This is a genomic window from Bacillus sp. EB01 (genome assembly GCF_000613125.1).
Taxonomy (GTDB): Bacteria; Bacillota; Bacilli; order Bacillales; family Cytobacillaceae; genus Bacillus_D.
The window spans coordinates 3,960,372-4,191,057 of the sequence record NZ_HG964497.1 but is presented as its reverse complement, the minus strand read 5'-3'; the positions used below and the strand labels follow the sequence as shown (position 1 = coordinate 4,191,057).

Annotated in this window: 213 protein-coding genes and 1 other annotated feature; of the genes, 192 read left to right on the top strand and 21 right to left on the bottom strand. The window is 43.8% G+C overall.

From position 1 onward, the window contains the following. The first annotated feature begins 83 nt into the window (after window positions 1-83). Both TY16_RS19575 and lpdA read left to right on the top strand, forming a co-directional pair. On the top strand, window positions 84-1,445 hold the full coding sequence (locus TY16_RS19575) for a dihydrolipoamide acetyltransferase family protein (protein WP_043933486.1): 1,362 nt from the start codon (window positions 84-86) through the stop codon (window positions 1,443-1,445). A gap of 3 nt (window positions 1,446-1,448) precedes the next feature. Beyond that, window positions 1,449-2,858 (top strand): dihydrolipoyl dehydrogenase, encoded by a 1,410-nt coding sequence (gene lpdA / locus TY16_RS19570; RefSeq protein WP_043933485.1) that lies wholly within the window; start codon window positions 1,449-1,451, stop codon window positions 2,856-2,858. A 255-nt stretch (window positions 2,859-3,113) separates the two neighbouring features. On the opposite strand, the gene TY16_RS19565 is transcribed toward lpdA, so the two are convergent. Both TY16_RS19565 and TY16_RS19560 read right to left on the bottom strand, forming a co-directional pair. Continuing rightward, window positions 3,114-3,497: a hypothetical protein gene (locus tag TY16_RS19565; protein ID WP_043933484.1), complete on the bottom strand. Its 384-nt coding sequence runs from the start codon at window positions 3,495-3,497 to the stop codon at window positions 3,114-3,116. A gap of 875 nt (window positions 3,498-4,372) precedes the next feature. Beyond that, entirely contained in the window at window positions 4,373-4,810 is a 438-nt protein-coding gene (locus TY16_RS19560; protein WP_197028424.1) for a DUF1885 family protein, read from the bottom strand. A gap of 156 nt (window positions 4,811-4,966) precedes the next feature. Here TY16_RS19560 and TY16_RS19555 point away from each other — a divergent pair, with 156 nt between their 5' ends. Both TY16_RS19555 and TY16_RS19550 read left to right on the top strand, forming a co-directional pair. Further along, a complete protein-coding gene (locus tag TY16_RS19555; protein ID WP_043933482.1) occupies window positions 4,967-5,266 on the top strand; it encodes a DUF3055 domain-containing protein in 300 nt (99 codons plus the stop codon). 272 nt (window positions 5,267-5,538) lie between these two features. Next, entirely contained in the window at window positions 5,539-5,661 is a 123-nt protein-coding gene (locus tag TY16_RS19550) for a GapA-binding peptide SR1P (protein WP_043933481.1), read from the top strand. Window positions 5,662-5,724: 63 nt separating this feature from the next. Here the strand turns inward: TY16_RS19550 and TY16_RS19545 are convergent, their stop codons facing one another. After that, window positions 5,725-7,197, bottom strand: a complete 1,473-nt coding sequence (locus TY16_RS19545) for an aminotransferase class I/II-fold pyridoxal phosphate-dependent enzyme (RefSeq protein ID WP_043933480.1) — start codon at window positions 7,195-7,197, stop codon at window positions 5,725-5,727. Between the two features lie 339 nt (window positions 7,198-7,536). On the opposite strand from TY16_RS19545, the gene TY16_RS19540 reads away from it, so the two are divergent. Further along, a complete protein-coding gene (locus TY16_RS19540) occupies window positions 7,537-8,496 on the top strand; it encodes an NAD(P)H-dependent flavin oxidoreductase (protein ID WP_043933479.1) in 960 nt (319 codons plus the stop codon). A 31-nt stretch (window positions 8,497-8,527) separates the two neighbouring features. Then, window positions 8,528-8,806, top strand: coding sequence for a UPF0223 family protein (locus TY16_RS19535; protein ID WP_043933478.1), 279 nt, complete (start codon window positions 8,528-8,530; stop codon window positions 8,804-8,806). A gap of 137 nt (window positions 8,807-8,943) precedes the next feature. Here the strand turns inward: TY16_RS19535 and TY16_RS19530 are convergent, their stop codons facing one another. Then, the gene (locus tag TY16_RS19530; protein WP_043933477.1) at window positions 8,944-9,564 is read right to left on the bottom strand and encodes a YktB family protein; all 621 of its coding nucleotides are present in this window, start codon (window positions 9,562-9,564) and stop codon (window positions 8,944-8,946) included. Between the two features lie 177 nt (window positions 9,565-9,741). Between TY16_RS19530 and TY16_RS19525 the strand changes: the two genes are divergently transcribed. The 5 genes from TY16_RS19525 to TY16_RS19505 all read left to right on the top strand — a co-directional run bounded on the left by TY16_RS19525 (window position 9,742) and on the right by TY16_RS19505 (window position 13,627). Beyond that, on the top strand, window positions 9,742-9,936 hold the full coding sequence (locus TY16_RS19525) for a hypothetical protein (RefSeq protein WP_043933476.1): 195 nt from the start codon (window positions 9,742-9,744) through the stop codon (window positions 9,934-9,936). A 188-nt stretch (window positions 9,937-10,124) separates the two neighbouring features. Next, a complete protein-coding gene (locus tag TY16_RS19520; RefSeq protein ID WP_043933475.1) occupies window positions 10,125-10,922 on the top strand; it encodes an inositol monophosphatase family protein in 798 nt (265 codons plus the stop codon). Between the two features lie 223 nt (window positions 10,923-11,145). Beyond that, entirely contained in the window at window positions 11,146-12,990 is a 1,845-nt protein-coding gene (typA, locus tag TY16_RS19515) for a translational GTPase TypA (RefSeq protein WP_043933474.1), read from the top strand. Window positions 12,991-13,020: 30 nt separating this feature from the next. After that, window positions 13,021-13,320 carry a YlaH-like family protein gene (locus TY16_RS19510; RefSeq protein ID WP_043934847.1) on the top strand — a complete coding sequence of 100 codons (300 nt, stop codon included), beginning with the start codon at window positions 13,021-13,023 and terminating at the stop codon, window positions 13,318-13,320. A gap of 16 nt (window positions 13,321-13,336) precedes the next feature. Continuing rightward, window positions 13,337-13,627: a hypothetical protein gene (locus TY16_RS19505; RefSeq protein WP_043933473.1), complete on the top strand. Its 291-nt coding sequence runs from the start codon at window positions 13,337-13,339 to the stop codon at window positions 13,625-13,627. Window positions 13,628-13,756: 129 nt separating this feature from the next. Here TY16_RS19505 and TY16_RS19500 read toward each other — a convergent pair whose 3' ends face one another. Then, the gene (locus tag TY16_RS19500) at window positions 13,757-13,957 is read right to left on the bottom strand and encodes a YlaI family protein (protein ID WP_043933472.1); all 201 of its coding nucleotides are present in this window, start codon (window positions 13,955-13,957) and stop codon (window positions 13,757-13,759) included. A 153-nt stretch (window positions 13,958-14,110) separates the two neighbouring features. Here TY16_RS19500 and TY16_RS19495 point away from each other — a divergent pair, with 153 nt between their 5' ends. Beyond that, a complete protein-coding gene (locus TY16_RS19495; protein WP_043933471.1) occupies window positions 14,111-14,566 on the top strand; it encodes a pyridoxamine 5'-phosphate oxidase family protein in 456 nt (151 codons plus the stop codon). Window positions 14,567-14,581: 15 nt separating this feature from the next. Here TY16_RS19495 and TY16_RS19490 read toward each other — a convergent pair whose 3' ends face one another. Continuing rightward, window positions 14,582-15,175 (bottom strand): YhcN/YlaJ family sporulation lipoprotein, encoded by a 594-nt coding sequence (locus TY16_RS19490; RefSeq protein WP_043933470.1) that lies wholly within the window; start codon window positions 15,173-15,175, stop codon window positions 14,582-14,584. Window positions 15,176-15,331: 156 nt separating this feature from the next. Between TY16_RS19490 and TY16_RS19485 the strand changes: the two genes are divergently transcribed. Then, window positions 15,332-16,660: a PhoH family protein gene (locus TY16_RS19485; protein WP_043933469.1), complete on the top strand. Its 1,329-nt coding sequence runs from the start codon at window positions 15,332-15,334 to the stop codon at window positions 16,658-16,660. Window positions 16,661-16,963: 303 nt separating this feature from the next. Here the strand turns inward: TY16_RS19485 and TY16_RS19480 are convergent, their stop codons facing one another. After that, window positions 16,964-17,461, bottom strand: a complete 498-nt coding sequence (locus tag TY16_RS19480; protein ID WP_043933468.1) for a hypothetical protein — start codon at window positions 17,459-17,461, stop codon at window positions 16,964-16,966. Between the two features lie 172 nt (window positions 17,462-17,633). Here TY16_RS19480 and TY16_RS19475 point away from each other — a divergent pair, with 172 nt between their 5' ends. Further along, window positions 17,634-17,915, top strand: a complete 282-nt coding sequence (locus TY16_RS19475) for a YlaN family protein (RefSeq protein WP_043933467.1) — start codon at window positions 17,634-17,636, stop codon at window positions 17,913-17,915. Between the two features lie 192 nt (window positions 17,916-18,107). Then, on the top strand, window positions 18,108-19,328 hold the full coding sequence (locus tag TY16_RS19470; protein ID WP_043933466.1) for an FtsW/RodA/SpoVE family cell cycle protein: 1,221 nt from the start codon (window positions 18,108-18,110) through the stop codon (window positions 19,326-19,328). A gap of 80 nt (window positions 19,329-19,408) precedes the next feature. Here TY16_RS19470 and TY16_RS19465 read toward each other — a convergent pair whose 3' ends face one another. Beyond that, complete coding sequence (locus TY16_RS19465; protein ID WP_043933465.1) at window positions 19,409-20,377, bottom strand: COX15/CtaA family protein; 969 nt, start codon at window positions 20,375-20,377, stop codon at window positions 19,409-19,411. A 607-nt stretch (window positions 20,378-20,984) separates the two neighbouring features. Here TY16_RS19465 and cyoE point away from each other — a divergent pair. From cyoE to TY16_RS19430, 7 genes are all read left to right on the top strand, one after another. Beyond that, entirely contained in the window at window positions 20,985-21,905 is a 921-nt protein-coding gene (cyoE, locus tag TY16_RS19460; protein ID WP_043933464.1) for a heme o synthase, read from the top strand. Between the two features lie 81 nt (window positions 21,906-21,986). Continuing rightward, on the top strand, window positions 21,987-23,048 hold the full coding sequence (gene coxB, locus TY16_RS19455) for a cytochrome c oxidase subunit II (protein ID WP_043933463.1): 1,062 nt from the start codon (window positions 21,987-21,989) through the stop codon (window positions 23,046-23,048). Window positions 23,049-23,078: 30 nt separating this feature from the next. Then, window positions 23,079-24,956, top strand: coding sequence for a cytochrome c oxidase subunit I (gene ctaD, locus TY16_RS19450; RefSeq protein ID WP_043933462.1), 1,878 nt, complete (start codon window positions 23,079-23,081; stop codon window positions 24,954-24,956). Further along, window positions 24,956-25,585, top strand: a complete 630-nt coding sequence (locus TY16_RS19445) for a cytochrome (ubi)quinol oxidase subunit III (protein ID WP_043933461.1) — start codon at window positions 24,956-24,958, stop codon at window positions 25,583-25,585. The genes ctaD and TY16_RS19445 overlap by 1 nt, the downstream gene beginning before the upstream one ends. Window positions 25,586-25,589: 4 nt before the next feature. Next, window positions 25,590-25,922, top strand: a complete 333-nt coding sequence (gene ctaF / locus TY16_RS19440; protein WP_043933460.1) for a cytochrome c oxidase subunit IVB — start codon at window positions 25,590-25,592, stop codon at window positions 25,920-25,922. A 156-nt stretch (window positions 25,923-26,078) separates the two neighbouring features. Beyond that, a complete protein-coding gene (gene ctaG, locus TY16_RS19435) occupies window positions 26,079-26,972 on the top strand; it encodes a cytochrome c oxidase assembly factor CtaG (protein WP_043933459.1) in 894 nt (297 codons plus the stop codon). A 535-nt stretch (window positions 26,973-27,507) separates the two neighbouring features. Beyond that, window positions 27,508-27,975 (top strand): DUF420 domain-containing protein, encoded by a 468-nt coding sequence (locus TY16_RS19430; RefSeq protein ID WP_043933458.1) that lies wholly within the window; start codon window positions 27,508-27,510, stop codon window positions 27,973-27,975. Between the two features lie 64 nt (window positions 27,976-28,039). On the opposite strand, the gene ytvI is transcribed toward TY16_RS19430, so the two are convergent. Continuing rightward, entirely contained in the window at window positions 28,040-29,098 is a 1,059-nt protein-coding gene (gene ytvI / locus TY16_RS19425; protein WP_043933457.1) for a sporulation integral membrane protein YtvI, read from the bottom strand. Between the two features lie 89 nt (window positions 29,099-29,187). Then, window positions 29,188-29,547 carry a YugN family protein gene (locus TY16_RS19420; RefSeq protein WP_043933456.1) on the bottom strand — a complete coding sequence of 120 codons (360 nt, stop codon included), beginning with the start codon at window positions 29,545-29,547 and terminating at the stop codon, window positions 29,188-29,190. Between the two features lie 200 nt (window positions 29,548-29,747). On the opposite strand from TY16_RS19420, the gene TY16_RS19415 reads away from it, so the two are divergent. Together TY16_RS19415 and TY16_RS19410 are read left to right on the top strand one after the other, a co-directional pair. Continuing rightward, a complete protein-coding gene (locus TY16_RS19415) occupies window positions 29,748-30,182 on the top strand; it encodes a CBS domain-containing protein (RefSeq protein ID WP_043933455.1) in 435 nt (144 codons plus the stop codon). Between the two features lie 132 nt (window positions 30,183-30,314). Then, window positions 30,315-31,379: a CAP domain-containing protein gene (locus TY16_RS19410; protein ID WP_442853256.1), complete on the top strand. Its 1,065-nt coding sequence runs from the start codon at window positions 30,315-30,317 to the stop codon at window positions 31,377-31,379. A gap of 77 nt (window positions 31,380-31,456) precedes the next feature. Here the strand turns inward: TY16_RS19410 and TY16_RS19405 are convergent, their stop codons facing one another. Both TY16_RS19405 and TY16_RS19400 read right to left on the bottom strand, forming a co-directional pair. Further along, window positions 31,457-31,810 (bottom strand): hypothetical protein, encoded by a 354-nt coding sequence (locus tag TY16_RS19405; protein ID WP_043933453.1) that lies wholly within the window; start codon window positions 31,808-31,810, stop codon window positions 31,457-31,459. 6 nt (window positions 31,811-31,816) lie between these two features. Further along, window positions 31,817-32,317, bottom strand: coding sequence for a PaaI family thioesterase (locus TY16_RS19400; protein ID WP_043933452.1), 501 nt, complete (start codon window positions 32,315-32,317; stop codon window positions 31,817-31,819). 170 nt (window positions 32,318-32,487) lie between these two features. On the opposite strand from TY16_RS19400, the gene TY16_RS19395 reads away from it, so the two are divergent. Continuing rightward, window positions 32,488-32,889: a YlbD family protein gene (locus tag TY16_RS19395; protein WP_043933451.1), complete on the top strand. Its 402-nt coding sequence runs from the start codon at window positions 32,488-32,490 to the stop codon at window positions 32,887-32,889. Window positions 32,890-32,902: 13 nt separating this feature from the next. Beyond that, window positions 32,903-33,145 (top strand): YlbE-like family protein, encoded by a 243-nt coding sequence (locus TY16_RS19390; protein WP_043933450.1) that lies wholly within the window; start codon window positions 32,903-32,905, stop codon window positions 33,143-33,145. 165 nt (window positions 33,146-33,310) lie between these two features. Here TY16_RS19390 and TY16_RS19385 read toward each other — a convergent pair whose 3' ends face one another. Next, complete coding sequence (locus tag TY16_RS19385) at window positions 33,311-34,297, bottom strand: glycosyltransferase (RefSeq protein ID WP_043933449.1); 987 nt, start codon at window positions 34,295-34,297, stop codon at window positions 33,311-33,313. A 174-nt stretch (window positions 34,298-34,471) separates the two neighbouring features. Here TY16_RS19385 and TY16_RS19380 point away from each other — a divergent pair, with 174 nt between their 5' ends. Continuing rightward, entirely contained in the window at window positions 34,472-34,918 is a 447-nt protein-coding gene (locus tag TY16_RS19380; protein ID WP_043933448.1) for a YlbF family regulator, read from the top strand. Between the two features lie 48 nt (window positions 34,919-34,966). On the opposite strand, the gene TY16_RS26360 is transcribed toward TY16_RS19380, so the two are convergent. After that, window positions 34,967-35,299 carry a hypothetical protein gene (locus tag TY16_RS26360; protein ID WP_155922285.1) on the bottom strand — a complete coding sequence of 111 codons (333 nt, stop codon included), beginning with the start codon at window positions 35,297-35,299 and terminating at the stop codon, window positions 34,967-34,969. Between the two features lie 160 nt (window positions 35,300-35,459). Between TY16_RS26360 and TY16_RS19370 the strand changes: the two genes are divergently transcribed. After that, window positions 35,460-35,735: a YlbG family protein gene (locus TY16_RS19370; RefSeq protein ID WP_043933446.1), complete on the top strand. Its 276-nt coding sequence runs from the start codon at window positions 35,460-35,462 to the stop codon at window positions 35,733-35,735. A gap of 340 nt (window positions 35,736-36,075) precedes the next feature. On the opposite strand, the gene TY16_RS19365 is transcribed toward TY16_RS19370, so the two are convergent. Next, window positions 36,076-36,465 (bottom strand): DUF7147 family protein, encoded by a 390-nt coding sequence (locus TY16_RS19365; RefSeq protein WP_043933445.1) that lies wholly within the window; start codon window positions 36,463-36,465, stop codon window positions 36,076-36,078. A gap of 350 nt (window positions 36,466-36,815) precedes the next feature. Here TY16_RS19365 and rsmD point away from each other — a divergent pair, with 350 nt between their 5' ends. Both rsmD and coaD read left to right on the top strand, forming a co-directional pair. Beyond that, entirely contained in the window at window positions 36,816-37,385 is a 570-nt protein-coding gene (gene rsmD, locus TY16_RS19360) for a 16S rRNA (guanine(966)-N(2))-methyltransferase RsmD (protein ID WP_043933444.1), read from the top strand. Window positions 37,386-37,389: 4 nt separating this feature from the next. After that, window positions 37,390-37,872, top strand: a complete 483-nt coding sequence (gene coaD, locus TY16_RS19355; RefSeq protein ID WP_043933443.1) for a pantetheine-phosphate adenylyltransferase — start codon at window positions 37,390-37,392, stop codon at window positions 37,870-37,872. Between the two features lie 62 nt (window positions 37,873-37,934). Here the strand turns inward: coaD and ylbJ are convergent, their stop codons facing one another. Then, window positions 37,935-39,146, bottom strand: a complete 1,212-nt coding sequence (gene ylbJ / locus TY16_RS19350) for a sporulation integral membrane protein YlbJ (protein ID WP_043933442.1) — start codon at window positions 39,144-39,146, stop codon at window positions 37,935-37,937. A gap of 198 nt (window positions 39,147-39,344) precedes the next feature. Between ylbJ and TY16_RS19345 the strand changes: the two genes are divergently transcribed. Together TY16_RS19345 and TY16_RS19340 are read left to right on the top strand one after the other, a co-directional pair. Next, window positions 39,345-40,127 (top strand): patatin-like phospholipase family protein, encoded by a 783-nt coding sequence (locus TY16_RS19345; protein ID WP_043933441.1) that lies wholly within the window; start codon window positions 39,345-39,347, stop codon window positions 40,125-40,127. Then, window positions 40,128-41,156: a SepM family pheromone-processing serine protease gene (locus TY16_RS19340; RefSeq protein ID WP_043933440.1), complete on the top strand. Its 1,029-nt coding sequence runs from the start codon at window positions 40,128-40,130 to the stop codon at window positions 41,154-41,156. Between the two features lie 71 nt (window positions 41,157-41,227). Here TY16_RS19340 and TY16_RS19335 read toward each other — a convergent pair whose 3' ends face one another. After that, a complete protein-coding gene (locus TY16_RS19335; protein WP_043933439.1) occupies window positions 41,228-42,445 on the bottom strand; it encodes a nucleotidyltransferase in 1,218 nt (405 codons plus the stop codon). Between the two features lie 241 nt (window positions 42,446-42,686). Here TY16_RS19335 and TY16_RS19330 point away from each other — a divergent pair, with 241 nt between their 5' ends. The 4 genes from TY16_RS19330 to TY16_RS19315 all read left to right on the top strand — a co-directional run bounded on the left by TY16_RS19330 (window position 42,687) and on the right by TY16_RS19315 (window position 45,312). Continuing rightward, the gene (locus TY16_RS19330) at window positions 42,687-43,211 is read left to right on the top strand and encodes a YceD family protein (RefSeq protein WP_043933438.1); all 525 of its coding nucleotides are present in this window, start codon (window positions 42,687-42,689) and stop codon (window positions 43,209-43,211) included. 84 nt (window positions 43,212-43,295) lie between these two features. Further along, complete coding sequence (rpmF, locus tag TY16_RS19325; protein ID WP_007086250.1) at window positions 43,296-43,469, top strand: 50S ribosomal protein L32; 174 nt, start codon at window positions 43,296-43,298, stop codon at window positions 43,467-43,469. 360 nt (window positions 43,470-43,829) lie between these two features. Then, window positions 43,830-44,588, top strand: a complete 759-nt coding sequence (locus tag TY16_RS19320; RefSeq protein WP_231505649.1) for an enoyl-CoA hydratase/isomerase family protein — start codon at window positions 43,830-43,832, stop codon at window positions 44,586-44,588. An 88-nt stretch (window positions 44,589-44,676) separates the two neighbouring features. Beyond that, window positions 44,677-45,312, top strand: a complete 636-nt coding sequence (locus TY16_RS19315) for an RsfA family transcriptional regulator (RefSeq protein ID WP_043933437.1) — start codon at window positions 44,677-44,679, stop codon at window positions 45,310-45,312. Window positions 45,313-45,433: 121 nt separating this feature from the next. Here the strand turns inward: TY16_RS19315 and TY16_RS19310 are convergent, their stop codons facing one another. Beyond that, window positions 45,434-45,907 carry an N-acetyltransferase gene (locus tag TY16_RS19310; protein ID WP_043933436.1) on the bottom strand — a complete coding sequence of 158 codons (474 nt, stop codon included), beginning with the start codon at window positions 45,905-45,907 and terminating at the stop codon, window positions 45,434-45,436. 280 nt (window positions 45,908-46,187) lie between these two features. Here TY16_RS19310 and TY16_RS19305 point away from each other — a divergent pair, with 280 nt between their 5' ends. The 37 genes from TY16_RS19305 to ileS all read left to right on the top strand — a co-directional run bounded on the left by TY16_RS19305 (window position 46,188) and on the right by ileS (window position 88,643). Then, window positions 46,188-47,513, top strand: coding sequence for an acetyl-CoA carboxylase biotin carboxylase subunit (locus TY16_RS19305; RefSeq protein WP_043933435.1), 1,326 nt, complete (start codon window positions 46,188-46,190; stop codon window positions 47,511-47,513). Window positions 47,514-47,548: 35 nt separating this feature from the next. Continuing rightward, window positions 47,549-47,761, top strand: coding sequence for an acetyl-CoA carboxylase biotin carboxyl carrier protein subunit (locus TY16_RS19300; RefSeq protein ID WP_043933434.1), 213 nt, complete (start codon window positions 47,549-47,551; stop codon window positions 47,759-47,761). Between the two features lie 11 nt (window positions 47,762-47,772). Continuing rightward, window positions 47,773-49,314 carry an acyl-CoA carboxylase subunit beta gene (locus TY16_RS19295; protein WP_043933433.1) on the top strand — a complete coding sequence of 514 codons (1,542 nt, stop codon included), beginning with the start codon at window positions 47,773-47,775 and terminating at the stop codon, window positions 49,312-49,314. A gap of 155 nt (window positions 49,315-49,469) precedes the next feature. Then, window positions 49,470-50,360: a 2-dehydropantoate 2-reductase gene (locus TY16_RS19290; protein WP_043933432.1), complete on the top strand. Its 891-nt coding sequence runs from the start codon at window positions 49,470-49,472 to the stop codon at window positions 50,358-50,360. After that, window positions 50,357-50,752, top strand: coding sequence for a DUF3397 domain-containing protein (locus tag TY16_RS19285; RefSeq protein ID WP_043933431.1), 396 nt, complete (start codon window positions 50,357-50,359; stop codon window positions 50,750-50,752). Before TY16_RS19290 ends, TY16_RS19285 begins: the two co-directional genes overlap by 4 nt. Window positions 50,753-50,850: 98 nt before the next feature. Then, complete coding sequence (bshC, locus tag TY16_RS19280; RefSeq protein WP_043933430.1) at window positions 50,851-52,485, top strand: bacillithiol biosynthesis cysteine-adding enzyme BshC; 1,635 nt, start codon at window positions 50,851-50,853, stop codon at window positions 52,483-52,485. A gap of 514 nt (window positions 52,486-52,999) precedes the next feature. Continuing rightward, on the top strand, window positions 53,000-53,431 hold the full coding sequence (mraZ, locus tag TY16_RS19275; protein WP_043933429.1) for a division/cell wall cluster transcriptional repressor MraZ: 432 nt from the start codon (window positions 53,000-53,002) through the stop codon (window positions 53,429-53,431). A gap of 61 nt (window positions 53,432-53,492) precedes the next feature. Beyond that, window positions 53,493-54,425 (top strand): 16S rRNA (cytosine(1402)-N(4))-methyltransferase RsmH, encoded by a 933-nt coding sequence (gene rsmH / locus TY16_RS19270; protein WP_043933428.1) that lies wholly within the window; start codon window positions 53,493-53,495, stop codon window positions 54,423-54,425. A 67-nt stretch (window positions 54,426-54,492) separates the two neighbouring features. Next, complete coding sequence (ftsL, locus tag TY16_RS19265; protein WP_043933427.1) at window positions 54,493-54,849, top strand: cell division protein FtsL; 357 nt, start codon at window positions 54,493-54,495, stop codon at window positions 54,847-54,849. Then, a complete protein-coding gene (locus TY16_RS19260) occupies window positions 54,850-57,054 on the top strand; it encodes a penicillin-binding protein (RefSeq protein WP_043933426.1) in 2,205 nt (734 codons plus the stop codon). A 136-nt stretch (window positions 57,055-57,190) separates the two neighbouring features. Next, complete coding sequence (locus TY16_RS19255; RefSeq protein ID WP_043933425.1) at window positions 57,191-59,113, top strand: stage V sporulation protein D; 1,923 nt, start codon at window positions 57,191-57,193, stop codon at window positions 59,111-59,113. A gap of 136 nt (window positions 59,114-59,249) precedes the next feature. Next, window positions 59,250-60,713 (top strand): UDP-N-acetylmuramoyl-L-alanyl-D-glutamate--2,6-diaminopimelate ligase, encoded by a 1,464-nt coding sequence (locus TY16_RS19250; protein ID WP_043933424.1) that lies wholly within the window; start codon window positions 59,250-59,252, stop codon window positions 60,711-60,713. A 160-nt stretch (window positions 60,714-60,873) separates the two neighbouring features. Then, window positions 60,874-61,848 carry a phospho-N-acetylmuramoyl-pentapeptide-transferase gene (gene mraY, locus TY16_RS19245; protein WP_043933423.1) on the top strand — a complete coding sequence of 325 codons (975 nt, stop codon included), beginning with the start codon at window positions 60,874-60,876 and terminating at the stop codon, window positions 61,846-61,848. After that, a complete protein-coding gene (murD, locus tag TY16_RS19240) occupies window positions 61,848-63,197 on the top strand; it encodes a UDP-N-acetylmuramoyl-L-alanine--D-glutamate ligase (RefSeq protein WP_043933422.1) in 1,350 nt (449 codons plus the stop codon). Before mraY ends, murD begins: the two co-directional genes overlap by 1 nt. A gap of 80 nt (window positions 63,198-63,277) precedes the next feature. Then, a complete protein-coding gene (gene spoVE, locus TY16_RS19235) occupies window positions 63,278-64,384 on the top strand; it encodes a stage V sporulation protein E (RefSeq protein ID WP_442853232.1) in 1,107 nt (368 codons plus the stop codon). Window positions 64,385-65,543: 1,159 nt separating this feature from the next. Continuing rightward, on the top strand, window positions 65,544-66,647 hold the full coding sequence (murG, locus tag TY16_RS19230) for an undecaprenyldiphospho-muramoylpentapeptide beta-N-acetylglucosaminyltransferase (RefSeq protein WP_043933421.1): 1,104 nt from the start codon (window positions 65,544-65,546) through the stop codon (window positions 66,645-66,647). A gap of 86 nt (window positions 66,648-66,733) precedes the next feature. Then, a complete protein-coding gene (gene murB, locus TY16_RS19225) occupies window positions 66,734-67,642 on the top strand; it encodes a UDP-N-acetylmuramate dehydrogenase (protein ID WP_043933420.1) in 909 nt (302 codons plus the stop codon). 156 nt (window positions 67,643-67,798) lie between these two features. Further along, window positions 67,799-68,590, top strand: a complete 792-nt coding sequence (locus TY16_RS19220) for a cell division protein FtsQ/DivIB (protein ID WP_043933419.1) — start codon at window positions 67,799-67,801, stop codon at window positions 68,588-68,590. Then, entirely contained in the window at window positions 68,538-69,269 is a 732-nt protein-coding gene (locus TY16_RS19215; RefSeq protein ID WP_043933418.1) for a DUF881 domain-containing protein, read from the top strand. The genes TY16_RS19220 and TY16_RS19215 overlap by 53 nt, the downstream gene beginning before the upstream one ends. Before the next feature lie 114 nt (window positions 69,270-69,383). After that, window positions 69,384-70,064, top strand: coding sequence for a DUF881 domain-containing protein (locus TY16_RS19210; RefSeq protein WP_043934844.1), 681 nt, complete (start codon window positions 69,384-69,386; stop codon window positions 70,062-70,064). Continuing rightward, the gene (locus TY16_RS19205) at window positions 70,064-70,426 is read left to right on the top strand and encodes a small basic family protein (protein WP_043933417.1); all 363 of its coding nucleotides are present in this window, start codon (window positions 70,064-70,066) and stop codon (window positions 70,424-70,426) included. The genes TY16_RS19210 and TY16_RS19205 overlap by 1 nt, the downstream gene beginning before the upstream one ends. A 119-nt stretch (window positions 70,427-70,545) precedes the next feature. After that, complete coding sequence (gene ftsA, locus TY16_RS19200; protein WP_043933416.1) at window positions 70,546-71,832, top strand: cell division protein FtsA; 1,287 nt, start codon at window positions 70,546-70,548, stop codon at window positions 71,830-71,832. A 111-nt stretch (window positions 71,833-71,943) separates the two neighbouring features. Next, window positions 71,944-73,080, top strand: a complete 1,137-nt coding sequence (gene ftsZ / locus TY16_RS19195) for a cell division protein FtsZ (RefSeq protein WP_043933415.1) — start codon at window positions 71,944-71,946, stop codon at window positions 73,078-73,080. 115 nt (window positions 73,081-73,195) lie between these two features. Next, a complete protein-coding gene (locus tag TY16_RS19190) occupies window positions 73,196-74,971 on the top strand; it encodes a sensor histidine kinase (protein ID WP_043933414.1) in 1,776 nt (591 codons plus the stop codon). Beyond that, window positions 74,952-75,683: a LytR/AlgR family response regulator transcription factor gene (locus TY16_RS19185; RefSeq protein ID WP_043933413.1), complete on the top strand. Its 732-nt coding sequence runs from the start codon at window positions 74,952-74,954 to the stop codon at window positions 75,681-75,683. Before TY16_RS19190 ends, TY16_RS19185 begins: the two co-directional genes overlap by 20 nt. A 121-nt stretch (window positions 75,684-75,804) precedes the next feature. Further along, window positions 75,805-77,598: a carbon starvation protein CstA gene (gene cstA / locus TY16_RS19180; RefSeq protein WP_043933412.1), complete on the top strand. Its 1,794-nt coding sequence runs from the start codon at window positions 75,805-75,807 to the stop codon at window positions 77,596-77,598. 551 nt (window positions 77,599-78,149) lie between these two features. After that, entirely contained in the window at window positions 78,150-79,085 is a 936-nt protein-coding gene (gene spoIIGA / locus TY16_RS19175; protein WP_043933411.1) for a sigma-E processing peptidase SpoIIGA, read from the top strand. Between the two features lie 45 nt (window positions 79,086-79,130). Further along, on the top strand, window positions 79,131-79,850 hold the full coding sequence (gene sigE / locus TY16_RS19170; RefSeq protein ID WP_043933410.1) for an RNA polymerase sporulation sigma factor SigE: 720 nt from the start codon (window positions 79,131-79,133) through the stop codon (window positions 79,848-79,850). 184 nt (window positions 79,851-80,034) lie between these two features. Beyond that, on the top strand, window positions 80,035-80,814 hold the full coding sequence (sigG, locus tag TY16_RS19165; RefSeq protein ID WP_043933409.1) for an RNA polymerase sporulation sigma factor SigG: 780 nt from the start codon (window positions 80,035-80,037) through the stop codon (window positions 80,812-80,814). A 621-nt stretch (window positions 80,815-81,435) separates the two neighbouring features. Further along, the gene (locus TY16_RS19160; protein WP_043933408.1) at window positions 81,436-81,714 is read left to right on the top strand and encodes a YlmC/YmxH family sporulation protein; all 279 of its coding nucleotides are present in this window, start codon (window positions 81,436-81,438) and stop codon (window positions 81,712-81,714) included. A 61-nt stretch (window positions 81,715-81,775) separates the two neighbouring features. After that, window positions 81,776-82,603 carry a peptidoglycan editing factor PgeF gene (gene pgeF, locus TY16_RS19155; RefSeq protein WP_043933407.1) on the top strand — a complete coding sequence of 276 codons (828 nt, stop codon included), beginning with the start codon at window positions 81,776-81,778 and terminating at the stop codon, window positions 82,601-82,603. Beyond that, window positions 82,603-83,304 (top strand): YggS family pyridoxal phosphate-dependent enzyme, encoded by a 702-nt coding sequence (locus TY16_RS19150; protein WP_043933406.1) that lies wholly within the window; start codon window positions 82,603-82,605, stop codon window positions 83,302-83,304. The genes pgeF and TY16_RS19150 overlap by 1 nt, the downstream gene beginning before the upstream one ends. Further along, window positions 83,294-83,731: a cell division protein SepF gene (locus TY16_RS19145; protein ID WP_043933405.1), complete on the top strand. Its 438-nt coding sequence runs from the start codon at window positions 83,294-83,296 to the stop codon at window positions 83,729-83,731. The genes TY16_RS19150 and TY16_RS19145 overlap by 11 nt, the downstream gene beginning before the upstream one ends. A 7-nt stretch (window positions 83,732-83,738) precedes the next feature. Next, window positions 83,739-84,011 carry a YggT family protein gene (locus tag TY16_RS19140; RefSeq protein WP_043933404.1) on the top strand — a complete coding sequence of 91 codons (273 nt, stop codon included), beginning with the start codon at window positions 83,739-83,741 and terminating at the stop codon, window positions 84,009-84,011. Window positions 84,012-84,083: 72 nt separating this feature from the next. Continuing rightward, window positions 84,084-84,857 (top strand): YlmH family RNA-binding protein, encoded by a 774-nt coding sequence (locus tag TY16_RS19135; RefSeq protein WP_043933403.1) that lies wholly within the window; start codon window positions 84,084-84,086, stop codon window positions 84,855-84,857. A 119-nt stretch (window positions 84,858-84,976) separates the two neighbouring features. Beyond that, a complete protein-coding gene (locus tag TY16_RS19130) occupies window positions 84,977-85,492 on the top strand; it encodes a DivIVA domain-containing protein (protein WP_043933402.1) in 516 nt (171 codons plus the stop codon). A gap of 46 nt (window positions 85,493-85,538) precedes the next feature. Then, window positions 85,539-85,772: a binding site (T-box leader), on the top strand. Between the two features lie 90 nt (window positions 85,773-85,862). Next, a complete protein-coding gene (gene ileS / locus TY16_RS19125) occupies window positions 85,863-88,643 on the top strand; it encodes an isoleucine--tRNA ligase (protein WP_043933401.1) in 2,781 nt (926 codons plus the stop codon). Between the two features lie 210 nt (window positions 88,644-88,853). Here ileS and TY16_RS19120 read toward each other — a convergent pair whose 3' ends face one another. Continuing rightward, window positions 88,854-89,342, bottom strand: coding sequence for a C40 family peptidase (locus TY16_RS19120; RefSeq protein WP_043933400.1), 489 nt, complete (start codon window positions 89,340-89,342; stop codon window positions 88,854-88,856). 236 nt (window positions 89,343-89,578) lie between these two features. On the opposite strand from TY16_RS19120, the gene lspA reads away from it, so the two are divergent. From lspA to pyrE, 12 genes are all read left to right on the top strand, one after another. Continuing rightward, window positions 89,579-90,073 carry a signal peptidase II gene (gene lspA / locus TY16_RS19115; protein ID WP_043934843.1) on the top strand — a complete coding sequence of 165 codons (495 nt, stop codon included), beginning with the start codon at window positions 89,579-89,581 and terminating at the stop codon, window positions 90,071-90,073. Next, window positions 90,045-90,956, top strand: a complete 912-nt coding sequence (locus tag TY16_RS19110; RefSeq protein ID WP_043933399.1) for an RluA family pseudouridine synthase — start codon at window positions 90,045-90,047, stop codon at window positions 90,954-90,956. The genes lspA and TY16_RS19110 overlap by 29 nt, the downstream gene beginning before the upstream one ends. 211 nt (window positions 90,957-91,167) lie before the next feature. Then, entirely contained in the window at window positions 91,168-91,707 is a 540-nt protein-coding gene (gene pyrR / locus TY16_RS19105; RefSeq protein WP_043933398.1) for a bifunctional pyr operon transcriptional regulator/uracil phosphoribosyltransferase PyrR, read from the top strand. 259 nt (window positions 91,708-91,966) lie between these two features. Beyond that, complete coding sequence (locus TY16_RS19100; protein ID WP_043933397.1) at window positions 91,967-93,274, top strand: solute carrier family 23 protein; 1,308 nt, start codon at window positions 91,967-91,969, stop codon at window positions 93,272-93,274. Window positions 93,275-93,417: 143 nt separating this feature from the next. Beyond that, window positions 93,418-94,335, top strand: a complete 918-nt coding sequence (locus TY16_RS19095; protein WP_043933396.1) for an aspartate carbamoyltransferase catalytic subunit — start codon at window positions 93,418-93,420, stop codon at window positions 94,333-94,335. Beyond that, a complete protein-coding gene (locus TY16_RS19090; RefSeq protein ID WP_043933395.1) occupies window positions 94,298-95,581 on the top strand; it encodes a dihydroorotase in 1,284 nt (427 codons plus the stop codon). Before TY16_RS19095 ends, TY16_RS19090 begins: the two co-directional genes overlap by 38 nt. After that, window positions 95,578-96,675, top strand: coding sequence for a carbamoyl phosphate synthase small subunit (locus tag TY16_RS19085; protein ID WP_043933394.1), 1,098 nt, complete (start codon window positions 95,578-95,580; stop codon window positions 96,673-96,675). Before TY16_RS19090 ends, TY16_RS19085 begins: the two co-directional genes overlap by 4 nt. Next, window positions 96,662-99,865, top strand: a complete 3,204-nt coding sequence (carB, locus tag TY16_RS19080) for a carbamoyl-phosphate synthase large subunit (protein WP_043933393.1) — start codon at window positions 96,662-96,664, stop codon at window positions 99,863-99,865. Before TY16_RS19085 ends, carB begins: the two co-directional genes overlap by 14 nt. Continuing rightward, window positions 99,862-100,638 (top strand): dihydroorotate dehydrogenase electron transfer subunit, encoded by a 777-nt coding sequence (locus TY16_RS19075; RefSeq protein ID WP_043933392.1) that lies wholly within the window; start codon window positions 99,862-99,864, stop codon window positions 100,636-100,638. The genes carB and TY16_RS19075 overlap by 4 nt, the downstream gene beginning before the upstream one ends. Continuing rightward, window positions 100,635-101,576 (top strand): dihydroorotate dehydrogenase, encoded by a 942-nt coding sequence (locus TY16_RS19070; protein WP_043933391.1) that lies wholly within the window; start codon window positions 100,635-100,637, stop codon window positions 101,574-101,576. The genes TY16_RS19075 and TY16_RS19070 overlap by 4 nt, the downstream gene beginning before the upstream one ends. Further along, window positions 101,545-102,264, top strand: a complete 720-nt coding sequence (gene pyrF / locus TY16_RS19065) for an orotidine-5'-phosphate decarboxylase (RefSeq protein ID WP_043933390.1) — start codon at window positions 101,545-101,547, stop codon at window positions 102,262-102,264. Before TY16_RS19070 ends, pyrF begins: the two co-directional genes overlap by 32 nt. Continuing rightward, the gene (pyrE, locus tag TY16_RS19060) at window positions 102,261-102,896 is read left to right on the top strand and encodes an orotate phosphoribosyltransferase (RefSeq protein WP_043933389.1); all 636 of its coding nucleotides are present in this window, start codon (window positions 102,261-102,263) and stop codon (window positions 102,894-102,896) included. Before pyrF ends, pyrE begins: the two co-directional genes overlap by 4 nt. Before the next feature lie 442 nt (window positions 102,897-103,338). Here pyrE and TY16_RS19055 read toward each other — a convergent pair whose 3' ends face one another. Beyond that, complete coding sequence (locus TY16_RS19055; protein ID WP_043933388.1) at window positions 103,339-105,051, bottom strand: Rqc2 family fibronectin-binding protein; 1,713 nt, start codon at window positions 105,049-105,051, stop codon at window positions 103,339-103,341. A gap of 188 nt (window positions 105,052-105,239) precedes the next feature. Here TY16_RS19055 and TY16_RS19050 point away from each other — a divergent pair, with 188 nt between their 5' ends. The 17 genes from TY16_RS19050 (at window position 105,240) to spoVM (ending at window position 124,403) form a co-directional block, all read left to right on the top strand. Next, window positions 105,240-107,921: a calcium-translocating P-type ATPase, SERCA-type gene (locus tag TY16_RS19050; protein ID WP_043933387.1), complete on the top strand. Its 2,682-nt coding sequence runs from the start codon at window positions 105,240-105,242 to the stop codon at window positions 107,919-107,921. 489 nt (window positions 107,922-108,410) lie between these two features. After that, window positions 108,411-109,286 carry a YicC/YloC family endoribonuclease gene (locus TY16_RS19045; RefSeq protein WP_043933386.1) on the top strand — a complete coding sequence of 292 codons (876 nt, stop codon included), beginning with the start codon at window positions 108,411-108,413 and terminating at the stop codon, window positions 109,284-109,286. 60 nt (window positions 109,287-109,346) lie between these two features. Then, the gene (gene remA, locus TY16_RS19040) at window positions 109,347-109,610 is read left to right on the top strand and encodes an extracellular matrix/biofilm regulator RemA (RefSeq protein ID WP_043933385.1); all 264 of its coding nucleotides are present in this window, start codon (window positions 109,347-109,349) and stop codon (window positions 109,608-109,610) included. A 12-nt stretch (window positions 109,611-109,622) separates the two neighbouring features. Continuing rightward, entirely contained in the window at window positions 109,623-110,237 is a 615-nt protein-coding gene (gene gmk, locus TY16_RS19035; protein ID WP_043933384.1) for a guanylate kinase, read from the top strand. Next, complete coding sequence (gene rpoZ / locus TY16_RS19030; protein WP_043933383.1) at window positions 110,238-110,456, top strand: DNA-directed RNA polymerase subunit omega; 219 nt, start codon at window positions 110,238-110,240, stop codon at window positions 110,454-110,456. It abuts the gene before it with no gap. A gap of 292 nt (window positions 110,457-110,748) precedes the next feature. Further along, the gene (gene coaBC, locus TY16_RS19025) at window positions 110,749-111,954 is read left to right on the top strand and encodes a bifunctional phosphopantothenoylcysteine decarboxylase/phosphopantothenate--cysteine ligase CoaBC (RefSeq protein ID WP_043933382.1); all 1,206 of its coding nucleotides are present in this window, start codon (window positions 110,749-110,751) and stop codon (window positions 111,952-111,954) included. Next, the gene (gene priA, locus TY16_RS19020; RefSeq protein WP_043933381.1) at window positions 111,955-114,369 is read left to right on the top strand and encodes a primosomal protein N'; all 2,415 of its coding nucleotides are present in this window, start codon (window positions 111,955-111,957) and stop codon (window positions 114,367-114,369) included. Between the two features lie 602 nt (window positions 114,370-114,971). Then, entirely contained in the window at window positions 114,972-115,445 is a 474-nt protein-coding gene (gene def / locus TY16_RS19015; protein ID WP_442853255.1) for a peptide deformylase, read from the top strand. Continuing rightward, window positions 115,438-116,382, top strand: a complete 945-nt coding sequence (gene fmt, locus TY16_RS19010) for a methionyl-tRNA formyltransferase (protein ID WP_043933379.1) — start codon at window positions 115,438-115,440, stop codon at window positions 116,380-116,382. The genes def and fmt overlap by 8 nt, the downstream gene beginning before the upstream one ends. A gap of 91 nt (window positions 116,383-116,473) precedes the next feature. Then, window positions 116,474-117,823 (top strand): 16S rRNA (cytosine(967)-C(5))-methyltransferase RsmB, encoded by a 1,350-nt coding sequence (rsmB, locus tag TY16_RS19005; RefSeq protein ID WP_043933378.1) that lies wholly within the window; start codon window positions 116,474-116,476, stop codon window positions 117,821-117,823. Window positions 117,824-117,827: 4 nt separating this feature from the next. Further along, on the top strand, window positions 117,828-118,922 hold the full coding sequence (rlmN, locus tag TY16_RS19000) for a 23S rRNA (adenine(2503)-C(2))-methyltransferase RlmN (protein ID WP_231505648.1): 1,095 nt from the start codon (window positions 117,828-117,830) through the stop codon (window positions 118,920-118,922). Window positions 118,923-119,149: 227 nt separating this feature from the next. Then, a complete protein-coding gene (locus tag TY16_RS18995) occupies window positions 119,150-119,902 on the top strand; it encodes a Stp1/IreP family PP2C-type Ser/Thr phosphatase (RefSeq protein WP_043934841.1) in 753 nt (250 codons plus the stop codon). Further along, the gene (gene pknB, locus TY16_RS18990) at window positions 119,903-121,882 is read left to right on the top strand and encodes a Stk1 family PASTA domain-containing Ser/Thr kinase (RefSeq protein WP_043933377.1); all 1,980 of its coding nucleotides are present in this window, start codon (window positions 119,903-119,905) and stop codon (window positions 121,880-121,882) included. A 74-nt stretch (window positions 121,883-121,956) separates the two neighbouring features. Further along, window positions 121,957-122,838 (top strand): ribosome small subunit-dependent GTPase A, encoded by an 882-nt coding sequence (gene rsgA, locus TY16_RS18985; protein ID WP_043933376.1) that lies wholly within the window; start codon window positions 121,957-121,959, stop codon window positions 122,836-122,838. A gap of 2 nt (window positions 122,839-122,840) precedes the next feature. Next, on the top strand, window positions 122,841-123,488 hold the full coding sequence (rpe, locus tag TY16_RS18980; protein WP_043933375.1) for a ribulose-phosphate 3-epimerase: 648 nt from the start codon (window positions 122,841-122,843) through the stop codon (window positions 123,486-123,488). Window positions 123,489-123,572: 84 nt separating this feature from the next. Beyond that, window positions 123,573-124,217 carry a thiamine diphosphokinase gene (locus TY16_RS18975; RefSeq protein WP_043933374.1) on the top strand — a complete coding sequence of 215 codons (645 nt, stop codon included), beginning with the start codon at window positions 123,573-123,575 and terminating at the stop codon, window positions 124,215-124,217. 102 nt (window positions 124,218-124,319) lie between these two features. Continuing rightward, a complete protein-coding gene (gene spoVM, locus TY16_RS18970) occupies window positions 124,320-124,403 on the top strand; it encodes a stage V sporulation protein SpoVM (RefSeq protein ID WP_043933373.1) in 84 nt (27 codons plus the stop codon). 533 nt (window positions 124,404-124,936) lie between these two features. Here the strand turns inward: spoVM and rpmB are convergent. Next, complete coding sequence (gene rpmB, locus TY16_RS18965) at window positions 124,937-125,125, bottom strand: 50S ribosomal protein L28 (RefSeq protein ID WP_043933372.1); 189 nt, start codon at window positions 125,123-125,125, stop codon at window positions 124,937-124,939. 450 nt (window positions 125,126-125,575) lie between these two features. Here rpmB and TY16_RS18955 point away from each other — a divergent pair, with 450 nt between their 5' ends. From TY16_RS18955 to TY16_RS18505, 90 genes are all read left to right on the top strand, one after another. Then, on the top strand, window positions 125,576-125,938 hold the full coding sequence (locus TY16_RS18955; protein WP_043933370.1) for an Asp23/Gls24 family envelope stress response protein: 363 nt from the start codon (window positions 125,576-125,578) through the stop codon (window positions 125,936-125,938). A gap of 22 nt (window positions 125,939-125,960) precedes the next feature. Continuing rightward, window positions 125,961-127,631, top strand: a complete 1,671-nt coding sequence (locus TY16_RS18950; RefSeq protein ID WP_442853231.1) for a DAK2 domain-containing protein — start codon at window positions 125,961-125,963, stop codon at window positions 127,629-127,631. Between the two features lie 251 nt (window positions 127,632-127,882). Further along, a complete protein-coding gene (sdaAB, locus tag TY16_RS18945) occupies window positions 127,883-128,545 on the top strand; it encodes an L-serine ammonia-lyase, iron-sulfur-dependent subunit beta (RefSeq protein ID WP_043933368.1) in 663 nt (220 codons plus the stop codon). Window positions 128,546-128,568: 23 nt separating this feature from the next. Further along, window positions 128,569-129,453: an L-serine ammonia-lyase, iron-sulfur-dependent, subunit alpha gene (gene sdaAA, locus TY16_RS18940; protein ID WP_043934840.1), complete on the top strand. Its 885-nt coding sequence runs from the start codon at window positions 128,569-128,571 to the stop codon at window positions 129,451-129,453. After that, on the top strand, window positions 129,450-131,498 hold the full coding sequence (gene recG, locus TY16_RS18935) for an ATP-dependent DNA helicase RecG (RefSeq protein WP_043933367.1): 2,049 nt from the start codon (window positions 129,450-129,452) through the stop codon (window positions 131,496-131,498). The genes sdaAA and recG overlap by 4 nt, the downstream gene beginning before the upstream one ends. A 116-nt stretch (window positions 131,499-131,614) precedes the next feature. Beyond that, window positions 131,615-132,211 (top strand): transcription factor FapR, encoded by a 597-nt coding sequence (gene fapR / locus TY16_RS18930; RefSeq protein ID WP_043933366.1) that lies wholly within the window; start codon window positions 131,615-131,617, stop codon window positions 132,209-132,211. Next, on the top strand, window positions 132,195-133,202 hold the full coding sequence (gene plsX, locus TY16_RS18925; protein WP_043933365.1) for a phosphate acyltransferase PlsX: 1,008 nt from the start codon (window positions 132,195-132,197) through the stop codon (window positions 133,200-133,202). The genes fapR and plsX overlap by 17 nt, the downstream gene beginning before the upstream one ends. 15 nt (window positions 133,203-133,217) lie before the next feature. Next, on the top strand, window positions 133,218-134,162 hold the full coding sequence (fabD, locus tag TY16_RS18920) for an ACP S-malonyltransferase (protein WP_043933364.1): 945 nt from the start codon (window positions 133,218-133,220) through the stop codon (window positions 134,160-134,162). Further along, window positions 134,162-134,905, top strand: a complete 744-nt coding sequence (gene fabG / locus TY16_RS18915) for a 3-oxoacyl-[acyl-carrier-protein] reductase (RefSeq protein WP_043933363.1) — start codon at window positions 134,162-134,164, stop codon at window positions 134,903-134,905. Before fabD ends, fabG begins: the two co-directional genes overlap by 1 nt. 255 nt (window positions 134,906-135,160) lie before the next feature. Further along, window positions 135,161-135,394, top strand: a complete 234-nt coding sequence (locus TY16_RS18910) for an acyl carrier protein (RefSeq protein ID WP_043933362.1) — start codon at window positions 135,161-135,163, stop codon at window positions 135,392-135,394. A 118-nt stretch (window positions 135,395-135,512) separates the two neighbouring features. After that, window positions 135,513-136,268, top strand: coding sequence for a ribonuclease III (gene rnc, locus TY16_RS18905; RefSeq protein ID WP_043933361.1), 756 nt, complete (start codon window positions 135,513-135,515; stop codon window positions 136,266-136,268). A gap of 28 nt (window positions 136,269-136,296) precedes the next feature. Beyond that, window positions 136,297-139,863 (top strand): chromosome segregation protein SMC, encoded by a 3,567-nt coding sequence (gene smc / locus TY16_RS18900; protein WP_043933360.1) that lies wholly within the window; start codon window positions 136,297-136,299, stop codon window positions 139,861-139,863. Window positions 139,864-139,878: 15 nt separating this feature from the next. After that, a complete protein-coding gene (gene ftsY, locus TY16_RS18895; protein ID WP_043933359.1) occupies window positions 139,879-140,874 on the top strand; it encodes a signal recognition particle-docking protein FtsY in 996 nt (331 codons plus the stop codon). 402 nt (window positions 140,875-141,276) lie between these two features. Continuing rightward, entirely contained in the window at window positions 141,277-143,655 is a 2,379-nt protein-coding gene (locus tag TY16_RS18890) for a hypothetical protein (protein WP_052342799.1), read from the top strand. After that, window positions 143,652-144,587, top strand: a complete 936-nt coding sequence (locus TY16_RS18885; RefSeq protein ID WP_043933358.1) for an ABC transporter ATP-binding protein — start codon at window positions 143,652-143,654, stop codon at window positions 144,585-144,587. The genes TY16_RS18890 and TY16_RS18885 overlap by 4 nt, the downstream gene beginning before the upstream one ends. After that, window positions 144,584-145,417 carry an ABC transporter permease gene (locus tag TY16_RS18880; protein WP_043933357.1) on the top strand — a complete coding sequence of 278 codons (834 nt, stop codon included), beginning with the start codon at window positions 144,584-144,586 and terminating at the stop codon, window positions 145,415-145,417. Before TY16_RS18885 ends, TY16_RS18880 begins: the two co-directional genes overlap by 4 nt. Before the next feature lie 18 nt (window positions 145,418-145,435). Further along, on the top strand, window positions 145,436-147,025 hold the full coding sequence (locus tag TY16_RS18875) for a hypothetical protein (RefSeq protein ID WP_052342798.1): 1,590 nt from the start codon (window positions 145,436-145,438) through the stop codon (window positions 147,023-147,025). Between the two features lie 4 nt (window positions 147,026-147,029). After that, window positions 147,030-148,037, top strand: coding sequence for an AAA family ATPase (locus tag TY16_RS18870; RefSeq protein ID WP_043933355.1), 1,008 nt, complete (start codon window positions 147,030-147,032; stop codon window positions 148,035-148,037). Next, window positions 148,034-148,903 (top strand): DUF58 domain-containing protein, encoded by an 870-nt coding sequence (locus tag TY16_RS18865; protein ID WP_043933354.1) that lies wholly within the window; start codon window positions 148,034-148,036, stop codon window positions 148,901-148,903. The genes TY16_RS18870 and TY16_RS18865 overlap by 4 nt, the downstream gene beginning before the upstream one ends. 11 nt (window positions 148,904-148,914) lie before the next feature. Further along, window positions 148,915-150,696, top strand: coding sequence for a vWA domain-containing protein (locus tag TY16_RS18860; RefSeq protein ID WP_043933353.1), 1,782 nt, complete (start codon window positions 148,915-148,917; stop codon window positions 150,694-150,696). Continuing rightward, on the top strand, window positions 150,680-153,487 hold the full coding sequence (locus TY16_RS18855) for a VWA domain-containing protein (protein ID WP_043933352.1): 2,808 nt from the start codon (window positions 150,680-150,682) through the stop codon (window positions 153,485-153,487). The genes TY16_RS18860 and TY16_RS18855 overlap by 17 nt, the downstream gene beginning before the upstream one ends. A 324-nt stretch (window positions 153,488-153,811) precedes the next feature. Then, window positions 153,812-154,144: a putative DNA-binding protein gene (locus TY16_RS18850; protein ID WP_043933351.1), complete on the top strand. Its 333-nt coding sequence runs from the start codon at window positions 153,812-153,814 to the stop codon at window positions 154,142-154,144. A gap of 11 nt (window positions 154,145-154,155) precedes the next feature. After that, window positions 154,156-155,508 carry a signal recognition particle protein gene (ffh, locus tag TY16_RS18845; RefSeq protein WP_043933350.1) on the top strand — a complete coding sequence of 451 codons (1,353 nt, stop codon included), beginning with the start codon at window positions 154,156-154,158 and terminating at the stop codon, window positions 155,506-155,508. A 106-nt stretch (window positions 155,509-155,614) separates the two neighbouring features. After that, window positions 155,615-155,887, top strand: coding sequence for a 30S ribosomal protein S16 (gene rpsP / locus TY16_RS18840; RefSeq protein ID WP_043933349.1), 273 nt, complete (start codon window positions 155,615-155,617; stop codon window positions 155,885-155,887). Window positions 155,888-155,902: 15 nt separating this feature from the next. Then, window positions 155,903-156,133, top strand: a complete 231-nt coding sequence (locus tag TY16_RS18835; RefSeq protein WP_043933348.1) for a KH domain-containing protein — start codon at window positions 155,903-155,905, stop codon at window positions 156,131-156,133. A 312-nt stretch (window positions 156,134-156,445) separates the two neighbouring features. Continuing rightward, window positions 156,446-156,832, top strand: coding sequence for a YlqD family protein (locus TY16_RS18830; protein ID WP_043933347.1), 387 nt, complete (start codon window positions 156,446-156,448; stop codon window positions 156,830-156,832). 12 nt (window positions 156,833-156,844) lie between these two features. Further along, window positions 156,845-157,363 (top strand): ribosome maturation factor RimM, encoded by a 519-nt coding sequence (rimM, locus tag TY16_RS18825; protein WP_043933346.1) that lies wholly within the window; start codon window positions 156,845-156,847, stop codon window positions 157,361-157,363. Beyond that, a complete protein-coding gene (trmD, locus tag TY16_RS18820; protein WP_197028477.1) occupies window positions 157,363-158,097 on the top strand; it encodes a tRNA (guanosine(37)-N1)-methyltransferase TrmD in 735 nt (244 codons plus the stop codon). Before rimM ends, trmD begins: the two co-directional genes overlap by 1 nt. A 135-nt stretch (window positions 158,098-158,232) precedes the next feature. Further along, window positions 158,233-158,577, top strand: coding sequence for a 50S ribosomal protein L19 (rplS, locus tag TY16_RS18815; protein WP_043933344.1), 345 nt, complete (start codon window positions 158,233-158,235; stop codon window positions 158,575-158,577). A 454-nt stretch (window positions 158,578-159,031) separates the two neighbouring features. After that, entirely contained in the window at window positions 159,032-159,595 is a 564-nt protein-coding gene (gene lepB / locus TY16_RS18810) for a signal peptidase I (protein WP_043933343.1), read from the top strand. A gap of 58 nt (window positions 159,596-159,653) precedes the next feature. Next, window positions 159,654-160,523 carry a ribosome biogenesis GTPase YlqF gene (gene ylqF, locus TY16_RS18805; protein ID WP_043933342.1) on the top strand — a complete coding sequence of 290 codons (870 nt, stop codon included), beginning with the start codon at window positions 159,654-159,656 and terminating at the stop codon, window positions 160,521-160,523. 66 nt (window positions 160,524-160,589) lie between these two features. After that, a complete protein-coding gene (locus TY16_RS18800; protein WP_043933341.1) occupies window positions 160,590-161,348 on the top strand; it encodes a ribonuclease HII in 759 nt (252 codons plus the stop codon). A gap of 384 nt (window positions 161,349-161,732) precedes the next feature. After that, on the top strand, window positions 161,733-162,893 hold the full coding sequence (sucC, locus tag TY16_RS18795; protein ID WP_043933340.1) for an ADP-forming succinate--CoA ligase subunit beta: 1,161 nt from the start codon (window positions 161,733-161,735) through the stop codon (window positions 162,891-162,893). A gap of 15 nt (window positions 162,894-162,908) precedes the next feature. After that, entirely contained in the window at window positions 162,909-163,811 is a 903-nt protein-coding gene (gene sucD / locus TY16_RS18790; RefSeq protein ID WP_043933339.1) for a succinate--CoA ligase subunit alpha, read from the top strand. Between the two features lie 83 nt (window positions 163,812-163,894). Further along, window positions 163,895-164,767: a DNA-processing protein DprA gene (dprA, locus tag TY16_RS18785; RefSeq protein WP_043933338.1), complete on the top strand. Its 873-nt coding sequence runs from the start codon at window positions 163,895-163,897 to the stop codon at window positions 164,765-164,767. A gap of 133 nt (window positions 164,768-164,900) precedes the next feature. Continuing rightward, window positions 164,901-166,976: a type I DNA topoisomerase gene (gene topA / locus TY16_RS18780; protein WP_043933337.1), complete on the top strand. Its 2,076-nt coding sequence runs from the start codon at window positions 164,901-164,903 to the stop codon at window positions 166,974-166,976. Between the two features lie 820 nt (window positions 166,977-167,796). Next, a complete protein-coding gene (gene xerC, locus TY16_RS18775) occupies window positions 167,797-168,696 on the top strand; it encodes a tyrosine recombinase XerC (protein ID WP_043933336.1) in 900 nt (299 codons plus the stop codon). A gap of 25 nt (window positions 168,697-168,721) precedes the next feature. Beyond that, complete coding sequence (hslV, locus tag TY16_RS18770; RefSeq protein WP_043933335.1) at window positions 168,722-169,264, top strand: ATP-dependent protease subunit HslV; 543 nt, start codon at window positions 168,722-168,724, stop codon at window positions 169,262-169,264. An 18-nt stretch (window positions 169,265-169,282) separates the two neighbouring features. Next, entirely contained in the window at window positions 169,283-170,689 is a 1,407-nt protein-coding gene (gene hslU / locus TY16_RS18765) for an HslU--HslV peptidase ATPase subunit (protein ID WP_043933334.1), read from the top strand. Window positions 170,690-170,790: 101 nt separating this feature from the next. After that, window positions 170,791-171,570, top strand: coding sequence for a GTP-sensing pleiotropic transcriptional regulator CodY (codY, locus tag TY16_RS18760; RefSeq protein WP_043933333.1), 780 nt, complete (start codon window positions 170,791-170,793; stop codon window positions 171,568-171,570). Window positions 171,571-171,828: 258 nt separating this feature from the next. Then, on the top strand, window positions 171,829-172,542 hold the full coding sequence (gene rpsB, locus TY16_RS18755) for a 30S ribosomal protein S2 (RefSeq protein WP_043933332.1): 714 nt from the start codon (window positions 171,829-171,831) through the stop codon (window positions 172,540-172,542). Window positions 172,543-172,980: 438 nt separating this feature from the next. Continuing rightward, entirely contained in the window at window positions 172,981-173,865 is an 885-nt protein-coding gene (gene tsf / locus TY16_RS18750; RefSeq protein WP_043933331.1) for a translation elongation factor Ts, read from the top strand. A gap of 188 nt (window positions 173,866-174,053) precedes the next feature. Further along, window positions 174,054-174,776, top strand: a complete 723-nt coding sequence (gene pyrH, locus TY16_RS18745) for a UMP kinase (RefSeq protein ID WP_043933330.1) — start codon at window positions 174,054-174,056, stop codon at window positions 174,774-174,776. Between the two features lie 2 nt (window positions 174,777-174,778). Next, a complete protein-coding gene (frr, locus tag TY16_RS18740; RefSeq protein ID WP_043933329.1) occupies window positions 174,779-175,336 on the top strand; it encodes a ribosome recycling factor in 558 nt (185 codons plus the stop codon). Between the two features lie 507 nt (window positions 175,337-175,843). Then, the gene (locus tag TY16_RS18735) at window positions 175,844-176,632 is read left to right on the top strand and encodes an isoprenyl transferase (protein ID WP_043933328.1); all 789 of its coding nucleotides are present in this window, start codon (window positions 175,844-175,846) and stop codon (window positions 176,630-176,632) included. 112 nt (window positions 176,633-176,744) lie between these two features. Next, window positions 176,745-177,539: a phosphatidate cytidylyltransferase gene (locus TY16_RS18730; protein ID WP_043933327.1), complete on the top strand. Its 795-nt coding sequence runs from the start codon at window positions 176,745-176,747 to the stop codon at window positions 177,537-177,539. A 167-nt stretch (window positions 177,540-177,706) separates the two neighbouring features. Further along, on the top strand, window positions 177,707-178,855 hold the full coding sequence (dxr, locus tag TY16_RS18725) for a 1-deoxy-D-xylulose-5-phosphate reductoisomerase (protein ID WP_043933326.1): 1,149 nt from the start codon (window positions 177,707-177,709) through the stop codon (window positions 178,853-178,855). A gap of 94 nt (window positions 178,856-178,949) precedes the next feature. Then, window positions 178,950-180,209 (top strand): RIP metalloprotease RseP, encoded by a 1,260-nt coding sequence (gene rseP, locus TY16_RS18720; RefSeq protein ID WP_043933325.1) that lies wholly within the window; start codon window positions 178,950-178,952, stop codon window positions 180,207-180,209. Window positions 180,210-180,374: 165 nt separating this feature from the next. Continuing rightward, window positions 180,375-182,078, top strand: coding sequence for a proline--tRNA ligase (locus TY16_RS18715; protein WP_043933324.1), 1,704 nt, complete (start codon window positions 180,375-180,377; stop codon window positions 182,076-182,078). 444 nt (window positions 182,079-182,522) lie between these two features. After that, window positions 182,523-186,851 (top strand): PolC-type DNA polymerase III, encoded by a 4,329-nt coding sequence (locus TY16_RS18710; RefSeq protein WP_043933323.1) that lies wholly within the window; start codon window positions 182,523-182,525, stop codon window positions 186,849-186,851. Between the two features lie 233 nt (window positions 186,852-187,084). Continuing rightward, a complete protein-coding gene (gene rimP / locus TY16_RS18705; RefSeq protein ID WP_043933322.1) occupies window positions 187,085-187,555 on the top strand; it encodes a ribosome maturation factor RimP in 471 nt (156 codons plus the stop codon). Window positions 187,556-187,640: 85 nt separating this feature from the next. Then, window positions 187,641-188,825: a transcription termination factor NusA gene (nusA, locus tag TY16_RS18700; RefSeq protein ID WP_043933321.1), complete on the top strand. Its 1,185-nt coding sequence runs from the start codon at window positions 187,641-187,643 to the stop codon at window positions 188,823-188,825. 18 nt (window positions 188,826-188,843) lie between these two features. Further along, the gene (gene rnpM, locus TY16_RS18695) at window positions 188,844-189,125 is read left to right on the top strand and encodes an RNase P modulator RnpM (RefSeq protein WP_043933320.1); all 282 of its coding nucleotides are present in this window, start codon (window positions 188,844-188,846) and stop codon (window positions 189,123-189,125) included. Then, the gene (locus TY16_RS18690; protein ID WP_043934838.1) at window positions 189,125-189,427 is read left to right on the top strand and encodes a YlxQ family RNA-binding protein; all 303 of its coding nucleotides are present in this window, start codon (window positions 189,125-189,127) and stop codon (window positions 189,425-189,427) included. Before rnpM ends, TY16_RS18690 begins: the two co-directional genes overlap by 1 nt. Window positions 189,428-189,446: 19 nt before the next feature. Further along, window positions 189,447-192,077 (top strand): translation initiation factor IF-2, encoded by a 2,631-nt coding sequence (gene infB / locus TY16_RS18685; RefSeq protein ID WP_043933319.1) that lies wholly within the window; start codon window positions 189,447-189,449, stop codon window positions 192,075-192,077. Continuing rightward, entirely contained in the window at window positions 192,077-192,355 is a 279-nt protein-coding gene (locus tag TY16_RS18680; RefSeq protein WP_043934837.1) for a DUF503 domain-containing protein, read from the top strand. Before infB ends, TY16_RS18680 begins: the two co-directional genes overlap by 1 nt. A 17-nt stretch (window positions 192,356-192,372) precedes the next feature. Further along, window positions 192,373-192,744, top strand: a complete 372-nt coding sequence (gene rbfA, locus TY16_RS18675) for a 30S ribosome-binding factor RbfA (RefSeq protein WP_043933318.1) — start codon at window positions 192,373-192,375, stop codon at window positions 192,742-192,744. A 245-nt stretch (window positions 192,745-192,989) separates the two neighbouring features. Continuing rightward, window positions 192,990-193,916: a tRNA pseudouridine(55) synthase TruB gene (truB, locus tag TY16_RS18670; protein ID WP_043933317.1), complete on the top strand. Its 927-nt coding sequence runs from the start codon at window positions 192,990-192,992 to the stop codon at window positions 193,914-193,916. A 61-nt stretch (window positions 193,917-193,977) separates the two neighbouring features. After that, window positions 193,978-194,928 (top strand): bifunctional riboflavin kinase/FAD synthetase, encoded by a 951-nt coding sequence (ribF, locus tag TY16_RS18665; protein ID WP_043933316.1) that lies wholly within the window; start codon window positions 193,978-193,980, stop codon window positions 194,926-194,928. Between the two features lie 154 nt (window positions 194,929-195,082). Continuing rightward, window positions 195,083-195,352, top strand: a complete 270-nt coding sequence (rpsO, locus tag TY16_RS18660; RefSeq protein WP_043933315.1) for a 30S ribosomal protein S15 — start codon at window positions 195,083-195,085, stop codon at window positions 195,350-195,352. A gap of 181 nt (window positions 195,353-195,533) precedes the next feature. Beyond that, complete coding sequence (gene pnp, locus TY16_RS18655) at window positions 195,534-197,654, top strand: polyribonucleotide nucleotidyltransferase (RefSeq protein ID WP_043933314.1); 2,121 nt, start codon at window positions 195,534-195,536, stop codon at window positions 197,652-197,654. Between the two features lie 496 nt (window positions 197,655-198,150). Further along, window positions 198,151-199,116, top strand: coding sequence for a polysaccharide deacetylase family protein (locus tag TY16_RS18650; protein ID WP_043933313.1), 966 nt, complete (start codon window positions 198,151-198,153; stop codon window positions 199,114-199,116). Between the two features lie 78 nt (window positions 199,117-199,194). Continuing rightward, entirely contained in the window at window positions 199,195-200,433 is a 1,239-nt protein-coding gene (locus tag TY16_RS18645) for a M16 family metallopeptidase (protein WP_043933312.1), read from the top strand. Window positions 200,434-200,884: 451 nt separating this feature from the next. Beyond that, window positions 200,885-202,033 (top strand): IS200/IS605 family element RNA-guided endonuclease TnpB, encoded by a 1,149-nt coding sequence (tnpB, locus tag TY16_RS18640; RefSeq protein ID WP_043933311.1) that lies wholly within the window; start codon window positions 200,885-200,887, stop codon window positions 202,031-202,033. Window positions 202,034-202,197: 164 nt separating this feature from the next. Beyond that, window positions 202,198-202,611, top strand: a complete 414-nt coding sequence (locus TY16_RS18635) for a hypothetical protein (protein ID WP_155922284.1) — start codon at window positions 202,198-202,200, stop codon at window positions 202,609-202,611. Window positions 202,612-202,788: 177 nt separating this feature from the next. Beyond that, window positions 202,789-203,037, top strand: coding sequence for a YlmC/YmxH family sporulation protein (locus TY16_RS18630; RefSeq protein ID WP_043933309.1), 249 nt, complete (start codon window positions 202,789-202,791; stop codon window positions 203,035-203,037). 190 nt (window positions 203,038-203,227) lie between these two features. Further along, window positions 203,228-204,130 (top strand): dipicolinic acid synthetase subunit A, encoded by a 903-nt coding sequence (dpaA, locus tag TY16_RS18625; RefSeq protein WP_043933308.1) that lies wholly within the window; start codon window positions 203,228-203,230, stop codon window positions 204,128-204,130. Further along, on the top strand, window positions 204,127-204,720 hold the full coding sequence (gene dpaB, locus TY16_RS18620; protein WP_043933307.1) for a dipicolinate synthase subunit B: 594 nt from the start codon (window positions 204,127-204,129) through the stop codon (window positions 204,718-204,720). The genes dpaA and dpaB overlap by 4 nt, the downstream gene beginning before the upstream one ends. 195 nt (window positions 204,721-204,915) lie before the next feature. Next, window positions 204,916-205,971 (top strand): aspartate-semialdehyde dehydrogenase, encoded by a 1,056-nt coding sequence (asd, locus tag TY16_RS18615; protein ID WP_043933306.1) that lies wholly within the window; start codon window positions 204,916-204,918, stop codon window positions 205,969-205,971. Between the two features lie 25 nt (window positions 205,972-205,996). Next, a complete protein-coding gene (dapG, locus tag TY16_RS18610) occupies window positions 205,997-207,244 on the top strand; it encodes an aspartate kinase (RefSeq protein WP_043933305.1) in 1,248 nt (415 codons plus the stop codon). Window positions 207,245-207,341: 97 nt separating this feature from the next. Then, window positions 207,342-208,223, top strand: coding sequence for a 4-hydroxy-tetrahydrodipicolinate synthase (gene dapA / locus TY16_RS18605; protein ID WP_043933304.1), 882 nt, complete (start codon window positions 207,342-207,344; stop codon window positions 208,221-208,223). Window positions 208,224-209,315: 1,092 nt separating this feature from the next. Next, window positions 209,316-210,983, top strand: a complete 1,668-nt coding sequence (locus TY16_RS18595; RefSeq protein ID WP_043933302.1) for a ribonuclease J — start codon at window positions 209,316-209,318, stop codon at window positions 210,981-210,983. 227 nt (window positions 210,984-211,210) lie between these two features. Next, a complete protein-coding gene (locus tag TY16_RS18590) occupies window positions 211,211-211,939 on the top strand; it encodes a ClpP family protease (RefSeq protein WP_155922363.1) in 729 nt (242 codons plus the stop codon). Further along, complete coding sequence (locus TY16_RS18585) at window positions 211,936-212,139, top strand: YlzJ-like family protein (RefSeq protein WP_043933300.1); 204 nt, start codon at window positions 211,936-211,938, stop codon at window positions 212,137-212,139. Before TY16_RS18590 ends, TY16_RS18585 begins: the two co-directional genes overlap by 4 nt. Window positions 212,140-212,309: 170 nt before the next feature. Then, window positions 212,310-214,658, top strand: a complete 2,349-nt coding sequence (locus tag TY16_RS18580; RefSeq protein WP_043933299.1) for an FtsK/SpoIIIE family DNA translocase — start codon at window positions 212,310-212,312, stop codon at window positions 214,656-214,658. 397 nt (window positions 214,659-215,055) lie between these two features. Then, window positions 215,056-215,781, top strand: coding sequence for a GntR family transcriptional regulator (locus tag TY16_RS18575; RefSeq protein WP_043933298.1), 726 nt, complete (start codon window positions 215,056-215,058; stop codon window positions 215,779-215,781). 63 nt (window positions 215,782-215,844) lie between these two features. Beyond that, window positions 215,845-216,936: a BMP family lipoprotein gene (locus TY16_RS18570; protein ID WP_043933297.1), complete on the top strand. Its 1,092-nt coding sequence runs from the start codon at window positions 215,845-215,847 to the stop codon at window positions 216,934-216,936. Between the two features lie 159 nt (window positions 216,937-217,095). Continuing rightward, complete coding sequence (locus tag TY16_RS18565) at window positions 217,096-218,619, top strand: ABC transporter ATP-binding protein (protein ID WP_043933296.1); 1,524 nt, start codon at window positions 217,096-217,098, stop codon at window positions 218,617-218,619. Then, entirely contained in the window at window positions 218,616-219,695 is a 1,080-nt protein-coding gene (locus TY16_RS18560; RefSeq protein WP_043933295.1) for an ABC transporter permease, read from the top strand. Before TY16_RS18565 ends, TY16_RS18560 begins: the two co-directional genes overlap by 4 nt. Before the next feature lies 1 nt (window position 219,696). Continuing rightward, complete coding sequence (locus TY16_RS18555) at window positions 219,697-220,650, top strand: ABC transporter permease (RefSeq protein ID WP_043933294.1); 954 nt, start codon at window positions 219,697-219,699, stop codon at window positions 220,648-220,650. 175 nt (window positions 220,651-220,825) lie between these two features. Continuing rightward, window positions 220,826-222,103 carry an EF-P 5-aminopentanol modification-associated protein YfmF gene (gene yfmF / locus TY16_RS18550; RefSeq protein ID WP_043933293.1) on the top strand — a complete coding sequence of 426 codons (1,278 nt, stop codon included), beginning with the start codon at window positions 220,826-220,828 and terminating at the stop codon, window positions 222,101-222,103. Between the two features lies 1 nt (window position 222,104). Next, window positions 222,105-223,388, top strand: coding sequence for an EF-P 5-aminopentanol modification-associated protein YfmH (gene yfmH / locus TY16_RS18545; protein WP_043933292.1), 1,284 nt, complete (start codon window positions 222,105-222,107; stop codon window positions 223,386-223,388). A gap of 153 nt (window positions 223,389-223,541) precedes the next feature. Then, window positions 223,542-224,264, top strand: a complete 723-nt coding sequence (gene ymfI, locus TY16_RS18540; RefSeq protein ID WP_043933291.1) for an elongation factor P 5-aminopentanone reductase — start codon at window positions 223,542-223,544, stop codon at window positions 224,262-224,264. A gap of 105 nt (window positions 224,265-224,369) precedes the next feature. After that, window positions 224,370-224,627 carry a DUF3243 domain-containing protein gene (locus tag TY16_RS18535; protein WP_043933290.1) on the top strand — a complete coding sequence of 86 codons (258 nt, stop codon included), beginning with the start codon at window positions 224,370-224,372 and terminating at the stop codon, window positions 224,625-224,627. Window positions 224,628-224,790: 163 nt separating this feature from the next. Next, window positions 224,791-225,582: a DUF3388 domain-containing protein gene (locus tag TY16_RS18530; RefSeq protein WP_043933289.1), complete on the top strand. Its 792-nt coding sequence runs from the start codon at window positions 224,791-224,793 to the stop codon at window positions 225,580-225,582. A 12-nt stretch (window positions 225,583-225,594) separates the two neighbouring features. After that, window positions 225,595-226,482, top strand: a complete 888-nt coding sequence (locus tag TY16_RS18525; RefSeq protein WP_331281063.1) for a helix-turn-helix domain-containing protein — start codon at window positions 225,595-225,597, stop codon at window positions 226,480-226,482. A 62-nt stretch (window positions 226,483-226,544) separates the two neighbouring features. Next, the gene (gene pgsA, locus TY16_RS18520; RefSeq protein WP_043933287.1) at window positions 226,545-227,123 is read left to right on the top strand and encodes a CDP-diacylglycerol--glycerol-3-phosphate 3-phosphatidyltransferase; all 579 of its coding nucleotides are present in this window, start codon (window positions 226,545-226,547) and stop codon (window positions 227,121-227,123) included. 25 nt (window positions 227,124-227,148) lie between these two features. Next, window positions 227,149-228,402 carry a competence/damage-inducible protein A gene (locus tag TY16_RS18515; protein WP_043933286.1) on the top strand — a complete coding sequence of 418 codons (1,254 nt, stop codon included), beginning with the start codon at window positions 227,149-227,151 and terminating at the stop codon, window positions 228,400-228,402. A gap of 261 nt (window positions 228,403-228,663) precedes the next feature. Beyond that, the gene (recA, locus tag TY16_RS18510) at window positions 228,664-229,710 is read left to right on the top strand and encodes a recombinase RecA (RefSeq protein WP_043933285.1); all 1,047 of its coding nucleotides are present in this window, start codon (window positions 228,664-228,666) and stop codon (window positions 229,708-229,710) included. Between the two features lie 284 nt (window positions 229,711-229,994). Next, window positions 229,995-230,686: Rnase Y domain-containing protein (locus tag TY16_RS18505; protein ID WP_043933284.1), on the top strand; the 692-nt coding region annotated here is incomplete at its 3' end.

Sequence of the window (230,686 nt, the reverse complement as noted above, 5' to 3'; positions counted from 1 at the left end):
GTTTTATGCAGGCCTGACCGCTTCTGTTAGGGCTGTCCTTGATTGTAGCGGCAGGCTTGCGAAAATTTTAGGAGGGTGAATTCATGTCATTCCAATTCAAAATGCCTGACATCGGTGAAGGCATTCATGAAGGAGAAATCGTCAAATGGTTTGTAAAGCCAGGCGATAAAGTACAGGAAGACGATGTTCTTTGTGAAGTACAAAACGATAAAGCTGTTGTTGAAATTCCGTCTCCAGTAGAAGGAACTGTTCTTGATGTAATGGTCGGTGAAGGTACAGTTGCAACTGTTGGACAAGTACTAATAACTTTTGATGCACCTGGATATGAAAATATGTCATTCAAAGGTGACGAGGCTGATGAAGCTCCTGCACAGGAGAAAACAGAAGCTCAGGTCCAATCCACTCTTGAAGCAGGACAGGATATTAAAAAAGAAGAGGCTAAGACTCCTGAGGCAACTGGCGCAACAGGCGCTGGCGCAGCGGCAACTCCACAGGTTGAAGTTGACCCTGACCGCAGGATAATTGCAATGCCTTCTGTACGGAAATACGCTCGTGAAAAAGGCGTGGATATCCGTATGGTAGCTGGTACTGGAAACAACAGCCGAGTTCTGAAAGGCGATATCGATACTTTCCTTGCAGGCGGCCAGGCTTCCCAAGCTCCTGCACAAGCAGCACCTGCTGCACAAGCTGCTGAAGCAAAAGAAGAAACTAAAGCGGCAGCTACAGTTGTTCCAGAAGGACAGTACCCTGAAACAAGGGAAAAAATGAGCGGAATAAGAAAGGCTATTGCAAAAGCAATGGTTAATTCCAAGCATACTGCTCCACATGTTACTCTTATGGATGAAGTTGATGTTTCGAAGCTTTGGGATCATCGTAAAAAGTTCAAAGAAGTAGCTGCCCAAAAAGGCATTAAGCTCACATTCTTACCTTATATCGTTAAGGCTTTGACAAGTGCATTGCGTGAATTCCCAGCGTTGAATACATCATTAGATGATGAAACCAGTGAAATCATTCATAAGCATTACTACAATATTGGTATTGCAGCAGATACTGAAAAAGGTTTGTTGGTACCAGTAGTTAAAGATGCGGACCGCAAGTCAGTCTTCTCCATCTCTAATGAAATTAATGAGCTTGCAGGAAAGGCACGTGATGGCAAGCTTGCACCAAACGAAATGAAAGGTGCTTCTTGTACAATTTCAAATATCGGATCTGCTGGAGGCCAATGGTTTACTCCAGTAATCAACCATCCGGAAGTAGCAATCCTTGGTGTAGGCCGAATTGCGGAAAAACCAATTGTGAAAAATGGTGAAATTGTACCTGCGCGCGTACTTGCTTTGTCGCTAAGCTTCGACCACAGGATGATTGATGGTGCAACTGCACAAAATGCATTGAACCATATCAAACGTTTATTGAACGATCCAGAACTCTTGTTAATGGAGGGGTAAAACATGGTAGTAGGAGATTTTCCAATTGAAACAGACACAATAGTAATCGGCGCGGGCCCTGGCGGATATGTTGCCGCCATCCGTGCCGCACAGCTTGGCCAAAAAGTAACGGTTGTTGAAAAAGGGACTGTTGGCGGTGTTTGCCTAAACGTCGGCTGTATTCCTTCTAAAGCTCTAATTTCTGCGGGACACCGTTATGAACATGCGAAAAATTCAGAGGATATGGGTGTTAAAGCTGATAATGTCACTTTGGATTTCTCAAAGGTACAAGAGTTCAAAGCGGGCGTTGTGAAGAAGTTGACAGGTGGAGTAGCGGGATTATTAAAAGGAAATAAAATAGATGTTGTGTATGGTGAAGCATATTTTGTAGATGCCAATACACTTAAAGTCATGGATGAAAAGTCATCTCAGACTTATACTTTTAAAAATGCTATTGTCGCTACAGGATCCCGTCCAATTGAGATTCCAGCATTCAAATACTCTAAACGCGTTCTCGATTCAACAGGCGCTCTAAACCTTCAGGAACTTCCTAAGAGCATTGTTGTAATCGGTGGTGGTTATATCGGTACTGAGCTTGGCGGTGCTTACGCTGCCTTTGGAACGAAAGTAACCATTCTTGAAGGTGCGGACGAAATCCTCAATGGATTTGAAAAGCAAATGTCTGCATTAGTTAAGAAGAATCTTAAGAAAAAAGGTGCTGAGGTTGTTACTAAAGCACTTGCTAAAGGTGTAGAAGAAAGAGAAGATGGCGTAACTGTATCATATGAAGTAAAAGGCGAAGAAAAGAAAATTGATGCCGATTATGTATTCGTTATGGTTGGCCGCCGTCCTAATACGGATGAACTTGGACTTGAACAGGCTGGAGTCGAAATGACTGATCGCGGAGTTATCAAGATTGATAAGCAATGCCGCACTAGCGTAAGCAACATTTACGCTATTGGCGATGTTGTTGCTGGCCCTCCACTTGCACATAAAGCTTCTTATGAGGCAAAAATTGCAGCTGAAGCGATTGCTGGCCATCCTTCTGAAATTGATTACCTTGCAATTCCTGCCGTTGTGTTCTCAGATCCTGAATTGGCTTCTGTTGGATACACAGAGCAGCAAGCAAAAGAAGAGGGTATTGAAGTCGTTGCAGCCAAGTTCCCATTTGCAGCTAACGGCCGTGCTCTTTCTCTTAACGAGTCAGACGGATTTATGAAACTTATCACCCGTAAGGAAGATGGTTTGCTAATTGGTGGCCAAATTGCGGGCGCTGGTGCATCCGACATGATTTCTGAGCTTGGTCTTGCTATTGAAGGCGGGATGACAGCAGAAGATGTTGCCATGACAATTCATGCGCATCCAACACTTGGTGAAATTACAATGGAAACTGCAGAAGTAGCACTAGGCAACCCAATCCACATCATGAAGTAAAAATAAAAGCGAAAGCTCCCGTTCAGCGCCGTATGGCCTGGAGGGCCTCGACATGAGATAAAGGAAACACGAAGAAGCCCCTTAAGGGCGATTCGATGTTGACTTATCGTAGTGAGAGGACCGAAGGACACTAGGCGTTGGGAGCTGCAGCTGGACAGAGAAAAGCGAAAGCTCCCGTTTAGCGCCGTATGGCCTGGTAACCGGATGCTAAAGCACAAATATTAAAATAAAGCCCTTCCCGCTGTGGGGAGGGCTTTAATTTGCTTTTAAAGGTTTGGAGGTAGAAAATGCCTGGGATACTGGTTTGAAAATTTGATCTTTAGACACGTCTCCATTTATCTTTACCATAATTTCTTCTTTATAAATAACAATCAGCGCCGGGCCTGAAGGAATATCAAAATCATCAAAGTATTCCTTTTCGGAGAGAACCATAAGGTTTTCCATTTCATTTGGATATTCCTTTTTTAGTTCAATTAAGGCGTCATAGTACGCCGCTTCATGTTCATACTGATTCTCTTCCGAAAAGAATATAACCTGTTTGATATTTTTATCCAGGGGTAGTTTATCTTGATTGTCTTTGCTGCAGGATGATGTGACTACTAGGACTAAAACAAGTATATAAAGAGGAAAAGCCTTCATCAATTTGCCTCCATTTTCTTTCCGGAATTTACCCCCGTAATGAATATTTCTCTAACATCGCCCTTATTTTATCACAGTAAATTTTACAAACTTTGGTTGTCATCTAAATGTTACAGAAATGAAAAATAGACAAGGATACACCTGCATATAATCCAATAAGGAAGCGCCTTTCGCTTGCTTGATTATTACAGGCTGGTGATCCGATGAAAATATACGTAGCATTGGTCCTCCAATTTATGGTCTGGAGCGGATATACATTAACAGAGTGGCTTTCAAAACATGACCATCCACTATATAACTTTCTTATGTTCCTCGTCTTTTTAAATTTAGGTATGACTATCTGCAAGAGATTGGTTAACTCTTGGGTAAAGACTATAGTTGTAACATCCCTCAGTCTTGGATTATATGCATCGTTTCATTTCACAATGTCCTGGCTGCATTAAAAATAGGTAAAGGTGTTTTTATAGGGAGGAGGAGGGGATGATACTTTTTGTGCGGGTAAAGGTGGGCGAATATCCTAGTAGAGCTGGATGCTAAAAGCTGGATAAACAAAATTCCTCAAGCATTGGCTGTGTTATTAGTTGGATATTGTTGATTTTATAACAGTGTTGATTGGAGCGGAAGGCGTGAAGAATCGTTCGAAAATGGAAAACGCATTTTCTCCTGTGATGCCCTTTCGGGGATGATAATTCAACGTCCTGGTGGGGGCAGCTAGACATTCTCACCGCCCGCCCCACGGAAAGCGAAGCACCTCGTGACAGGCAAAGTGCCGCCTGTCTCTACGATTTGTGTAGCGGAATCAACATACTAGTTTGACAGCCAAATAATTGAACGAAAAAAGCACCCTAAGAGGGTGCCATGCTTTAATGTCCAAATTATTTTCTTGGATTATAATACATGATTCTTCCATTGAATAAGTGCAGTTCTGCCTGGAGTTTTTTAGCAAGGAATTTGCAGAACTCATTTGCTTTTCCTTTGTCCCCAGCGGTTGCGCCTTCCGGCAAGGTTACTTGTATGTATTGGCGCAGCGCGGTTGTCCCATCATCGGCTTCCACTGCTTCCTGTCCTACCCCAAGGATAATGGCATAATATAATTCAGGGTTTGCTGAAGAAAGATAAAACCACTGGCCTTTGCCTTCGGATGTTTCCTTAAGCTCATAGGGAAATGCTGTTTCTCCATATTCCCAATTAACTTGTTTACCTGTTTTAGAGGTAATTTCTTTGTAGTAATGGAAGTATTCCTTCAATTCATCTAATGTTATTGATAGTTTAGCAGATGAAGGCACAAGTTTAATATACGCATTCTCAGCCATCACCATTCCCCCTTGTAATCCGATATTTCTGTTCACCTACATTGTAGCATTGTTTAAAAATTTTGAACAACGTTAAAAGATAAAAAGGGTTTATACTTGATAAAACCTGATATCTGAATTATAATAATATTCTAATAACTAATAAGGAGGAATGTTATGGATTTTTTCGAAAAGCTATATGACGAACATGAAAATGTAAAAGTTCGATTCACTGGATTCGCCACCGATAATGCCCGCTATGATTTTGGGATTGTATACTCCTCCCTGTTTTTCGGAAAACCTCTTGTCGTTTGCATGCAAACCGGCCGATCTGTCCTCCTTGATCCCAATGACCTGAATGATCTGCATTATCTCCAGCAAGTGTTCCGCATTAATGGAGAAGGGCAGGCTGAAGATTTGGCGGAGTTCCTTACTGGAATCCTGCCATCAGTACCATTCCAACCACAATATGAATAGCTTTATAATTTGGCTGTCCCAGAACTTTGGGTCAGCCATTATATTTGCTTTATTCCTGCTTAAAAGGGGAAAGCCAAAATTTCTTACCTTATATATAGTTGAGTCTTAATAATACAAAAAACACATATATACATACATTTCGGGAATATATAACGTAATTAATATTAAAAGTGTCATACTTTTTAGCTTGATTTTTTAATAAGGTTATACTATTATAGAATCAAGAAACAAAAACTACTAACTATTCCGAACTCAAAAAGGAGTTGATCAAGATGGGAACAATTGTATGCCAAGATTGCAATTCAACGATTGATCATTTTGAAGATGAAAAGGTAACTGTTCTTTATTCAAAGTGCTCCTGCAATAAATGCCATTCTCACGATGAGGATCTTTAAAAATCAACTATTACTCAATATAAAAACAGGATTCCATTTGGAATCCTGTTTTTATTTTAATCATCATTTTATCGCTTTGTATTCCTTGATTACCCGAATCGATTTGATTTGGTCGTCTTCCGGACCCTGGACAGGCAGGCCAACCTCTAGATTTTTTCTAATATAAAGGAGGTTCTCGCTTGTAATAATTTCACCAGGAATCATTATTGGAATACCAGGAGGATAAACCATCACAAATTCTGCTGTAATTCTGCCCTCAGACTCGTCAAAAGGAACGACTTCGGTTTCACTATAAAACGCATCCCTTGGTGTAAGAGCAAGCAGAGGGATCTCAGGAAGAAACACCTCTAGTGGCTTTGGTTCCTCAGCTTTATGGGCAAATTCATCCGCTAATTCTGTGAGCGCGTTGACAAGGATCTCAGCCTCATTCTGGGTATCTCCTGGTGTAATAATACAGAGAATGTTATAAAGGTCTGATAATTCGACTTCAATATTGTATTTTTCTCGAAGCCATTTTTCCACTTCATAGCCAGTTATTCCTAGATTCTTCACGGAGATGATCAGTTTGGTTGGATCATAATCAAATGCTGCTTTGGAATTTAGGATTTCTGAACCTACACAATAGAGTTTATCAATATCATTTATGCTCTTGCGAATCCACTGGGCTAGCTCGATTGTTTTTTGGATGAGTTCGCGGCCATCCATTGCTAACCGTCTGCGTGCTGTATCCAGGGAAGCAAGCAGGAGGTAGGATGTTGAAGTTGTTGTCAGCATGCTGAGAATGGATTGAACCCGTTTTGAAGATACAAGTCCTTCTCTAACATTCAATATTGAACTTTGGGTCATAGATCCCCCTAGCTTGTGGACGCTAGTGGCTGCCATGTCGGCTCCGGCTTGCATTGCAGAAAGAGGAAGTTCCTCATGGAAATGTATATGGACACCATGCGCCTCGTCGACAAGAACTGGTACGTTATAAGAGTGGGCAATCTCGACAATTTTACGGAGATCGGCCGAGACGCCAAAATAGGTTGGGTTAATGACCAATACACCTTTGGCATCGGGGTGCTGGTCAAGAGCCCTTGCGACGGATTCAGTGGTGATTCCATGTGAAATGCCGAGATCCTTATCAATTTCAGGATGAATAAAGACCGGAATTGCTCCTGAAAATACGATTGCCGACATAATAGACTTATGGACGTTCCTTGGAACGATAATTTTATCTCCAGGCCCACAAACAGTCATGACCATTGTCATAATCGCTCCGCTTGTTCCCTGAACTGAGAAAAATGTATGATCTGCACCAAATGCTTCCGCAGCAAGATCCTGTGCCTGCTTTATAATTCCTTTCGGGGCATGAAGGTCATCGAGTGGACCAATATTGATAAGGTCAATGCTCAAAGCATTGTCTCCAATAAATTCCCGGAACTCGGGGTCTGTGCCTGAGCCTTTTTTATGGCCAGGGATATGGAATTGAATTGGTTTTTTCTTTGCGTGAGCAACTAGTCCGCTGAATAGCGGTGTTTCGTTTTGGGACAAATTTCTCCACACCTCTTTGCTAAAAATATCTTTATGGGCGCATGATGCGTCCGTATTGGCGCCAATTATAAACCAGTAATTTTTTATAGGCATAAAACAAAAGAATTATAGCACTTATGCTTCGTTTTGCATAGAAAGAGATTGTTTCCTGCTGTGTTATAAAATGAAAGAATATATAATCCACAAAGGAAACTGCTCTAACTGCTTCTCGGAGCGGCACAAGACAGAAAAAAGTAATATTAAAATTTTCCTTATGTAAATGTAGTTTCCCTTACCATCATTAAAATAACCTATAATGAACTTGAACAAATGAATACATAAGAATTGGAGGAGGAACCAATGGATTGGAATACAAGAGTGACTGAGCTATTGTCAATTGAATATCCAATTATTCAAGGAGGGCTTGCCCATCTAGCTTACTCAGAGCTCGCTGCTGCTGTTTCGAATGCGGGTGGCTTAGGGCAAATTACGGCAATGTCCTTGTTAACCCCTGATGATTTACGTAATGAAATCAAAAACGTTAGAAAACTGACAGAAAAGCCATTCGGTGTGAATTTTGCAATCGGTCAACATGGAAGGCCTTACGAAGAATTCCTGGAAATTGCCATCGAAGAAAAGGTTCCAGCAATATCTGTAACCGGGGGAAATCCAGCACCATTGCTGGAGCGGCTCGATAGCACGGGGATCAAAAAACTTGTACTGGTTGCCTCGAGGAGACAGGCGCTAAAGGCTGAGCAGTTTGGTGCCGATGCTGTTATGGTAGTTGGCCAGGAAGGAGGCGGCCATCTTGGCAAGGATGATGTTGGTACAGTAGTGTTAATTCCAAGTGTGGTCGATGCGATTTCAATCCCGGTCATAGCTTCTGGCGGAATTGCAGATGGAAGAGGCCTCATGGCTGCCCTGGCCCTTGGTGCAGAGGGTATAGAAATGGGGACAAGGTTTATTGCCGTAAAAGAATGTATACATGCAAGTGATGCTTATAAGAAGGCGTTAATTGAATCAAGTGAGTTGGACACTACTATTATAAAAAGGTCACTGGGTGCTCCAGGGAGAGCAATTCAAAATAAATGGACAAACAAAATCCTTGAGCTGGAACAACAAGGTGCCGGGTACGAAGAATTAAGGGAATATATCAGTGGGGCAGCTAACATGAGGTTTATTCATGATGGGAAAGAGGATGAGGGCTTTGGATGGGCCGGCCAGGCAATTGGCCTGATTCAAGATATTCCGACTGCGAAGGAACTGATGGACAAGCTAATAAAGGAAGCCGCTGCAATAAGAAATAAGTGGGGAAAGTAATACAAAAGTTAGTTAAAGCAGGTGATATAGAATGGACTATCAATATCCAATTGATTATACATGGACTACAGATGAAACCATTCAGGTTATTCAATTTTTCCAGGTAATAGAGGAAGCATATGAAAAAGGGGTTAATCGGGATAAACTGATGAATGCTTATAGAAGCTTCAAAGCAGTTGTTCCATCTAAAGCGGAAGAGAAAAAACTATTCGGGGAGTTTGAGCAAATGAGCGGCTATTCCCCTTATCGGACCGTTACGAAAGGAAAGGAAGAATCAAGTGGGGAAACAATTAGGATGAAACGAAAATAAACTAAAAACCCTGCCTCCGTATCAGGTGCAGCGGGTAGGATCGGGACAGGTATCAAAAAAAGGTCACAGAGAAGCCTCTGAGACCTTTTTTTATTGGCTATTACGACAGCTTTATTTTTCAATAATAATTTGCAGGTTTATGACAATTTATATAGGGGTACTATTTTCTTAAATACATCTTCAATATTCTTAAGTAATTCCGATGGGCCCATCTTAATAACCGAGTCTCGATCGAAGTGATAGCCACAAAGAATTTCAGCCTTCTTAACATCTAAGAGCCGCTGAAAAGAAGCTTCCAGATCATCCTTGCTAAGGCTGCTATGCTTCGTTGCACCAGGTTTGGTATGGTCTTCGGACCAGACAAAATTCCCGGGAATTGATTGATGGATTTCAGTAAGGTTATTTATAAAAGCTTTACCGATGGATTGCTTTCCCTGGCACTCATAAATGACGGCAAACCAGACAAACAAATGGGTTTCCCAAAGGCCAATCTGAAAATGGGGTACCATTTTATATCCGCGGGGATTAGCAGCAAACGCAACCCATGTATCATTAGGGGGATTCTTCGTCCTCCTGGCATGTTTAGCAACATGGGCAAACAATTCTTCCCCGGCAGTAATGGATAAGGCTGATGCAAAATGATTGCCGAGAAATTCAAGTTTAGGACGGATGTGTGTTATGATCCCATCCATCCGGGATTCAAGCCCATCGATTTTAAATACATTGAAATCATCTTCAGTAAAACCATTAAATCCCATATAGACCTCCCGCTTTCACAAACTATTGCTATTTTAGCATATCGTGAAAGATAGGGAAATTTATAAACATTTCATATGAGTCAAAAGCACATTTTAATGCCGTTTTCTTAATTGGCTCATACTATGATAGTAAAAAACTGAAAAATCAGTATATAGATGAAAAGGAGTGCTCCAATTATGAAACAGTTAATTAATTCGACAAGAAAAAAGGCATACGATAAAGAAAGAACAGCAGTATTGAAACTTGAGATGGATTATGAACTGGCAACTTTGTTTGATGCGATGAGTGAAAACAACGAAGAGGAAAAGCGCACTTGTAAGCTCCGTCTTGAAAAAATCCGTCAGGAACTGCTGAGGCTCAAAGCACTATAAAGAAATGCGGAGAGGAAGTCAAATAGAAATAATGAAAAGAACGAAACCCCCTGATTTAAACGGACTCCTGGCCATGCTGGTGAGTTCGTTTATTATTTTGTCGAAGGGGAATCCTAGAAGTTGAAGGCAAGGCCTTTTTTGTATAATCTAAACAGTGAATGCGTCGTGAAATCATTGGAGGTTATGGCATGGATTGGGAGAAATTATATGAGAACGCAAAGGAATGGGTATATGAAGCAGGAGACAGAATTCGTTCTTCTTTTGATAAAACCTTAAATATCCACACGAAATCAAATCCGAACGATCTTGTTACTGACATGGATAGAGAAACGGAACAATTTTTCATTGAAAAAATTAGGGAAGCATACCCGGGTCATCGCATTTTGGGCGAGGAAGGTTTTGGAGATACATTTACCGATTTGGATGGAATTGTTTGGATAATTGATCCAATTGATGGAACAATGAACTTTGTCCATCAGCAGCGCAACTTTGCTATTTCAATTGGCATTTATGAGGATGGCGTTGGTAAAATAGGGCTTATTTATGATATTGTCCATGATGAACTTTACCATGCTTTTATCGGGAAGGGTGCCTTCTTAAACGAAAAAGAGCTCCCTAAGCTCGGGAAATCGGTAGTGAAAGAGGCAATACTTGCCCTTAACATAACATGGGTAATGCAAAATGACATGATTGACCATAACATGGTCATCCCTCTTGTACGGGATGCACGCGGCGCCAGATCGTACGGTTCTGCGGCACTGGAGCTTATATATGTAGCTACAGGAAGGGTAAATGCATATTTGTCCCCTAGGCTGGCTCCATGGGATTTTGCCGGAGGGGCCGTTATTGTCGAAGAACTCGGCGGCAAGGTTACCGACCTTCATGGCAATAAACTCGACTTCCTGAATAAATCGTCTATTTTTGCTGCGGATCCTGCTCTCCATGAAGAAATCCTGAAACAATACTTAAAAGGTGGAAAATGGTAACAAATCGCTGGCGGGAAACCGCTGGCTTTTTTATTAGCAATAAACAGGGTATACATAATTATATGTAGGTCACGGACAATTTTTGGGTAAAATAATATAAAATCTATGGTTGGAAGAAAAATACTATGTTTTCACGATAATTATGGTATAATGTTTTAGTTGTACGTAAGGACTACTATCAAATTTACGAAATCCCTTATAATAAGGCAGGAGTTGGAAATAAATGCAATTAAGAAATGATATTCGAAATATAGCGATCATCGCCCACGTCGACCACGGTAAAACCACACTTGTTGACCAGCTTTTAAAACAGTCTGGTATTTTCAGGTCAAATGAACACGTTGAAGAGAGGGCAATGGATTCCAATGACCTTGAAAGGGAACGCGGAATTACCATCCTGGCTAAAAACACAGCCATTCAATACAAAGATGCAAAAATCAACATCCTTGATACCCCGGGACATGCCGATTTCGGCGGAGAAGTAGAACGAATCATGAAAATGGTTGATGGGGTCCTGCTTGTCGTTGATGCATATGAAGGAACGATGCCTCAGACAAGGTTTGTCTTGAAAAAAGCTCTTGAGCAAAACCTCACACCAATTGTTGTTGTTAATAAAATTGACCGCGATTTCGCTCGTCCCGCGGAAGTGATTGATGAAGTAATTGACTTGTTTATTGAACTTGATGCTAATGAAGACCAGCTAGAATTCCCGGTTGTTTATGCTTCTGCACTAAATGGAACAGCAAGCCTGGACCCAGACCCTGCAAAACAGGAAGACAATATGCAGGTAATATATGAGTCCATCATTGAGCATATACCGGCACCTGTTGATAATAGAGAGGAACCACTTCAATTCCAGGTTGCCCTTCTTGATTATAACGATTATGTTGGCCGTATCGGAATTGGACGTATATTCCGCGGAACGATGAAAGTTGGCCAACAGGTCGCACTTATGAAACTTGATGGAACAGTGAAACAATTCCGTGTCTCGAAATTGTTCGGTTTCTTTGGCCTGAAACGACAGGAAATCCAGGAAGCATTTGCAGGTGATCTTGTTGCTGTATCAGGAATGGAAGATATAAATGTTGGCGAGACTGTTACTCCAGTCGAACATCAGGAAGCTCTTCCTATCCTTCATATCGATGAACCGACATTGCAAATGACATTTGTTGTAAACAACAGTCCGTTTGCTGGCAGGGAAGGCAAATACTTGACTTCAAGAAAAATTGAAGAACGCTTGCACGCTCAGCTTCAGACAGATGTAAGCCTAAAGGTCGAAAATACAGATTCCCCTGATGCCTGGATCGTTTCCGGCAGGGGTGAATTGCATCTTTCCATTTTGATTGAAAATATGCGGCGTGAAGGGTACGAGCTTCAGGTATCCAAGCCTGAAGTTATTGTAAAAGAAATTGATGGTGTTCGCTGTGAACCGATTGAGAGGGTTCAAATTGACATTCCTGAGGAATATACAGGTGGAGTCATGGAATCAATTGGTGCCCGTAAAGGCGAAATGTCTGATATGATTAATAGTGGCAACGGACAGGTTCGACTGATTTTCATGGTTCCAGCTAGGGGATTGATTGGATACACAACAGAGTTCCTGACACTGACACGTGGATATGGAATTATTAATCACACATTTGACAGCTACCAGCCAATGCTTTCGGGCCAGGTGGGTGGAAGGCGACAGGGAGTTCTTGTATCAATGGAATCTGGTAAGGCTTCCACTTATGGAATTATGCAGGTTGAAGACCGAGGCACGATTTTTGTTGAGCCGGGAACTGAAATATATGAAGGTATGATTGTTGGCGAGCATACCCGTGAAAACGACATAACCGTTAATATTACGAAGGTCAAGCAAGCCACAAACGTCCGTTCAGCTAATAAGGATCAAACATCAACAATTAAAAAACCAAGAATCATGACACTTGAAGAATCTCTTGAATATTTGAATGAAGACGAGTATTGTGAAGTTACACCGGAATCAATCCGCCTTCGCAAAAAGATTCTCGATAAGAATGAGCGGGAACGGATGGCCAAAAAGAAAAAGTACTCAGAGATAAATTAGGGTAGGGGAGGATCGGCAGAAATGGAAGCAATGCTGAATGATCGGCTATCCTTTTTTGCAGCTCTTTACAATGTGGAGGAAAACGGAACTTGGCCCTTGTATTTGACAATTGTCGTGCTTTCAATCATTGTATACAAGCTTGGTTTCGCCAAAAAACTCCCATTGTTAAAACAGGCAGTTATCTATATCTTTCTTGCTTTGGGTGGAACTATCCTGACAGCACTGGGCATTTTTCTTCCTGTCGCTGAAGGGTTGGTTGTAGCGGCGCTTATCCTTATAATTTATAAGATCCGCCTCCACCAGGAAAGGAAAGAAAGTAAACAAGCTTGACCAGGGGGAATGGCAAGTGAGATCTGTACAGGATACTCTTTATAATTGGCTTACAATTAAAGTGGTTAGTGATGCTCGTCCGGATGATACTGCAGCCCAGGAAACAAAGCAGATGTTTGATGAAATGCTTGTAGAGAATCACGGAGTTTCAGATATTAAAATTGAAACAGACGAAGAAATGTACTATGTCCATTATGTTCGTGAAGGTGAATCGAAAAAGACAAGATTCCCCAGAGAGTTGATTGAGGTCATGCTGAATCAGATTAACCTCGAACCGGATAAATTCGTCAACTACCCAAATAACTAGGCTAGTGCCCGAAAATCCAAACCTAAAAAACACCCCCTGATGGAATTCCATCAGGGGGTGTTTTAATGAAATATCAGAAAGTATGTCTTTACTTTGAGAACTGTCTAGCTTTAGCGCGCTTGCGCCTTTCTAAAAATCATCCTGGTTTACTTTAGTTCGATACAAGCGGAAATTGCCGCTAGCAATCCGTTCATTCGTCTTTTCGGATATCCTCTCATGGCAAGGCTCGCACATGTACGTATGTATTGGACGATTTCGAAGCCGTTTAGCCTCCAACGCATCATCGGGAATGCTCTCTATTGTATCGCATAAAACACATTTTACCTTCAAGTTAAACCCACCTCAATTTTGTGCTATCACTTTGTTCCAATTATATCATGGACAACTCCCTATATATAGCCCCATGGCTGTAATCTGGTTGAAGAGCCCGGCCAAAAATAGTAAGATGTGGTTACTGGCAAGTATGGAAGGGGAGCGATAGGCATGCCTAATCAAGTTGAATCAAAACTCATCAAGCCGTTATTTGATGAATTGCAGCATGAGCGTTTCGTCACACTGGCCACTGTTGATCATGAAACAGGAGGGCCCAACGTAAGTGCGATATCATGGCTGTTGGCAAAAGATGAGTCCACCATTTTCTTTGCGGTTGATAACCGTTCCAGGATTATTAAAAATATCAGACAAAACAATTCGGTAGCCATAAGTGTTATCGCAAATGAATCAACTTATTCAATTAATGGACATGCAACAATAAAAATCGAGAAAATAGAAGAAATCCCATTAAAGCTGGCGCTTGTGGAAATTAAAATACATGAGGTTCATGATGTCATGTTTTATGGTTCAAAGATGGTCAGCGAACCGCAATATGATAAAACGTACGATAAAGAGGCCGCAGAAAAATTAGATATCCAGGTCATGGAAGCGATGAAAAAAGCTTAGTCAACAGACTAAGCTTTATTTTTGATAGTTTGATTCTTCTTCTTGTTTTTGTTCAAGTTTTTTTCTCTCATTTGAATTCAGCTGTTTTTTGGGTTCGTCGACTTCGTTTCCAATTTCAGGTTGTGGATGCCTCGCAGGAACTTCAGGGACTAGCCTGCCTGCTATATCAGCTAACTCATACATGATCCCCTGAATGGGCCTCCCAGCGTCGATATCAGCGGATATTTCTTTTAGTCTTGCATTCATATCCGGGTCGGCAACAACCATGGCACGAGCTCCATGGGGGTCATCCTTAAGTGCCTCTGCAACTGAATATTTAATAACGCCTGCTTCCGACCTTTCAACTCCCGCATTAATATCTATGCCGACAATTGCGTAGCGGCCAAGTACAACTGCATTGGCACCATTTACTTCGGGAACAGCCGCCGCCAATTTCTCAAGCCGCCTTGCAGCGAGTTTTCCAGTTTCCCTGTCAGTCTCTGTCGTTTCAACTCTTTGTACTTTCACTTGATTCTCATTGTTATTCTTCTGATTTTGTGCCGACTGTCCATTTGCTCCGCATCCCGAAATCAGGAAAAGGAGCACGGCTAACAAGGTGAAATTTTGCATGGGACACAATCTCCTTTATTGCGCGCCGCGAAAGAGATCATACCAATTCGCCGCGGCTAATATAGATTATTGTCCGGAAAATCGTCTATCTTTATTCCTGAAAACATATATTTTACCAAAAGTCGAATAGAGGCCATAGAAGCGGGAGGCATTCACTTGAGTAAAATATATGTATTGGACACCAATGTATTGTTGCAGGACCCGTATTCACTTTTTTCATTTGAGGACAATGAAGTTGTTATTCCTGCAGTTGTACTAGAGGAAGTCGATTCGAAAAAACGGTATATGGATGAGGTGGGCCGCAATGCCCGCCAGGTATCAAGGCTAATAGACAGCCTCAGGGAAACAGGGAAACTCCATGAAAAAATTCCTTTGGAAAATGGCGGGAATCTCAGAATTGAATTAAATCACAGATCATTTCATGAACTTCAGGAGATTTTCACAGAAAAAACGAATGATAACAGAATTTTGGCGGTAGCGAAGAATTTGTTCTTAGAGGAACAGGCAAAGGAGAATGGAAAAGCTGTCATTCTAGTCAGTAAGGATGCGCTTGTGCGCGTTAAAGCAGATGCTATTGGACTGAATGCGGAGGATTTCCTCAACGATCGGGTTGTTGAAGCTGACCATTTATATGATGGTTTTCAGGAGGTTCTAATTCCGCTTGAGTTAATAAATGCATTTTACAAGAGCGGAGAGCTTCTTGTCACCCAGCTTGGCAAACAGAGATTTTACCCCAATCAATTTGTAATCATAAAGGATTCCCTTGGAAGTTCGGCTTCCGCTTTAGGACTTATAGACAAGTCTGTCAGGGTTGCAAAAAAACTAGTAGGTAAGCATGAACATGTTTGGGGGATTCACTCGCGAAACGTTCAACAAACGATGGCATTAGAACTCTTGTTGAGAAAGGACCTCCCACTAGTAACCCTGATAGGCAAAGCTGGAACCGGAAAGACGCTGCTGGCGCTTGCAGCCGGGTTAATGCAGATTGAAGATCTTAAGGAATTTAAAAAATTGCTCGTTGCCCGGCCAATTGTTCCGCTCGGAAAAGACCTTGGTTTCTTACCTGGAGAAAAACAAGAGAAGCTCCGGCCCTGGATGCAGCCAATTTATGATAATCTTGAGTTTTTATTCAATACGAAGAAACCTGGTGAACTGGACGCTATCCTGGCAGGGCTTGGCTCAATTGAGGTGGAGGGGTTGACTTATATTAGGGGCAGAAGTCTTCCGGATCAGTATATAATTATTGATGAAGCCCAAAATCTTACCAAGCACGAAGTTAAAACGATCCTTACCAGAGTAGGGGAAGGAAGTAAAATAGTCCTGATGGGTGACCCGGAGCAAATTGATCATCCTTATCTCGATGCATATAATAATGGGCTCACATATGTGGTTGAAAAATTTAAGGATCAGCCAATTGCCGGCCATGTGAAGCTATTGAAGGGTGAGCGATCAGGACTTGCAAGGCTTGCGGCGGATTTATTATAAATAATACAATCAACATACCTCGGATTAACGGGGAGGGTTATCAGTGCCCGAACAGAGTCATCAGAGCTTGGAAGGGTAACAGAGAAGCCTTATCAGAGCCCGAACAAAGTAGTCGGAGCTTGGAAAGGTAACAGAGCCGGAAATATACTGCTTCGCTAGAGGGACAGGAAAGACGCATCGTGATAGCTCCCTAGGGTGAAAATTCTCGGTTGCTTCCCTAGTGTAGCTGAAATCAACTCCTACTACTTCGTACTTTTAGAAACATCCTTTTAAAAAGAAGGCAGCTGCTGGCTGCCTTCTTGTTCAGATAATTTTAAACGCGGTTACATTTGTCAAAGGGTTGTCCCGGTTGGAACCGTCTCCCTTATAAATATGGATAGGCCCATCTTCACGGAGTGGTTTGCCTTTTTTCGAAAAGGCAGCAATAAGGGTATGTGCTTCTTCCAGCGGAAAGGTATATTCCTGGTTGGAGGCAGTAATGGTTAAGGAATGGGCACCCTCCCGAGGTTCGGTATTTTTAATGAAGGGAGCAAGTTCCATCCCAAAGCTGCCTTCAAGGATTTCCATTTTCTTCAGCTTTTTCTTTGGTTGAATCTGTTCCGGAGGCTGAGCTCCTTCTGTTAATTCTTTATCCCATTGTTTGGAGACAGACTGCTTATACTTTTCAGCTTCATCTGCTACCTCTTTTGAACGGTCAAAATATGTATCCAAATCAATTTTTCGTTCATCGAATATCCAAACACTCGGGTCAATAGTAATAGGGAAATTAACGTTCCCTGTGACTTGAATGATTTCCGCCATATGTATTCCTCCATCCGTTCTCTGCATCTAGAGTATACCGCTTTTGGAAAAAAAGTCATAGTGAATAGCACTAAGGATTATCTCCAAATCCTGATTGTTCTTGCAATTTTTCCATAAGGACGGTAAAATTTAAAGATAGTTGGGTAATCGCTCGGAAACGGGGGGATAGATGTTGGCATCCGAAATGATCATTAATCATCAGGAAAAAGCGCAGGCCTTGTTGCAGGCTGATGCTGAAAAAATATTAAAATTAATTAAAGTCCAAATGGATAACTTAACGATGCCCCAGTGTCCTCTTTATGAAGAGGTATTGGACACGCAGATGTTTGGCCTATCCAGGGAAATAGATTTTGCCATAAGACTTGGTCTTATAGATGAGAGGGATGGGAAAGACATCCTGGAAAAGTTGGAAAGGGAGCTGTCAGCCCTTCACGAAGCATCTTTAAGAAAATGATCTGCCAACCCAAACACGAGTTGTTTGGGTTTTTATATTAGGAACGAAAATTCTGTATATCGCGGCTAGGGTAACTTTTTTATGAATAAGAGTTACAGTTTCATTTCAATTTATCGAAATCGTATTTTCTTCAACTAAATTGTCCCTTTTTCATTTATAATAGACCTATTCATAATGATAGTGGGAAGGGTAATGATGAAAAATAAACTTAAATCCTATGATTATACGTTAATTCTGGCAATCATTGTACTTTCCATTTTTGGGTTAGTGATGGTTTATAGTGCCAGTATGGGAGCTGCGCTCAATCGGTACGGTTATGAGCACGACTTCTTTTACCAAAAGCAGAAAATGGCTTTACTTGGGTCAGCCGCCATATTTTTAGTGTTTGCCTATGCATTTCCTTATAGGCTTCTGAAAAAAACAGCTTGGCTGATTATGATTGTCCTGATTTCTTTTGGCGCACTAGGTGCTGTACTCGTAATTGGCAAGGTAGCTGGAAATGCGCAAAGTTGGTTTGACTTGGGGTTTTTTAGTATCCAGCCAGCAGAATTTGCGAAGATCAGCGTAATTATTTACCTCTCAGCTGTATATGCCAAAAAACAAAGCTATATAAATAATTTTAATAAAGGCGTAGTTCCTCCTCTTGCGTATTTGATTATTATTTCAGGGCTGATTATCATGCAACCCGATTTTGGAACAGCTGCGATTGTAATCGCAATTGCGATTCTCATCATTCTTTCGTCAGGAATGAATATAAAAAATATTATGAAGCTTGTTGCGATAGGTGCAGCAGTATTAACGATATTCGCGCTTGGCTTTCAGGACTGGATTTTCTCTGAGGAGCGGCTTAGCCGATTATCCGTTCTTGAGGATCCTTTTGAGGATGTGAAGGATGAAGGCTTCCATTTATCGAACTCCTTGATTGCAATAGGTTCGGGAGGGATTACAGGCATGGGATTAGGACAAGGTGTACAGAAGCTGGGGTATCTTCCAGAATCCCACACAGACTTTATTATTGCTGTCGTGGCCGAAGAGCTGGGGCTGCTCGGTGTTGCATTTGTTGTACTATCCCTATGTTTCATTGTCTTAAAAGGATACCGAATTGCGATGAGATGCAAGGATCCGTTTGGCAGCCTTCTGGCAATCGGAATTTCGAGTATGATAGGCATACAGTCAATCATTAATCTTGCAGGTGTTTCAGGAGTCATTCCCCTTACCGGGGTTCCGCTTCCATTTGTCAGCTATGGAGGTTCCTCGATTATGCAATTAGCTATGTCTGCTGGGATATTAGTGAATGTGTCCATGTATACGAGACTAGAAACCAATTCTAAAAAAGGAAACGTTAAGCCTGTACCTGAAAAACAGCCAGTCCGGCAGAAGGTATACAAAGCCAGGACAGGAAGATCACTTTAAACGCAAAAGCGTCCCTTATGGAGCTGGATGTTCAAAAAAAGCCTCGCAGCGTTATATATTGCTGCGAGGCTTTTTGTTCTTTACGATTTAATGGTATTCATATCCCCATCTGGCTGAAGGAGTTGGAAAGTATCATTAACTTGCCGCTGGTTTTGCTTACTTCTGTATACTAGCAGCAGTAAATAACTGAAAACACCGAAGAGGCAAGTAATAAAGAAAGCATGTGACAGGGCGATATAGAGATTTAACCTTGTGAATATAATCATTGCCCCAGCAATGACCTGTAATGAAACTAGAATTAGGCAAATTATCCAGCCCCAATATAGGACCCGTTCCGATTTATATTGCTTTATCGTTAGCCAGGTTATATACGCTACCCATAAAAATATCAATCCTGCTGCTGCTCTGTGCCCCATTTGGACCCACTCGTAAATATTGTCAGGAAGAGAGAAAACACCGTTTGAGCAAAGCGGCCAGGAAGGACACACAAGACTTGCGTTCATATGCCTTACCAGGGCGCCGGTATATATGACAATATAGCTGTAAACAGAGATGCCAATAATATGGAATGCCATTCTTGTATCGATTATTACTCTTTCTGCGTCAAACTTCTTATCAATTTCAAATATAAGTAAGGTTAAAAGGAAAACAGCCGCGAATGAAATCAACGATATCCCGAAATGGAGAGCCAAAACAAAATCCGATTGTCCCCATAAAACAGCGGCAGCACCAATCAACCCTTGCAGGACGAGAAAAGCAAACGACAGAGCGGACAGGAACTTTGTTTCCCTAATATGGCCTATCGCACGCCAAGTCCAAATAGAGAGAATTAATACCATTAAACCGACCACACCCGATACGACACGGTGGGCAAGTTCGATGACTAACTCCGGTGTGATATCACCTGGAACGATTTCCCCGTTGCAAAGCGGCCACGACCTTCCACAGCCCATACCGGAATCTGTTTTGGTTACCAATGCTCCGCCAAGCAGGATAAAGATCATCCCGATAGTTGTAGCCACCGAAAACCACTTCAACGAACGCTTCAAATCTTTCACCTTCTTAAAATAGTTCAAAAATTTGTCATAAAATAAAACAGTAAGTATAATGAGTGGGGATGTACCCCCTATACATAATAGCTGAGGAAACAAAAAAAGAACAGAATAAATGTCGAAAGAAAATCCGGATACCTTTTACCATCCGATCTACTTAAATGAAAGCATAAAAGTTGAAGGGCAAGCAGTAAATTCAATATAGTAAAGTAAAGTGCGAATTTTCTTTCAATAATATCTTTTTTCAACACACCATTATTTTACTATTATAAAACACTATTGTTGTTTACAGCCTTTTAAAGGGCGGACGCCTCCAAAAAACATCACTTGATAAAAAGCTGAACTATAAAAAGGCTCAAAACAGGCACTTTTCCATTATCTTATTTATTATGCTCCGAAAATAAAAAATGCGGAATGATGCAATGACTATATGAAAAATAGTTATATTAAATTCAAAAAAAGTTCACAAAAAAGCCTTTAAGTGTGATTTAATATACAGAGAAAGCGTATTTAAATATTTATATTTTTGTAATTAACCTTTTTACTATAGAAGGAAAACAAATAGGGGCTTTGCTTTTTATGCAGGCATGAAGGAGGAAGAAGAATGTCCAATCCGAAGGCATACAGTGAGGCTTCGATTAATCAAAGCAGCCTTGATAGGTCATTGGTATTTAAAGATTTTCTGGCCTTAATTAAAATTGGAATTGTAAATTCAAATATGATAACAACGTTTACTGGGTTATGGCTTGCACTGGAATTTTCGGGCATGCATTTCCTGGAAAACCTTGATATAGTTTTTTTCACACTTGCAGGATCATCCCTTATTATAGCGGGATCGTGTGCAATCAATAATTTTTATGACCGGGACATTGATCCTTTAATGGAACGGACAAAAAGCCGGCCTACAGTTAACGGAACCGTACAGCCCATGAAAGTCTTATGGCTGGGAATAGCGCTTATTACACTTGGGACCATCTCGTTGCTGTTTACAACAGTTACTGCTGCAGTCATCGGCATCGTTGGGGTTTTTAGTTATGTCGTCCTTTATACGATGTGGTCAAAGCGACAGTTTGTTTCGAACACGATTGTAGGAAGTGTATCCGGCGCAGTACCGCCACTGATTGGCTGGGCTGCTATTGACAGTAATCTGGACCCGGTTGCATGGGCGCTGTTTGCACTTATGTTTATCTGGCAGCCGCCGCATTTTTATGCTCTTGCAATGAGAAGGGTGGAAGAATACAGGGCAGCAGGCATTCCGATGCTACCGGTTGTAAAAGGATTTGGAACTACTAAGCTCCATATAGTCCTTTGGGTTGCTGCACTGCTTCCAATACCACTTTTCCTGACTTCCCTTGGAATCCCGTTTCTAGTGCTGGCCACCTTGCTTAATATTGGCTGGTTAGCATTGGGGATTTATGGATATATGATGAAAGATGATATCAAATGGGCGAAGCTTATGTTTGTGTACTCGCTGCAATACGTGACAATCATATTTACAGCGATGGTCATTGTAACAGTCATTTAGTTTCGCTACGGGGTGCTTCCCTGCTGCGGGGTGAAGCGCCCTGTCAACAAACTTAATACGAAAGAGGGGTTTGATTAATCTATGAAAAGGCTTGCGAATTGGCGCTTGGTATCAATTTTTTCAATGTTGGCGCTATTCCTATCGGGCTGTGGAAAGCCATTCCTGTCCACACTGCAGCCTGCGGGAGAAGTTGCGGAAATGCAATACGGATTAATGAAGCTCAGTACCGGTATCATGGTAGGAGTTATCCTTGTTGTGACAGTACTGTTCGTTCTAGTGTTGCTTAAATTCCGCCGTAAAAGTGAAAATGAAATTCCGAAACAAGTTGAAGGAAATCACACACTTGAAATCGTTTGGACTGTTATCCCAATCTTATTGTTATTAATTTTGGCTGTCCCTACTGTATCAGCTACTTTCAAGCTTGCTGATGTTTCCGAAGCGGAAAAGAAAAATTCGGATGCGCTCGTTATCAATGTACGTGCGAATTTATACTGGTGGGAATTTGAATATCCTAACCAGAAAATCGTTACGAGCCAGGATCTTGTCGTGCCGACAGATGAAAAGGTTTACTTTAACCTTAAGGCTTCCGACGTTAAACATTCCTTCTGGATTCCAGCAGTTGGGGGGAAGATGGATACAAACACGGACACATTGAATAAATTTTGGCTGGAATTTGACTCGCAGAAAGCCAATGAAGCTGGAAACCTCTTCTATGGTAAGTGTGCAGAATTATGCGGACCATCACATGCTTTAATGGATTTCAAAGTAAAAGCAGTTTCACGCAATGAGTTCGATAGTTGGGTGACTGCAATGCAGGATGTAAAGGAACCTGCTGCGGCAACTACTGCTGATGCACAGGCTGGCCAGGAAATTTTCAATCAAAGCTGCCTGAGCTGCCATGCTGTCACTCCAGCAAACACAACACCTGAAGCAGCTAGGATGGGGCCTAACCTGACTAACTTTGGTGACCGGGAGCTTGTGGCCGGTATTCTGCCACACGATAAAGAAAACTTGAAAAACTGGATCAAAAACCCTGAGAAGTATAAGCCGGGCAATAAAATGACTGGCCAATATGGCAAGTTAGATGAAAAGCAGCTCGATCAGCTTGCTGAATATTTGATGGGATTAAAAATTCAGGAATAACCGGGGAATGGTGGAAAGGGAGGTAAAACTGTGAGTACCTACGCTCAAAAAAGGGGTTTCGGGGCAGTCTTATGGGACTATTTGACGACTGTCGACCATAAAAAAATTGCAATCCTTTATTTAATAGCTGGCGGATTTTTCTTTATCGTCGGCGGGCTGGAAGCGATGGTTATCCGCATTCAGCTAGCTGTACCGGACAATGATTTTGTCAGTGCAGGGTTATATAATGAAATTTTGACAATGCATGGGACAACAATGATATTCCTTGCAGCAATGCCTTTATTGTTTGCTTTTATGAATGCGGTTGTACCATTGCAAATCGGAGCGCGCGATGTTGCGTTTCCATTCTTGAATTCACTTGGATTCTGGCTGTTTTTCTTTGGAGGAGTATTCCTGAACCTTTCCTGGTTCATGGGCGGCGCTCCTGATGCCGGCTGGACTTCATATGCATCACTTTCGATTTACAGTGAAGGGCATGGCATTGATTTTTATGTGCTGGGTCTCCAAATATCCGGTTTAGGTACCCTAATTGCCGGTATTAACTTCCTGGTCACAATCATTAATATGCGCGCACCTGGCATGACTTATATGCGTATGCCGCTGTTTACATGGACAACATTCGTAGCTTCAGCACTTATTCTGTTTGCGTTTCCTCCATTGACGGTAGGTTTGACGCTGATGATGTTTGATCGGCTGTTTGGCGCCAACTTCTTTGATGTTGCAAATGGGGGCAACACTGTCATTTGGGAACATTTATTCTGGATTTTCGGACACCCTGAAGTATATATCCTTATACTTCCTGCGTTCGGTATCTTTTCTGAAATTTTCTCAATATTTTCAAGGAAGCGCCTATTCGGGTACTCCTCGATGGTTTTTGCAACTGTCTTGATTGGTTTCCTTGGCTTCATGGTTTGGGCTCACCATATGTTCACAACAGGGCTCGGCCCGATTGCAAACTCTATTTTCGCAGTTGCAACAATGGCAATTGCTGTGCCAACGGGTATTAAAATCTTTAACTGGCTCCTTACGATGTGGGGAGGAAGCATTAAATTTACAACACCAATGTTATATGCAGTTGCATTTATCCCAAGCTTCACTGCAGGTGGTGTAACTGGTATCATGCTTGCGTCTGCAGCACAGGACTACCAATACCATGATACTTATTTCGTTGTTGCCCACTTCCACTATGTTATCGTTGGTGGTGTCGTATTAGCCCTTTTGGCTGGTACTCATTTATGGTGGCCAAAAATGTTTGGAACCATGCTTAACGAAACATTGGGCAAAATTACTTTCTGGCTGTTCTTAATCGGCTTCCATTTGACCTTCTTCATCCAGCACTTCCTTGGCCTTTGGGGCATGCCTAGAAGGATCTTCAAATTCTTGCCAGGACAAGGGCTGGACGCAGGAAACGCAGTGAGTACGGTGGGGGCGTTCTTGATGGCCGCCGGCGTTATTGTACTGCTTTATAACATCATCATGACACAAGTGAAGAATGTTCGGGTTGGCGCAGATCCATGGGGAGATGGCAGAACACTCGAGTGGGCTGTTGCTTCACCTCCACTGTTCTACAACTTTAAGCAGACTCCGCTTGTTCGTGGGTTGGATGCTCTATGGCTTGAAAAAATGGAAGGCAAAAAAGGCATGATGCCCGCAGAACCAGTCGGTGATATCCATATGCCGAATTCATCATTTGTACCGTTTGTGATTTCACTTGGTTTGTTCATTGCAGCATTTGGTGCAATGTACCAGTCAGGGGATGATCCAAAGGCCTGGGCAATCCCGGTACTAGTTCTGGGTCTCCTTATTACATTTGGCTCCATGCTATTCCGTTCTATTAAAGATGATCATGGATTCCATATTCATAAGGAAGATCTTGTTGATGAGGACGATAGGGGGGTAAAGGCATAATGCAAGCTGAAGAAAAAATGACGTACGAAACATGGCCTTCTTCGCCCGAAAAAGCAACCCTTGAAGGAAAAAATAAATTTTTAGGCTTCTGGCTATTCCTTGGCGGCGAGACAGTATTGTTCGCTTCGCTGTTCGCAACCTATTTGGCGCTGAAGGATAAAGTTCCAGATGATTCCCATAAACTGGCACAGGATATATTCGACTTGCCACTTACATTTGTCGCGACGATGCTGCTTTTGACCAGCTCATTGACAAGCGTGTATGCAATGTACCATATGAAAAACTTTGACCATAAAAAAATGATGATCTGGCTTGGTGTTACAGTTGCACTTGGTGCGGCATTCCTTGTCCTGGAAATTTATGAATTCCAGCATTATGTTCATGCTTATAAGCATACCTTTACAAGCTCTGCATTTGGATCTTCATTTTATGCGCTTGTCGGATTCCACGGAGCACACGTGGCCTTTGGCCTTGCCTGGATTCTATCGCTTATGATCCGTAATGCGAAAAGGGGCCTAAGCCTGTACAATGCTCCTAAGTTTTATGTGGCTAGCCTTTACTGGCACTTCATTGACGTAGTTTGGGTATTTATCTTTACAGTAGTCTACTTAATGGGAATGGTGGGATAAACTGATGGCTAATCAAAATGTGAACTCAGGGAACCCCAAAATTGATCTTAAATATCGGAAGAAGAAAAGCAAAGAGGAAATGCGTTACCAAATTATCTCATTCTCGATGATGCTATTTCTTACCTTTATAGCATTTGGGGCTGTTGGAGTAGGATTTTCATCCTGGTTTACCGTTCCGCTAATTGTTCTCCTTGCGGTTATTCAGGTAATCTTCCAGCTTTACTACTTCATGCATATGAACCATAAAGGACATGAAATGCCAGCTATGTTCCTATACGGAGGCCTAGCTGTTGGCTTGCTTACCATCCTGACATTCCTAACCATAGTTTGGTGGTAACAAGAAAAGCGGAAGCGCCGTTTTATTTCAAAACAAAATAAAAAAAGAAAATCGGCGCAAGCCGATTTTCTTTTTAGAACAATAGCAAGTGCTTTGCTTACAGATTCCTGCAGGTCTATAATATAGGGGAAATCTATTAAATTGAGGTGAAAGACGGTGCTTAGTTTAAACATATTTGGTTTTCAAGCGCTTTGGAGCCCGTATTTCTTACTATTTATTTTGGCAATAATCGCGGGTTATTTTTTGATAACCGTAAAGTTCAGAGGGAAAATTGAAGGAAGCGAGCCTTTAAGGATGGGCCAGGCAGGTTTCTTTGTTACTGCCATGGCATTATTGTACGTAATTAAGGGTTCACCGCTGGATTTACTAGGCCATATTACGTTTTATGCCCATATGATCCAAATGGCAACACTTTATTTAGTAGTCCCGCCACTTCTGATTTTTGGAATACCGGAATGGCTTTGGAGAGTTATCTTAAAGATTCCAGTTTTTGGAAAGTTGTTTTCCGTCGTGACCAAGCCACTAATCGCATTAATTGTTTTCAATGGAGCATTTTCTTTTTATCATATCCCGCTTATTTTTGATACAGTAAAACAATCAATTTGGATGCATGCGGGAATTACTTCTTTGCTCTTTATTCTTGCGATTTTTATGTGGTGGCCAATTGTCGCTCCGCTAAAGGAATACCAAACCCTTTCTGGCTTAAGAAAAGTGGGCTATATTTTTGCTAATGGTATATTGATTACACCTGCTTGTGCACTGATTATCTTTACTAACACACCGCTTTATGCAACATTCTCAGACCCGCGAGCCTGGGCGAAGGCTCTGGAATTATGTGTCTCACCTACCTTGCTTGCCGGACTCGATTTAAGCGGGCCTCAAATGTTCAGCTCGATGTCGCTTCTCGAAGACCAGCGGCTTGGCGGTGTATTGATGAAAGTCATTCAAGAAATTGTATACGGAATCGCGCTGGCAAAAGTGTTCTTCCAATGGTATAGGGATGAGCAAACCGGCATTGATCCAGAACCAGAACCTTTCCCTGCAGAATAAGGTCCCAGTTGGGGCCTTGTTTTTCGTTTGGAAATTATAAATTTCGCAACTGTGGATAACTTTTAAATTTAGTTTGTCTTCGTCTAGCTCTACCGCCTATCGCCTATCAAACTTCAGGCCTCCTCCCTACGATAAGTCATGCACGAATGCGCTATCGCTCTTCGTGATTCCTTTATCCCACTCTTAAGGCTCAGTAAGCCTCCTCCGTCGGCAACTGATCCTAAAGGTCCGATTCGTTCAACTAACCATCAGCAAAAATCGCTGATGGAAGTTTCACTTTATCTCAGTCGAAGTCCCTCCATTTATTACGGCGATGAGCAAGGCGCTTGCGCTTTTGTTTCTTGCAATCAATCAAATTATTCGTGGTTTTTATAAGAAGAAATCACCCATATACAGGGGTTAGGCTTAATCCTTTATCCCTAAATAACTGGCAGTAATGCATATAGTAATTTAAGAAGCTTACCTTTATAATTGAAAAAGCACGGAGGCTCGTCTAAACTTATAGTAGTACATAAGATTGTGAGGACAAATACAAATGGAGCATTCCCTACCTATTCTCCCAACTATCAGCACTACCTTCATTGTGCTGAGCGCTATTCTTGTTGCAATTGGCTGGTATCAAATTTCCAAGCGAAAGATTGAAGCGCATAAGAAGACTATGTTCTTTGCTGGTGTGGCCGCACTGATTTTTTTCATTATTTATGCATCCAGAACCATCTTTATCGGCAATACATCCTTTGGCGGGCCAGATGATATAAAAATTTATTATACCGTCTTTCTAATATTCCATATTACGTTGGCAACTACAGGTGCTGTTCTTGGAATAATTAATTTTTATACTGGATTTAAAAACAAGCTCGCCACACATAAAAGGCTTGGGCCGATTACAAGTATTGTCTGGTTTTCCACGGCGATAACTGGAGTTGCAGTTTATCTGCTTTTGTACGTATTTTATACAGGCGGGGAAACAACATCTGTCATTAAAGCAATTTTGGGAACATAACAAAGACGGGCCACTCGGCAATCGAGTGGCCCGTTTGTTATAAATTTGAGGTACGGTCTGTCAGTCAGAGCCTGAAATTGAATTTAATGATTCCCGCTTCCCTCGCCGCGCTTATACTTATGACTATAATAGGTCCAAATATAATTCCTATTACTCCTGCCATTTTAAACCCGATATACATAGATGCGAGTGTTGCCAACGGGGAAAGCTTTAAATAGTTTCCAAGCATTTTTGGTTCGAGGTAAAGTCGGATTGAGAAAAGGATGGCAGCCAAAAATACGAGTTTAAACGAGATTCCCATATTTCCCGCTACAGCATAGAACAATGCCCATGGTATTAATAGTAACAATGATCCTGCGACTGGAATAAAATCAAATATCCAAATTAAAAATGCGCCGATAATTGCTGCTTCAGGAAAATAAAGATAGAGATATAGAAGAGAAAAAGTGAGAATTACTATACTTACAAGCAACTGAGCTTTCAGGAATCCAGTTATAACATAAAATAGCCTTGATGAGATTATATTGGCCTTCTCAGTTGTAGATGTTGAGAGGTACTGGTAAACTGTTTTCTTTAATGCAGGAATTTCTAACATGAATAAGAATAAAGCGACAAGATAAACGATAAATGAAATAAAAAGGTTCGGGATATTAGTCAGGACTGTTCTGATGGTTTCAATATTTACATATTCCAGCAGTACACCGATGATCGAATAAATAGTATGTTCAATACGAAGTGTTGCCTGGTGGACAAGGGGAGCGGGTAAGTCTTCCAATGCTTTTGTCAAATTCCATTTTGTCTCGGCCCAAAGCTTTGAAACTTGATTTACGTAGGCTGGCACCTCATTAGCCAACGCAAATCCCTCGGCAGCTACCTTTGTTGTTATAAAATAACCCCCAAGAGCAGTTAAAGATAGAAACAATAGGAAAACGAGAAGGACTGACATCCGCCTGCTCAATTTAAGGTGTACACCCATAAACCGAACTGCGGGTTCGAGCAGAAGTGCTGTTAATAGTGACAGGAGGATTGGGGCAGAAGCAGGTATAAGAAAATAGGCAGCAACAACTGCAAGTAAAACTCCAATAATCCGGATGATTCTTTTTTTTGAAAAAAATGTAGACATGCCAATACCCCTTAAAATAAGTGAATACTACAATTATATCCTTTTGAACAAATAAAAAGGAAGGCATATTGAATGCCTTCCGAAATTTCTTAAAGATCAAAGATTTCTATTTCCTCTTTTACTTGGTCTATTAAGTTTTTGCATTGTGTAACCAGTGATGCAGGGAAGTCTTCACCTTCACCATACTCGACTCCATGAGGGTAATAATGCTTTCCAAGAAGTGGAGGCAGAAGCTGTATTACCGCTCGGTGCGCCCCAACATCACCTTCGACAGCGTAACCACGCAGCCTCAAATAATAGATGCTGTCTTTTATTTGAATTTTTTTGTCGTATGTAACTCTTTCATAATCCCATTGGCCCTCACGGACAAGCCCATGCTCAAGCATGATTTCATCCAGCCTGTTCAGGTCCGCTTTCAGGTTTTCAATCCCCGTGTTTTCAAACTTCACTGTTGATATCCCCCTTTAAACATGCATATGCTTTCACATTGGCACGTAATTCATTTTTATAATAGTTTAAAATGTCTTATTATGCAATGAATTCACCTGTTATTAGGTTCAGGTATTGGAATAAATCGAACCAGAAAAACAAAAGATAAGTCAGAAGTTCCTGTCGTAAAAGCGGCAGATTTAGAACGGGAGGAATTATGATGGATAAAGTCAGTGAAATTATGACTACAAATGTTGAAACCTGTTCCCTTCTCGATAATATGTACGAAGTAGCCCTGAAAATGAAAGAATTGAATGTTGGAGCAATTCCAATTGTTGATGAAGGTACACTTGTAGGAATGATTACCGACAGGGATATCGTCATTCGCGGGACGGCTGAAAAACATCCTGGTTCAACAAAAGTAGAAGAAATTATGAGCAAAGAATTAATAACTGTCACTCCTGAGACAACAACTGAGGAAGCATCTCGGCTTATGGCTGACAATCAGGTCAGAAGGCTTCCAGTAGTTGAAAATGGGAAGCTTGTTGGAATTGTATCGCTTGGTGACTTTGCTGTACGTGATATGACAGACAGTCAGGCTAAGAAAGCACTATCGGAAATTTCCGAATCGAATTATAACGGTGTACAGCATTAGAAAGGCGCCTTGACGGCGCCTTTTTATTTTTTTCTATAATTCGCTGGGGCTCTATTTTTTGAAATATTCATGGTGATATAATTAAATGAGAAAAACATATAGTATAGAGAATGAAAGAGAGGGGGGAGGGGTCTGAAGTCCTTAATTCGTATTTTATTTTTTGCAGCGATCTTTTTGGCAGTCGGTTTTTATGTCAGCCATAATGAGACCCCGGAAAAGGACACCCTTATAAGGGAAGAGCCGGTGCCAGAGCCGGCGGACCAATCGAAGCTTGAAAAGCGGACTGGCTACGAAATACCGCCTCGGCCTAAAACCGGGTTATCTACATTAATAGGGAAATCGGCAAAGGCTGTTGAGAAGGTTCTTGGTAAACCAAACCGGATTGATAAATCAAGTTATGATTATGATTGGCATATATACAATGGAAATCTGGATAACTACCTTCAAGTAGGGATTGAGGATGACAAAGTAGTAACCGTCTTTGCAATTGGTTCAGACACTGATGTTAGTCCGTTTATGATTGGTCAGCCTCTCGAAGAAATCTTTGCAGCATTTGCTATCCAGACAGATATACTAATTGAATTTGATGGTAACTCTTATAGGCTTGAGCTGACCGATACTGACGTCAACACTAGACCGCTTATCCAATTTGGAGATATTTACGCACAGCTTTATATTGATAAATTTACTAGTACCCTATCAAGTATTCGCTTCCTTAATGCGGAGACACTTATTAAGCAAAGGCCGTATGAAGTCGCCTACAGGGGGCAATTGATTGAGTCGGAACCTCTAGTGGAGGAAGAGTGGAAGAAAGTAGAAGCAGGCAATGAACAACAGGTATTTGATCTGACAAATGTCCTCCGGCTCCGATTTGAGCTCGAGCCGCTGCAATGGGACGAACGGACAGCACAGGTTGCATATGGGCATAGTCTAGACATGTATGAAACAAACACATTCTCGCACGAATCAGAAAAATATGGCAAGCTGACCGACCGGTTAAAACAGGCAAAGGTAGTTTACCAGACTGCAGGTGAAAATATTGCCGCCAACTACACGGACTCCCCCGCGGCGGTTGAAGGCTGGCTGAATTCTAAAGGACATAGGGAAGCACTGTTAAATAAAGAATTCACACATCTTGGTGTTGGCGTTCACCGGAAATATTATACACAAAATTTCATTCAGAAGTGGCTAGAATAAAGGTTTCCATTGAAACTTAGAACCGATAGGATATTTTCCTTATATTGTATAAAAAAGGGTGGCGGCTGCCATCCTTTTTATACTAGCTCAACCCGATTGGCATGGAAACATTTATCTTGCCAGCTTCCGTATATTTTGACTTGTTCACCTGTAGAGAAATGCTTTATGGCAGCATCCTTAGTAAGCGGGGTCTGGATTCTTACCTTGACCGAACCCGTTGTAGTCCTGACCATCATTTCCTGGACAAGAAGGTAACGGTGATAGTAAAAGCGTTGTTTTTCCTGAGAAAAAGAAATAATCGTCCCCGATACGATCGCTTCTTCCTTTGCAAAGCCAGCCTCACGCCATTTAATTTCATGTTCCTTTGTTTCTTTTATGGAAATCCATAAAAAATAGAGGATAATGATAGGAATTAAAATTGCAGTGACCAAATGATTTCACTCTCCGCTGCTTGGCTTTTTTTCTACGATAAAGAAAGTTCCAGTCGAATGGGCAACTTTTTTTCCATCGCTCCGGAATACCTCGCCACTGACGATAAGCGTATTTCTTCCAATATGGACGGCTTCGGCCCGGCAGCGAAGGTAGTCGCCAATTCCCGGTGCCAGGTAATGTACGTTCAGCTGGGAAGTTACCGCACCATATCCTTCAGGGACAAGAGCGTTTGCAAGTGTACCCATTCCTGAATCGAGTAAAGTGGCCGTAATTCCCCCATGTACAATACCCAGGGAGTTATAGATTAGCGGATTTATCGGAATTGTGACTTCCCAGGCATTATCGTCTGGTACTTTTTCATAATGGAGGAGTCCGCCTATATATGTACCTGTGTTTCCATCTACTTTATCCTTCAACCCGGTAAGAACATGTTTTAAGACATCAAGGTCTTCTTGAGTTGATTTTTCAAGGTATTGCTTTAGCAATAATTCTAGTTCATGGTCCAAAGTTTTTCTCTCCTTTTCTATTAAAAATACTATCACTATTGCATTTATTTTTACAGAGTTAGAAAAGGAAAGATAATAATTCTCCCCGATACAATTTTTTAGCGGTTCTTTCACAAATTCCACATATGGGCATACGGTATTATAGGCATGTTGAGAGGAGGGGATGGACTTTGACGCAAGGAAGGAAGCTGCATCCATCTGTAAGTAAATTCAAGGAGTTTGTGGCGGAAAATCCCCACCTGATCCGAGACGTCCGTAATGGGGATACTACATGGCAGCAGCTATATGAAGAATGGTACCTTCTTGGTGAAGAGGATTCTCGATGGAATAAAAGCAGTGGGGTAAAAAAAGAAGAGGTTGAAGATGATAGTTCTAAAAAGGATTGGATGGGGCAATTGGCTGAGCTGGCGAAGAAGGTGGAACCTGGACAGATTCAATCCCACCTTTACAATTTGAGCCAGGCATTGGGTGCCATACAGGGTCTCATTGGCCAGTTTCAACAACAGCCTATCCAACAAGCTCCGCCATCTGAACCAATCCCCCAGCACCCGTTCCCGTTCCGGAAGGATTGATAGGAGGTCAGTGATGAGGCAGGAAATCAATGAGTATATTAACTCAAGAAAAGATTTACGGCAATTTCTCAGGGAACAGCCCGTTTGGTACCGCAAGCTTTCCCGAAGCCCGGGAGCATTGGATGAGTTTGAAATAGCATCCCTTCACCATTTTGAAAAAACAATTCCGCATCGGGTAGCCAAATTCGCAAATGGGGTACAGATGGCATCCATGATGTTCCATATGTTCCAGTCGATGAAAAGCCCTAGTGGATAAAACGCTTTACGAGGCTGTACATGGCGTATACGCCATTCTACTCAATGATGTTAGCGGCTGTGGCTCTCCCCCGTACCGCTTTCCCTTTGGGTTTTAGAATAATCCATAAGGGACAGGCGTTTTTTTCTGTAACGGAGAGGCTAGCTCTTTTTGGTATAAGTCAAGCTAGCATCCGATCCGTTTATACAAGGAAAGGTAAGCCAACGCCTCTTTTTCAGGTGAAAATTTTTCAAACATTGACTCTCTTGCCTGACGGACTACTTTTTCACGTAAAGGAATATTGTTGACGATTGAATGGATGGCTTCTATGAAGTCTGAAATAGTTTCGTAAAGCCAGCCTGTCTCTTCATGTAAAATTAGCTGCAGGTTGGCTTTGTTTTTTCGCCCTATTACTGGCAAGCCTAATCCCATAGCTTCCATTAATGCAAGCGGCTGGCCTTCGGACAGGGAAGAATTAATGATAATATCTGCGTTATCATATTCTTCTATCATTACTTCGTGGGGAACTGCCCCAACATAGTTAAACCATTTTCTTTGTTCTGCCTGCCTTAGCACCCTTTGATGAATGAACTCATCTAAATTTGCGCCAATTACTGTAAAAGTCATATCAGGATAATGGTGAATTATCTCATCCAGTCCCGGAAGGACGTTTAGGACATCCTTGACAGGCCGCAAACCTGCTGGAAGAAGGATAGAAGGTTTAAGTCTATCTCTTCTTGGAGAGATCCTCCAGGGAAGCCAAAGGCCTTGTGGGATTACGTATGTTTTATTCAACCAGGCAGGGTGGAGCTCCCCGACTTTGTTTTTTGCATCTTCGGTAAAAACAGTAATAAAGTGCGAGCCATTTAAAAATGAGAAGATATCAGAGCTCATGCTGGTTTGTAAATCTACATTTATATCTGTACCACCCATTGTAACGATATAAGGGCGGTTTAAGATAAAATGTTGTTCTTTCGCCCATTTTACAAATCTGGTCGCATGTAAAATGTGAAAGAAATCCGCATGGATTTTTTGCGTACTGCCGTTGTTTTCCTGATAGGTCACCACTGAGGGACGGACACCCGCCTTATTTAGAAAATAGATGAGGCGTTTTGCCGTTGTAGAATTGCCTCTTGGCTGATTAAAATAAGGTGTAAATAATGCTATATTCATAAGCGTCACCATTGAAATTGATACAGAACATGCTGTCCGGTTTAAGTATAATGTATCTGCACGTTTTCATAAATAAACAGTTCAGCCTTATAAAAGGTAAATCCAGGAAATAAATAAGAAAATTTCACCTTTACCCTGTCTTCATGGTAGAATAAGCAATGGAGGTGGGCAAATTTGCTTGCTACTAGCGAAAGAATAGAATTGATCGATTATGCCGATCAGGTGGGCAACATGGTTCTTGAGTCTGATGTTGCTGAATACTATCGGGATTGCCTATATAAATTGCGTACAAGCCAGGAAACGCAAACGAAAATTGCGCGTTTTGTCAAACTGAAGGACCAATACGAGGACGTTCAGCGTTTTGGCAAGTACCACCCGGATTATAAAAGCATTATGAAAGATATCCGCGAAGCGAAGCGTGAGATGGACCTTGATGATCATGTTGCCGAATTCAAAAGGGCAGAAAATGACCTTCAGGCATTGCTGGACCAAATCAGCATGCTGATTGGACACTCCGTTTCAATACATGTCAAGGTTCCAACCGGAAATCCATTCTTTGATTCTGGGTCGAGCTGTGGCGGCGGATGTGGATCGGGTGGAAGCTGCGGCTGTTCCGCTTAATGATGAAAAAATCAGCAGAGCTAAAGGCTTCTGCTGATTTTTTTGTTGTTAATACCATCCATTTGGATTGAAGCGAACGCAATCTACGCATAAATTACCACAGCAAAACATCTTTCTTTGGGGTACGAAGAAGCGGTGACGGAATACAAAGCAATTTTGTTCGCTTCTCACATATATAGTCTCACTGCTCAGTTTTTTGCCTTTCATGGCTGTGGAAGAACAACGGCGAATGCTTCTTTCAAGTATTTCTGGATTAATAGGAGAGGTAATTTTCAAATAGAGGAAAGGGATGCCGGCAATTTTTTTCAGGTCAACAGAGGCAATACTAGGGATTAGGCTGATTTCCTTTAAGAAAGCTGACCAGACTTGTTCCATTTCCATACTCATCATCCTTTTTCTCTTAATTGAAGAGCAAATACTGAACTTATTTCAGTTTTATTTGTTCTGGCAGTCAATAGGATTCTCGGCTATGGCAGGATTGATTTAAATGGCAATAATATGCTAGACTTATAAGAAACATCGTGTAAGAAGGGGAAAATCTATGTTTGGGCAAAGGCAAGGATTGGTGGTTTGGCTCTATACACTGAAGCAGGCCAAAATGCTAAGGCGATTCGGGAATGTTCACTATGTTTCCAAGAAGCTGAAGTACGCCGTCATTTATTGTAATCAAAGTGAAATAGAGACCGTGATGGAAAAATTGAATTCGTACTCATTTGTTAAAAAAGTCGAGCCTTCTTACAAGCCATTTGTAAAGATGGAATATGAGAATTCTGCTCCCGATAAAGCAAAAGAATACGATTATAAAATGGGAATCTAAAGTGAGGGGGCATCCCCTCACTTTTTGTTTTTATATGGTGGGACTTTGTAACTGTCTAGCTCCACAGGGAAGGCTTCGGCAGTATCAGCATAGCACGAAGAAAAAGTGATAGCACAAGGAAAGCGCCCCCGAAATTACATAGCACAAAATAACGCGATAGCGTAATGAGGATTTTCGAGGAGTCCATACGGCGCTGAGCACTAAGGAAAGCTTCCAAGAATAATCATCGCAGGGACACAAAGGAAAGCATCCGTGAATTAGCATCGCAGAGATAGGCTGCTCTTTGCCTGGCTCGAGGCCGTTCTTTGGCCTGTCACGAAGGCGCTTTCGCTTTTCTAGTCTAACGTAGCGGCTGGATGAAATGGTTAAGGCGCAATATCCCAATTAAATACTGAAAATATAAGTCGCGTTCGGCAAACATGCTGCATGGCTTTACTGTCAACTCACAAACGGTTTTGTTCAGTGAAGCTGCTGTCTCCTCAAATAAAGTGTACCGTTTGTTTGGGATCCTTCTCGGGTCGGGGATGCCCTCTCTGCATATATATACTGGCTGAAAATTGCCTTCACTGGCAGGGTTCAGTATGATTGCGAGGGAAACAACCTCTTTTCGGTCTACTTCGGAATAAAGAGCCATCATATGGCGCAATCGGCCGGAGTTCGTTTTTGCAAGCTCGATTAATTCATATAGGTCACCATAGCCATTGCCAAGTTCTACAAAACGCTGAATCACAGGAAACTCTCCTTCGGTTTAGTATATAAATTAACATTAGCATAGATGTCCACGGCAAAAAAGAAAAAACCCCGCAGGAATCCTGCAGGGTCCTTCTATATCCCAAAGGGACAGAAGGCAAAGGGAGAGGAGAAACCGGAGGAAGAACTTATGGGGAAACGTAAGTCTTCTCCGCGGTTGGCAACAACATCCTCAATGATGTTGTTACTGTCATTATCTCCAGTGATGCAATGCTTATACACATTTTTCCACAAAATTTTCAGGAGCGGTCAAATTTCATTTGGGATTTGGCGAGGTCCTGCAAGTATGGTAGGATTATGAAATAGTAAATAGTAATGAGCGGTGATGAGATGAGAGTCGTTTCAGGAACACATAAAGGCCGGCAGCTAAAAGCTGTACCGGGAAGTTCGACCAGGCCTACGACTGACAAGGTTAAGGAAGCAGTGTTTAATATGATAGGACCTTATTTTTCCGGCGGGATGGGCCTTGATTTGTTTGCCGGAAGCGGAGGGCTTGGGATTGAGGCGCTAAGCCGAGGCCTTGATAAGGTTATTTTCATAGACAGGGAGCCGAAAGCTATCCATACAATTAAGGATAACCTAAAAGCCTGTGAATTCGAAGACAGGTCAGAAGTCTACAGAACTGATGCTGAACGGGCATTAAAAGCTGTGAAAAAGCGAGAACTCGACTTTGATTTCATCTTTCTGGATCCTCCCTATAAAAAGCAGCAGCTTGTAAAGATTCTCGAACAGATTGATGCTGATGGCCGGCTGAAGCAGGATGGACTTGCAGTTTGCGAGCATGGCAAGGAAGTAAATTTACCGGATTCGATAGGAAGGCTTGAAAAGATAAAGTCTGAAGTGTACGGTATAATAGCAATCTCTATTTTTTCATATTCCCAAAACCACCAGGAGGTTTAGTAATTTGGCTACCATAGCAGTCTGCCCGGGCAGCTTTGACCCGATTACATACGGGCACCTTGATATCATTCGGAGGGGTGCTAGAGTATTTGATGAGGTGTATGTTGTTGTCCTAAACAATTCTTCCAAAAATCCGCTATTTTCAGTTGATGAACGAACAGAGCTTATACGTGAGGTAACGAGGGATCTACCCAATGTGAAAATTGATTCATTTCAGGGCCTTCTTATCGATTATGCTGAAAAGGTTCATGCTAATGCTATAATCAGGGGCCTACGTGCCGTTTCCGATTTTGAATATGAAATGCAAATTACATCTATGAACAGAGTGCTCAACGAAAAGATTGAAACCTTTTTTATCATGACAAATAATCAGTATTCATTCCTAAGCTCGAGCATTGTCAAAGAAGTTGCAAAATATGGGGGCAATATCCACGAGCTTGTCCCTCAAACAGTAGAAGCTGCATTGAAAAAGAAATTTAATCTTTAATAAAAGCCAGGTGCTGTCTTGCACCTGGCTTTTCATATGGCCTAATAACCTGAATTTCGCTATCAATCGTTTCTCCTTCTGAATAGAATGGCAATATAGATTAGAAGGGAACCAATTGTAAAGAGCGGCCCTGCATATCCGATAAATGAGTGGGCTGATGTTAAGAAATTCGCATTGTTTTGTAAAAGGACTGGTATGGCATCGGAAGGAGCGCCGCTATCCGCAAACCTTGTGTAGATAGGTTCCCAAAGCAAAAAAGCAAAAATGCTGGCGAAAAATCCGTGAATAATCCTCGCGATAAAGAACGGCTGAAAACGGATGTCGGTTTGTGCAAGGATGCTGGCTACCTGGGCTTGAACACTGAAACCGCTGAAGGCAAGTATAAAACTGGTAACCATTGTCTGCTGGAGAAGAGTCGCTTCCTGCACCTGACTCGTTAGCTGGCTGCCCAGGGTGATTTCGAATAGGCCGGAGATAAATGGGATACTGAGCATTTCAGGAAATCCGAACGTTGAAAAAAGGACTTCGATCCCTTTTGCTAAAAATGCTGTTATATGAAGATGGAACAAAATTTTATTGACAACAGAAAACAAGATAATGAACCCGCCGATCATTAACAGTGTTTGGATGGAGGATGTTACGGCATCACCCAGTAATTTGCCAATCGGACGATTGTCCTTAATCCTCGTTCTATGTAGGGCGGCAAGGGCTTCCCTTATTTTTAGCCGCTTATAGCGGCAGCTCCTTGTCATTCGTTCATCCTTTCCATGAAAGCGCATGAGTAAGCCAACACAAAAGTTGCCAAGATAATGGGAAGCGGCGAGAATGAAGCCAAGGTGGGCATTATGGAAAAATCCGACTGAGACCGCTCCAAAGATGAATAAGGGGTTAGAGCAATTTGTGAAGGAAGCAAGGCGTTCTGCTTCAACTCTGGTCAGGCTTCCTTCCTGCCTGAGTCTTGCAGTTAGTTTCGCACCAGCAGGATAGCCAGAAGCCATACCCATCGCCCAGACAAACCCACCCACACCTGGCACCTTAAAAAGAGGCCGCATGAATGGTTCTAGTAGAACTCCGATAAACTTGACAACGCCGAAGCCAATCAGCATTTCGGATACAATAAAAAAGGGCAGCAAAGAGGGGAAAACGATTTCCCACCACATATTAAGGCCTCGAATTGAGGCAGAGAAGGCCTCCTGCGGATATGTAATCAAGGAAGCTGCCATAATGGTAACTGAGGCTGCCAAAAAGATAGTTTTGATTTTTGAACGGAACATATAGGGCCTCCTTAAGGAGAATGGCGGAGTATTTCAGGGTGTTACGGATGATTTGAACAATGTTGCAGTGGCACTGTCAGGAACCGGGCAGGCAAAGCCTTGTCCCTGTAAAACAATATACTCATAGAATATTTATTTAGACCATAAGATTGAAGGAGATTTAATCACGGTATCCACTTTAGAGGAGGCAGCAAGGATATGGCCCCAAAAATCGGCTTGGCGCTCGGCTCCGGCGGGGCGAGGGGGTTTGCCCATCTCGGTGTAATAAAGGTATTCCGAGATGAGGGAATACCTATCGATATGATTGCCGGAAGCAGCATGGGAGCGCTTATTGCATGCTTGTATGGGACCGGCATAGATTTGGATCGGTTTTATAAATTCTCGATTGGGTTTAAACGAAAATATTTTCTTGATTTTGCCGTACCCAAGATGGGCTTTATTGCAGGTAAGCGGGTAAAGGAGTTTATCAGGGTTTTCACCCATAACAAAAATATAGAGGAGCTTAATTTGCCGATTGCCATTGTCGCGACAGATTTGATGAACGGGGAAAAGGTGGTTTTTACAACCGGTCCTGCTGCCGATGCGGTCCGGGCAAGCATTTCAATCCCGGGCATCTTTATTCCTGAAAAAATAGACGGCAGAATTCTTGTTGATGGAGGTGTTGCAGATAGGATTCCTGTTTCAGTCGTAAAAGAGATGGGAGCAGACATCGTCATTGCGGTCGATGTTTCCGGCGTCAAACAAAATGCGGAAATCGATTCGATCTATGATGTAATTATGCAAAGCATAGATATTATGCAGGCAGAACTGTTGGTTAATAGGGAAGTCGCTTCTGACATCATGATCCGCCCTTCAGTAGGAAAATTCAGTTCGCGTGCCTTTACCAATATCGAAGACATCATTAAAATAGGAGAAGAAGAAGCACGAAAACATATCGAACCGATAAGGCAAGTTATTGGACGGTGGAAGGAGCAGCAGTAGATGCGCAAGAAATACCCTCGGATGCCCTGGATCCTTGCGGCGGTCCTGGTTTTGGCAAGCGTTTTTTATACGCTTCCCTATTATATTTCCAAGCCTGGACTAGCAAAGGAACTTGAACCCATTATTGAAGTTGAAGGTGGATATGATGAGGAAGGAAGCTTTATGCTGACAACAGTCAGGATGGGCAGGGCCAATATTTACACCTATTTGATGGCAACCTTCAGTAAATATCAGGTGGTATATCCTCTGGAGGATATACTAAGACCCGATGAAAGTGAACAGGAATACAATCAAAAGCAGCTTCATTTAATGGAAGGATCGAAAGCAAGCGCCATTGAGGCTGCCTATAAGAAGGCTGGCTTGCCAGTGGATTATCGCTATAATGGTGTGTATGTGATGGAAGTCGTTCCTGGAATGCCTGCGGAAGGGAAACTTGAAGTTGGTGACCGGCTGTTGAAGGTAGATGGAAAAACGTTAAAATCGAGGGATGAGTTCATGAAGTACCTTGCTGAGAAAAAAGCGGGGGAATCAATTGAATTGGTCCTTACACGGAATAACAAAGAGAGAACAGTAAGCGTTGATTTAAAAACATTTAAAGAGGATCCAAAACGTGCAGGACTTGGTGTAGCGATTGTTGATGACAGGGAAATCATTGTTGAGCCGGAAGTTGAGATAAAAACGGATGAAATAGGCGGTCCGTCAGCAGGATTGATGTTCTCGTTGGAAATATACAATCAGCTGACCAAGGACGATTTGACAAAAGGATATGAAATCGCCGGAACGGGTACATTATCCGAAGGAATTGTAGGGCCGATAGGCGGGATTGAGCTAAAAATTGTCGCAGCTGACAAAGCAGGAGCCGATATTTTCTTTGCACCAAATCAAAAAGGAGCAAAGGACTCAAATTACAGGGCTGCCGTAAAGACTGCGAAAGATATTGGTACCGAGATGAAAATTGTACCCGTCGATACCTTTGATGACGCTGTCGACTATCTGGAAAAATTAAAGCCTGAAAAAGAGGGGAGATGAAGCCGTTTAGTGCTTCATCTCTTTTATTCGCTTTTAAGGAAACGTGCCGTACTGGGATATCCACTCACATTTTATCCCATGTATATAGGTGGCTGCCTGTACTCAAGTTCAAGCAATCTTTGTCCGTTGCTGCCTGGAATGGCCATCGAGTAAATAGATGCAGCACGGGTATCAAGCTCTATACCCGGATCAGAGAATCCTGAAAGCTTTGATACAAGCTGGATAGGGAAACTTCCTTTCATTTTGTTCAGGTAGCTCCTGCCAGAAGCAGTCATTCCAAGCAATCGCAAATAACCAGGCTGCCCTCCATCACGAACATCCATTTCGCTCTTATTCGCATTAACAAGAATGTGTGTACAGAGACGCTGGATCCTTGTCCATGTATAGCGCTTGGTTTTAGCAAGCTCCATAAAGCCGGCAAAGGTATCTGCCTTCCTTGAGCATTCAGCGAGACGATTTTCGAGGCCTTCCTCGGCTTCATAAATGCCAGCCAATTCACCAGGCCTTGCCTGAAGCAATTTATACTTTAACAAAGGCCAATACTGCTCCCATTGATGCAGACTTCCGTATGTATTTATATATTCCTGCAGTACGCTGGCTGAGGCTGTGGGGATATAGGCTGAGATTGCCGGTATATCAAGGGCATCGGAAAAAAAAGCTTTTCTGATGCTTGTTGCGCTTGCAATATTTGCTGATGAGAAGTCTTCATCGTGGTACTGGGCGTTTTTTCTTTTAACAGTTAAGGGCTTCATGCTGCTGCCCTGATCACGAATGGACTTTACATAATGGAAGCCGAGTATATTATTTGGCTGGGAAAGCGGAATCATACCTTCCGGCCCGTTTAATTCCGAAAGTGCAAGAGAAGCTGCTCGCGGGTAACTGACCCCGGACTTCATATGCTTCTTAATAAAAGAATTAAATTCTTCCTCGTGTTCTTCGAGAAATTCCACTGTGCTAATAAAATTGCCGGCATCACCTGCTTCGCTTCCGAAGCATAAACTTGAACAACCCGCAGCCTGCAAAATTGAAACAGCTCCCGAGGCAAAAATTTCAGCCTTTTGGACAGCGTATTGGTAAGGAATCTCGAATACAATATCCACTCCATTCAAAAGCGCCATTTTTGTACGGGCCCACTTTGAGGCGAGCGCAGGTTCCCCGCGTTGGAGGAAGTTGCCGCTCATCGCAGCAATGACAATATCTGAACCGGAGATTTCTTTTGAAGCGTGAAGATGGTATAAGTGACCGTTATGAAATGGATTATATTCAACTACAATCCCGACAGCATTCACAAGTGGAGCCTCCTTTCTACTGAATTACTTTCTTTCTACTATAAATCATCAATACCACTTAAGTAAAACAGCTCCTGTATGCTATAATGTTTCCTTCAGCTATATTAGGGATAAACTATTTAGGAAGGAAATTAAAATGCTAAAAACACTGATGGCACCTGCAATTTCGGTGTAAAGAAAAAATATTGACAAATAGTATGCATAAAAGTATAATTACCTTTGTTGCCTTGGGGTGATGTAAATGAAATGGACAATTAGCCAACTACAAAAAAACCGCAACAAGGAAATGCTGATTGATGATACAGTGAGTGCGGACGAAATTAGGGAAACTGACCCAACCATTAGGGATGTATCCCCGATTCACGTAACCGGACGGGCTGATATCGGGTCATCGCGTGTGACCTTTCATATCAGGATTAAAGGCCATCTGGTCCTCCCTTGTTCACGGACTCTAGTTGATGTCATTTATCCAGTTGATGTAGAGACAACGGAAACGTTCCTTTTCAATATGTCTGGATATGAAACTGATGAGGAAGCTCACCAGGTTAAAGGCGATGTGGTCGACTTGATGCCTGTCATCAGGGAAATTCTGTTGCTTGAAGTTCCGATGCAAGTTTTCAGTGATGAAGCAAATCCTGAAGGCGCGGCTCCGCAATCCGGAAAGGATTGGGAAGTCGTAAGCGAAGAGGACGTGCGCAACAAAATTGATCCAAGGCTTGCTGGCCTGGCCAAGTTTTTTGACGACAACAAACCATCCGATTCATAATCGGCAAAAAAAAGTAAGCAAGTGAAGAACCAGCAATTTCTGGCCTTCATAACTTTCTTATAACTCTTTAAGGAGGTGGGAAGAATGGCTGTACCTTTTAGAAGGACTTCTAAAACTGCGAAAAGAAAACGTCGCACTCATTTCAAATTAAATGTTCCTGGAATGGTGGCATGCCCAAACTGCGGAGAAATGAAACTTGCTCACCGCGTTTGCAAAGCTTGCGGAACATACAAAGGAAAAGAAGTAGTTAACGACTAATTTTCCGTTCGAACAAGCACAGGGGAGATAATCCCCTGTGCTTTTTTCGTTAAAAAAATTTAATACCGTAAAAATCCATTTAGGATTAATATAAACTAAAGAAATGCGAAGCGAAGGCACTAATTGATTGAAGCGGAAAGCACGAAGACTCGTTCGAAAATGCAAAAAACGCTTTTTCTTCTGCGATGGTTATTCTCAGGAGCTTCCCCTTGTGGAGAGAAAATCATGGAAAAAACTTGTGATTACTATATATAGATTTAATATCTTGTGACGAGACCCCTTTGGACATATGCTGGTAAAGGGGCGATATTTAGGAAAGCTTTTGTTTACATATAATTTTTTTAGCAGGAGGGAACGCACTTGGCATATACGATTACCATGCTCGAAGAAGGGATTCTCTTATTTACAATCGATAGGGAAGAAAAGCGGAATGCGATTAGTTTCGAAGTCCTGGATGGATTAAATCGGTTAATTGAACTTTCTAAGGACGATAAGGTAAAAATAGTCGCGGTTACAGGAACAGGTTCAAAAGCTTTTTGCTCTGGCGGAGATTTGTCTGAGTTTCACAAATTAAAAACTAAAGAGGATGCATATCCAATGCTATCTAAGGCGGCCGCCATTCTTTACTCTCTTGCAACCTTATTGAAACCTACGGTTGCAGTCCTGAATGGGGCTGCTGTTGGCGGCGGCTGCGAACTTGCTTCAGCGTGTGATTTCAGAATTGCAGCAAAAGGAGCAAAAGCTGGATTCATTCAAGGGAGGCAAGGAATCATCACGGGCTGGGGCGGTACATCACTTTTATCAGAAAAGCTGTCAGGTCCTGTTGCAATGAAGCTAGTAATGGATGCAAACCTTCATTCAGTGGAGGAACTGGCGGTAACTGGATTCATAGACAGCGTCTTTGATGGTCAGCCAGTAGATGCGCTCGGCGAATTCTGCAGTGATATGCTTTTAAGAGAAGGAGCAGTCCTAGGAGGATATAAACGTGTCTGGGTAAACAAATGGGAGCGTGCTGGCCTAAAGGTGAGAATTGATAAAGAAGTCGAGTTTTGTGCGGAACTGTGGCAAACAGAAGCCCATCATAAACAGGTGGCTAAATTCCTCGAGAAAAGTAAATAGCAATTCAAAAAATGAGACTTGCATACTAATTCTATCTTTCCTATTACCTGCATAAGTATGAGGTAAAACGATAGGAGGGATCAGAAGGATGTCATCGACACGACAGGACGCATGGACCGCGGATGAAGACCTGCTTCTAGCCGAGGTAATCCTGCGCAATATAAGAGAAGGCGGCACACAGCTTCAGGCATTCGAGGAGGTGGGAAGGAAACTGTCCAGAACCTCCGCGGCATGCGGGTTCCGATGGAATTCCCATGTAAGGAAACAATACAAGGCTGGCATTGAACATGCAAAAAAACAACGCAAGGAAGCAAAAAAGAACTCTCGTGAATCCAAGGATCAGCAGCTTGAAACACCAAAACAGCCGGTAGTTCAACTGCTTGCAGATTCCCAATCAGTTGAGGATGTTCAATCTGTCCAGCCAAACCCAGGCTCCTCAATTCCTGAATTTAAGGATGTGCTGGCCTATTTAGAAAATCTTTATGCGCGGGCCGGGAATTCGGCAAATGAATATGAGCAAGCCCTTGTAAGGATACGAGAACTTGAAAGGGAAAATGAAAGCCTGTTAAAAGAGCTAAACACTCTTGAAGAAGACTATCAAGCATTGATGTCCATCCTGGACCGTGCAAGAAAGATGGCTGCCGATAAGGAAGAAGCGGCACAGGGCCAGCATAAAGCAAAATTTCAGATTGATAAGTTTGGAAACCTTGAAAGGGTAGAGTAAGTGAAAAGGCTGAACGGAAGAAAATCCGTACAGCCTTGTTTATTGTTAAGGAGATTAGAAATTTTTTATTCAACTTGTCTACGTCTAGCTCCAGAGCGAAGGCGCTTACGCTTTTGTTCTTTTAATGATGCTGGGCGCTTACCCCTTCCGGATACCATACCAGCGGGTTTTCGCCAAGATCACGCTCTACTTCATATTCAACGTTTATAAATCCGTGCTTTTCCCAAAATCCTCTTGATCCGACACGAGGGTTTGTCTTGATAGGAAGCCCGAAATCTTTTGCGAACTTTACCAGAGCCGAGCCATATCCTTTGCCCTGATAGGCGGAGAGTACTTCCAGTTTCCAAAGTTCCAAATAATTTTGCGGTGGGTCAAAATAAAGATCTCTCTTTGCATCAACTTGATAGAGGCTCATCCGGGCAACCAATTTATCCCCGAAATAAATCCCGTAAAAGGGAGATTCGCTATCGTTTTCCAGAATGTTTGCTTCCAGATCCTCGAGCATGGACAATTCCTGGACTCCATATTCTTTAAACTTCTTAAACTCTTCAAGCGTTTTGTAATTGACTTTCAGTTTTTCAACTTTTATTGCCATTTAGTAGCCCCCTTTTAAAAATTCTCCCTTTTCATTCATATAAAGTAAAAAGCTTAAGCCAAACAATTTCTTTAATTATTCTAATTATATACTACGAATATGAAAAATTCTGCATTTTAGCATGAAAAGGTGTTTTCAAAATTTGCAGGATATTCAGAATGTATGGTAGAACCATAGTATAGGGCATGCAGGATCGGATAAATGAAAAAGTGACCTTCTTTCGGCTGCCCTTGGGGATAGAGTAAGCGAACAATGATTCTTGGGGAGAAAGGGGTATAGTGTGCAAAGGATACTAATTGCCAATCGAGGCGAAATAGCATTAAGAATAATTAGAACGTGTAAAAGGATGGGAATCGAAACGGTTGCTGTCTATTCTGATGCGGATGTTGGGCTTCCCTATGTGTTGGAAGCAACAACAGCTGTTAGAATTGGCGAGCCTCCTGTCGCCAAATCGTATCTGCAAGCGGAAACAATTCTTCATGCGGCAAAAAGTACAGGGGCTGAAGCCATTCACCCCGGGTATGGGTTTTTATCGGAAAATGCAGAATTTGCTGAGCTTGTTGAGAAGGAAGGGCTTGTGTTTATAGGCCCTAAATCAGATACAATCCGGTTAATGGGGGATAAAGTCGCATCAAGGGCAGCTATGGAAAAAGCGGGTGTACCTGTTGTACCTGGGAGTAATGGCGGTATAGCCGCTGTAGATGAGGCGAAGGTAGTTGCGGAAGGTATTGGCTATCCGGTCATGCTAAAGGCTTCGAGTGGAGGAGGCGGAATCGGCATGGTCAAATGCTCCAATGAAGCTGAGCTTGAAAAAGCGTTTGCTTCAGTCAAAGCAAGGGCAAAGGCTTACTTTGGTTCTGATGAAGTGTTTTTGGAGAAATTCATAGCCAACGCCCGGCATATTGAAGTACAAGTTTTTGGTGATGGAAATGGGAACATCGTCCATCTTTTCGAGCGTGATTGCTCGGTCCAGCGACGCAATCAAAAAGTGGTGGAAGAATCCCCATCGCCATTTCTTTCCGAAGGGACTCGTTCAAAGCTTTTTGAAACCGCTATCAATGCTGCGAAGGCGGTGGATTATAAAAATGCGGGTACGATTGAATTCATTTTTGATGAACACGAGAACTTTTATTTTCTTGAGATGAACACCCGCCTCCAGGTAGAGCATCCTGTTACGGAACAAGTTACTGGTATTGATCTTGTGGAGTGGCAAATTCTTGTTGCCAGAGGGGAAGACGTACCAAAAAGCCAGTCAGACATTAGCAGCGTGGGACATGCAATCGAGTTCCGACTTTACGCAGAGGATCCGGAAAAATTCCTGCCATCTCCAGGTAAGATTAATCGCTTCGTTTTTTCCGGCGGTGAAGGAATTCGAGTAGATTATGGCTATAAATCCGGTGATACAGTAACCCCTTTTTATGATCCAATGATTGCAAAGTGTGTCCTTTATGGGGAAACAAGGGAACAGGCGCTGGAACGTGGCAGGAATTTTTTTAAGGAGCTTACTGTTAGCGGAATAAAGTCAAACGCTCCTCTCTTCACAAGAATCCTTGAGGATGCCAATTTTGCAAAAGGGAATTATACAACATCATTTTTACAAAAATAAATCTGAAGTCTTAGAAAATGGGGGAGGAAGAAATAATGAAGGAAATAAATGCATCAATGGCAGGCACGGTACTGAATATCCTTGTCTCGGCTGGAGATGAAGTGACAGAAGGCCAAGAAATCATCGTTATCGAGTCAATGAAAATGGAAATTCCTGTTGAAAGCAATTTTGCCGGAAAAATTACAGAGCTCAAGGTCAACATCGGCGATTTCGTCAATGAAGGCGATTGTCTGGTTGTCCTGGAATAGGGGGGACGAGGATGACTGAAACTACTACATTATCAGATAAACTGAACGAGAAAAGGACTGTCGCCGAAGCAGGCGGCCACCCGAAATATCATGAAAAAAATAAAGAACAGGGCAAGCTGTTTGTCCGTGACAGGCTTGCTTTGTTATTTGACAATGGCAAGTATGAAGAAGATGGCAAGTTCGCCAATAATCAGGCGGAGGGTCTGCCAGCAGATGGCGTAGTAACAGCAATAGGCAAGGTTGGCGGAAAAACCGTCTGCGTCATGGCTAATGATTCAACTGTAAAAGCAGGATCGTGGGGCTCTCGGACAGTCGAGAAAATCATACGAATCCAGGAAGTTGCTGAAAAACTGAAGGTGCCGCTTTTCTATTTGGTTGATTCCGCCGGTGCAAGGATTACTGACCAGCTTGACATGTTTCCGAACAGGCGCGGCGCAGGCAGGATATTTTACAATCAGGTGAAGCTGTCCGGGATGATTCCTCAAATATGCTTATTGTTTGGCCCATCTGCTGCAGGTGGAGCATACATACCTGCATTTTGTGATGTGGTCATTATGGTTGATGGGAACGCCTCTATGTATCTTGGGTCACCAAGAATGGCTGAAAAGGTAATTGGAGAGAAAGTTACTCTCGAGGAAATGGGCGGTGCCCGCATGCATTGTACGGTTAGCGGATGTGGAGACATCCTGGTAGCGAACGAGGAGGAAGCGATTGAGTCTGCCAAAAAGTATATTGCTTACTTCCCGGCAAACTTTCAGGAAAAGCCCAAAACTATTGACTCTGTCCCACCTGTTTCCGGACGTTCTTTAGAGTCGATCGTTCCTGTGAATCAGAATGCGCCATTTGATATGTATGAAGCAATCAATAGTTTGATAGATGAAGGAAGCTTTTTTGAAATTAAAAAACTGTTCGCCCCTGAATTGATTACGGGGTTAGCAAGACTCAGCGGCAGGACAGTTGGTATCATTGCCAACCAGCCAAAGGTAAAAGGCGGTGTCCTGTTCGTCGATTCAGCTGATAAGGGTGCTAAGTTCATTCAACTTTGCGATGCTTTCAATATTCCGCTTTTGTTCCTAGCGGATGTGCCAGGCTTCATGATTGGGACCAAGGTTGAACGGGCTGGTATTATTCGCCACGGGGCAAAGCTGATTGCAGCTATGAGTTCAGCGACTGTGCCGAAAATCTCAGTCATTGTCCGCAAGGCCTACGGCGCCGGCCTGTATGCTATGGCGGGCCCAGCTTTCGAGCCGGATGTATGCATTGCACTTCCTACTGCGCAAATAGCGGTTATGGGGCCGGAAGCTGCCGTTAACGCTGTCTATTCCAATAAAATCAATGAAATTGCCGATTCGAAGGAAAAGCTTGCTTTTGTACAGGAAAAGCATCAGGAATACAAGGAATCGATTGATATTTACAAGCTCGCATCAGAGTTGATAGTCGATGAGATTGTAGCAGCCGATGAGTTGAGAGAGGTACTGATTAATCGCTTTGGCTACTATGAAACAAAGGAATTGAACTTCAGTACCCGAAAGCATCCGGTCTATCCAGTATAAGTTCACCAATTTTACCCTTCCGCTCTAAATGCGCGGAAGGGTTTTGTATTCATTTCAACATATTTATTTTTCTTTTAAAGAAAGATAGGAATTTAGTCACAAAGCCTGTCCTATTTTGGTAAAATGTAGGTAAAGCATAGACGGGAGTTAAGCTGATGAAAATTGCTGTAATAGGTGGAGGGTCAATTGGGTTGCTGTTTGCAGCATATTTGCAAACCCGTTTTGATGTCCTTTTATATACTCGTACGATTGAACAAGCTGATGAAATAAATAAAACAGGTATTACGCTTCACAGAGGAGTTGAATCCTTTAAAGTCAATGTTGTGGCTAAGAAATTAATGGATAGGTTTCCTGATATTAACCTCGCGATTGTGGCGGTGAAGCAATACCAGCTTGAGAGCGTTCTTTCTCAACTCGACGGCATCCCCAACGTGCTTTTTTTACAGAATGGCATGGGTCACTTGAAGCTCTTTGAAAAACTTTCAGGCTGTAATATCTTTGTTGGGTCTGTTGAACACGGGGCGTTTAGGGAAGGTCCGGCAATTGTAAGCCATAATGGAATTGGGGCTACGAAAGCAGCAGTAGTGAAGGGCGACGGTGAATTGCTAAATGAACTTGCGGCAATTTCTAAAACGGATTTCCCATTCTTAATAGAAAAGGATTATTATATGATGCTGGCCAGCAAACTTTCTGCCAATGCTGTTATAAATCCGCTTACCGCTATCCTCCGTGTTCCAAATGGCGAGCTTATTACAAACCCGTATTTTGAAAAGATGCTTGAGGATTTATTTGCTGAGGTGGTGGATATCCTGGGATTTAAGGATAAGGCCAGGCAATTAAAGCATGTTAAAGATATTTGCAAAAAAACAGCGGAGAACCGTTCTTCAATGCTGAAGGATATTGAGTCAGGCAGAAAGACGGAGGTTGATGCGATTCTCGGCTATCTTCTTGAGCAGGCTGGAGACATGGGGAAGGGCGTTCCCCTCATAACCGCTTTTTATCATATGATTAAAGGAATTGAATGGGGACAGGGGGGGAATACATGAGCACAGTTATTTCATCGTTTCTCGCTGCATTCATCGTTATGCCGCTTTTGGGATACTTGCTAATCTTTATAATAAGCAAGTCGATAACCAGAAACCACAGGCGTTCGGTGCGAAGTGCGGTGGATTTTACAACTTTGCTCCTAATTCTTGCCGTCCATTTCTTAATTAGAACCATTTGGGGACAATCCTACCTCTGGCTAATTTTGATTATAGTGTTTGCCACTGCAATGATTTTTGCCGTCCTGCATTGGAAAATAAGAGGGGAAGTAGTTCTTGGGAAAGTCTTCAGAGGATTTTGGAGATTTAATTTCCTTTTGTTTTTTATTGGATACTTAGGGTTGATCGTATTTGGATTAATTCAACGTGCAACAACTGCCGTCCAATTTCCTTAAAGTAGATTGTCAGGCAAAGTTTTTTTTGTTTACGTAATGTAAATGCTATACTCATATGGTATTGATACACAATTGTTTTTGCAGAAAGGAAGTACTGTATGGAGGTTTCAAATCTCATATTGCCTGCGGCAAATCCGTTTGCATCTTATTATTTGCAGCAGACAAATGAAGTAATGCCATTTTTCCACTATACATATAATGAGCCTGAAGCTGACAGGGCAAGGCTTGATGAACTAGCTACAAGGCAATTTCCGAGAGAAGAGCTTGCCGTACATATCGAAAAGTATATGGCGCGTTTCCAGCCGTCTGCAGCAATTAAAAACTCGCTTGAAAAATTGAAGCAGCCGGACAGCGCGGTAATTATTGGCGGGCAGCAGGCAGGCATCCTTACCGGGCCTTTATACTCGATACATAAAGTCATTTCCATTATCCAACTAGCCAGACAGAAAGAGAAGGAACTTGGAATCCCAGTCATTCCTGTTTTCTGGATTGCAGGTGAAGACCATGACTATCAGGAAGTGAACCATGTTTATGTCCCGATTGGCACCAGGGCGGACAAGTGGATTTTTCCGCAAAAAGTCATTCAGAAAAAAATGGTCACTGACATCCGGATAGATAAGGAGCTTTGCCGTTCCTGGATTGCCAGCATACTTTCCCTTTTTGGGGAAACCGGACATACACGGCAGGTTAAAGCATTTATGGAGGACGCGTTAAAGCGTTCCGAAACATTCACTGACTTTTTTGGAGACTTGATTACCGGTCTCTTTCCTGACTCCGGTCTCTTGCTAATTGATTCTGGGAATCCTGAATTAAGAGAAATTGAACGTACGAGGTTCGAGGACATCATCCTCGGCCAGGAAGCAATTATTTCTGCATTGCTCCGTCAGCAGGAGGAAATAAGCAAAGGCGGTTTCCCTAAAACGATAGATGCTTCAGAGAACTCCGCAAATTTATTTTATTATGATAAAACTATCAATGAACGAGTTCTGCTTGATTTTGATCCGTTGTCAGGGTGTTTCGTCGGCAATAAAGGCAGCCTTTCATTTACCCTTGAAGAATTGCTGCAGATCGCCAGGAATGAACCTGCCAGCCTTAGTAATAATGTTGTGACAAGGCCATTAATGCAGGAATGGCTGTTCCCGGTCTTGTCGTTTATAGGGGGTCCGGGAGAAATAGCTTATTGGGCCGAGCTGAAGCTTGTGTTTGAAAACTTTGGCATGAAAATGCCCCCAATTGTGCCAAGGCTCAACATTACATTCATCGATAGAACAATTGAAAGAGATATTCAGGAACTTGGCTTGAATGTTTCTGAGACAATCAGGCGAGGGACAGAGCCGGATGAGGAGAGGTTTCTTGATTCGATCCAGGACCCCGAACTTGAATCCGTTTTTCAGAACGCTATCAAAGAAGTCAATGCACAATACAGACGGATTGAAGATAAAACAATTGAAATTGAACCAGCTATTCTTGCTTTAGTGAAAAAGAATGAAAGTATCATACTTTCGCAAATCGGCTTTATGCAAAAGAAGCTTGAGGAAGCAATAAAGATGAGGCATTCCATTGCCCTCGGCAAATTTAATCGAGTATCTCTTGAATTAAGGCCAGAAGGGAGCCCGCAGGAACGGGTCTGGAATATCCTTTATTATATGAATAAGTTTGGACTTGATTTTCCAAGCCGGCTCCTCGAGCTTGAGTATGAATTTGATGGTACCCATAAATTAGTACGGATTTAAAAAAAGGTTCCGCATATAGCGGAACCTTTTTTCTTGAAGCTTGTTTATGTTTTTCCTCCACTTTGCACCACAGCCCCTGAAATCGGACCGCTAATTAACTCAATCTAACGTTAAAAGTTTCCCTGTTATCTCACTCTATCCACCACTACCACCCACTCTGACATTGTTTTCTTACCAAAATTCATAAGTTCCCACTTTTATAAATTGTAAGAACAATACAGGTGGTGGCATCGAGCTTATCTTTTTAGCAATGTTTTTAGTCTATTTTTCTTTAGACAGATTATTCCGTTATAGACAGCAGATTTTTCCATTAAATCTTTTTTTATAGGAGGTAGTCTAATCCTTTAATCCCGCAATACACCGCGGTTTTTGACGATTTTTGTCTATCTTTGATAGATAATGCAGAACCATCATAGTCAGAATTGTATACCAACTTAATAAAGTAATTATAAAAAATAGTGGAGGAAAGTGGAGGATTGTGGTACATTCTTATTAGAAAGTGGGGGTAACGGGTATGTTCATGGGTGAGTACCATCATAACATCGATAATAAAGGCCGCCTGATCGTTCCTTCCAAGTTAAGGGACAATCTGGGGGAGATGTTCATCATAACCCGTGGTCTTGACCGATGCTTGTTTGGTTACCCGCTCTCTGAATGGAGTGAGATTGAGGAGAAACTGAAGGCTCTCCCGCTTACAAAAAAAGATGCTCGCGCTTTTACAAGGTTCTTTTTTTCCGGCGCGACTGAAAGCGAAATAGACAAGCAGGGAAGAATTAATATACCTGCTCCATTACTTGACTATGCTCAACTGCAGAAAGAATGTGTGATTTTAGGTGTTTCCAATCGAATTGAAATCTGGAGCAAGCAGTTATGGGAAGAATATTTCCAGGAATCCGAGGATTCTTTTGCTGAAATCGCAGAAAATATGATTGGGTTCGATATATAGAGGGGATATTATTCTGGAATAATTTCTTTTTTGTATCGTTCGATTGGAAGGGTGGCTAACGATGTTTGAACATACAACAGTATTATTGGATGAAGCTGTAGAAGGATTGAATATTAAACCAAATGGAATTTATGTCGATTGTACACTTGGAGGCGCGGGGCACAGCTTGAAGATTGCCCAGCAGCTTGGTGCCGGGGGCCGACTCATTGCCTTTGACCAGGACGAAACAGCAATCGCACATGCTCGTGAAAAGCTTTCTGCTTATACGGACAAGCTAACAATAATCAAAAGCAATTTCCTTCATCTTGAAAGTGAATTGGAGAATATAGGGATACATAGTGTTGATGGTGTGCTATATGATTTGGGGGTTTCGTCTCCCCAGCTTGATACACCGGAGCGTGGTTTCAGTTACCATCATGATGCCCCTCTGGATATGAGGATGGACCTTGAGGGCGACATATCTGCCTACGATGTAGTTAACCATTGGTCATACGAGCAATTGGTCAAAATCTTTTTCCGCTACGGAGAAGAAAAGTTTTCAAAGCAAATCGCACGAAAAATTGAAGCGGCAAGAGAAAAAAAGCCGATCGAAAGCACGGCAGAACTGGTCGATCTAATTAAGGAAGCCATACCAGCACCGGCCCGGAGAACGGGAGGCCATCCTGCCAAACGAGTTTTCCAGGCCATCAGGATCGCTGTAAATGATGAACTTGGAGTTTTCGAAAAGTCTCTTCACCAGGCAATCAAGCTTTTAAATACGGGCGGCCGCATCTCGGTTATCACCTTTCATTCGCTTGAAGACAGGATTTGCAAGGTGGCATTAAAACAGGCCTCGGAAACACCGCCATTACCGCACGGACTGCCGATCATCCCAGATGAATATAAGCCGATTCTCAAGCTTGTAAACAGGAAGCCGATTGTACCAGGAGAGCATGAGCTTGAAGAGAATAATCGCGCAAGATCGGCAAAATTAAGAATAGCAGAAAAACTTTAGATGAAAAAATAGAGACACTGGTCCAGGATATGCCTATGGAAAAAATAGTGAATCAGGAGGGGAACGAATGAGCAGTTTGGCAAGAAAGCTCCAGGAACAGCAAAATGAGCAAAGACAACAGGCGGCCCAACCCGAGAGGCGCAGGTCGACATGGCAAAAGGTAACTCCGGGGGAACGTTTCATATGGATGTTATTTGCGGCATTCCTAAGCTTAGGTGCTGTGCAAATCATCTCCACCCAGGCAGAAATTTATCAAACCAACAAGGATATCCAGGAAATGAAAGTGGCAATCAGCAAGCAGGAAAAGCAGAATGGTGATCTAACAGTCCTCAAACAGGAATTAAGCAGCTATGAGCGGATTATGAAAAAAGCTCAGGAAAAAGGCCTTACACTTGATGACAAAAAAGTCAAGGTTGTGCATTAAATGCCAAAGAAACAGCCTAATATAAACAGGGGAGCAGTTGGATTGTTTTTCACTTTCCTCCTGCTCTTTTTAGTCGTACTATACCGTTTTTCCGTTATTGGCATCACTGGGGAAGCTGCCGGACAGCCGCTTGCTGCCAAGGCGGAGCAAAAGCATATGAGACAGGACACCATTGAGGCAAGAAGAGGGACAATCATGGACAGATCCGGCGAGGTTGTCGCTGAGGACACCGTGTCGTACAACCTTGTCGCTATCCTTGATAAAAAAATGACAACCAATCCAAAAAAGCCACGGCATGTTGTCGACCCGGAAAAAACTGCTGCAACCCTGGCGAAATATATTGATTTGAATGAAAGCGAGATTTTACGAATCCTCTCTAAAAAAGAAGAAAACCCTGAGCTGTTCCAGGTCGAATTTGGTAAAGCCGGAAGGGATATCTCTTATCAAACGAAAATGCAGATAGAAAAAGAAGAGCTGCCCGGGATTATTTTTCAGCCAGATTCAAAACGCTTTTATCCGAATGGCGTCTTTGCTTCGCATTTGGTCGGCTTTGTTGAAAAGCTTGAGAAAAAGGGTGAAGAAACAAGGAATATTGGAAGGCTGGGGATTGAGAAGTCAATGGACTCAATTCTTAAAGGCAAAGATGGGAAAATCAAATTCGAAAGTGATGTCTGGGGATATCTGCTCCCGGACGGCAAAGAAATCGTTACCCCTCCCGATAACGGCAAGGATATATATTTGACGCTTGATAAAAAAATCCAGACGTTCCTTGAGGATTCCATGAATAAGGTAGTCGAGGAATACAATCCGAAAAAAATAATCGCAATAGTCGCCGATCCAAAAACAGGCGAAATTCTTGCAATGGGACAGCGGCCGTCTTTTCATCCTGAAACAAGGGAAGGGTTGGAAAAAACCTGGCTTAACGAAGCGATAGAATATCCATTTGAACCAGGATCGACGATGAAAATTTTCACTCTTGCTGCGGCTGTAAACGAGGGAAAGTTTAACCCCAATGAGCAATTTCAATCAGGGTCTTACCAGGTTACAAAAAGAGACAAACCCATTCGTGACCACAACTGGACAGGCTGGGGCAAGATTTCATATCTTGAAGGTGTCCAGCGTTCATCTAACGTGGCGTTTGCCAAGATTGCCAAGGAAAAGTTGGGGTTTGAAACCTTCAGGGAGTATTTGTCAAAATTCGGGCTTGATAAGCCAACCGGTATTGATCTGCCGGATGAAGCAACAAGCCAGCTCCGCTACGAATGGCCGATTGAAAAAATCACCACTTCTTTTGGACAGGGTACAGCCATTACCGCAATTCAGCAAATCCAGGCTGCTACTGCGATAGCCAATGATGGCAAAATGATGAAACCATATGTCATAAAAAAAGTAGTAGACCCTGATACAGGCGAAATCCAAGAAAAGAAGCCTCAGGTCGCGGGAACGCCGATTACCGCCGCTGCTGCAAAAGAAGTTCGGGATATCCTTGGAACGGTCATTACCTCCAAGAAAGGAACTGGTAACCGATATAACATTGAAGGCTACAGTGTAGCTGGGAAAACAGGAACAGCGGAAATGTCCCAGGGAGGGGGATATTTGGACGGGCCGGGAGATTATATCTTTTCATTCCTAGGCATGGCACCAAAGGATGACCCGGAACTGGTTGTGTATGTTGCTGTCCAACAGCCAGAAATTGATCATTATTCCAAAGGGTCAATTCCAGTCTCGATGATTTTCAACCCCGTAATGAAAAACAGTCTTCAATATCTGAACATTAAACCATCGACCAAGGAAGCACCTACTTCCGTTAAACTTCCGGATTTAACAGGAGAGCCCTCGTCTAATGCTGTGAAATCACTAAAGGATAAGGGACTTGAAGCGGTCATCATTGGAAAAGGAAGTGAAATCGAAACTCAGGTTCCAGCGCCAGGGGAAACTGCCCTGGAAGGGGAACGAATTATCTTGCTTACAACAGGTAACGCAACGATGCCGGATATGAAGGGATGGTCGCTTCGCGATGCAATGAAAGTGGCAACCCTTGCTGGCATTAATCTTGATTACAAAGGTTCTGGATATGTTGCCAAGCAAAGCATCACCAGGGGCACCGCTTTGAAAAAAGGGGATATGCTGACCCTTGAGCTTGAGACTCCAATTGAAAGTTTGAATGATGATAAAGAAGAAAAGAAAACAGATGTAAGGTCATGAATTTTGCCGGCGGGGTTCTCCGCCGGCATTCTATTTTTTCCAAGACCCGCATAAGAATGAACGAACAAGCATGTCCTTCTTTTTGTCCAAGTATCGGCAAATTTATAGGAGGATCGATGAAAGGGGAGCATTCTAAATGCGGGTTTCAAATGTGACAGTACGCAGGCGCTTATTGGCAGCTTTATTTATCGGAATCATGGTATTCCTGATTATTGATGTCAGGCTTGGGTACGTACAGTTCTATTTAGGAGATATGCTGACTGACAGAGCAAAGGGCTCCTGGAGCAGGGATATCCCATTTGCTCCTGAACGTGGTGAAATAGTCGACCGGAATGGTGTACCGTTGGCAACGAATATCAGTGCCCCGACAGTCTGGATTGTCCCGAGACAAATTGTGGATCCGGAAGCAACAGCAGAAAAGCTTGCCTCTATCTTGAATTCGTCAAAAGAGGCAACGCTTCAAAGCCTGACTAAAAAAGAATCCATCATTAGGCTGCCGTCGGGGAGGAAGATTTCCCACGAAAAAGCAAAGGAAATCAGGTCGCTTGGCTTAAAAGGGATTTATATCGGTGAAGACTCAAAGAGGCACTATCCGTATGGAAGCTATCTTTCGCATGTACTGGGATTTGCTGGTATCGACAACCAAGGGTTAATGGGACTGGAGTTGTTTTACGACAAAGAATTAAGCGGAGAAAAGGGGTCCGTGCAATTCTATGCCGATGCAAAAGGCAGAAGGATGAACGATATGGCCGATGATTACCAGCCCCCGCTTGATGGGCTGGACTTGAGGCTTACTATAGATACAAAGATACAGACCATTGTAGAAAGAGAGCTTGATATCGCTCAAAAGGCCTACAACCCGGATGGAATCATTGCGATTGCCATGAATCCGAATAATGGTGAAATTCTTGCCATGTCGAGCAGGCCGAATTTCGATCCCGCAAATTTCCGCAATGTACCACAGGAAGTATATAATCGGAATCTACCTGTCTGGAGTACATACGAGCCCGGATCGACCTTCAAAATCATTACCCTTGCTGCTGCGCTTGAAGAAGGGAAGGTAGATTTGAAAAACGACCATTTCCATGATTCCGGGTCTGTTGAAGTTGGAGGCGCGAGACTGAAATGCTGGAAGCGCGGCGGCCATGGCAGCCAATCATTCCTCGAAGTTGTCCAGAACTCCTGCAACCCGGGTTTCGTTGAGCTTGGGGAGCGGCTTGGCAAGGAAAAATTGTTTGGCTATGTTAAAGGATTTGGGTTCGGCCAAAAAACAGGCATTGACCTTCAGGGTGAAGGAACAGGGATTCTTTTTAACATCAATCGCGTTGGGCCTGTTGAACTAGCGACAACGGCATTTGGTCAGGGTGTTTCTGTAACACCCATTCAGCAAGTTGCGGCTGTTTCCGCTGCTGTCAATGGTGGATATTTGTATACACCATATATTGCAAAGGAGCTTATCGATCCTTTAACAAAAGAAGTTGTTATGAAAAATTCCCCGAAGCTGAAGCATAGGGTCATATCTGAAGAGACGTCAAAACAAATCAGGCATGCTCTTGAAAGTGTTGTCGCCCAGGGGACAGGAGGGAAGGCGTTTGTCGATTCCTACCGTGTTGGCGGGAAGACAGGTACTGCCCAAAAGGCACAGGGCGGCCGCTACCTGGAAAACAACCATATTGTCTCCTTTATCGGCTTTGCACCTGCTGATAATCCACAGCTTGTCGTCTATGTTGCGGTTGATAATCCAAAAGGAACTGTTCAATTTGGGGGAGTCGTTTCCGCGCCAATTGTTGGAAATATCATGAAGGATTCCCTACGCGCAATAGGCGTCCCACCAAGTAAGGACCAAATCGAAAAGAAAATGACCTGGTCGGATGTGCCGATGCTTGAAATGCCAGAACTTGAAGGGTTGACGAAAAAAGAAATCTCCGAACAAATGGTGAATTTGAAAATAGAATCAAAAGGAGAGGGCGATGTGGTTGTAAAACAATTGCCGCAAGCGGGCGTTAGAGTAAAAGAAGGCTCAACCATCATTCTTTATTTTGGTCAAAAAGAAGAATAAAAGGCTGGCGGGGGGTTCCTCCGCCTTCTTGGCATTTATGGCGGAAATTCAATGATTAATTCTCGTGATTAATGGCTAAATAGAGATGAATAATGTAAAATAAGAATCGATTGCTAGCTGGGAGAGGATTGAAAGTATGAAATTGCAAGAACTTCTTGGACATCTCCACCTGCTCCGTCCATACGCAGGGGAGAATCCGGACATTACGTCCATTGAAAATGATAATAGAAAGGTCCTAGAGGGGAGCCTGTTTATCTGTATTAAAGGATATACTGTTGATGGGCATGACTATGCTAAATCAGCTGTTGATAAAGGTGCGGCAGCCATCATCGCTGAGAGGTACCTGGATGTAGATGTTCCTTTAATTATTGTTCCAGATTCAATGAGGGCGATGGCTGTACTTGCCGATGCATTTTACGGGCATCCAAGCCAAAGCTTCCATCTTACGGGGATTACTGGGACGAACGGCAAAACAACAACAAGCCACTTAATAGAAAAAATATTTGCGGATGCAGATAAAAAAACCGGTCTTATTGGGACGATGTATACCAGGATAGGCACAACAGTCTTTGAGGCAAAAAATACAACACCTGAAAGCCTGGCCCTGCAAAAAACGTTCCGCAGTATGGCGGATGCGGGAATTCAGCATGCCGTGATGGAGGTATCATCCCATGCTCTCGATTTAGGCAGGGTCCATGGAGCCGATTTCAATGTGGCTGTTTTTACAAATTTGACCCAGGATCACCTTGACTATCACAAGTCTATGGAAAGCTATAAGCATGCGAAAAGCCTTCTGTTTTCCCAGCTTGGAAATGCTTATTCAGACAAACACCCCAAATTTGCCATCCTGAATGCTGATGACCCGGCATCACTTGATTTCAAGCGTGCAACTGCAGCGCATGTCATTACATATGGGATTGATAATCAGGCAGACCTCCGGGCTAGGGATATTATGCTTTCTCCAAAGGGGACTTCATTCATCCTGGATGCAGCCGGACAGACTTATTCGGTATCCATGAAACAGATTGGTAAATTTAATGTGTATAATTCACTTGCTGCAATTGGTGCAACGATTTGTTCCGGAATCAGCATAGGTGAAGCAATTAAGTCAATTGAGAGTATCAAAGGTGTTGCGGGGCGATTTGAGCTTGTTGACGCGGGCCAGGATTTTACGATTATCGTTGATTATGCCCATACACCGGATAGCCTGGAAAATGTCTTAAAAACAGTGAAAGAGTTTGCGGAAAAGAGGGTCTTTGTTTTAGTAGGCTGTGGAGGCGACCGTGATAGAGGGAAGCGCCCGCTAATGGCCAAAATCGCCTGTGATAACGCTACGGACCCAATCCTGACGTCTGATAATCCCCGAACTGAGGATCCGCTTGACATCCTCCGCGATATGGAACAAGGGGTTAATGGCCGGGATTACAAAGTAATTCCTGACCGCAAAGAGGCAATTGAATATGCAGTAAACCAAGCCCGGGCAGGAGATATCATCCTAATAGCAGGGAAAGGCCACGAAACGTATCAGGAAATCAAGGGTGTAAAATATGATTTTGATGACAGAATCATTGCCCGTGAAGCCGTGGCTAACAGTAAGTAGTTTAAAATAATTTATTGAAATTGGAGTATAGACAGAGATATGAATTGTTTACTAGATGTTTTTTCAGAAAAAATTCTTCTCGCATTGTGGGATGGAACATATGATATACCTGTAGCGGGTGGCATTTGCCCGTCCGTTTGTCCCGGAAGGAGGGCTTGCAATGCTTGAGCAGGTTATCTTTTTTACTATCCTGATGGGTTTTTTGGTAACAGTGTTACTTTCTCCTATCTTCATCCCGTTCCTTAGGCGCCTTAAGTTCGGTCAAAGCATTAGGGAGGAAGGGCCAAAATCCCACCAGAAAAAATCAGGTACACCAACAATGGGCGGAATCATGATCCTTTTATCGGTCGTTGTGACTTCCCTTGTTATGATTTCTAAATTCGCGGAACCGACCGCGCGAACTTATATGCTTATCATCGTTACATTAGGCTTTGGCCTCCTCGGATTCCTTGATGACTTTATCAAGGTAGCCATGAAGAGGAATCTCGGCTTGACATCAAAACAAAAGTTAGTGGGACAAATCATTATTTCGGTGATTTTTTATCTAATGTATCGACAAAATGATTTTCCATCCGAATTGAATATACCGTTTACTGACTATTCTCTGCATCTAGGCTGGTTCTATCTGGTGTTCGTCATTTTCTGGATGGTAGGTTTCTCAAATGCAGTTAACCTGACGGATGGACTTGATGGTCTCGTTTCCGGAACGGCCGCAATAGCATTTGGTGCTTTTGCTGTTCTCGCCTGGAATCAATCGCAGTTTGAACTGGCAATATTTTCTGTTGCTGTCGTTGGCGCGGTACTTGGATTTCTTGTCTTCAATGCCCACCCGGCAAAAGTATTTATGGGTGATACGGGTTCGCTTGCACTTGGCGGGGCAATAGCCGCTGTATCTATCCTTACCGGGCTTGAACTGTTACTCCTGATTATTGGCGGAGTATTTGTCATTGAGACACTTTCTGTTATCCTCCAGGTAATTTCATTCAAAACAACAGGGAAACGTATTTTCAAGATGAGCCCGCTGCATCATCATTATGAATTGTCGGGCTGGTCTGAATGGCGTGTTGTTGTAACATTTTGGTCTGTAGGGTTACTCCTTGCGATACTTGGAATTTATATCGAGGTGTGGTTATAGTGAAGAAGATAGATATCTATAAACATAAAAAAATACTGGTACTAGGCCTGGCCAAAAGCGGAGTCAGTGCAGCAGACTTGCTGCATCGGCTCGGTGCTTTTGTGACGGTCAATGACTTTAAACCACTCTCTGAAAATAGTGAAGCCAGAGGCCTGCTTGAGCAGGGAATCAAGGTAATTTGCGGCAGCCACCCTGCAGAATTGATGGATGAAGGATTTGAACTTGTCGTTAAAAACCCTGGAATCCCTTATTCAAACCCTCTTGTGAAAAAGGCTGTTGAAATGGGGATACCGGTTATTACTGAAGTAGAACTAGCCTATCAAATTTCAGAAGCTCCATTTATAGGAATTACTGGAACAAACGGAAAGACAACGACAACCACATTGATTTTTGACATGCTGAACGAAGGCGATCGACGTCCGCTAATCGCCGGGAATATCGGAACAGTTGCTTCTGGTGTCGCCCAAGAGGCAGAAAAGAGCAATACGATTGTTATTGAACTATCTTCCTTTCAGTTGATGGGTATTGATGAGTTCAAGCCGAAAATTGCTGTTCTGACTAATTTATATGATGCCCACCTTGATTATCACGGTACAAGAGCAGAGTATATATCAGCAAAAGCGAACATCACCAGAAATCAGGATGAGGCGGATTATTTTATTTATAATGCGGATCAGGAAGATGTAGCAGCAATTGCCAGACTTTCCAGGGCAAGGCTTGTTCCATTTTCGGCTACAACGGACCTTGGTGAAGGAGCTTATCAAAGTGATGGCTGGCTTTGCTTTGAGGGAGAGAAAATCATTCTTCGTGAAGAAGTCGTCTTACCAGGAGCGCATAACCTTGAGAACATTCTCTCTGCAATTGCCGCAGCGAAGCTTTCTGGTACAAGCAATGAGGCGATACGGAAGGTGCTGACAACCTTTACAGGTGTCCGCCATCGTCTCCAGTTTGTCGCCGAAAAGGATGGAAGAAAATTTTATAATGATTCAAAGGCAACGAATATCCTCGCAACAACAAAAGCGCTTGAGGCGTTTGAAGGCTCTGTCGTTTTGCTGGCTGGAGGGCTTGACCGGGGAAATGAATTCGATGAATTGATTCCTGCTTTGAAAAATGTCCGGACCCTCGTCACATTTGGCCAAACTGCCGGAAAACTCGAAAAGGCAGCGAGTGCCGCTGGAATAAAAACTGTTATCCGTGCCGATAATGTTGAGGGTGCAGTTCCGGTGGCATTCCAGCATTCAGAGCCAGGTGATGTGATTTTGCTTTCACCTGCTTGTGCAAGCTGGGATCAATATAAAACTTTTGAAGTTCGTGGCGACATGTTTATCGAGGCCGTGCATAAGCTTTAGTAAGGGCTTGTCTCTTCTGTGGGCCGGCAAAGTTAATGCCCGGCCCTGCCGGAAAGCCCTAAATTAGCGGGCAGAGGTGTATGGCGGTGCCAGTAAAAAAGAATACTCCTGATATAATTCTTATGATCATCACGTTCACGTTGCTGGCCACAGGCCTTATGATGGTATACAGTGCCAGTGCAATTCAGGCGGAATTTAATTTCGGTGATTCTTTCTTCTTTGCAAAGAGGCAATTGCTTTTTGCGGGAGTTGGGATTGCTGCGATGTTTTTTATTATGAATGTAAATTACCAGACATGGCGTACCTGGGCAAAAGTGGCTGTCATCATTTGTTTCGTCCTGCTCGTCCTTGTTTTGATTCCCGGCATTGGTGTTGAACGGAACGGGTCCCGAAGCTGGATTGGGGTAGGAGCTTTTTCAATACAGCCCTCCGAGTTTATGAAACTTGCGATGATAGCCTTTTTGGCAAAGTATTTATCTGAAAAACAAAAAATGATTACATCGTTCAGGAAGGGGCTCGTTCCTTCACTCGGCCTCGTTTTTCTCGCTTTTGCAATGATTATGCTTCAGCCGGACCTCGGAACAGGAACTGTTATGGTTGGAACCTGCATCGTGATGATTTTTGTCGCCGGAGGGCGGATCCTCCATTTTGCCGGCTTGGGGCTGTTAGGGATTGCTGGATTTGCGGCTCTTGTTATTTCGGCTCCCTATCGGATAAAAAGGATTACTTCGTTTTTAGACCCGTGGTCAGATCCGCTTGGTGCGGGTTTCCAAATGATTCAATCATTATACGCAATTGGCCCGGGTGGATTGTTCGGTCTGGGGCTAGGTGAAAGCCGGCAGAAGTTCTTCTATTTACCAGAGCCGCAAACGGACTTCATTTTTGCCATTTTGGCAGAGGAACTTGGATTTATCGGAGGCTCATTCATTTTGATTCTATTTGCCCTGCTTCTGTGGAGGGGAATCAGAATCGCACTTGGTGCCCCCGATTTGTACGGTAGTTTCCTGGCAGTAGGAATCATTGCAATGGTTGCTATCCAGGTGATGATCAATATTGGTGTTGTAACCGGACTTATGCCTGTCACCGGGATCACCCTGCCGTTCTTAAGCTATGGAGGGTCTTCGCTAACCTTGATGCTAATGGCAATTGGTGTGCTATTGAATATAAGCCGGCATGTAAAAATTTAATAACGACTGAGATCCTTTATAGGGTCTCTTTTTTATAGATAGCTGTGTTAAAGGTTCTTGTTGTTTTATTAGCATTGTTGAATGGAGCGGAAGGCGCGAAGTTCGAAAATGCAAAAAGCGCATTTTCTCCTGCGGTGCTTCTCAGGGAAGATTATTCAACGTCCTGTGGGAGCAGCGCGACGAGGAGGCTCACCGCCTGCCCCACGGAAAGCGAAGTGCCTCGTGACAGGCATAGACCAGCCTCGCGACATGCAAAATTCGCATGTCTCTGCGATGTTTTTTCCGAGGAGCTTTCCTTTGTGTCCCTGCGATGATTATTCTTGGAAGCTTCCCTTTGTGGAGTGGAAATCAAAACGTTATTTAACATAGCTTTATAGTTAGATTAAATAAAGATAGAAATTATAGTGGAGACAATAATAATACCGACACAGTCGTACCTTTGGTTGAGGCAAATGGTTATGGCCTTATCAAAGAATGCCTATTGGTTACATTTTGCCGTGGAAAATAGGTTGAAACGGTATCAAGAAAGCTTATTGGTTACATTTTGCTAATGATATCGGCTCAAAATGTTGCCAAGGAGTCCGATTGATGATATTTTGCTGTGGAGATTATGTCAAAATGTCTTCAATGAAAAAGCGGAACAGAAACTCTAAGTCGTTACTTATCCTCTTCCATTACTACCTAAGGGATTATGGTTCGGTAAAGCATTAGGAAAAAAACTACAGTGATTCCATAGAAACGTTAGTGTTTTTCGATGTTTCCTGGTTTAAAGTATAGTAGAATGGGGGTAAATAGAGTGGGTGCTTTTTCAAAAGATATGAATGTATATCTTTTGTTGAGAGCTGTCTAGCTCCACAAGGAAAGCTTCGGCAGCATAAGCATCGCACGAAGAAAAAGCGGTAGCTTTTTCGAGGAGCGCCTAGCGCCTAGTGTACTTCGGTCCCCTCGTTACGATAAGTCAACATCGATTCGCTTGCGCTTATCGTGTTTCCTTTTTCTCCTTCGAGGCCCTCCAGTCCATACGGCGCTAAACACAAAGGAAAGCTTCTGTGATTAATCATCGCAGGGACAGGCGTTTTTTGCCTGTCACGAAGGCGCTTGCGCTTTTCTATTTGCCCTGCTGGCATTGCATTGAAAGATATAAAAAAGAGGTGGAAACATGAAAATCGCCATTAGCGGCGGTGGTACCGGTGGACATATTTATCCGGCACTTGCACTTGTTAGAGAAATTCAAAAAAAGGACCCTGATGCAGAATTCCTTTATATCGGCACCGAAAAAGGACTTGAAAGCACACTCGTTCCAAGGGAGAACATTCCATTCGCATCTATACATATAACAGGCTTTAAAAGAAAGCTATCCTTTGAAAATATTAAAACAGTATGGAGATTCCTAACGGGTGTCAAAAAAAGCAAAGCAATCCTTAAAGAATTCAAACCGGATATCGTGATAGGTACTGGCGGCTACGTGTGCGGGCCGGTCGTTTATGCTGCATCCAAACTAAAGATACCTACAGTGATCCACGAACAAAACAGTTTACCAGGGCTTACAAATAAATTCCTAAGCCGCTATGTGAACAAAATAGCAATCTGCTTTGAGGAAGCTGCCAGCTTTTTTCCTAAAGAGAAGGTTGTGTTCACTGGAAACCCAAGAGCATCGGAGGTTTTAGGGCGCGACGGAATAAAAGGGCGCCTTTCCACCGGTCTCAAGCTCGGAATGCCTGCAGTTCTTATTTTCGGAGGCAGCAGGGGCGCTCGTCCTATTAATGAGGCGGTTGTACAATCCCTTGGAGAATTTGCTTCAAAACCATATCAGGTTCTGTATGTCACAGGCGATGTCCACTATGAGGATGTTAGGAAGGAAGCAGAGCTGCTTGGCAGCCCCGACAACGTAATTATTAAACCATTTATCCATAACATGCCCGATGTATTAGCAGGCGTTGATTTGGTTGTGTCTCGTGCAGGTGCAACCACCCTGGCAGAGCTGACTTCGCTTGGTATCCCGGCTATCCTGATCCCTAGTCCGTATGTAACCGATAACCATCAGGAAAAAAATGCGCTCTCCCTTAGTGATAAAGGGGCGGCAGAACTTCTGGCAGAAAAAGAACTGTCAGGTAAAAAGCTGGTCAGCACCATTGATAGCATCACATTGAATAAAGAAAAATTAACAGCCATGGCTAAGGAAGCACGTAAACTTGGGGTCCAGGATGCCGCCGAAAGGCTTTACAAGGTCATGCGGGATCTTGTTTCCCAAAAAATAAGATAGGATATAGGCATGGAATGGGCTGTAACCCAATGAATTACATTGCATAGTATGCAATAACTCTATTACACAAAGATAGGGAGGATCTTATGGATGAGCTGAGAAGAGAATTGGAATCTGCCGGTGTAGGCAAGGTAAAGAATATGGAACCACTGGCCGGCCACACTACAATAAAAATTGGCGGGCCTGCAGATTTGTTTGTCGAGCCATCTTCCGTGGATAACCTGCTCAAGACAATGGAAATTGTTCGTAACCACAATGTCCCCTGGAGGGCGATAGGCAGAGGTTCGAACCTGCTTGTTTCCGATAAAGGAATAGAAGGTATAGTTGTGAAACTCGGTCCTGGTCTTGATAAGCTGGAAATTAACGGAACTGAGGTAACTGCGGGGGGCGGGCAATCACTTGTTTCAATGGCAACTTCCATAAGCAGGAAAGGGTTAAAAGGTTTAGCGTTTGCAGGCGGCATCCCGGGTTCGGTCGGGGGTGCGGTATATATGAATGCGGGAGCCCACGGGTCGGATATCAGCAAAATCCTCAAGAAAGCCCATATCCTATTTGAGGATGGAAGCATGGAGTGGCTTTCGAATGAGGAACTTGAATTTTCCTATCGTTCCTCCGTATTGCAAAAGAAACGGCCGGGAATCGTTGTCGAAGCAGTCTTTCAGCTCGAACAAGGAGAAAAAGAGGCCATCGTTAAAGAGCTTCAGAAGAATAAAGATTACCGAAAAGAAACTCAACCATGGAATTACCCGTGCGCGGGAAGTATCTTCCGGAATCCGCTCCCTAACTATGCTGGGAGACTAATTGAGGTTGCAGGATTAAAAGGGCACCGGATAGGCGGAGCGAAAATTTCTGAAATGCATGGGAATTTCATTGTGAATGATGGAAATGCAACGGCAGAGGATGTCCTTGCCCTGATTCAGCATGTCAAGGATGTCATTCTGGAATCATATGATATTAAGATGGAAACAGAAGTTGAAATAATCGGCAGAAAATAGCAGGAAATATATCTTAATGGCTGGTGTTTGTGTGCTATAATATTTCCATTGAAATCTGGTTAAAAAGCTGTTTGCAGAAACGACGGCATGAAACTAACGTGCCGTTGTTTTCAATTAAAAAAGATTTGGGCACCAGCTTGGGCGGAGGTGGAATGCATGCAAAAGGGGAAAGTTCTTACTTTGGAAGACAGAATTCCAAAGCTTAAGGAGCAAAGGCGGAAAAAGGCAAACAGAAGGCTTATTTTATTGCTGTTCATGTTTTTTATCCTTATATTGTGCGTTATCTATATTCAATCTCCCCTCAGTCATGTTAAAACAATTGAAGTCCGCGGCAATGGGGCCTATACAGAAGCGACAATTGTAAAAGCCACAGGAATTACCGCCGCGACGAATATCTGGAAAGTGGACAAGCAGAAGGTTCGAGATACATTGAAAAAGCTTCCTGAAATAAAAGATGCAAAAGTGGGACTTCAGCTGCCTAATACGATTATGATAAATATCAAGGAATATAAACGGATTGCATATATCGTCAAAGAATCAGATTTTTATCCTGTCATGGAAAACGGCCGGATACTAAAAGATACAGAGGGAGCACCCTTGACAGTGAATGCACCTGTACTATCAGGATTTAAAGAAGGCAAGATCCTGGATGTGATGTGTAAATCACTTGAAAATCTTCCCGCAGAAGTTTATAACTCCATTTCTGAAATCCACTATACCCCTCAAAAGACAGATGAATACCATATTTCTCTGTTTATGAATGACGGATTTGAAGTCAGTGCCTCACTGCGGACATTTGTTGATAAAATGGTTCATTATCCATCCATTGCCAGTCAGCTTGATCCGAAAGTTAAGGGAGTTATTGACCTCGAAGTTGGTTCGTTTTTTAGGGCATATGAAAAGGAGGAAGGGGAGGAAGGCCTTGAAGAAACTGAAGGTGAAGGGTAATCAAGTAATTCTATCCCTTGTATGCCTTGTACTTGGATATATGATGGCCTTTTCTTATCATTTAACACAAGTCGAGAATGAAGAACGAAATCCCGCTGTTACCGGGAAACAGTATGATCGGACATTAGGCCTGAGAAATCAGTTGATATCTTTGGAAGAAACTAACCGTAAACTGCAAAAGGAATTTAACAAGAAGCAAGCACAGGTGCTTGAAAATGAAAAAGCTCTTTCAAACCAAGAGGAGACTTTTTCCAAAATAGCTGAGGAAGCTGAAAAGTACAGAATGTTTCTTGGCAGGGTTAAAGTACAAGGGCCTGGGGTGCAAGTTACGCTTGAAGATGGCGAGTATGATGCTGATCAGCCCAATATCAATGATTATCTTGTCCACGAGTATCACGTATTCAAAGTTGTAAATGAATTATATGTTTCAGGTGCCTCTGCTGTAGCAATTAATGGCCAGAGGCTGACTAGCCAATCTTACATTGTATGCAACGGTCCAGTTATAACCGTTGATGGAACACAGCACCCGGCTCCTTTTGTAGTCACAGCAATAGGGGACCCTGGGGTAATGGAGGCAGCTTTGAATATGACGGGCGGAATCAGGGATCAACTGGTTAATGATAACATTATATTCACATTGGAAAAAAACGATCTGATTTCCTTGGATCCGATACTGTAAGCTGGTGTAGTTTCGCCACAGTATAATGTCCACAGAAAAGGTAAGGTGAACACAGTGGACAAACCCAAAAATAAAATCACAAGCTTTGCAATAATAGCTGCCATTATTGGATTTATGATTGCAATTCAATTCCAGTCAATCAAGGAGCCTATAGCGCGTGATACCCGGGATATTTGGCAGCTAAGGGAAGATTTGCTTAAAGAAAAGAAATTTCAATCAGATTTACTGTCTGAGATTCGTTCTACCGAGAAAAAACTTGCAGGATATGAGACAATGAGACAGCAAGGTAAGGGACAGGTCCTGAAGGAAACGCTAGAGGAATTGAAACAGGAAGCCGGAATGACTGAAGTAGCCGGCCCCGGAATCATTCTGACGATTGAACCTGTCTTCGAAGAGGTTATACTTGGTGATCCTATCAGTAACACGATTACTCCAGATTTACTAAAGCGGCTTACAAATGAATTGAATATGTATGAAGCGAAACATATCTCGATTGATGGGCAGCGAGTAATCAATTCAACCGTCATCCGTGAGATTAGCGGGGAAACGAGAATTGATGGCCATAGCCTTCGTAAGCTGCCGATTGAAGTCAAGGTCTTGGCGGAAAATGCAATGGATGCCGAAAAATTGTCCAATAAAATGAAAGCTTCCCAGGCGGCGGAAGAGTTTTTCATTGAAAATCTAAGACTGACAATCTCTGAACCTATTCAGGAAATTAAAATCGAAGCATATGATAGCGAAATTCAGGTATCGAATATGAAACCGGCCGGATCCGGTGAAGGAGGCAAACCATAATGTGGCTTCCGCTGTTATCCCTTATTATTGGGGTGATACTCGGTCTTATGACCGACATCAGGATTCCCGATGAATACTCTAATTATTTGTCAATCGCTGTTTTAGCAGCGTTGGATACCCTTTTCGGGGGAGTCAGGGCCCATCTTCAAAATATCTATGATGAAAAAGTATTTGTTTCCGGGTTCTTTTTTAACATCATCCTTGCGGCAAGTTTAGCTTTTCTGGGAGTCCATCTTGGTGTAGACTTGTACTTAGCTGCTGTTTTTGCTTTTGGAGTCCGGCTTTTTCAAAATATTGCCGTAATCCGAAGGTTATTATTGACAAAATGGTCAACAGCTCGTGAAAAAACAGAAAAAAATTGATTTTTTTTAAAGGGAATCATTTTGTTCTGACGAATATTTTTATAATATAAATATATATTTACAATCTTATGAACAATAAAAAGTAGAAATAGAAGGGTTTCTAAAGGAGGTGCCATAGGATGAACAGCAATGAAATATTTGTTAGTCTTGACATCGGTACATCCAGTGTAAAAGTGATCATTGGTGAAAAAGTCAATGACTCGTTAAATATTATCGGAGTTGGCAATGTAAAATCAGCTGGCCTCAGGAAGGGTGCCATTGTTGATATAGAAGAAACGGTTCATTCTATCAATAAAGCAGTTGAACAGGCTGAGAGAATGATAGGAATGGAGATTCGCCAAGTCATTGTCGGTATCACTGGCAATCATGTTATGCTTCAGCCATGCCATGGAGTAGTTGCCGTATCTAGCGAGAATAAGGAAATTACACGTGAGGATATTTACCGTGTCGAGGATGCCGCAAAGGTTGTTTCGATACCGCCTGAACGGGAAATTATTGATGTTGTCCCAAGGCAATACATAGTGGACGGACAGGATGAAATTAATGACCCAATCAATATGATGGGTGTAAGACTTGAAATGGAAGGTACGATTATTACAGGCTACAAGACAATCCTACATAATGTACTAAGATGTGTGGAGCGTGCCAATCTGGAGGTACTCGATATTACACTCCAGCCGCTTGCGGCCGGGATGTTCTCCCTCTCAAATGATGAAAAAAGCCTTGGTACAGCCCTTGTTGATATAGGGGGAGGCACCACGACAATCGCTGTATTTGAAGAGGGCTACCTTAAAGCCACAAGTGTCATCCCTATCGGGGGGGACCATATAACTAAGGACCTGTCAATTGTCCTTAGGACTTCAACAGAGGACGCTGAGAAAATCAAGATTAAATATGGACATGCGTTTTACGAGGATGCATCTGGTGAAGAAGTGTTCAGTGTCCCTGTAATCGGGAGCGACCAGCACCAGCAGTTCACTCAGCTTGAAATTTCCGAAATCATCGAAGCGCGGCTGGAAGAAATTTTCGAGCTTGTACTTCATGAATTTAAAAGAATGGGTATACGTGACTTGCCAGGGGGATACGTTCTGACTGGAGGGGTCTCCAACATAGATGGTATCCTTGATCTTGCCCAGGCAGTATTCCAGAACAGGGTAAGAAAGGCTGTACCCGATTATATCGGGGTTAGGGAGCCTCAATATACAAGTGGTGTCGGGCTCATCAAATACGCTGCGAGAAACAACAGGCTGGAAGGGTACACAGTCCAATCTGTAAAAATTCCTCAGGGTTCCGAGCAGAAAGAGAAGAGACAGGTTAAGCAGCAGCCGAAACCAAAGCAGGAAAAGCAGCCCGAAGAGAAAATGACATCAAAAGTTAAAAAATTCCTGGGTTACTTTTTTGAATAAGGCAACTGCCTGCTAAGTGGGGGGTTCTCCAGCAGGCAGCTAGCCAAATCGGGCCATTAAGGGACAGGTATTCCCATTACACGGAAATTGGACGAATTAGGAGGATATGGCATGTTGGAGTTTGATACAAATTTAGACCAGCTAGCAACCATAAAAGTAATTGGTGTTGGAGGCGGCGGGAATAACGCAGTAAACAGAATGATTGAACATGGCGTCCAAGGGGTGGAATTCATCGCTGTAAATACGGATGCACAGGCTTTGAACCTTTCCAAAGCAGAAGTCAAAATGCAGATTGGCGCAAAGCTGACCAGGGGACTGGGGGCTGGCGCAAATCCCGAAGTAGGGAAAAAAGCTGCTGAAGAAAGCAAAGAACAAATTGAAGAAGCGCTTCGCGGAGCCGACATGGTATTCGTTACTGCAGGCATGGGCGGAGGGACAGGCACTGGGGCTGCTCCTGTCATTGCACAAATTGCAAGGGATCTTGGCGCATTGACAGTTGGAGTTGTCACCAGGCCATTTACCTTCGAAGGCAAAAAGCGCCAGGGCCAGGCTCAAATGGGTATCTCGGGAATGAAGGAAGCGGTCGATACATTGATTGTTATCCCAAATGACAGGCTGCTTGAAATTGTCGACAAGAGCACTCCGATGCTCGAAGCGTTCCGTGAAGCAGACAATGTCCTGCGCCAAGGGGTCCAGGGTATTTCCGACCTTATCGCGGTTCCAGGCCTAATCAACCTTGACTTCGCGGATGTAAAAACAATTATGTCCAGCAAAGGTTCCGCGCTGATGGGCATTGGCGTAGCTTCAGGTGAAAATCGTGCAGCTGAGGCAGCAAAAAAGGCAATCAGCTCACCTCTCCTTGAAACTTCAATTGACGGAGCACAGGGTGTCCTGATGAATATCACAGGGGGATCAAACCTGAGCCTATATGAAGTACAGGAAGCAGCTGATATTGTCGCATCCGCTTCGGACCAGGAAGTCAACATGATCTTCGGTTCGGTCATTAATGAAAATTTGAAGGATGAAATCCTTGTTACTGTTATCGCAACAGGTTTCAATGAAGAAGCAATCCAACAAAGGCCTTCAGCAAGACCGTCATTTGGACAGCAAAAGGCGCCAATGGGGACTGTGAAAAGGGAACCAAAGCGAGAGGAACCTGTCCAGGAGCCGGTTAGACCTTCATCTGTATCACAGGAAGATGCTCTGGACATTCCAACCTTCCTGCGCAACCGTAACAGAAGAAGATAATTTCATCTCTACAAACGGCATAGCCCCAAGGGCATGCCGTTTTTCAAGGTTAAGGTGAAATAATGCAAGTAGTATTGCAAATTTCTCCTCAAGAAAGTAAGGAGTGGATGCATAAATGGCTGAATTGCTTCCATTAATGTTAGAACGAGTAGGAATACTGATTATTGTCACATTCCTGCTTTCGAGGATGCGTTCCTTCAGGGAGGTCATCCATAATGAGCATGGTCTGAAAGAGAAGATGATGCTTATTCTGATCTTTGGGCTTTTCGGGATAATCAGCAATTATACAGGGATTGAGATTGACCATGGCGAAATAACTTCGCAGGTTTGGCAGGTTGGAGTTGAAGATGATGGGGCTATTGCAAACACAAGAATCATGGGGGTTGCAATCGGGGGCCTGCTGGGCGGTCCGCTTGTCGGTTTTGGTGCTGGGCTTGTTTCTGGTCTTCATCGTTTAACACTTGGAGGTTTTACCGCTGAAGCGTGCGCCATTTCAACCTTAATAGCAGGAGTTGTCGCCGGCCTTATAGGCAGGCGTTTTGATGTGAAAGGCAAAAACTCTGATATGAAGGCAGTGATAATTGGCTTACTAATGGAAGGTGCACAGATGGGAATCATACTTCTTCTTGCCAGGCCTTTTGACGAAGCATATCAACTGGTCAGTCTGATTGCTATACCAATGATTTCAATTAATGCCTTTGGTACATTGCTGTTTATGCTAATGATTCAGGCGATGCTTCAGGAAGAAGAACGGACACGTGTACTCGAAACACATAAAGCTCTATATATTGCCCAGCAGACACTGCCTTTCTTCAGACAGGGGTTATCGACCGAATCTGCAACGAATGCAGCAACCATTATCCTTAAATGGACGAACGCTGATGCGATTGCCATAACCAACCAGAATGAAGTTCTTGCTCATGTTGGAGAGGGTGGGGACCATCATATTGCAGGGCAGAAAATGGTGACTCTTTTAACAAAAAAAGTTATTTCCGAAGGAGAAATCCTCAAGGCCAAGTCCACTGAGGAAATCCAATGCAATCATAAGGGCTGCCCGCTTCAGGCTGCCATTGTCCTGCCACTTAAAGCCAATGGAACGACGATTGGAACACTCAAGCTTTATTATAAAAACCCAAAAAGGCTGGATTTGGCTGAAAGTGAGCTTGCAGAAGGCCTAAGCAAGCTCTTTTCAACCCAATTGGAGCTTGGAGACGCAGAGTTGCAGCGGCGGCTTTTGAAAGACGCTGAAATCAAAGCCCTTCAGGCACAGGTACACCCGCATTTCTTGTTCAATTCAATGAATACGATTTCAAGTCTAATTCGGACTGATGCGGAAAAGGCGAGGAAGTTATTGTTGAAATTAAGTACTTTTTTCAGGAGCAATCTGCAGGGAGCAAATCACATGCTGATACCTCTTAAAAAGGAACTTGAGCATCTCGAAGCCTATATGTCCCTTGAGCAGGCCCGCTTCCCTGATAAATATAAGGTGGAAATCGACGTGGCCCCTGACTTGCAGGAGAGTTTAATTCCACCATTTATCCTTCAGCCTCTGGTTGAAAATTCCATACGCCATGCGTTCAAACGAAAATCTGTTGGAAGAGTGACAGTCACTGCATTTTCAGAAGAAGGAAAAATGTATATTGTCACGCGGGACAATGGAAATGGAATCCGTGCTGCCAAGCTTCAAATTCTTGGAGCGGATACGGTTGAATCTGAGGAGGGGAGCGGCACTGCCCTCTGGAATATCAAAAAAAGGATAAAAGAGCTGTACGGCCATTCCGGCTCATTCAAGATTGAAAGCAAAGAAGGTATTGGGACAACTGTAACAATCGGCTTGCCGTTATCCTATTTCAAAAAGGAGGGAGAAAACCTTGAAAGCATTTATAGTTGACGATGAACCGCTAGCCAGGGACGAACTGGCATTTTTGCTTAAAGATACAGGACATGTTGAAATTGCAGGGGAAGCCGAGAATATAAGTGAGGCTTTGACAGGATTGCAAAAGGCAGGCGCGGACGTTATCTTCCTAGATATCCAGCTTGCTGAAGAAACCGGCCTTGAAATTGCAAAGTGGATAAATCAACTGGAGAAACCCCCGTTTATCGTGTTTGCGACAGCTTATGACAACTATGCATTGACTGCGTTTGAGCTCAATGCAGCTGATTATATCTTAAAGCCATTTGATGGAGATAGAGTCCGCCAGACCATTGAAAAGCTTGAAAAACTGATAATCAAGGAACCAATAAAACAGGAATTAAATCCAAGAATAATCAATAAGCCAGAAAGACTTGCCATCTCAGCTGATGATAAAATCTTGATTCTCAATGTCAAGGAAATTGTCTATATTAGTGCTCTAGAAGGCAGAACAATAATTGTGACAGAAAAGGACCGGCTGGAAACCGCTGATCCATTAATCAGTTTTGAAAAAAAACTGCAGAATCCTGACATCCGCAAGGTTCATCGGTCTTATTTGGTCAATCTTGATAAAGTGAAGGCAATTGAACCGTGGTTTAATTCGACTTATAATCTCATTCTTGAAAACGGCGAGAAGGTTCCGGTAAGCCGGACATATGCAAAGGAAATAAAATCAATTTTAGGGTTCTGATTGCATTTCAATCAGAACTTTTTGCTTTTTACCCCGGAATTTCTGCATTTTATCCGAAAACGCACAATAAAGCGCTTTCTTTCGATAAAATCGTCTTGAAAAGGAAAGGGGAGTTATATAGATGAATGCGATTTCTATAGTCATCGGATCCATTTGTGTTTTGGTGATTGCGTACAGGCTTTATGGAACTTTCATGGCTGTAAAAGTGTTAAAACTGGACGATTCCAAACCAACACCAGCACATGAACTGAACGATGGTAAAGATTATGTCCCTACAAACAAATGGGTCACTTTTGGCCACCACTTTGCAGCGATTGCCGCAGCAGGGCCTCTGGTAGGGCCAATCCTTGCAGCGCAGTTTGGTTATTTGCCAGGTTTGCTTTGGCTTTTAATCGGCGCGGTTATCGGTGGTGCTGTCCATGATGCAGTTGTTCTATTTGCATCAATGCGTAAGAAGGGACAGTCGCTCTCTGAAGTTGCGAAAGAGGAGCTTGGCCCGGTTGCTGGCTTTTGTACAGGCCTTGCCATGTTATTCATCATAACAATCACGATGGCTGGCTTATCTATGGTTGTCCTCCATGCACTTGAGAACAATCCGTGGGGAACTTTCGCCGTCGGTGTGACCATTCCGATTGCGATGGTAATGGGTCTTTATTATAAAAAGACCGGCAACTTAAAGGTTTCTACTACAGTGGGCTTTATTGTCCTTATGGCATGTGTTCTGGCAGGGCCTTCTATTCAGAATACTGCCATAGGCGAGTTGTTAACCTTAGATACTAAAACACTTGCTATTATTCTTCCAATCTATGCATTCTTTGCCGCGGCTCTGCCTGTCTGGCTGCTGCTTGCACCAAGGGATTACTTGAGCAGCTTCATGAAAATCGGTGTATTCATTGCTTTGATTATCGGGGTATTTTTCATTAATCCTGCAATTGAAATGCCAGCACTTACCGAATTTATCGGTGGAGGCGGACCGATTCTTGCCGGCCCTGTTTGGCCTTTTATTTCAATCACAATTGCTTGTGGTGCTATTTCCGGTTTCCATGCGTTCGTTGGATCTGGTACAACGCCGAAAATGCTTGACCGCTGGAGCGATATTAAGGCAGTCGGTTTTGGTGCCATGCTGGTCGAGTCTCTCGTAGGTGTCATGGCCTTGATTGCGGCAACAGCACTTCATCCTGGAGATTACTTTGCAATTAACTCTACCCCTGAAGTGTTTAAAACTCTGGGTATGAACGTCGTTAACCTACCTGAATTGGCCAGGGAAATTGGACTTGACCTGGAAGGGCGTACTGGCGGTGCTGTTACTTTGGCAGTTGGGATGACGTATATATTTACTGAAATCCCTTGGTTCAGCAATCTTGCCTCGTATTTCTTCCAATTTGTCATCATGTTTGAAGCTGTCTTTATCTTGACGGCAATTGATGCGGGTACCCGTGTTGCCCGCTACTTAATTCAGGACTTCTTTGGCGATTTTTACAAGCCTTTGAAGAAGACTGATTGGGTACCAGGATCCATTTTTGCTAGCGCGCTAGCGTGCTTTATGTGGGGGTATCTCCTTTACTCCGGTGATATCGGTTCGGTTTGGGCACTCTTTGGCGTATCCAACCAGCTGATGGCTTCAATCGGTTTGATTATCGGAGCTACCGTTATCTTGAAAATTGCGGACAAGCGCCGCTATATGCTTACATGTTTAATTCCATTGGCATATCTATTTGTAACAGTCAATTACGCAGGGTACTGGATGATTACGAATGTCTACCTGAACACTGCAGCAGCAGGGTACAATGTTCTGAACGGTATATTATCAATCATTATGCTGATACTTGGCATAGTAATCATGGTTACAGCTATCAAGAAATGGATTGAAGTTTGGAATTCTCCGACGAGGCTGTTGGATGCAAAAGCAGCATAAGTATTTAAAGTTTTTATAAGCTGGATGAAATTTCTTCCTTGCTAAATAAAGTACATTATTAATGAGCAAAAGAACCGGGAAAATTGACCCGGTTCTTTTTCCGTTATTTCAGTTTAACTCCTATTTTCCCCTTATACAGATATCCCATTGAGAAGAATATAAAAAGAATTTTCCCGCTTTTCATTCATAATTATGACAGGAATACTGACAAAAACTGCATACATCAGCTGAAATTTCCTTAATTTCACTTACAGGAAGTGACACACTTCCAACTCTTAGATAGGCTATACTTTTTCGTAAACAGAACACGGTTCCCTAATTTGAGGTCTTAAAAAAGTGAACCTTCCTTCAGTTGGGGGTTGCCACCCTTCACTGATGGTTAGTCTCGCACAAAGCGGGATTGGTTTTTCCAAAGCCTGAAGCTCCATGAAAAATCTAAGTTCATCAATCAGATCTTTACGGGCTGTTATTCCCCGCTAATGTTCTTGTTTACCTTTGAATCTTGAGGTGGGGTTCTACTTCCCGTTAAGAGTGGGAGAAAGGAGGAGCGTGTGACTGTTTATCTGGATGTTATATGGGCTTTGAACTTTTTGTTTGATTGCCTTTTGCTTAGTCTTGCCGCGCTGATTATAAAATGTCGAGTCAGCATGTGGCGGCTTGCAGCTGGTGGTCTTCTAGGTTCGCTGATCATTCTGCTTCATTTCACTTCAATTGGTTACTATGCAACCCATCCGTTAACGAAATTTGCATTCTCGATCATGATGGTACTCGCTTCATTCGGGTACAGACATTTGAAATTTTTCTTTTCAGCACTCCTGGCCTTATACTTTTCAACTTTCCTGATAGGCGGAGCGCTAATGGGCGCCCATTATTATTTTCAAACTGCAGAGGGAGCTGCTTCCGAATTCCTTGCATCGGCTTCTGCGGGGCTGGGGGACCCGGTCAGTTGGCTGTTCATTGTACTCGGCTTTCCGATTGCTTGGCATTTCTCGAAAAATCGCATTGGAAACATTGAAATGGCAAAAATCAAATACGATCAGCTCGTAACTGTAGAAATAACTATCAACGAACAGTGTTTTCAATTCTCCGGTCTGGTAGACAGTGGCAATCAGCTTTATGATCCTTTATCACGGCTGCCTGTCATGTTTGCATCCATAAAGGAAAGAATCGAGGAATTGCCTCAAAGTTTTAAGATGTTTACAGCTTCAGCTGATGAAATGATTAACAGTGAAAAAGCCATCCCTGAGGGGTGGGAAGGCCGGATGAGAATAGTTCCTTACTCAGTAGTTGGACAAGAGCATCAGATGGTCGTTGCAATAAGGCCTGATAAAGTTTCAATTCATGCAAACGGGCAGTCATATACAACAACGAAGGCTCTTGTATCCTTCACTATGCAAAAGCTATCTGCTGATGGCTCCTTTGAATGCATTGTCCATCCGAAACTACTGTCCGGAGTACCCGATAACGGGCCCGGTGTAGCAAGTTAATATAAATATACTCACAGATACATAATTTAGAAGGAGGAAGACACTTTGAGTAAATGGAAACTACGAATATCCTATTATTGGACCAGACTGTTAATCAAGCTTGGTATAAAAAAGGATGAGGTCTACTATATAGGAGGCAGTGAAGCCCTTCCCCCGCCGCTTAGTAAGGATGAGGAGGAAGTTCTCCTAAAAAAGCTCCCTGGCGGTGATAAAGCAGCAAGGTCAATCCTGATTGAGCGTAATTTGCGCCTTGTCGTCTACATTGCACGTAAATTTGAAAACACCGGTATTAACATTGAAGACTTGATTTCGATAGGGACAATAGGACTGATCAAAGCAGTCAATACGTTCAATCCCGAGAAAAAAATCAAACTTGCTACATACGCTTCGCGGTGCATCGAAAACGAAATTCTGATGTTCCTAAGGAGAAACAATAAAATCCGTTCAGAGGTTTCTTTTGATGAACCGCTGAATATTGATTGGGATGGAAATGAGCTGCTGTTATCGGATGTTTTGGGGACAGATGAGGATATTATCACAAAGGATCTGGAAGCAAATGTAGACAGAAAACTCCTCGCCAAAGCACTCCATCAGTTATCAGACAGGGAAAAGCAAATTATGGAGCTTCGATTCGGACTAGTGAATGGAGAAGAGAAAACTCAGAAGGATGTCGCTGATATGCTTGGGATATCTCAATCCTATATTTCAAGGCTGGAAAAAAGAATCATAAAACGCCTAAGGAAAGAATTCAATAAAATGGTTTGATGAATTTCAAAAAGTGATTTTAAAAATGCTGTCTTTTTCAAAAAAAAATTTTTCCATAAATTCCTTATAGGACTGGGCTTGAGTTAATTGAGCGTGGCACCCGAGTCATGAGTGCCTGCATATTTTTCCTTTCCGCGGAGATACTGTTTTTTGAACAGCAGCTCCTGTAAGGAGGGAAAAGGCATTGACTCGGAATAAAGTTGAAATTTGCGGTGTTGATACGTCCAAACTTCCGGTATTGAAAAACGAAGAGATGCGTTTGCTTTTCAAGGAAATGCAAGAAGGGGACATATCCGCAAGGGAAAAGCTGGTCAACGGGAATTTGCGGCTTGTGTTAAGCGTCATCCAGCGTTTCAACAACCGTGGAGAATTCGTTGATGATCTGTTTCAAGTGGGCTGTATCGGCCTGATGAAATCGATTGATAATTTTGATCTTGGTCAAAATGTAAAGTTTTCAACTTATGCAGTTCCAATGATTATTGGGGAAATCCGCCGCTACTTGCGTGACAATAACCCAATTCGTGTTTCAAGGTCGCTGAGGGATATTGCCTACAAAGCCCTCCAGGTAAGAGAAAGGCTGATGAGTGAAACCTCAAGGGAACCGACAGCCGAAGAAATTGCCAGGGTACTCGAAGTACCTCATGAAGAAATCGTTTTTGCACTGGATGCCATCCAGGACCCTGTTTCATTATTCGAGCCCATCTACAATGATGGCGGAGATCCAATCTTTGTCATGGACCAGCTCAGTGATGAACGGAATAAAGATTCAAATTGGATTGAAGAAATTGCCCTTAAAGAAGGGATGCGGCGTCTGAACGAAAGGGAAAAGCTCATCTTGCGAAAACGCTTTTTCCAGGGGAAAACCCAAATGGAAGTTGCCGAAGAAATAGGTATCTCACAAGCCCAAGTCTCCAGGCTTGAAAAGGCTGCAATTAAACAAATGAATAAGAACATCCAAAGCTAAGCTGCCTCTATGGGCAGCTTTTAAATTTGTTGATTTCAATGATTAAACCAAAAGAGAGATGTGATTATCTCTGTATTTGGTACAAAAGTCCGTTGATCTCCACTCCTCAAAGGGAAGATTCCAAGAATAATCAACGCAGGAGAAGACGCGCTTTTTGCATTTTCGAACGAGTCTTCGCGCCTTCCGCTACAATCAACTTGGTTCCATATAATTTCTTTCCTAAAAGCAACTAGTTTACGAAAACAGTTTTTTAAATAAAAACCTTTATCCTATAAAACAACCTTAGCTAAAAATGAGTGACATTTCATGTTCGCCAGGAGCTCAAAATGTCATTCATAGAGGCGATGAGTGACATTTCACGTTTTCTAGGAGCTCAAAATGTCATTCATAGAGGCCATGAGTGACATTTCGCGTTTTCTAGGAGGTCAAAATGTCATTCATAGAGGCCATGAGTGACATTTCATGTTTGTCAGGAGCTCAAAATGTCATTCATTAAAGCAAAACAGCCAAAAACTTCAGTTGACCCGATATAGTATAAATTTCATCTTTTTATTTAAATCCCTCAATAGACGAGCCCATTGCACATATATTCTTAATAGAACAGGACAGGAGTGGGTAAAGATGATTCGTATATCAGATTTTCAGATGAAGGATGTCATCAATGTTGCTGATGGAAAGAAGCTTGGCAATATCACAGATATAGATATCAACCTGGCTTCCGGTAAGATCCAATCTGTTGTGATAGGAGGAACGGGCAAAGTATTGGGGCTTTTCGGGAAGGATGAAGATATGATTATTCCCTGGCCGAATATATTGAAAATTGGAGAGGATGTTATTTTGGTCAGGACAGCGGGGTTAAGTCAAAAGTCTGTACAAGAGGAAGAAAACACCGTTAGTTGAGTTCTGCAGTTCCGCAAAAAGCTCCCTTGTGATACACTAGAGAAAAAACAAGGGAGCCACCATGGAACCATTTATCTCCAAAGAAGGAACGGTTTTTGTTTTAGAAGAATGGATGGAAAAGTTTCCTGGCCTCGTTGCTGGCTTTTCTTCAAAAAATGGCGGTGTAAGCCAATCGCCTTTTATAAGTCTGAATACTGGCTACCATGTTGGCGATGATCAGGATTGTGTAGTCAAAAACAGGAAAATCATTGCTAATAATGTAGGCTTTCCTCTTGAAACATGGGTTTGCGCGGAACAAACTCATGGCGCCAATATAGTAAAGGCTGCCCGTTCCCACATGGGAAAAGGCGCAAGTGAATATACCAGTTCTGTCAAGGATACTGATGGATTTTATACAGATGAAACCGGCCTATTGCTTTCACTCTGCTTTGCTGATTGCATTCCGATTTATTTCATTGCTCCGGAATTCAAGATGGCCGGCGTCGCCCATGCCGGATGGAAAGGGACAGTATCGGGGATAGGGCCGGAAATGGTGAAGGCATGGAAGGCTGAGGGAATTAAACCCTCAGACATTCTGGCTGCTATTGGCCCATCTATTTGCGAAAAATGTTATATTGTAGATGATTATGTTTTATCTTTTGTAAAGAAGAGACTGGAACATGTCGAAAAAAAGCCATATAATCAGATTAGGACAGGCCAATATAGCTTAGACTTGAAAGAGATGAACCGGCAGCTTCTCCTTGAGAGCGGCATACCGGAAGAGAACATAACAATCAGTAATTATTGTTCCAGCTGTGATTCGGGAAGCTTTTTCTCTCATCGCCGGGATTTAGGCAAGACTGGGAGGATGGTTGGATTCATAGGCTGGAGAGAGGGTGCCAAGAAGTAATGGAAGTAGCTAAAAACCTCAGGGAAATTCAGACAAGAGTAAAAGATGCTTGCCAAAGGGCTGAAAGGGACCCAGGGGAAATTAGGATTATTGCTGTAACTAAATATGTCAGTATAGAGAGAGCAATTGAAGCAGTAAAAGCGGGACTTACAGATATCGGTGAAAACCGCGATGACGGGCTTCTTGCCAAATGGGAACACCTTGAAGGCAGGGCGGCATTTCATTTTATTGGCACACTGCAAACGAGAAAGGTCAAGGCTGTCATCGGAAAAGCGGATTATATCCACTCACTGGACAGGCTATCTTTGGCCGAAGAAATCAATAAGCGAGCGAATGGCCCTGTTAAATGCCTCGTGCAGGTAAATGTTTCTGGCGAAGAGAGCAAACACGGTCTAAGTCCTGAAGCCGCAATTGACTTCATTTCGGAGCTTGGCCGCTTTGAGAATATTGTCGTTGATGGACTGATGACGATGGCCCCGTTTACGGATGACGAAGAAGTACTGAGAACATGTTTTAGGAGTCTGCGAGTATTGAGGAACCGCATCCAGGAAATGGGTCTCCCGTACGCGCCTTGCAGGGAATTATCGATGGGGATGTCAAATGATTTTGAACTTGCTGTTGAAGAAGGGGCTACAATGATCCGGATTGGGACAGCGCTAGTGGGGAAAAACGATACGGAGGTGCAGGTAAATGAGCATTAAATCAAAATTCAAGACATTCTTTTTATTGGATGACCAATACGACGAGGAAGAGGATTACATTGAAGAGCCTGAACCGTTGAGGCCCCAGAAGCAGCAGACTGCTGTGAAGACACAGAATGTCGTCTCTCTTCAGAGCGTGCAGAAGTCTTCTAAAGTTGTTTTGATTGAGCCAAGAATGTATTCCGAAGCGCAGGAAATTGCCGATCATTTGAAGAATAGGCGTGCAGTAGTTGTCAACCTTCAAAGGATTGAGCATGATCAGGCGAAGAGGATTGTCGATTTCCTTAGCGGAACAGTATATGCTATAGGTGGTGACATTCAAAAGATTGGATTAAGCATTTTCCTTTGTACTCCGGACAATGTTGAGGTTTCTGGCAATATTTCCGAGTTGATGCAAGAAAGTGACTTTCAAGATTCGAGGTGGTAAGGAGTAAATGGAGTTTGTATCAGCTATTCTTATACAAGTAATCGGGCTCTACTATTGGGCTTTGATTATATATATTTTGCTTTCATGGTTCCCAAATGCGCGAGAGTCAGCAATTGGCCAATTCCTGACGAGGATTTGTGAACCGTACCTAGAGCCTTTCAGGAGGTTCATTCCGCCGCTGGGCATGATCGATATTTCACCGATTGTCGCAATCATTACGCTTAGGCTGGCTCAATCAGGATTGGACAGTGTGTTCGATTGGTTAATTAGGAATTTTTAAAAACGCAAAGTGCACTGGCTTCAAAAGAGCCAGTCCTTTTTAATTGCAGGTTTACTACATAAGGAGTCTCAAATGAATATTTATCAGCATTTCAGACCTCAAGAACGTGAATTTATCGATCAGGTCCTTAATTGGAAGGACACAGTCGAGAATTCGTATGCTCCCAGGCTTACTGATTTTCTTGACCCAAGAGAGCAGCATATCCTGAAATCCTTAATTGGGGATAACCATGATATCCGTGTAGAACTGTACGGTGGCCCTGATTATGCAGAAAGAAAGAGAGCATTATTGCTTCCCGATTATGCCTCCAGCAGCCCGGAGGATTATCAAATCAGATTAATTGAAATCAAATACGCTTCAAAATTTGTAACAATAGAACATCCTCAGGTTCTGGGAAGCTTAATGTCACTCGGGCTGAAACGTGAAAAATTTGGCGATATCCTTGCTGATGGCAATAAGGTCCAATTTCTTTGCGCGTCTGAGGTATCGCACTATGTTATGAGCCAGCTTGAATCAGTTGGCCGGGCTTCGGTCAGCCTTTCAGAAGTTAAGATGACTGAAGCTATCATGCCTGCCGAAACGTGGTCAGAAGAAACGACCACCATCAGTTCATTAAGACTTGATGCTGTTCTTGCGGCAATTCATCATATTTCCAGGCAAAAGGCCCAGCTTTTGATTCAGCAGGGCGTAGCCAAGGTGAATTGGGCTGTAACAGAAAACTCGGCTTTTGAGTGTGGGGAAGGCGACATGATTTCAGTCCGCGGATATGGCAGAGTGAAAATCCAGTCTATTGAAGGTAAGACGAAGAAAGATAAATGGCGAATAACAGTGGGGAAACAAAAATAATCTTTAAAATTATGAAGGAAAATGCCTGTTTCTGTCGAATAACAAAATAGTACATATAGCTCGTAACGGGCTCAGGCGCCGGACTGGCAGATAAAGAATTCAATTAGGGAGGTGGCGTCATGCCATTAACGCCGTTAGATATTCACAATAAGGAATTCAATAAAGGGTTCCGGGGATACGATGAGGATGAAGTAAATGAATTCCTCGATCAGGTAATCAAGGATTATGAACTGATCCTCAGGGAGAAGAAGGACCTGGAAGAACGACTGAATGATATGAATGACAGGCTTGGTCATTTTACCAATATCGAGGAAACTCTAAACAAATCGATTATCATCGCTCAGGAAGCAGCTGAGGAAGTTAAACGCATAGCCCAGAAGGAAGCAAAGCTAATCATTAAGGAAGCCGAAAAGAATGCAGACAGGATTGTTAATGAATCGCTGTCAAAAGCACGCAAGATTGCCCTTGAAATTGAGGATTTGAAAAAGCAGTCAAAAGTATTCAGGACCCGCTTCAAAATGTTGATTGAAGCACAGCTTGATATGATCAATAACGACGATTGGGATCACCTCCTGGATTATAAGGTCGATGCTGCCGAATTGAAATCAAGCCAGGAAGAAGACTCGCTCGCTTGACGTTTACCAGCGTTTCGCATATAATTTTTAGAATAAAAGTAAACTTTAACAGGCAATGACAGGGACAGTAAATTATTCATCAGCTTTTTCCAGAGAGCCGGGTATGGTGGAAGCCCGGTAAAAGCAGGAATAATTGAATATCACCCTGGAGCCCCGTGCCGAAAAGCATCTGCTGACTAAGCACAGGCGTCACATCCACGTTACGGATGTTTGAGCGGACAGTTTTGAACTGTCTATCAGGGTGGTACCGCGGGAGTATACAAACCTTCTCGTCCCTATTTGGGATGGGGAGGTTTTTTGTTTTTTCGAGAGACGTAAAAGCGGCCACAGCCAATCTAAAGTTTGAAGCAATTTTCGGGAGGAAAAGGAAATGGATTACAAAGACACGTTGTTAATGCCGAAGACGGATTTTCCGATGCGCGGAAACCTTCCAAAGCGGGAACCAGAAATTCAGCAAAAGTGGAATGAAATGAACATCTACGCCAAGGTACAGGAACGGACAAAAGGCCGCCCAATGTATGTATTGCATGACGGCCCTCCGTATGCCAATGGTGATATCCATATTGGGCATGCGCTCAATAAAATCCTGAAGGACATCATTGTCCGCCACAAATCCATGACCGGCTATAATGCACCTTATGTACCTGGGTGGGATACACACGGCCTTCCTATCGAGCAGGCACTGACCAATAAAGGTGTTAAGCGCAAGGAAATGACGATTGCCGAGTTCCGTAAGCTTTGTACGGAATATGCTCTGGAGCAAATCGACAGCCAGAGAAAACAATTCAAACGGCTCGGAGTCCGGGGTGACTGGGAAAACCCTTATATCACGCTTAAGCCAGCTTATGAAGCACAGCAAATCAGGGTATTTGGAGAAATGGCTAAAAAGGGCTATATCTATAAAGGCCTTAAGCCTGTTTACTGGTCTCCTTCCAGTGAATCTGCCCTTGCGGAAGCTGAAATTGAATATAAGGACAAGAAATCTCCATCGATTTATGTTGGGTTTAAGGTAAAGGATGGAAAGGGCGTATTGGATACGGACACTAGCATTGTCATCTGGACAACAACACCTTGGACTATTCCTGCTAACCTGGGAATCTCAGTCCATCCTGAATTAACTTATGTTGTAGTTACTGCAGGCGGCGGCAGCTATCTTGTTGCTGAAGCACTACTAGAAGCAGTCGCGACAGAAATTGGCTGGGAATCATGGGAAGTGACCAAGAAGGTTAAAGGAAGCGATCTTGAATATGTTGTCGCTGCCCACCCGCTTTACGGACGTGATTCGTTGGTTATGCTTGGGGAGCATGTAACGACAGATGCTGGTACCGGGTGTGTCCATACCGCTCCTGGCCACGGGGAAGACGACTTCCAGGTCGGCCAGAAATATGGCCTCGATGTCCTAAGTCCTGTTGATGATAAAGGTGTTATGACAAAAGAAGCTGAAGGCTTTGAAGGTCTATTTTATGACACAGCTAATAAGCCAATTACAGAGGCTCTTAAAGAATCAGGCGCCCTGCTTAAACTTTCATTCATCACTCACTCTTATCCACATGACTGGAGGACGAAGAAGCCGGTTATTTTCCGGGCAACAGCCCAATGGTTTGCCTCCATCAAGGATTTCCGCGATGATTTGCTTGAGGCAATCAAGGAAACGAAATGGGTACCGGCTTGGGGTGAAACCCGCCTGTTCAACATGGTCCGTGACCGTGGGGACTGGTGTATTTCCCGCCAGCGTGTCTGGGGTGTGCCAATCCCGGTGTTCTATGGTGAAAACGGCGAGCCAATCATCACTGATGAAACGATTGAACATGTTTCAAACTTGTTCCGTGAACATGGCTCAAATATTTGGTTTGAAAGAGAAGCAAACGATCTGCTTCCAGAAGGGTTTACACACCCTGCGTCGCCAAATGGCAAGTTCACGAAAGAATCGGATATCATGGATGTCTGGTTTGATTCCGGCTCTTCCCACCAGGCAGTACTGGAAGAAAGAGAAGACCTGCAGCGTCCTGCAGACCTCTACCTGGAAGGCTCTGACCAATATCGCGGCTGGTTTAACTCTTCTTTATCAACTGCAGTAGCAGTGACAGGAAAGGCTCCATATAAGGGAGTGCTAAGCCATGGCTTTACCCTTGATGGTGAAGGCAGGAAAATGAGTAAGTCACTGGGCAATGTAGTGGTGCCAGCGAAGGTAATGGACCAGATGGGTGCAGACATTCTCCGCCTGTGGGTATCATCAGTAGACTACCAGTCGGATGTCCGTGTATCCGATGCCATCCTGAAACAGGTATCAGAGGTTTATCGCAAAATCCGGAATACGTTCAGATTCTTGCTCGGAAACCTTGCTGATTTCAATCCCGCAACAGATTCGGTACCGTATGAAGAATTGCGTGAGGTTGACCAGTTCATGCTTGTTAAGCTGAACAAGCTGATTAAACAGGTAAGGGATTCTTATGAACGCTATGAGTATTCTGTTATCTACCATGCAGTAAATAATTTCTGTACGCTGGATTTAAGTGCATTCTATCTCGATTTTGCAAAAGATGTTCTCTACATTGAAGCAGTTGACAATAAGGAACGCCGGGCTATCCAGACTGTCCTGTATGAATCACTTGTTTCGCTGACTAAGCTTGTATCACCAATTCTTTCGCATACTGCCGACGAGGTATGGGGCTTTATCCCTGGAGTCGAGGAAGAAAGCGTACAGTTGACAGATATGCCGGAACATAAAGAGATGGCTAATGGGGAAAAACTAGAAGAAAAGTGGACTTCATTCATGAAGCTTCGTGACGATGTTTTAAAAGCATTGGAAGAAGCGCGTAATGAAAAAGTCATCGGCAAGTCCCTGACTGCGAAAGTGACTTTATATGTTAATGAAAAAAGCCAGGCTTTGCTCGATTCGATTGATGAGGATGTTAAGCAGCTGTTTATTGTATCCGGATTCGAAGTCGCCGGTACGTATGACCAAGCGCCTGAGAATGCAATTAAGCTTGAGCATGCCGCACTAGTTGTAACTAAAGCTGAAGGCGAAACTTGTGAACGCTGCTGGGTTGTTACCCCAGAGGTTGGCGAGGATCCTGATCATCCTACACTATGCCCGCGTTGCGCTAGTGTTGTAAAGGAATCCTACTCTAACGAGGGTTCACAAGAATAAGAAACTTAATTTTCACCTATGAAAAAGGTCCCAGAGCACATTTGTGTTCTGGGCTTTTCTTTTGGAAAAAAGAAGCCCGAATGTACTTGTATATAGGAAACCTTGCCCTATAGGAATGGGCTACAGGACAAGGCTCCGATTTAAAAGGTTATGGCCAATAGGGGCGAACTATCGGACCAAACCTTTAAATCCGTTCAAAGTGTATTAGGGTTATTGCTTTAAGACTCTCTTTGCCCCGACATAGCGGTCCTTCCAATACTTTGAATCCATGGATTGGATGGAAACCCCTTTGCTTACAGTAACGGCGATAAATTTGTTTTTGCCTAGATAGATACCAACAAATGATACGCCTTTGCCATCCGTGTTGAAGAATACAAGATCGCCTTCTTTAAGATTTTTCTTCGCTACAGCTTTGCCAATCTTATATTGATCTTTTGAAGTACGAGGCAGACTGATTTTTGCAGCAGACTTTTTATAAACGAATTGAGTGTAGCCTGAAGCATCAAAGCCTTTAGGTGTTGTACCGCCCCATTTATATGGTGTTCCGATATACCGCTTCGCAACTTCGGTAACTTCCTGCCCCCAGGATACTGATGCCTCCGCCTTCTTGGTGAATGGAACTGCAAACATAGAAACAACCAACGCCAAAATTACTCCCCATACTATTAACCCCTTTGAAACTTGAAACCGTACTGCCATTTTGATGACCCCCAATTAAGTGAATTTGTTTGACACAACACAATAGTCGAAGAGGAATCATATTTCGTTTCAACTTTTTATAAAGAACTGTTCGACAACATTATTTGCTAAAAAGGGTCATGTTTTCTCGAATTTAATAAGTACCTATTTAGAAAATCCAATTATTTTTGTGCAGCATTGCATGTTTGTGCTAAAATGCATTAGAAGTCATCGAGAAGATGTGGAGGGTTTATTTGGTGCTTTATTACTTAATTGCGGCTTTTATTATCCTACTGGACCAAATTACGAAATGGCTGATTGTGAAATATATGAATATAGGAGATAGCATTCCGGTTATAAATGATTTCCTTTATATAACGTCACACCGCAACAAGGGTGCTGCTTGGGGCATTTTGCAGGGGCAAATGTGGCTGTTTTATGTAATAACCGTCATTGTAATCATTGGAATCGTGTATTACATCCAGAAAGAGACTAAGGGCAAGACTCTGCTAGGTGTTTCTCTGGGTTTTATGCTGGGAGGGGCGATTGGCAACTTTATCGATCGTGTGCACCGGCAGGAAGTAGTCGATTTCATCCACACATTCATATTTAACTACAATTTCCCAGTATTCAACATCGCGGATTCCGCACTTGTTATTGGAGTATTTCTGTTGATGATACAAATGATAAAAGAAGAACGGGAAATGAAGAAGGAGAAATCGTATGGAAAAGATGGAACACACCATTCTTGATAAAGAGAAGGGTGACAGGATAGATAAGGTAGTTGCATCCCTTAATGAAGAATGGTCAAGGACCCAGGTGCAGGCCTGGATTAAAGAAGGCAACGTACTTGTCAATCAAAAGCCTGTCAAAACAAATTATAAGTGCGCGCTGAATGACGTGATTGAAGTAACGATTCCGGATCCGGAAGAGCTTGATGTAGTGCCGGAACCAATGGATTTTGATATTTATTTCGAAGATAGTGATGTTCTTGTTGTAAACAAGCCTAAAGGAATGGTTGTCCATCCTGCGCCAGGACATTTGACAGGGACGCTTGTCAACGGGTTGATGCATCATTGCAAGGATTTGTCGGGCATTAATGGGGTTCTTAGGCCTGGTATCGTCCACAGGATTGATAAGGACACTTCAGGGCTTCTAATGGTGGCAAAAAACGATATGGCTCATGAGAGCCTGGTGAATCAGCTTGTTGAAAAAACAGTTACCAGAAAATATAAAGCAATTGTCCACGGCACCATTCCGCACGACTATGGGACGGTTGACGCTCCGCTTGGGAGGGATGCCAGGGACAGGCAAAGCATGACTGTCGTTGATGGCGGGAAACATGCTGTGACACATTTCCATGTTCTCGAAAGGCTTGGAGATTTCACATTTATTGAATGTCAGCTGGAAACGGGAAGGACCCATCAAATACGCGTCCATATGAAATATATTGGGTATCCGCTTGTTGGTGATCCGAAATACGGACCTAAGAAAACCCTCGATCTAGGCGGGCAGGCATTGCATGCGGGAATACTTGGATTTAAGCATCCACGTACTGGTGAATATCTTGAATTTGAAGCACCTCTCCCGACATATTTCGACAAATTCCTAGACGAATTGCGCAAAATGAATTGACAATTGCCTTATATTGAAGTATGATAGCTATAGTTTAATAAGCCCTTTAAGAGCAGTCCTGTGAGACTGAGAAGGAAACGGACATTTTGAGCGCCCAATGGGTGAACTCTTGTATGGAATTTCCAACCTCCCACAGCTGCTGGGAGGTTTTTGTTTTAATAAAAGGCTTGCGCTTTTCTAATTATTTCTTCACCAGAAGGATGGAAGTTATATGGGACAAAAAGCAGTTGTTTTGGATGAACAGGCAATTCGAAGGGCATTGACCCGGATAGCCCATCAAATCATCGAAAAGAATAAGGGCATTGAGGATTGTATTCTTGTTGGTATCAGAACAAGAGGCGTCTATCTTGCAGAAAGACTTGCTGAGAAAATCCAGCAGATTGAGGGAAAAGACATCGCGACCGGGGAACTTGATATCACCCTGTACCGTGATGATTTAACTAAAAAAACCGAAGATAGTGAACCGCTTGTTAAGGGTTCGGATATCCCGGCGGGTGTAACCGACAAGAAGGTTATTATGATTGATGATGTCCTCTATACAGGAAGGACAGTTCGGGCCGGAATGGATGCAATCATGGACCTTGGCCGTCCTTCACAAATCCAGCTGGCCGTCCTCGTTGACCGTGGACATCGTGAACTTCCAATCAGGGCCGATTATGTTGGTAAAAACATCCCGACCTCAAGCTCCGAAAGAATAAAGGTTGAACTGTCTGAACTTGATGGCAGTGACCAGGTAAGCATCTACGAGTGAAATTGAAAACAGAATATCCCTTTTAATTGCAGTCCAGAGAGTCTGCCAAGGGGGAAATGCAGGATAGCAGGGCTGATATACCCTGTCCGATACAGGATACTTGTGTACTCTGCTGCATTCAACCTCCTTGCACATTCTGCTGCAGGGAGGTTTTTTTGTAAGGTGAAATTAGGGTGGAAATCATCTGACTTGATTACCGCAGCCTTTGTAAAAGAGAAAAGCGCGAAAATTGCGCAATAATAATTATTGGGGGAGACTCATGCAAAACAAACCAGTTCTAGACGTAAATGAAAAACCAAATATTATCCAGTTAATTACCTTGAGCCTTCAGCATCTGTTTGCGATGTTTGGCGCGACCATTCTTGTACCGTTCCTGGTCGATTTGAGCCCTGCGATTGCGCTTATCTCAAGCGGCCTGGGAACTCTTGCCTTCATGGCGATTACCAAATGGCAAGTACCAGCTTACCTAGGATCTTCCTTCGCATTTATTTATCCGATTTTGGCCGCAAAAGCGACTGATGGACCAGGCGGCGCTATGATTGGAAGCTTTATGGCAGGTTTGGTTTATGGAATTGTCGCTCTTATTATTAAAAAAGCTGGCCACCGCTGGATAATGAATATTCTGCCTCCAATCGTTGTAGGCCCCGTCATTATCGTAATTGGACTTTCACTCGCTGGAACAGCAGTAGGCATGGCTATGAATACAACAAACGGCCCTGAGCATTATAGCTTGATTCATTTCTCGGCAGCACTCATAACCCTTGCATCTACCATCATATTCTCTGTTTTCGCCAGAGGGATGCTGAGTATCATCCCGATTCTCGCAGGCATCGTGGTTGGCTATCTTTACTCGCTGGCTGTAGGCATTGTTGATTTTTCAAAAGTGATTGAAGCAAAGTTCTTTGAAATGCCAGAGTTTATCATTCCTTTCGTTCACTACGATATTAATATCACACTTGACCTTGTCCTTTTGATGGTGCCGGTCGCAGTTGTCACATTGTCCGAGCATATTGGCCATCAGCTTGTCCTCAGCAAGGTCGTTGGCCGTGACTATATTAAAGAGCCAGGCCTGCACCGCTCCATCCTCGGAGACGGGGTAGCAACAATGATTTCTGCACTGATTGGCGGGCCGCCAAAGACCACTTATGGCGAAAACATCGGTGTTCTGGCGATTACTAAGGTTTATAGTGTCTATGTTATCGCAGGGGCTGCCGTTGCGGCGATAATTTTCGGATTCATAGGAACAATCACAGCGTTGATCGGTTCAATCCCACCTGCTGTAATGGGAGGCGTATCCATCCTCTTGTTCGGAATCATTGCCTCTTCAGGCTTGAGGATGCTAGTTGACAGTAAAATCGATTTTGGAAACAATCGTAATCTTGCTATCTCCTCGGTCATCCTTGTAGTCGGTATTGGAGGAGCGTTCATAAAGGTTACTGACGGATTTGAAATTCAGGGCATGGCTCTGGCAGCGATTCTTGGAATCGTGCTGAACCAGGTCCTTCCAGGCAGGGAGCCTGCACAGGAGAATATGTTTGAAGTAAATGATGACGAAAAAACAGCATAATATTACACCTTTTAAACAAGCCCAGAGAGGCAGGTAAGGGTGCACAGCTACATTCGGGAAGACCATCTTGAATGCAGCATACTTAGATGCGCCCTGGCCCTTAGCCTGGGCGTATTTTTTAAAAAATGAAAGGGGATTCCGCTATGCATTTACTGACATTAGCCGAACTGGAATTGACGGAGATACTCGGATTGTTAAAGGATGCCGGGGAGTTTGCGAAAGGGGCGGAATGGAGCCCTTCCAAGAAGATGTACGTTTCTAACCTGTTTTTTGAACCGAGCACAAGGACCAAATGCAGCTTTGAGATGGCCGAAAGGAAACTTGGCATGGAAATCATCTCATTCGAAGCCCATGCATCGAGTGCGCTAAAAGGCGAGAGCCTCTATGACACTGCCAAGACACTGGAGGCAATTGGTGTGAATGCATTGGTCATACGTCATCCCTCAGACCGCTTTTATCAGGAATTAAGGGGAGTCCGTATTCCAATTCTAAATGCCGGTGATGGATGTGGTGATCATCCCACCCAATCGCTGCTTGATTTAATGACCATACAGCAGGAATTTGGCAGATTCAAAGGCTTGAAGATTGCTATCATTGGCGACATTCGCCATAGCAGGGTAGCCCATTCAAATGCTCAAGCGTTGACCAGACTTGGTGCGAAGGTTGTTTTTTCCGGGCCTGAGGAATGGTTTGAACGATCGCTTCCATACGAATCTGTCGATAAAGCTGTAAGAAGCTCTGATGTTGTCATGCTGCTGCGTATTCAGCATGAACGCCATGAGTCAAGGAGCAGTCAGCTCGAGAACTATCATCAACAATTTGGTCTGACACTTGAACGGGGAGCATCTATGAAACCTGGGGCAATCATCATGCACCCGGCACCAGTGAACAGGGATGTTGAAATTGCTGGCAGCCTTGTTGAAAGCAGCCGTTCGAGGATTTTTAAGCAAATGGAAAATGGTGTGTATGTTCGGATGGCTGTCCTAAAAAGGGCGCTTGAATCACAAAAAGGAGGCAGACAATATGAAACTTTTAATAAAAGACGTGCAACTGTACTGTGAGGACAAACATGAACAAAAGGATATGTACATAGAAAATGGAATCATCGCATGTATTGGAAAAAATCTCGAACTACAAGCAGACCGGATAATCAATGGGAACGGACTTGTTGCAGCTCCAGGGTTTATCGACCTGCATGTTCATCTAAGGGAGCCTGGGGGCGAGAGGAAGGAAACAATAGAGACAGGAACAAAGGCTGCTGCAAAAGGTGGATTCACAACGATTGCGGCGATGCCGAATACAAAGCCTGTCCCTGATACAAAGGAGCAGATGGAGTGGCTGCAGGGCAGGATATCAGAAACAGCTTCTGTAAGAGTCCTTCCGTATGCATCCATTACAATTGGCGAGCAAGGAGAGGAATTGACTGATTTCGCAGGGCTAAAGGAAGCTGGTGCATTTGCTTTTACTGACGATGGTGTCGGTGTCCAGTCAGCGGCAATGATGCTAGAAGCAATGAAGCGTGCCGCTAAACTTGATATGCCAGTTGTTGCCCATTGCGAAGAAGAGACATTGATTAATCAGGGCTCAGTGCATGAGGGCTCTTTTGCTAGCAAGCACGAATTAAGGGGAATTCCGTCAGTGTGTGAGAGCGTCCATATCGCCAGGGATATACTGCTTGCCGAGGCTGCAGGATGCCACTATCACGTTTGCCATATTAGTACAAAAGAATCCGTCCGTATTGTCCGCGATGCGAAGCGTGCAGGGATTAAAGTCACTGCCGAGGTTACACCCCATCATTTACTATTGAGTCAGGATGATATTCCCGGACAGGATACGAATTTTAAAATGAACCCTCCGCTACGGGATAAACAAGACCGGGAGGCATTAATAGAAGGGCTGCAGGATGGAACAATTGATTTTATTGCGACCGACCATGCCCCGCATACTGAAGACGAAAAAGCTAAGGGAATGGAGAGTGCCCCGTTCGGGATAACCGGGCTGGAAACGGCTTTCCCGCTCTTGTACAGCAATTATGTTGAAAAAGGAACCATGTCCCTAAAAGAATTAATAGATTACATGACGATCAAGCCTGCCCAATCGTTTGGATTGGCCTATGGAAGGCTGGAAGAAGGGGCTCCTGCCGATATCGTCTTGCTCGACTTGAACGAAATACGTGAAATCAATCCGCGTGACTTTTTATCAAAAGGAAAAAATACACCATTTACAGGATGGACTTGCAAGGGCTGGCCGGTTCTGACCGTTGCAGCCGGAAAGATTGCTTATGAAAAGGAGCGTGTTAAAGCATGAAACGCCAACTAATATTGGAGGATGGCAGCATTTTTATAGGCGAAGCATTTGGTGATCTTTCTGAAGCAAAAGGAGAAGTTGTCTTCAACACTGGTATGACCGGCTATCAGGAAATACTCTCTGATCCTAGCTATTGCAGGCAGTTAGTTGTCCTGACGTACCCGCTTATAGGCAACTACGGAATAAACCGCGATGATTTCGAATCGATTAATCCGTCAATCAGCGCGCTAATCGTAAAGGAAACGGCCGATTTTCCCTCTAATTGGCGAAATGAAATGTCTTTGAATGAATACTTGAAAATGAAGAAAATTCCCGGGCTAAAAGGAATCGATACACGCAGGCTCACAAGGGCAATCCGCGAACACGGCACAATGAAAGGAGCAATTTGCGGGTTGGATTCAGACCCTGTTAAAGTTACAGCCCAGCTGAGGAATGAGCAGCTTCCAACCGACCAGGTTAAAGAAGTTTCTACGAAAAATCCATATCCGAGCCCAGGCCGGGGAAGCAGGGTTGTTCTTGTCGATTTTGGAATGAAGCATGGCATCTTGAGGGAACTGAATCAGCGAGGCTGTGATGTGACTGTTGTTCCTTATAATATGACGGCAGAGGAAATCCTCCAAATGAGACCGGATGGCATCATGCTTTCAAATGGACCGGGAGACCCGAAGGATGTACCAGAAGCCATTCAGATGCTGAAAGGCGTTCTAGGCAAGGTGCCGGTTTTCGGTATTTGCCTTGGCCATCAGCTGTTTGCTCTTGCCTGTGGAGCCGACACCGAAAAAATGCCTTTTGGCCACAGAGGTTCCAACCATCCAGTAAAAGAGCTTTCAACTGGAAAAATTTCAATTACTTCACAAAACCATGGCTATGCCGTGAAAGAGGGCTCTCTTACTCATACAGAGCTGGAAATCACACATATCGCATTAAACGACGGCAGTATTGAAGGGCTGCGCCATAAGACTTTACCTGCCTTTACTGTACAGTACCATCCGGAAGCATCACCGGGGCCTGAGGATGCAAACGCACTATTTGACCAATTTATGGAAATGATTGAGATGCATACAAGGGAGGAACAGCTATATGCCAAAGCGTAGAGATATAAATACAATCATGGTTATCGGTTCTGGCCCAATCATCATCGGCCAGGCCGCGGAATTTGACTATGCGGGCACACAAGCTTGCCTTGCCCTTAAAGAAGAAGGCTACAAGGTTATCCTTGTCAACTCAAACCCGGCAACGATTATGACCGATACTGAAATTGCTGACAAGGTGTACATCGAGCCGCTGACATTGGAGTTTGTGTCGAGAATCATCAGGAAGGAACGCCCGGATGCACTCGTTGCAACTTTAGGAGGGCAGACAGGGCTGAACCTCGCTGTAGAACTAGCCAAATCCGGTGTCCTGGCAGAATGCGGGACAGAAATCCTTGGGACCAAGCTTGATGCAATTGAAAAAGCGGAAGATAGAGAGTTGTTCCGGAATTTAATGAACGAGCTTGGAGAGCCGGTTCCTGAAAGTGCAATCGTCCATACATTGGAGGAGGCAAAGGCCTTCGTTGAGACAATCGGTTTTCCTATTATTGTACGCCCGGCGTTTACACTTGGTGGAACTGGCGGCGGAATCTGTTCGAATGATGAAGAGCTTGAAGAAATCGTTACAGGTGGGCTGAAACATAGTCCCGTCAGCCAATGCCTCCTTGAAAAAAGCATCGCCGGCTACAAGGAAATCGAATATGAGGTTATGCGGGACGCAAATGATACAGCAATCGTTGTTTGCAACATGGAAAATATCGATCCAGTGGGTATTCATACTGGTGATTCAATTGTCGTCGCCCCAAGCCAGACGCTGAGTGACAGAGAATATCAGCTATTAAGAAATGTATCGTTAAAGATAATCAGGGCGCTTGGAATTGAGGGTGGCTGCAATGTTCAGCTCGCTCTTGATCCCGAAAGCTTCAATTATTACATTATTGAAGTGAATCCAAGGGTTAGCCGCTCATCCGCACTTGCCTCGAAAGCAACCGGCTACCCGATTGCGAAGCTTGCCGCTAAAATCGCTGTGGGTCTTACGCTTGATGAGATGATGAACCCTGTCACTGGAAAGACATATGCAAGTTTCGAGCCGGCCCTTGACTATATTGTTACGAAAATACCAAGATGGCCATTTGACAAATTTGAAACAGGCAACCGGGTCCTTGGGACGCAAATGAAGGCGACCGGAGAAGTAATGGCAATCGGCAGGACGTTTGAAGAATCACTGTTAAAGGCGATTCGCTCCCTTGAAGTAAATGTTCATCATTTCGAGCTCCCTGATGCTGAAGGAATTTCCGATGAAATCATTGAGAAGCGGATCCGTAAAGCTGGCGATGAAAGGCTCTTCTATATTTCTGAAGCGTTAAGGCGTGGTATCACGATTGAAACGATTCATGAATGGAGTAAGATTGACCTGTTTTTCCTTCATAAGTTTAAAGGAATAATTGAGAATGAAAAAGAGTTAACAGAAAGCCCATTCGATGTGCAGGTCTGCCGCGAAGCTAAAAAGCGCGGGTTTACTGACATGGCAATCGCCAAAGCATGGACATGTCATGAGAGCGAAGTAACTGTTTGGCGGAAGCAAAATGGAATTATCCCAGTGTATAAGATGGTAGATACATGTGCATCAGAGTTCGAATCACAAACACCTTATTTCTATGGGACGTATGAAGAAGAAAATGAATCCGAAAGAAGCGGCCGGAAAAGTGTTGTTGTACTTGGATCAGGGCCAATCCGGATTGGCCAGGGAATTGAATTTGATTATGCGACAGTCCATTCTGTCAAGGCAATCCGCGAAGCTGGCTATGAGGCAATCATCATCAACAGCAATCCGGAAACTGTTTCAACAGATTTCAGCATTTCCGACAAGCTTTATTTTGAACCGCTGACCATCGAGGATGTGATGCATATCATTGAACTCGAGAATCCAATTGGCGTTGTGGTCCAATTTGGCGGCCAGACGGCAATCAACCTCGCTTCAGGCTTGGCAGAGCGTGGCGTGAGGCTGTTGGGCACGTCGCTTGAGGATTTGGACCGTGCCGAAGACCGCGATAAATTCGAACAGGCGCTGATCGAACTTGGTATTCCAATGCCGCTTGGAAAAACAGCTTTGTCTGTTGAAGAAGCGGTTGATATAGCTGAGGAGATTGGCTATCCGGTGCTCGTCAGGCCTTCGTATGTGCTTGGTGGCCGGGCGATGGAAATCGTTGACCGTGAAGCCGAGCTCATCCACTACATGGAGAATGCTGTTAAAATCAACACAGGCCATCCTGTCCTGATCGACCGTTATATTACAGGAAAGGAAATTGAGGTTGATGCCATATCGGACGGATTCGATGTGGTGATTCCGGGCATTATGGAGCACATCGAACGGGCTGGCGTCCATTCGGGTGACTCAATTGCTGTTTACCCGCCTCAATCGCTGACTGAGGAAAACAAGCGAGTGCTTGCCGATTATACTGAGCGGCTAGCACGAGGCCTCAACATCGTTGGGCTATTGAATATCCAGTTTGTCCTGTCAGATCACGGTGTCTTTGTTCTTGAAGTAAATCCGCGTTCAAGCAGAACAGTTCCTTTCCTAAGCAAAATTACAGGCGTGCCTATGGCTAAAATGGCGACGAAGGCAATGCTTGGTATCTCGTTACGGGAACAGGGCTTCAAAAGCGGCTTAATTGAGGAGCCGAAGGAAGTATATGTAAAGGTTCCGGTGTTTTCTTTTGCTAAATTAAGGAGAGTCGATATAACTCTTGGACCAGAAATGAAATCGACCGGCGAGGTGATGGGCAAGGATTTCACACTGGAAAAGGCGCTCTATAAAGGGCTTGTTGCTTCAGGCATCACAATCAAGAAGTTCGGGACGGTCCTGATGACTGTTGCTGATAAGGATAAGCAGGAAGCTTCCAAGCTTGCTAAGAGGTTTGCCGCTGAGGGCTACCGTGTCATGGCAACGAGCGGGACAGCCGCTGCAATTGCCGGCATGGGGGTTCCGGTCGAAGTAGTTGGAAAAATTGGTTCCGAAGGCCCTACACTTGTCGACATTATTCAAAAAGGTGAAGTTCAGTTTATCGTCAATACCCTGACAAGAGGGAAGCAGCCGGAGAGGGACGGTTTTAGAATCAGGCGCGAAGCAGTTGAAAATGGTATTCCTTGCCTGACTTCATTGGATACAGCTGAAGCAATCCTGAGGGTAATTGAATCAATGAACTTTTCTGCAGAAGCAATTTCCTCCAGCAAGGCGGAGGTGCTGGTTTGATAACAAAAGAGATTTGCAAGGTTGTAGACAATAAAGAAATCGCCGATTCGATTTTTCGGATGACAATAAAAGCAAGGCTGGCCAGTTCTTCGCTGCCTGGCCAGTTTATCCATATCAAGACTGGGGGCGCTTATGGCCCCCTCTTGCGCAGGCCAATCAGTATCGCATCAGTAAATGATGAAAAAGAAGAACTCACCTTGATTTTCAGGAAATCAGGCGAGGGTACCATTCAGCTTTCCGAAGCTTCCCCCGGCCTGGAAATCGATGTGCTTGGCCCTCTAGGTAACGGATTCCCAGTTGCCGAGGCGCCTTCAGGCAGCACGGCGCTATTGGTTGGAGGAGGAATTGGTGTCCCGCCTCTTTATGAGCTCTCACGGCAGCTCGTTGCCAAGGGTGTTAAAGCAATTCATGTGCTGGGCTTTCAAACTGGCAATGCTGTTTTTTATGAGAAAGAGTTTGCTAGTCTCGGAGAAACCTATATTACTACAGCCGATGGCACTTACGGGGAAAAGGGCTTTGTTACCGACCTGATTTCAAAGAAACAGCTTGAGTTTGATACGTTGTATGCGTGTGGGCCGGTGCCGATGCTAAGGGTTTTGGAGGAACTGTATCCCGAGAAAAAGGTATTTCTTTCTCTTGAAGAAAGGATGGGCTGCGGGATTGGCGCATGCTTTGCCTGCGTCTGCCGGGTACCGGATGATGTTTCGGGCGCTTCCTATAAAAAAGTATGCAGTGATGGGCCGGTATTCCGGGCAGGGGAGGTTGTACTATGACTATGCTTGATATCAAGCTGCCGGGACTTCAGTTGAAAAATCCAATTATGCCTGCTTCAGGCTGCTTTGGCTTCGGCCGTGAGTACAGTCAGCTTTATGACTTGAATATCCTTGGAGGGATCATGATAAAGGCAGCGACTTCTGAACCGCGGTTCGGGAATCCCACCCCGCGGGTAGCTGAGACTCCGATGGGTATGCTTAATGCGATTGGTCTGCAAAATCCGGGTGTGGAGAAAATCATTGCGGAAGAGCTTCCTTTCCTTGAACAGTTTGATGTTCCAGTCATTGCCAATGTAGCAGGCTCTACGGAAGATGATTATGTTAATGTTGCAAGCAAGATTTCAAAGGTTGGCAACGTACGAGCACTTGAATTGAATGTGTCCTGCCCGAATGTAAAGGAAGGCGGGATTGCCTTTGGTTTAGATGCGGATGTCTTAAAAAACCTGACTCGGAAGGTAAAAGAGGTTTCTGAGGTTCCAGTTTATGTAAAACTTTCACCCAATGTAACGAATATAGTGGAAATTGCCCTTGCTGCAGAGGCAGGCGGCGCGGATGGTCTGACAATGATAAATACATTGCTTGGGACACGGATTGACTTGAAGTCTGGAAAGCCGATTCTCGCCAATGTTACAGGCGGTCTGTCGGGACCGGCAATCAAGCCGGTAGCACTCAGAATGATTTATGAAGTAAGCCAGAAAACGAGTCTTCCAATTATCGGAATGGGAGGAATCTCTTCCGCGGAGGATTGTTTAGAGTTCTTTTATGCAGGGGCGAGTGCAGTTGCAGTTGGAACTGCCAATTTTGTAGATCCTTATGTCTGTCCTACTATAATTGAAGAATTGCCAGAACTACTGCATGAACTGGGATTTGAACACATTTCCGAATGCAGGGGAAGGAGCTGGAATCATGCAAGACAACCCGTTAATTCTCGCGCTTGATTTTGCAGGGATGAAGGAAGTGGAGCAATTCCTGGGAAACTTCCCGGAAGATGAGCTTTTCTTAAAGGTTGGAATGGAGCTTTTTTATAAGGAAGGCCCAGCAGTGATTTATAAAATGAAAGAATTGGGACATAGAATTTTCCTCGATTTGAAGCTTCATGACATCCCTAATACGGTTAAAAGTTCAATGAAGGTACTTGGCGGACTTGGCTGTAACATGGTCAATGTCCATGCTGCAGGGGGCATGGCGATGATGGAGGCGGCTTTGGAAGGATTGGAGGCTGGGACACCAGCAGGCGAAGCTCGGCCTGCCTGCATCGCTGTCACGCAGCTGACAAGCACTACCGAAGAAAGCATGCGAAACCAGCAGCTGATTTCGGTTAGCTTGGAAGAGTCAGTTCAGCATTATGCAAATTTGGCAAAGCAATCTGGCCTAGACGGTGTTGTCTGTTCTGCCTGGGAAGCAGCTGGAATAAGGAAAATGCTTGGTAAAGACTTTTTAACGGTAACACCTGGTATCCGCCTTTCTTCTGATGAAGTACAAGATCAAAAGCGGGTTGCGACACCGGAATTTGCCCGGTCCAACCAAATTTCGGCCATTGTTGTAGGAAGGCCGATCACAAGGGCTGAAAATCCTTACAAGGCCTATCAAACCTGGCTTGAAGCCTGGAAAGGAGCGATTGTATGAGTAAGAGAATTGCTGAACTATTATTGGAAATCAGTGCGGTTTCGTTAAGTCCTCAGAATCCGTATACATGGTCTTCTGGAATGCGTTCGCCGATTTATTGTGATAACCGGCTGACCATGTCTTATCCTGAGGTTCGGAGGGAAATTGCCAATGGCCTTGGTGAGTTAATACGCGAACATTTTCCTGAAGTCGAGGTCATTGCCGGTACTGCGACTGCAGGTATTCCTCATGCTGCATGGGTTAGCGCAAAACTGGATTTGCCAATGTGCTATGTGCGCAGCAGTGCTAAAGGTCATGGAAAAGGCAATCAAATTGAAGGTAAAGTGCTGAGTGGGCAAAAAGTTGTCATTGTTGAGGATCTTATTTCAACTGGAGGCAGTGTCATTACTGCAGCTGACGCATTGCGTGACGCAGGTGCTGAAGTACTGGGTGCCGTTGCTATTTTTACATATGGTTTGGATAAAGGAAAGCAGCTTTTGTCTAATGCGAATTTGAATGCACTTGCATTGACCCGCTTTTCAGACCTTATTGAAACAGCAAAAGAGAAAGGATATATTTCCGGATCCGATATGGAGGCTCTTTTGGAGTGGAAGCAAGACCCCGCAAGCTGGAGCCTTGCTAGGTTGAACTAATAAGTATGTCCGATTGCTGGCAATCTTCCTTGTTAACTGCAAGTATCTTTGCTTTATTAAGTGATGGGAATCGGGAAGAACTCGGCAGGTGGATATTGACGACACTGTTGGAACCATTTCCTCCTTTGCAGATAAGCAAAATGTGTCCAACGAGCTGTATTGGAACCATTTTACGCTCTGAAGTAAGGCAAAATGTTGCCAATAAGCTATATTGGAACCATTTTCCCCTTTGCAGCAAGGCGAAATGTGCCCAATAAGCTATATAGGAACCATTTCACGATCTATAACAGTGCAAAATGTTTTGTGGCATGAGGATATCAATATCCAATGGAAGAACCATTTGATCAATGTTATAATTACGGCATTTTTATGCGGGGAATCAACTGGTATTATTCAGTCAAAAAAAGAGGCTGTCCCAAAAGTTTACTTTTGGGACAGCCTCTTACTTTTGCTTCAACGATAATACGGTCTCTTCATCTGGTGTGACATATACTGTCCTTTGATTGTCATATATAACGAACCCGGGCTTCGATCCGCTTGGTTTTTTTACATGGCGGACTCGTGTGTAATCGACAGGTACGGAGCTTGAATTCCGTGCCTTTGAAAAATAAGCTGACAGCATTGCGGCCTCTTGGATGGTTTCGTCCGACGGTTCTTTGCTGCGGATGACCACATGTGAGCCAGGGATATCCTTTGTATGCAGCCAGATTTCGTCCCGGGCAGCATGCTTCGTTGTTAAGTAGTCATTTTGTTTGTTGTTTTTGCCTACAAGTATTTCGGTTCCATCAGCCGCTACATACTTGTCAAGGACAGGCTTAAGGTTTTGTTGTTTCTTCCCATTCTTTCTTGCCCGGTGGCGTATATAGCCGCCCTCGGCAAGCTCCTCCCGCATTTCCTCGATATCCTTCGGTGATGCCGAGTCAAGCTGCTGGATAAGAGTATCAAAATAAATAACTTCATCCTCAGCTTTCTTAATTTGCTCAAGAACGACAAGCACTGAATTCTTTGCCTTTTGGTATTTTGAAAAGTACCGCTGGGCATTTTCGGATGGGGTTTTCAGCGGATCCAATGGAATCGTAATCATTGAACCGTCCTCATCATAATAATCCAATACGTCAATTTCCTTCATGCCTTTTTTGGCAAGGTGCATATTTGCTGTTAAAAGCTCCCCAAACTTCTGGAATTCCTCTGCACGTTCCGCATCCTTCAACGTAGCTTTCAGCTTGCCAATTTTCTTTTCATTCTTTTCTTTCTCGTTGGCAAGGAAGCGTTCGAGACCGCCGGACTGCTGCTTGACACGATCACGCTCAGCTTTTCCGAAATAAAAGCGATCAAGCATCTCGCTCAGCGATCCAAACACCCTGTGTTCACCCTTTAAATGGCGGAGCGGGAATAGGTAGAAGGCTTCTTTATTGGCTGTGTAGGTAATAGAAGGTTCAATGGCCCCATCCTTCAGCCTGCCAATCATGGAAATGAACGTCTTTGGCAGAGTACTCCTATTTGCTAAGCCGCTTGCAAAAACAGCTTCTTTTGCAAAAACCGGGGAGACGCCGGAAAAAGCATCGACAAGCTGGCGATCAAGTTTCCCGCTGTTAAAATCAATTGCCTTTAGTACATCATCCTCGGTTGCCGTAAAAGGGTCTTGCTTATGCTGCGCTGGGGGAGAAACGTAAGCTTGGCCGGGAAGGACGGCTCGGTGTGTATTAACTGCATACGAAACGTGCTTAATTGAATCGAGAATGATACCTCGGTCTTTATCGACAAGAATGATATTGCTGTGCTTACCCATAATCTCGACAATGAGCTGCTTGTAGCTGACATCACCAATTTCGTTTCGTCCTTTAATTTCAAAAACGAGAATCCGGTCATTACCAGCCTGATGTACACTTTCAAGGATATGACCCTCGATATGCTTCCTTAGCAGCATACAAAACATAGGAGGCTCGGAAGGGTTATCAAACGTATCTGAAGTCAGCTGCACCCTTGCATAGCTTGGATGGGCTGACAGGAGGAGCCGATGGTTGGCACCGTTAGCACGGATGACCATAATGATTTCATTTTTGAAGGGCTGGTGGATTTTATTGATTCGGCCTCCGGTAATTGCCGTGCCGAGTTCACCGCCCATGGCTTTTGTAAATAAACCGTCAAATGACATGATTTATACCTGCTCTTTCTTTTCTAGAGATTAACTAAATTATAGCGCAAAAACTAAAAAAACTCAGGTTATTGGCTTTTATCTATTTTAGCATTTTTTTGGACGAGTCTGAATAAGCTTACGTGAGAGCAGAATGCCCTTTGGAAATGGCATTCCGGATATTGAAAAGGGGGAAGTGAGATGGCCGGATGAAGTTCCATGAAATGAACGCAAGTGAAGTGGAAAAGGCACTGAATACTGACTATTCGTCTGGATTATCGATGCAAGAGGCGGAAAAGAGGGTCGAGGTACATGGCTTTAATGAACTTGAGGAAGGAGAAAAGCAATCTGCGATAATATTGTTCCTGAGTCAGTTCAAGGATTTCATGGTTCTTGTCCTTTTGGCGGCAACACTGGTATCCGGCCTGCTCGGTGAATACATCGATGCAATTGCGATTATTGCGATTGTCATTATAAATGGCTTCCTCGGCTTTTTTCAAGAGAGGAAGGCCGAGAAATCGCTGCAGGCATTAAAAGAATTGTCTGCTCCTCAAATTCAGGTTCTCCGGGAGGGAAAATGGATAAAAATTCCTTCTCGAGAAGCTGTTCCAGGCGACATCGTCCGATTTGCCAGCGGGGACCGGATTGGAGCGGATTTAAGGCTCATTGACTGTAAAAGCCTTGAAATAGAAGAGTCCGCGCTTACCGGTGAATCTGTTCCGGTGACGAAGGATAATGGAGTCTTAACAACTCCAAACCCGGGCCTAGGGGATATGGAGAACATTGCCTTTATGGGAACTATGGTTACAAGAGGAACCGGGGTCGGAACTGTTATTGCGACTGGCATGAAAACAGCGATGGGGCAAATTGCAGACCTTTTGCAAAATGCAGAGGCTGCGGAAACCCCATTGCAAAGAAGGCTGGAACAGCTTGGAAAGATTCTCATAACAGTCGCTTTATTGCTAACTGTCCTTGTCGTTGGCATCGGTGTCTTGCAGGGGCACGAATTATATGAAATGTTCCTAGCGGGTGTTTCCTTGGCAGTTGCGGCGATTCCTGAAGGTCTCCCTGCGATTGTTACGGTCGCCCTGTCGCTTGGTGTACAAAAGATGATCCGCTCAAATGCGATAGTTAGAAAGCTGCCTGCAGTCGAAACACTTGGCTGTGCGTCTGTTATTTGCTCCGATAAGACAGGGACAATGACACAAAACAAAATGACGGTGACCCATCTTTGGAGCGGGGGCAGAACATGGACGGTGGATGGCACAGGCTATCAACCTGAGGGACGATTCTTTGCTGAAACCCGTCAGCCTATTGATATTAAGCGTGAAAAGCCGCTTCAGCAAATGCTTATGTTCGGAATGCTCTGCAATCATTCGGATCTTGTTTACAGGGAAAAAGAAATCGTTCTTGATGGCGACCCGACAGAAGGAGCGCTCCTTGTCAGTGCAATGAAGGCCGGATATGATAGAAAGAAATTGCTTGAAGAATTTCAAATTCTGAATGAATTCCCCTTTGATTCAAACAGGAAGATGATGAGTATTGCAGTAAAGGATAAACAGGGCAGGTCCTTCATTGTCACAAAAGGTGCGCCAGACGTACTTGTCGGAGTATCCAGCGGTATTCTAGTCGACGGCCGTGTCCAGTCGATGGCAGGAAAGGCAAAGACGGACGTGCTTGGGGCAGTTGAAACCTTAGCATCCCAGGCATTGAGGACAATCGCGGTTGCCTATAAACCTATTACACCTGGCAGGGTAATCCTCAGTGAACAGGAAGCGGAAAAGGATTTAATTTTCATAGGAATTCAGGGAATGATCGATCCTCCAAGGCCGGAGGTAAAAGATGCTGTCCGTGAATGCCGCGAAGCAGGAATAAAGACAGTAATGATTACCGGTGACCACGTCATTACAGCAAAGGCTATCGCAGCACAACTCGGAATCCTCGAAAGAAATAGCAAGGTGATGGATGGGAATACCCTTTCTGGCCTTAATGTAGATGAGTTGGAAGAAGTAGTGGAGGATGTTTCTGTTTTTGCCAGGGTTTCACCGGAGCATAAATTGAAAATAGTTAAAGCCCTCCAGAACAGGGGACACATTGTTGCGATGACTGGGGATGGAGTCAATGATGCACCTGCAATCAAAGCAGCCGATATTGGAGTAGCGATGGGGATATCTGGAACCGATGTAGCGAAGGAAGCGTCCGCGCTCGTCCTGCTTGATGATAATTTTGCGACGATTAAAGCAGCCATCAAGGAAGGCCGTAACATTTATGAAAATATCCGTAAGTTCATTCGTTATCTCCTTGCATCGAATGTTGGCGAAATACTTGTTATGCTGTTTGCGATGATTATGGCACTGCCTTTGCCGCTTGTCCCAATCCAAATTCTATGGGTGAATCTCGTGACGGACGGTCTGCCTGCAATGGCGCTTGGCCTTGACCAGCCCGAGGAAAATGTCATGAAGCGCAAACCGAGAAGCCCTAAGGAAGGCGTTTTTGCCAGGGGGCTCGGCTGGAAGGTTGTTTCAAGAGGGTTCCTAATCGGACTCATTACTCTAATTGCCTTTATAGTTGTTTATAAAAACAATCCTGACCGGCTCGCATATGCACAGACCGTTGCGTTCGCCACTCTTGTAATGGCACAGTTGATCCATGTGTTCGACTGCCGCAGTGAAATATCGGTTTTGTCACGAAATCCTTTCGGAAATATGTACCTTGTCTGGGCTGTCATCTCATCAGCGATTCTTATGTTAGTAGTCATCTATTATCCACCTTTCCAGCCTATATTCCACACGCTGCCGATTGAAGCGCGTGATTGGCTATTAATACTTGGCTTATCAGCAATCCCAACTTTTTTGCTGGCGGGGACATTTTTGGCAAGAAAAACAAAATAGAGTATGATATAATCCAAAAGGTAGTAGAGAAGGCTCTATTGCCTTTTCTTTTGTGATATAAGAACGTATATCTTTTCTTTGAGAACTGTCTAGCTCCACAGGGAAGGCTTCGGCAGCATAGGCTTCGCACGAAATTACGCGATAGCTCACTGGAGGAGCGCCTAGCGCCTAGTGTACTTCGGTCCCCCTCGTTACGATAAGTCAACATCGATTCGCTTACGCTCATCGTGTTTCCTTTATCTCCTTCGAGGCCCTCCACAAGGAAGGCTTCGGCAGCGTCAGCATCGCACGAAGAAAAAGTGACAGCTTTTTCGAGGAGTTCATACGGCGCTGGGCACAAAGGAAAGCTACTAAGAATAATCATCGCAGGGACACAAAGGAAAGCTCCAGCGAATTAACATCGCAGAGACAGGCGCATTTTGCCTGTCACGAAGGCGCTTGCGCTTTTCTTTTGTTAACGAAATTGGCAGTTGAGAGGTTGGTGCAATTATGGTTGTAAGTATGACCGGGTATGGGAGCAGCCTGAGAGAATCCGGGAATTTCGCTGTAAATGTGGAAATTAAAACTGTAAACCACCGTTTTTGTGAATACAGCATCCGTATGCCGCGCCATTTATTGAAATTGGAGGACAGCCTGAAAAAAACTGTTGGCCGCCACATTCAGCGGGGCCGAGTAGAAATTTTGGTCACAGTTGAAGGTACAGGCAGTGAAGAAAAGGCGCTTCAAGTTGATTGGGCGCTGCTTGACCAATATTTTCAGTTTGCTTCGGAAGCAGGAAAAAGGTACGGATTTGATCCTGCTGATGCCTTTAAGGCCATTCTTGGCCGCGAAGAAATCATACATATAGAAGAACGTGAATCACGAGATGATGAACTTGGTACCTTGATCCTCTCAGCAGCGGATGAGGCGGGTACATTGTTAAAACAAATGCGTTTGGCTGAAGGGGCTGCACTAAAAGCTGATCTATCAGGGAATCTAAACCGGTGTGACAGGCTGGTAAAGGAATTGGAACAATATGCCCCTCAAGTTGCAGAACAGTATAGGGACAGGCTTGCCGCACGTATGGAAGAGCTTTTGGGCAGTGAAATAGATGAATCGAGACTGCTTGCGGAGGTTGCGCTTTTCGCGGACAAATCGGATATTCATGAAGAGCTGGCCAGGCTTAATAGCCACATCAGCCAGTTTTTTCATATTCTTGATAGCGGAGAGGCTATTGGCAGGAAGCTGGACTTCCTTGTCCAGGAGATGAACCGTGAAGCAAACACAATTGGCTCCAAAGCGAATGATTCCGCTATTGCCAAACGGATCGTCGAGTTGAAAAGCCTGATTGAAAAATTAAAAGAACAAGTCCAGAATATCGAGTAGTCTGGGTTTAGGACAGTTGTTCGAGGGCGAAACTATATTATTGATGACTGGAGAATCGGCATGCAAATCAAATTGATTAATATCGGATTCGGGAATATTGTTTCTGCCAATAGAATTATTTCGATTGTCAGCCCCGAGTCTGCACCGATTAAAAGGATCATCCAGGATGCCCGCGACCGTGGTTCCCTGATTGATGCCACATACGGGAGACGGACAAGGGCTGTCATTGTCATGGACTCAGACCACGTCATACTTTCTGCGGTCCAGCCGGAAACAGTTGCTGGCAGGCTTTCGGGCCGAGATGATATATTGGATGAAGGGTAGGTTGTACGCACAATGCAGGAAAAAGGATTACTGATTGTACTATCGGGGCCGTCAGGAGTAGGAAAAGGCACTGTGAGAAAGGAAATTTTTTCTCAGCCTGACACCTCATTTGAATATTCGATTTCAATGACCACAAGGAGGCCGCGTGAAGGCGAAGTCCATGGTGTGGATTACTTTTTCAAATCGAGGGAAGAGTTTGAAGAGCTGATTGCACAGGGCAAACTCCTTGAATACGCTGAATATGTCGGGAATTATTACGGGACACCTGTTGATTACGTCAGGGAAACCCTGGATTCCGGCAAGGATGTTTTTCTTGAAATTGAAGTAAAAGGTGCGAAGCAAGTCCGGGAGAAGTTTCCGGAAGGCTTGTTCATTTTCTTGATGCCGCCAAGTCTTTCTGAATTGAAGAATCGGATTGTTACTCGCGGAACCGAATCCGAGGATCTGATTAATAACAGGATGCTGACGGCTAGGGAAGAAATCGAGATGATGCACCTGTACGATTATGTAGTAGAAAATGATAGAGTCGAGCTGGCTACAGATCGGATTAAGGCAATAGTTACAGCAGAACACTGCCGGCGTGAACGTGTTGAAGAGCGGTACATTAAATTATTGGAGGCGGAATAATTGTTATATCCATCTATTGATTCCTTGTTAAATAAAATTGATTCAAAATACTCACTCGTGTCTGTTGCAGCAAAACGCGCACGTTTTCTTCAGCAAAATGATGACTTGCGTCTTGATAAATATGTTTCCCACAAATTTGTCGGCAAAGCACTTGAAGAGATTTACGTAGGGGAACTTTCCTACCGTGTGGTAAATAGGGCTGACAATTCAGCGGAATAAACATTACGCCATACCTACATTGAACCATCAACAAGCGCCCTGGACCGGGCGCTTGTTCGTTTTTGGGGGACGGCTTATCGATCATTTGACAGCTTTCCTAAGAAAAATTTAGTACTTTTGATCACACTGTTTCTCCAGCTAGTTCTTCTTCGAAAATTGAAATAAACCATTAAAATATAAGTATGTTTGGTCCTTAAACCGGAGCTTGGCTTATTAATGCCCAATAGATGAAAAATTGAAAGCATTCCTTCATAATGGGGATAGTGGTTGAAACGAGACGGAGGAGTACCAAATGTTAAACGGTAAGAAAGTATTATTATGTGTGACAGGTGGAATTGCGGTATACAAAGCAGCTGCTCTAACCTCAAAGCTGGTCCAGGCAGGTGCTCATGTAAAAGTGATCATGAGCGAGTCTGCAATGCAGTTTGTTGCGCCGCTTACATTCCAGGCATTATCCCGGAATGATGTTTATACAGATACCTTTGATGAAAAAGATTCGGCAGTGATTGCACATATCGATCTGGCAGATTGGCCTGATTTGGTCATTTGCGCACCGGCAACAGCCAATACAATTGGCAAATTGGCTGCCGGGATTGCGGATAACATGGTCACGACCACGCTGCTGGCTACTACAGCTCCCGTATGGATAGCTCCTGCAATGAATGTACATATGTACGAGCATCCTGCTGTAAAGCGGAATATTGAAATTTTATATAGTTTTGGATATAGGTTCATCGAGCCTGGTGAAGGGTACCTTGCCTGCGGCTATGTAGGGAAGGGAAGGCTTGAGGAACCGGAGAAAATCGTTGAACTTGCACAACGTTTTTTTAGCGGAGAGCATGGTTTATTAAAAGGGAAAACAGTTTTAGTAACCGCAGGGCCTACGCGTGAGCGAATTGATCCAGTCCGGTTCATTACAAATGATTCAAGCGGCAAAATGGGATATGCGATTGCTGAAGAAGCTGTCAGGGAAGGTGCGCGCGTTATCCTTGTTACAGGACCGGTTGCCCTGACGCCTCCCAAAGGGGCGGAAGTGATCCACATCGAAAGCGCCCAGGACATGTATGAAGCCGTCCTTCGCTACTTTGATGAAACGGATTTTGTAATCAAGTCTGCTGCAGTTGCTGATTATCGGCCGAAGATTACCCACCAGCAAAAGGTGAAGAAGCAACAGGGAGATGAGTCTATCGAACTGGAACGGACGAAGGATATTCTCATGGAGCTCGGAAAAAGAAAGACTCACCAAGTACTGATTGGTTTTGCTGCGGAAACCGAGAATCTTGAGGAATACGCGAAGAAGAAGCTTTCATCAAAAAATGCCGACATGATTGTAGCCAATAATGTAAAGACCAAAGGTGCCGGCTTTCACGGGGACACAAACATCGTCACTCTATTTAAACAGGATGGAACGAGCGAGAGCCTTCCGCTGATGACGAAGCAGGAGGTAGCCAAACGGATCATTGCAGAAGCTTCAACTCTCGCAGGGGGAGGCCGGTAAATGAATATTGCAAGTGTAATAGTGGATGTCCCAGCAAAACAAACAGACAAGCCTTTTGATTATTTAATTCCCGATAAGTGGGTTAATACAATTGTCCCAGGGATGAGGGTGGTAGTCCCTTTTGGGCCCAGGAGGGTTCAAGGGTTTGTCGTGGGCTTGAAAGACCGCTCCGAATTAGACAGGCTTAGGGAAATCCATGAACCAATGGATTTGATGCCTGTATTGAATGAGGAACTGTTAAGCTTGGGGAATTGGTTGACGGAAAAAACGCTGAGCTTTAAGATTTCCGCGTTCCAGGCAATGCTGCCTGCAGCGCTAAAAGCGAAATACGACAAAAAGGTAATATTGGCACAGGACAGAACAGTCGAGGAGCTTCCCGTGAATTTACGCCATCATTTTGAAGGCGACGGTGAAATAGGCTGGGAAGATGCTGTCAAGGGAGGGCTAGTCCCGACTTTGCAAAAGCTTTCTTCGGATGGATTTGTTGAAGTCATTTATGAAGTGCGGGAACGAATGAGAAAGAAACATCTCAGATATGTGTTTCCGCTCCATACTCCTGAAATCTTAAAAGAAGAAGCAGGCAAAATACCAGGCAGGGCTATCAAACAGTTGGAATTGCTGAATTTTTTTATTGAAAATCCCGATCCCATTGAGCTTAGAAAAATCACATCTGAACTTGGCTTTTCGCCATCTGCGGTAAAGGCACTGGTAGACAAGGGACTCCTGGAGGAAAAAGATCTCGAAGTCTACAGAGACCCTTATGAAAACAGAAATTTTGAAAAAACCAAGCCACATAGCCTTACAGACGACCAACAGGCAGCAATTTCACCAGTTCTTGCTTCCATCGAAGAGGAAAGGCATGAGGTTTTCCTTCTTTATGGTGTCACCGGCAGCGGAAAAACAGAAATATACCTGCAGTCCATTCAGGAAGTAATCAATAAAGGCAAAGAAGCAATTGTTCTCGTTCCTGAAATTTCCTTAACACCTCAAATGGTCGAAAGATTCAAAGGCCGTTTTGGAGACGAGGTGGCTGTTTTGCACAGCGGTCTCTCAGCTGGCGAAAAATACGACGAGTGGAGGAAAATACAGCACCGGGAAGTGAAGGTCGCTGTGGGGGCGAGGTCTGCCATTTTTGCTCCGTTTGAAAACCTTGGCATTATGATTATTGATGAGGAACATGAAACCAGCTACAAGCAGGAAGAGATGCCGCGTTACCATGCCAGGGATGTAGCCATTGAAAGAGGCAAGAAACATTCCTGTCCGATTATTCTTGGAAGTGCGACACCCTCACTTGAATCGTTTGCCCGTGCGCAAAAAGGAGTTTATACACTTCTTAGTCTGCCTTCCCGGATGAATGCCCAGCCAATGCCCGATGTTCAAATCGTCGATATGAGGGAAGAAATGAGGTCGGGGAACAGGTCAATGTTTTCAAGATTGCTTTTTGAAAAAATTGAAGACAGGCTTGAAAAAAAACAACAAATCGTCTTGTTCTTGAATAAGAGGGGACATTCATCCTTTGTCATGTGCCGGGACTGCGGTTACGTCATGGGCTGCCCACATTGCGACATTTCATTGACCTACCACAGGATGAATCAGCAAATGAAATGCCATTACTGCGGCTATGAGACTCATGTTCCACTGATTTGCCCGGAGTGCAACAGCGAACATATCCGCTATTTTGGGACAGGCACACAAAAGGTTGAGGAGGAACTCGGCAAACTACTGCCTCATGCCAGAGTCGTCAGGATGGACATGGATACAACGACAAGGAAAGGTTCTCACGAGAGGCTGCTGAAGGAATTTTCCGAAGGCCATGCCGATATTCTTCTTGGGACGCAAATGATTGCCAAGGGTCTCGATTTTCCGAATATTACACTAGTGGGTGTACTGTCGGCAGATACAATGCTTCACTTGCCTGACTTCAGGTCGTCGGAAAAGACATTCCAGCTTATGACACAAGTAAGCGGAAGGGCGGGCAGGCATGAATTACCGGGTGAGGTCGTCATTCAAACGTATACACCAGATCATTACAGCATTGAACTGTCGGGAACACAGAATTACGATCTGTTCTATCAACGGGAAATGATGGCCAGGAAGGTACACAAATATCCTCCGTTTTTTTATTTGGCACTTGTGACAGTCAGCCATGATCAGCTAATGAAGGCAGTATCCGTGACAGAGCAAATCACTTCCTATATTAAAGCAAGAGTATCGGAGGATGCAGTAGTTCTTGGACCGGTTGCGTCCCCAATTCCACGGATTAATGACCGTTACCGATACCAATGCCTGGTGAAATACAAGCGCGAACCATCCCTTAACGAAACTTTAAAAATGGTCCTCGACCAGTATCAAAAGGAAGAAGGCTCTTCAGGCCTCCAGGTTTCGGTTGATATAAATCCGTATTTATTAATGTAATATACTATTACACTGATATTTTTAGGGAAAATGGAACCAAATCATTTTCCCTTTTTTAAACATGAAAGATACTGAAGCTTTTTGGCAAAAATAAGAAGTAAGTTGGATGGTTCTCAACGATATATAGGATGAATTAATGAATCTTTTTTGATTGTAACGGAAGGCGCGAAGACTCGTTTGAAAATGCAAAAAACGCATTTTCTCCTGCGGTGCTTTTTCGGGGAGGATTATTCAACGTCCTGTGGGAATAAAGGGACAGTGGGAGACCCCACAGGCGCTTATAGCGCCGAGGAGACAGAAAAGCGAGGCGACTGATCAGCTCCGACAAGCGCTGGAGGGGCTGAAGCAGAAGTCGCTCTTTGACTTCAGCTGAGGGACCGAAGCGACCTCGAGGAGCTAGGAGCCGCAGCTAGACAGGCTCCCCGCCCGCCCACGGAAAGCGAAGCGCCTCGTGACAGGCAAAGAACGCCTGTCCCTGCGATGATTATTCCTAGGAGCTTCCCTTAGTGGAGTGGAGATCAAAGAGATCAAAAAATTAGTATGTGTAATATAGTAATTCTGTAATTTACAAACTGGAGGAAGTATAGTTGGCAATACGAAGAATGGTTTTGCACCCTGCCGAGATTCTAGAGCAGCCGTGCAGTAAAGTAGAACGATTTGATAAGAAATTAGGTAAATTGCTTGATGATATGTATGAGACCATGATTGAATACGATGGCGTCGGTCTGGCCGCCCCGCAAATAGGCAAGCCTATTCGCGTTGCTATTGTCGATATAGATGATGAAAACGGGACAATTGAAATGATCAATCCGCGAATTCTTGAGACTTCAGGGGAACAAACCGGAGCGGAAGGATGCCTAAGCTTTCCGGACTTATATGGTGAAGTAACCAGGCCCAACTTCGTGAAAATCGAGGCCCAGGATAGAAAGGGAAGAAGCTTTGTCCTCGAAGCGGAAGGATTCCTGGCTAGGGCAATACAGCATGAGATTGATCACCTGGACGGAATTTTGTTTACGTCGAAAGTTAGTCGTTATTTGAAGGAAGAAGAACTGGAGGGGGCAGAAGCCAATGACTAGGATCGTGTTTATGGGCACTCCCGATTTTTCAGTGCCAGTATTAAGACAATTACTTAAAGACGGCTATGAAGTTGTCGGAGTTGTAACCCAGCCAGACAGGCCAGTTGGCAGGAAAAGAGTGCTCACACCGCCTCCAGTTAAGGCCGAGGCGCTAAAGCATAACATCCCTGTTCTGCAGCCAGAAAAAATCAGGATGAAAGAGGAGCTGGATAAAGTACTCGCACTGGAGCCTGATTTAGTTGTGACCGCAGCGTTTGGGCAAATTTTGCCCAAGGAGCTTCTTGATGCACCCAAATATGGCTGTATCAATGTCCATGCTTCACTGCTGCCGGAACTAAGGGGCGGCGCGCCAATTCATTATGCGATTATCGAAGGCAAAGAAAAGACTGGAATCACCATTATGTACATGGCTGAAAAACTTGATGCCGGTGATATCCTCACACAGGTTGAAGTCCAGATTACAGAGACCGACAATGTGGGGACTCTCCATGACAAGCTGAGTACTGCAGGCGCGAAACTCCTGTCGGAAACAATCCCAAAGCTCTTAAATGGGGAATTGACCGGGATTAAACAGGATGACTCTTTAGCAACTTTTGCTTTTAATATTAAACGTGAACAGGAAAAAATTGATTGGTCAAAGTCTGGGGAAGATATCTATAATCAAATTCGTGGAATGAATCCTTGGCCAGTTGCATACTCGACACTTGAAGGGCAAACCGTTAAAATTTGGGCAGCTGAAAAGATACCTACCGAAAAAAAAGGGGAGCCAGGTGAAATAGTTGCCATCAACTCTGATGGAATAATTGTTTCCGCAGGAAGTGGTTCTAATGTGAAAATCACTGCCCTTCAGCCTTCAGGGAAAAGGACTATGGAAGCGGTCGAATTCCTCCGCGGAGCAGGATCACAGCTGCAGACAGGCAGTAAATTTGGAGACTAGTCATTTCTTTTCCATTATTGATAAAGAGAAATAGATAGGGCAGTTTCTTTAGGATTGAAAGGAGAGAAGGGCTAGACTTGAGCCCGAATTGATGGCGCAACAAAGCAGAAATGTCCGCGAGGCTGCTTTAAGTCTTTTGGAATCAGTAGAAAAAAACCAGGCGTATAGCAACTTGCTGCTGAATAGTGCTATTGAAAAGAATGCTGTTCCTCAGCGGGACATCGGCCTTTTGACAGAGCTTGCCTATGGGACACTTCAGCGCAGTATGACACTCGACTATTATCTTGCCCCGTTCCTGAAAACAGGCAAGAAAATTGAACGCTGGGTAATCCTGCTTTTAAAGCTGACACTATATCAGATGATTTATCTTGACCGAATCCCTGATCACGCTGCAATCAATGAGGCTGTTGAAATAGCCAAAAAGCGGGGGCATAAAGGGATTTCTGGAATGGTTAACGGTGTGTTAAGAAGTATTCAGCGTGAAGGCGTCAGGCCTCTTGAGGCAATTGAGAATCCCGCGGAGAGGCTGTCAATCGAAACTAGCCACCCACTTTGGCTAGTAGAAAGATGGATTGCGCAGTTTGGTTATGATAAGACTCGGGAAATGTGTGAAGTAAACTTGACAGCCCCACTCCAGACAGCGAGGGTAAATCTTCCAAAAATAACCCGCCAAGATTGTATTGCGCTTTTGGAAGAAGAAGGGTATGCTGTGGAAATTAGTCCGATTATACCCGAGGCAATCCGTGCGCTTAAGGGCAATCTGGCTTCCTCGAAAGCGTTTAAGGAAGGTTTCCTGACTATCCAGGATGAAAGTTCAATGCTTGCCGCTTATGCACTTGGTGCAATGGAAAATGAATACATTCTTGACGCATGCGCCGCTCCAGGCGGTAAAACAACACATATTGCTGAAAAGCTTGGCGGTACTGGGGCGATTGTTTCCCTGGACTTGCATGAGCATAAGGTCAGGCTGATTGAAGACAACGCTTCAAGGCTTGGGCTTCAAAACATTGAGGCACATGCGCTTGATAGCCGGAAGGCCGGGGAACGTTTTGAGCCCCGCACATTTAACCGGATCCTTCTTGATGCTCCCTGTTCAGGCCTGGGAGTAATGAGGAGAAAGCCGGATATGAAATATGTAAAAAAAGAGGGCGATTTAACAGGCCTTGCTAAAATCCAGCAGGACTTGCTTGATTCGGTTGCTCCGCTATTAAAAAAAGGCGGTATCCTCGTTTATAGTACGTGTACAGTCGACAGAGAAGAAAATCAGGCTAGTGTTGAAGCTTTTCTGGGAAGACACCCGGAGTTTGAAAAGGATATGGGCCTGGCAGATAGGATGCCTGAGCCTGTACGTCCGTTAATTGATGGCTTTGAATTACAAGTACTCCCTCAGGACTTTGGGTCGGACGGATTTTATATTGCAAGTTTACGAAAGAAGGTGTAACAGGTTGGTAAATATACAGACAGCAAAGAATGACACAACTGAAGAAAAGCAAAAAAAGTCAATTTATTCCCTGGAACTTCATGAGTTAAAGGAATGGCTAAAGGAGCAGGGAGAAAAACCTTTCCGGGCTGAGCAGATTTTTGATTGGCTTTACAAAAAGCGGGCAGCCTCCTTTGAGGACATGAGTAACCTATCCAAAGAATTGAGGGATAAACTTGATGAAAACTTCAAGTTAACAACGCTCACAACTGCTATTCAGCAAACATCAGCTGATGGCACAATCAAATTTCTGTTTGAGCTTCATGATGGTTATTCAATTGAGACAGTCCTTATGCGCCATGAATACGGAAATTCTGTTTGCGTAACGACCCAAGTCGGCTGCCGGATTGGCTGTACATTCTGCGCATCAACTCTTGGAGGTCTAAAACGTCACTTGGAAGCAGGAGAAATCGTTGCTCAGGTTGTCAAGGTACAGCAAGCACTTGATGAGACTGATGAACGGGTTTCCTCGGTCGTCATCATGGGTATCGGAGAACCGTTTGACAACTATGATAACATGCTGTCATTCCTTAAGATTATCAATCATGACAAGGCACTGAACATAGGAGCCCGCCATATTACCGTATCGACTAGCGGGATCATTCCAAAAATCTATCAGTTTGCCGATGAAAACATGCAAATCAACTTTGCCATCTCCCTGCATGCACCAAACTCGGAGCTCAGGTCACGCCTCATGCCAATAAATCGTGCTTATAAACTTGATGATTTAATGAAGGCTGTAAGGTATTATATTGATAAGACTGGAAGAAGAATCAGCTTCGAGTACGGGCTGTTCGGAGGAGTAAACGACCAGGTTGAGCATGCGGAGGAATTAGCAGCCCTCCTAAAGGGATTGAAATGCCATGTCAATTTAATACCAGTCAATTATGTTCCTGAACGAGATTACGTTAGGACTCCGAAAGACCAGATTTTTGCTTTTGAAAAAGCGCTTAAGAACAGGGGCATCAATGTCACCATCAGACGCGAACAAGGGCATGATATCGATGCTGCATGCGGACAGCTGCGCGCGAAGGCGCGTGAGGAGGAGCTAAAAAAATAAGTCCAAAGTCCTCCGGTTCCAGTTGTTTGAAAGCGTAGTTTATTACACATATTGCTTGCTAATTGGCGGGTGAGGCTAATTTGATGGAACTCGAAATCCATTGATAGCAAGTTACAGGCTGCTTAAGCTGCTTAAAAGAACAAGTTCATGGTTAACCGAAAGGAGAGAAGGGCAATTCTTCCCAACGAAAGGCTATGCTTTTTGATGGGCAACCTTGCCCGATTTGGATGAAATCGGTCTATATGACAGACCAGGGGAAAATTCGCAGCCACAATGAAGACACCGGTGGCATTTTTGTCAATCGGGACGGATTCCGCCTAGCCATCGTAGCGGATGGAATGGGCGGGCACCGTGCCGGAGATGTTGCTAGCAGCATGGCACTCGATGGCATGAAGGAAGCTTGGGAGCAAGCTTCGGGAATCAGAACAGCGGAACAGGCTGAGAAATGGCTTGAGGAGAGAATCAAGGACGTTAATAGCTCCTTAATTGCTCATGCCCGTAAGAATGAAGAATGTGAAGGAATGGGGACCACTATTGTAGCAGCGATTACCCTGGACGGTTTTGCAACAATTGCCAATATCGGGGACAGCCGCTGTTATATACTGAATGAAATAGGATTCAGGAAAATTACAGAGGATCATTCACTTGTTAATGAATTGCTCCGTTCAGGCCATATCTCCAAGGAGGATGCTGAAAATCATCCTCGAAAAAATGTGTTGCTTCGTGCCCTTGGAACCGAAGAGAATGTTGAGATGGATATCACGACAATTATGTTCGAGGAAGGGGATGTACTCCTGCTTTGTTCAGACGGCCTGTCAAACAAGGTCAGTGAACAGGAAATGGGGGAAACCCTTAAAAGCGAAGCCAGTCTTGGCGAAAAAGCGTCCAAGCTTATTTCCCTTGCCAATGAGTATGGCGGGGAGGACAATATAACACTGGTTATAGTCGAGTTTACCGAAGTCAGCGAGGGTGATAACTAGATGATGATTGGAAAACGGATTAGCGGACGCTATAAAATCCTTGATGCCATCGGCGGCGGTGGCATGGCCAATGTTTACCTCGCCCATGACATGATTCTTGACCGCAATGTTGCTGTCAAAATGCTAAGACTCGATTTTGCCAATGATGAGGAATTCATCAGGAGGTTCCACCGTGAGGCCCAATCGGCCACCAGCCTTGCTCATCCCAACATAGTCAGTATCTATGATGTCGGTGAGGAAGATGATCTTTATTATATCGTCATGGAGTTTGTCGATGGACAGACATTAAAACAATACATACAGCACTATTCTCCGCTGCGGGTTGAATCTGCAGTTGATATTATGAAGCAGTTGACCTCGGCGATTGCTCATGCCCATCAGAACCATATCATACACCGGGATATCAAGCCACAAAACATACTTGTCGATAAGGACGGGAACGTCAAAATAACCGATTTTGGAATCGCGATGGCCTTAAGCGCAACAAGTATTACCCAGACCAATTCAGTTCTTGGCTCGGTTCATTATTTATCACCCGAACAGGCACGTGGGGGGATGGCGAATCGAAAATCCGATATTTATTCACTTGGAATTGTGATGTTTGAACTCCTTACTGGAAGGCTTCCGTTCTTTGGGGAATCCGCAGTTTCAATTGCCTTGAAACATTTGCAGACGGAAACGCCATCTGTGAGGCGCTGGAATCCGCAAATACCTCAAAGTGTTGAAAATATTGTATTGAAGGCGACTGCAAAGGACCCATTCCTGCGTTACGACAGTGTCGAGGAGATGGAGGAAGACCTTCGGACATCGCTCTACCCTGAACGGGTTAATGAACCCAGGTTCGTCATCCCGGCTGACAATGACGCAACAAAAGCGATACCGGTCATAACAGCCGATAAACCGATGAAAAATTTTGATGAAACCATCGTCCATACGCAGGATAAAGTGAATGCTGGCGATGCTGCCTCGGGTATTAAAAAGGATAAAGAGCCGAAGGAAAAGAAAAAGAAGAAAAAATGGCCGATCATCCTCGTCTCTACATTTGTAATACTTGCCCTTTTAGGGATTATGTCTGTAACTGTTTTTCCGGGACTTTTTGCCACAAAGGATGTTCAAGTTCCGGATGTATCAGGCAGTGAGATGGATGATGCAATTACCGAATTATTAGGTCTCGGGTTTGTTATTGGTGAAACGAAGTATATAGCCGACGAGGAGATGCCAGAGGATTCCGTTGTTAAAACCGATCCTCCCGCAGGCGACACCATAAAAGAAGGGACCACTATCGACCTGTACGTTAGCTCTGGCAAAAAAACATTTGAACTTTCCGATTACGAGGGACGAGATTTCGAAGATACTGTCTCCATGCTAGAAAAGGAAGGTTTCAAAGATATTAAGAAAGTTCCTGTTTTTGATGAAAGCAGTCCGGGAACGATTTTAAAGCAGAATGTTCAGAAAGGCAGTAAGGTTGTACCTGACGAAACCGATCTAGAGTTCACTGTTAGCCAGGGACCAGAAAAAATCACCCTGCGCGATCTTAGTGGGTACAATGAAAAAAGCCTCAATGATTATGCCGATTTGACAGGCCTAAAGGTTACCATTGGCAGTGAAGAATTTAGTGAGGAAGTTGAAGCCGGACTCGTCATTGATCAGACGCCTAAAGCAGGTGAAGAATTGGTCAAGGGAGAAACAGTGACGGTCGTCCTTTCAAAAGGGAAGGAAGAAATCCCTCCGAAAAAGCATAAGCTTGAAATTACGATAGAGTACAATCCAACTGTTCCGGGGCAGCCGCAGGAATATACGATTTACCTTGATGATTTTACCCATAGCATGACAGAGCCTTATGCCACCGGAATCTTAACTGAAACAAGGACATTTAACATTGATCTTGAGGTTCCTCACGACAAGAAAGCCGGGTATCAAGTGATTGTCGATAATATGGTTGTGCAGGAAGACACAATTTCTTACGACGAAGTTGAATAACAATTGGCATTTCCAAAACCGGGGGAGTCAAAGAGAGTAAGCATTTAAAAAATGAAGAAGCAAGGAGTGTGGCTATGCCAGAAGGGAAAATAATAAAGGCATTGAGTGGATTTTATTATGTAGTCCATGAAGGCACTGTGACACAATGCAGGGGCCGGGGGGTATTCCGCAAGAATAAAATTACACCGCTTGTTGGGGACGAAGTTGTTTTCCAGGCAGACAATGAACAAGAAGGGTATATCCTTGAAGTGAAGGAACGCAAAAATGAACTCGTCAGACCGCCAATTGCGAATGTTGACAGAGCTATTCTTGTCTTTTCAGCTGTTGAGCCCGCCTTCAGCCCTGCCTTGCTTGACCGGTTTCTGGTTCTTGTGGAATACAACCATATCGAACCAATTATTTGTATTACAAAGACCGATCTCGCAAGTGAGAAGGAAATGGAAAAACTTGAAGAGTTTGCACAGGATTACCGGGCTGCAGGTTATGATGTTCTGCTAGTTTCCTCGGAGACAGAATCAGGAATTGAACTGCTGTCTCCCCATCTTGAAGGGAAAATTTCTGTTTTCGCCGGCCAGTCAGGGGTGGGGAAATCCTCACTTTTAAATGTGCTCCGTCCAGACCTGGAGTTGAAGACGGACCATATCTCCTCGCACCTTGGAAGAGGCAAGCATACTACCAGGCATGTCGAGCTGATTGAAATTGGCAACGGCCTTGTTGCAGATACGCCGGGCTTTAGTTCGCTTGAGTTCATGGAGATTGAAGCGGAACAGCTGACTGCCTGCTTCCCTGAAATACAGAAGGCAAGTGAGAAATGCAAATTCAGGGGCTGCCTTCATATGAAGGAACCTAAATGTGCTGTGAAAGCAGCGGTGGAGGATGGTGTTATACCTCGTTACCGATATGAAAATTATGTGAACTTTTTGCAAGAAATAAAAGATAGAAAGCCGAGGTACTAAATATGGTTAAAATTGCACCATCAATTTTGTCTGCGGATTTTTCCCGGCTAGGAGAGGAAATTAAGGATGTAGAACGTGGCGGGGCAGATTATATCCATATTGATGTAATGGATGGACACTTTGTCCCAAACATCACAATAGGTCCGTTAATTGTGGAAGCTGTCCGTCCTGTGACAGAGATCCCGCTTGATGTCCATTTAATGATTGAAAATCCGGATCAGTATATTGAGGCATTTGCTAAAGCGGGTGCGGATTATATTACTGTACATGTTGAGGCTTCCAGACACTTGCACAGGACCATTCACTTGATCAAGAGCTTCGGGGTTAAAGCTGGGGTTGTTTTGAATCCTGCTACACCAGTGGATTCGATTAAGCATGTTATTGAGGATGTTGATATGGTCCTGCTTATGTCTGTTAACCCAGGCTTTGGCGGACAAAAATTCATCCAGGGTGTCCTGCCCAAAATACGAGAGGTCAAAAAAATGGCAGAATCGTTTGGCAAAGATGTGGAAATTGAAATCGACGGCGGTGTTAATGCCGAAACTGCAAGGCTATGTGTGGAAGCTGGAGCGACTGTCCTCGTGGCAGGTTCTGCTGTATATAACAATGAGGACCGGGCTGCAGCAATTGCTGCAATCAGAGGTCAATAATTTACAACCCGATTCGCCAGCTTAAACAGCTGGCTTTTCTCATTTTCTTTAGAAAGTTTTGTTTTTACGGGAGGTAACAACGTGATGAAAATTATCAATATTATGGCGGGAGGGCCTCCAAGCCTTGTTCCCCCAACTGAAAGTTTAGCAGAAGAACAATGGATAGGTGTCGATCGCGGAACTATTGAACTTTTACAAAGGGGGATTCGTCCATTTGCAGCCTTCGGGGACTTTGATTCAGTTTCAATTGAAGAGCTTGATAAGGTTAAAGCAGCAAGTCCAAATTTGGCAAAGTTTCAGCCCGAAAAAGATGAAACAGATATGGAATTGGCATTAATATGGGCTCTTGAACAAAAACCAGACTGTATTCGGCTGTTCGGCGCAAGTGGAGGAAGAATTGATCATTTCCTTGCCAATGTCCAGCTTGTTGAAAAGTTTGCGGTACTGGTTCCGGAGGTGCCAATTGTTATACAAGATACAAGAAATACAGTATCCATAAAAATGCCGGGTACCTATACAATTAAAAAAGATTTAGAAAAGAAATATATTTCATTTTTGCCAAGTTCCCAGATAGTAAAAGGCCTAACTTTAAAAGGGTTCAAGTATCCTCTTCAGAATCAGACAGTTGAAAAAGGATCCACTCTTTGTATTAGTAACGAACTTCTTAATGATAGCTGTACTTTTTCATTTTCCGAAGGCATATTAATAGTCATAAGAAGCAATGACTAAAACGTGCTTCGCCAATAAATGTACTCATTCATACTTTTTGGAATACCTTAATTATGACTGCAGCTTGAGTGAGAGCGGCGTGAATAGGTGAGGAGGGGCGATATGAAATTCTATACAATCAAACTGCCAAGATTTTTAGGTGGAATTGTACGGGGACTGCTGGGTATGTTTAAAAAGAGTGAATGAAAACAAAACAGGAAGCGCCTCGGTCATCGCCGTACAAACCTGGATGGACTTCGACTGAGATAAAGGTAAGGAGGAGGCCTGAAATTTGCGTACGCACAGGCGCTTCTCATTAAGCCATCGCGTAATTTCGTGCGATGCAATTTCGGGGATGCTTTCCTTGTGGAGCTAGACGTAGAATGACTTGGTTAGAAGTTATCCGTTGTCGCCAAAACGATAATTTCGTTAACTACTAAAAATGGGCACCCTTGTGAAAGGGTGTTTTTATTTTATTATCAAAAAGTATATCTTTTCTTTGAGAACTGTCTAGCTCCAGCGCCTAGCGCCTAGTGCCCTTCGCTCTCCGCCCTACGATAAGTCAAGCACGAATGCGCTACGCTCTTCGTGTTTCCTTTATCTCAGTTGGAGAGACTCCAGGTCATACGGCGCTGGGCAAGGCGCTTGCGCTTTTCTTGTAGCATTTAAAAATATCTACGATTCTCTCTTTTTACAAAAAGAAAAGGCATCCCAAGGGATGCCTTTTCTGGCTAATCGTATTAAACGCGTTCTACTTTGCCGGATTTAAGCGCGCGAGCAGAAACCCAAACACGCTTTGGCTTTCCATCAACAAGAATGCGAACTTTTTGCAGGTTAGCACCCCAAGTACGCTTGTTAGCGTTCATAGCATGAGAACGATTGTTGCCGGTTGTTGTTTTTTTACCAGTAATAACACATTTGCGTGGCATATTTTTTCCCTCCTTAACATCCGAAAGCTATCACACATCTTACGTTTTATCAAGAAAATCCGGTTCTTCTCCCGGAATTGGGGATATACTCCATTCCCCGTTGCTAAAAGATACTTTAATAATTTATCACACAACGAAAATGATTGCAATAGCTTTGGCTGCAGGTTTCAAGAAAAAAACCTTGACATCGAACAGTGTGTATTGCTGTATAATAAGCATGGCAGTATAACTTTTAAAAATGATGCGACTATAGTAAAATGACCTTAGCAAACAAGCTGAAGAAAAAGCATAAGCACCTTGAACTGCCTTGGCCAGCAAAGATAGGGTCACGCAGGAATGACCTGCTCTCCGTTTGGAACGGCTTGGGACCTCAAGTGGCTTAGACACTGAAGCTGGGAAATTCTCTTAGAGAAGGTCCAATATTTACTTTAATCAAAAGGGGGAACGTTCATGTCCATCGAAATGAAAACGAAGTACGGGCAAATCGATATTTCAAATGAAGTGATCGCGACCATATCAGGCGGTGCTGCTATAGACTGTTACGGAATTATAGGGATGGCTTCAAAAAATCAAATCAAGGACGGGCTCACTGATATTCTTCGCAGGGAAAACTTTACCCGCGGTGTGATTGTGCGCCAGGAAGATGACCAGGTACATATCGACATGTACATCATTGTCAGCTACGGGACGAAAATTTCCGAGGTTGCCCACAACGTGCAATCTAAAGTGAAATATACCCTCGAAAAAATGGTCGGTCTAAAAGTCGACTCGGTCAATATTTATGTTCAGGGAGTTCGGGTAACGAACCCGTAGTGAGAAGGGAGTATTTTTGTTAATGAAGCAATTAAATGGTATACATTTTGCAGAGATGGTCATCCAGGGGGCCAATCACCTTTCAGCGAATGCGAAGTATGTTGATTCGCTTAATGTTTTCCCTGTACCCGATGGAGATACCGGAACAAATATGAATCTGTCCATGACTTCAGGTGCAAAGGAAGTTAAAGCGAACGTCCAGGAGCATATCGGAAAGGTAGGAACCGCTTTATCAAAGGGCCTTCTGATGGGGGCCCGCGGCAACTCGGGGGTAATCCTTTCCCAGCTTTTCCGCGGCTTTGCAAAGTCGATTGAAGCAAAAGCGAGCATTGGAGGCAAAGATTTTGCAGCTGCGCTTGAAGCTGGTGTCGATACTGCATATAAAGCTGTCATGAAGCCGGTTGAAGGAACAATTCTTACAGTAGCGAAGGATGCCGCGCGAAAGGGAGTCCAGGTTTCCAAATCTACAGATAATATTATTGAGATTATGGAGGCGGTCCTTGCGGAATCCAAGGCATCATTGAAGCGCACACCTGACCTTCTTCCTGTGTTGAAAGAAGTCGGTGTTGTCGATTCCGGCGGCCAGGGTCTGGTCTTTGTTTATGAAGGTTTCCTTGCTGAACTTAAGGGAGAGCAGCTGCCTGATACTCCTGAAGCCTTACCATCCATGAACGACCTGGTAAGTGCGGAGCATCATAAGAGTGTACAATCCCATATGAATACAGAGGATATCGAATTTGGGTATTGTACGGAATTTATGGTCCGATTCGAGTCGGAAAAGCTTGCGAAAAAGCCGTTCAAGGAAGAGTCATTCAGACAGGATCTTAGCCAGTATGGTGATTCCCTTCTTGTCATAGCGGATGATGACGTGGTAAAGGTCCACATTCACTCAGAGCAGCCTGGTACCTGCCTGAGCTATGCCCAAAAATACGGGAACTTGATCAATATTAAAATTGAAAATATGCGCCTCCAGCATTCTACTATTGTAGGTGAAACCCATACACCTCTTGTGGCATCAAGTGCAAAAGCAGAAAGGCGCGAATATGGGATTATCACTGTTTCGATGGGAGCTGGAATTGCCGAGCTGTTCCGTAGTATTGGCGCCCATTCCGTCATTGAAGGCGGACAGACGATGAACCCAAGCACAGAGGATATCGTGAAAGCGATTGAAGAAGTGAATGCTGATAAAGTTTTCATCCTGCCAAATAATAAAAATATTATTATGGCTGCCAAGCAGGCAGCGGAAGTTTCCGGTGCAGAGGCTGTGGTTATCGAGTCAAAAACGGTTCCTCAAGGATTATCAGCGCTATTGGCCTTTAACCCGGGTACAGGCCTTGAAGCGAACCAGACGGCAATGGCAGAAGCGATGAGCCATGTGAAGACAGGGCAAATTACGTTTGCAGTCCGTGACACATCTATTGATGGCCTTGAAATTGAGAAAGACGATTACATGGGCATCAACGAAGGCAAAATCATTGTTAAGAGTAAGGAAAAGGGTACGTGTGCAAGGGAATTGCTTGCAAAGATGCTTGATGAGGATTCCGAGATTCTGACCATCCTTCAAGGAGAAGATGTTTCCGAGGAAGAGGCTGAATCTATCTCGACGTTTGTTGAGGAAAACTTCCCGAATGTTGAAATCGAAATCCATAACGGCCAGCAGCCGCTTTACAGCTTTATTTTTGCCATTGAATAAACCTCGCAATTCAGGCATCCTTCCAACATGGAAGGGTGCCTTGCTATTTTTAGGCGTTGTTGAAGAAATATGCTTTAAAAAAGCCTTTTTGCTAGTAATGCATTTTTAACATCTTAAAGTTTGTATTCCAGAATTTCATCCAGTATATAGTTTGTCAAAATGTCTGCAAGTTCGTTAGAATAGAAGATAAGGCCTATAGTGATGAGGTCCAAAAAAACCGGGTATTCCTGGTATGATCAAGGGGAAACGTAATGAAGTATAAAAGTGTATTTGATATTATCGGTCCAGTTATGATTGGTCCTTCAAGCTCTCATACCGCCGGTGCGGCAAGAATCGGCAGAGTAGCCAGGAGCCTGTTCGGAAGGGAGCCGAAATGGGTCAATATCTCACTTTATGGTTCTTTTGCAAAAACTTACCGCGGCCATGGAACTGATGTTGCATTAATCGGCGGGCTGCTGGATTTTGATACGGACGACCCTCGCATCATTGAAGCAATCGATATTGCGAAGGGGAAGGGAATAAAAATAACTTTCATTGAGGAAGACGCAATTACAGATCATCCAAATACAGCCCGGGTTATTATAGGTGATGAAAAAGGAGAGCTTGAGCTTGTTGGCATTTCGATAGGCGGAGGCAAGATTGAAATCATAGAGCTGAATGGGTTTGAATTGAAGCTATCCGGCCATCACCCGGCTATCCTGGTTGTCCATAATGACCGATTCGGGGCAATTGCTGATGTCTCCAATGTACTGGCAAAAAATCAGATTAATATTGGCCACATGGAAGTATCGCGCAAGGAAGTAGGGAAAATGGCACTGATGACGATTGAAGTGGATCAAAATATCGGGCAGGAATTGCTTGATCAGATAGAAAAGCTTCCCAATATCCTAAAAGTCACCAAGATTGTAGATTAATAAAATGAGGGGGTAGCACTATGATGTTCCGCAATGTAGCTGAGTTGGTTGAATTGGCAATCAGCAGCAATAAAAAAATATCGGAGATCATGATTGAGCAAGAAATGGAAGTAACTGGCCGCTCCAGGGAAGAGATTATCAAAATGATGGATCGAAATCTTGAGGTAATGGAACAAGCAGTTGAGCGAGGAATAAAGGGAGTTCATTCCCATTCCGGCCTGACTGGCGGCGATGCCGTTCTTCTTCAGCAATATATCCAGAAAGGCAATTTTCTCTCAGGGGAAACATTGCTTGATGCTGTAAGCAAAGCGGTGGCGACAAATGAAGTCAATGCAGCAATGGGGACTATCTGTGCCACACCAACTGCCGGTTCTGCCGGTGTCGTTCCAGGGACGCTATTTGCTGTAAAAAACAAATTAAATCCTTCAAGGGAAGAAATGGTATCCTTTTTATTCACATCCGGTGCATTTGGTTTTGTAGTAGCAAACAACGCATCCATTTCAGGTGCCGCGGGGGGCTGCCAGGCGGAAGTTGGTTCTGCGGCCGGAATGGCAGCTGCCGCACTTGTAGAACTTGCAGGCGGGACACCAGAGCAATGTGCCGAAGCGATGGCTATCACGCTGAAAAATATGCTTGGCCTTGTATGTGACCCAGTTGCAGGCCTTGTTGAAGTTCCATGTGTGAAACGGAATGCAATGGGTGCTGCGAATGCCATGGTGGCTGCCGATATGGCACTTGCGGGAATCAAGAGCAGGATTCCTTGCGATGAGGTAATCGATGCGATGTACAAAATCGGGCAACAGATGCCTACTGCATTAAAAGAGACTGCGCAGGGAGGTTTGGCGGCGACCCCAACCGGTAGGGAGCTGGAAGCTAAGATATTCGGGATTCCGCTGACAAAACAGTGAATACAAATCTCATGCAATCAGTTAAAGTCCTTAAAGGGATAGGCGATGAAACGGCGGAACTGCTTGCCGATTTAAATATTGTCACAATCCGGGACCTTCTTGAACATTTCCCGTACCGCTATGAAGACTACAGGCTGCGCGACTTGGCTGATGTAAAGCATGATGAGAGGATAACGGTTGAAGGGAAGGTTCATAGCGAGCCTTCCCTTGCGCGTTTTGGCAAAAAGAAGTCGCGGATGACTGTCCGCCTTCTTGTTGGACGTTATCTTGTCCAGGCTATCATTTTTAACCAGCCATACCTGAAAAGCAAAATTCAAATTGGGGAGACCATTACCGTTACAGGAAAATGGGATCAACACCGAATGGCGGTTACTGTCTCAGAAGTGCATATCGGTGAAAATCGCTCAGGGAAAATGTTCGAGCCCGTTTATGCGCTGCGCGGCAACTTAACAATGAAGAACATGCGAAAATACATTGCTCAAGCGTTTTCGCTTTACGGTAACGACATTGTAGAAACCTTGCCAGGCAGCCTGGTGCAAAAATATAGGCTGCCAAACAGGCGTGATGCCCTGAAGATCATGCATTTTCCGGACGATCCCGATGATGTGAAAAAGGCTAGAAGGCGTTTTGTTTATGAGGAGTTCCTGTCATTTCAGCTTAAGATGCAGGCACTGCGAAAAATCGAACGCGAGCAATCACCCGGTATTATTCATAAATATAACTTAGACAGGCTAATGGATTTCATAAACAGCCTTCCATTTCCGCTCACGAATGCACAAAAACGTGTTGTCAATGAAATACTCTCGGACATGAAATCGCCATACAGGATGAATCGCCTCCTTCAAGGGGATGTCGGTTCAGGAAAAACGGTCGTTGCAGCAATTTGCCTTTACGCATGTGTGACAACTGGCCGACAGGGAGCGTTAATGGTGCCAACTGAAATCCTAGCCGAGCAGCACGCTATATCGCTAAGGGAACTATTCGAACCGATTGGCGTAAGGGTGGAACTGTTAACGAGCAGTGTGAAAGGAAAGGCAAGGCGTGAGCTTCTTGCCGATTTAGCGGAAGGAAAGATTCATATTCTCGTAGGCACTCATGCTTTGATTCAGGATGAGGTTTCGTTCGAAAAGCTCGGCTTTGTCATTACTGACGAACAGCACCGATTCGGAGTTGAACAGCGCCGCGTTCTCCGAGAAAAGGGGGAAAATCCGGATGTCCTGTTCATGACGGCAACACCGATACCGAGGACACTTGCCATAACCGTTTTTGGGGAAATGGATGTATCGGTTATTGATGAAATGCCGGCAGGAAGGAAGACCATTGAAACCTATTGGGCGCGGCAGGACATGCTGGATAGGGTTCTTGGTTTCATGGAAAAAGAGCTTCGCAAAGGGCGGCAGGCATACGTGATTTGTCCATTAATCGAAGAGTCGGACAAGCTCGACGTCCAAAACGCAATTGATGTTCATAGCACCCTATCTTTTTATTTTCAAAACAAGTTCAAGGTTGGTCTCATGCACGGAAGGCTGCCTTCTGCGGAAAAAGAGGAAGTGATGCGTGCTTTCTCTGAAAATGAAACCCAGGTGCTTGTCTCAACAACGGTCGTTGAAGTAGGAGTGAACGTCCCGAATGCCACAGTCATGCTAATTTATGATGCTGAACGTTTTGGACTTGCCCAGCTCCATCAGCTCCGCGGTAGGGTAGGCAGGGGAAGTGACCAGTCCTACTGTATTTTGCTTGCAGAACCAAAATCGGAAGTAGGCAAGGAACGCATGAAAATTATGACCGAAACGAACGACGGCTTTGTTGTAAGTGAGAAGGACCTTGAATTAAGGGGTCCGGGTGATTTTTTTGGAAAAAAACAGAGCGGTATTCCAGAATTCAAAGTCGCCGACATGGTTCACGATTATCGCGCACTAGAAACTGCTCGGAATGATGCAGCCCAATTAGTTCAATCCAAGGCGTTTTGGCATGCTCCAGAATACGCGGCCTTAAGGCAAGAATTGGTCGATACCGGGGTGTTATCAGGGGAAAAGCTCGACTAATATAAGCCGGGCTTTCTCTTTTTACATGGCAACTTAACAAACTTATTGTTGCATTATCCAAATCTTAATTTTATACTACTATTAGTACCTAGTCATAAGAGCTTGGCGGTGTGAACATGAAACGAAACAAAAAGGAACGCCAGCGTCTGCTGGTGGAAACCATCAAAGAAAATCCTTTTATTACAGATGAAGAACTAGCCGAACGGTTTACAGTCAGTGTCCAGACAATCAGGCTGGACCGTCTTGAGCTCTCCATTCCTGAACTTCGCGAGCGAATCAAGAACGTAGCCGAGAAAAGATTTGAAGATGAGGTCCGTTCGTTGCCTCTAGAAGAAGTAATCGGTGAAATCATTGATATTGAGCTTGACCAGAATGCCATATCAATTCTTGATATAAAACCTGAACATGTTTTTAAGCGGAATAACATTGCCAGGGGACATCATTTGTTTGCGCAGGCAAATTCCCTAGCAGTAGCAGTCATAAATGATCAGTTAGCACTAACCGCAAAATCCTCCCTTCAGTTCAAACGGTCTGTCAAGGAAGGTGAGCGGGTAATCGCAAAGGCTAAAGTTACTAAAATTGACGAAGAACATGCCAGGACATTCGTGGAAGTCAATAGTTTTGTAAACAATGAACTTGTTTTTACCGGCGAATTTGAAATGTATCGCTCAAATAGGAACAAAGGTGGCAACTCGCATGAAAATAGCAATTGACGCAATGGGTGGTGACCACGCTCCAAAGGAAATCGTCCTTGGTGCTGTGAAGGCTGCCGATACATATAAGGATATCGAAATTACACTTATCGGTAATGAAAGCAAGATACGTGAAACCTTTACGAACCACGATAGAATTTCAATTTTACATACAGATGAAGTCATTCTAGGGACAGATGAACCGGTACGTGCCGTAAGACGCAAAAAAACTGCATCGATGGTTCTCGCTGCCCAGCTGGTACTCGATGGCAAGGCTGATGCCTGCATTTCCGCCGGTAACACTGGTGCATTAATGGCTGCTGGACTGTTTGTAGTGGGCCGTATTGAAGGAATTGATAGACCCGCGCTAGCTCCGACCTTGCCGACAATCGGCGGTGAGGGCTTCCTTCTTCTTGATGTTGGCGCGAATGTAGATGCCAAGGCCGAACATCTTTTTCAATACGCCATAATGGGCTCCGTCTACAGCGAGAAGGTACGGGGTATACAAAACCCTCGTGTCGGGCTGTTGAATATCGGAACTGAAGAGAAGAAGGGCAATGAGTTATCCAAGCAGGCCTTCAAGCTGCTAAAAGATTCCGGCCTGAATTTTGTCGGCAATGTTGAAGCGAGGGACCTTCTTAATGGTATAGCCGATGTTGTTGTTACGGACGGGTTTACTGGAAATATGGTTTTGAAAACAGTCGAAGGCACGGCAATGTCCGTGTTTAAAATGCTAAAAGGTGCCCTTACGGCGGACTTGAAGAGCAAGCTTGCTGCAGCAGTCCTAAAGCCAAGCTTGAACGGGCTGAAGAACAAGATGGATTATTCCGAATATGGCGGTGCCGCTTTATTTGGCTTAAAAGCACCGGTAATTAAAGCTCATGGATCCTCAAATGCACAATCCCTTTTTAGTGCTGTGCGCCAAACGAGGGAAATGGTATCCAACGATGTTACGGGACTCATCAGGAAAACAGTAGAAGAGGCAACGAGTACAAAAAATGATTCTGAATAAGTAACGAGGTGCAACATGGGAAAAATAGCATTCATCTTTCCTGGCCAGGGTTCACAGGCCGTAGGAATGGGTAAGGAACTGGCCGAGGCAAATGGGGCAAGCAAGTCCCTATTTGAAAAAGCAGACCAAATACTGGGGGAAAGCTTGAGCAGCATTATGTTTGAGGGGCCTCAGGAGGCTTTGACAAAAACAGTCAATGCTCAGCCTGCTCTTTTGACAGTTAGCACAGCTTTGGTGGAATTATTTCGTGAATCCGGAATCGAGGCTGACTACACCGCTGGTCACAGTCTTGGTGAATATTCCGCTCTGGTTGCCGCTGGAGCAATTCCATTCGAGGATGGCGTCTTCACTGTAAGAAAAAGGGGAGAATTTATGGAGGAAGCTGTACCGAATGGCCTGGGTGCGATGGCTGCTGTCTTAGGCATTGAGCGAGGCCCGCTTTCGGATGTTACAGCAGCTGTTTCAAATGAAGGACACCCTGTTCAGCTTGCTAATATCAATAGCCCGGGGCAAATTGTAATTTCGGGAACTGTTGAAGGAGTAAGGCTTGCGGGTGAAAGAGCAAAATCAGACGGTGCCAAAAGAGTCATTTCTCTAGAAGTGAGCGGACCATTCCACTCGAGCCTTATGGAGCCGGCAGCGGGAAAACTAAGGGCAGTATTGGACAAATCTGATATTAACAATACGACGATTCCAGTCATCGCAAATGTGGATGCCCAGCCGATGACAGATGCTGAAACCATTAAGGAAAACCTTATAAAGCAGCTTTATTCACCAGTTCTTTGGGAAGATTCTGTCCGAAAGATGATTGAACTCGGTGTCGATACATTTATCGAATTCGGTCCTGGCAAAGTACTTGGAGGGCTCGTCAAAAAGATCGACCGAAGTGTAGCAATCCTGTCGGTTTCCGATGTGGAAAGCTGTTATGCGGCAATTGCTGCGCTGAAGGAGGAAAAGTAATGAAACTTGAAGGAAAATCTGCTCTCGTAACCGGTGCCTCACGAGGGATTGGCAGAGAGATCGCTCTTGAATTGGCAAGGCAGGGAGCGAATGTAGCCATCAATTTTGCTGGCAGCGAGGCAAAAGCCAATGAAGTGGCAGAAGAGATTCGTGCCATGGGCAGGGACGCTTTCGCCATCCAGGGCGACGTTTCCGACCAAGAAGCGGTTGCCGCGTTGGTCAAGGAAACAGTCGGAAGGTTTGGCAGCCTGGATATTCTAGTCAACAATGCTGGTATTACCCGCGACAATTTGTTGATGAGGATGAAGGAATCAGAATGGGATGATGTAATTAACATTAACCTGAAGGGCGTATTCCTCTGCACGAAAGCAGTAACTCGTCAAATGATGAAGCAGCGAAGCGGCAGAATAATAAATTTAGCTTCAGTGGTAGGAGTCAGCGGAAATCCTGGGCAAGCTAATTATGTAGCTGCCAAAGCAGGTGTCATTGGGCTAACCAAGACAACTGCCAAGGAGCTTTCGTCCCGGAATATTACCGTAAACGCCATCGCTCCAGGATTTATAACAACCGATATGACGGATAAATTAACCGAGGAAATAAAGGCGGAAATGCTTAAGCTAATCCCGCTCGCACGCTTTGGGGAGCCTGGTGACATCGCCAAAGCAGTCGTATTCCTAGCTTCCGAAGACGCATCCTATATAACAGGCCAAACACTTCACATTGACGGTGGAATGGTGATGTAATAAGAAAAGCGGAAGGGCCTGGTCAGCCCCGACAAGCGCCGAAGCGACCTCGGGGGGCTAGGCCCTGCAGCTAGACAAAAAGAAAAGCGGAAGCGCCCGTTTAGCGGCGTATGGCCTGGAGCAGAATTACAGAAATACTTTAGTTTAACCTATATAGTTCTTCTTAATTAGCTCTTTTTTTACCGAAATTCACCCCGGTTTGGCTTCCTTCAAGCCGGGAAATACACTATAATAGCTTGAGGGGAGGTGACAAGCATGGCAGAAGTACTAGAACGCGTAACAAAAATTATCGTTGATCGCCTTGGCGTTGACGAATCCCAAGTCACTCTTGAAGCTTCCTTCAAAGATGATCTTGGTGCTGATTCCCTGGATGTTGTAGAACTAGTAATGGAATTGGAAGATGAATTCGATATGGAGATTTCTGACGATGATGCTGAGAAAATCGGCACTGTTGGTGATGCTGTTAACTACATAAATAGCAAAAATTAGTCGCAGGATTTCTCTAGAGGCTCCGTTTTCAAACGGAGCTTTCTTCTGTATTATAGAACTAATGTACTTTCGATGCGCAACTAGGCGCGGGCAAAAGATTATGACAAGGTGGAGACTAATGCGCAAATACAATAAAGAAAAAGAGACAAACGCGAATCGCGCAAAAAAAAATCTGTTTAAGGAATTCCAATCTGAAATCGGAATTCAGTTTTCGGATGAAAATCTTCTCAAGCAGGCCTTTACCCATTCATCCTATGTGAATGAGCATCGCAGGAAGCCATTTGAAGACAATGAGCGGCTCGAGTTTTTAGGAGATGCCGTACTGGAATTGACCGTGTCAAAGTTCCTTTTTAAAAAATACCCAATGATGAGCGAAGGTGAGCTGACCAAGCTCCGCGCCGCAATTGTTTGCGAGCCGTCACTGGTATCTTTTGCAAATGAACTTTCATTCGGTAAGCTGATCTTGCTCGGCAAAGGCGAAGAAATGACAGGGGGCAGAGCACGCCCTGCATTACTGGCTGATGTTTTTGAGGCATTCATTGGTGCACTGTATCTTGACCAAGGGATAGATACAGTTATTCAATTTCTTGAAAAAGTGGTATTTCCAAAAGTGAATGCAGGTGCTTTTTCGCATGTGATGGATTATAAGAGCCAGCTTCAGGAACTTATACAAAGGGATGGAACGGGAACGATTGAATATAAGGTTCTCCAGGAAAAGGGGCCTGCACACAATCGTGAATTTGTTTCCCGTGTTACCTTGAATGGGGAAGAACTGGGAGTAGGCACTGGGCGGTCGAAAAAAGAAGCTGAACAATTGGCTGCGCAAATGGCCTTGTCCAAGCTTAGGCCAGAGAAAGATGGAGAGATAAAGTGAGCCGCCAAAACCTGAGGGAGAGACAATCATGTATTTAAAACGGCTTGAAGTAGTTGGATTCAAATCCTTTGCGGAAAGGATTGGCGTTGATTTTGTACCCGGTGTCACGGCAGTGGTTGGACCAAACGGCAGCGGCAAAAGCAATGTAATAGACGCGATCCGCTGGGTGCTAGGCGAACAATCGGCAAAATCCCTGCGCGGGACAAAAATGGAGGATATCATTTTTTCCGGAAGTGATTCCCGTAAACCGCTTAATTTTGCAGAAGTCACGCTAACACTGGACAATGAGGATCAAAAGCTTGCAATTGATTATAACGAAGTTAGTGTAACAAGACGGGTATTCCGATCTGGCGAAAGTGAATTCCTAATAAATAAGCAACCATGCAGACTGAAGGATATTATTGATTTGTTTATGGATTCGGGACTTGGGAGAGAAGCTTTTTCGATTATTAGCCAGGGAAAAGTGGACGAGATCCTGAATAGCAAAGCAGAAGAACGAAGAACGATTTTCGAGGAAGCGGCTGGTGTTCTCAAGTATAAGACGCGCAAGAAGAAGGCTGAACTGAAACTTGCGGAAACACAGGAAAACCTCAACAGAGTTCAGGATATCCTCTACGAGTTGGAGAGCCAGGTTGAACCGCTTAAAATTCAGGCATCAATTGCCAGTGACTACAAGGAGAAACGGGAAGAGCTTGAAAAGATTGAAGTTGCGCTTACGGTTTATGATATTGAAGAACTTCATTTAAAATGGGAGAAGCTATCAGAACTCCTTGGACAACACAAACAGGAAGAAATAAAGCTTTCTGCCCAACTGCAAAAGCAAGAGGCTGAAATTGAACAAACCCGTGACCGGATTACAGCTGTTGATGAATCTGTCAGCGACCTGCAAAATGTCCTTCTTTTAGCGAGTGAAGAGCTTGAGAAGCTAGAAGGCAAAAAAGAGGTACTGAAAGAGCGGAAGAAAAATGCCTCGCAAAACCGAAAGCAGCTTGAAGAAAATATTAAAGAGTTTTCTTCCAAAAAGAATTTTCTTGAACAGGAAAAAGTCAGGCTTGCCGGGATTGCCGAAGCACTTGGAAAGGAAGCGGCGGGGCTTCAGAAAAGTCTGAAGGCCAAGCAGCAGCAGCTATTTCTTTTAAGTGAAGATGCTGATGATAAAATCGAATCATTGAAAAGTGAATATATTGATGAACTGAATGGCCAGGCCGGAGCAAGAAACGAGTCAAGTCTTGTTGACACACAACTGGAGCAAATTAAAAGAAAAAGCTCTAGGCTTGATGAGGATAACAAAAGGTTCATAGAAGAAAGAACAGAGGCTATTAACAGAGTAGAGAAGCTTCAGTCCGAACTTGACCGTGTCTCAAAAGAGCTCCATCTTCAAGTCAAAACCTTCATGGATGGTAAGCGGGAGCTGGAAAACGCTGCTTCGGCCTATCAAAACCAGGAAAAAATCCTTTATCAGGCGTATCAATATCTTCAACAGGCAAAGTCGCGCAAGGATATGCTGGAAGAGATGGAAGATGGATATTCTGGCTTTTTCCAGGGAGTAAAAGAAGTATTAAAGGCCAGGGATGGAAAACTTAACGGAATTGAAGGAGCAGTAGCGGAAGTAGTCAATGTGCCTAAAGAATATCAGGCAGCTATTGAAACAGCTCTTGGCGGGGCGCTTCAAAATATTATTGTTGACTCCGAACAAAGCGCTCGTGAGGCAATCGCTTTCCTAAAAAGGAGTTCTTCTGGAAGGGCGACTTTCCTGCCTCTCAGCGTCATAAAAGGGAAAGCTATTTCCAGCGCGCAATTGGAATTTGCCCGGCAGCATCCTTCTTTTATTGGAACAGCGGCCAGCCTGGTCGGTTTTGATGAAAAATATAGGCAAATAATTGAAAACCTTCTTGGAACGGTCTTAATTGCACGGGATTTAAAAGGGGCAAACGAGATTGCCAGAACCATGCAATACCGGTTCCGGATTGTCACACTTGAAGGCGATGTTGTAAATGCGGGTGGCTCAATGACAGGTGGTGCTTTAAAACAGAATTCTACCAGCCTATTGAGCAGGAAAACCGAATTGGATGATTTAAAAGTTAAAATCAACGAGATGGAAGAAAAGACCGCCAAGCTTGAGGATTCGGTAAAGCAATTGAAGCTGGATGTTACTCTTAAGCAAGCAGCCCAGGAAGAGTCCAGGAAGGCAGGGGAGGATAACCGCCTTTCCGAACAGCGCCTGAAAGGAGAACTTAGGGAAGCTGAATTGCAGCTGAAAAATATTAATGAACGCTTATCGATTTACGATATGGAAAAGGGATTGCTTCAAGAAGAAAAACAAGGACTGCAAAAGAGAAAACAGGAACTGGAAGAAATTCTTCTCACTGCTAAAGAAAAGATTGCAGCATTGGACACTGAAATTGCCAGCCTGACTCAGAAAAAGGCCCTTGCAGTAACTTCCCGCGAGGCGTTAACTGAGGATATCAATAGTCTGAAGGTGGAGTATGCATCGAAAAATGAGCAATATGTCCATGCCAGGGAGCGTGCTGACAGAATCGCCGAAGAGCTAGCTGAAGTTACAGAAAAACTTGATACTTACCAGGAAGACCATGACTTGCTCGTTTCTGAAATGCAAGGCAATTCTTCAGGTGAGGAGCAGCTTATTGCAGCTGCTTCCCAAAAGCTTCGCGACAAGGAGAATGCGCTCAAGCTTATCTCTGCGCGAAGGGAAGAACGGCTTCAATTGAATTCGGTATTGGAACAAATCGAGGCTGAAGCAAAGGAATTAAGGCGCCAGCATAAAGGGATGTCAGAGGCTCTGAAGGACGAGGAAGTTAAGCTGAATAGACTGGACGTTGAGCTCGAAGCGAAACTTGGCCACCTTCGCGAGGAATATCTGCTAACCTTTGATGGCGCCAAGCAGCAATATCCATTAACAATTCCGGCTGAGGACGCCCGGAGAAGGGTAAAGCTCATTAAGAGGGCGATTGATGAGCTTGGTAATGTTAACTTGGGGGCAATTGAAGAATACGAACGTGTATCTGAACGTTATGAATTCCTTCTCGTACAAAAAAATGATCTTCAAGTTGCAAAAGATACCCTCTTCCAGGTTATTGGTGAGATGGATGAGGAAATGATTAAACGGTTTGAAGAAACCTTTACGGCTATCCGGTCTCATTTTGAAACTGTATTCCGCGCTCTATTTGGCGGCGGGCGGGCAGACCTCCGGTTAACAAACCCGGATGACCTCCTAAATACAGGCGTTGATATCGTTGCCCAACCTCCAGGGAAAAAGCTTCAGAATCTTGGGCTGCTCTCAGGCGGGGAGAGGGCGCTGACTGCGATTGCACTTCTATTTTCCATTCTGAAGGTACGGCCGGTACCGTTCTGTATTCTGGACGAGGTGGAAGCTGCTCTTGATGAGGCAAATGTGTACAGATTTAGCCAGTACTTGAAACGGTACAGTGCAGGGACCCAATTTATTGTCATAACCCACCGCAAGGGCACCATGGAGGAAGCCGATGTCCTTTATGGAGTGACAATGCAGGAATCCGGCGTCTCGAAATTGGTGTCGGTGAGGCTGGAAGATACGAAAGAGCTTGTTGAAACTTAAGAACGGGGTGCTGATATGAGTTTTTTTAAGAAACTAAAAGAAACCATTAGCAAGCAGACAGACAGTGTAACAGAAAAGTTCAAGGATGGGCTTTCTAAAACCAGGAACAGTTTTTCAGGCAAAGTAAATGACCTTGTTGCCAGATATAGAAAGGTTGATGAGGACTTCTTTGAAGAACTGGAAGAAATCCTGATCCAGGCAGATGTCGGTTTTGATACCGTCATGGAATTAATCGATCAGCTAAAGCTCGAGGTGAAGAGGCGCAATATCCAGGATCCGGCGGAAGTTCAGAGTGTTATTTCTGAAAAGCTTGTGGATATTTACAATGCTGGTGAGAAACTGTCTTCCAATCTTAATATTCAAGACGGAGCCCTGACTGTTGTCCTGTTTGTTGGAGTGAATGGTGTTGGAAAAACAACAACAATAGGCAAGCTTGCCCACAAATATATTAGCGAAGGAAAAACCGTACTCCTTGCCGCCGGAGACACATTCCGGGCCGGGGCAATTGACCAACTTGAAGTTTGGGGTCAGCGGGTAGGTGCTCCTGTTATTAAGCAAGCAGAGGGCTCAGATCCTGCAGCTGTCATGTATGACGCAATTCAGGCGGCTAAATCAAGGAAAGCTGATATTCTGCTTTGCGATACTGCGGGGAGGCTTCAAAATAAGGTTAATCTCATGAAGGAGCTTGAAAAGGTTAAGCGCGTAATCGAAAGGGAAATTCCTGGAGCGCCACATGAGGTACTTCTCGTCCTCGATGCGACTACCGGACAAAACGCTTTGATCCAGGCTAAAACCTTTAAAGAAGCAACGGATGTAACCGGTATTGTACTTTCTAAACTGGACGGGACAGCAAAAGGTGGTATTGTTCTGGCCATTAGGAATGAGCTGCAAATACCTGTCAAGTTTGTTGGTCTCGGTGAAAAAATGGATGACCTTCAGGAATTCAATCCTGAAAAATACGTATATGGATTATTTGCCGACCAGGTTGACCAAACAGATTATACAGATTAAACAGTGAAGTTTTGCATAGTTGATTGAAGCGGATGGTAGGTAGACTCGTTCGAATATGCAAAAAGCGCTTTTTCTCCTGCGGGGTTTTTCAGGGATGTTTTTCAAAATCCTGCGGGATGCAGCGACAAGTGGAGACACCTCAGGCGCAAAAGCGCCGAGGAGGCTTCACTGACGCCCCTAAGGTCCGCGAAGTACCAGGAGCGTAAATCAACAACATTTAAAAATATATTTATTCCATTATATTTAAAAAAACAGTACCGTTGTCCAAATCGGTACTGTTTTTTTATATGAATACAGTGTAAAATTACACTAAAGGAATTATTTTCTTTTTTATATAAAAATTGCAGTGTTTTGACGTTTGCAAACGTCTAATCTTATGAAGAAAAAATAGGGGGAATAATCTTGGCATTACATATTAGAAAATGGGTATCCCTTTTCTTGATGCTTTTTCTGCTCGTCAGTATTGCTCAACCAGCTATTGCAGCGAATAGTGGCATCACAATTCGGACGGAAGCAGGCTTTGATGGGAAAATAAAAAGCGGTTACGGTTTTCCTGTCAAAGTGACAGTCGAAAACAAAGGCACCGATTTTAAAGGGGATTTATTAATCAATTTTTACCCAACCTACAGCTCTTCTGGATCAAAAGTTCTCCATATAGATATTCCGAAGGGCGGCAAGAAAGAGTACATTGTATCGATTCCGGGCATTTCTGAAGATGGGATGTACAGTAGCCCAAACGTTCAGGAAATTTTCCTTTACAAAGGAAATTGGCAAGATGGAAAGGAAACATCCTTCACTGGTTCCAAGAAGCTTTCACTTAAATATGTTGACCCCTCCTGGAAAATACTTGGCCTCCTAAGTGAGGAACCGGACAGGCTGAAGGAACTTAAATCGCTGCCAGGGGCAGCCAATGATTCGCTTATTTTTGAACCCGACTTTATCCCGGAAGATAAAATAGGCCTTGATAATTTGGATGTTCTCGCTATTGATGGCTATCCTTTTTCAGGACTAAATGAGCTGCAGCAGCAAGCGATACTCGGCTGGGCAAAAGATGGCGGAGTACTTATTGTGGGAGGCGCGGCGGATGCCCAGCAGGTGTATGGAGAATTGTTTACCGAACTGCCGATGATACCATCAACTGAAACTGCAGCCAACCTGACCAAGCTTAAGTCTGCCGTTAAGCCGGGGGCAAGTTTTGCAAAGGTTCCAGTTTTTCACGGTAAAGTCTCGGAGGGAGCCACAGTTGTCGAGAAAAGCGGAGCTGTCCCTGTTCTTGTTAAAAAGGATTATGGTTCCGGAGAAATCTGGCAAACAGCTTTCTCGCTGGGGGACAATCCTGTAGCTTCTTGGAAGGGATATGGGGAGTGGCTAACCACGTCAATTCTTAGCCAAAGTTCACCATCTACTTTTAATAGCAATCAAGGATATATGAATCCTTTTGAACAATATTATATGGATTTTGCACAAACAAATGAGTATTTCCCATCCGTGAACTTTTCGGTTGGGCAAATTACACTCATGCTGATTATCTATGTATTGCTGGCGGCACCGGTACTCTATCTGGTGTTAAAGAGATTTGATAAGCGAGAGCATGCTTGGTGGATTGTCCCTGCTTTCGCTCTCCTGATTTCGGCAGTAATTTTTGGCATTGGCGCGAAGGATCGTATTTCTAAACCACAGATGAACCAGCTCTCCGTCCTAAAGGCTGAGGGCGGCATTCTTCAGGGGGTCGAGGCAGTTTCACTGCTATCGAATACGAGCGGGGATTATGAAATGGTATTCCCAAGCGGGGAATTCAATGCAATACCAGGCTCCCCATCCATGCAGTCGTCCGCGCCCCAGCGTTACGCGGTCTTTGAAGAAGGGCGAAAGGAAGATAAGTATACGTTCCCGAATGTGGAGTATTGGTCAACGAGGACGGTATACGGACCTGCCGTCAGGGAAGCGGAGGGCGATTTTGCCATCAGTCTTCGCTATGATGGTAAAAATCTGAAAGGAACAATTGCAAATAACTTCCCGTACGATTTTGAGAATATGTATGTTTGGTCGGGATCCAAGCGGGTTGACCTGGGACAATTAAAAAAAGGCGGAACCCTTGAGGTTGATAAGGAGATAGCCAGTGGATATCTTTCCGGACCGCTGACACCTGCGAATAGCGGCTATTATAACCCGCAGCAAAACAATGATATCGATAAAATGAAAATAGAAAAATTGGAATATGGGGCAATTGAGTACTTGTATAATCAGGGACCGAACAAGAACCTTCCAATTGTCTATGGCATAACGAAACAACCTGTCCTGAAGGTTGAAATTCCTGGGAAAAGCAAAACGACCAACAGTTTGTCACTCATTTACCAGGCGGCGGACATTGAAGCTGAACTGAACGGGCCTTTCACTTTAAAGGAAGAGGCTTTAACGAAAAATCTAATTCCTGTAGAGGGAGAAATCCTCGACAAAATGCCGGAGGGAAGGGACATGATGGTTGCTAACGGAACCTATGACTATTCTCTAATTCTTCCAAATCAATTTATCGGAAAGAAAATCTCCATAAGTGAAATAAATGTCACCTGGTACTCAAATGAGACAAAATGGTCGATACTTGACCATACCTCGAAAAAATATTCGGAGTTAAAGGATTTGACATCGAAGTTAACTGATAATCCGTCAAGGTTTATTTCGGATAAGGGCGAAATCATCCTTAGGCTTGAAAAAACGGGTCAGCAGCAGGATCCGACGGTAAGGATGCCATCCGTTACAGTGAAAGGGGAGGCAGGCAAATGATCGAAATCATAAATTTAACGAAGAAATACGGAAGGTTCACCGCCCTTGATTCCCTGAACCTGTCAATTGATAAAGGGACGGTCTTCGGTTTTGTCGGTGCAAATGGGGCGGGAAAGTCGACAACCTTTTCAATTTTGGCGACTCTTCTAGCGCCAACTTCTGGCACTGCTTACATTAACGGATATAACATTGCCTCGGACCCTGCGGCTGTCCGCAGGCAGCTAGGCTATATGCCTGACTTTTTCGGGGTCTATGACCAGCTCAAGGCTATCGAATATCTCGATTTTTACGGCTCAAGCTATGGAATTCCCGCTGCCGAACGGGCAAAGTTGATTCCGCAGCTGCTAGAACTTGTCAATCTTACCCATAAAGCAGATTCCTATGTTGATGTCCTTTCTCGAGGGATGAAGCAAAGACTATGCCTGGCCCGCTCACTCATCCATGATCCTGAAGTTTTAATCCTTGATGAACCGGCTTCAGGCCTCGATCCGCGTGCAAGGGTTGAAATGAGGGAGATTTTAAAAGAATTAAAGAATATGGGTAAAACCATTCTGATATCGTCGCATATCCTCCCAGAGCTTTCTGAAATGTGCGATAGCATAGGCATCATTGACCGGGGCAGGCTCGTTGCACAGGGTTCCGTTTCGGAAATCCAGCTTCGTTTGAAGGGTGAAAAGCTGATTACTGCGAAAGTATGGGGCAATCTTGAAACGTCAATGGCGTTTTTTGAGGACCAGTATCAGGTCAGCCGTGTCGAAACAAGGGAAGACGGGAACTCGCTTCAATTTGTTTTCAGCGGAAGCGAAGAGGAACAATTCAATCTTTTGAAAAAGGCTGTGGACTCGGGGATAATGCTTACCAGCTTTTCAGAAACCGAATCCAACCTGGAGGATGTATTTATGGAAATCACGAAGGGGGTGGAGCTGTCATGAGGCAACTTCTGCTCAATCCTGTCATGAACAAGGAATTTAAGCTTAGGTTCCGAACGTTTAAAAGCTTCCTTGGCCTTATGTTTTATCTATTGGCACTTTGTCTTGTAACGATAGGCTATATCTTTATGGAAACACAGGCTTATGGAATAAGCTTTTTCCGGCCTGACCAGAGCCGGACGATGTTCATGGTCCTTTCGTTTATCCAGCTCGGGCTGATCCTGTTCATCACTCCGGGGCTGACAGCGGGTGTCATAAGTGGGGAAAGGGAAAAGCAGACGCTGAATATCCTGCTGACAACGACTCAAACGTCAACCGGAATCATTGTCGGCAAGCTGGTTTCTTCCGTATCCTTTTTGCTTCTGATGATTGTGGGCAGTATGCCAATTTACAGCATTGTCTTCCTGTTCGGGGGCATTTCACCACTACAAGTGCTTTTTGTTCTAGGATATTATGTTTTTCTGATTTTGATATTCGGCAGTTTTGGAGTCATGTTCTCTACACTAATCCGGAAGACAATTGTTTCGATGATTTCTACCTATGGAGTTACATTATTTTTTGCTGCAGGTACGGCTTTCCTGCTTCTCGTTTCGATGCAATTCGGTGCGATGTCAGGAGCTTCGTCGCCAACCCCGTACCTTTTTGCGATGCTAAATCCGTTCATTGTCATGCTTGGCATTTTTGAACCGGAGTTTATTGCTGAAATAAACCGACAGACAGGAATCGAATTCCCTCTTTGGGCGGCGCTGCTTATTTCGTATACCATTCTTGGGAGTGCTGCATTGCTGCTTGCCATCCGTAAGCTGCGGCCTAACATGGGCAAGAAAAAATAATGCAAGGGACTGGTAAATGTGGAGGATAAACAGCAATTCTTAAACCTCTTGTCTCCAATCAGGCGTCAGCTCCGATTAGGCCGCGCACTGTTTGGACTTCAGTATGGCTTTATAGCCGGGGCGGGGTTAGCAATGATCGTTTACATATTGGCGCGGTTGATTGTTTTCCCTTATTACAATCAGTTTGCCATGTGGTCATTTATTTTAGCTTTCATTGCTTCAGCTGTCTGGGTTTGGCAGGGCTGGCCGGGATGGAAGGAAGCTGTTCTCGTATATAACTCCTTCGTCCCAGAAGACCGGGTCTCTGCTGCTTTCGCTTTTTACAAGGAAGAGGGGCTCCTGCATCGATTGCAGCTCGCTGAAAGTATTGGCTGGATGAAGAGAGTCCACGAGCATGCCGTAAGCCGGAAAAAGAAATATAGAGTAAGCAAGTGGATGTTAGTAGGATTATTATTTTTGGGTTTTGCTTATGCCGCCAACCAGCTTCCCAGCGATAAAATGGACCAGGCTGGCAAGCAGGAAGCAGCAAGGAAAGTGCTAAATAAAGCGGAAAAAGAGCTTGATAAGAAAATCGTCAGCGAGAAGAATCCCAAGACTAAGAAGGCGCTCGAGGAATTGAAAAAAGAGCTTGCAAAGGCCAAGACTCCAGACGAGGCGCTGAGAGCCCTTGAAAACAAGAAAAAAGAGCTTGCATTGAAAGAATTTAAGGAAAAAGAAAAGGCTGCTGAAATGGCGCGGATTAAGGATAACCTTAAAAAAGCAGGACTTGACCAGCTTGCTTCAGCCCTTAACCAAAAAGAAATAGAAAAGGCGACCGAGGAACTTAACAGGCTCAATCAAAAGCGCAGCGAACTGACAAGTAATCAGAAACAGGCACTTGCGGAGCTTTCAGGCAAGGAAGGGAAAATGTCCGAGCAGGAGCTTGCCCAACTTAAAGAAAAACTAAAAGACGCTTTGGATTCTCAAACTACCTTGAATCAGCTTGCTTCGGCTCAAACTGCTTTGAATAAGCAAGCCCAGACCATGCAGGGATTAATGAAGGATAACGGCATCCCGCCAGGGCAAATTGCATTGAGCCCATCTTCCGGTTCCCAGCCCGGACAAACGCCAGCCGGACAGAATTCAGGAAGCGGTGGACAACAGCCTGGTGAGGGATCATCACAAGGGGAAGGGCAGGGAAATGGACAGGGGACGAGTTCTGGAAGCGGCCAAGGTAATGGCGCCGGTCAAGGGAATGGTTCTGGAAGCGGCCAGGGTAGCGGCAGTGGCAATGGCAGCGGAACGGGGGCTGGTAATGGAAATGGTGGAAATGGAACGGGTTCGGGCGCGGGACTTGGCCAGGGCTCGAGAGACTTTTTGACCATACCTGAGCACGTTGGCGGTAAAACAAATATAGAAACCGATACAGGCTCCCTAGGGAACGGGTCGCCGGGAGCACAGTATGAAAGCGATGGGCCAATCCTCCGCGGAACGATCAAGCCGTATGAGGAGGTATACGGCAGCTATGCGAATTCCTATCGAACTAGCACGGACAGGATGAATTTGCCCGGAGGCCTTGAAACAATCGTTAAGAATTATTTTTCTGAATTAGATCCGAACAAGGAGTGATTGCATGGATGCAATAAAGGACAAGGAAACTCAATTTGTTCAGGCCGGCGAAAAGCTGAAGGCTGTTAAGGAGGAAATAAAGAAGTTTATCGTTGGACAGGAAGATGTCATCGAACAGGTGCTTTGGAGCATCCTTTCTGGCGGACATTCTCTTCTTGAGGGTCTGCCCGGCCTCGGCAAAACAATGCTGATTAGGACAATCGCAGACTGTATGGATCTATCTTTTTCTCGGGTTCAATTTACACCTGATTTAATGCCATCCGATATTACAGGTACGATGCTGCTTCAGCCTGGGGAAGACGGCAGACAGGAATTCACCTTTCATAAAGGCCCTATTTTTTCAAACATTGTACTTGCCGATGAGATCAACAGGGCAACACCTAAAACACAAAGTGCCTTGCTGGAAGCGATGGGCGAAAAGACAGTGACGGTTATGGGCGAAACGAAGCAAATGGAAACGCCGTTCTTTGTACTTGCGACTCAGAATCCGATTGATATGGAAGGGACGTATCCACTTCCTGAAGCCCAGATGGACCGGTTTATTTGCAAAATTAACGTGAATTATCCTTCAGGCGATGAATTGAAGGAAATTGCCCGGAGAACGACTGGAATTGAAACGCCACATCTTGAAAAAATTCTCGGATCTGGGGACGTTGTTCTGCTGCAACGTTTAACAAAGGAAATTCTTGTTTCCGAAGATATGCTGGATTTAGCCGTTTCAATTGTTACACTTACCCATCCGGGAAAAGAAGGTGGACCAGAAGCAGTAAAAAACTTTATCCAATACGGAAGCGGACCCCGCGGCCTGCAAAGTATCATCCAGCTTGCTAAGTCAAGGGCATTTATGGCGGGGCGATATCATGTCTCTATTGGTGATTTAAAGCAGGTAGCTGCACCAGCACTGCGTCATAGGATGTTTATGAATTTCGAAGGAGAAGCAAGCGGAATCACTGCTGATGAGATCATTAAGGATATTGTTGATTCTGCCGTGAAAGGTGCTTCAGAAAGATGAAAGCAGCCGGTATAGTTGTGCTTTCAAGGCTCCAGCAAAAACGCCTTTTTGTGAAAACTAGGAGACGCAGTGTCCAAAAAGGGGCAAGAAGGTCTGGAAAAGCAGGCGCTTCTCTGGAATTCTCGGATTTTCGTTCCTATCAGCCGGGAGATGATATCAGGTTGATTGATTGGAATATTTATGGGCGAACCGGCAAGCACTATATTAAGAGATTCCTTGATGAGCAGGAAATTCATGCCGCTATTTTCCTTGATGGGACTCCTTCAATGCAGACGATTGAATCAAAATGGCAGCGGGCAAGGGAAATTGCCGCTGCGCTGAGCTTCATTGTTTTAAATGGAGAGGACAGGCTGACCTTCTATCCTGTTGCAGCAAATTCGTTCGGTAAAATTGCCAGGAAGGGGACCATTTACGCCAAAAGCGTATATGCGAGTGTCCTCGCACTTAAAAGTTCTACAATCTCTGGTGGTTTCTCTGAACTAATTAGCAAGGAAAGCTTGAAAAGCATCCAGGCTGCCATTCTGATTTCAGATGGGCTGGAATCACTTTCCGCATTTGAAGGATTATTTCGCAAGTTTGCCGCAGCAAGAATCGAAGTAAAGTTCATCCAGGTTCTCTCCCAGACTGAAATAGAACCGCAAATGGAAGGAGATATACAGCTTGTAGATAGTGAAACGGGAACAACCGTCAATGTAACGATGCAGGAAACCGTCGTCAAGTTGTACCAGAGCCGGCTTGCGAAACATAATGAAGCCCTTGAATCGCTCTGCCGGAAGTTTGGTTTTACATATGTGCCCGTTTCAGATTCTCATGATTTGCAGAACTTCTTGTTTCATAAATGTACAGCAAAAAAAGTACTGGAATGAGGTGATAAGATATGCACTTTGCCAATCCATTCTATTTTTTTCTGGCTATCCTGATTGCAGGTGTTGTCCTGCTCTATTTTTTCCGCAAACAATATCACTCTATCATCAACCCTTCAAACCTTTTATGGGTTGAGGCGATGAACGAATGGCAGGCGTCGCCGTGGCTGAAGAAGCTGCAGCATAATCTCTTATTCTGGCTGCAAATCGCCGCGCTCGCTCTGTTGATGTTTGCGCTTGTCAAGCCTCTCTTGTTCAGCTCCGGATTGGCAGGGGAGCATCTTGTTTTTATTGTGGACCCTTCCTCTACGATGTCCGCTGAAAAAGGCGGAAAACCACTGTTTGCGAGTGCGAAGGAAGAAATCCTTGATATGGCCAGCCGCCTGGACAGCCAGCAGGTGACAATTATCCTGGCGGATGAAGAGCCGGAAATCGTATTGAATAAGGAAGATGAACCCGGGGCAATTAAGGCTGCAATCGAGTCTCTTCATCTGATCTATGGGCATGAAAATATAACAGATTCTGTTAAACTAGCGGTTTCGTTGTCCTCCGGAACTGGGGGAGTAATCCATATTTTTTCGGATAAAGTGACAGAGGATTCAATAGAATCTCTTGCGGGCAAGCAGCCGGTTGAAGTACATAATCTTGGTGAGGAACTGGATAACCTTTCCCTTATGTCGTTTGGAGCATCACGTTCAGGTGGAAAAGTCACTGCGATTGCGGTTGTTGAAAACCAGGGGAAAGAGGAAGTGAGCACGAATTTCCGGATAATGGACGACAAAGGGAAGGCCGTTTTTGAAAGGATGCTGACCCTGCCCCCCAATAGCCAGGAAATCCTCGATATACCGAGCCTCCCTGATGGCCGTTATTATCATGCTGAGGTTCTTGCCGCTGATGGCTACAGTGCGGATAATAGCGCCTCGACTGTTCTTTCACCCGCAGACCCTCCTGTCTATGCTGTTGGAGATGTGAATCCCTTTTTGATAAGGGGGCTGCAATCAATTGGAATTAAAAGCATTCAGCTTGATGATAATAGCCTTGCGACTGCAGACCAGGATGGCCTATTCCTTGTTGAGGGGCAAGTCCCCGAAAACCTTCCTGAAGGGCCGATTCTGATAATCAACAAAGATGCAAAAAAAACGATTGAAATAAACGAGCGCCCAAAGGGATCGGCCTCACCGATCCTGGAATACACCGCATTTGAAAAGACATATATTCATCAAGCTGTACAGCCTTTACAGGGCACATTTGAAACGATTGCCGAAAGTGGAGGACATCCGTTGATACAATCAGGAAGGATGAATGCGCAGCCAGCCGTCATAGTCAATTTTGCAATTGAAAAAAGCGATTGGCCGCTTCAGCCTGGATTTCCAATTTTCCTTTATAACAGCTATCAATGGTTGTCACGCCAGTCGGGTTTTCTCGGAAACTTCCAGCCTGGTGAAGAAAAATGGCTGAATATTGATACAGCAGGAAAACCTTTGGAATTGTTTAATGAAGAAGGAAAGAATCTTGGCAGTTTCACATTGGAAAAAGAAAACTTTAAAGCCCCTTATGAACCTGGCGTTTACCAGGCTTCAGACGGTGAGTCCATTCATTATTTTTCAGTCATCCTCGATGACCGTGAAAAAGAGCCCGGCTTTGAGAAATCATTCGTACTAAACGAGACAGGTTTATCTAAACTGGAGCAGACAGTAGACAAAGAAAACGGGACAGTATGGCTGTGGCTAGCGATGATCGCTCTCATACTACTGCTTGCCGAATGGGAGGTGTTCCGCCGTGGGCTTGGAAATTAGTTATCCTCTTATGCTCTTACTGACAATACCAGCATTTGTCCTGATGCTGCTTTTTTTTCGGCAGGCAAAATCACTCGATAGAAAGGTTGCCGGAATCCTAAGGAGCATCGTCTTTCTCCTGATTATTTTCGCCCTGGCTGTACCCCAGGTTATTCTTCCAGCAAAAACGGAAACAATCGTCTTTCTGGCTGATCGTTCCAAAAGCGTTCAATCCGTTGAAGGAAATTTGCTTGATTGGGTGGATGAAGCAGTATCCTCGAAAGGACATGCAAAGCAATTTGCAATTGCCTCTTTCGCGAATGGTGCGCAATCGGAAGCTTCGATGTCTACGACAAAAACTATCCCTGAACGGTTCAATGCGGAGGTGGACCGTGGCGAAACGGATATTTCTGCAGGCCTTCAGTTCGCTTCTTCACTCCTTCCCGGTACAGAAGGAGGAAGGATTATCCTCCTGACAGACGGCAATGAGACGGTCGGAAAGGCTGAGCAAGCAGCACAGCTTCTGAAAAATCGAGGAATAGAACTTGATTACGTTGTTCTTGATCGGAAGGTAAATGGGGATACAGCAATAACAGGCCTGGACGTCCCGCCTTCGCTATTTGAAGGGGAGGAAACGCCGGTTACGATAACCCTAACAAGTAATGTTGCGACACCAGCAGCGGTCAGGCTTTCCGTGAACAATAAGGCGGTCTTCCAGCAGACTGTCGAGGTCAAGGAGGGTGAGAACGCCTATACGTTTACGCATAAGGCTGAAGAACCAGGTCTTGCGGTGTATAAAGCCGAGCTTGTGAATAAACAGGATGCCTATATTGAAAATAATTCACTCCATGCAGTTTCGACTGTGAAAGGAACACCAAGGGTGCTGGTGGTCGAAGGAACTCCAAATGGTCCTTTGCCAGACATTCTCAAAGGATCTGAACTTCTTGTTGAGAAAACTGTCCCTGAAAAATTGCCGACGGCACTGGGTAGCTACCTTCAATATCAATCCATTATATTTGAAAATGTCCCAGGCCACCGGGTCACCGAAAACCAAATGAATTTGATTGAGAAAGCAGTTAGGGAGTTTGGAACCGGGTTTGTCATGACAGGCGGGGAAGACAGCTTTGGTCTTGGGGGGTATTTTAAGACCCCGATTGAAAAATTGCTGCCAGTTGATATGGATATTAAGGGTAAAAAGGAAATGCCATCACTAGGCCTGGTTATTGTGATCGACCGGTCAGGCAGTATGAGCGGCAATAAACTTTCACTCGCAAAAGAAGCTGCAGCAAGATCAGTCGAATTACTGCGTGAGGAGGACACGCTTGGATTCATCGCCTTTGATGACCGGCCATGGACGATTGTGGAAACAGCACCTCTTAGCAATAAAAAGAAGACTGTTGAAAAAATCAGATCCATCTCTGTCGGAGGTGGGACAAATATTTATCCTGCCCTTGAAAAAGCATACGAGGAACTCCGTGACCTCAAACTGCAAAGGAAACATATTATATTGCTTACGGACGGACAGTCGGCAGCTGCAGGCGATTATGCCTCTCTAATACAGGAGGGGAAGGAAAAAAACATCACACTTTCAACGGTGGCGCTCGGTTCTGATGCCGATAGGCTGCTCCTCGACGATCTGGCAACAATGGGCAGCGGACGTTTTTACGATGTGTCCGATGTTTCGGTAATCCCAAGCGTCCTGTCACGGGAAACTGTTATGACAACAAGAACATATATCGAGGATAATCCATTTTACCCATTAATAGAGCCTTATCCTGAGTGGTCCGCCCGATTTGCGGCTGGTGTGCCGCAAATGAATGCCTATATTGCTGCCACGACGAAAACGAGAGCGACAGTCCCAATCCTAAGCGAGAAGGAGGATCCTGTCCTGGCAGAGTGGCAGTATGGGCTGGGAAAAACATTGGCCTTTACATCGGATGTCACCGGGAAGTGGTCTGGAGATTGGGCAAGGTGGGAAGGCTGGCCAGCTTTCCTAAACCAGATTGTTTCTGCTTCATTGCCACAGTATGATAGTGAGCCCTTTTCTGTTTCGGTTGCAAAAGAAGACGGAGAAACGCTTGTAACATTAAAAAGTGCCAGTACTGAGGTGCTCCCGGTAGAGGCTTCGCTTTTATCAGAAACGGGCACATCCGTGGACGCAAATATGAAATTAGTTGCTCCTGGGGAATATGAGCTTGCTTTCCCTTCAAAACCGGGGATGTATTACCTGTCACTTAAGCAGACCGGGAAAAAAGGCGAAGTTCAGATGTATCGGACCGGATTTTCTGTTCCTTACTCAAATGAATTTTTGCTAGAAGGGACAAACAGGAATTATCTAAAGGAACTGGCCTCAATTGGCGGCGGAAAGGAATTAACGTCTGCCAGGGAGGCATTCAGACCGTTGAAAAATCTGCCGAAAGAAAGACAGCCAATAAGTGAATATCTGCTGCTGGCTGCATTCCTGGTACTTGTCCTTGAAATTTTTATTCGAAGGTTCGGAGTCGGTGTATTCTCGAAGTTGATTCCAAAAAGGAAAAATTCGGATGATAAAGCAGTTACTGTAGATGGTGTTGCGATCGAAAGGCTCTCAGGAGTAAGGAAAAAAGTATCCAGGGAAAGGCCGTCCAAAACCATTCTTCCTGGAAAAGAAAAGGTGAAAAGGCAAAGTGGAAATCAAACTCAGGATGAGGTATTAGTACAGGTGCGTCCGAAAGGGCAAACGAAGCCTGTTAACGCTGCCAAGGAACTGACTCCTGAACAAAAGCAAGAACGGATGAACCGCTTACTTGAAGCAAAGAAAAGAACTAAATAACATTCTTCTTATGAAGCTGGCTTACCTGTTAGGGTGAGCTGGCTTTTCTTAATTTTTTGATGATGGTTGAATAGCAGCCATGGTTATGGTCAACAGTGGTTTAGTGGATTAATTTATATGCTGGGGGTGACGATTAATCCACGAAAGTGGTTTAGTGGATTACCAAGGAGTTTTACCCGAAACGCCTTTTAAGAGTAGTATGTTACGTCATTTTACCAAATATATAAACGAAATTTAATTAAGATTGGTGCCTATCTTGACACCATGGCGCCCTGCTTGTAAACTAACGATGTAAAGGTTTTTCACTTAACAAGGAGGGATAGCATGCTTGAGAAAACAACGAGAATGAATTATCTGTATGATTTTTACCAATCGTTGTTGACTGAAAAACAGCAAAGCTACATGTCTCTCTATTACCTGGATGATTATTCACTCGGGGAAATTGCTGAAGAATATGATGTTAGCCGCCAGGCGGTTTATGATAATATCAAACGAACTGAAGCAATGCTTGAGGAGTATGAAGAAAAACTTCTGCTTTTGCAAAAGTTCCAGGAACGTAATATTCTGCTGGCGCAAATAAAGGAGCTGCTTCAATCTGATTCAGTTCCGAAACAAGATTTGCTCGAGAAATTAGCAGAGCTAGAGAAACTAGATTAGGAGGCGGCACTATGGCATTTGAAGGATTGGCCGACCGACTGCAGAATACGATGCAAAGAATCCGTGGCAAAGGGAAAGTCAATGAAGCGGATGTAAAGGAAATGATGAGGGAAGTCCGCCTGGCTTTGCTTGAGGCGGATGTTAACTTTAAGGTCGTCAAGGAGTTTGTTAAAAAGGTAAGTGAACGGGCAGTTGGCCAGGAAGTCATGAAGAGTCTGACACCAGGCCAGCAGGTAATCAAGGTCGTAAAAGAAGAACTGACAAACCTGATGGGCGGCGAACAGAGCAAAATAGCCGTCTCAAGCAGGCCGCCAACCATTATTATGATGGTCGGTCTTCAGGGTGCAGGTAAAACGACCACAACCGGTAAGCTTGCACTCCTGCTTCGTAAAAAGTATAACCGTAAACCTTTGCTTGTAGCTGCGGATATTTACCGTCCTGCGGCCATTAAACAGCTTGAGACGCTCGGTAAACAGCTTGACATGCCAGTGTTTTCGCTTGGTGACCAGATCAGCCCGGTTGAAATTGCCAGGCAGGCCATTGCCAAAGCGAAGGAAGAACACCATGATTACGTTCTAATTGATACCGCTGGGCGTCTTCATGTTGACGAAGCATTGATGGATGAATTGAAGGACATAAAGGAGCTCGCCAACCCAAATGAGATTTTCCTTGTTGTCGATGCGATGACAGGCCAGGATGCTGTCAATGTAGCACAAAGCTTCAATGAACAGCTAGGTTTGACCGGGGTTGTATTGACAAAGCTGGACGGCGATACAAGGGGCGGTGCTGCACTTTCTATCAGGTCTGTTACGAACACTCCTATTAAATTCGTCGGTATGGGTGAGAAGATGGACGCCCTTGAGGCATTCCATCCTGAGCGTATGGCTTCACGGATTCTGGGGATGGGCGACGTCATGTCACTGATTGAAAAGGCCCAGGCAAACGTTGATGAGGAGAAGGCGAAAGAGCTAGAGCAGAAAATGCGTACAGCTTCCTTCACTCTCGACGATTTCCTTGATCAGCTTGGCCAGGTGCGGAAGATGGGGCCTCTTGAGGACATCTTGAAGATGCTCCCGGGAGCCAACAAGATAAAAGGGCTCGACAGCGTATCGATTGATGAGAAGCAAATCGGCCATGTTGAAGCAATCATCCAGTCCATGACAACTAAGGAAAAGGAACATCCCGAAATCATCAATTCCAGCCGCAAACGGCGCATTGCCAAGGGGAGCGGCCGGACTGTTCCGGAAGTAAACAGGCTTCTGAAGCAATTTGAGGATATGAAAAAAATGATGAAACAGATGACCAACATGCAGCAGAAAGGCAAAAAGAAAGGCGGCTTCAAGCTTCCCTTTAAGCCATTCTAATGGTTGAGTTTCCTTATTTTAGGTGTTAAGAAAAAAGACTTTACAAACTAATTAAGAATTGGTAATATAATTTCTTGTGTGAAACTATTCGGAGGTGCAAGTTAAAATGGCAGTAAAAATTCGTTTAAAGCGTATGGGAGCTAAAAAATCTCCTTTCTATCGTATCGTTGTAGCAGATTCCCGTTCACCACGTGATGGACGTTTCATTGAAACAGTAGGAACGTACAATCCAGTTACAGCGCCCGCAATTGTTGATATCAATGAAGAGTTGGCTCTTAAATGGCTAAAAGATGGCGCGAAGCCATCCGATACTGTTCGTAACCTATTTTCCCAAGCCGGCATCATGGAGAAATTCCACAATGCCAAGCTTGGCAAGTAATAGAGGCAGAACATTATGAAACAGTTGATTGAAACGATCGTTAAGCCCCTTGTTGATTACCCGGACGATGTTCGCGTGAACGTTGCCGAAGAGGATCAACGCGTAACCTATCACCTTTCCGTCAACAAGAGCGACATGGGAAAAGTAATTGGAAAGCAAGGGCGCGTTGCGAAAGCAATCCGCACTGTTGTGTATGCAGCAGGTGCATCGGAACACAAGAAACTGTTTTTAGAGATAGGTGAATAATTGCCCGAGCTCCCGTAGTGGGTTTGGCGGTAAAAAAGGAGGGAGCAATCCCTCCTTTTTTGCTGTGTATTAGCGATGGAGTTTGAATAGTTTTTGTTCCCTTGATAGTGTTTAATGGTGGCCACTTGTGTCTGAGTTGTGAATATTTCCGATATATGTTCCGTTAAGGGTTAAATAATTGTGAATAAGGGATAAAAAAAGTTCATTCAGGGCGATAAAGTTGTAAAAACGGGCGATATAATTTTAAGACACTGTACGAGTAATTAATGCCTGAAGTAAAGCTCTGTTTACAATACATACAAGGAGGTTTTTATGAAAATTCTCCAAACTATTTCCGTTAAACAAGTACTTACTGAAACAAGCCGAGATAAACTACACGACCAATATCTGCAAAATAAGCTCCTGCTTGAAAAAGAAACGGGGCAGCTTCAATTTGAACAAAAAAAGTTGGAGAAAACCGGGAAATACCAGGTGTCTGAGGTCAAGAGCAAATTTGAAAAAGAAATCAGGCAGCGTGCAGAGAGGATTCAAGAGCTTGAGTTTCAACTTGTTCAGCTGGATATGCTACCATTAGGTAGTGAATTAAAGGAAAAAGAAGTCCAGGCTATAATAGAGGTTCAACCAGGTGATACCTGGGATAATGGTAACCCCAAGCATGAAATTATTATTAGAGATGGAATAATAGTAGAAATTAGATAGAGGTGACACTTAATGGATAAATGGTTCAACGTAGGCAAAATCGTCAATACTCATGGTATTAAAGGCGAAGTCAGGGTCATTTCAAGGACGGATTTTGCCGAGGAGCGGTATAAGAAGGGAAACACGCTGTACTTGTTCCTTCCGAAAGAAAAAGAGGCTATTGAGGTTATTGTGAAGGCACATCGGCAGCACAAGAATTTTGACCTCCTTACCTTTGAAGGATATGAAGATATAAACAAGGTTGAAAAGCTTAGAGATGGAATTCTGAAAATCAACGAGTCCCAGCTTGGCGAATTGGAGGAGAATGAATATTACTTCCATGAAATCATTGGCTGTACTGTCTCTACTACGGAAGGGGAGGAAGTCGGGAAAATTTCCGAGATCCTTACACCAGGGGCAAATGATGTATGGGTTGTAAAAGGCAAGAAGGGGAAGGAATATTATATTCCTTATATTGAACATGTTGTTCTTAAGGTAGATGTGAAAGAAAAAACGGTCGTAATCGATCCGCTTGAAGGATTGCTTTCATGATGAAAATTGATGTCCTTACTCTTTTTCCAGAAATGTTTGAAGGTGTATTTGGCAGTTCAATTCTCAAACGAGCCAGGGAAAAAGAGGCTGTTACTTACAATGTAGTCAACTTTCGCGAATACGCGGACAACAAACATAAAACAGTTGATGATTATCCTTACGGGGGCGGGGCAGGGATGGTATTGAAGCCTCAGCCTATTTTTGATGCGGTCGAGGCGTTAAGCCAACACACATCGGCCAAACCGCGTGTAATCCTCTTGTGTCCGCAAGGTGAGCGCCATTCGCAAAAAAAAGCTGAACAGCTTTCTGAAGAGGAACATTTAATCTTCATTTGCGGCCATTATGAGGGGTATGACGAGAGAATCAGGGATATTGTCACTGATGAAATTTCAATCGGGGATTTTATTTTGACAGGCGGCGAGCTTGGTGCAATGGTCGTGATTGATAGTGTTGTCCGGCTGCTTCCGGAAGTACTTGGGAAACAAGAATCGCATATCCAGGATTCATTCAGCACCGGCCTTCTGGAGCATCCACACTATACGAGACCTGCTGATTTCCGGGGCTTAAAAGTTCCGGATGTCCTCATATCAGGCAATCATAAGCTAGTCGATGAATGGCGGATAAAGGAATCGTTAAGGAGGACATGGGAGCGGAGACCGGACCTCTTTGACCATATAGAACTTGAACCACTCCATCAAAAATGGCTTGAAGAAATAAAAAAAGAGTCACGCTAGTTATTGCGAACAGGCCTGGTTTATGATAAGATACTACTTGTGACTTGAGCCGGGAAGCCGGCTGCAGTCTTAAAACGATGTTCCGCTGCGATTAAGAAATGGTTGCAAGAGCATCTGTGGGAGGAGTTGAATACGATGCAACAATTAATCAATGATATCACAAAAGAACAGCTTCGTTCTGATCTTCCTTCTTTCCGCCCTGGTGACACAGTACGTGTACACGTTAAGGTTGTTGAAGGTACTCGCGAGCGTATCCAGTTGTTTGAAGGTGTTGTGATCAAGCGTCGTGGTGGTGGAATCAGCGAAACTTTTACAGTTCGTAAAATTTCCTATGGAGTAGGCGTTGAGCGTACTTTCCCAGTCCACACACCAAAAATTGCGAAATTGGAAGTACTCCGCCGCGGTAAAGTCCGCCGTGCGAAGCTTTACTACCTGCGCAAGCTACGTGGCAAAAAAGCCCGTATCAAAGAAATTCGCTAATAAGAAAAGTATAAGCGCCCGATTAGCGCCGTATGGACTGGAGGACCCCGACAGAGATAAAGGAAACACGAAGAGCAGTTTGTGCGATTCGATGTTGACTTATCGTACGAGGGGGCTGAAGGACACTAGGCGCTGGGCGCTGAAACTAGACAGTACACAAGGAAGCGCCATCGCCAGGTTCCATAGCCACTTTCAGGCTGGTGCCGCGGTGGCGCTTATTTGTATTCAAGGGCTTGGGAACAAGCCCTTTTTTCAATATTAAATTAGAATGGAAATGGATTATCCCGGACTGTACCACAAATTTCAAAAACAACGTGTTTAAGTGTGCTTTGTTATGTAAAATAGATGTATGAGAAAACTGCCGGGGCTGCCTCAGGCTAATGGAGTATCATGAAACAGGCCCCTAGTTGGTCTAAAGCATGATAGTTCCTATTTTGAAATGGGTGGGGAATATATGGTCAAAAAGAAAAACGAAGTTTGGGAATGGACAAAAGCGCTACTCGTTGCAGTTGCATTGGCAGCAGTTATCCGATATTTCCTGTTTGCCCCAATTGTAGTTGATGGCCAATCGATGATGCCGACATTGAAGCACGCCGACCGGATGATTGTTAATAAATTCAGCTATCAAATCGGTGAGCCAGAGCGCTTTGACATCATTGTGTTCCATGCGCCGGAAAACAAGGATTATATTAAACGTGTGATCGGACTTCCAGGAGATACGGTTGAGTACAAGGATGATACTCTTTACGTGAATGGCAAAGCATATGAAGAGCCGTATTTGGAAGAATATAAGCAAATGGTTGTCGATGGCCCTTTAACCGATCCGTTTACTCTTGAAGAGAAGATTGGAAGAAAGACTGTTCCTGAAGGAGAGCTATTTGTAATGGGCGATAACCGCAGATATTCCAAGGACAGCCGCCATATCGGTACGGTTCCGATGGAAAAGGTGCTTGGAGAGACTAGTATTGTATACTGGCCTTTAGAAGACATGCGGATAGTTAAGCCGGATGAGAAGTAAGATACGGTTCTCGTAAAGAGCCCGTGGATAAGTCGAATAGATTTAGGAGGTGGCCGCTATGACCATTCAATGGTTTCCTGGCCACATGGCGAAGGCACGCAGGGAAGTTACTGAAAAATTAAAGCTCGTCGATATCATTTACGAATTAATAGATGCAAGGATTCCTTACTCTTCAAGAAACCCGATGATTGATGAAATCATTCAGCATAAACCCCGGCTCGTACTGCTGAACAAGGCTGACATGGCGGACAAACAAGCGACCAGGGATTGGATTCGCTATTTTGCTGACAAAGGAATCCGGGCGCTGGCAATTAATGCCCAAGCTGGAGAGGGTATGAAGGAAATTGTTAGTGCCTCAAATGAGATCTTAAAGGATAAGTTTGACCGGTTAAAGGCAAAGGGCGTCAAACCAAGGGCAATCCGGGCTATGATAGTGGGAATTCCGAATGCTGGCAAGTCGACGCTCATAAACCGGCTGGCAAAGAGGAATTTAGCGAAAACTGGCAATACGCCAGGTGTGACCAAGGCGCAGCAATGGATAAAGGTAGGCAAAGAGCTTGAACTTCTGGATACTCCAGGAATTCTTTGGCCGAAGTTTGAGGACCAGGAGGTTGGTAAAAAGCTGGCTATTACTGGCGCGATAAAGGACACAATCCTCAATCTTCAGGATCTCGCACTTTATGGACTAAGGTTTCTCGAAAAAAATTATCAGGGAAGGCTTGAAGAACGCTATCAGCTCGATCCGGTACCTGAAGACCCGGTTGAACTGTTCGAAAGCATAGGTAAGTTCAGGCGGGTGCTTGGCGGGGGCGGTATCGTGGATTATGACAAGGTTGCCGAACTTGTTGTCAGGGAAATCCGAAGTGAGAAATTTGGGCCGCTCACATTTGAAAGGCCTGAAGATCTTCTTTCAAACGATGATAGTTAATAGGCGGAGAGGGCTCTAAAAAAGGGGCCTCTCTTTTTTCATGACATACATAAGAAGGTAGATAATATGGGAAAGAGGACAATTCAGGAAATAAGTGCCATGCTGGCACAAGCCAGGGATGAACAGGATCCGATATTCCTTGAAGCAGAAATGGATGGCAGAAAAGGCGTCCAGGAGATGATTCGCAAATGGAAAAAGGCTAAAGCGTCAGAGCTCAGCCTAAAAGAAAAATTCATTGAAATGACCTTTTACGAACGTAAAGCACGCAAGGAGGGTTTTAACCTTGTAGCTGGTACAGATGAAGCGGGAAGGGGACCGCTTGCAGGCCCCGTCACGGCGGCTGCGGTCATTTTGCCGGAGGGTTTCTTTCTGCCCGGCCTTGATGATTCAAAAAAGCTGACGCGCAAAAAGCGTGATGAGTACGAAGAAATCATAAAAAGGGAAGCTGTATCCTACAATATTTGTTTTGTAAGTGCAGAGGAAATCGACCAGATTAACATATTGAAGGCGTCCATGAAAGCAATGACCCATGCGGCAGGCGGGCTTTTACCGCAGCCTGAATACATGCTGGTCGATGCTGTTAAGCTATCAATGCCATACCCGTCCGAGGCTATTATTAAAGGGGATGCAAAGAGTATTTCAATTGCTGCAGCATCCATTTTGGCTAAAAATGCCCGGGATAGATTTATGGAGGAACTTGCTCGTAAGTACCCTCAATATGGTTTTGAACGTAATGCAGGTTATGGGACGAAGGAGCATCTGAGTGCAATTGAAAACCATGGAGTCACACCCTATCATCGGATGACGTTTGCTCCGTTAAAGTGAATAGTGTGATCTCTTTGCCCAATACATAGTGCTGGACGCGTAAAGCTCGATAGATGTTTTATCTCCTAAGACAAACTTAGTTTATTAATCGGGCTTTTACGTACAGCAATCTCACACTTCCCTTTTTAATAATCTAGTATTTTAAGGTGCGAGCCTCCCATGTGCAAGACGGCATAAAATTATTTTCGGAAATCAACAACCGGTGTTTTGAAGTGTTTGCCTGGCCATTTTACTAAGGCTGGGCTTTTTCCATACCTTATATTCTAGTTTTCGGAACTTTTAGAGGAATAACAATCTTTAGGCTAAACGGTGGACAATAGTTGAATTCTTAATATAAAATGAAAGCGCAGTGCATTTTTTGATAGGTTGTTAGGAGGATGGGAAATGAATATCCACGAGTATCAAGGGAAAGAGCTCCTCAGGAAATATGGGGTTACTGTACCTAATGGAAAAGTGGCGTTCACGGTTAAAGAAGCAGTTGATGCTGCGCGTGAATTAGGTTCACAGATTTGTGTTGTTAAAGCACAAATCCATGCTGGCGGCAGGGGAAAAGCCGGCGGCGTCAAAGTGGCCAAAAATCTTGATGAAGTACGTACATATGCCGAAGAAATTCTCGGAAAAACACTTGTCACTCATCAGACTGGACCTGAAGGTAAGGAAGTGAAGCGCCTTTTGATTGAAGAAGGGTGCGACATTAAGAAGGAGTACTATATCGGACTTGTCCTTGACCGAGCTACCTCCAGAGTTGTCTTAATGGCATCAGAAGAAGGCGGCACCGAAATTGAGGAAGTAGCGGAAAAAACTCCAGAAAAGATTTTTAAAGAAGAAATTGACCCGGTAATCGGCCTTCAAGCTTTCCAGGCGCGCCGTATCGCGTTCAATATTAACATCCCTAAGGAATTGGTCAACCAGGCAGTTAAATTCATGATAAGCCTGTATCAGGCTTATATCGAAAAGGATTGCTCCATTGCTGAAATCAATCCGCTTGTTGTAACTGGCGACGGCAAAGTCATGGCGCTCGATGCAAAGCTGAATTTTGACTCCAATGCCCTTTACCGCCAAAAAGACATCCTTGAATTGCGTGACCTCGAAGAAGAGGATCCAAAGGAAATCGAAGCATCCAAGTATGACCTGAGCTACATCGCACTGGATGGCAACATCGGCTGTATGGTCAACGGTGCAGGACTTGCAATGGCTACAATGGATATCGTCAAGCATTATGGCGGAGATCCCGCAAACTTCCTTGATGTTGGGGGCGGCGCGACTGCAGAGAAGGTTACCGAAGCTTTCAAAATTATTTTGTCCGACCCTAAAGTGAAAGGGATTTTTGTCAATATTTTTGGCGGCATCATGAAATGTGATGTCATCGCTACAGGTGTTGTCGAGGCAGCAAAGCAAATCGGCCTTTCCGTGCCGCTAGTTGTTCGCCTTGAAGGAACAAATGTAGAAATCGGCAAACAAATCCTGAGAGATTCCGGCCTTAATATCGTTGCTGCTGAATCAATGGCAGACGGGGCCGAGAAAATCGTTTCATTGGTGAAATAGAAGGGGGTAGCTGTTGTGAGTGTATTTATTAATAAAGATACAAAGGTCATCGTCCAGGGAATTACTGGATCGACTGCGCTTTTCCATACAAAACAAATGCTTGAATATGGCACCAAAATTGTCGGCGGCACTTCTCCTGGCAAAGGCGGCCAGGAAGTTGAAGGCGTTCCTGTTTTCAATACAGTCCGTGAAGCAGTTGAAGCAACTGGTGCGAACGCTTCGGTCATTTATGTTCCAGCTCCGTTTGCCGCAGATGCGATCATAGAGGCGGTCGATGCTGATCTAGACTTAGCCATTTGTATCACAGAGCATATCCCGGTTTTGGATATGGTTAAGGTGAAACGCTACATGGAAGGCAAAAAGACACGGCTTGTTGGGCCAAACTGCCCGGGAGTCATTACTGCGGATGAGTGCAAGATTGGCATTATGCCTGGATACATCCATACAAAGGGCCATGTAGGAGTTGTTTCCCGTTCCGGAACACTAACCTATGAAGCTGTACATCAGCTGACACAGGCTGGAATTGGCCAAACAACAGCAGTCGGCATCGGCGGAGACCCTGTCAATGGCACAAACTTCATTGATTGTTTAAAAGCATTCAATGAGGATCCAGAAACCTACGCAGTCATCATGATTGGTGAAATTGGCGGAACTGCAGAAGAAGAAGCCGCTGAATGGGTAAAAGCGAATATGACTAAACCGGTAGTAGGCTTTATCGGCGGACGTACAGCACCTCCTGGTAAAAGGATGGGACACGCTGGGGCAATCATTTCCGGCGGTAAAGGTACTGCAGATGAAAAAATCCGTGTCATGAATGAATGTGGCATCAAGGTTGCAGATACTCCTGCGGTTATGGGAGAAACTTTGATTGAGGTCCTGAAAGAAAAAGGTCTTTACGAAAAATGTAAGACTCATTAAGCCGTCCAGCTTTTGGAAAAAAGCCCTTCAGCATTGAAGGGCTTTTTCCGGAGCCGGGAAAACGAATTGAAGGGGTTTTTTTAATGGATGAGGTAAGAAAGAAATTAATTGAACTGATTCACGGCCCGGAAACCAGTTGGGTACAAATTGGCCGCCGGATAAAAAATGGACTGCCTCCAGATTTAGTTCAGAGAATTCCCCGTTTGGAGAACCTTCCTGTATTTTCTAAGCAAACAGATTGCTCAACTTCTCTTTTTCTCCCCAAAGATACCCTTTCCGAACGCCTTCGGGAATATCAAGCTAATCACATTTCCATTATTACCATTCTCGATCCTGAGTATCCCGATATTCTTAAGCAAATATATCAGCCGCCATGGGCGCTTTTTGCAATAGGTGATGTATCTATTTTACAAAAAGAGCCTAAACTTGCAGTAGTTGGTTCCCGTGAAGCGACACAATATGGGAAAAATGCAATAAGGCTGCTGTTCCCGAGTTTGATTGACAGAGGAATAGCGATTGTCAGCGGCTTGGCCAAAGGTATAGATACTTGTGCCCACGAATGTGCCATCCGGAACGGAGGCAAAACCATTGCAGTAATAGCTGGAGGATTTTTTCATATCTATCCTGAAGAAAATAGAAAACTAGCAGCAGAAATAATGGATCATCAGCTCATTCTCTCGGAGTACCCTCCAGATACCAAGCCTTCACGGTGGCAATTCCCAATGCGAAACCGGATTATTAGCGGTCTTTCACACGGAACTATTATAATAGAAGCAAAAAGAAAGAGCGGATCTTTGATCACCGCAAATTATGCTTTGAATGAAGGCCGGGAAGTATTTTCTCTTCCTGGAAGTATTTTTAATCCGTTATCTGGAGGGACAAACGACTTAATTCAGCAAGGAGCTAAGCTTGTTACTAACGCGAATGATATAATAGAAGAATTGCGCATATTTTAGAAAATAATGGTAATACCTCTGATTTTTGGAAGTTTTTTTGCTATTTTTATAAAAAAGGTTGAAATTATTTAGAAACTAGTATACATTTTGCAACAGGTGTTAGAAAAAACCGCCTCGTTAGGAGGAAGATTGAATGGCAGAAATTCTTGTCATCGTAGAATCGCCCGCAAAGGCGAAGACAATTGAGCGTTATCTGGGGAAAAAATACAAAGTAAGAGCGTCCATGGGCCATATTCGTGATTTGCCAAAGAGCCAGATGGGTGTTGATAAAGCAGATAATTTTGTTCCAAAATATATTACCATCCGTGGAAAAGGCCCGGTTCTAAAGGAATTGAAGTCGGCTGCAAAAAAGGCGAAGAAAGTTTACCTCGCAGCAGACCCCGACAGGGAAGGGGAAGCCATCGCCTGGCACTTGGCTCATACCCTTGATGTTGATGTGAATTCCGAATGCCGGGTTGTATTCAATGAAATTACCAAAGATGCCATTAAGGAATCATTTAAACATCCAAGGCCGATCAATATGGACCTTGTTGATGCCCAGCAGGCGAGAAGGATTCTTGACCGCCTGGTAGGCTACAATATCAGCCCGTTATTTTGGAAAAAAGTAAAGAAAGGGCTTAGTGCCGGCAGGGTCCAATCCGTAGCTGTAAAGCTGATTATTGACCGTGAAAATGAAATCAAAGAATTTGAGCCAGAGGAATATTGGACACTCAATGCCAGGTTCTTAAAAGGCAATGATTCCTTTGAGGCGGCTTTTTACGGAAAAAACGGCGAAAAGCGTGATCTTCACTCCGAACAGGACGTGAAAGAAATTCTATCAGGAATAAGCGGTGATTCTTTTAAAGTTGAGTCCGTTTCCAAGAAGGAACGAAAACGCAACCCTGCTCCACCTTTTACAACATCATCGCTGCAGCAGGAGGCAGCCCGGAAGTTGAATTTCCGTGCCAAGAAAACGATGATGATCGCTCAGCAATTATATGAGGGAATTGCGATTGGAAAAGAAGGAACAGTCGGTTTGATAACGTATATGAGGACTGATTCAACTCGTATATCTGAAGTTGCCCAGACTGAGACAAGAGAGTATATTGCTTCCCATTACGGTGAAAAATTCCTCCGGGAGGAAGCAACGAAAGAAAAGAAACAGGGAAAAGCGCAGGATGCCCACGAGGCGGTTCGCCCAACGAGTACGTTTAGGGATCCTGCTTCCTTAAAAGAATTTTTATCAAGGGACCAGCTTAGGCTGTACAAATTAATTTGGGATCGTTTCCTTGCCAGCCAGATGGCTTCTGCAATTATGGATACAATGAGTGTTGATTTGGTAAATGGTGATGTTTATTTCCGTGCCACCGGTTCAAAGATAAAGTTTCCTGGATTCATGAAGTTATATGTCGAAGGAACAGATGATCAGGTAGAGGAAACCAATCGGATGCTTCCCGACCTAAGTGAAGGTGATGAGGTTCGGAAAACGGATCTAGATCCGAAACAACACTTTACGCAGCCTCCGCCACGATACACAGAGGCGAGGTTAGTCAAAACTCTTGAGGAACTCGGAATTGGCCGCCCTTCTACGTTTGCTCCAACTTTGGATACGATTCAAAAACGTGGATATGTAGCCCTTGATAACAAGCGATTTGTTCCAACAGAACTCGGTGAAATTGTCAATGAGTTGATGGAGGAATTCTTCCCTGATATTCTCGATGTTGAATTTACAGCTAAGATGGAACAGGACCTTGATGATATCGAGGATGGAAAAGTCAAGTGGGTAAACGTTATAAGTGAATTCTACAAAGACTTTGAAAAGCATCTTGAGAAAGCTGAGAAAGAAATGCAGGAAGTTGAAATTAAAGACGAACCTGCTGGGGAAGATTGTGAAAACTGCGGCAGCCCAATGGTCTTTAAAATGGGACGCTTCGGCAAATTCATGGCTTGCAGCAATTTCCCAGACTGCCGAAATACAAAGGCAATTGTTAAGGAGATTGGAGTTACATGCCCGAAATGCCGCGAGGGTAATGTTATTGAACGCAAAAGTAAGAAAAGGCGAATTTTTTATGGCTGTGACCGGTACCCTGAATGTGACTTCCTATCATGGGACAAACCGCTGCCAAGGAACTGTCCGAAGTGCGATAATGTCCTCGTGGAGAAAAAGCTGAAAAAAGGCGTTCAGGTACAATGTTCCTCCTGTGATTATAAGGAGGAACAGCAAAGCTAGGAGTGGGCAATGGCCCGCTCCTTTATTCTGTTCACAGTATGATGCTAGGTGGACTGCGTTCGTCTTCTAGGTCACTTGCCACTATTCAATCCTATCAATCCAAAAAGGTTTAAATTTTAGATTTTTATTTTGTTAAAGTGATTCCACTCTTCCTTGAGTTGCCAAGTTTATTAGATTAAAAAAGTGGAATACCTTGAGAGAGTATGTGAAACTTTTTACTTACTTTTACGTATTGCTATAATATTAATGTGAAAATAATGAACTCTATATAGGCAAATTGCTTAGTTCTTACTTGTTTTCAATGTTATTCTAATTTGGGCATTAGGGAAAGTTCCGCTAAAGGTAAATCGCTAAAGAAGACAAATAACGTGAAGCGCTGAGGAATATTTGTATTTTCAACAGGAACCATGGTTTAAAAAATATTGTAAATACAAATAAAGTAAGTATCGAGCTTTAATAAAATTTGTTGCCCGTTGTCGGTAGTCAGGAACGTGGACACTGAATCTTTAGGACAAGCTTTATAATATTGTCGGTTTTTAGACATATTTTAGAAGGGGAATCCTATCAAATGAAATTCAGTTTTTTTCACTTGTTATGAAAAAATAGCTGGGCCGCCAACTCTTTCATCCTAGATGCGAAGCTGCAAACCTTTTAAGAAAAATCTCCCCTTTGGCATTATCGGGTAATGCTGTGTATAACAGGAAGGTCATTGCTTTATCAACAATATAAACAATTCAGAAATTTGTGAAAAATTTGTAAAGTTTATTGCAACCGACAATTTGATATGGTACGATTTATAAGGCTGTGCGGGGTGAGATAATTGGGAAATGTGAACGTTTATTTAACGTTATTTCTTGAATATTTACAAATTGAAAAAAACTACTCACAATATACAATTAGCAATTATCACGATGTTGTTATTGAATTTTTCGATACAATGGCCGAGCAGGGTGTTGCTAATGTAGGTGATATACAATACCACGATGCCCGGCTTTTCCTTACGAAGCTTTTTGAAAAGAAACAATCGCGTAAAACAATTGCCAAAAAAATTTCAAGTCTAAGGAGTTTCTATAAATTCCTGCTTAGGGAAAAATTGATTGAGGAAAATCCATTTGCCCTTGTTATTTTACCTAAAGGTGAGAAAAGGCTGCCTGAATTCTTTTATGAAACTGAACTTGAGGTCCTCTTTCGTGAATGTAGTACAGAAACGCCACTTGGGCAACGGAATGCAGCACTCCTTGAACTGTTGTATGCAACCGGTATCCGTGTAAGTGAATGCTGCAGCATTACTTTAAAGGATATAGATTTTTCTTTATCAACAGTCCTGGTAAAGGGCAAGGGAAACAAGGAAAGGTATGTCCCATTTGGTTCAAATGCTTCTGCGGCACTTAAACAATTTATAGTAGATGGAAGGAAGAAGCTTCTTGATGGGAAGCCTAATCAGGAAGCGCTTTTTGTCAATCACAGAGGTGGCCCGCTTACCGCTAGGGGAGTTCGGACGATTCTTGATCGGATGATTGAACAGTCTTCCTTAACTGGTAAAATTCATCCTCATAAATTACGGCACTCCTTTGCGACCCATTTATTGAATAATGGGGCCGATATGAGGACCGTACAGGAACTTTTGGGTCATGCATTTTTATCCTCTACACAGATATATACCCATGTTACCAACGAAGCTTTGAAGAAAACGTATATGGCACACCATCCGAGAGCATAGGCTCGGGTAATTAGGAGGAATTTCCATGTCGCAATTCCATGCAACGACAATATTTGCAATTAAGCATAATGGCAAAGGCGCAATGGCCGGGGATGGCCAGGTTACTTTCGGGAATGCAGTTGTGATGAAACACACAGCCAAAAAAGTCAGAAGGATATTTAATGGTAAGGTGATAGCAGGTTTTGCAGGATCTGTAGCCGATGCATTTACTCTATTTGAGCTGTTTGAAGGGAAACTGGAGGAGTACAACGGAAACCTTCAAAGAGCTGCTGTTGAACTGGCTAAGCTTTGGAGAAGCGATAAAGTGCTTCGCCGCCTAGAGGCAATGCTCATAGTCATGAACGAAGAACACCTTCTTCTCGTAAGTGGCACTGGTGAGGTTATTGAACCTGATGACGGAATTCTGGCGATTGGTTCTGGAGGCAATTATGCACTTGCTGCAGGCCGTTCGTTGAAAAAATTTGCCGGTGAACATATGGAGGCAAAGGAGATTGCAAAAGCAGCCCTGGATGTAGCGGCAGAGATTTGCGTATATACCAATACCAATATCATTGTTGAAGAGCTTTAACGGGAAGGAGAATGCAAAATGCCAAAGGCGCAGAGTTTAACCCCCCGCCAAATTGTTGAGAGGCTGGACCAGTACATAATCGGCCAGAAGGATGCTAAAAAAGCTGTAGCAGTTGCATTGAGGAACAGGTATCGCAGAGAATTGCTCGATGAAAACATTCGTGATGAAATCATCCCTAAGAATATATTAATGATTGGGCCAACAGGTGTTGGTAAGACTGAAATTGCTCGTAGAATAGCCAAGCTTACCGGTGCGCCATTCATTAAAGTGGAAGCGACAAAATTCACCGAGGTAGGCTATGTGGGCCGGGATGTTGAGTCAATGGTCAGGGACCTTGTTGAAACAGCTGTAAGGCTTGTCAAGGAAGAGAAAATGCAAAAGGTAAGGCCGAGGGCGGAAGAAAACGCCAATCGCCGCCTCGTTGAACTGCTTGTTCCTTCCGCAAAGAAGCAGGCGAATTATAAGAATCCGCTTGAAATGCTATTCGGCGGCGGAAATGCCCAGCCGGAGCCGGATACAACTTCAACTGAAGATTATTCACTTCAGGAGCGCAGGTCGTCCATACGCGAAAGGCTTGCAAAAGGCGAACTGGAGCAGGAATATGTAACCGTTGAAGTGGATGAACAAATGCCATCGATGTTTGATATGCTTCAAGGCTCTGGAATGGAGCAAATGGGAATGAATATGCAGGATGCGCTCTCGAATCTCATGCCTAAGAAACGGAAGAAGCGAAAGCTTACAGTAAGGGAAGCAAGGATCGTTCTTACAAATGAGGAAGCCGCAAAGCTGATTGATATGGATGAAGTAACACAGGATGCTGTAAGGCGGGCAGAGCAGACTGGTATAATTTTTATCGATGAAATCGACAAGATTGCCAGCAAAAACACTGGAGGCTCATCTGCGGATGTGTCACGGGAGGGTGTACAAAGAGATATCCTGCCGATTGTTGAAGGCTCCACTATCGTTACTAAATACGGCTCTGTAAAAACAGATCATGTCTTATTTATTGCTGCAGGTGCCTTCCATATGGCAAAACCTTCCGATTTAATTCCCGAGCTGCAAGGCCGGTTCCCTATCAGGGTCGAACTGACAAAACTGACAGTCGATGATTTTTATCGGATCCTTGTTGAACCTGATAATGCCTTAATTAAGCAATACAATGCATTATTGCAAACAGAAGGTATAGAAATTGAATTTTCTGACGAAGCTATTCGCAAGGTTGCCGAAGTGGCATTTGAAGTGAACCAGAATACAGATAATATCGGAGCGAGAAGGCTGCATACGATTCTTGAAAAGCTCCTCGAGGATCTATCCTTTGAAGCGCCGGATATTAATCTGGAAAAAATCGTTATCACCCCTCAATACGTGGAAGAAAAGCTTGGGGCTATTTCCCGGAATAAGGATTTAAGCCAATTCATCCTTTAGCACCAATGCCGTTTTAATGCATGGTGTGAAGGGTAGGGTAAATTGACAGAATCACTCATAATCATTTATAGTAATGGACGCAGTTAATAGGAGGAATAAGAATGAATTTGTTAGGAAAAACGAGAAAAATTAATGCCCTGCTTCAAAAAGCGGCAGGCAAGCCAGTGAATTTTAAGGAAATGTCGGAAACGTTGAGCGATATTATTGAAGCAAATGTCTTCGTCGTCAGCCGCCGAGGCAAGCTGCTTGGTTTTGCAATCAACCAACAGATTGAAAATGAGCGAATGAAGAAAATGCTTGAAGACCGTCAATTTCCTGAAGAATATACCCAAGGTCTATTTAACGTAAAAGAGACTTCTTCCAATCTGGATGTCGAAAGTGAATACACTGTCTTCCCCGTTGAAAATAAGGACCTTTTCCGTGAAGGGCTAACAACAATCGTTCCGATTATTGGCGGAGGCGAACGCCTTGGCACTTTGCTATTAGGCAGGCTTCATGATGAATTCCATGATGATGACCTAATTCTTGCTGAATATGGGGCAACAGTTGTCGGTATGGAAATCCTTCGTGAAAAATCAGAAGAAATCGAAGAAGAAGCAAGAAGCAAAGCCGTTGTCCAGATGGCCATTAGTTCCTTGTCTTATAGTGAACTTGAGGCAATCGAACACATTTTTGAGGAATTGAACGGAAACGAAGGCCTTCTTGTTGCTTCGAAAATTGCTGACCGTGTAGGCATTACACGTTCTGTGATTGTCAATGCGCTGAGGAAGCTCGAAAGCGCGGGCGTCATTGAATCCCGTTCCCTTGGAATGAAAGGTACGTATATCAAGGTTCTCAATAACAAGTTCCTTGTTGAACTGGATAAGCTGCGTTCAAACTAAACATTATGGTTTTTAAACCTGTCTGCCTAGCAGGCAGGTTTTTGTTTTACTTAGGTCACTCAGTCAAACAGGGAAGGCTTTCGTTTGTAGTTTGTTATTTTTAAAAGTTAATTCTTGATTGTGTCGGCTGCTTATGCTATATTGTTACATGGTGTTAATCACACACGCCTTTTGATTCTAGCGGATGGTGCTGTAAAGTCAGTTCCCGTATGAAAATGATAGAGGCGGAGGAAAACAAACCATTAGGAGGAAACACACATGTCAGTAATTTCTATGAAGCAACTGCTTGAAGCTGGTGTACACTTCGGTCACCAGACACGCCGTTGGAACCCTAAGATGAAGAAATATATCTTCACTGAGAGGAACGGCATCTACATCATCGACCTTCAAAAGACAGTTAAGAAGGTAGAGGAAGCTTACAACTTTGTTAAGGAGCTTGCTGGCCAAGGCGGCACTATGCTGTTCGTTGGTACAAAGAAACAAGCTCAAGATTCTGTTAGAGATGAAGCAATCCGTTCCGGAATGTACTTTGTTAACCAACGCTGGTTGGGTGGAACACTTACAAACTTCGAAACAATCCAAAAGCGTATCGCACGCCTTAAAGATATCGAAAGAATGTCTGAAGACGGCACTTTCGATGTTCTTCCTAAGAAAGAAGTCGTTCAATTGAAAAAAGAGCAAGAGCGTCTTGAAAAGTTCCTAGGCGGTATCAAGGACATGAAGACCCTTCCAGATGCATTGTTCATCATCGACCCTCGTAAAGAGCGTATCGCTGTTGCTGAAGCTCGCAAATTGAACATCCCTATCGTTGGTATCGTTGATACAAACTGTGATCCAGACGAAATCGATGTTGTTATCCCTGCGAACGATGATGCGATTCGTGCTGTTAAGCTTTTGACTGGCAAAATGGCTGATGCGATCCTTGAAGCAAAACAAGGTGAAGAAACAGCAGTTCCAGCAGAACAAGCATAAGCTCGAACATTCAAGATTAAATAAAAAGGTGATAAGAGGGAACACCCTTTATCACCTTTTTTTAAGAAGAAGCGGAAGTAGCCGTTTAGCGGCGTATGGCCTCCTCGAAAAAGCTATCGCTTTTTCTTCGTGCGATGCTTATGCTGCCGAAGCGTTTCTTGTGGAGGGCCTCGACATGAGATAAAGGAAACACGAAGAGCGCAAGCGATTCGATGTTGACTTATCGTAGTAAGGGGACCGAAGGACACTAGACGCTGGCTACTGGAGCTGGATAAGAAGAAGCGGAAGTAGCCGTTTAGCTGGTGTATGACTAAACATTGTATGCCAAAAAGGTTTACAATACCCCAGTCTGGCTATGATAATACAGTAGTAATCTGATATTAGACAGCTTGAATGGACAAGAACCTTATGTACATAGATTAAAGGAGGAAATAACCAATGGCAGTTACAGCTCAAATGGTTAAAGAATTGCGTGAAAAAACTGGTGCAGGTATGTTGGACTGCAAAAAGGCATTAACAGAAACGAATGGTGACATGGAAAAAGCGATCGATTTTCTTCGCGAGAAAGGGATTGCCAAAGCTGCTAAGAAGGGTGATCGTATTGCAGCTGAAGGTCTTACTTCCATCAAAGTTGAAGGAAACGAAGCTGTTATCTTTGAAGTAAACGCTGAAACTGACTTTGTTGCTAAAAACGAAGGGTTCCAAACTCTTGTTCAAGAGCTTGGTCACCACCTTCTTAAAAACAAGCCTGCAACTGTTGAGGAAGCTGCTGGCCAAACAATGGAAAGCGGCGTATCCGTTGAAGAACATATCAACGCTGCTATCGCCAAAATCGGTGAGAAACTTTCTCTTCGACGCTTCCAAATTGTTACAAAGAATGATGCTGATGCTTTCGGCGCATACCTTCATATGGGCGGACGCATATCCGTTCTTACAGTTTTGGAAGGTACAACAGATGAAGCGGTTGCGAAAGATGTATCCATGCATATCGCTGCATTGAACCCTAAATACGTTTCCCGTGACCAAGTGTCTGCGGAAGAAGTACAGCGTGAGCGTGAAGTTCTTACTCAACAGGCGCTTAACGAAGGAAAGCCTGAAAACATCGTAGCAAAAATGGTTGAAGGCCGCCTTGGCAAATACTTTGAAGATGTTTGCCTTCTTGATCAGACTTTTGTTAAGAATCCAGACCAAAAAGTACGCCAATATGTAGAATCTAAAGGTGCAACTGTACGTGAATTCATCCGCTTCGAAGTTGGCGAAGGTATCCAGAAGCGTGAAGATAATTTTGCTGAAGAAGTAATGAACCAAGTAAATAAAAAATAAGTATGAAGCGGTATGTCTGTCCAGCAACATTGCCGGGCTATGACGCTGTTTTTGAAAAAGCTCTAACAAGATAGGGAACACACCGTGTTCCCTATTTTTAAAGAGAAAACCAATAAGGAGCTTGGATATTGCAGCTAACAGCCGGTAAATAGGCTTACTATGGCCTCATTCTTATACTGGAGGTTTTTATGAGTAATCCCAAATATAAACGTGTCGTCTTGAAATTGAGTGGAGAAGCCCTTGCCGGGGAGGCTGGATTCGGAATAAACCCTGCAGTCATCAAATCAATTGCCGAACAAGTGAAGGAAGTTGCTGAACTTGACGTGGAAGTTGCAGTTGTAGTTGGCGGCGGAAATATCTGGAGAGGTAAAATCGGTGAGGAAATGGGTATGGACCGGGCAACAGCTGATTATATGGGGATGCTTGCAACTGTGATGAATTCTCTGGCACTCCAGGACAGCCTGGAGCAGATTGGAATTGAAACCAGAGTTCAAACGTCGATTGAAATGCGCCAGGTAGCTGAGCCTTATATTCGCCGCCGGGCCATCCGCCATTTAGAAAAAACCAGGGTTGTCATTTTTGCAGCGGGCACAGGAAATCCATATTTTTCAACTGATACAACCGCAGCGCTTCGAGCTGCAGAAATTGAAGCAGATGTCATCCTGATGGCAAAGAATAATGTTGACGGTGTATATTCTGCTGATCCAAGATTGGATCTCAATGCTACAAAGTATGAGCAGTTGACTTACCTCGACGTTATCAAAGAAGGTCTTGCAGTAATGGATTCAACAGCGTCCTCCCTATGCATGGATAATAATATTCCTTTGATTGTGTTTTCAATTATGGAAAAAGGAAATATCAAACGTGCGGTCATGGGAGAAAAAATCGGAACAATTGTTAGGGGGAAATAAACATGCCAAATCAGGTTCTTAGCAATGCAAAAGAAAAAATGACCAAAGCCATTCAGGCCTACACTAGGGAGCTTGCGAACATCAGAGCTGGCCGAGCAAGTGCGTCTCTTCTTGATAGAATTAGTGTCGATTACTATGGTGCTCCGACTCCTGTTAACCAGCTTGCTGGAATTAGCACACCTGAAGCTAGGCTGCTTGTGATTCAGCCATACGACAAGTCTATACTTGGCGAAATCGAAAAGGCCATCCTAAAATCGGATCTTGGGCTTAACCCTACAAACGACGGTTCCATTATCCGGATTGCAATTCCTCAGCTAACAGAGGAACGCAGGAAAGAACTTGTCAAGGTTGTTAAAAAAGAGTCAGAAGAAGCAAAGGTTGCAGTTAGAAATATCCGCCGCGATGCAAATGACGAGCTGAAAAAGCTTGAAAAAAATGGTGATATCACTGAGGATGCACTACGTGGATATTCTGACGATATGCAAAAGCTGACTGACGACCATATCAGCAAAATTGATCAAATTACCAAAGACAAAGAAAAGGAAATACTGGAAGTTTAATTCCATGACTGGCAATGATGCCGGGAAAAACCCCTTCCCAGGGGTTTTTTTCACTTATACGAGTTGAGTGGAAGTAAGATAGGCGATAATTCGTTTTTTAACACTTTACTACAGTAGTAAAGGCAGGAAGCTAAATGAGAGCCTGAAGGGAATTATTAACTTTTTCTTTGTACTGGATTCAACTCACAAGTTAAAACTACACTTTTTGGTGATGGTGCTATTTTTAAACGGGATATCTTCTTGCGTTTTTGGTATGATAGAAGCATGCTTAAAATATACATAAAAAGAAAATGAGTCATACCTCACATAGCGAGGCTTTCATGGGGTTTCAAAGGAAAATAATCTATCGCTTTGCATATAAGTGAAAGTTGGCTTTGATTATCCTCCGATTGCACTCTAGCAATTTTCTTGAAACCCGGGTCCAAGGCTTATAGGAAATAGACTGCCTTGATATCCATCCCTGTTCCCTTTATTCGGAGGGGAAACATTGAACTGGAGGAGCACGATATGCTTAATAAAATAAAAAATTGGAAGTCTGTGAATGCCCCTTCCTCTCTCCGAGACAGGATTGACCAGGTGAAACAAAATGGGGTACCGTCCCATGTTGCGATTATAATGGATGGGAATGGGCGCTGGGCAAAGAAGAGGGCTTTGCCGCGAGTTGCCGGCCATCACGAAGGAATGAAGGTTGTTCGTAAAATAACCAGACTTGCCAATGAACTAACTATTGGATCTTTGACCCTTTACGCATTTTCAACAGAAAATTGGAAAAGACCAAAAAACGAAGTAGATTACCTCATGCAGCTTCCTGAAGAATTCTTAGGTTCATTTCTTCCGGAACTGGTTGAGCAAAACGTTAGGGTCCAAATGATAGGGGCCAGGGAAGGCTTGCCATCCCACACTTTAAAGGCGATTGACAAAGCAATTGCCGACACAAAGGACAATACTGGCATAATCCTGAATTTTGCTCTTAATTACGGCAGTAGGGCTGAAATCCTCGATGCTGTTAAGAAAGTAATAAAAGATTGTCAGAGTGGTACAATGAATGAAAACGGCCTAACTGAAGAAGTTTTTTCTACGTATCTTATGACTGCAAACATGGAGGATCCTGATTTACTTATCAGAACTAGCGGTGAAATCCGGCTAAGCAATTTTATGCTTTGGCAGTTGGCGTACACTGAATTTTGGTTTACCGATGTTTTGTGGCCGGATTTTGGCGAAGAACATTTCCTTAATGCTGTGGAAGCTTATCAAAACCGCCATAGAAGGTTCGGCGGGATTAACGGGCAATCATAAATTCAAAATTTATCAACCTAATCTGAAGTATTATTTTATTTTTAAAGGAGGAAAGGCAATTCCTCCCCTCCTTTGTGCATGAGTACAGGCAGGGGAACTTGCCTAAGAATTCATGAAGCAAAGAATTATAACAGCTATTATTGCTGCAGGGCTTTTTTTGCCAATTGTCATCATAGGCGGCATTCCCTTAACTATATTGGCATACCTGCTAGCCAGTGTCGGTCTTTATGAACTGGTTAAAATGAAGAAAATCGATCTTGTATCTTTTCCTGGAATACTATCCCTACTTACATTGTGGGTTTTGCTTCTTCCGGACCGCTTCGATGGAATGTTGGACTCTTTAAGCCTTGAGAAGCAGGAGATTGGCATTCTGGTTATGCTGCTGCTTCTTACCTATACTGTGGCATCCAAAAACCGCTTTACATTTGATGATGCGTCATTTATGGCGATGGCGGTTGTCTATGTTTGGGCGGGTTTTTACTTTTTTGTTGAAACACGCGAACTTGGCGGACTTCCTTGGGTATTCTATTCATTATTCATCATCTGGGCAACTGATTCAGGCGCTTATTTTATCGGAAAAGCAATTGGCAAGAGGAAGTTATGGCCTGAGATAAGCCCTAATAAAACAATAGAAGGCTCTTTGGGCGGTGTCGTTTGTGCATTGGTTGTCGCGATTTTATTTGCCATGTTTACTGATGTGGGACAGGATTCTATGCTAAAATTGCTTGTAATAACCGCATTGTTATCTATTTTTGGACAACTTGGGGACCTGGCAGAATCTGCATTCAAGCGGAATTACGGGGTCAAGGACTCCGGAAATATCCTGCCTGGCCATGGGGGCATCCTTGACAGGTTCGATAGCTTGTTATTTGTATGGCCGCTGATTCATTTATTCCAGTTGTTGTAAATGGACTGTTTGCCGCGTTATAAAAAGGAAAGTTATTGTCAAATGAAGGATAGAATCAGTCTAGCAAAGGCGTCATGCCATCATGGCCATGGGGTGCTATTATTTACACCTAAGTGTAATGAGGGGATTCCGGGCGCTTTCCGCTTTTTTTAGGAGATGTTTGCTTTATGAAAAATATAAGTATTCTGGGTGCCACCGGCTCAATTGGTATTCAGACCTTGGATATAATTAGGGAGCATAGTGATTCGTTCAAACTGACTTCTTTCTCGGCAGGAAGAAATATTGATTTAGCCAGGAAAATTATTATAGAATTTAAGCCAGTTCTTGTCTCCATGCAGGAGAAGCAGGATGCTGACCGCCTGAAGGACGAATTTACTGGCATCACTTTTTTCCATGGCGCGGAAGGACTTGAAAGAATCGCGACGGATGAGCTGGCTGACATCCTGGTAAATGCCGTTATGGGCAGTGTGGGCTTAAAGCCTACACTTGAGGCGATTCAAAGTGGCAAAACCATTGCTCTCGCCAATAAAGAAACGCTTGTCACCGCAGGACATCTGGTTATTTCTGCGGCTGAGAAGAAAGGTGTCTCCCTGCTCCCGGTGGATAGTGAGCATTCAGCCATTTTTCAGGCATTGCAGGGTGAGCAAGCCAAGAATATCGAAAGGTTGATCATCACTGCTTCTGGGGGGAGTTTCCGGGATCGGACCAGGGAAGAGCTTCAGGATGTATCCGTTGAGGATGCCTTGAACCATCCAAATTGGTCTATGGGTGCGAAAATAACGATCGATTCGGCAACAATGATGAATAAAGGCCTTGAGGTCATTGAGGCCCATTGGCTTTTCTCGCTACCCTATGAGCAGATAGATGTTCTTCTTCACCGTGAAAGCATTATCCATTCGATGGTTGAATTCCATGACTCCAGCATTATTGCCCAGCTTGGAAGCCCGGATATGCGAGTGCCAATCCAATACGCCCTTACTTATCCGGACAGGCTTCCACTTCCTCAGGCAAAAAGGCTTAACCTTGCGGAGGTTGGCAGGCTGCATTTTCAGGAAATGGACTTTAAACGGTATCGCTGCCTACAGTTTGCCTATGATGCAGGTAAGGCGGGAGGAACAGCTCCAACAGTACTGAATGCCGCTAATGAAGAGGCGGTCGCAGCATTCCTTGGCGGGAAAATCCGATTTCTTGAGATTGAATCGTTTATTGAAAAGGCTCTGGAAGCCCATCAACTTGAGCTTAATCCTGATCTTGAAACAATTCTGTTTGCTGATTCCGAGGCGAGGAAATATGTTCGCTCCCTGCTGGAATTATAAGTTTCAAGGTTAAGACATCCCGTGAGTTTAAAAGGAACTAAGACAAAAGTAAACCTTTGACTTGCGTATTTTTTTAAAAAAGGTGGTATTCCATTTGACTACAGTCATTGCCTTTATCGTCATATTCGGGGCGCTCGTTTTCTTCCACGAATTAGGGCACTTTATTTTTGCCAAAAGGGCTGGTATCCTTTGCCGTGAATTCGCAATCGGCATGGGGCCAAAGGTATTTACGCATAAAAAAGGAGAAACAGTCTATACGATCCGGCTTTTGCCTATTGGAGGCTTTGTCAGGATGGCTGGGGAAGATCCTGAAACAGTTGAAATTAAGCCAGGGTACAGAATTGGCCTCTTGACCGGCAAGGATGGGAAGGTTGAAAAAATAATCCTGAACAATAAGGATAAATACCCGGATGCACGAATTATAGAGGTTGAGCATGCTGACCTCGAAAGGACCCTTGTGCTGAAGGGCTATCCTGAAGATGAAGAGGATACCTTAAGGACATTCGTAGTGAGTCCGGAAGCAGTTACGGTTGAAAATGGGGTTGAAAACCAAATCGCACCATATAACCGCCAATTCAACTCCAAGACGCTTGGCCAAAGAGCTATGGCAATTTTTGCGGGCCCAATGATGAATTTCATTTTGGCTTTCGTTGTGTTCTTATTGCTTGGCATCCTCCAGGGTGTTCCATCAAATGAACCGAAGCTTGGTGATATTACTCCAAATGGTGCTGCGATTGAAGCGGGATTGAAAAAGGGGGACATTGTCCATTCAATCTCTGGGTCGGAAATTTCAGAATGGATTGATGTTGTTGAGATTGTCCGAAAGAATCCTGAAAAGGAACTTCAATTTGTCATTGAAAGGGACGGGAAAGAGCAGGAAGTTACCGTAACTCCTAAAGCCCAGGAAGCTGATGGCCAAAAGTTTGGACTAATCGGGGTATACAGCCCGGTTGAAAAATCCCCGCTGAAGGCAGTAACCTTTGGATTCGAGCAGACCGTCACATGGACAAAGGAAATCTTTATTATGCTAGGGAAATTGGTTACAGGACAATTTTCAATTGATGCGTTGAGTGGACCTGTCGGAATTTATGTTTCGACGGATGAGGTGGCACAGTCTGGTATATATAACTTAATGCGATGGGCGGCTATTCTTAGCATTAACCTCGGGATCATGAATCTTCTTCCTTTGCCAGCACTAGATGGTGGTAGATTGTTATTCTTTGCGATTGAAGCTGTGAGAGGAAAGCCTGTCGACAGGCAAAAGGAAGGGATGGTTCATTTCATTGGCTTTGCCTTGCTGATGCTGTTAATGCTTGTTGTAACCTGGAACGACATACAAAGGTTTTTCTTATAACCTAGGCGCTGGAGCTAGACGGAACAAAAGCGGAAGCGCCTCGTGACAGGCGAAGTGGAAACATAGAAAATTTGTTAGTAGATAAATTACCAAAGAGCCGGCTCAGGATATTCTGAGCCGGCATACATATGCTCGCGGGCACGGTTAAATAATGGAGGGATTAATATGAAACAAAGCATGACTTTGATTCCCACGATGAGGGAAGTACCAGCGGACGCTGATGTAAGAAGCCATCAGCTTCTTCTTAAGGCTGGATTTATGCGCCAGAATGCAAGTGGTGTATATAGTTATATGCCGCTAGCGAAACGCGTGCTGACGAAAATTGAGAATATTGTCCGTGAAGAAATGGACAAAGCTGGAGCAGTCGAAATGCTAATGCCAGCTTTGCAGCAAGCTGAACTTTGGCAGGAATCTGGAAGATGGTATTCGTATGGTCCAGAACTTATGCGCCTGAAAGACAGAAATGAAAGGGAATTCGCACTTGGAGCCACTCACGAAGAGGTCATCACCAGCCTTGTCCGTGATGAAGTGAAATCATACAAGCGCCTTCCATTGACTCTTTATCAAATCCAAACCAAATTCCGTGATGAAAAGCGGCCTCGTTTTGGCTTGCTTAGGGGCCGCGAGTTCATTATGAAAGATGCGTACTCATTCCATTCGAGCAAAGAGAGTCTGGACGAGGTTTACGAGCGGATCTTTGCTGCATATTCCAATATATTTGCGCGCTGCGGTTTGAATTTCCGTGCGGTTATTGCGGACTCTGGAGCAATGGGCGGGAAAGATACCCACGAATTTATGGTACTTTCAGATATCGGAGAAGATACAATTGCTTATTCCGATTCTTCTAATTATGCAGCAAACATTGAAATGGCCCCTGTAGTTACCAGATACGAAAATAGTGATGAGGCTCTAAAAGAGATAGAAAAGGTTAAGACAGAAAACCAGAAGACCATTGCAGAAGTTTCTTCGTTCCTGGATGTTGCCGAAGAACAATGTATTAAGTCATTGCTTTTCAAAGTAGATGACCGGTTTGTCCTTGTTTTGGTTAGGGGAGACCACGAAGTCAATGATATCAAGCTTAAAAACTTGTTTGAGGCTGGGAGTGCCGAACTGGCCGATGCTGCGGAGACAGAAAGGGTTTTAGGCTGTACGGTTGGTTCCATCGGACCAGTTGAAGTTTCAGGTGTTGAAATTGTAGCTGATAGTGCAGTTGCAGCCATTGTCAATGGGATTTGCGGGGCTAACGAGGAACACTACCATTATAGGAATGTAAATCCAGGCAGGGATTTCGAAGTGAGCCAATTTGCCGATCTTCGTTTCATTCAGGAAGGAGATCCATCTCCTGACGGAAATGGTAAAATTGTTTTTGCCAAAGGTATTGAGGTTGGCCATGTTTTCAAGCTTGGTACGAGGTATAGTGAAGCTATGAACGCTGTATATTTGGATGAAAATGGAAGGACTCAGCCGATGATCATGGGTTGCTATGGAATCGGCGTATCGAGGACGCTTGCCGCTGTAGCCGAGCAGTCCAATGATGAAAAGGGGCTTGTCTGGCCTAAAGCTGTAGCGCCATACCATGTTCATCTTATTCCCGTAAATCTGAAGGACGAGGCACAAGCAAGACTTGCAGAACAGCTCTACTTAGAGCTTGGAAAAACTTTCGAAGTACTTATTGACGATAGGCAGGAACGACCTGGTGTCAAGTTCGCTGATTCAGATTTGCTTGGTATTCCTGTTCGCGTTACAATCGGCAAAAAGGCTGCTGAAGGAATTGTAGAATTAAAGCTTCGTGATACAGGCGAAGTCATCGAGGCAGAGGCTTCTACTTTGCGGGAAACAATTGCTTCAGTTCTTGAAAACCGAAAATAAGATGAATTATTGCTTGCTATTTACTGATTGGCAATCGCGCTAAGCGGAGCAAATAAAAAGGTGCTGCACATACTGCGGCACCTTTTTTCGTCCGGCTCCAGCGCCTATCGCCTAGCAAACTTCAGGCCTCCTCCCTACGATAAGTCATCATCGAATCGCTTGCGCTCTTCGTGATTCCTTTATCCCACTCTTAAGGCTCAGTAAGCCTCCTCCGTCGGCAACTGATCCTAAAGGTCCGATTCGTTCAACTAACCATCAGCAAATATCGCTGATGGAAGTTTGACTTTATCTCAGTCGAAGTCCCTCCATTTTGTACGGCGATAACCGAGGCGCTTGCGCTTTTGTTCCTGGTAACATAAAGTATTTGCATTCCTAATGGGTAGGTAAGATTCTGTGCTATAATATATTTTTGATAACTAGATAGAACAAGGTGGGGGAGTGACTATGAACACCCATTTAGATGATAGAGTACAAAGATTTCAGGTACTGCTGCACCAGCTTGATATGACAGGGGACGATATCGTTCCGTTTTTCCGGAATGCCCGGATCGAAAAAGTGCTTGTTGGCAAGAATTCGAGAAAAATGCATTTTCAGATTGCGATAGAAAAAATTCTCCCATGCAGTGTTTATTCATTGTTCGAAACACAGCTTGAAAAGAAATTTTCAGAGATTGCCAGGGCAACATCATTCGAATTTTACTGCCAGGATCAATCGTTTACAAAAGAGCTAATACTGGAGTACTGGAAAAAAACCATTGAGGAAATCGATGGGATTGCTCCACCGCTCCTAAAGCTTTTAAATGAACAATATCCTTCAGTCCAGGGCTCCAAACTGACAGTTTCAGTCAGGAATGAAGCGGAAGGCGGAGCGATAAAAAATAAATATGGCAGTGTGATTTCGTCCATCTACCAGTCTTTTGGCTTTCCGGTACTTGCGATCGATACTGTGATGGTAGATGTTGAAAAGAGCGAGGAATATGTCCGATTTATGGAAGCGAAACAGAAAGAGGATGAGGAACGGGCCAAGCTTGCTGTAGTTGAAATGCAAAAACGTGAATCAGAGAAGGAAAAAGGCGGAACGGATGCTTTTGACGGTCCGTTAGTAATTGGAATGATGATCAAGGGTGACGCTGAATTCAAGCAGCTTATTGACATTGTCGACGAGGAACGCCGTATGGCGATTGAAGGCTTTATCTTTGATGCTGAAACGAGGGAACTTCGCAGTGGGCGCACCCTGCTGACATTTAAAATCACCGACTATACCAGCTCAATTATGGTCAAAATGTTCTCCCGGGATAAAGAGGACGCCGCTTTGTTCCAGCGTGTTAAAAAGGGCATGTGGGCAAGGGTCCGGGGAAGTATTCAAAATGACACCTTTGTACGCGACCTTGTAATGATAGGTAACGATATTAACGAAATCAAACCCGAAACCCGAAAGGACAGGGCACCTGAAGGGGAAAAACGGGTGGAACTCCATCTCCATACCCCGATGAGCCAGATGGATGCGGTCACACCAGTCGCAGCTCTTGTAGGACAGGCGAGTAAATGGGGCCATAAAGCGATTGCGATTACAGATCACGCAGTTGCCCAGTCATTCCCGGAAGCATTTTCGGCTGGGAAAAAGAATGATATTAAAATTTTATACGGTATTGAGGCAAACCTGGTCGATGATGGAGTGCCGATTGCCTATAATGATGTCCACCGCCTGCTTTCAGAAGATACGTACGTAGTCTTTGACGTCGAGACAACTGGATTGTCGGCTGTATACGATACAATCATTGAACTAGCGGCGGTAAAGATTCGGGACGGGGAAATAATCGACCGCTTTGAATCGTTCGCGAACCCTCATCACCGGTTATCCGCTACTACCATAAACCTGACGGGAATTACGGATGATATGGTTGAAAATGCACCAGAAGTTGGGGAGGTACTGGAGAGATTCCATCAATGGGCAGATGACTCCATTCTGGTTGCCCATAATGCATCATTCGATATGGGCTTTTTAAATACCGGCTATAAAAAAATAGGATTGGGGAAAGCAAAGAACCCGGTTATTGATACGCTGGAGCTTGCCAGGTTCCTCTATCCAGAAATGAAAAACCATCGCCTGAACACACTGGCAAAGAAATTTGATGTCGAGCTGACCCAGCACCACCGGGCGATTTATGATGCTGAAGCTACCGGATACCTGCTTTTGAAAATGCTGAAAGATTCGCATGAAAAGGGAATTGAGTACCATGACCAATTCAATGACAATATGGGGAAAGGCGATGCCTATAAGCGGGCAAGACCCTATCATTGCACACTGCTTGCTCAAACAGAGGCAGGGTTAAAGAATCTTTTCAAATTGGTTTCAATTGCTCATATTAACTATTTTTATAGGGTGCCGCGAATACCTCGTTCCATTTTGCAAAAATACAGAGAAGGTATTCTCGTCGGTTCCGCTTGTGACCGGGGCGAAGTGTTTGAAGGTATGATGCAGAAGTCGCCTGAAGAAGTAGAAGAGCTGGCGCATTTTTATGATTATCTGGAGGTCATGCCGAAACCGGTATACGCACCATTGATTGAAATGGAGCTCGTCAGGAACGAACGGTCGCTTGAAGAAATTATCGGGAACGTTGTGAAACTTGGCGATAAATTGGGTATTCCTGTCGTTGCTACTGGTAACGTCCACTACCTTGAAAAAAATGATAAGATTTATAGAAAAATCCTGATTAATTCGCAGGGAGGCGCCAACCCGTTAAACCGCCACAACCTGCCTGACGTCCATTTCAGGACAACAGATGAGATGCTAAAAGAATTCACCTTCCTTGGTGCTGAAAAAGCAAAAGAAATCGTTGTAACAAATACAAACAAAATTGCTGATATGATTGACGTTATCAAGCCAATCAAAGATGACCTTTACACGCCAAAGATTGAAGGCGCTGAAGATGAAATGCGTGAAATGAGCTATTCAATGGCTCGCAGAATCTATGGCGATCCGCTTCCGGAAATAGTAGAAGCCAGGCTTGAAAAAGAACTTAAGAGTATCATTGGGCATGGTTTTGCGGTTATTTACCTGATTTCACATAAGCTTGTAAAAAAATCCCTTGATGATGGTTATCTGGTTGGTTCGCGTGGGTCGGTTGGGTCTTCGTTTGTTGCCACCATGACAGAAATTACAGAGGTTAATCCGTTGCCGCCGCATTATGTTTGCCCGAAATGCAAGCATTCCGAATTCTTTAATGATGGTTCTGTTGGATCCGGTTTCGACCTTCCAGATAAGGATTGTCCTGAATGCGGCGGGAAGTATAAAAAGGATGGCCATGACATTCCGTTTGAAACATTCCTTGGCTTTAAAGGAGACAAAGTACCAGACATTGACTTGAACTTCTCGGGTGAATACCAACCGAGAGCACATAATTACACAAAGGTCCTATTCGGTGAAGATTATGTTTACCGTGCTGGTACAATAGGCACAGTTGCTGATAAAACAGCATTTGGGTATGTGAAGGCGTACCAGCAGGAAAACAACCTCCAGCTACGCGGTGCAGAAATCGACCGGCTGGCTTCCGGCTGCACAGGCGTTAAACGGAACACCGGGCAGCATCCCGGTGGCATCATTGTTGTGCCGGATTATATGGATATTTACGATTTTTCACCTATCCAGTTTCCTGCCGATGCAACAGGTTCTGAGTGGAAAACAACGCACTTCGATTTCCATTCCATCCATGATAACGTCTTAAAGCTCGATATTCTGGGTCACGATGATCCGACAGTAATCAGGATGCTTCAGGATTTAAGCGGCATCGATCCGAAGACTATTCCTACTGATGATCCCGAAGTAATGAAGATTTTCAGTGGAACGGAATCACTGGGAGTTACTGAAGAGCAAATCATGTGTAAAACAGGGACACTCGGCATCCCGGAATTCGGTACCCGTTTTGTCCGCCAGATGCTTGAGGATACGAAGCCGACTACCTTTTCCGAGCTTGTGCAGATTTCCGGGCTCTCGCATGGAACGGACGTGTGGCTTGGAAATGCACAAGAACTGATCCATAATAAAACCTGTACTTTAAGCGAAGTAATCGGCTGCCGGGATGATATTATGGTATACCTTATTTATCAGGGCCTTGAGCCTGGGTTTGCGTTCAAAATCATGGAGTCAGTCCGTAAAGGTAAGGGACTCACTGATGAAATGGAAGCAGAAATGAGGAAGAATAATGTACCGGAATGGTATATTGACTCGTGTAAGAAAATTAAGTATATGTTCCCGAAGGCTCACGCTGCAGCTTATGTTCTGATGGCTGTGAGGATTGCCTACTTTAAGGTACATTTACCGCTGTTATACTATGCAGCTTACTTTACAGTCAGGGCTGAGGATTTTGATTTAGAGGCGATGGCACGAGGGCCGGAATCAATCAGGGCTAAAGTGGAAGAGATTAACGCCAAGGGTCTTGATGCTGCGCCAAAAGAGAAAAGCTTATTGACAGTGCTTGAACTCGCACTTGAAATGACGGAGCGAGGCTTTGCTTTCCAAAAAATTGATTTATATAAATCTGATGCTTCACAATTTATTATTGATGGACAAACATTAATCCCTCCGTTCAATTCGATTCCCGGGTTAGGGACAAATGCCGCGGAGAATATTGTGAAAGCCCGCGAAAATGGAGAGTTCCTTTCTAAAGAAGACTTGCAGCAGCGCGGTAAGGTTTCCAAAACAATCCTTGAGTATCTGGACAAACAAGGCTGCCTGGATGCACTGCCGGAACAGAATCAGCTTTCACTTTTCTAAAGATGGTATTCTTGTATCAAGATGGTATCTTTTCTCCAAAAATCGCCGGATATCGTTAATTTGCATTCAGTATGCGTGTGTGGTATAGTTTTATTGGAAATACTAAGCAAAATGTCCGGAAGAGTGGGGGAACCCACTCTTTCGTTCGTGTATGGAGGCGTTTTGCTAAGTACTAGATAACTGTCTACGTAAATTGCGCAAGATAAGGTAAAAAGCTGTAAAGGAGGTTAGCAATGAGCAAGGTTATAGAAGTAGTTGAAAACCTGGCTTCTCCCATCGTTCAGGAACTAGGTTTGGAACTTGTGGATATTGAATATGTAAAGGAAGGCAAGGAATGGTTTCTTCGTGTCTTCGTCGATAAAGAAGCAGGTGTCGATATAGAAGATTGCGGAATTGTAAGTGAACGTCTTAGCGAGAAGCTCGATGAACTGGATCCAATCCCACATAACTACTTCCTTGAAGTTTCATCCCCGGGTGCTGAAAGGCCTTTGAAGAAGGATAAGGACTTTATCAATGCTATCGGCAAAAATGTTTTTGTAAAAACCTACGAACCAATCGACGGCGAAAAAACCTTTGAAGGAACTTTGCTAGAATTCGATGGTGAAACTGTCAAAATCGAAATTAAAGTAAAAACACGAAGAAAAACTGTAGAGCTTCCGTACAGCAAAGTGGCAAGTGCTCGGCTTGCTGTTACGTTTGGGTGAGGCGCCTGGGCATTTTGCCTTCGGATAGAACCTTTCTGTCTGGAACAGGGAATATGAAATTGAGGCTAAAGGGGGATTTATTCCAATGAGCAGCGAACTAATGGATGCTCTGACAATACTGGAAAGAGATAAGGGGATTTCCAGGGATGTATTGATTGATGCAATAGAAGCGGCCCTTATTTCAGCATACCGCCGGAATTTCAATCAGGCACAAAATGTGCGGATTGACTTGAACATGCAAACAGGCACAATGCGTGTTTTTGCAAGAAAAGAAGTGGTTGACCAGGTTTTTGATCCAAGGCTGGAAATTTCCATTGAAGAAGCAAGACATCTTAATCCGAACTATCAGGTTGAAGATGTTGTTGAAATGGAAGTTACTCCAAAGGATTTCGGAAGGATTGCTGCCCAAACTGCTAAGCAAGTAGTAACACAGCGTGTGAGGGAAGCAGAGCGCGGCATTATCTATTCTGAATTTATCGACCGTGAAGAAGACATAATGACAGGAATTGTCCAAAGGATTGATTCAAAATTCATCTATGTCAGCCTTGGAAAAATTGAGGCATTGCTGCCAATTAACGAGCAAATGCCAAATGAACAATACAAACCGCATGACCGAATTAAAGTTTTCATCACAAAAGTTGAGAAAACGACTAAAGGACCACAAATCTTTGTTTCACGGACTCATCCCGGTTTGCTTAAACGCCTATTTGAGATTGAAGTCCCAGAAATCTATGATGGAACGGTTGAAATTAAATCTGTAGCACGTGAAGCTGGCGACAGGTCAAAGATTTCCGTCCATTCGGAAAATGGTGAAGTTGACCCAGTCGGAGCCTGTGTTGGCCCTAAAGGCGCGCGTGTCCAGGCAGTTGTTAATGAACTTAAGGGCGAAAAAATTGATATAGTTAAATGGTCTGAGGACCCCGTTGTGTTTGTAGCTAATGCATTAAGCCCGTCCAAGGTTCTGGATGTTAATGTAAACGAGGCTGAGAAGGCTACCACAGTTGTCGTTCCAGACTACCAGCTTTCACTTGCTATTGGCAAAAGAGGCCAGAATGCCCGCTTGGCGGCAAAGCTGACTGGCTGGAAAATTGATATTAAATCAGAAACGGATGCCCGTGAACTAGGAATCTTCCCTCGTGAGGAAACGATCAGACTTTTTGATGAAGATGAGGAGTTTTACGAGGAAGACGATTATGAATATGATGAAAACTATGAAGATGAGTACGACGTTGAATATGAAGATGAAGACGAAGACGAGGATAAGCGTTAAAGGTCGGAGGGATTAGCGGTGAACAAAATGAAGAAGGTCCCTATGCGCAAATGTGTCGCAACGGGTGAAATGAAATCAAAAAAAGAACTTGTTCGTATTGTCCGTTCCAAGGAAGGGGAAGTTTCAATTGATCCGACTGGCAAAAAGTCGGGTCGCGGAGCATACCTGTCACTTGACCGTGAAGCAATCCTTTTGGCTCAAAAGAAAAATATATTAGCAAACCATTTACAAACTAGCATAGATCCTGCCTTATATAAAGAGCTGCTCGGGCTCATTGAGAAGGAGAAAAGGCAATCTTGATGAAATCGAATCAATGGATGTCATTGCTTGGCTTGGCAAATCGGGCACGGAAAGTCATTTCCGGTGAGGAGCTTTCAATTAAAGAAATCCGGAGTGGAAAGGCAAAATTAGTCCTTTTATCTGCAGATGCGTCTTCAAATACCGCCAAAAAAATCACAGATAAGTGCAGCAGCTATAAAGTTCCTTGCAAGATTGTCGATAATCGGGAAAACCTCGGGACGGCTATTGGCAAGGAGGCACGGGTAGTAGTTGCGGTACTGGATGATGGGTTCGCCACTAAATTGATGACACTGCTCGATTAATTCTAGCGGGGGTGAAAGAATGAGTAAAACTCGTGTATATGAATACGCAAAAAAATACAACGTTTCAAGTAAGGATGTTATCAATAAATTGAAAGATATGAATGTAGAAGTATCCAACCATATGGCCACAATTGAATCTGATGCTCTTAATAAATTGGACGCAATTTACAATAAGAAACAAGACAGCAAGCCGCAGTCTGTGAATTCAAGGCCACAAAACCGGCCGCAAAACAACACTGGCGGACGTCCGCAAGGCGATCGTCCCAACCGTCCGCAAGGCGATCGTCCGAACCGCCCGCAAGGCGACCGTCCGAACCGCCCGCAAGGCGACCGTCCGAACCGCCCGCAAGGCGACCGTCCGAACCGCCCGCAAGGCGAGGGTACGAACCGTCCGCAAGGCGACCGTCCGAACCGTCCACAAGGCGACCGTCCGAACCGCCCGCAAGGCGATCGTCCGAACCGTCCGCAAGGCGACCGTCCGAACCGCCCGCAAGGCGACCGTCCGAACCGCCCACAAGGCGAGGGTACTAACCGTCCGCAAGGCGACCGTCCGAACCGTCCGCAGGGTGACCGTCCGAATCGTCCGCAAGGCGACCGTCCGAATCGTCCGCAAGGCGATCGTCCGCAGGGTACTCGCAGCGATGCAAGGCCGCAAGCAGCCAGTCAGCAACAAGGCCGCGCACAAGGCCAGGCAAATAATCGTCCTTCTAAGCCGGCAGCTCCAAAACCGGTCGATAGCAAGAAGAAGGAAAATGATTTTAAATCAAAAGAAAATAAAGCATTCAATAAAGGGAAGACTTCTAATAGACCTGGCCAGGGCCAAAACCGCAACAACAAACCTGGAAAAAGGCAGCAGCACCAGCCTGCGGCACCACAGGTTAAAAAGGAACGCGAACTTCCTGCTAAAATTACGTTTAGTGAGTCCCTAACCGTCGCGGAACTTGCGAAAAAGCTTTATAGGGAACCATCGGAAATCATTAAAAAACTGTTCTTGCTTGGAGTAATGGCAACTATTAACCAGGAATTGGATAAAGATGCTATTGAACTGATTGCAAGTGAGTATGGCGTTGAAGTAGAAGAAGAAATCAAAATAGACACAACTGACCTTGAAGTATACTTCACTGAGGACGAAAATGAGAACCTTGTTGAAAGGCCATCAGTCGTTACTATTATGGGTCACGTTGACCATGGTAAAACGACACTCCTTGATTCCATCCGCCATACAAAGGTAACAGCAGGTGAAGCAGGGGGAATCACCCAGCATATCGGCGCATACCAGGTAGAAGAAAACGGTAAAAAGATCACTTTCCTTGATACACCTGGACACGCTGCGTTCACAACTATGCGTGCACGTGGAGCTAAAATTACCGATATTACAATCCTTGTTGTTGCAGCTGATGATGGTGTCATGCCGCAAACCGTAGAAGCAATTAACCATGCAAAGGCAGCAGAGGTTCCAATTATTGTTGCAGTTAACAAAATGGATAAACCTACTGCCAATCCAGATAAAGTTATGCAGGAATTGACAGAGCATGGACTAGTACCAGAAGCCTGGGGTGGAGAAACTATATTTGTTCCCCTTTCCGCTAAAACAGGAGAAGGAATCGACAGCCTGCTAGAAATGATTCTGCTTGTTAGCGAAGTTGAGGAATACAAAGCAAACCCTAATCGTAAGGCAGTTGGAACAGTGATTGAAGCACAGCTTGACAAAGGCCGTGGCTCAGTTGCCACCCTTCTTGTCCAGAATGGTACATTAAAAGTTGGTGATCCGATCGTTGTCGGCGGTACTTTTGGGCGTGTCAGGGCAATGGTCAACGACAAAGGCCGCCGTGTAAAAGAAGCAGGCCCTTCAACACCGGTTGAGATTACAGGCTTGAATGATGTACCACAAGCTGGTGACCGTTTTGTCGTCTTTGAAGATGAGAAAACTGCAAGGCAGGTCGGGGAATCCCGTGCCTCTCAGGCATTGGTTGCTTCCCGTGGCGAGAAATCCCGTGTAAGCCTGGATAACTTGTTTGAACAGTTAAAACTAGGGGAAATGAAAGACTTGAACATCATTATAAAAGCCGATGCTCAAGGTTCTGCAGAAGCAATGGCTGGATCACTCATGAAAATTGAAGTTCCAGGAATCAACATCCGAATCATCCATACTGGAGTCGGGGCTATTAATGAATCCGACATCACTCTTGCGGCTGCTTCAAATGCTATCGTCATTGGATTTAATGTCCGTCCTGATGCGAATGCTAAGCGTGCAGCTGAGGCTGAAAAAGTGGATATGCGTCTGCACAGGATTATTTACAAGGTAATTGAAGAAATTGAAGCAGCCATGAAGGGCATGCTTGATCCTGAATTCCAGGAAAAAGTTATCGGGCAGGCTGAAGTTCGTCAGACATTTAAAGTATCCAAAATCGGTACAATTGCCGGTTCATATGTTACAGATGGCAAGATTACCCGAGATAGCGGTATCCGTGTTATCCGTGACGGCGTTGTAATTTTTGAAGGTACCATTGATGCACTGAAGCGCTTTAAGGATGATGCCAAGGAAGTAGCCCAAGGATACGAATGTGGTATAACCATCAAGAACTTCAATGATGTAAAAGAAGGAGACATCTTTGAGGCGTTTGTGATGGAGGAAGTGGAAAGGAAATGATTATTGGCATTGCCAGGTGCGAGTGTTTGATTTATGATGCGGCCTCCTTAAAAAATAAGCGGGCCGTCCTTCAAAGAATTATCTCTCGTATCCGGCAAAAGTATAATGTTTCCGTTTCGGAAGTGGATTTTCAGGATGTATGGCAAAGGACAGCAATTGCAGTTGCTGCTGTTGCGTCCGCAAAAGTCCCTGCTGAAAGGGAGCTGCAAAATGCCATTAAGCTCATTGACTCTTTTCCTGAAATCGAAAGAACCATCACCGACATAGAATGGCTTTAAGATAAGAGGTGACTGACATGAGCCATAGAGCGAACCGTGTTGGAGAACAAATGAAAAAGGAACTTGGCGACATCATCGGACGCAAAATCAAGGATCCACGGATTGGATTTGTAACCGTGACCGATGTCCAGGTAACTGGTGATCTCCAGCAGGCAACTGTCTATATTTCTGTTTTGGGTGACGAAGACCAAAGGGAAAACACATTAAAGGGTCTTGCCAAAGCGAAAGGATTCATTCGTTCCGAAATCGGAAACAGAATCCGCCTGAGAAAAACTCCGGAAATCATCTTTGAATTCGATGAATCAATAGATTACGGTAACCGGATCGAGACATTGCTGACCAAGATTCACAATGAAGAAAAAGAACCAACCGAAGGCAAAGAGGAGTAAACGGGATGGATAGACTTTTGTCTATCCATCTTTTTAATAAGGAAAAGTGGAGGAGCTTTTTCTTTGGAATTTCAAGTACAATTTGACCTAGTCGAAACATCAAAATGTCCTGAAAAGGAGTATTCGAGTTATGATGAAAAAATCTTTTGCTGAAAAGTAAAGCTCTGAGTTTGCCCAAGACCGGCACGCAAGTATACTCCCCCAGCGCAATACTTTTTAAAAAATACTAAAAGGAGCTGAATCTATTGGAGGGAATTTTGCCGCTATACAAACCCGCGGGAATGACCTCGCATGATTGCGTGTTCAAACTGCGAAAAATACTAAAAACTAAAAAGGTTGGTCATACAGGGACACTAGACCCGGATGTGACAGGCGTCCTGCCAATATGTATCGGCAGGGCAACCAAAGTTGCGGAATACATAACAGACGCCGGTAAAGCATATGAAGGAGAAGTTACTATTGGTGTATCAACCGAAACTGAAGATGCATCAGGAGCAGAAGTAAACCGAATCCCTGTAGAAAGAATAATCAGCAGACAGGAAATACTTGATGTACTGGCTTCATTAACAGGAGAAATTGAACAAACCCCGCCTATGTATTCGGCGGTCAAAGTGAACGGGAAAAGACTTTATGAATATGCCCGAAAAGGAATTGAAGTTGAAAGGCCCTCCAGATTCGTAACGATCTATAAGCTAGAACTTCTTGATGACCGCGAGGAGTTTATCGGAGAAACAATTACTTTCAGATTCCGTGCTGAATGCAGTAAAGGGACGTATATTAGGACACTGGCAGTCATGATTGGTGAGAGACTGGGTTATCCAGCACATATGTCCTCGCTAATCCGGACCCGTTCTGCAGCATATACACTCGATGATTGTTTAACATTTGCCCAAATCGAGGAATTGATGGCAAAAGGGGAGATTGACCAGGCATTGAGACCGACGGCAAGCGCTCTTTTCCATTTGCCGAAATACAGGATAAATGATACATTAGCAGAGAAAGTGAAGAATGGGGTGCGCCTGCGTATCCCTGAAGAATTCAGCAACCATTCCGGCCCGATTGCTTTAGAAGTTATGTCAGGGGAGGTCCTTGCTATCTATCAAAAGCACCCTGAAAAGGAAGGGCTGATGAAGCCGATTAAAGTGCTGTGGATGGCTGATAACAATGGCTAACCCATACAGCTCTAAAAGGTATGAGGATTGGCAGTTGCTTTAACAGAAAAGGTGAACAGTAGTGGAAGTAATCAATCTTAAATATCCCCATCATATCGCTAAAAATGATTTACCGCCGTCCTCAGTTGCACTTGGCTATTTCGACGGGGTTCATCTTGGACATCAAAAGGTAATCTCCGATGCGCGTTTGCATGCAGAAGAAAAGGGACTGAAGACTGCTGTTATGACCTTCCATCCCCATCCCAAGGTTGTGCTGGGCAGGATGGATCAGGAAATTGAATATATTACACCAATGGATGAAAAAATTAGGCTTATTGCTGAAACAGGTGTGGATATTTTGTTTATTGCCGAATTTTCGAATGAATTCGCAAACCTGACACCTCAGGAATTTATAGATCAGTATATTATTGGGCTCAACATCCAACACGTATCAGCTGGCTTCGATTATTCTTACGGACGAATGGGCAAAGGAAACATGGAAACGATGCCGTTTCACTCTCGGGGGCAATTCAGCTATTCCATGGTTGAAAAGCTTGAGCTGAATGGAGAGAAAATTAGTTCCACTCTCATTAGACAATATATAATGCAAGGGAGAATGGAAGCTATCAAAGGTCTGCTTGGCAGAATGTATACAACTTCCGGGGTGGTCATTCATGGTGATAAGCGAGGCAGGACGATTGGTTTTCCCACTGCCAATGTAGAGCTAACTGGAGAATACCTATTGCCTCCGCTGGGCGTATATGCTGTACGAATCCACGTTGGCGGCTCCTGGTATTATGGCGTTTGTAATATGGGGTACAAACCAACCTTCAAGAAGGAAAAAGCACCTAAGCCTTCTATAGAGGTTAATATATTCGACTTTAACGAGGATATTTATGGTCAGAGAGTAATTGTCGAATGGCATGTTTATTTGAGGAAGGAACAGAAATTTACCGGTATCAATGAACTTGTCTCGCAAATAAACAAAGACAAAGAACGAGCAGCCGTACATTTTGGCTTGAGTATTGGTTAGATAGATTTGAATTGTCTTGAATTTAGGTTTTTCCTTGCTTTTTGGCGGGAAAAGTTGTATTCTTATTAACGTACTAAAAGAACCTTTGCTTGGCATGTCGAATCACCGGCGCTTGCTCAGTAAATGGGGATAGAAAATTAGGAGGTGAACCAGGATGGCAATCACACAAGAACGCAAAAACGAACTAATCAATGAGTACAAAACTCATGAAGCCGATACGGGATCTGCAGAGGTCCAAATCGCTGTCCTTACTGAATCAATCAACAACTTGAACGAGCACTTGCGCACACACAAGAAAGACCACCACTCACGTCGCGGTCTTTTGAAAATGGTTGGTAAGCGCCGTAACCTATTAACTTACCTGCGTAACAAAGACGTTGCACGCTACCGTGAGTTAATCAATAAGCTTGGCTTACGTCGATAGTAGAAAGAAGCGGGAATCTTCCCGCTTTTTTGTTAGGTAAAAATACTTTATACATATTTTAAGTCAGCATTATCTTGTGAATACTATTATTATTACGATACCTAAAAGTGTAAACTAATTGCATGGAAAGCGCTGAAGCATTTTTAAAAGTGATTGAGCCAGAAAGAGGGGTAATAAATACATGGAATCAAAGAAACAAGAGTTTTCTATTGATTGGGCGGGGCGCAAGCTTACCGTCGAAGTTGGCCAGCTTGCAAAGCAGGCAAATGGAGCAGCCCTTGTCCGTTATGGAGATACTGCAGTACTTAGTACAGCAACTGCTTCAAAAGAACCCAAAAATGTGGACTTCTTCCCACTTACTGTAAACTACGAAGAACGCCTATATGCTGTTGGGAAAATTCCTGGCGGATTCATTAAGCGTGAAGGCCGGCCAAGTGAAAAAGCAATCCTTGCAAGCCGCCTGATTGATCGTCCGATCCGCCCGCTTTTTGCTGATGGATTCAGGAATGATGTACAAGTTATTTCAATTGTAATGAGTGTTGACCAGGATTGCCCATCTGATATGGCAGCAATGCTTGGCTCTTCAATCGCCCTCAGCGTATCCGACATTCCATTTGAAGGACCTATCGCGGGTGTTATTGTTGGCCGCGTTGATGGAAAGTTCGTCATCAATCCGACCGTTGAACAAGCCGAAAAGAGCGATATACACCTTGCCGTTGCTGGGACAAGGGATGCAATCAACATGGTTGAAGCAGGCGCGCTGGAAGTTCCAGAGGAAGTCATGCTTGAAGCAATTATGTTTGGACATGAGGAAATCAAGCGTCTCATTGCCTTCCAGGATGAAATTGTAAAGGCTGTGGGCAAGGAAAAGCGTGAGATAACTCTTTATGAAGTAGACCAGGAATTAAAAGCGGAAGTACTTGAGTTTTGTGAAAAAGATATGATTTCCGCCATCCAGGTCCAGGAAAAGCATGCCCGAGAAGCTGCCATCAAAGAAGTGAAGGATGCAGTTCTTGCAAAGTATGTAGATCAGGAAGCAACTGATGAAGACCTTAAGCAGGTTAAACAAATCCTCGACAAATTAGTTAAGGATGAGGTTCGCCGATTGATAACTGAAGAAAAAGTTCGTCCAGACGGACGCGGGGTCGATGAAATCCGTCCTCTGTCTTCACAAGTTGGCCTCTTGAGCCGTACCCATGGCTCCGGCTTGTTTACACGCGGCCAGACTCAGGCGCTTAGCATCTGTACGCTTGGTGCAATGGGTGACGTTCAGATTCTGGATGGCCTTGGGCTTGAGGAAGAAAAAAGATTTATGCATCATTACAATTTCCCACTCTTCTCTGTTGGTGAGACAGGCCCTATCAGGGGACCAGGCCGCCGCGAAATCGGACACGGAGCACTTGGAGAAAGGGCGCTTGAACCTATTATTCCGTCTGAGAAGGATTTCCCTTATACAATCCGTCTTGTATCCGAAGTTCTTGAGTCGAACGGTTCAACCTCTCAGGCAAGCATTTGTGCGAGTACACTCGCAATGATGGATGCAGGGGTTCCAATTAAAGCTCCTGTAGCAGGTATTGCAATGGGACTTGTTAAATCAGGTGAACATTACACTGTACTTACAGATATCCAGGGAATGGAAGACCATCTTGGTGATATGGACTTCAAGGTTGCCGGTACTTCAAAAGGTGTGACCGCCCTTCAAATGGATATTAAGATTGAAGGTTTATCCCGTGAAATCCTGGAAGAAGCTTTGGGGCAGGCTAAGAAAGGCCGTATGCAAATACTCGAGTCCATGCTATCCACATTGGCAGAACCAAGGGCTCAGTTATCTCAATATGCTCCTAAGATTTTGACGATGACCATCAATCCGGATAAAATCAGAGATGTTATCGGACCAAGCGGAAAACAAATCAATAAGATTATTGAAGAAACAGGCGTTAAAATCGATATCGAGCAGGATGGTACAGTATTCATTGCTTCTACAAATGAAGAAATGAACCAGAAAGCGAAGAAAATCATCGAAGATATCGTTCGTGAAGTTGTTGTGGGTGAGTATTACTTAGGCAAAGTAAAACGGATTGAAAAATTCGGCTGCTTCGTTGAAATTTTTGCCGGAAAAGATGGGCTTGTCCATATTTCTGAGCTTGCTGAAGAGCGAGTTGGCAAAGTTGAAGACGTCGTTAAAATCGGTGACGAAATGCTTGTCAAGGTTACCGAGATTGACAGGCAGGGCCGTGTAAACCTTTCCCGCAAGGCAGTTCTAAAAGAACAGCGTGAAAAGGCTGAGCAGGAAAATAAGTAAGAATAATATCCCAAGAGGCTGTCCCACTGGTGGCAGCCTCTTTTTTTGTTGTTAAGGAAACTTTAGATTTCGCAACTGTGGATAACTTTTTTATCTAGCTCGTTTACGTCTAGCTCCAGCGCCTATCGCCTAGCAAACTTCAGGTCTCCTCCCTACGATAAGTCATCATCGAATCGCATTCGCTCTTCGTGATTCCTTTATCCCACTCTTAAGGCTCAGTAAGCCTCCTCCGTCGGCAACTGATCCTAAAGGTCCGATTCGTTCAACTAACCATCAGCAAAAATCGCTGATGGAAGTTTCACTTTATCTCAGTCGAAGCCCCTCCATTTTGTACGGCGATGGTCAAGGCGCTTGCGCTTTTGTTCGTAAAGCAATTTAAATTTTATTTCTACAAATACAAAGAAGCTATGCAAGAAAAGATTGAGTTACTTAGTGGACAGGGCATGTTCTGACCTCTTATTACATAACATACTGTGTAGGAAAGGGGGAAGTATATATGAAAAGGGGACTTTTATTTCTTTTTATTTGTATCCTGGCACTATTGGCGATTAACAGTCCATATGTTTCTGGCTATGTAGAGGCGTTGAAAACCGACAGTATACCGGTTTTGAAACAAAAAGACGAACTCTATGAAAAAATTGAGGGAGCTGCTGCCGAGAAGAATATTGCGGCCGAGGATGCACGAATCGATAAAATCTGGAAGGCGATACCAGGGTACAATGGATATGAAATTGATATAGATGCTTCCTATAAAAAAATGAAGAAAAAAGGTAAATACGATCCCTCCAAACTTATATTTCGGGAAACCCGGCCGAAGGTCCATCTTAAGGATCTGCCGCCAGCACCTTTATATAGAGGCAATTCTTCAAAACCAATGGTAGCCTTTGCGGTCAATGTTGCATGGGGCAATGAATATTTGCCTGATATGCTTGCTGTCCTAAAAAAACAAAATGTCTCTGCGAGTTTTTTCCTTGAAGGAAATTGGGTAAAAAAATACCCAGAGCTTGCCAGGATGATTGTTGATGGTGGCCATGAAGTAGGAAATCACTCCTATTCCCACGTAGACATGGCAAAAGTGACGAAAGAAAGAGCTATTGAGGAACTTAAAAAAACCAATGAAGTCATAGAAGCTACCACTGGTAAACAGAGCAAATGGTTCGCTCCTCCGAGCGGCAGCCTTGGTACCAATACCGCTGAAATAGCAGCGTCACAAAAGCTTGGAACAATCATGTGGACGGTAGACACGATTGACTGGCAAAAACCAAGCCCTGAAACAATTCTTAACCGTGTCACGACCAAAACGGCAAACGGATCCATTATTTTAATGCATCCAACTGAGCCGACAGCTGCGGCATTACAGCGGATGATTCTTATTTTGAAGGAGAAAGACTTTAAATTAGGTACAATATCAGAATTGCTGTCCGAAGAAAGGATACACCCGGTTCTAGTAGAAAAGCGCTAAAATTTGGAGAAATGGGAACAAACATGTAAAATAATCTAAGAATAGCCGCAGCAGTTGTCCAAGAACAGGAGGAGTTCAATGATTAAGAAATATACATGCCAAAACGGAGTAAGGGTTGTACTTGAAAATATACCGACTGTCCGATCGGTTGCAATAGGAATCTGGATTGGCACTGGTTCGAGGAATGAAACGCCAGAAAACAACGGGATATCGCATTTCCTTGAGCACATGTTTTTTAAAGGCACAAAAACCCGTTCAGCCAGGGAAATTGCCGAATCATTCGACAGCATTGGCGGCCAGGTAAATGCTTTTACTTCAAAGGAATACACTTGCTATTATGCAAAGGTACTTGACACACACGCCGACTTTGCTCTGGAAATCCTTTCAGATATGTTCTTCAATTCAGTATTTGATGAAGAAGAATTGAAAAAAGAAAAAAATGTCGTCTTTGAAGAAATAAAGATGTATGATGACACACCCGATGACATCGTCCATGACCTGTTAAGCAAAGCTGTTTATGAGTCCCATCCACTGGGATATCCGATATTGGGAACGGAAAGCACGCTTGAAACCTTTAATGGAACCAAATTGAAGGAATATATCCATACGCATTATACACCGGAAAACGTCGTCATCTCGATTGCTGGTAATATTGCTGAAACTTTCATTGGCAAGGTAGAAAAGCATTTCGGTTCCTATGAAGGCGGAAAGGCTGAGCCTCGTGAGGACAAACCAGTATTCCATGCAAATCGTCTGTCCCGAAAGAAGGAAACCGAGCAGGCACATCTTTGTATTGGTTTTGAAGGCCTGAAGGTTGGACACCAGGACATCTACAGTCTGATTGTCTTAAACAATATACTGGGCGGAAGCATGAGCAGCCGTTTATTCCAGGACGTTCGTGAACAGCGCGGACTCGCCTATTCCGTCTTTTCCTACCATTCAGCCTACCAGGACAGCGGAATTGTCACCATCTATGGTGGAACAGGAGCAAAGCAGCTCGACCTGCTTTTCGAGACGGTACAGGATACCTTAGATACACTGAAGAGGGATGGCATCTCGGAGAAAGAGCTTAACAATAGCAAGGAACAGCTTAAAGGCAGCCTAATGTTAAGCTTAGAAAGCACAAACAGCCGGATGAGCCGCAATGGTAAAAATGAACTCATCCTAAAATACCATCGTACACTGGATGAAATTATTGAAGAAATTGACAGTGTAACAAAGCCTGGAGTTGATGGGCTAGCCAACAAAATCTTTACAGATCACTATTCCGTGTCTTTGATCAGTCCGGATGGAGAACTTCCAAATTTATTGAAATAAAAGATAGCAGCCATTGCAAAAGTGCAATGGCTGCTTTTTTGAGGATAGATACCCAAGTTGTTTCTTTACAGAAGGGAAAAAGCGGTAAAATTAATTTGAAATATTGCACATTTATAAAGGAATCTTAGGCTAGGAGATGGGTAATGAGGAGTGAATTCGAAGAAAAGTATCAAAATTTACCCTTTGCGGCAACAATTCTTGTTTATTTAAATGATTTATAGTTATATCTAATGGGTTTCATCTTAGGTTTTTACTTTGTAAATGTTCTATTCCTGATAAGCGTATTCTTCATGATGTTCTTAATTTATCATAACCTGGCAGAAAACTCCCTCAATTGTGTGCAGGCAGAGCCAAACAATAAGGGAGAGATGAATGCCGATTGGCGATAGCCAAAGTTTTCCTTTCTGTGGTATAATTAGAACAAACGTTCCGGTGGAAAGGGAGTGTTTATATGATTAAAAAAGCGTATAAATTTCGAATCTATCCAAATCAAAAACAGGAAATTCTGATTAATAAGACAATTGGGTGCGCCCAGTTCGTCTTTAATCTCTTTCTTGAAAAATGGAATACTTCCTATAAAGAAGAGGGTAAAGGACTGTCCTACAACAAGTGTTCCTCCCAGCTTCCTGTCCTGAAAAAGGAATTTCCCTGGTTAAAGGAAGTCGACAGTACGGCAGTACAAACATCCCTCCAGCATCTTTCCGATTCGTTCGAAAGGTTTTTTAAAAAACAGACAAAAGCCCCACGATTCAAATCAAAGAAAAACAAAGTCCAATCCTATACCTCCAAGCACACAAACGGAAATATTGCTATAGTGGGCAATAAGCTGAAATTGCCAAAGCTTGGGCTTGTCACATTTGCCAAAAGCAGGGAAATTGAAGGCAGAATTTTAAATGCCACGATCCGCCGCAGCCCCTCGGGTAAGTACTTTGTTTCAATCCTGGCTGAACAGGAAGTCCCGCCTAAGGTAAAAACGGGTTCAGTGGTTGGAGTTGACATGGGTTTAAAGGATTTTGCCATACTCTCAAATGGTACCTCATACAAAAATCCGAAATTCTTCCGGACGATGGAAGAGAAATTAATAAAAGCACTACGCATCCTCTCCCGAAGGCGGGAACAGGCTATAAAGAACAAGAAACCTTTGAGTGAAGCCAAGAACTACCAAAAACAGAAACGCGAAGTTGCAAGGCTACATGAACAAATTGTGAATGCAAGGTCAGATTACCTGCAGAAGATCTCTACCGAAATCATCAAAAACCACGATGTCGTCGGTATTGAGGATCTGCAGGTATACCCTCTTCTTAAAAATCACAAGCTTGCCAAATCCATCAGTGAAGTATCCTGGTCCCAATTCCGCACTATGCTGGAGTACAAGGCAAATTGGTATGGAAAGAAAATTGTGGCGGTTTCAAAGACCTTTGCATCCAGCCAGCTGTGCTCAAATTGCGGCTACAAACACGAGGGCGTTAAGGATTTAAACCTCCGCAAATGGGTGTGTCCGGAATGTGGCATGGAACATGACAGGGATATTAACGCAGGAAGAAATCTCCGGAACGAAGCCATTCGTCTCCTAACTGTCGGGACGACAGGGATAGCCTAATCAACTAGAAACTGATAGGTTTCTTTACTTAGGAATCCCCTTCCTCAATCAGCGGCAGCTGATAGGTGGGGATAGTTCAAATTAGGAAAATACGTATCCCAAAACGGATCTTTGTGTTTTCAACAGTTGTATCTTTTCTATTGTTTATTTACGAGTTTCCAATTGTGCTGCTTGATGAACTTCAATATATAGTTACAGGTTATCATGACCCAGAAGAAGTAATAAAAGGTAGTGGTATATTTCTCCTGGGAGTGAATGTTTTAGAAATAGGTAACGTTGAAAACGAACAAAAGGTACCAGAAATTTTTACTCACAACCAAAAAAAATCTTTTTACGAGATAAAACCTGTTACGAATCCAGAGCGGTACAAGAGCAAAAACTTAGCAATCTTTGAGTTTATAGGGTTACATAAACATGGATTTGAACAAATGGCTGAGAATGTTTCAGCGTATTTTAAAACAAGTAATCCGGTTATTGATGAATTTTTAAGTCGGGAAAACTCAGCAGGTGATAGTGCTGGCTTAGGACTAGTCCTTTTCAGCATTCTAGCACAAAAAGAAATTCATAATGATTTGTAAATAGGGGTGACAGGAGCAATTACTAAATTCCACAAACCCTTTGTTGTTTTATAAAGTCATCATCCATTCGTCAGTAAGGAATTAAGTGCTATATCAATAGCTTGTTTTCCGAAAAATAGTCTATTTGCTTTAAAACCCTATAAACTAATAAAAAGGACTGACAGGGGGATTAAGGGCATGAGGCTAAGCGAATTAAGCGGCAAGGAAATAGTGGACATCAAAAAGGCGGAGAGGCTGGGAGTCCTCGGGCAGACGGATCTTGAAATTAATGAGCAGACGGGACAGATTCAGGCGTTGCTTATCCCATCATTAAAATGGTTTGGTTTCCGGAAACAGGGTGAGGAAGTGCGTGTTCAATGGAAGCATATTAAAAAGATTGGTGCCGATATGATTATAATAGATATCCCAGGACGTGAAGAAGATTAGGCATACAAATAAAAAAGAAATGATGGCCTCCGCAAACAAGCGGAGGCTTTTAATGTTTTAAAGGCCAATTCCGTTATGTATGGCATGGTTTATTTTCACCCATTTCAACCCATCAACATAAAATGTCAAGTAGCCTGCATTGGGCATAGAATTGAATAGGAATCTGTAAACAAAGAAGGTGAAGTGTTTCATGCTGACAGGGATGCAGATAGCCATTATTGGCGGCGATGCCAGGCAGTTGGAAATCATCAGGAAACTAACGGAACTGGATGCTAAATTACTACTAGTCGGGTTTGAACAATTGGACCATGCCTTTACTGGAGCGCAAAAAGAAAAAATAGGTGAAGCCGATTTTTCAGCCGTCGATGCTCTTATTTTGCCTGTATCGGGAACGAGCATGGATGGGCAGGTTGAAACTATTTTCTCAAATGAACAGGTTGTCCTGACCGAAGAAATCCTGGCTAAAACGCCTGAAACATGCACGATATACTCGGGGATAACAAATGGTTACTTAACAGGAATTATTAAAAAAGCAAAACGGCGCCTTGTTCTTTTGTTTGAACGGGATGACGTGGCTATATACAATTCGATACCTACAGTTGAAGGTACCATCATGATGGCCATCCAGCATACAGATTTTACTATCCATGGCTCAAATGTTGTCGTGCTTGGTTTTGGGCGTACCGGTATGAGTGTAGCGAGGACATTTCATGTACTTGGTGCAAAAGTGAAGACAGGCGCGAGGAAGTCCGAGCATCTTGCTCGGATTACTGAGATGGGCCTCATTCCTTTTCACCTTTCGGAAATAGAAAAAGAAATTCGAGATGCCGACATCGTTATTAACACAATTCCTCACCAGATTGTCAGTGCTTCGGTTATTTCTAAAATGGCCTCACATACCTTGATTATTGACCTTGCATCAAAACCAGGTGGCACAGATTTCCGCTACGCTGAAAAGCGCGGGATTAAAGCAATGCTTGCTCCGGGCCTTCCAGGCATAGTCGCACCAAAGACGGCTGGACAAATATTAGCGAACGTACTCTCGCAGCTCCTCCAGGGTGACTTACAGAATCGAAAGGGGAAAGCAACATGAAATTGAAAGGTAAGAGAATTGGCTTTGGCCTTACTGGTTCTCACTGTACGTATGACGAGGTGTTCCCGGAAATAGAAAAACTAGTCAAAGAAGGTGCTGAAGTCATTCCGATAGTTACATTTACCGTAAAAAACACAGACACCCGGTTTGGCAAAGGTGAGGACTGGATAGAAAAAATCGTTCAGGTAACAGGAAATGAAGCAATCGATTCAATTGTTAAGGCTGAACCTCTAGGGCCAAAATACCCGCTGGACTGCATGGTCATCGCACCTATGACCGGTGTCTCCATGAGCAAATTCGCCAATGCAATCAATGATTCTCCTGTCCTTATGGCGGCAAAAGCTACGCTTAGAAACCAAAAACCAATCATTCTCGGAATATCGACGAATGATGCCCTTGGTTTGAATGGCGTCAATCTAATGAGGCTAATGTCATCTAAACATATATTCTTCATACCGTTTGGCCAGGATGATCCTGTTAACAAACCAAACTCAATGGTCGCAAGAATGGCGCAATTAAAAGAGACTGTTGAGGCAGCGCTTGATGGTAAACAGCTCCAGCCAGTCCTTGTAGAAAGATATCTTGACTGAAAAATGTTTTTTGCGAAAGCAAATAGCTTTTAAGTCTTTCATTAGCAAGGGAATGTGTTAAAATGTAGAAAAGCATCAGCGGGCTTTTGCCCGCTGCTCTTTTATACATATGGGAGGGATGAAATATCCCAATGAACATTCCCAGATGGAATAATATATCAAGATATGTTTTGACGGAAGGAGTCTTCGGTAAGTATGAATGGACAAAATGGATTTACAGTTGCTGTCGTAGGCGCAACAGGCGCAGTTGGCCAGCAAATGATTGAGACGCTAGTAAAGAGGGACTTCCCGATAAAAAAACTTGTCCTGCTTTCATCATCCAGGTCTGCAGGCAAAAAAATAACTGTTAATGATGTGGAGCATACAGTCCAGGAAGCAAAGCCGGAAAGCTTTGAAGGGATAGACATTGCTTTATTCAGTGCAGGTGGCAGCGTATCAAAGGAATTGGCTCCGGAAGCAGCTAAGCGCGGGGCAGTGGTAATTGATAATACGAGTGCATTCAGGATGGATCTTGAGGTGCCGCTCGTTGTTCCTGAAGTTAATGAAGAGGATGTCCATACACACAAAGGAATCATTGCTAATCCGAATTGCTCGACAATCCAGATGGTTGTTGCACTGGAACCTATCCGCAAAAAGTTCGGACTTAAAAAAATCATTGTTTCTACCTATCAGGCCGTTTCAGGTGCCGGGGCTGCTGCTATAGAAGAATTAAGGGAAGAGACAAAGGCAATCATTGAAGGCAAGGACTTTGAACCTAAAGTACTTCCTGTCAAGGCAAGTGATAAGCACTATCAAATCGCGTTCAACGCCATTCCGCAAATTGATAAATTTGAAGATAACGGGTTTACATTTGAAGAATTGAAAATGATAAATGAAACGAAGAAAATAATGCATGATACAAGCCTTCAGGTTGCGGCAACATGCGTCAGGCTTCCAGTAGAAGTAGGCCATTCAGAATCGGTTTATTTTGAAATTGAGTCTGAAGGGGTTACCGCTGCAGAAATCAGGGAATTATTGAGTGATGCACCAGGAGTGGTCCTCCAGGATGACCCTGCGAACCAAATCTACCCAATGCCTGCTGATTGTGTTGGCAAAAATGATGTCTTCGTCGGCAGGGTCCGCAAAGATCTTGACAGCGATAATGGCTTCCATATGTGGGTTGTATCAGATAACTTGCTGAAAGGCGCTGCCTGGAATTCTGTCCAGATTGCAGAAAGCTTAATCAGGCTGGGAGTCGTAAAAGCGAAATAATTCATATCATTTTTGGGGTGCAGGAATGAAAGTAATTGTACAGAAGTTTGGCGGTACCTCCGTCAGAAATGAAGAAAATAGGCTTCAAGCCAAGAAACATATAGAGAAAGCCCTCTCTGAAGGCTATAAAGTCGTTGTTGTCGTATCGGCAATGGGCCGAAAAGGGGAGCCATATGCAACGGACACGTTATTGTCCCTGGCCGGCGAGAATCTTGGTAAAATGAGCCGCCGCGAGGTCGATATGCTCCTTGCCTGTGGGGAAGTAATTTCAAGCATTGTTTTTACTTCAATGCTCCTCGATTCAGGGATTAATGCAGTTGCCTTAAATGGCGCACAGGCCGGCTTCCGGACAAACGATGATCATACAAATGCAAAAATAATTGAGATGAACTGCGAAAGGCTAATGGAAGAACTTCAGGATGCAGATGTCGCAGTAGTAGCAGGCTTTCAGGGCGCAGCAGAAAATGGCGATGTAACGACCATCGGCAGGGGCGGCAGTGATACGTCCGCAGCCGCATTAGGTGCCGCTCTGAATGCAGAATGGATAGATATTTTTACCGATGTAGAAGGTATCATGACCGCAGACCCAAGGATTGCCAAGCATGCGAGGCCATTGCCTGTGGTAACTTACACAGAGGTTTGCAATATGGCTTATCAGGGTGCAAAGGTCATCCATCCGCGAGCAGTTGAGATAGCCATGCAGGCAAAAGTCCCTATGCGGATTCGATCGACTTATTCTGATGGCCTAGGGACACTTGTAACTGGCCAAGTTCGTTCAGTGGCGGGAGCTGATATAAAAGAGCGTCCCGTTACGGGTATTGCCCATGTCCCGCATGTTACGCAAATTAGGGTAAATGCGAAAAAGGACCAATACAATCTCCAGGCCGAGGTTTTCAAGGCAATGGCAAATGAGCGTATTTCGGTGGATTTTATTAACATATCGCCGGTAGGGGTCGTATATACTGTGTCTGAGGATTCTGCCGGCAAGGCAATCGAAGTGCTTAATTCAATTGGCCATGAGCCAATTGTCGAACGTGGCTGCGCAAAGGTTTCCGTAGTCGGTGCAGGCATGGCAGGCGTACCGGGTGTAACCGCAAAAATTGTGACAGCATTGACAGGAAAAGGCATCAGGATTCTTCAATCCGCAGACAGCCATACCACAATTTGGGTGCTCGTCAAGCAGGATGACTTAGTAAAGGCTGTAAACGCACTCCATGATGCTTTTGGACTTGAAAATGAGCATACTGAATATGAACATCCGGGCATATTTTAAACAGTGCCTGTCTGGCCTTGTATAAAAGGCTAGTATCCTTAGCCAGGCAGGTACCGAGCCTGCCAAACTAATAAAAAAGGACAGGTGAAATGGGCAAATGATCAATTTAGGCCGAGTTTCAACCGCAATGGTAACGCCCTTTGATAAAAAAGGGCATATAGATTTTCCAAAAACAACCCAGCTAATCAATCATCTGATTGAAAATGGGACCGATTCGCTTGTCATTTCCGGAACAACCGGCGAGTCGCCAACCTTGTCCAAGGAAGAAAAGCTGGCTTTATTCGCACATACTGTAAAAACTGTAGCAGGACGTGTTCCTGTTATAGCCGGGACTGGCAGCAACAATACCTACCAATCCATTGAAATGACAAAAAAAGCAGAACAGGCCGGTGTCGACGGCATCATGGCAGTTGCCCCGTATTATAACAAACCGAACCAAGAAGGCCTTTACCAGCATTTCAAAGCTATAGCTGAAAACACAGCTCTTCCAGTTATGATTTATAATATTCCGGGCCGCACTTCCATTAATATCGCTCCTGAGACAATCATTCGCTTGTCCGAGATCCCGAATATCTTTGCGGTTAAGGAAGCAAGTGGTGATTTGAATGCAATGACAAAAATTATTTCCGCTACACGTGATGATTTCTATCTGTATAGCGGCGATGACGGCCTTGCGCTGCCTGTACTTGCAATTGGGGGAAGTGGAGTTATTTCGGTTGCGTCCCATATTATAGGCAATGAAATGCAGGAAATGGTTCAAGCCTTTTTAGCGAATGATACAAAACGGGCCGCAGAACTCCATCAACAGCTTCTTCCACTAATGATTGGATTGTTTGCAGCTCCTAACCCAGCACCGGTTAAGACTGCCCTTCAACTGAAAGGGCTGGATGTTGGATCGGTAAGGCTTCCGCTCGTTCCTCTAAACGCTGAGGAAAGAGTAGTTCTTTCGGGGCTATTGGGTATCCATCAGCCGTTATAATGCTCTAAACAAATTTACGAAAAGCTGTCCTGTCAGGTCCTTGAAAATCGACCTAACCGGGCAGCTTTTTTATGTGAAATGGAATCTATAAGTTCAACTAAAGAATCTCAGAAGCATAGGCAATGTATTAATTGAAGCGGAAGGCACGAAGACTCGTTCGAAAATGCAAAAAACGCATTTTCTCCTGCGGTGCTTTTTCGGGGAGGATTATTCAACGTCCTACGGGAGAAAAGGTCAGTGGGAGACCCCGCAGGAGCAAAGCGACGAGGAGATAGAAAAGCGAGGCGACTGCCCAGCTCCGACAAGCGCTGGAGGGCCTGAAGCAGAAGTCGTTCTTTGACTTCAGCTGAGGGACCGAAGCGACCTCGAGGAGCTAGGAGCCGCAGCTAGACAGGCTCCCAGGCCGCCCGAGGAAAGCGAAGTGCCTGAAGCGGAAATTACAGAAAAACTTAAGTTTAAACTATATAGATATAATTTTTATATCGATTTATAGGAAGCACGGACGAAAATGCGGATTTTTCGCAAAGAACCTAAGATATTGAAAGGCGTGGGAAAATCGGGAATAAGGTATAGCGAGACCCGGCAATTCCAGGACAAGACACTTTTTCAACTGTTTCAGGTTGTACTTCATACTTCTTTTCAAGAACACTTTGCTGATCCTGCAGCATCGAGGTGTACCAGAAATTGCTTTTGACGCATATTTGCCGATCCGCCAGCAACAAAATGTATTTGATACCTTTCCAAGGCGGAGACCGGTATTGTTGCCAAAAATACTTATTGCCCCCAACAGCTTAAATTGGCGAACCCCATCGAGGCCAGCAAAAAAACGTTCTCGTAACAATCAAAGAACGCCTCTAACCTCGCAAACAACCACTTCTTCTGTGAAATCATTCTTGGAAATTCTCCAGAGTACCCACGATGATTATTCTCGTTCACTTGACTTCGCAGAGGTGTAAATCAACGTTTTAAAAAACCATGACTAATCTTAATGAGCCGCGGGCAGGTGAATATGGTTGTAATGAATTTCAGACTTCAAGTATAATGGGAGTAACTGATCTAAGGTCGGCAAATCACCATAGGAGGAAACAGAAATTGCGAAAGAAAAAGAATAAATCAATCAAGATCATCGCTCTTGGCGGTGTCGGAGAAATCGGGAAGAATATGTTCCTGTGTGAAGTGGACAGGGATATTTTTGTGCTCGATGCGGGCCTCATGTTCCCTGAGGATGAAATGCTTGGCATTGATATCGTCATCCCGGATATATCCTACTTGATTGATAATAAAGACAGGGTAAAGGCTATTTTCCTGACACATGGCCATGAGGACCATATCGGGGCATTATCCTATATCCTTAAGCAAATCAATGTTCCTGTTTACGGGACAGAGCTGACATTAGCACTTGCAAATGCGAAGCTGAAGGAACAGGAATACAGGGGAAAAACTGACTTCATCGAAATTGATTCGGACTCGGTAGTCGATATGGGAAGTGTGACGGTATCTTTTTTTAACACGAACCATAGTATCCCTGGCTCGGTTGGAATTTGTGTCAACACGACGGAAGGAGCTGTCGTGTACACGGGTGATTTTAAGTTTGATCAGGGCGCAACCAGGATGTACAAGCCTGAAATCGGCAAGATGGCTGAAATTGGTGAACGGGGCGTACTGTGCCTTCTTTCCGACAGTACCGAAGCTGAGAAACCAGGTTACACAACTTCGGAATCTAAAGTTGCAAGGGAAATGTGCGATACATTCTATAGTGCACCGGGACGCCTTATTGCAGCTTGTTTTGCTTCTGATATTAACCGGATCCAGCATATTTTCGATGCTGCAACTAGAACCGGCAGGAAGGTTGCCGTTGTAGGAAAAAGCTTGGAACGTATTTATCACATCGCAGTTGACCTTGGTTATCTGGAGATAGCGGATGATTTGATTATCCAACTATCGGAAATTTCCGACTATCCGGACAACAAGATTGTCATTCTAATGACAGGCTCACAAGGAGAGCCATTAGAAGGTCTGCAGAAAATGGCTCGCAAGTCACATAAGCTTATCAATATCAAAGAAGGCGATACAGTTATCATCGCGGCGACTACACTTAGGGGAAGCGAACTTTTCCTAGCCAAGACAGTTGATATGCTTCTTCGGGCCGGAGCAAATGTTGTATCCAATAAGAAGCTGATCCACGTATCGAGCCACGGCAGCCAGGAAGAGTTGAAGTTTATGATTAATCTCATGAAGCCAAAACTTTTCATTCCTGTGCACGGTGAGTTCCGTATGCTGAAAGCCCATGAAAAGGTTGCCCGGGAGTGCGGGCTCTCACGAGAGAGCATTTATCTTCCTGATATTGGTGAAATTGTTGAGGTAAAAGAAGGCCAATTCGTGCCAGGTGGTAAAGTACCATCAGGCAATGTACTGATTGATGGAATAGGTGTCGGCGATGTTGGCAATATTGTTCTTCGTGACCGCAGGCTTCTTTCCCAGGATGGAACATTGATCGTTGTTGTTACGCTTTCAAGAAAAGAAAGAAAAATCCTGGCGGGGCCTGAAATTATCTCGAGAGGGTTCGTGTATGTGCGGGAATCCGAAAAGCTAATGGAGGAATCAGCCAAACTTGTTAGGGAAATTGTCGAGAAGAAAATTTCCAAAGACTTCTTTGACTGGACAAGTCTAAAGCAGGATATGAGGGACGACCTAAACAAGTACCTATATGAAAAAACAAAACGCCGACCGATGATTTTGCCAATCATCATGGAGGCTTAATTTTCAAAAGAACACCGGGAAACCGGTGTTCTTTTTTCATATATTTAGCTGTCGCGCCAATCCCCCCAGCAAACTTTACGCCTCCTTTAGTCCTTTGCCAGTCACCCATTTGTTAATTCCCGACGAATTTCTCTTAAACGGCATGTTTTTGTTCCTGTAGTTTAATACTAGTTCTATATGAGAGAAGGGAGAATCTGCAAATGGATGAACATGTATTACCAGGAAGGATGAGTGGGGATGAGGAAGCAAACCCGGTACGCGAGGAAAAACCTGCATCGGCACTCATAGAAAAAATTCAGCAACTGGGAGCCACAAATGTTCCTCAGATGTCCAATGATTCGAGGATTCATTGCATGACAATTATAGGCCAAATCGAGGGGCACCTTGCATTGCCCCCGCAAAATAAAACCACAAAATATGAGCATATTATCCCTCAGCTTGTTGCAATTGAGCAAAACCCGAAAATTGAAGGGTTGCTTGTCATTTTGAATACAGTCGGAGGCGATGTCGAAGCCGGCCTGGCCATTTCCGAGATGCTTGCCTCACTGTCAAAACCGACTGTTTCAATTGTACTTGGGGGAGGGCATTCGATAGGTGTACCGATAGCTGTGTCTTGTGATTATAGTTTTATTGCCGAGACAGCAACCATGACCATTCATCCGATCAGGCTGACCGGCCTTGTCATAGGTGTCCCGCAAACATTTGAATATATGGACAAAATGCAGGAACGAGTGGTGAGGTTTGTGACTAGCCACTCAAAAATTGCTGAGGAAACCTTCAAAGACCTGATGTTCGCGAAAGGAAATCTGACACGGGATATCGGCACAAACGTAATTGGCGGAGACGCAGTTGCAACAGGCTTGATTGATGAAGTTGGCGGGCTTGGAAAAGCAATGAAAAAGTTGAATGAACTGATTGATCTCCAAAAAGGGGAACAGGAGGCGCTTATTCAATGATTTTGTATACAATGATGCCAGAAGAACTTATTTTTCCGCAAATGTACGAGTCCCAAGTTTGCCAGATGATTCAATGGCAGGGAGTCCCGATGGAGGTTGAACCTGAAGGAGAGGGCTATAAAATAGTCAGGCTGCTTAGTACTAATCCTGAGCACTTCCTGGATACAAGGTTGCTCCCCGGCTCGAAAATTTCGTTTTAGGTTTCAGGGCTTATCCAAACCTGACTCGGCTTATGATATAATCAGGATACGGTTTAATGGAGAGAGGCATTTGCATTTTGCACCTGCCCGTAGAATAGAGCAGCCGGTGGGCTGCTTATTCTATTTGCGCTCCAAACCGAAACGATTATACATATATAAGGTGGATCTGAATGGCCAAGAAGAAACGAAGACAATCCCGGAGCAGGGAAAGTACAATTAAAACTACAATAAAATATGAGCTTGCAGGACTCATCCTCCTTGCATTGTCTGTTATATCCATGGCTGGACTTGGTGCAGTTGGGAAAACGATTGTATTGTTTTTCAGGTTTTGGCTAGGGGAATGGTATATGGCTGGCCTTGCCGGATTATTTATTTTAAGCATTTATCTGATTTGGAAGAGGCAGATTCCTTTCTTTTTTCACGGCAGGCTAGTCGGTGCCTACTCAATATTAGCTGCATTGCTTATTCTAAGCCATGTTACACTTTTCAATCTCCTTTCGAAAAATGGAGCTTTTGAGAATCCGAGCGTCATCTCCAATACATGGCAGCTTTTCTTCATGGAAGTAAAAGGGGAAGCAACACCGGGTGACCTCGGAGGAGGTATGGTAGGCGCACTGCTTTTCGCTATGCTTCATTATTTGTTTGATGAGACTGGTGCGAAAATAATTGCAGGCCTCTTGGTCGCTGCTGGTTTAATTTTAGTTACAGGTAAAACATTCGGAGATGCAATCGGAAAACTGATCTCCACTCTTACGAAATTTTTCTCAGTACAATGGAAAGCCTTCAAGTCAGATATAGCTGAATGGAGGGAAAATAAGAAAAAGAGCAAAAAAGCCCAGCCTAAAAAGAAAGAGAAGAAGGTTGTGCCGGTAAAGGCAGAACAAGGAGAAACAGGGTTGGTTCATACAACTGCTGAAACCGACGAAGAATTGCCGGCTGCGGAACCAATCATCTCAAGCTTTGCGGACAGGGCGTATGGAGAACCGGAAAAAAACCAGGCTGCGCATTCTGCTTCCAGGCAAAAAGAGAAGCCAGCACAGTCCGAGGAAGAGGAAATTTCACCTCCAATTACCTTTACCGAGGTTGAAAATACGGCATATGAATTACCTCCTATATCTTTGTTGAAGCTTCCTAAAAAGGCAGACCAAAGTGGCGAATACGAATTAATCCATGCCAATGCAGCCAAGCTCGAACGGACATTTAATAGCTTTGGGGTAAAAGCCAGGGTTACCCAGGTCCATCTTGGGCCTGCTGTTACAAAATATGAGGTCCACCCGGATGTAGGGGTGAAGGTTAGTAAAATTGTCAGCCTCAATGACGACCTTGCCCTTGCACTGGCTGCTAAAGATATCCGGATTGAAGCTCCGATTCCTGGCAAATCCGCTATCGGAATTGAAGTGCCGAATTCGGAGGTTGCCGTCGTTTCTCTTAGGGAGGTCCTGGAATCTTCAAAGAACGACCGCCCGGAATCCAAGCTGCTTATTGGGCTTGGCAGAGATATTACTGGAGAGGCCGTTCTTGCAGAATTGAATAAAATGCCGCATCTGCTGGTTGCTGGGGCAACAGGAAGTGGAAAGAGTGTTTGTATTAATGGGATCATAACCAGCATCTTAATGAGGGCCAAACCGCATGAAGTCAAAATGATGATGATTGACCCGAAAATGGTTGAACTAAACGTTTATAACGGAGTTCCTCATTTGCTGGCACCTGTCGTTACCGAGCCAAAGAAAGCATCCCAGGCGCTGAAAAAAGTTGTAAATGAAATGGAAAGAAGGTATGAGCTTTTTTCACACACTGGCACGAGGAATATCGAGGGTTATAATGATCATGTTAAGCGCCACAATGCGGAAGAGGAAGACAAACAGCCATTGCTTCCATATATTGTCGTCATCGTTGATGAGTTGGCGGATTTGATGATGGTAGCTTCCTCCGATGTAGAAGATTCGATTACCCGTCTGGCCCAGATGGCAAGGGCGGCAGGTATACACCTTATCATAGCTACTCAGCGTCCATCCGTTGATGTCATCACAGGGGTTATCAAGGCAAATATTCCATCCCGGATTGCTTTTGCTGTTTCAAGTATGACTGATTCAAGGACCATTCTGGACATGGGTGGGGCCGAGAAACTTCTTGGCAGAGGTGATATGTTATTCCTGCCAGTTGGAGCATCCAAGCCGATTAGGGTACAGGGCGCGTTCTTATCTGATGAAGAGGTCGAAGAAACGGTTGAATTTGTTATCTCTCAGCAAAAAGCGCAGTATCAGGAAGAAATGATACCAGATGAGGTTCAGGAAACAGTTGGTGAGGTTGAAGACGATTTATATAATGACGCGGTTGAGCTGATTGTCGAAATGCAGACTGCTTCTGTTTCAATGCTTCAGCGAAGGTTTAGAATCGGCTATACAAGAGCTGCCCGGCTGATTGATGAAATGGAAGCGAGAGGGGTAGTCGGCCCATACGAAGGAAGTAAGCCGCGTAATGTACTAGTAGCGAAGCATCAAGAGGAATCAGGTGCATAAGATTAAATTTAAAAAATTTCACAGGAATTCCATTGAATAATTTGTTTTTAACTCTGAAAGAAAGAGGCCTGTTTAGGCCTCTTTTTTTACACAAATTTACCTATATTTGAAAACCCAAAGTGATTCTATATTTTATTCAATTCTCTTATTTATAATTCAAATTCTTCCAAATTAGATTCATAGTCTATGGGATTCTTTAACAGATATAAAAGAATTGAAATGCCGATAAAGCCTGAAATGTCAACAAAAATTTGAAGGATTTTAACAGTTTTGTTTTTCTGAAAAATGCATAATTCCTATTTATTTATCAGTCGAAAAGTGTTATAGTATTGTCGATTAGTAGGAATGATTATACATCAGATGTCTGATGTCTTAGGAAAAAACTGGAGGTACATGCATGTCAATTAAGGCAGATAACCGTCACTTGTATTTACAAGTAATTGACCGGTTAAAGCAAGATATTGAAGAAGGTATATATAAAGAGAGGCAGAAGCTTCCTTCAGAATTTGATCTTGCTAAACATCTGGGAGTCAGCAGGGCAACTCTTCGGGAAGCTTTGCGTATACTCGAAGAAGAAAACGTTATCATTCGCCGGCATGGTGTCGGAACGTTTGTTAATGCAAAACCCCTGTTTAGTTCCGGTATCGAGCAGCTCAGCTCGGTAACAGATATGATTCTGCAGGCAGGCATGAAACCAGGAACAATTTTCTTGAGCTCGTCGACTCAGATGCCAGGAGAGGAAGATGTTCGCCGTTTTTCATTTAACCAGGAGGAAGAAATCGTCGTGACTGAGAGGGTAAGAACCGCAAACGGTGAACCAGTTGTCTATTGTATAGACAAAGTTCCGGAGCGCATTCTGCCAGAAGCTTTCTCGCATAAAGAGGAATCGCTTTTCTCAATATTGGAGAATGAAGCGGGCCGGAGAATTACATACGCGGTTGCCCAGATCGAACCATTAGGGTACCACGATAAAATTTCTCCCATCCTTGAATGTGAACCTGAAACTGCACTGTTCGTTCTAAAACAGATGCATTTCGATGAGGCGGATGAACCAGTACTCTATTCGGTGAATTATTTCAAAGCAGACAAGTTCAGCTTCAAAGTCTTAAGAAAAAGATTTTAATCCTGGGCAAGTTGCAAGTTTCACATTCCTGCTAAATCACAAAATCTATAGGGGGTTCATACCTTGAAAAAGCGTAAATTTGGTTTGGCTATGTCGTTGCTGTTATCTGCTAGCATGCTGTTGGCTGCTTGCGGTTCGGATGAAAGCACTGGCGGCACTAAGAAAAATGACTTAAAAGTCGGTATGGTAACTGATGCTGGTACAATCGATGATAAATCATTCAACCAGGGTACATGGGAAGGTATCAAAGAAGCAGAAAAACAGTTCGGCGTTCAGACAAAATACCTGAAGCCAGCTGGAACAACTGAAGCTGAGTACCTGAAAGAAATGGGTAACCTTTATGATGCTGGATACAAATTTATTGTAACTCCTGGTTTTAAATTTGAAACTGCTGTTTTCCAGGCGCAGGAAAAATATAAAGATGCACAATTTGTCATTCTTGACGGAAACCCGCATTCAGGCGACTTTAAGCCTGTAGTTGCTAAAAACACAGTTGCTGTATTTTTTGCTGAGCATGAGGCAGGCTTCCTTGCTGGTGTAGCGGCTGCAAACCAGCTTAAAGATGGCGATGTTGGTTTCATCGGCGGTATGGAAATTCCTGCTGTACAGAAATTCAACTGGGGCTTCCAGCAAGGTGTTAAGTATGCAAATGATACACTGGGCACAAAGATCACAATCAAGCCTGAAAACGTCCTATATCAAGGTTCTTTCGATAACGTAGCTGCTGGCCAGCAAATTGCTGCCCAAATGTATGACCGCGGCGTTAAAGCTATCTTCACAGCAGCTGGCGGTGTTGGTGTCGGTGCGATTAACGAAGCTAAGACTCGCGCTAAAGGCGGGGAAGAAGTTTGGATTATCGGTGTTGACTCAGACCAGTTTGACGATGGCAAGTACGATGGAGATAAATCTATTATTCTTACTTCCGCTATGAAAAAGCTTGACCAAGTTGCACTTGATATGATAAAAGACCAAATCGATGGCAAATTCAAAGGTGGGGAGACTCTTACTTTTGATGTGAAAAACGATGGTGTTGGACTTCCTGAAGAAAATCCTAACCTAAACGATGATACTAAAGCTAAGGTTAAAGAAGTTTACGAAAAAATTAAAGCTGGTGAAATCAAAGTAGCTGCTGAGCAAGGCTCTTTAATTAAGTAAATGACAAATGCAAATGAGACGGGCAAGTTCCGTCTCTTTTGTTTCTTAGAGGTTAAAAACCAAATGAAAAGCTTTTAAAGTTTTATGATAACCGAAAAAAATAGGGCTTGCCCTATAGCAATAAAGGAACAAAAGTTTCCAATAAAGGTGGGTGTTACTATGAGCTATGTAGTTGAGATGCTGGATATCCGTAAGGAATTTCCCGGAATAGTAGCCAATGACAATATTACTCTGACCTTAAAGCAGGGGGAAATTCATGCTCTGCTTGGTGAAAACGGGGCGGGTAAGTCAACACTTATGGGCGTGCTTTTCGGAATGTATCAGCCAGAAAAGGGGACAATCAAAGTCCGCGGCAAAGAAGTTAAGATTACTAATCCCAATGTTGCAAATCGTTTAGGCATTGGAATGGTTCATCAGCATTTTAAGCTTGTTGATAATTTTACTGTTACTGAAAACATTATTCTTGGCAGCGAGCCATTAAAAGGTTTAGTCTTGGACGTTGACCGAGCTGCAAAAAGAATAGAAGAGTTATCAAAACAGTATGGTTTGAATGTTGATCCTCATGCAAAAATTGAGGATATTTCCGTAGGTATGCAGCAGCGGGTCGAAATCATGAAAATGCTCTACCGTGAAGCAGAAGTTCTGATTTTTGATGAACCTACAGCTGTTTTGACACCAGCTGAAATTGATGAATTGATGAAGATTATGCGGAACCTTATTAAAGAAGATAAATCTATCATTATCATCACTCATAAGCTGAAAGAAATTAAGGCAGTTGCAGACCGTTGTACCGTTATCCGCAGAGGAAAAGGCATTGGCACTGTAAATGTAGCCGAAGCAAGCGAAGAAAGCCTTGCTGAAATGATGGTAGGACGCCATGTATCCTTTGCAGTTGATAAAGCAGAAAGCAAGCCAGGCGAGGTTGTTTTAAAAGTCGAAGATCTTTCAGTCAATAGCAACAGAAAAGTACTGGGCTTAAAGAATTTCTCCCTTGAAGTAAAAGCGGGAGAAATTGTCGGGATTGCCGGAGTCGAAGGTAACGGACAGACCGAGCTTGTCGAAGCGATTACAGGTCTCAGGAAAGCTGAATCCGGGAAGGTCGAATTGCTCGGTAAGGAAATCACAAACGTTCCAATCCGGGAAAGAATCGAATCTGGAATTGGCCATATTCCTGAAGACAGACAGAAGAGAGGTCTTGTTCTTGACTATACTCTTCAGTCAAATATGGTTCTAGAAATCTATTATAAGCAGCCATTTGCAAAACATGGTTTGTTGAACGAATCCGAAATGCGCAAATATGCCGAGACAATCATTGAGAATTTTGATGTGCGCTCCGGGGAAGGTGCCGGGTCAAGAGCTCGTACACTTTCCGGGGGTAATCAGCAGAAGGCAATAATCGGCAGGGAAATTGAATTAGATCCAAAGCTTCTAATCGCTGTACAGCCCACACGCGGCCTTGATGTTGGATCTATCGAATACATCCACAAACGCCTCATTGAACATAGGGACAAAGGCAATGCAGTACTGCTAGTTTCTCTTGAGCTTGATGAAGTGTTGAAACTTTCCGACCGAATTGCAATTGTTAACAATGGAGACTTGATCGGTATTGTAAAAGGTTCTGAAACCGATGAAAATGAAGTTGGCCTAATGATGGCAGGGGTAAATAAGGAGAGAAACATATGAGAAATACCATCGTTTCATTAATAGCCATTATTCTGGGACTAATCGCGGGCGGAATCCTGATGCTTTTCATCGGTTCCAATCCAATTGAAGGATATGCATATTTGTTCCAGGGGGCTCTTAAAAATATTTCACGTATTGGTGATACACTGGCTACTGCGACACCGTTGATTTTTACGGGTCTTTCGGTTGCGTTTGCATTCAGGACCGGACTTTTTAACATCGGTGCATCTGGCCAGATGCTAATTGGGGGACTTTGTGCCACTGCAATAGGTCTGACATATGACTTCTCAAGGCCAATTCTTCTTCTAGTTATGATTGTGGCTGGTATGATTGGCGGGGCTGTATGGGCATTCATCCCTGGCTTGTTGAAGGCAAAATTCAATGTACACGAAGTTGTTTCAACAATTATGATGAACTGGGTAGCTTACTGGACTGTTTACTATACAGTACCAGCATATTTCAAAGGGGAATTTCTGGAGACTGAGTCCAGAAAGCTGCCTGAAGCCGCAACTTTAAAGTCTTCATTTTTAACAGAAATATTCCAGGGCTCTTATATCAACCTTGGACTTTTCATCGGTATCTTAATGGTTATCATTATGTGGTTCATTATCGAAAAAACAACATTGGGTTTTGAATTGAAAGCTGTAGGCTTTAACCGGTTTGCAGCGGAATATTCCGGTATGAAAGTAAACCGCAATATCATTCTATCCATGCTGATTGCCGGTGCCCTTGCAGGCCTTGGCGGTGTCGCATTATACACTGGGAATGCGTCCAGCATGCAGATTGGTGTTCTCCCAGCTCAAGGCCCGGATGGAATTGCTGTTGCTCTATTGGCAAACAACAATCCGATCGGTGTGTTCTTCGCAGCCTTATTCTTTGGAATTCTTTATTCAGGTACAGGCTTCATGAATGCAATGACTGAAATTCCTCCTGAATTGGCAAATACGATTATCGCGATCATTATTTACTTTGCAGCAACAAGTATCTTAATTGAGCGTTTGGTCAATAAATTTATGAAATCGAAGAACAATAAAAAAGCAATGGATGCTCCTGCACCAGGGAAAGGGGAGCTATAATATGTGGACAATCATTGAGCAGATTTTTCCTTATGCGATAGTATTTACAATGCCTCTTCTCATCACTGCCCTCGGCGGCCTTTTTAGTGAACGAAGCGGCGTTGTTAACATCGCACTTGAAGGGCTGATGGTCTTTGGTGCATTTGCAAGCGCCTTGACTGTTTATTTTCTGAACGATTCGATTAGCAACAATTCGCTCGTCCTTAGCATTGGATTGTTTGCAGCTGTCGCGGTTGGAATGCTAGTTTCATTGCTTCACGCTTTCGCAAGCATTAACTTGAACGCAAACCAAATCATTAGCGGTACAGCAATTAACCTGATAGCGACAGCCTTGACAATCTTTTTGGCTAGAAATATTACAGGCAGCGGTAATATCCGTATACCAAGTAGTTTTGCACCATCCAATGTACCATTTTTATCTGACATTCCAATCATTGGCGATTTGTTTTTCACAAAAACCTATTCAACTACCTGGTTTATACTCCTTGTTCTTGTTGTTAGCTGGTTTATCCTATATAAAACAAAGTTCGGCCTTCGACTCCGCTCTTGTGGGGAATTTCCACAGGCAGCTGAAGCAGCTGGTGTCAATGTAAGACGAATCCGCTACAGCGGTGTCTTAATCTCTGGTGCATTCGGAGGACTTGGTGGAGCATTAATTACCCTGACATATGCTGGGGAATTTACTGGAACCGTTTCAGGTCTGGGCTTCCTTGCCCTTGCAGCACTTATTTTCGGACAATGGCGCCCATTTGGTGTACTAGCTGCCGCATTTTTCTTCGGTTTTGCGAGTACAATTGCCAACGTATCACAGGTAATTCCTGAACTGTCTGTTATTCCGCCAATCCTGTTGAAAATTTTCCCTTATGTGGTAACTTTGATTGCACTGGTACTATTCTCGAAATCGTCCCAGGCACCAAAGGCAGCGGGAGAACCATTCGATTCTGGAAAAAGGTAATGATAACATAAAAGACCTTCTGCGATAAAGCAGAAGGTTTTTTTATATCCGGATAAATTCATTAAATTTGTTAGGCTGACAAATTATAGATAGAATATATTATAATTACCAGGAAAAAAATAAATACTATATGTTAACGGATATACGTGTTGATTCTTTGTGAAGGAGGATTTTAATGGCAGTCTTATCAGAAACAACGATCTCTATGAAGGGGTATAACCTGCATATTGCCAAAACAGGCAAATACAAAACTAATGCAATTGTCTTTAAGATGAAAGCACCTTTAAGCGCGGAGGATGCAACAGCGAGGGCATTGATTCCATATGTTCTGCAAAGCTCTTCCGAACGTTTTCCGACAACGATAAAGTTAAGGTCTTATCTCGATGAGCTGTATGGTGCTGTTTTTTATGTGGATTTAGCGAAAAAGGGAAATTATCATATCATCTCTTTTTTTATTGAAATTGCAAACGAAAAGTTTCTTGCCGATTCATCACCACTTTTGAGGAAGGGGTTTGAATTCCTTAAAGAAATCCTCCTCAATCCACTTGTTGATGAAAATGGGTTCAATGCTTCCACCGTCGATAAAGAAAAGCGCACCCATAAACAAAGGATTCAATCTGCATTTGACGACAAGATGCGCTATTCCAGCCTTAGGTTAATTGAGGAAATGTGCAAGGGCGAAGCCTATGCTGTAAATGTCAATGGAAAGTTGGAGGATGTTGATAAGATTACGCCCCAAAGCTTGTATACCCAGTACCAGCGGGCGCTTGAGGAAGATGAGCTGGATCTATATGTAGTAGGCGATGTTGATGAAGAGGAAGTACAGTCACTGGCCGGTGAACTCTTCACATTTAAGGCTAGAAACCCAAAGGAACTAAATGATAAATCGTATGCTCAAAAGGAAGCTGAGCAGGTCATCAAAGAAGTTCAGGATGTCAAGCAGGGTAAACTAAACATAGGCTACAGAACAAAAACATTCTATGGCGATAAGGACTATTATGCCCTCCAGGTTTTTAACGGAATTTACGGAGGCTTCTCACACTCAAAGCTGTTTATCAATGTACGTGAAAAAGCAAGCCTTGCCTATTACGCGGCGAGCCGGCTTGAAAGCCATAAAGGCCTTATGATGGTCATGTCAGGTATTGACCTTAAAAACTTTGATCAAGCCGTCGGGATTATTAAAGAGCAGATGGATGAAATGAAAAAAGGTAATTTCACTGATGCTGAACTCGAACAAACTAAGGCTGTCATCGTCAATCAGCTTTTGGAAACAATTGATACAAATAGAGGGATCGTCGAAATCCTCTATCACAATGTTGTCGCGGGTGTCAATCTAACACTTGACGAATGGATTGCCGGAATGAATGAGACAACCCGGGAAGAAATTGTCGCAATTGCCCAGAAAATTGACCTTGATACAATATACTTCCTGACTGGAAAGGAGGAGTCCTGACTTGGAGAAAATTGAATTCAGTCAATTAAAGGAAGAACTCTATTACGAAAAGCTTCAAAATGGCCTTGATGTATATATCCTGCCAAAACAAGGTTTTAACAAAACATACGCTACTTTTACAACAAAGTACGGTTCTATTGACAATACATTCAAACCCCCTGGTAAGGGTGAATATGTAAAAGTTCCTGACGGGATTGCCCACTTCCTTGAACATAAACTTTTTGAAAAGGAAGATGGCGATGTTTTTCAGCAGTTCAGCAGGCAAGGGGCTTCGGCAAACGCCTTCACTTCCTTTACGAGAACAGCTTATTTGTTCTCGAGTACTTCAAGAGTTGAAGAGAATCTGGAAACGTTAATGGATTTCGTTCAAGAACCATACTTTTCAGAAAAAACTGTTGAGAAGGAAAAAGGGATTATCGGCCAAGAGATTACCATGTATGATGATAATCCTGACTGGCGCCTATATTTTGGATTGATTGAAAATATGTATCATAATCACCCTGTCAAAATTGATATTGCTGGGACAATTGAGTCGATTGCTAAAATTGATAAGGATATGCTTTATGAGTGCTATAACACGTTTTATCATCCTTCCAATATGCTTCTTTTCGTCGTCGGACCTGTCGAGCCGGAAAAAATAATGGGCCAGATAAAAGAAAACCAAACGAAAAAGCAATTTGAAGCAAGAAGTGAAGTGGAAAGGAAGTTTGAACCAGAAGCAGTTGGTGTTTCTAATCCAAAAAAAGTGCTTGAAATGAATGTCCAAACTCCGAAATGTCTTGTCGGCCTAAAAGCACAAAACGTTGGTACAAACGGTGAAGAAATGCTTGTTCAGGAACTGTCCATCAACCTGCTCCTTGATATTCTCTTTGGAAAAAGCTCAGAAAATTATACCCGCCTTTATGACGAGGGCCTTATCGACGAAACGTTTTCCTTCGATTACACCCAGGAACACGGGTTTGGCTTTGCGATGGTTGGAGGGGATACTGCAAGGCCTGATGAATTGGCGAATGCCTTAAGGGGTGTACTTGAAAATACAGGTGAAATTTCTACCGATCAGCTTGAAAGGGCAAAACGGAAAAAAATTGGCTCTTTCCTAAGGGCGATCAACTCTCCGGAATTTATTGCGAATCAGTTTACCCGATACGCATTTAACGAAATGGATTTGTTCGCGGTAGTACCGGTACTTGAAAAAATTACTCTTGATGACATTCAAAAGGTTTCAAGGGATCTTTTTTCAGAAGAACGCTTTACAGTATGCCAGGTAGTGCCATTGTCAAAATAGATAGACATATTGAAAAGGCGCCATTAAGGCGCTTTTTCCCTTCATTTAAGAGGTTTCTTATAATATCGAATATCCTTCGTTATACGTAAAGAATCCCGCATATGAGTTTTGAAGTATCTTAACAATAGTAATGTCTCAAAAGGGTGAGGAAGTATGAAGAGATTCGCATTAATCACGGGTGCAAGCGGGGGAATTGGAAAGGCTGTTGCAAGGGAGCTTGCGGGAAATGGATATAACTTATATCTCCATTACAATTCAAATGAAACAGTTGTAAAAGAGTTGATTGAGGAGCTAGGACAATATGGCGGAGACTATGTGCCAATATTTGCGGATTTTTCTAGTGCAGGCGGGTACAAGCCGCTGCTTTCCTCTGTCCTTAACCTTGATACCATTATCCATTGCAGCGGAAATAGTGTCTATGGGCTTTTGCAAGACCTGTCCGATCAAGAACTGCAGTATTTGTTTAATATTCATGTAATGAATCCAATTCTTTTAACACGCTCACTGCTGCCTAAACTGCTAATAAAAAAATCAGGCTCAATCATCATGGTCTCTTCAATATGGGGACAATCAGGCGCGGCATGTGAAAGTGCATACTCAGCCGCAAAAGGGGCTCAATTATCTTTTGTGAAGGCACTTGGAAAAGAGCTCGCATTAAGCGGGATAAGGGTGAATGCGATAGCGCCGGGGGCAGTGAATACCAGTATGCTCGAGAGTTTCAGCCCCGAAGAGTTGGATGCTATAGCTGTAGACATCCCAATGGGAAGATTAGCGCAGCCAGAAGATATAGCAAAGGGAATTGCCTTTCTTATTTCAGACAGTGCATCTTATATTACTGGGCAGGTACTTCCGATCAATGGGGGATGGTATACATAGGAAACGACAAAACAGGACTATTTAATTCGTTAATATAAAAAACATGCATAGCGAGCGCCCCCTCCCGGCAAACTAACTGTGTCTTAACAAAAAGGAGGGATACTGATGTCTGTATTAGATAACTGGAAACAATGGGAAGACTTCCTTGCTGACAGGCTCCACCAAGCACAGGACGAAGGCGTCAGCAAAGATGTTGTTTCTGACCTTGCCTATCAGATTGGTGATTATCTTGCTAACCAGGTTGAACCAAAAAATGAGCAGGAGAGGATTCTTGCCGATCTTTGGTCTGTAGCCGATAAAGATGAGCAGCAAGCCATTGCGAATATAATGGTAAAGCTTGTTCAAAATAACGGAACCCGGTAAAAGAGAGGAGCATCCTCTCTTTTTTTATTTTTTATAGGATTTCTGCATCTATACGAATAATAATAATATAAATGGTTTTTCCTTTCTCTTTAACCCAAAATCATTTAATATAGGTATAGATAATTATGATGAAATTTGTCAGAAGATCGGGCAGGAGGTACATATGACAAAGAAAGAATGGTACGTTGAGTACGAAATTACTAAAAACCGCCCTGGCCTTCTCGGCGACATATCTTCCCTTCTTGGTATGCTGTCCATAAATATAGTTACGATAAATGGTGTCGATCAGGGAAGGCGAGGCCTTTTAATTCTTGCCGAAAGTGATGATCAAATTCAAAGGCTTGAGTCGATATTACATACAATGGATACAATAAGACTAATAAAAGTAAGAGAACCTAAATTAAGGGACCGGCTTGCAGTCAGGCATGGGCGCTATATCCAGCGGGATGCCGATGACAAAAAAACGTTTAGGTTTGTCAGGGATGAGTTAGGATTATTAGTTGATTTTATGGCTGAACTGTATAAACAAGAAGGCCATAAGCTAATTGGGATTAGAGGAATGCCCCGGGTAGGGAAAACCGAATCCATTGTTGCAGCAAGCGTTTGCGCAAACAAAAGATGGCTGTTTGTTTCATCTACGCTCTTAAAGCAGACAATCAGGAGCCAGCTGATAGAGGATGAATATAACTCTAACAACCTTTTTATTATCGATGGCATCGTTTCTACAAAACGGGCAAATGAAAGGCATTGGCAGCTGGTAAGAGAAATAATGCGCCTGCCTGCAGTTAAGGTTATTGAACATCCGGATATTTTTATAAGGAATTCCGAATATACAATGGATGATTTTGATTATATTATTGAACTCCGCAATGATGCTGAAGAGGAAATAACCTATGATGTTGTTGACCTAAAGGATGGGTTCCCGGCATCTAATTTTGGGGACTTTGATTTTTAATAAAGTTGGAAGGTGTTTGAATTGACAGAGTTGGGTAACCGGCTGAAGGAAGCAAGACAGGCTAAGGGGCTAAGCCTTGATGACCTTCAAGCTGCGACGAAAATACAGAAAAGATATTTGGCTGGCATCGAGGAAGGAAATTATTCGAGTATGCCAGGAGATTTTTATGTCCGTGCATTTATAAAGCAATATGCAGAGGCTGTTGGGCTTGATCCTGACGAGGTCTTTGATACGTACGAAGGAGAGATTCCATCCCCTGTCAGAAAAGACCTGCCTGAGCAGCTGTCAAGGGTAAAATCCAGAAAAGGCTTGGCTGAAGGAAACTCCCGGGTTTTTGATTTACTGCCTAAAATTCTTATTTGGGTATTCATCATTGGGCTTATGGCCGGGGTTTATGTCATTGCCCAAAACTTTGTTGGCAATAATACCGCTCCAAAACCAGAAAATAAACAACCCCCAGCCAGCATTGTTGAAAACGAAGATAAGAAAAATGAAAATAATACTGCAGGTGACAAGGAAGACACTGAGGAAGACAAGGAAACCGAAGAACCAGCAGAACCAGAAACCCCCGCCCAGGAGCTCGTTGTTGCTGAGAGTACTGGCGGATCGACTACCTATGACTTGAAAAATGCCGATAAATTCGAACTTAAAGTAGTTTCCAAAGGTGAAACCTGGGTGGAAATAAAAAATGGCAGTGGAAAATCTTTCTTCAGAGGAATGTTGGTAGAGGGTAAGGAAAAAGCTGACCACACAGTCGACTTGACGAACGAGTCGGAAGCAGTTATGCGTGTCGGAAAAACCTCTGATACAGAAATTTATGTAAATGGGCAAAAGCTTGAATACGAATCAAAAGAGATTACACAAAATATTACGATTCGCTATATCAAGACGGAACAATAGTCATCCCTAGATGATGGCTATTTTTTCACGCCCGAGACTTTGACCAACCTGGAGGAAAGAAAATGAATATCCCAAATAAAATTACGATCTCTAGAATTTGTTTAATTCCGCTATTTTTGATTATTATGCTAGTACCATTTAATTGGGGCGAGCTAAATCTGCTAGGCACAGAACTTCCAGTCGCACATCTAGTTGGAGCCCTGCTATTCATTATTGCAGCTTCCACTGACTGGGTGGATGGGTATTATGCAAGGAAGTATGAGCTTGTTACAAACATGGGGAAATTCCTCGATCCACTTGCGGATAAGTTACTAGTTTCAGCGGCTTTGATTGTCCTCGTTGAACTTCAGCTAGCACCATCCTGGATTGTTGTTATTATCATTAGCAGGGAATTTGCTGTAACAGGACTGCGCCTCCTTCTTGTAGAAGGCGGTGAGGTTGTAGCAGCCAATATGCTAGGCAAGATCAAAACGTGGGCCCAAATTGTTGCAATCTCAGCTTTGCTTCTCCATAATATTATTTTTGAAATGATAGGCTTCCCATTTGATGATATAGCTTTATGGGTTGCACTTGTTTTCACGGTATGGTCAGGATGGGATTACTTTTCCAAGAACATGCATGTCTTTAAAAACTCCAAATAGATGCGATTGAAGGTGTGATGGACTGTTGAATGCTGAAATTATCGCGGTAGGCTCTGAATTGCTGCTAGGCCAAATCAATAATACAAATGCGAAATTTCTGTCGGGGCAGCTTGCCCTGAACGGAATTAATGTGTTTTACCATACTGTTGTAGGCGATAACGCTGTACGCTTCAAAAGTGCCCTTAGTATAGCTGAAACTCGTTCAGACTTAATCATTGTGACTGGCGGGCTTGGACCTACAAAGGACGACTTGACTAAAGAAACGGCAGCCGCCCATTTAGGGATCGGCCTTGTCATGGATCAGAAAGCGATGGAAGGAATCGAACTTTTCTTTAAGCGGACTGGCAGGGAAATGACTGAAAACAATAAAAAGCAAGCACTTGTACTAGAGGGGGCCCAAGTCCTGCAAAACGACCATGGCATGGCACCTGGAATGCTCGCTGAAAAAAACGGAAAGCTCTACATGTTCCTTCCTGGACCGCCTAGGGAAATGGAGCCTATGTTCCTATCCTATGGAACGCCAGCCCTTATGTCCAGAATGGAAGAAAATGAACAAATCATTTCGAGGGTACTTCGATTCTTTGGTATAGGCGAAGCCCTTTTAGAGCACGAAATTGAGGATTTAATTGACAGCCAAAGCAATCCTACAATAGCTCCGCTTGCATCTGATGGAGAGGTAACCTTAAGGATAACCGCCAAGCATTCAATCCTGGAAACAGCCATTCAACTGCTTGATGAGGTAGAAAAGGAAATCCTTGACCGTGTAGGTATGTATTTTTACGGATACGATGATTCATCACTAATGAATGAAGTAGCCAAACATCTAAAAATAACAGGACAGACGATCTCAAGTGCAGAGAGCTTAACGGGCGGGATGTTCCAAGAACAATACACAAGCATCCCTGGTGCGGGAAGCAGCCTTAAGGGCGGTGTTGTCTGTTATACGAATGAAGTTAAGGCTGAAGTTCTTCATGTTAAAAAAGAAACTATAGAGAACGATGGGGTTGTAAGTGCACAATGCGCGCGTGAGCTCGCTGAAAATGTTGCCAGCCTCGTCAATGCGGATATAGGTATTAGCTTTACTGGTGTTGCCGGTCCGGACGAGTTGGAGGGAAAGCCGGTCGGCACGGTGTATATTGGCATAAGTATTAAAGGCGAGCCAACTACAGTAGAAAAGCTGAATCTTGGTGGAAGCCGTGAAGCAAACCGGATCCGTACAGTAAAATACGGGTGTTATTTCTTGTTAAAAAGGTTAAAAGAAACGAAGGAAGCCAATTAGGCTCCTTCGTTTTTTTACATAAATAATTTCAGTTAATAATGAAAGATTGCATTTTCAGTGTGATTTGAGTTGTGAAAATGATTATTTCAGACAGCAAAATCAATTTTTTAAGACTAACTTGGGAAGAAAAAAGTCGAATAGATGTTCGTGTTTTTAGTGGACAAATGGACTGGAAAATAGTATAGTAATAATAGAAGTAATTTGCTAGATTGAATGCAATCGCTTATGCTTTTATATATATGACCTTAAGGAGGAAACACAGTGAGTGATCGTCAGGCAGCCCTTGAAATGGCGTTAAAGCAAATTGAAAAGCAGTTTGGAAAAGGTTCTATCATGAAGCTTGGAGAAAAGACAGACACACAGATTTCCATTATTTCAAGCGGATCCCTTACCCTTGATATTGCACTTGGAGTCGGTGGATATCCACGCGGCCGTATTATTGAAATCTATGGACCTGAAAGCTCAGGTAAAACGACTGTTGCACTTCATGCAATCGCTGAAGTTCAGGCAAAGGGAGGAACGGCTGCGTTCATTGATGCGGAGCATGCCCTTGACCCTGCTTATGCGCAGAAATTAGGCGTCAACATTGATGAGTTGCTGCTTTCCCAGCCTGATACTGGTGAGCAGGCACTTGAAATTGCTGAAGCTCTTGTCCGCAGTGGAGCGGTCGATATTGTTGTAGTTGACTCTGTAGCAGCACTTGTACCGAAAGCCGAAATTGAAGGCGAAATGGGTGACGCACATGTCGGTTTGCAGGCACGCTTAATGTCCCAGGCTCTTCGAAAGCTTTCAGGTGCAATCAATAAATCCAAGACAATTGCCATCTTTATTAACCAGATTCGTGAAAAGGTGGGCGTAATGTTCGGAAACCCGGAAACAACACCTGGGGGCCGGGCTCTGAAGTTCTATTCAACTGTACGTCTTGAAGTACGCCGTGCTGAAACATTGAAGCAGGGAACTGAAATGATAGGAAATAAAACGAAGATTAAGGTTGTTAAAAACAAGGTAGCTCCGCCATTCCGTACGGCCGAAGTCGACATCATGTACGGTGAAGGTATTTCAAGGGAAGGCGAAATTGTTGATATTGGCTCTGAACTGGATATTGTCCAGAAAAGCGGTTCCTGGTACTCCTATAATGAGGAACGCATTGGCCAGGGACGGGAAAATGCCAAGGCTTTCCTTAGGGAGAATCCTGAAATTCGCGAACAGGTCAAACAGAAAATCCGTGACCATTATGGACTCGATGGTGTTAAGGTCGTGAAGGAAGAAGAAGAGGACGAGCCAGAACAATTTGAATTGATTGATTAATCATATCAACGAAGCAAAGCCGTTACGGCTTTGCTTTTTTGGATTGAAACTGAAGGTTAACATCCCCTTTATTTTCCTTATACCATATTTTGGTTTATGATAGGGCCGGAGTATGGACTTACCCTTGACAATAAATATTGTCAGCTATACAATTAAAATTGTATATTTTACATTTTTGGTAATTTTACATGTTAAAAGCCTTGGTGCTTGCTGTATGTTGAACACAATGTACATGCCGACACTTGAAAATGTAACAAAAGTTCATAGCAAGAGGAGGTGTAACAATGGAACCCATTACATTCATCTCCATTTTGCTTGGCCTATTCGTCGGTGCGGTTGTTGGCTATTTTATTCGTAAGTCCTTTGCAGAAAAGCAAATAGCTGGTGCTAAAAGCGCAGCTGAACAAATCCTTGAAGATGCTAGACGTGATGCTGATGCCTCCAAGAAGGAAGCGCTTCTGGAAGCAAAGGATGAAATTCACAAGCTTCGGACTGAAGCTGAACGTGAGGTTCGGGAACGAAGAAATGAACTGCAAAAACAAGAAAACCGGTTACTGCAAAGAGAAGAAAATTTGGACCGGAAGGATGATACGCTAAACAAGCGTGAATCCCTTTTGGAGAAAAAGGATGATTCTCTTAACCAAAGACAACAGCATATTGAACAGATGGAAAGCAAAGTGGACGAGATGGTACGGGCCCAGCAAACCGAGCTCGAAAGGATCTCGGGACTGACTCGGGAAGAAGCGAAAGCGATCATTCTGGATCATGCCGAAAAGGAACTTGCGCATGATATGGCTTTAATGATCAAAGAAACCGAAAACCGCGCGAAGGAAGAAGCGGACAAGAGGGCAAAAGAAGTCCTCTCTCTCGCAATCCAGCGTTGCGCTGCAGACCATGTGGCAGAAACGACTGTTTCAGTTGTTAACCTGCCTAACGATGAGATGAAGGGCCGCATAATTGGCCGTGAGGGTAGGAA

Coding starts and splice junctions, on each gene's coding strand:
- TY16_RS19575 (WP_043933486.1), top strand. CDS start 84: ATGTCATTCCAATTCAAAATGCCTGACATCGGTGAAGGCATTCATGAA.
- lpdA (WP_043933485.1), top strand. CDS start 1,449: ATGGTAGTAGGAGATTTTCCAATTGAAACAGACACAATAGTAATCGGC.
- TY16_RS19565 (WP_043933484.1), bottom strand. CDS start 3,497: ATGAAGGCTTTTCCTCTTTATATACTTGTTTTAGTCCTAGTAGTCACA.
- TY16_RS19560 (WP_197028424.1), bottom strand. CDS start 4,810: ATGGCTGAGAATGCGTATATTAAACTTGTGCCTTCATCTGCTAAACTA.
- TY16_RS19555 (WP_043933482.1), top strand. CDS start 4,967: ATGGATTTTTTCGAAAAGCTATATGACGAACATGAAAATGTAAAAGTT.
- TY16_RS19550 (WP_043933481.1), top strand. CDS start 5,539: ATGGGAACAATTGTATGCCAAGATTGCAATTCAACGATTGATCATTTT.
- TY16_RS19540 (WP_043933479.1), top strand. CDS start 7,537: ATGGATTGGAATACAAGAGTGACTGAGCTATTGTCAATTGAATATCCA.
- TY16_RS19535 (WP_043933478.1), top strand. CDS start 8,528: ATGGACTATCAATATCCAATTGATTATACATGGACTACAGATGAAACC.
- TY16_RS19530 (WP_043933477.1), bottom strand. CDS start 9,564: ATGGGATTTAATGGTTTTACTGAAGATGATTTCAATGTATTTAAAATC.
- TY16_RS19525 (WP_043933476.1), top strand. CDS start 9,742: ATGAAACAGTTAATTAATTCGACAAGAAAAAAGGCATACGATAAAGAA.
- TY16_RS19520 (WP_043933475.1), top strand. CDS start 10,125: ATGGATTGGGAGAAATTATATGAGAACGCAAAGGAATGGGTATATGAA.
- typA (WP_043933474.1), top strand. CDS start 11,146: ATGCAATTAAGAAATGATATTCGAAATATAGCGATCATCGCCCACGTC.
- TY16_RS19510 (WP_043934847.1), top strand. CDS start 13,021: ATGCTGAATGATCGGCTATCCTTTTTTGCAGCTCTTTACAATGTGGAG.
- TY16_RS19495 (WP_043933471.1), top strand. CDS start 14,111: ATGCCTAATCAAGTTGAATCAAAACTCATCAAGCCGTTATTTGATGAA.
- TY16_RS19490 (WP_043933470.1), bottom strand. CDS start 15,175: ATGCAAAATTTCACCTTGTTAGCCGTGCTCCTTTTCCTGATTTCGGGA.
- TY16_RS19480 (WP_043933468.1), bottom strand. CDS start 17,461: ATGGCGGAAATCATTCAAGTCACAGGGAACGTTAATTTCCCTATTACT.
- TY16_RS19470 (WP_043933466.1), top strand. CDS start 18,108: ATGATGAAAAATAAACTTAAATCCTATGATTATACGTTAATTCTGGCA.
- cyoE (WP_043933464.1), top strand. CDS start 20,985: ATGTCCAATCCGAAGGCATACAGTGAGGCTTCGATTAATCAAAGCAGC.
- coxB (WP_043933463.1), top strand. CDS start 21,987: ATGAAAAGGCTTGCGAATTGGCGCTTGGTATCAATTTTTTCAATGTTG.
- TY16_RS19445 (WP_043933461.1), top strand. CDS start 24,956: ATGCAAGCTGAAGAAAAAATGACGTACGAAACATGGCCTTCTTCGCCC.
- ctaF (WP_043933460.1), top strand. CDS start 25,590: ATGGCTAATCAAAATGTGAACTCAGGGAACCCCAAAATTGATCTTAAA.
- TY16_RS19430 (WP_043933458.1), top strand. CDS start 27,508: ATGGAGCATTCCCTACCTATTCTCCCAACTATCAGCACTACCTTCATT.
- ytvI (WP_043933457.1), bottom strand. CDS start 29,098: ATGTCTACATTTTTTTCAAAAAAAAGAATCATCCGGATTATTGGAGTT.
- TY16_RS19415 (WP_043933455.1), top strand. CDS start 29,748: ATGGATAAAGTCAGTGAAATTATGACTACAAATGTTGAAACCTGTTCC.
- TY16_RS19390 (WP_043933450.1), top strand. CDS start 32,903: ATGAGGCAGGAAATCAATGAGTATATTAACTCAAGAAAAGATTTACGG.
- TY16_RS19385 (WP_043933449.1), bottom strand. CDS start 34,297: ATGAATATAGCATTATTTACACCTTATTTTAATCAGCCAAGAGGCAAT.
- TY16_RS26360 (WP_155922285.1), bottom strand. CDS start 35,299: ATGGAAATGGAACAAGTCTGGTCAGCTTTCTTAAAGGAAATCAGCCTA.
- TY16_RS19370 (WP_043933446.1), top strand. CDS start 35,460: ATGTTTGGGCAAAGGCAAGGATTGGTGGTTTGGCTCTATACACTGAAG.
- rsmD (WP_043933444.1), top strand. CDS start 36,816: ATGAGAGTCGTTTCAGGAACACATAAAGGCCGGCAGCTAAAAGCTGTA.
- ylbJ (WP_043933442.1), bottom strand. CDS start 39,146: ATGTTCCGTTCAAAAATCAAAACTATCTTTTTGGCAGCCTCAGTTACC.
- TY16_RS19345 (WP_043933441.1), top strand. CDS start 39,345: ATGGCCCCAAAAATCGGCTTGGCGCTCGGCTCCGGCGGGGCGAGGGGG.
- TY16_RS19340 (WP_043933440.1), top strand. CDS start 40,128: ATGCGCAAGAAATACCCTCGGATGCCCTGGATCCTTGCGGCGGTCCTG.
- TY16_RS19330 (WP_043933438.1), top strand. CDS start 42,687: ATGAAATGGACAATTAGCCAACTACAAAAAAACCGCAACAAGGAAATG.
- rpmF (WP_007086250.1), top strand. CDS start 43,296: ATGGCTGTACCTTTTAGAAGGACTTCTAAAACTGCGAAAAGAAAACGT.
- TY16_RS19315 (WP_043933437.1), top strand. CDS start 44,677: ATGTCATCGACACGACAGGACGCATGGACCGCGGATGAAGACCTGCTT.
- TY16_RS19310 (WP_043933436.1), bottom strand. CDS start 45,907: ATGGCAATAAAAGTTGAAAAACTGAAAGTCAATTACAAAACGCTTGAA.
- TY16_RS19300 (WP_043933434.1), top strand. CDS start 47,549: ATGAAGGAAATAAATGCATCAATGGCAGGCACGGTACTGAATATCCTT.
- TY16_RS19295 (WP_043933433.1), top strand. CDS start 47,773: ATGACTGAAACTACTACATTATCAGATAAACTGAACGAGAAAAGGACT.
- TY16_RS19290 (WP_043933432.1), top strand. CDS start 49,470: ATGAAAATTGCTGTAATAGGTGGAGGGTCAATTGGGTTGCTGTTTGCA.
- TY16_RS19285 (WP_043933431.1), top strand. CDS start 50,357: ATGAGCACAGTTATTTCATCGTTTCTCGCTGCATTCATCGTTATGCCG.
- bshC (WP_043933430.1), top strand. CDS start 50,851: ATGGAGGTTTCAAATCTCATATTGCCTGCGGCAAATCCGTTTGCATCT.
- mraZ (WP_043933429.1), top strand. CDS start 53,000: ATGTTCATGGGTGAGTACCATCATAACATCGATAATAAAGGCCGCCTG.
- rsmH (WP_043933428.1), top strand. CDS start 53,493: ATGTTTGAACATACAACAGTATTATTGGATGAAGCTGTAGAAGGATTG.
- ftsL (WP_043933427.1), top strand. CDS start 54,493: ATGAGCAGTTTGGCAAGAAAGCTCCAGGAACAGCAAAATGAGCAAAGA.
- TY16_RS19260 (WP_043933426.1), top strand. CDS start 54,850: ATGCCAAAGAAACAGCCTAATATAAACAGGGGAGCAGTTGGATTGTTT.
- TY16_RS19255 (WP_043933425.1), top strand. CDS start 57,191: ATGCGGGTTTCAAATGTGACAGTACGCAGGCGCTTATTGGCAGCTTTA.
- TY16_RS19250 (WP_043933424.1), top strand. CDS start 59,250: ATGAAATTGCAAGAACTTCTTGGACATCTCCACCTGCTCCGTCCATAC.
- mraY (WP_043933423.1), top strand. CDS start 60,874: ATGCTTGAGCAGGTTATCTTTTTTACTATCCTGATGGGTTTTTTGGTA.
- spoVE (WP_442853232.1), top strand. CDS start 63,278: ATGGCGGTGCCAGTAAAAAAGAATACTCCTGATATAATTCTTATGATC.
- murG (WP_043933421.1), top strand. CDS start 65,544: ATGAAAATCGCCATTAGCGGCGGTGGTACCGGTGGACATATTTATCCG.
- murB (WP_043933420.1), top strand. CDS start 66,734: ATGGATGAGCTGAGAAGAGAATTGGAATCTGCCGGTGTAGGCAAGGTA.
- TY16_RS19220 (WP_043933419.1), top strand. CDS start 67,799: ATGCAAAAGGGGAAAGTTCTTACTTTGGAAGACAGAATTCCAAAGCTT.
- TY16_RS19215 (WP_043933418.1), top strand. CDS start 68,538: ATGAAAAGGAGGAAGGGGAGGAAGGCCTTGAAGAAACTGAAGGTGAAG.
- TY16_RS19210 (WP_043934844.1), top strand. CDS start 69,384: ATGATTGCAATTCAATTCCAGTCAATCAAGGAGCCTATAGCGCGTGAT.
- TY16_RS19205 (WP_043933417.1), top strand. CDS start 70,064: ATGTGGCTTCCGCTGTTATCCCTTATTATTGGGGTGATACTCGGTCTT.
- ftsA (WP_043933416.1), top strand. CDS start 70,546: ATGAACAGCAATGAAATATTTGTTAGTCTTGACATCGGTACATCCAGT.
- ftsZ (WP_043933415.1), top strand. CDS start 71,944: ATGTTGGAGTTTGATACAAATTTAGACCAGCTAGCAACCATAAAAGTA.
- TY16_RS19190 (WP_043933414.1), top strand. CDS start 73,196: ATGGCTGAATTGCTTCCATTAATGTTAGAACGAGTAGGAATACTGATT.
- cstA (WP_043933412.1), top strand. CDS start 75,805: ATGAATGCGATTTCTATAGTCATCGGATCCATTTGTGTTTTGGTGATT.
- TY16_RS19160 (WP_043933408.1), top strand. CDS start 81,436: ATGATTCGTATATCAGATTTTCAGATGAAGGATGTCATCAATGTTGCT.
- pgeF (WP_043933407.1), top strand. CDS start 81,776: ATGGAACCATTTATCTCCAAAGAAGGAACGGTTTTTGTTTTAGAAGAA.
- TY16_RS19150 (WP_043933406.1), top strand. CDS start 82,603: ATGGAAGTAGCTAAAAACCTCAGGGAAATTCAGACAAGAGTAAAAGAT.
- TY16_RS19145 (WP_043933405.1), top strand. CDS start 83,294: ATGAGCATTAAATCAAAATTCAAGACATTCTTTTTATTGGATGACCAA.
- TY16_RS19140 (WP_043933404.1), top strand. CDS start 83,739: ATGGAGTTTGTATCAGCTATTCTTATACAAGTAATCGGGCTCTACTAT.
- TY16_RS19135 (WP_043933403.1), top strand. CDS start 84,084: ATGAATATTTATCAGCATTTCAGACCTCAAGAACGTGAATTTATCGAT.
- TY16_RS19130 (WP_043933402.1), top strand. CDS start 84,977: ATGCCATTAACGCCGTTAGATATTCACAATAAGGAATTCAATAAAGGG.
- ileS (WP_043933401.1), top strand. CDS start 85,863: ATGGATTACAAAGACACGTTGTTAATGCCGAAGACGGATTTTCCGATG.
- TY16_RS19120 (WP_043933400.1), bottom strand. CDS start 89,342: ATGGCAGTACGGTTTCAAGTTTCAAAGGGGTTAATAGTATGGGGAGTA.
- TY16_RS19110 (WP_043933399.1), top strand. CDS start 90,045: ATGGAAAAGATGGAACACACCATTCTTGATAAAGAGAAGGGTGACAGG.
- pyrR (WP_043933398.1), top strand. CDS start 91,168: ATGGGACAAAAAGCAGTTGTTTTGGATGAACAGGCAATTCGAAGGGCA.
- TY16_RS19100 (WP_043933397.1), top strand. CDS start 91,967: ATGCAAAACAAACCAGTTCTAGACGTAAATGAAAAACCAAATATTATC.
- TY16_RS19095 (WP_043933396.1), top strand. CDS start 93,418: ATGCATTTACTGACATTAGCCGAACTGGAATTGACGGAGATACTCGGA.
- TY16_RS19090 (WP_043933395.1), top strand. CDS start 94,298: ATGAAACTTTTAATAAAAGACGTGCAACTGTACTGTGAGGACAAACAT.
- TY16_RS19085 (WP_043933394.1), top strand. CDS start 95,578: ATGAAACGCCAACTAATATTGGAGGATGGCAGCATTTTTATAGGCGAA.
- carB (WP_043933393.1), top strand. CDS start 96,662: ATGCCAAAGCGTAGAGATATAAATACAATCATGGTTATCGGTTCTGGC.
- TY16_RS19070 (WP_043933391.1), top strand. CDS start 100,635: ATGACTATGCTTGATATCAAGCTGCCGGGACTTCAGTTGAAAAATCCA.
- pyrF (WP_043933390.1), top strand. CDS start 101,545: ATGCAAGACAACCCGTTAATTCTCGCGCTTGATTTTGCAGGGATGAAG.
- pyrE (WP_043933389.1), top strand. CDS start 102,261: ATGAGTAAGAGAATTGCTGAACTATTATTGGAAATCAGTGCGGTTTCG.
- TY16_RS19055 (WP_043933388.1), bottom strand. CDS start 105,051: ATGTCATTTGACGGTTTATTTACAAAAGCCATGGGCGGTGAACTCGGC.
- TY16_RS19050 (WP_043933387.1), top strand. CDS start 105,240: ATGAAGTTCCATGAAATGAACGCAAGTGAAGTGGAAAAGGCACTGAAT.
- TY16_RS19045 (WP_043933386.1), top strand. CDS start 108,411: ATGGTTGTAAGTATGACCGGGTATGGGAGCAGCCTGAGAGAATCCGGG.
- remA (WP_043933385.1), top strand. CDS start 109,347: ATGCAAATCAAATTGATTAATATCGGATTCGGGAATATTGTTTCTGCC.
- gmk (WP_043933384.1), top strand. CDS start 109,623: ATGCAGGAAAAAGGATTACTGATTGTACTATCGGGGCCGTCAGGAGTA.
- coaBC (WP_043933382.1), top strand. CDS start 110,749: ATGTTAAACGGTAAGAAAGTATTATTATGTGTGACAGGTGGAATTGCG.
- priA (WP_043933381.1), top strand. CDS start 111,955: ATGAATATTGCAAGTGTAATAGTGGATGTCCCAGCAAAACAAACAGAC.
- def (WP_442853255.1), top strand. CDS start 114,972: ATGGTTTTGCACCCTGCCGAGATTCTAGAGCAGCCGTGCAGTAAAGTA.
- fmt (WP_043933379.1), top strand. CDS start 115,438: ATGACTAGGATCGTGTTTATGGGCACTCCCGATTTTTCAGTGCCAGTA.
- rsmB (WP_043933378.1), top strand. CDS start 116,474: ATGGCGCAACAAAGCAGAAATGTCCGCGAGGCTGCTTTAAGTCTTTTG.
- TY16_RS18995 (WP_043934841.1), top strand. CDS start 119,150: ATGAAATCGGTCTATATGACAGACCAGGGGAAAATTCGCAGCCACAAT.
- pknB (WP_043933377.1), top strand. CDS start 119,903: ATGATGATTGGAAAACGGATTAGCGGACGCTATAAAATCCTTGATGCC.
- rsgA (WP_043933376.1), top strand. CDS start 121,957: ATGCCAGAAGGGAAAATAATAAAGGCATTGAGTGGATTTTATTATGTA.
- rpe (WP_043933375.1), top strand. CDS start 122,841: ATGGTTAAAATTGCACCATCAATTTTGTCTGCGGATTTTTCCCGGCTA.
- TY16_RS18975 (WP_043933374.1), top strand. CDS start 123,573: ATGAAAATTATCAATATTATGGCGGGAGGGCCTCCAAGCCTTGTTCCC.
- spoVM (WP_043933373.1), top strand. CDS start 124,320: ATGAAATTCTATACAATCAAACTGCCAAGATTTTTAGGTGGAATTGTA.
- rpmB (WP_043933372.1), bottom strand. CDS start 125,125: ATGCCACGCAAATGTGTTATTACTGGTAAAAAAACAACAACCGGCAAC.
- TY16_RS18955 (WP_043933370.1), top strand. CDS start 125,576: ATGTCCATCGAAATGAAAACGAAGTACGGGCAAATCGATATTTCAAAT.
- TY16_RS18950 (WP_442853231.1), top strand. CDS start 125,961: ATGAAGCAATTAAATGGTATACATTTTGCAGAGATGGTCATCCAGGGG.
- sdaAB (WP_043933368.1), top strand. CDS start 127,883: ATGAAGTATAAAAGTGTATTTGATATTATCGGTCCAGTTATGATTGGT.
- sdaAA (WP_043934840.1), top strand. CDS start 128,569: ATGTTCCGCAATGTAGCTGAGTTGGTTGAATTGGCAATCAGCAGCAAT.
- fapR (WP_043933366.1), top strand. CDS start 131,615: ATGAAACGAAACAAAAAGGAACGCCAGCGTCTGCTGGTGGAAACCATC.
- plsX (WP_043933365.1), top strand. CDS start 132,195: ATGAAAATAGCAATTGACGCAATGGGTGGTGACCACGCTCCAAAGGAA.
- fabD (WP_043933364.1), top strand. CDS start 133,218: ATGGGAAAAATAGCATTCATCTTTCCTGGCCAGGGTTCACAGGCCGTA.
- fabG (WP_043933363.1), top strand. CDS start 134,162: ATGAAACTTGAAGGAAAATCTGCTCTCGTAACCGGTGCCTCACGAGGG.
- TY16_RS18910 (WP_043933362.1), top strand. CDS start 135,161: ATGGCAGAAGTACTAGAACGCGTAACAAAAATTATCGTTGATCGCCTT.
- rnc (WP_043933361.1), top strand. CDS start 135,513: ATGCGCAAATACAATAAAGAAAAAGAGACAAACGCGAATCGCGCAAAA.
- smc (WP_043933360.1), top strand. CDS start 136,297: ATGTATTTAAAACGGCTTGAAGTAGTTGGATTCAAATCCTTTGCGGAA.
- ftsY (WP_043933359.1), top strand. CDS start 139,879: ATGAGTTTTTTTAAGAAACTAAAAGAAACCATTAGCAAGCAGACAGAC.
- TY16_RS18885 (WP_043933358.1), top strand. CDS start 143,652: ATGATCGAAATCATAAATTTAACGAAGAAATACGGAAGGTTCACCGCC.
- TY16_RS18880 (WP_043933357.1), top strand. CDS start 144,584: ATGAGGCAACTTCTGCTCAATCCTGTCATGAACAAGGAATTTAAGCTT.
- TY16_RS18870 (WP_043933355.1), top strand. CDS start 147,030: ATGGATGCAATAAAGGACAAGGAAACTCAATTTGTTCAGGCCGGCGAA.
- TY16_RS18865 (WP_043933354.1), top strand. CDS start 148,034: ATGAAAGCAGCCGGTATAGTTGTGCTTTCAAGGCTCCAGCAAAAACGC.
- TY16_RS18860 (WP_043933353.1), top strand. CDS start 148,915: ATGCACTTTGCCAATCCATTCTATTTTTTTCTGGCTATCCTGATTGCA.
- TY16_RS18850 (WP_043933351.1), top strand. CDS start 153,812: ATGCTTGAGAAAACAACGAGAATGAATTATCTGTATGATTTTTACCAA.
- ffh (WP_043933350.1), top strand. CDS start 154,156: ATGGCATTTGAAGGATTGGCCGACCGACTGCAGAATACGATGCAAAGA.
- rpsP (WP_043933349.1), top strand. CDS start 155,615: ATGGCAGTAAAAATTCGTTTAAAGCGTATGGGAGCTAAAAAATCTCCT.
- TY16_RS18835 (WP_043933348.1), top strand. CDS start 155,903: ATGAAACAGTTGATTGAAACGATCGTTAAGCCCCTTGTTGATTACCCG.
- TY16_RS18830 (WP_043933347.1), top strand. CDS start 156,446: ATGAAAATTCTCCAAACTATTTCCGTTAAACAAGTACTTACTGAAACA.
- rimM (WP_043933346.1), top strand. CDS start 156,845: ATGGATAAATGGTTCAACGTAGGCAAAATCGTCAATACTCATGGTATT.
- trmD (WP_197028477.1), top strand. CDS start 157,363: ATGAAAATTGATGTCCTTACTCTTTTTCCAGAAATGTTTGAAGGTGTA.
- rplS (WP_043933344.1), top strand. CDS start 158,233: ATGCAACAATTAATCAATGATATCACAAAAGAACAGCTTCGTTCTGAT.
- lepB (WP_043933343.1), top strand. CDS start 159,032: ATGGTCAAAAAGAAAAACGAAGTTTGGGAATGGACAAAAGCGCTACTC.
- ylqF (WP_043933342.1), top strand. CDS start 159,654: ATGACCATTCAATGGTTTCCTGGCCACATGGCGAAGGCACGCAGGGAA.
- TY16_RS18800 (WP_043933341.1), top strand. CDS start 160,590: ATGGGAAAGAGGACAATTCAGGAAATAAGTGCCATGCTGGCACAAGCC.
- sucC (WP_043933340.1), top strand. CDS start 161,733: ATGAATATCCACGAGTATCAAGGGAAAGAGCTCCTCAGGAAATATGGG.
- dprA (WP_043933338.1), top strand. CDS start 163,895: ATGGATGAGGTAAGAAAGAAATTAATTGAACTGATTCACGGCCCGGAA.
- topA (WP_043933337.1), top strand. CDS start 164,901: ATGGCAGAAATTCTTGTCATCGTAGAATCGCCCGCAAAGGCGAAGACA.
- hslV (WP_043933335.1), top strand. CDS start 168,722: ATGTCGCAATTCCATGCAACGACAATATTTGCAATTAAGCATAATGGC.
- hslU (WP_043933334.1), top strand. CDS start 169,283: ATGCCAAAGGCGCAGAGTTTAACCCCCCGCCAAATTGTTGAGAGGCTG.
- codY (WP_043933333.1), top strand. CDS start 170,791: ATGAATTTGTTAGGAAAAACGAGAAAAATTAATGCCCTGCTTCAAAAA.
- rpsB (WP_043933332.1), top strand. CDS start 171,829: ATGTCAGTAATTTCTATGAAGCAACTGCTTGAAGCTGGTGTACACTTC.
- tsf (WP_043933331.1), top strand. CDS start 172,981: ATGGCAGTTACAGCTCAAATGGTTAAAGAATTGCGTGAAAAAACTGGT.
- pyrH (WP_043933330.1), top strand. CDS start 174,054: ATGAGTAATCCCAAATATAAACGTGTCGTCTTGAAATTGAGTGGAGAA.
- frr (WP_043933329.1), top strand. CDS start 174,779: ATGCCAAATCAGGTTCTTAGCAATGCAAAAGAAAAAATGACCAAAGCC.
- TY16_RS18735 (WP_043933328.1), top strand. CDS start 175,844: ATGCTTAATAAAATAAAAAATTGGAAGTCTGTGAATGCCCCTTCCTCT.
- TY16_RS18730 (WP_043933327.1), top strand. CDS start 176,745: ATGAAGCAAAGAATTATAACAGCTATTATTGCTGCAGGGCTTTTTTTG.
- dxr (WP_043933326.1), top strand. CDS start 177,707: ATGAAAAATATAAGTATTCTGGGTGCCACCGGCTCAATTGGTATTCAG.
- TY16_RS18715 (WP_043933324.1), top strand. CDS start 180,375: ATGAAACAAAGCATGACTTTGATTCCCACGATGAGGGAAGTACCAGCG.
- TY16_RS18710 (WP_043933323.1), top strand. CDS start 182,523: ATGAACACCCATTTAGATGATAGAGTACAAAGATTTCAGGTACTGCTG.
- rimP (WP_043933322.1), top strand. CDS start 187,085: ATGAGCAAGGTTATAGAAGTAGTTGAAAACCTGGCTTCTCCCATCGTT.
- nusA (WP_043933321.1), top strand. CDS start 187,641: ATGAGCAGCGAACTAATGGATGCTCTGACAATACTGGAAAGAGATAAG.
- TY16_RS18690 (WP_043934838.1), top strand. CDS start 189,125: ATGAAATCGAATCAATGGATGTCATTGCTTGGCTTGGCAAATCGGGCA.
- infB (WP_043933319.1), top strand. CDS start 189,447: ATGAGTAAAACTCGTGTATATGAATACGCAAAAAAATACAACGTTTCA.
- rbfA (WP_043933318.1), top strand. CDS start 192,373: ATGAGCCATAGAGCGAACCGTGTTGGAGAACAAATGAAAAAGGAACTT.
- rpsO (WP_043933315.1), top strand. CDS start 195,083: ATGGCAATCACACAAGAACGCAAAAACGAACTAATCAATGAGTACAAA.
- pnp (WP_043933314.1), top strand. CDS start 195,534: ATGGAATCAAAGAAACAAGAGTTTTCTATTGATTGGGCGGGGCGCAAG.
- TY16_RS18650 (WP_043933313.1), top strand. CDS start 198,151: ATGAAAAGGGGACTTTTATTTCTTTTTATTTGTATCCTGGCACTATTG.
- TY16_RS18645 (WP_043933312.1), top strand. CDS start 199,195: ATGATTAAGAAATATACATGCCAAAACGGAGTAAGGGTTGTACTTGAA.
- tnpB (WP_043933311.1), top strand. CDS start 200,885: ATGATTAAAAAAGCGTATAAATTTCGAATCTATCCAAATCAAAAACAG.
- TY16_RS18630 (WP_043933309.1), top strand. CDS start 202,789: ATGAGGCTAAGCGAATTAAGCGGCAAGGAAATAGTGGACATCAAAAAG.
- dpaA (WP_043933308.1), top strand. CDS start 203,228: ATGCTGACAGGGATGCAGATAGCCATTATTGGCGGCGATGCCAGGCAG.
- dpaB (WP_043933307.1), top strand. CDS start 204,127: ATGAAATTGAAAGGTAAGAGAATTGGCTTTGGCCTTACTGGTTCTCAC.
- asd (WP_043933306.1), top strand. CDS start 204,916: ATGAATGGACAAAATGGATTTACAGTTGCTGTCGTAGGCGCAACAGGC.
- dapG (WP_043933305.1), top strand. CDS start 205,997: ATGAAAGTAATTGTACAGAAGTTTGGCGGTACCTCCGTCAGAAATGAA.
- dapA (WP_043933304.1), top strand. CDS start 207,342: ATGATCAATTTAGGCCGAGTTTCAACCGCAATGGTAACGCCCTTTGAT.
- TY16_RS18590 (WP_155922363.1), top strand. CDS start 211,211: ATGAGTGGGGATGAGGAAGCAAACCCGGTACGCGAGGAAAAACCTGCA.
- TY16_RS18585 (WP_043933300.1), top strand. CDS start 211,936: ATGATTTTGTATACAATGATGCCAGAAGAACTTATTTTTCCGCAAATG.
- TY16_RS18580 (WP_043933299.1), top strand. CDS start 212,310: ATGGCCAAGAAGAAACGAAGACAATCCCGGAGCAGGGAAAGTACAATT.
- TY16_RS18575 (WP_043933298.1), top strand. CDS start 215,056: ATGTCAATTAAGGCAGATAACCGTCACTTGTATTTACAAGTAATTGAC.
- TY16_RS18565 (WP_043933296.1), top strand. CDS start 217,096: ATGAGCTATGTAGTTGAGATGCTGGATATCCGTAAGGAATTTCCCGGA.
- TY16_RS18560 (WP_043933295.1), top strand. CDS start 218,616: ATGAGAAATACCATCGTTTCATTAATAGCCATTATTCTGGGACTAATC.
- TY16_RS18555 (WP_043933294.1), top strand. CDS start 219,697: ATGTGGACAATCATTGAGCAGATTTTTCCTTATGCGATAGTATTTACA.
- yfmF (WP_043933293.1), top strand. CDS start 220,826: ATGGCAGTCTTATCAGAAACAACGATCTCTATGAAGGGGTATAACCTG.
- ymfI (WP_043933291.1), top strand. CDS start 223,542: ATGAAGAGATTCGCATTAATCACGGGTGCAAGCGGGGGAATTGGAAAG.
- TY16_RS18535 (WP_043933290.1), top strand. CDS start 224,370: ATGTCTGTATTAGATAACTGGAAACAATGGGAAGACTTCCTTGCTGAC.
- TY16_RS18530 (WP_043933289.1), top strand. CDS start 224,791: ATGACAAAGAAAGAATGGTACGTTGAGTACGAAATTACTAAAAACCGC.
- pgsA (WP_043933287.1), top strand. CDS start 226,545: ATGAATATCCCAAATAAAATTACGATCTCTAGAATTTGTTTAATTCCG.